This is a genomic window from Neomicrococcus lactis (genome assembly GCF_014200305.1).
GTDB classification, from domain to species: domain Bacteria; phylum Actinomycetota; class Actinomycetes; order Actinomycetales; family Micrococcaceae; genus Neomicrococcus; species Neomicrococcus lactis.
The window spans coordinates 1-226,283 of sequence record NZ_JACHBL010000001.1; the positions used below are offsets into that span (position 1 = coordinate 1).

Annotated in this window: 228 protein-coding genes, 4 tRNA genes and 4 pseudogenes (1 of these 236 running past the window's edge); 157 read left to right on the forward strand and 79 right to left on the reverse strand. The window is 58.9% G+C overall.

Features of this window, described 5'->3' with window-relative positions; translation table 11 throughout:
* The 3 genes and pseudogenes from BKA12_RS12310 to BKA12_RS00010 form a co-directional block, all read left to right on the forward strand.
* Positions 1–109 (forward strand): annotated as a pseudogene (locus BKA12_RS12310) (sugar phosphate isomerase/epimerase); the annotation flags it as partial.
* A gap of 117 nt (positions 110–226) precedes the next feature.
* Positions 227–1,063, forward strand: a complete 837-nt coding sequence (gene proC / locus BKA12_RS00005; protein WP_183639681.1) for a pyrroline-5-carboxylate reductase — start codon at positions 227–229, stop codon at positions 1,061–1,063.
* Between the two features lie 87 nt (positions 1,064–1,150).
* The gene (locus BKA12_RS00010; protein ID WP_183639682.1) at positions 1,151–2,194 is read left to right on the forward strand and encodes an NAD(P)-dependent alcohol dehydrogenase; all 1,044 of its coding nucleotides are present in this window, start codon (positions 1,151–1,153) and stop codon (positions 2,192–2,194) included.
* A 62-nt stretch (positions 2,195–2,256) separates the two neighbouring features.
* Here the strand turns inward: BKA12_RS00010 and BKA12_RS00015 are convergent, their stop codons facing one another.
* Together BKA12_RS00015 and BKA12_RS00020 are read right to left on the reverse strand one after the other, a co-directional pair.
* Positions 2,257–2,895, reverse strand: a complete 639-nt coding sequence (locus tag BKA12_RS00015) for an NAD-binding protein (protein WP_183644261.1) — start codon at positions 2,893–2,895, stop codon at positions 2,257–2,259.
* A 28-nt stretch (positions 2,896–2,923) separates the two neighbouring features.
* The gene (locus tag BKA12_RS00020; RefSeq protein WP_246361701.1) at positions 2,924–4,294 is read right to left on the reverse strand and encodes a TrkH family potassium uptake protein; all 1,371 of its coding nucleotides are present in this window, start codon (positions 4,292–4,294) and stop codon (positions 2,924–2,926) included.
* Between the two features lie 203 nt (positions 4,295–4,497).
* Between BKA12_RS00020 and BKA12_RS00025 the strand changes: the two genes are divergently transcribed.
* The 5 genes from BKA12_RS00025 to BKA12_RS00045 all read left to right on the forward strand — a co-directional run bounded on the left by BKA12_RS00025 (position 4,498) and on the right by BKA12_RS00045 (position 8,446).
* Complete coding sequence (locus tag BKA12_RS00025; protein ID WP_183639686.1) at positions 4,498–5,613, forward strand: acetoin utilization protein AcuC; 1,116 nt, start codon at positions 4,498–4,500, stop codon at positions 5,611–5,613.
* A 168-nt stretch (positions 5,614–5,781) separates the two neighbouring features.
* A complete protein-coding gene (gdhA, locus tag BKA12_RS00030) occupies positions 5,782–7,122 on the forward strand; it encodes an NADP-specific glutamate dehydrogenase (RefSeq protein WP_183639689.1) in 1,341 nt (446 codons plus the stop codon).
* A 189-nt stretch (positions 7,123–7,311) separates the two neighbouring features.
* A complete protein-coding gene (locus BKA12_RS00035; protein ID WP_003792170.1) occupies positions 7,312–7,410 on the forward strand; it encodes a 30S ribosomal protein bS22 in 99 nt (32 codons plus the stop codon).
* Between the two features lie 84 nt (positions 7,411–7,494).
* The gene (locus BKA12_RS00040) at positions 7,495–7,746 is read left to right on the forward strand and encodes a glutaredoxin family protein (RefSeq protein WP_183639691.1); all 252 of its coding nucleotides are present in this window, start codon (positions 7,495–7,497) and stop codon (positions 7,744–7,746) included.
* Positions 7,736–8,446 carry a redox-sensing transcriptional repressor Rex gene (locus BKA12_RS00045; RefSeq protein ID WP_183639693.1) on the forward strand — a complete coding sequence of 237 codons (711 nt, stop codon included), beginning with the start codon at positions 7,736–7,738 and terminating at the stop codon, positions 8,444–8,446. Before BKA12_RS00040 ends, BKA12_RS00045 begins: the two co-directional genes overlap by 11 nt.
* A gap of 72 nt (positions 8,447–8,518) precedes the next feature.
* Here BKA12_RS00045 and BKA12_RS00050 read toward each other — a convergent pair whose 3' ends face one another.
* Positions 8,519–9,409, reverse strand: coding sequence for a hypothetical protein (locus BKA12_RS00050; RefSeq protein ID WP_183639695.1), 891 nt, complete (start codon positions 9,407–9,409; stop codon positions 8,519–8,521).
* Between the two features lie 238 nt (positions 9,410–9,647).
* Positions 9,648–10,188 (reverse strand): annotated as a pseudogene (locus BKA12_RS00055) (YceI family protein).
* A 288-nt stretch (positions 10,189–10,476) separates the two neighbouring features.
* Between BKA12_RS00055 and BKA12_RS00060 the strand changes: the two are divergent.
* The 7 genes from BKA12_RS00060 (at position 10,477) to BKA12_RS00090 (ending at position 17,656) form a co-directional block, all read left to right on the forward strand.
* Positions 10,477–11,139: a histidine phosphatase family protein gene (locus tag BKA12_RS00060; RefSeq protein ID WP_183639697.1), complete on the forward strand. Its 663-nt coding sequence runs from the start codon at positions 10,477–10,479 to the stop codon at positions 11,137–11,139.
* 6 nt (positions 11,140–11,145) lie between these two features.
* The gene (locus BKA12_RS00065) at positions 11,146–11,778 is read left to right on the forward strand and encodes a TlpA family protein disulfide reductase (protein WP_183639699.1); all 633 of its coding nucleotides are present in this window, start codon (positions 11,146–11,148) and stop codon (positions 11,776–11,778) included.
* 1 nt (position 11,779) lies between these two features.
* The gene (locus tag BKA12_RS00070; RefSeq protein WP_338087378.1) at positions 11,780–12,568 is read left to right on the forward strand and encodes a cytochrome c biogenesis CcdA family protein; all 789 of its coding nucleotides are present in this window, start codon (positions 11,780–11,782) and stop codon (positions 12,566–12,568) included.
* Entirely contained in the window at positions 12,568–14,334 is a 1,767-nt protein-coding gene (gene resB, locus BKA12_RS00075) for a cytochrome c biogenesis protein ResB (RefSeq protein ID WP_420826499.1), read from the forward strand. The genes BKA12_RS00070 and resB overlap by 1 nt, the downstream gene beginning before the upstream one ends.
* A gap of 9 nt (positions 14,335–14,343) precedes the next feature.
* Positions 14,344–15,390: a c-type cytochrome biogenesis protein CcsB gene (ccsB, locus tag BKA12_RS00080; RefSeq protein WP_183639701.1), complete on the forward strand. Its 1,047-nt coding sequence runs from the start codon at positions 14,344–14,346 to the stop codon at positions 15,388–15,390.
* A gap of 229 nt (positions 15,391–15,619) precedes the next feature.
* Complete coding sequence (locus BKA12_RS00085) at positions 15,620–17,017, forward strand: amino acid permease (RefSeq protein WP_271395453.1); 1,398 nt, start codon at positions 15,620–15,622, stop codon at positions 17,015–17,017.
* Between the two features lie 12 nt (positions 17,018–17,029).
* Positions 17,030–17,656 (forward strand): GyrI-like domain-containing protein, encoded by a 627-nt coding sequence (locus BKA12_RS00090; protein ID WP_338087379.1) that lies wholly within the window; start codon positions 17,030–17,032, stop codon positions 17,654–17,656.
* Here the strand turns inward: BKA12_RS00090 and BKA12_RS00095 are convergent.
* Positions 17,653–18,039, reverse strand: coding sequence for a PLDc N-terminal domain-containing protein (locus tag BKA12_RS00095; RefSeq protein ID WP_183639706.1), 387 nt, complete (start codon positions 18,037–18,039; stop codon positions 17,653–17,655). The two genes, BKA12_RS00090 and BKA12_RS00095, sit on opposite strands and share 4 nt — an antisense overlap.
* Before the next feature lie 89 nt (positions 18,040–18,128).
* Between BKA12_RS00095 and BKA12_RS00100 the strand changes: the two genes are divergently transcribed.
* The 4 genes from BKA12_RS00100 to BKA12_RS00110 all read left to right on the forward strand — a co-directional run bounded on the left by BKA12_RS00100 (position 18,129) and on the right by BKA12_RS00110 (position 20,642).
* On the forward strand, positions 18,129–18,440 hold the full coding sequence (locus BKA12_RS00100) for a DUF4229 domain-containing protein (RefSeq protein ID WP_183639708.1): 312 nt from the start codon (positions 18,129–18,131) through the stop codon (positions 18,438–18,440).
* 137 nt (positions 18,441–18,577) lie between these two features.
* Positions 18,578–18,886, forward strand: coding sequence for an FAD-binding protein (locus tag BKA12_RS12270; protein ID WP_221228022.1), 309 nt, complete (start codon positions 18,578–18,580; stop codon positions 18,884–18,886).
* The gene (locus BKA12_RS00105) at positions 18,795–19,721 is read left to right on the forward strand and encodes an FAD-binding protein (RefSeq protein ID WP_246361574.1); all 927 of its coding nucleotides are present in this window, start codon (positions 18,795–18,797) and stop codon (positions 19,719–19,721) included. Before BKA12_RS12270 ends, BKA12_RS00105 begins: the two co-directional genes overlap by 92 nt.
* Positions 19,722–19,847: 126 nt before the next feature.
* Positions 19,848–20,642 carry an SDR family NAD(P)-dependent oxidoreductase gene (locus BKA12_RS00110; RefSeq protein ID WP_183639710.1) on the forward strand — a complete coding sequence of 265 codons (795 nt, stop codon included), beginning with the start codon at positions 19,848–19,850 and terminating at the stop codon, positions 20,640–20,642.
* Between the two features lie 94 nt (positions 20,643–20,736).
* Here BKA12_RS00110 and BKA12_RS00115 read toward each other — a convergent pair whose 3' ends face one another.
* From BKA12_RS00115 to BKA12_RS00135, 5 genes are all read right to left on the reverse strand, one after another.
* Complete coding sequence (locus BKA12_RS00115; protein WP_183639712.1) at positions 20,737–21,630, reverse strand: 1,4-dihydroxy-2-naphthoate polyprenyltransferase; 894 nt, start codon at positions 21,628–21,630, stop codon at positions 20,737–20,739.
* A gap of 73 nt (positions 21,631–21,703) precedes the next feature.
* Positions 21,704–22,819 (reverse strand): AMP-binding protein, encoded by a 1,116-nt coding sequence (locus tag BKA12_RS00120; protein ID WP_183639714.1) that lies wholly within the window; start codon positions 22,817–22,819, stop codon positions 21,704–21,706.
* Positions 22,820–22,836: 17 nt separating this feature from the next.
* Positions 22,837–23,805 carry a 1,4-dihydroxy-2-naphthoyl-CoA synthase gene (locus tag BKA12_RS00125; RefSeq protein ID WP_183639716.1) on the reverse strand — a complete coding sequence of 323 codons (969 nt, stop codon included), beginning with the start codon at positions 23,803–23,805 and terminating at the stop codon, positions 22,837–22,839.
* A 55-nt stretch (positions 23,806–23,860) separates the two neighbouring features.
* Positions 23,861–24,289: a VOC family protein gene (locus BKA12_RS00130; RefSeq protein WP_183639719.1), complete on the reverse strand. Its 429-nt coding sequence runs from the start codon at positions 24,287–24,289 to the stop codon at positions 23,861–23,863.
* On the reverse strand, positions 24,286–24,726 hold the full coding sequence (locus BKA12_RS00135; RefSeq protein ID WP_246361708.1) for a PaaI family thioesterase: 441 nt from the start codon (positions 24,724–24,726) through the stop codon (positions 24,286–24,288). Before BKA12_RS00135 ends, BKA12_RS00130 begins: the two co-directional genes overlap by 4 nt.
* Before the next feature lie 75 nt (positions 24,727–24,801).
* Between BKA12_RS00135 and BKA12_RS00140 the strand changes: the two genes are divergently transcribed.
* The 3 genes from BKA12_RS00140 (at position 24,802) to BKA12_RS00150 (ending at position 27,930) form a co-directional block, all read left to right on the forward strand.
* The gene (locus BKA12_RS00140; RefSeq protein ID WP_183639723.1) at positions 24,802–25,575 is read left to right on the forward strand and encodes a tyrosine-protein phosphatase; all 774 of its coding nucleotides are present in this window, start codon (positions 24,802–24,804) and stop codon (positions 25,573–25,575) included.
* A 70-nt stretch (positions 25,576–25,645) separates the two neighbouring features.
* Positions 25,646–27,169, forward strand: a complete 1,524-nt coding sequence (locus BKA12_RS00145; protein ID WP_221228024.1) for an amino acid ABC transporter substrate-binding protein/permease — start codon at positions 25,646–25,648, stop codon at positions 27,167–27,169.
* The gene (locus BKA12_RS00150) at positions 27,166–27,930 is read left to right on the forward strand and encodes an amino acid ABC transporter ATP-binding protein (RefSeq protein ID WP_183639725.1); all 765 of its coding nucleotides are present in this window, start codon (positions 27,166–27,168) and stop codon (positions 27,928–27,930) included. The genes BKA12_RS00145 and BKA12_RS00150 overlap by 4 nt, the downstream gene beginning before the upstream one ends.
* A gap of 365 nt (positions 27,931–28,295) precedes the next feature.
* Here BKA12_RS00150 and BKA12_RS00155 read toward each other — a convergent pair whose 3' ends face one another.
* On the reverse strand, positions 28,296–28,877 hold the full coding sequence (locus BKA12_RS00155) for a GDSL-type esterase/lipase family protein (protein ID WP_183639727.1): 582 nt from the start codon (positions 28,875–28,877) through the stop codon (positions 28,296–28,298).
* A 303-nt stretch (positions 28,878–29,180) separates the two neighbouring features.
* Between BKA12_RS00155 and BKA12_RS00160 the strand changes: the two genes are divergently transcribed.
* A complete protein-coding gene (locus BKA12_RS00160) occupies positions 29,181–29,972 on the forward strand; it encodes a hypothetical protein (protein ID WP_183639730.1) in 792 nt (263 codons plus the stop codon).
* A gap of 127 nt (positions 29,973–30,099) precedes the next feature.
* On the opposite strand, the gene BKA12_RS00165 is transcribed toward BKA12_RS00160, so the two are convergent.
* From BKA12_RS00165 to BKA12_RS00180, 4 genes are all read right to left on the reverse strand, one after another.
* Positions 30,100–30,591: an SRPBCC family protein gene (locus tag BKA12_RS00165; protein WP_183639732.1), complete on the reverse strand. Its 492-nt coding sequence runs from the start codon at positions 30,589–30,591 to the stop codon at positions 30,100–30,102.
* 141 nt (positions 30,592–30,732) lie between these two features.
* Positions 30,733–32,391 (reverse strand): thiamine pyrophosphate-dependent enzyme, encoded by a 1,659-nt coding sequence (locus BKA12_RS00170; RefSeq protein ID WP_183639734.1) that lies wholly within the window; start codon positions 32,389–32,391, stop codon positions 30,733–30,735.
* Between the two features lie 131 nt (positions 32,392–32,522).
* Complete coding sequence (locus tag BKA12_RS00175; RefSeq protein ID WP_183639736.1) at positions 32,523–33,224, reverse strand: nicotinamide mononucleotide transporter; 702 nt, start codon at positions 33,222–33,224, stop codon at positions 32,523–32,525.
* Positions 33,221–35,449, reverse strand: a complete 2,229-nt coding sequence (locus tag BKA12_RS00180; RefSeq protein ID WP_183639738.1) for a S9 family peptidase — start codon at positions 35,447–35,449, stop codon at positions 33,221–33,223. Before BKA12_RS00180 ends, BKA12_RS00175 begins: the two co-directional genes overlap by 4 nt.
* A 64-nt stretch (positions 35,450–35,513) precedes the next feature.
* On the opposite strand from BKA12_RS00180, the gene BKA12_RS00185 reads away from it, so the two are divergent.
* Together BKA12_RS00185 and BKA12_RS00190 are read left to right on the forward strand one after the other, a co-directional pair.
* A complete protein-coding gene (locus tag BKA12_RS00185; protein WP_183639740.1) occupies positions 35,514–36,407 on the forward strand; it encodes an MBL fold metallo-hydrolase in 894 nt (297 codons plus the stop codon).
* An 81-nt stretch (positions 36,408–36,488) separates the two neighbouring features.
* A complete protein-coding gene (locus BKA12_RS00190) occupies positions 36,489–37,640 on the forward strand; it encodes an MFS transporter (protein ID WP_221228025.1) in 1,152 nt (383 codons plus the stop codon).
* Between the two features lie 2 nt (positions 37,641–37,642).
* Here the strand turns inward: BKA12_RS00190 and BKA12_RS00195 are convergent, their stop codons facing one another.
* Positions 37,643–38,749, reverse strand: a complete 1,107-nt coding sequence (locus BKA12_RS00195; protein ID WP_183639741.1) for a phosphatase PAP2 family protein — start codon at positions 38,747–38,749, stop codon at positions 37,643–37,645.
* Positions 38,750–38,842: 93 nt separating this feature from the next.
* On the opposite strand from BKA12_RS00195, the gene BKA12_RS00200 reads away from it, so the two are divergent.
* Both BKA12_RS00200 and BKA12_RS00205 read left to right on the forward strand, forming a co-directional pair.
* Positions 38,843–39,838, forward strand: coding sequence for an o-succinylbenzoate synthase (locus BKA12_RS00200; RefSeq protein ID WP_183639743.1), 996 nt, complete (start codon positions 38,843–38,845; stop codon positions 39,836–39,838).
* 92 nt (positions 39,839–39,930) lie between these two features.
* On the forward strand, positions 39,931–42,033 hold the full coding sequence (locus BKA12_RS00205) for a PhoX family protein (protein ID WP_183639745.1): 2,103 nt from the start codon (positions 39,931–39,933) through the stop codon (positions 42,031–42,033).
* A 173-nt stretch (positions 42,034–42,206) separates the two neighbouring features.
* Here the strand turns inward: BKA12_RS00205 and BKA12_RS00210 are convergent, their stop codons facing one another.
* Complete coding sequence (locus tag BKA12_RS00210; RefSeq protein WP_183639747.1) at positions 42,207–45,041, reverse strand: aminotransferase class I/II-fold pyridoxal phosphate-dependent enzyme; 2,835 nt, start codon at positions 45,039–45,041, stop codon at positions 42,207–42,209.
* A gap of 11 nt (positions 45,042–45,052) precedes the next feature.
* Positions 45,053–45,343, reverse strand: a complete 291-nt coding sequence (locus tag BKA12_RS00215) for a hypothetical protein (protein ID WP_183639749.1) — start codon at positions 45,341–45,343, stop codon at positions 45,053–45,055.
* Between BKA12_RS00215 and menD the strand changes: the two genes are divergently transcribed.
* Together menD and BKA12_RS00225 are read left to right on the forward strand one after the other, a co-directional pair.
* Entirely contained in the window at positions 45,342–47,216 is a 1,875-nt protein-coding gene (gene menD, locus BKA12_RS00220) for a 2-succinyl-5-enolpyruvyl-6-hydroxy-3-cyclohexene-1-carboxylic-acid synthase (RefSeq protein WP_183639751.1), read from the forward strand. The two genes, BKA12_RS00215 and menD, sit on opposite strands and share 2 nt — an antisense overlap.
* Before the next feature lie 63 nt (positions 47,217–47,279).
* Complete coding sequence (locus BKA12_RS00225) at positions 47,280–48,212, forward strand: dioxygenase family protein (protein ID WP_183639753.1); 933 nt, start codon at positions 47,280–47,282, stop codon at positions 48,210–48,212.
* A 141-nt stretch (positions 48,213–48,353) separates the two neighbouring features.
* Here the strand turns inward: BKA12_RS00225 and BKA12_RS00230 are convergent, their stop codons facing one another.
* The 4 genes from BKA12_RS00230 to BKA12_RS00245 form a co-directional block, all read right to left on the reverse strand.
* A complete protein-coding gene (locus BKA12_RS00230) occupies positions 48,354–49,139 on the reverse strand; it encodes an amino acid ABC transporter ATP-binding protein (RefSeq protein WP_183639755.1) in 786 nt (261 codons plus the stop codon).
* Between the two features lie 9 nt (positions 49,140–49,148).
* Entirely contained in the window at positions 49,149–49,943 is a 795-nt protein-coding gene (locus BKA12_RS00235) for an amino acid ABC transporter permease (protein ID WP_183639757.1), read from the reverse strand.
* A 146-nt stretch (positions 49,944–50,089) separates the two neighbouring features.
* Complete coding sequence (locus BKA12_RS00240; RefSeq protein ID WP_183639759.1) at positions 50,090–50,920, reverse strand: ABC transporter substrate-binding protein; 831 nt, start codon at positions 50,918–50,920, stop codon at positions 50,090–50,092.
* Positions 50,921–51,062: 142 nt separating this feature from the next.
* Positions 51,063–52,334: an isochorismate synthase gene (locus tag BKA12_RS00245; RefSeq protein ID WP_246361575.1), complete on the reverse strand. Its 1,272-nt coding sequence runs from the start codon at positions 52,332–52,334 to the stop codon at positions 51,063–51,065.
* Positions 52,335–52,525: 191 nt separating this feature from the next.
* Here BKA12_RS00245 and BKA12_RS00250 point away from each other — a divergent pair, with 191 nt between their 5' ends.
* Genes BKA12_RS00250 through BKA12_RS00260 form a run of 3 tightly spaced genes read left to right on the forward strand, consistent with a single transcriptional unit; the run spans position 52,526 to position 55,698 of the window.
* A complete protein-coding gene (locus BKA12_RS00250) occupies positions 52,526–53,218 on the forward strand; it encodes a demethylmenaquinone methyltransferase (RefSeq protein ID WP_183639762.1) in 693 nt (230 codons plus the stop codon).
* Positions 53,219–53,230: 12 nt separating this feature from the next.
* Entirely contained in the window at positions 53,231–54,595 is a 1,365-nt protein-coding gene (locus BKA12_RS00255; RefSeq protein ID WP_183639764.1) for a geranylgeranyl reductase family protein, read from the forward strand.
* Positions 54,589–55,698, forward strand: a complete 1,110-nt coding sequence (locus tag BKA12_RS00260; RefSeq protein ID WP_183644284.1) for a polyprenyl synthetase family protein — start codon at positions 54,589–54,591, stop codon at positions 55,696–55,698. Before BKA12_RS00255 ends, BKA12_RS00260 begins: the two co-directional genes overlap by 7 nt.
* 30 nt (positions 55,699–55,728) lie before the next feature.
* Here BKA12_RS00260 and BKA12_RS00265 read toward each other — a convergent pair whose 3' ends face one another.
* Genes BKA12_RS00265 through BKA12_RS00285 form a run of 5 tightly spaced genes read right to left on the reverse strand, consistent with a single transcriptional unit; the run spans position 55,729 to position 59,697 of the window.
* Positions 55,729–56,424 carry a DNA-3-methyladenine glycosylase gene (locus tag BKA12_RS00265; protein WP_246361576.1) on the reverse strand — a complete coding sequence of 232 codons (696 nt, stop codon included), beginning with the start codon at positions 56,422–56,424 and terminating at the stop codon, positions 55,729–55,731.
* 2 nt (positions 56,425–56,426) lie between these two features.
* Entirely contained in the window at positions 56,427–56,939 is a 513-nt protein-coding gene (locus BKA12_RS00270; protein WP_183639766.1) for an HIT family protein, read from the reverse strand.
* Positions 56,940–56,954: 15 nt separating this feature from the next.
* Positions 56,955–57,419 (reverse strand): SMI1/KNR4 family protein, encoded by a 465-nt coding sequence (locus BKA12_RS00275; RefSeq protein ID WP_183639768.1) that lies wholly within the window; start codon positions 57,417–57,419, stop codon positions 56,955–56,957.
* A gap of 38 nt (positions 57,420–57,457) precedes the next feature.
* Positions 57,458–58,186: a TRIC cation channel family protein gene (locus BKA12_RS00280; protein ID WP_183639770.1), complete on the reverse strand. Its 729-nt coding sequence runs from the start codon at positions 58,184–58,186 to the stop codon at positions 57,458–57,460.
* Positions 58,183–59,697: a helix-turn-helix domain-containing protein gene (locus BKA12_RS00285; protein WP_183639772.1), complete on the reverse strand. Its 1,515-nt coding sequence runs from the start codon at positions 59,695–59,697 to the stop codon at positions 58,183–58,185. Before BKA12_RS00285 ends, BKA12_RS00280 begins: the two co-directional genes overlap by 4 nt.
* Before the next feature lie 96 nt (positions 59,698–59,793).
* On the opposite strand from BKA12_RS00285, the gene BKA12_RS00290 reads away from it, so the two are divergent.
* The 3 genes from BKA12_RS00290 (at position 59,794) to gabT (ending at position 63,118) form a co-directional block, all read left to right on the forward strand.
* Positions 59,794–61,383 (forward strand): sodium-dependent transporter, encoded by a 1,590-nt coding sequence (locus tag BKA12_RS00290; RefSeq protein WP_183639774.1) that lies wholly within the window; start codon positions 59,794–59,796, stop codon positions 61,381–61,383.
* A complete protein-coding gene (locus tag BKA12_RS00295) occupies positions 61,380–61,523 on the forward strand; it encodes a methionine/alanine import family NSS transporter small subunit (protein ID WP_183639775.1) in 144 nt (47 codons plus the stop codon). Before BKA12_RS00290 ends, BKA12_RS00295 begins: the two co-directional genes overlap by 4 nt.
* 245 nt (positions 61,524–61,768) lie before the next feature.
* The gene (gene gabT / locus BKA12_RS00300; protein WP_246361577.1) at positions 61,769–63,118 is read left to right on the forward strand and encodes a 4-aminobutyrate--2-oxoglutarate transaminase; all 1,350 of its coding nucleotides are present in this window, start codon (positions 61,769–61,771) and stop codon (positions 63,116–63,118) included.
* On the opposite strand, the gene rarD is transcribed toward gabT, so the two are convergent.
* On the reverse strand, positions 63,081–64,007 hold the full coding sequence (gene rarD / locus BKA12_RS00305) for an EamA family transporter RarD (protein ID WP_183639780.1): 927 nt from the start codon (positions 64,005–64,007) through the stop codon (positions 63,081–63,083). The two genes, gabT and rarD, sit on opposite strands and share 38 nt — an antisense overlap.
* A gap of 165 nt (positions 64,008–64,172) precedes the next feature.
* Here rarD and BKA12_RS00310 point away from each other — a divergent pair, with 165 nt between their 5' ends.
* From BKA12_RS00310 to efeB, 6 genes are all read left to right on the forward strand, one after another.
* On the forward strand, positions 64,173–65,564 hold the full coding sequence (locus tag BKA12_RS00310) for an FAD-dependent oxidoreductase (RefSeq protein WP_271395443.1): 1,392 nt from the start codon (positions 64,173–64,175) through the stop codon (positions 65,562–65,564).
* Positions 65,565–65,571: 7 nt separating this feature from the next.
* A complete protein-coding gene (locus BKA12_RS00315) occupies positions 65,572–66,873 on the forward strand; it encodes an MFS transporter (RefSeq protein WP_183639784.1) in 1,302 nt (433 codons plus the stop codon).
* A 97-nt stretch (positions 66,874–66,970) separates the two neighbouring features.
* A complete protein-coding gene (htpX, locus tag BKA12_RS00320) occupies positions 66,971–67,843 on the forward strand; it encodes a zinc metalloprotease HtpX (protein WP_183639785.1) in 873 nt (290 codons plus the stop codon).
* 210 nt (positions 67,844–68,053) lie between these two features.
* Positions 68,054–68,926 carry an iron uptake transporter permease EfeU gene (gene efeU / locus BKA12_RS00325; protein ID WP_183644290.1) on the forward strand — a complete coding sequence of 291 codons (873 nt, stop codon included), beginning with the start codon at positions 68,054–68,056 and terminating at the stop codon, positions 68,924–68,926.
* A 54-nt stretch (positions 68,927–68,980) separates the two neighbouring features.
* Positions 68,981–70,153 (forward strand): iron uptake system protein EfeO, encoded by a 1,173-nt coding sequence (gene efeO / locus BKA12_RS00330; protein ID WP_183639787.1) that lies wholly within the window; start codon positions 68,981–68,983, stop codon positions 70,151–70,153.
* A 3-nt stretch (positions 70,154–70,156) separates the two neighbouring features.
* Positions 70,157–71,443, forward strand: coding sequence for an iron uptake transporter deferrochelatase/peroxidase subunit (gene efeB, locus BKA12_RS00335; protein WP_183639789.1), 1,287 nt, complete (start codon positions 70,157–70,159; stop codon positions 71,441–71,443).
* A gap of 93 nt (positions 71,444–71,536) precedes the next feature.
* On the opposite strand, the gene BKA12_RS00340 is transcribed toward efeB, so the two are convergent.
* The gene (locus BKA12_RS00340; protein ID WP_183639792.1) at positions 71,537–72,025 is read right to left on the reverse strand and encodes a YajQ family cyclic di-GMP-binding protein; all 489 of its coding nucleotides are present in this window, start codon (positions 72,023–72,025) and stop codon (positions 71,537–71,539) included.
* A gap of 172 nt (positions 72,026–72,197) precedes the next feature.
* Between BKA12_RS00340 and BKA12_RS00345 the strand changes: the two genes are divergently transcribed.
* A tRNA-Tyr gene (locus BKA12_RS00345) sits at positions 72,198–72,279 on the forward strand.
* Between the two features lie 196 nt (positions 72,280–72,475).
* On the opposite strand, the gene BKA12_RS00350 is transcribed toward BKA12_RS00345, so the two are convergent.
* The 3 genes and pseudogenes from BKA12_RS00350 to BKA12_RS00360 all read right to left on the reverse strand — a co-directional run.
* A complete protein-coding gene (locus tag BKA12_RS00350; protein WP_183639794.1) occupies positions 72,476–73,654 on the reverse strand; it encodes an IS1249 family transposase in 1,179 nt (392 codons plus the stop codon).
* A 142-nt stretch (positions 73,655–73,796) separates the two neighbouring features.
* A pseudogene (locus BKA12_RS12315) lies at positions 73,797–74,021 on the reverse strand (IS481 family transposase); the annotation flags it as partial.
* 186 nt (positions 74,022–74,207) lie between these two features.
* Positions 74,208–74,690: pseudogene (locus BKA12_RS00360) on the reverse strand (IS3 family transposase); the annotation flags it as partial.
* A 310-nt stretch (positions 74,691–75,000) separates the two neighbouring features.
* Between BKA12_RS00360 and BKA12_RS00365 the strand changes: the two are divergent.
* Positions 75,001–75,408, forward strand: a complete 408-nt coding sequence (locus BKA12_RS00365; protein WP_183639796.1) for a hypothetical protein — start codon at positions 75,001–75,003, stop codon at positions 75,406–75,408.
* A gap of 643 nt (positions 75,409–76,051) precedes the next feature.
* Here the strand turns inward: BKA12_RS00365 and BKA12_RS00370 are convergent.
* Complete coding sequence (locus tag BKA12_RS00370; RefSeq protein WP_183639798.1) at positions 76,052–76,477, reverse strand: hypothetical protein; 426 nt, start codon at positions 76,475–76,477, stop codon at positions 76,052–76,054.
* Between the two features lie 129 nt (positions 76,478–76,606).
* On the opposite strand from BKA12_RS00370, the gene trxA reads away from it, so the two are divergent.
* Positions 76,607–76,984, forward strand: a complete 378-nt coding sequence (gene trxA / locus BKA12_RS00375; protein WP_071894917.1) for a thioredoxin — start codon at positions 76,607–76,609, stop codon at positions 76,982–76,984.
* Positions 76,985–77,066: 82 nt separating this feature from the next.
* Positions 77,067–78,740 carry an AMP-binding protein gene (locus tag BKA12_RS00380; protein WP_183639800.1) on the forward strand — a complete coding sequence of 558 codons (1,674 nt, stop codon included), beginning with the start codon at positions 77,067–77,069 and terminating at the stop codon, positions 78,738–78,740.
* On the opposite strand, the gene BKA12_RS00385 is transcribed toward BKA12_RS00380, so the two are convergent.
* Entirely contained in the window at positions 78,725–79,666 is a 942-nt protein-coding gene (locus BKA12_RS00385; RefSeq protein ID WP_246361578.1) for a DNA-3-methyladenine glycosylase family protein, read from the reverse strand. The genes BKA12_RS00380 and BKA12_RS00385 overlap by 16 nt on opposite strands.
* A gap of 81 nt (positions 79,667–79,747) precedes the next feature.
* Between BKA12_RS00385 and BKA12_RS00390 the strand changes: the two genes are divergently transcribed.
* Both BKA12_RS00390 and BKA12_RS00395 read left to right on the forward strand, forming a co-directional pair.
* Positions 79,748–81,136: a cystathionine beta-synthase gene (locus tag BKA12_RS00390; protein WP_183639804.1), complete on the forward strand. Its 1,389-nt coding sequence runs from the start codon at positions 79,748–79,750 to the stop codon at positions 81,134–81,136.
* A 16-nt stretch (positions 81,137–81,152) separates the two neighbouring features.
* Entirely contained in the window at positions 81,153–82,340 is a 1,188-nt protein-coding gene (locus BKA12_RS00395; RefSeq protein WP_183639806.1) for a cystathionine gamma-synthase, read from the forward strand.
* 61 nt (positions 82,341–82,401) lie between these two features.
* Here BKA12_RS00395 and BKA12_RS00400 read toward each other — a convergent pair whose 3' ends face one another.
* On the reverse strand, positions 82,402–82,893 hold the full coding sequence (locus BKA12_RS00400; RefSeq protein WP_183639808.1) for a hypothetical protein: 492 nt from the start codon (positions 82,891–82,893) through the stop codon (positions 82,402–82,404).
* A 50-nt stretch (positions 82,894–82,943) separates the two neighbouring features.
* On the opposite strand from BKA12_RS00400, the gene BKA12_RS00405 reads away from it, so the two are divergent.
* From BKA12_RS00405 to BKA12_RS00420, 4 genes are all read left to right on the forward strand, one after another.
* A complete protein-coding gene (locus BKA12_RS00405) occupies positions 82,944–83,588 on the forward strand; it encodes an MOSC domain-containing protein (protein ID WP_183639810.1) in 645 nt (214 codons plus the stop codon).
* A 226-nt stretch (positions 83,589–83,814) separates the two neighbouring features.
* Positions 83,815–86,106 carry a DEAD/DEAH box helicase gene (locus BKA12_RS00410; protein WP_276510679.1) on the forward strand — a complete coding sequence of 764 codons (2,292 nt, stop codon included), beginning with the start codon at positions 83,815–83,817 and terminating at the stop codon, positions 86,104–86,106.
* A gap of 101 nt (positions 86,107–86,207) precedes the next feature.
* Positions 86,208–86,279: transfer RNA gene (locus BKA12_RS00415), tRNA-Thr, on the forward strand.
* 59 nt (positions 86,280–86,338) lie between these two features.
* Positions 86,339–86,415: transfer RNA gene (locus BKA12_RS00420), tRNA-Met, on the forward strand.
* 98 nt (positions 86,416–86,513) lie between these two features.
* Here BKA12_RS00420 and BKA12_RS00425 read toward each other — a convergent pair.
* Positions 86,514–87,674 (reverse strand): IS1249 family transposase, encoded by a 1,161-nt coding sequence (locus BKA12_RS00425; protein WP_183639812.1) that lies wholly within the window; start codon positions 87,672–87,674, stop codon positions 86,514–86,516.
* A gap of 222 nt (positions 87,675–87,896) precedes the next feature.
* On the reverse strand, positions 87,897–89,075 hold the full coding sequence (locus tag BKA12_RS00430; protein WP_183639794.1) for an IS1249 family transposase: 1,179 nt from the start codon (positions 89,073–89,075) through the stop codon (positions 87,897–87,899).
* Between the two features lie 121 nt (positions 89,076–89,196).
* On the opposite strand from BKA12_RS00430, the gene BKA12_RS00435 reads away from it, so the two are divergent.
* Positions 89,197–89,448 carry a hypothetical protein gene (locus BKA12_RS00435; RefSeq protein ID WP_183639814.1) on the forward strand — a complete coding sequence of 84 codons (252 nt, stop codon included), beginning with the start codon at positions 89,197–89,199 and terminating at the stop codon, positions 89,446–89,448.
* Between the two features lie 100 nt (positions 89,449–89,548).
* Here the strand turns inward: BKA12_RS00435 and BKA12_RS00440 are convergent, their stop codons facing one another.
* Entirely contained in the window at positions 89,549–89,788 is a 240-nt protein-coding gene (locus tag BKA12_RS00440; protein ID WP_183639816.1) for a metalloregulator ArsR/SmtB family transcription factor, read from the reverse strand.
* 358 nt (positions 89,789–90,146) lie between these two features.
* On the opposite strand from BKA12_RS00440, the gene BKA12_RS00445 reads away from it, so the two are divergent.
* The 8 genes from BKA12_RS00445 to BKA12_RS00480 all read left to right on the forward strand — a co-directional run bounded on the left by BKA12_RS00445 (position 90,147) and on the right by BKA12_RS00480 (position 96,844).
* Positions 90,147–91,379 carry an extracellular solute-binding protein gene (locus BKA12_RS00445; RefSeq protein WP_246361718.1) on the forward strand — a complete coding sequence of 411 codons (1,233 nt, stop codon included), beginning with the start codon at positions 90,147–90,149 and terminating at the stop codon, positions 91,377–91,379.
* Complete coding sequence (locus BKA12_RS00450) at positions 91,376–92,287, forward strand: carbohydrate ABC transporter permease (RefSeq protein ID WP_183639817.1); 912 nt, start codon at positions 91,376–91,378, stop codon at positions 92,285–92,287. Before BKA12_RS00445 ends, BKA12_RS00450 begins: the two co-directional genes overlap by 4 nt.
* Positions 92,287–93,132, forward strand: a complete 846-nt coding sequence (locus tag BKA12_RS00455; RefSeq protein ID WP_183639819.1) for a carbohydrate ABC transporter permease — start codon at positions 92,287–92,289, stop codon at positions 93,130–93,132. Before BKA12_RS00450 ends, BKA12_RS00455 begins: the two co-directional genes overlap by 1 nt.
* Positions 93,133–93,176: 44 nt before the next feature.
* Positions 93,177–94,436 (forward strand): ABC transporter ATP-binding protein, encoded by a 1,260-nt coding sequence (locus BKA12_RS00460; protein ID WP_183639821.1) that lies wholly within the window; start codon positions 93,177–93,179, stop codon positions 94,434–94,436.
* Between the two features lie 126 nt (positions 94,437–94,562).
* The gene (locus BKA12_RS00465) at positions 94,563–95,012 is read left to right on the forward strand and encodes an FAS1-like dehydratase domain-containing protein (protein ID WP_183639823.1); all 450 of its coding nucleotides are present in this window, start codon (positions 94,563–94,565) and stop codon (positions 95,010–95,012) included.
* Positions 95,012–95,473, forward strand: a complete 462-nt coding sequence (locus BKA12_RS00470) for a MaoC family dehydratase (RefSeq protein ID WP_183639825.1) — start codon at positions 95,012–95,014, stop codon at positions 95,471–95,473. The genes BKA12_RS00465 and BKA12_RS00470 overlap by 1 nt, the downstream gene beginning before the upstream one ends.
* Complete coding sequence (locus BKA12_RS00475; protein ID WP_183639827.1) at positions 95,470–96,543, forward strand: UDP-N-acetylmuramate dehydrogenase; 1,074 nt, start codon at positions 95,470–95,472, stop codon at positions 96,541–96,543. The genes BKA12_RS00470 and BKA12_RS00475 overlap by 4 nt, the downstream gene beginning before the upstream one ends.
* 67 nt (positions 96,544–96,610) lie before the next feature.
* Positions 96,611–96,844: a hypothetical protein gene (locus tag BKA12_RS00480; RefSeq protein WP_183639829.1), complete on the forward strand. Its 234-nt coding sequence runs from the start codon at positions 96,611–96,613 to the stop codon at positions 96,842–96,844.
* A gap of 94 nt (positions 96,845–96,938) precedes the next feature.
* Here the strand turns inward: BKA12_RS00480 and asd are convergent, their stop codons facing one another.
* The 5 genes from asd to BKA12_RS00505 all read right to left on the reverse strand — a co-directional run bounded on the left by asd (position 96,939) and on the right by BKA12_RS00505 (position 100,979).
* Entirely contained in the window at positions 96,939–98,054 is a 1,116-nt protein-coding gene (gene asd / locus BKA12_RS00485; RefSeq protein ID WP_183639831.1) for an aspartate-semialdehyde dehydrogenase, read from the reverse strand.
* A 111-nt stretch (positions 98,055–98,165) separates the two neighbouring features.
* A complete protein-coding gene (locus BKA12_RS00490; protein ID WP_271394529.1) occupies positions 98,166–98,420 on the reverse strand; it encodes an NF038396 family protein in 255 nt (84 codons plus the stop codon).
* Between the two features lie 7 nt (positions 98,421–98,427).
* Entirely contained in the window at positions 98,428–98,964 is a 537-nt protein-coding gene (locus BKA12_RS00495; protein ID WP_271394530.1) for a dihydrofolate reductase, read from the reverse strand.
* 22 nt (positions 98,965–98,986) lie between these two features.
* On the reverse strand, positions 98,987–99,790 hold the full coding sequence (locus BKA12_RS00500) for a thymidylate synthase (protein ID WP_183639833.1): 804 nt from the start codon (positions 99,788–99,790) through the stop codon (positions 98,987–98,989).
* Positions 99,791–99,914: 124 nt separating this feature from the next.
* Positions 99,915–100,979: a M14 family zinc carboxypeptidase gene (locus tag BKA12_RS00505; RefSeq protein ID WP_183639835.1), complete on the reverse strand. Its 1,065-nt coding sequence runs from the start codon at positions 100,977–100,979 to the stop codon at positions 99,915–99,917.
* 445 nt (positions 100,980–101,424) lie between these two features.
* Between BKA12_RS00505 and BKA12_RS00510 the strand changes: the two genes are divergently transcribed.
* Positions 101,425–101,694 carry a hypothetical protein gene (locus BKA12_RS00510; RefSeq protein WP_183639837.1) on the forward strand — a complete coding sequence of 90 codons (270 nt, stop codon included), beginning with the start codon at positions 101,425–101,427 and terminating at the stop codon, positions 101,692–101,694.
* A gap of 193 nt (positions 101,695–101,887) precedes the next feature.
* On the opposite strand, the gene BKA12_RS00515 is transcribed toward BKA12_RS00510, so the two are convergent.
* The 5 genes from BKA12_RS00515 to BKA12_RS00535 all read right to left on the reverse strand — a co-directional run bounded on the left by BKA12_RS00515 (position 101,888) and on the right by BKA12_RS00535 (position 107,263).
* A complete protein-coding gene (locus BKA12_RS00515; RefSeq protein WP_183639839.1) occupies positions 101,888–102,229 on the reverse strand; it encodes a GNAT family N-acetyltransferase in 342 nt (113 codons plus the stop codon).
* Positions 102,230–102,247: 18 nt separating this feature from the next.
* Positions 102,248–103,213 (reverse strand): NUDIX hydrolase, encoded by a 966-nt coding sequence (locus BKA12_RS00520; protein WP_221228027.1) that lies wholly within the window; start codon positions 103,211–103,213, stop codon positions 102,248–102,250.
* The gene (locus BKA12_RS00525; protein WP_183639841.1) at positions 103,210–105,420 is read right to left on the reverse strand and encodes an RNA degradosome polyphosphate kinase; all 2,211 of its coding nucleotides are present in this window, start codon (positions 105,418–105,420) and stop codon (positions 103,210–103,212) included. Before BKA12_RS00525 ends, BKA12_RS00520 begins: the two co-directional genes overlap by 4 nt.
* 73 nt (positions 105,421–105,493) lie before the next feature.
* Entirely contained in the window at positions 105,494–106,534 is a 1,041-nt protein-coding gene (gene mshD, locus BKA12_RS00530) for a mycothiol synthase (protein ID WP_183639843.1), read from the reverse strand.
* Positions 106,535–106,576: 42 nt separating this feature from the next.
* The gene (locus tag BKA12_RS00535; protein WP_183639845.1) at positions 106,577–107,263 is read right to left on the reverse strand and encodes a winged helix-turn-helix transcriptional regulator; all 687 of its coding nucleotides are present in this window, start codon (positions 107,261–107,263) and stop codon (positions 106,577–106,579) included.
* Between the two features lie 75 nt (positions 107,264–107,338).
* Between BKA12_RS00535 and BKA12_RS00540 the strand changes: the two genes are divergently transcribed.
* The 3 genes from BKA12_RS00540 to ygfZ all read left to right on the forward strand — a co-directional run bounded on the left by BKA12_RS00540 (position 107,339) and on the right by ygfZ (position 110,032).
* Positions 107,339–108,097 carry a hypothetical protein gene (locus BKA12_RS00540; RefSeq protein ID WP_183639847.1) on the forward strand — a complete coding sequence of 253 codons (759 nt, stop codon included), beginning with the start codon at positions 107,339–107,341 and terminating at the stop codon, positions 108,095–108,097.
* 157 nt (positions 108,098–108,254) lie between these two features.
* On the forward strand, positions 108,255–108,947 hold the full coding sequence (locus BKA12_RS00545) for a heme-binding beta-barrel domain-containing protein (protein ID WP_183639849.1): 693 nt from the start codon (positions 108,255–108,257) through the stop codon (positions 108,945–108,947).
* Entirely contained in the window at positions 108,944–110,032 is a 1,089-nt protein-coding gene (gene ygfZ / locus BKA12_RS00550) for a CAF17-like 4Fe-4S cluster assembly/insertion protein YgfZ (RefSeq protein WP_183639851.1), read from the forward strand. Before BKA12_RS00545 ends, ygfZ begins: the two co-directional genes overlap by 4 nt.
* A 40-nt stretch (positions 110,033–110,072) precedes the next feature.
* Here ygfZ and BKA12_RS00555 read toward each other — a convergent pair whose 3' ends face one another.
* The 5 genes from BKA12_RS00555 to BKA12_RS00575 all read right to left on the reverse strand — a co-directional run bounded on the left by BKA12_RS00555 (position 110,073) and on the right by BKA12_RS00575 (position 113,898).
* A complete protein-coding gene (locus BKA12_RS00555) occupies positions 110,073–110,837 on the reverse strand; it encodes a GNAT family protein (protein ID WP_183639853.1) in 765 nt (254 codons plus the stop codon).
* 53 nt (positions 110,838–110,890) lie between these two features.
* Positions 110,891–111,919, reverse strand: coding sequence for an ATP-dependent 6-phosphofructokinase (locus BKA12_RS00560; protein ID WP_183639855.1), 1,029 nt, complete (start codon positions 111,917–111,919; stop codon positions 110,891–110,893).
* A gap of 106 nt (positions 111,920–112,025) precedes the next feature.
* Positions 112,026–112,277 carry a PspC domain-containing protein gene (locus BKA12_RS00565; RefSeq protein ID WP_183639856.1) on the reverse strand — a complete coding sequence of 84 codons (252 nt, stop codon included), beginning with the start codon at positions 112,275–112,277 and terminating at the stop codon, positions 112,026–112,028.
* A 2-nt stretch (positions 112,278–112,279) separates the two neighbouring features.
* A complete protein-coding gene (locus tag BKA12_RS00570; protein WP_183639858.1) occupies positions 112,280–112,567 on the reverse strand; it encodes a hypothetical protein in 288 nt (95 codons plus the stop codon).
* 2 nt (positions 112,568–112,569) lie between these two features.
* Positions 112,570–113,898 (reverse strand): PspC domain-containing protein, encoded by a 1,329-nt coding sequence (locus BKA12_RS00575; RefSeq protein ID WP_246361579.1) that lies wholly within the window; start codon positions 113,896–113,898, stop codon positions 112,570–112,572.
* Positions 113,899–114,024: 126 nt separating this feature from the next.
* On the opposite strand from BKA12_RS00575, the gene BKA12_RS00580 reads away from it, so the two are divergent.
* Together BKA12_RS00580 and BKA12_RS00585 are read left to right on the forward strand one after the other, a co-directional pair.
* On the forward strand, positions 114,025–115,335 hold the full coding sequence (locus BKA12_RS00580; RefSeq protein ID WP_183639862.1) for an ATP-binding protein: 1,311 nt from the start codon (positions 114,025–114,027) through the stop codon (positions 115,333–115,335).
* Positions 115,332–116,015 carry a LuxR C-terminal-related transcriptional regulator gene (locus BKA12_RS00585; protein WP_183639864.1) on the forward strand — a complete coding sequence of 228 codons (684 nt, stop codon included), beginning with the start codon at positions 115,332–115,334 and terminating at the stop codon, positions 116,013–116,015. Before BKA12_RS00580 ends, BKA12_RS00585 begins: the two co-directional genes overlap by 4 nt.
* A 26-nt stretch (positions 116,016–116,041) precedes the next feature.
* On the opposite strand, the gene BKA12_RS00590 is transcribed toward BKA12_RS00585, so the two are convergent.
* Entirely contained in the window at positions 116,042–117,232 is a 1,191-nt protein-coding gene (locus BKA12_RS00590; RefSeq protein ID WP_183639866.1) for a pyridoxal phosphate-dependent aminotransferase, read from the reverse strand.
* 158 nt (positions 117,233–117,390) lie between these two features.
* Here BKA12_RS00590 and BKA12_RS00595 point away from each other — a divergent pair.
* The 10 genes from BKA12_RS00595 to BKA12_RS00640 all read left to right on the forward strand — a co-directional run bounded on the left by BKA12_RS00595 (position 117,391) and on the right by BKA12_RS00640 (position 130,774).
* A tRNA-Trp gene (locus BKA12_RS00595) sits at positions 117,391–117,463 on the forward strand.
* 98 nt (positions 117,464–117,561) lie between these two features.
* Positions 117,562–117,825 carry a preprotein translocase subunit SecE gene (secE, locus tag BKA12_RS00600; protein ID WP_271394548.1) on the forward strand — a complete coding sequence of 88 codons (264 nt, stop codon included), beginning with the start codon at positions 117,562–117,564 and terminating at the stop codon, positions 117,823–117,825.
* Between the two features lie 104 nt (positions 117,826–117,929).
* Complete coding sequence (gene nusG, locus BKA12_RS00605) at positions 117,930–118,847, forward strand: transcription termination/antitermination protein NusG (RefSeq protein ID WP_338087381.1); 918 nt, start codon at positions 117,930–117,932, stop codon at positions 118,845–118,847.
* 132 nt (positions 118,848–118,979) lie between these two features.
* Positions 118,980–119,411, forward strand: a complete 432-nt coding sequence (gene rplK / locus BKA12_RS00610) for a 50S ribosomal protein L11 (RefSeq protein ID WP_183639868.1) — start codon at positions 118,980–118,982, stop codon at positions 119,409–119,411.
* 128 nt (positions 119,412–119,539) lie between these two features.
* Positions 119,540–120,244, forward strand: a complete 705-nt coding sequence (gene rplA / locus BKA12_RS00615; RefSeq protein WP_183639870.1) for a 50S ribosomal protein L1 — start codon at positions 119,540–119,542, stop codon at positions 120,242–120,244.
* 424 nt (positions 120,245–120,668) lie between these two features.
* Positions 120,669–121,220 carry a 50S ribosomal protein L10 gene (gene rplJ, locus BKA12_RS00620; protein WP_183639872.1) on the forward strand — a complete coding sequence of 184 codons (552 nt, stop codon included), beginning with the start codon at positions 120,669–120,671 and terminating at the stop codon, positions 121,218–121,220.
* A gap of 60 nt (positions 121,221–121,280) precedes the next feature.
* Positions 121,281–121,661 carry a 50S ribosomal protein L7/L12 gene (rplL, locus tag BKA12_RS00625; protein ID WP_183644320.1) on the forward strand — a complete coding sequence of 127 codons (381 nt, stop codon included), beginning with the start codon at positions 121,281–121,283 and terminating at the stop codon, positions 121,659–121,661.
* Positions 121,662–121,763: 102 nt separating this feature from the next.
* On the forward strand, positions 121,764–122,894 hold the full coding sequence (locus BKA12_RS00630) for an acyltransferase family protein (protein WP_183639874.1): 1,131 nt from the start codon (positions 121,764–121,766) through the stop codon (positions 122,892–122,894).
* A gap of 329 nt (positions 122,895–123,223) precedes the next feature.
* Positions 123,224–126,730 (forward strand): DNA-directed RNA polymerase subunit beta, encoded by a 3,507-nt coding sequence (rpoB, locus tag BKA12_RS00635; RefSeq protein WP_183644323.1) that lies wholly within the window; start codon positions 123,224–123,226, stop codon positions 126,728–126,730.
* Positions 126,731–126,871: 141 nt separating this feature from the next.
* Entirely contained in the window at positions 126,872–130,774 is a 3,903-nt protein-coding gene (locus BKA12_RS00640) for a DNA-directed RNA polymerase subunit beta' (RefSeq protein ID WP_183639876.1), read from the forward strand.
* Between the two features lie 110 nt (positions 130,775–130,884).
* On the opposite strand, the gene BKA12_RS00645 is transcribed toward BKA12_RS00640, so the two are convergent.
* Positions 130,885–132,051 (reverse strand): IS1249 family transposase, encoded by a 1,167-nt coding sequence (locus BKA12_RS00645; RefSeq protein WP_183639878.1) that lies wholly within the window; start codon positions 132,049–132,051, stop codon positions 130,885–130,887.
* Between the two features lie 573 nt (positions 132,052–132,624).
* On the opposite strand from BKA12_RS00645, the gene rpsL reads away from it, so the two are divergent.
* The 39 genes from rpsL (at position 132,625) to glmM (ending at position 158,804) form a co-directional block, all read left to right on the forward strand.
* On the forward strand, positions 132,625–132,999 hold the full coding sequence (rpsL, locus tag BKA12_RS00650) for a 30S ribosomal protein S12 (protein WP_071894958.1): 375 nt from the start codon (positions 132,625–132,627) through the stop codon (positions 132,997–132,999).
* Entirely contained in the window at positions 132,999–133,469 is a 471-nt protein-coding gene (rpsG, locus tag BKA12_RS00655; protein WP_071894959.1) for a 30S ribosomal protein S7, read from the forward strand. The genes rpsL and rpsG overlap by 1 nt, the downstream gene beginning before the upstream one ends.
* Before the next feature lie 81 nt (positions 133,470–133,550).
* Positions 133,551–135,665, forward strand: coding sequence for an elongation factor G (gene fusA / locus BKA12_RS00660; RefSeq protein WP_183639880.1), 2,115 nt, complete (start codon positions 133,551–133,553; stop codon positions 135,663–135,665).
* A gap of 274 nt (positions 135,666–135,939) precedes the next feature.
* On the forward strand, positions 135,940–137,130 hold the full coding sequence (gene tuf / locus BKA12_RS00665; protein WP_071894961.1) for an elongation factor Tu: 1,191 nt from the start codon (positions 135,940–135,942) through the stop codon (positions 137,128–137,130).
* Positions 137,131–137,279: 149 nt separating this feature from the next.
* The gene (locus tag BKA12_RS00670; RefSeq protein WP_183639882.1) at positions 137,280–137,423 is read left to right on the forward strand and encodes a hypothetical protein; all 144 of its coding nucleotides are present in this window, start codon (positions 137,280–137,282) and stop codon (positions 137,421–137,423) included.
* Positions 137,424–137,859: 436 nt separating this feature from the next.
* A complete protein-coding gene (gene rpsJ / locus BKA12_RS00675) occupies positions 137,860–138,168 on the forward strand; it encodes a 30S ribosomal protein S10 (RefSeq protein WP_003803825.1) in 309 nt (102 codons plus the stop codon).
* Between the two features lie 20 nt (positions 138,169–138,188).
* Entirely contained in the window at positions 138,189–138,839 is a 651-nt protein-coding gene (gene rplC / locus BKA12_RS00680; protein ID WP_183639884.1) for a 50S ribosomal protein L3, read from the forward strand.
* A gap of 4 nt (positions 138,840–138,843) precedes the next feature.
* A complete protein-coding gene (gene rplD, locus BKA12_RS00685) occupies positions 138,844–139,449 on the forward strand; it encodes a 50S ribosomal protein L4 (protein ID WP_183639886.1) in 606 nt (201 codons plus the stop codon).
* The gene (gene rplW, locus BKA12_RS00690; RefSeq protein WP_183639888.1) at positions 139,446–139,751 is read left to right on the forward strand and encodes a 50S ribosomal protein L23; all 306 of its coding nucleotides are present in this window, start codon (positions 139,446–139,448) and stop codon (positions 139,749–139,751) included. Before rplD ends, rplW begins: the two co-directional genes overlap by 4 nt.
* 30 nt (positions 139,752–139,781) lie before the next feature.
* Positions 139,782–140,621: a 50S ribosomal protein L2 gene (rplB, locus tag BKA12_RS00695; RefSeq protein ID WP_183639890.1), complete on the forward strand. Its 840-nt coding sequence runs from the start codon at positions 139,782–139,784 to the stop codon at positions 140,619–140,621.
* A gap of 12 nt (positions 140,622–140,633) precedes the next feature.
* Positions 140,634–140,915, forward strand: coding sequence for a 30S ribosomal protein S19 (gene rpsS / locus BKA12_RS00700; protein WP_183639892.1), 282 nt, complete (start codon positions 140,634–140,636; stop codon positions 140,913–140,915).
* A gap of 67 nt (positions 140,916–140,982) precedes the next feature.
* The gene (rplV, locus tag BKA12_RS00705) at positions 140,983–141,348 is read left to right on the forward strand and encodes a 50S ribosomal protein L22 (RefSeq protein WP_183639894.1); all 366 of its coding nucleotides are present in this window, start codon (positions 140,983–140,985) and stop codon (positions 141,346–141,348) included.
* The gene (gene rpsC / locus BKA12_RS00710; protein WP_183639896.1) at positions 141,349–142,167 is read left to right on the forward strand and encodes a 30S ribosomal protein S3; all 819 of its coding nucleotides are present in this window, start codon (positions 141,349–141,351) and stop codon (positions 142,165–142,167) included. It begins immediately after the preceding gene.
* Positions 142,168–142,584: a 50S ribosomal protein L16 gene (gene rplP / locus BKA12_RS00715; RefSeq protein WP_183639898.1), complete on the forward strand. Its 417-nt coding sequence runs from the start codon at positions 142,168–142,170 to the stop codon at positions 142,582–142,584. It begins immediately after the preceding gene.
* A gap of 3 nt (positions 142,585–142,587) precedes the next feature.
* Complete coding sequence (gene rpmC / locus BKA12_RS00720; protein ID WP_183639900.1) at positions 142,588–142,914, forward strand: 50S ribosomal protein L29; 327 nt, start codon at positions 142,588–142,590, stop codon at positions 142,912–142,914.
* On the forward strand, positions 142,914–143,201 hold the full coding sequence (gene rpsQ / locus BKA12_RS00725; RefSeq protein ID WP_183639902.1) for a 30S ribosomal protein S17: 288 nt from the start codon (positions 142,914–142,916) through the stop codon (positions 143,199–143,201). Before rpmC ends, rpsQ begins: the two co-directional genes overlap by 1 nt.
* A 401-nt stretch (positions 143,202–143,602) precedes the next feature.
* Positions 143,603–143,971 (forward strand): 50S ribosomal protein L14, encoded by a 369-nt coding sequence (rplN, locus tag BKA12_RS00730; protein ID WP_183639904.1) that lies wholly within the window; start codon positions 143,603–143,605, stop codon positions 143,969–143,971.
* 2 nt (positions 143,972–143,973) lie between these two features.
* On the forward strand, positions 143,974–144,318 hold the full coding sequence (gene rplX, locus BKA12_RS00735) for a 50S ribosomal protein L24 (protein ID WP_183639906.1): 345 nt from the start codon (positions 143,974–143,976) through the stop codon (positions 144,316–144,318).
* Positions 144,318–144,890, forward strand: a complete 573-nt coding sequence (gene rplE, locus BKA12_RS00740; protein ID WP_183639908.1) for a 50S ribosomal protein L5 — start codon at positions 144,318–144,320, stop codon at positions 144,888–144,890. The genes rplX and rplE overlap by 1 nt, the downstream gene beginning before the upstream one ends.
* A 58-nt stretch (positions 144,891–144,948) precedes the next feature.
* Positions 144,949–145,347, forward strand: a complete 399-nt coding sequence (gene rpsH, locus BKA12_RS00745) for a 30S ribosomal protein S8 (RefSeq protein WP_183639910.1) — start codon at positions 144,949–144,951, stop codon at positions 145,345–145,347.
* Between the two features lie 18 nt (positions 145,348–145,365).
* Positions 145,366–145,902, forward strand: a complete 537-nt coding sequence (gene rplF, locus BKA12_RS00750; RefSeq protein ID WP_183639912.1) for a 50S ribosomal protein L6 — start codon at positions 145,366–145,368, stop codon at positions 145,900–145,902.
* A 2-nt stretch (positions 145,903–145,904) separates the two neighbouring features.
* Positions 145,905–146,276 carry a 50S ribosomal protein L18 gene (gene rplR, locus BKA12_RS00755; protein WP_183639914.1) on the forward strand — a complete coding sequence of 124 codons (372 nt, stop codon included), beginning with the start codon at positions 145,905–145,907 and terminating at the stop codon, positions 146,274–146,276.
* Positions 146,273–146,983, forward strand: coding sequence for a 30S ribosomal protein S5 (rpsE, locus tag BKA12_RS00760; RefSeq protein WP_271394555.1), 711 nt, complete (start codon positions 146,273–146,275; stop codon positions 146,981–146,983). The genes rplR and rpsE overlap by 4 nt, the downstream gene beginning before the upstream one ends.
* Positions 146,984–147,190, forward strand: coding sequence for a 50S ribosomal protein L30 (gene rpmD, locus BKA12_RS00765; RefSeq protein WP_183639916.1), 207 nt, complete (start codon positions 146,984–146,986; stop codon positions 147,188–147,190).
* 2 nt (positions 147,191–147,192) lie between these two features.
* On the forward strand, positions 147,193–147,645 hold the full coding sequence (gene rplO / locus BKA12_RS00770; protein ID WP_071894980.1) for a 50S ribosomal protein L15: 453 nt from the start codon (positions 147,193–147,195) through the stop codon (positions 147,643–147,645).
* A gap of 258 nt (positions 147,646–147,903) precedes the next feature.
* Entirely contained in the window at positions 147,904–149,208 is a 1,305-nt protein-coding gene (gene secY, locus BKA12_RS00775) for a preprotein translocase subunit SecY (protein WP_183639918.1), read from the forward strand.
* Positions 149,205–149,774 (forward strand): adenylate kinase, encoded by a 570-nt coding sequence (locus BKA12_RS00780; protein ID WP_183639920.1) that lies wholly within the window; start codon positions 149,205–149,207, stop codon positions 149,772–149,774. Before secY ends, BKA12_RS00780 begins: the two co-directional genes overlap by 4 nt.
* Positions 149,775–149,790: 16 nt before the next feature.
* Positions 149,791–150,621, forward strand: coding sequence for a type I methionyl aminopeptidase (gene map / locus BKA12_RS00785; protein ID WP_183639922.1), 831 nt, complete (start codon positions 149,791–149,793; stop codon positions 150,619–150,621).
* Positions 150,622–150,837: 216 nt separating this feature from the next.
* Complete coding sequence (gene infA, locus BKA12_RS00790; protein ID WP_071894984.1) at positions 150,838–151,059, forward strand: translation initiation factor IF-1; 222 nt, start codon at positions 150,838–150,840, stop codon at positions 151,057–151,059.
* A 27-nt stretch (positions 151,060–151,086) separates the two neighbouring features.
* On the forward strand, positions 151,087–151,200 hold the full coding sequence (gene rpmJ / locus BKA12_RS00795) for a 50S ribosomal protein L36 (protein WP_071894985.1): 114 nt from the start codon (positions 151,087–151,089) through the stop codon (positions 151,198–151,200).
* A gap of 183 nt (positions 151,201–151,383) precedes the next feature.
* Positions 151,384–151,758: a 30S ribosomal protein S13 gene (rpsM, locus tag BKA12_RS00800; RefSeq protein WP_183639924.1), complete on the forward strand. Its 375-nt coding sequence runs from the start codon at positions 151,384–151,386 to the stop codon at positions 151,756–151,758.
* Positions 151,759–151,798: 40 nt separating this feature from the next.
* Positions 151,799–152,200 carry a 30S ribosomal protein S11 gene (rpsK, locus tag BKA12_RS00805; protein ID WP_183639926.1) on the forward strand — a complete coding sequence of 134 codons (402 nt, stop codon included), beginning with the start codon at positions 151,799–151,801 and terminating at the stop codon, positions 152,198–152,200.
* A 191-nt stretch (positions 152,201–152,391) separates the two neighbouring features.
* Positions 152,392–153,390, forward strand: coding sequence for a DNA-directed RNA polymerase subunit alpha (locus BKA12_RS00810; protein WP_183639929.1), 999 nt, complete (start codon positions 152,392–152,394; stop codon positions 153,388–153,390).
* Between the two features lie 82 nt (positions 153,391–153,472).
* Positions 153,473–154,042 (forward strand): 50S ribosomal protein L17, encoded by a 570-nt coding sequence (gene rplQ / locus BKA12_RS00815; RefSeq protein WP_183639931.1) that lies wholly within the window; start codon positions 153,473–153,475, stop codon positions 154,040–154,042.
* 74 nt (positions 154,043–154,116) lie between these two features.
* Positions 154,117–155,022 carry a tRNA pseudouridine(38-40) synthase TruA gene (gene truA, locus BKA12_RS00820; protein WP_183644329.1) on the forward strand — a complete coding sequence of 302 codons (906 nt, stop codon included), beginning with the start codon at positions 154,117–154,119 and terminating at the stop codon, positions 155,020–155,022.
* A 268-nt stretch (positions 155,023–155,290) separates the two neighbouring features.
* Positions 155,291–155,734: a 50S ribosomal protein L13 gene (gene rplM / locus BKA12_RS00825; protein WP_183639933.1), complete on the forward strand. Its 444-nt coding sequence runs from the start codon at positions 155,291–155,293 to the stop codon at positions 155,732–155,734.
* A 38-nt stretch (positions 155,735–155,772) separates the two neighbouring features.
* Complete coding sequence (rpsI, locus tag BKA12_RS00830; RefSeq protein ID WP_183639935.1) at positions 155,773–156,270, forward strand: 30S ribosomal protein S9; 498 nt, start codon at positions 155,773–155,775, stop codon at positions 156,268–156,270.
* A gap of 147 nt (positions 156,271–156,417) precedes the next feature.
* Entirely contained in the window at positions 156,418–157,449 is a 1,032-nt protein-coding gene (gene ppk2, locus BKA12_RS00835) for a polyphosphate kinase 2 (RefSeq protein WP_183639937.1), read from the forward strand.
* Positions 157,450–157,451: 2 nt separating this feature from the next.
* Complete coding sequence (gene glmM, locus BKA12_RS00840; protein ID WP_183639939.1) at positions 157,452–158,804, forward strand: phosphoglucosamine mutase; 1,353 nt, start codon at positions 157,452–157,454, stop codon at positions 158,802–158,804.
* A gap of 178 nt (positions 158,805–158,982) precedes the next feature.
* On the opposite strand, the gene mscL is transcribed toward glmM, so the two are convergent.
* Both mscL and coaA read right to left on the reverse strand, forming a co-directional pair.
* On the reverse strand, positions 158,983–159,363 hold the full coding sequence (gene mscL, locus BKA12_RS00845; RefSeq protein ID WP_183639941.1) for a large conductance mechanosensitive channel protein MscL: 381 nt from the start codon (positions 159,361–159,363) through the stop codon (positions 158,983–158,985).
* 136 nt (positions 159,364–159,499) lie between these two features.
* A complete protein-coding gene (gene coaA, locus BKA12_RS00850) occupies positions 159,500–160,489 on the reverse strand; it encodes a type I pantothenate kinase (protein ID WP_183639943.1) in 990 nt (329 codons plus the stop codon).
* A 180-nt stretch (positions 160,490–160,669) separates the two neighbouring features.
* Between coaA and glmS the strand changes: the two genes are divergently transcribed.
* The 4 genes from glmS to BKA12_RS00870 all read left to right on the forward strand — a co-directional run bounded on the left by glmS (position 160,670) and on the right by BKA12_RS00870 (position 164,845).
* Complete coding sequence (glmS, locus tag BKA12_RS00855) at positions 160,670–162,538, forward strand: glutamine--fructose-6-phosphate transaminase (isomerizing) (RefSeq protein ID WP_183644333.1); 1,869 nt, start codon at positions 160,670–160,672, stop codon at positions 162,536–162,538.
* Between the two features lie 211 nt (positions 162,539–162,749).
* Positions 162,750–163,415, forward strand: a complete 666-nt coding sequence (locus tag BKA12_RS00860) for a GntR family transcriptional regulator (RefSeq protein WP_183644336.1) — start codon at positions 162,750–162,752, stop codon at positions 163,413–163,415.
* A gap of 129 nt (positions 163,416–163,544) precedes the next feature.
* Positions 163,545–164,261 carry a PIG-L deacetylase family protein gene (locus tag BKA12_RS00865; protein ID WP_183639944.1) on the forward strand — a complete coding sequence of 239 codons (717 nt, stop codon included), beginning with the start codon at positions 163,545–163,547 and terminating at the stop codon, positions 164,259–164,261.
* Entirely contained in the window at positions 164,261–164,845 is a 585-nt protein-coding gene (locus BKA12_RS00870) for an RraA family protein (protein ID WP_183639946.1), read from the forward strand. Before BKA12_RS00865 ends, BKA12_RS00870 begins: the two co-directional genes overlap by 1 nt.
* 96 nt (positions 164,846–164,941) lie before the next feature.
* On the opposite strand, the gene galU is transcribed toward BKA12_RS00870, so the two are convergent.
* Positions 164,942–165,865, reverse strand: a complete 924-nt coding sequence (gene galU, locus BKA12_RS00875) for a UTP--glucose-1-phosphate uridylyltransferase GalU (protein ID WP_183639948.1) — start codon at positions 165,863–165,865, stop codon at positions 164,942–164,944.
* 103 nt (positions 165,866–165,968) lie between these two features.
* Here galU and BKA12_RS00880 point away from each other — a divergent pair, with 103 nt between their 5' ends.
* Both BKA12_RS00880 and BKA12_RS00885 read left to right on the forward strand, forming a co-directional pair.
* Complete coding sequence (locus tag BKA12_RS00880; protein WP_183639950.1) at positions 165,969–166,319, forward strand: holo-ACP synthase; 351 nt, start codon at positions 165,969–165,971, stop codon at positions 166,317–166,319.
* A gap of 11 nt (positions 166,320–166,330) precedes the next feature.
* Positions 166,331–167,806: an NAD(P)H-hydrate dehydratase gene (locus tag BKA12_RS00885; protein WP_183639952.1), complete on the forward strand. Its 1,476-nt coding sequence runs from the start codon at positions 166,331–166,333 to the stop codon at positions 167,804–167,806.
* Between the two features lie 66 nt (positions 167,807–167,872).
* On the opposite strand, the gene BKA12_RS00890 is transcribed toward BKA12_RS00885, so the two are convergent.
* Positions 167,873–169,231, reverse strand: a complete 1,359-nt coding sequence (locus BKA12_RS00890; RefSeq protein ID WP_183644339.1) for a UDP-glucose dehydrogenase family protein — start codon at positions 169,229–169,231, stop codon at positions 167,873–167,875.
* Positions 169,232–169,431: 200 nt separating this feature from the next.
* Here BKA12_RS00890 and alr point away from each other — a divergent pair, with 200 nt between their 5' ends.
* The 6 genes from alr to tsaD all read left to right on the forward strand — a co-directional run bounded on the left by alr (position 169,432) and on the right by tsaD (position 175,871).
* The gene (gene alr, locus BKA12_RS00895; protein ID WP_338087382.1) at positions 169,432–170,622 is read left to right on the forward strand and encodes an alanine racemase; all 1,191 of its coding nucleotides are present in this window, start codon (positions 169,432–169,434) and stop codon (positions 170,620–170,622) included.
* The gene (gene tsaE / locus BKA12_RS00900; protein WP_183639954.1) at positions 170,615–171,172 is read left to right on the forward strand and encodes a tRNA (adenosine(37)-N6)-threonylcarbamoyltransferase complex ATPase subunit type 1 TsaE; all 558 of its coding nucleotides are present in this window, start codon (positions 170,615–170,617) and stop codon (positions 171,170–171,172) included. Before alr ends, tsaE begins: the two co-directional genes overlap by 8 nt.
* A 329-nt stretch (positions 171,173–171,501) precedes the next feature.
* Positions 171,502–173,499, forward strand: coding sequence for an alpha-amylase family glycosyl hydrolase (locus tag BKA12_RS00905; protein WP_183639956.1), 1,998 nt, complete (start codon positions 171,502–171,504; stop codon positions 173,497–173,499).
* Between the two features lie 4 nt (positions 173,500–173,503).
* Entirely contained in the window at positions 173,504–174,220 is a 717-nt protein-coding gene (gene tsaB / locus BKA12_RS00910; RefSeq protein ID WP_183639958.1) for a tRNA (adenosine(37)-N6)-threonylcarbamoyltransferase complex dimerization subunit type 1 TsaB, read from the forward strand.
* 41 nt (positions 174,221–174,261) lie between these two features.
* Positions 174,262–174,780 (forward strand): ribosomal protein S18-alanine N-acetyltransferase, encoded by a 519-nt coding sequence (gene rimI / locus BKA12_RS00915; protein WP_183644346.1) that lies wholly within the window; start codon positions 174,262–174,264, stop codon positions 174,778–174,780.
* Between the two features lie 17 nt (positions 174,781–174,797).
* Positions 174,798–175,871, forward strand: a complete 1,074-nt coding sequence (tsaD, locus tag BKA12_RS00920) for a tRNA (adenosine(37)-N6)-threonylcarbamoyltransferase complex transferase subunit TsaD (protein ID WP_183639960.1) — start codon at positions 174,798–174,800, stop codon at positions 175,869–175,871.
* Positions 175,872–175,907: 36 nt separating this feature from the next.
* Here the strand turns inward: tsaD and BKA12_RS00925 are convergent, their stop codons facing one another.
* Positions 175,908–177,050 (reverse strand): glutamate--cysteine ligase, encoded by a 1,143-nt coding sequence (locus tag BKA12_RS00925; protein WP_183639962.1) that lies wholly within the window; start codon positions 177,048–177,050, stop codon positions 175,908–175,910.
* 89 nt (positions 177,051–177,139) lie between these two features.
* On the opposite strand from BKA12_RS00925, the gene BKA12_RS00930 reads away from it, so the two are divergent.
* Complete coding sequence (locus tag BKA12_RS00930; RefSeq protein ID WP_183639964.1) at positions 177,140–178,831, forward strand: glycoside hydrolase family 3 protein; 1,692 nt, start codon at positions 177,140–177,142, stop codon at positions 178,829–178,831.
* A gap of 379 nt (positions 178,832–179,210) precedes the next feature.
* Here BKA12_RS00930 and BKA12_RS00935 read toward each other — a convergent pair whose 3' ends face one another.
* Positions 179,211–179,729, reverse strand: a complete 519-nt coding sequence (locus tag BKA12_RS00935) for a PDDEXK family nuclease (protein WP_183639965.1) — start codon at positions 179,727–179,729, stop codon at positions 179,211–179,213.
* A gap of 893 nt (positions 179,730–180,622) precedes the next feature.
* Here BKA12_RS00935 and BKA12_RS00940 point away from each other — a divergent pair.
* Complete coding sequence (locus BKA12_RS00940) at positions 180,623–180,925, forward strand: hypothetical protein (RefSeq protein WP_183639967.1); 303 nt, start codon at positions 180,623–180,625, stop codon at positions 180,923–180,925.
* Between the two features lie 544 nt (positions 180,926–181,469).
* Here the strand turns inward: BKA12_RS00940 and BKA12_RS00945 are convergent.
* Positions 181,470–182,714: a class I SAM-dependent methyltransferase gene (locus BKA12_RS00945; protein ID WP_183639969.1), complete on the reverse strand. Its 1,245-nt coding sequence runs from the start codon at positions 182,712–182,714 to the stop codon at positions 181,470–181,472.
* A 208-nt stretch (positions 182,715–182,922) separates the two neighbouring features.
* Here BKA12_RS00945 and groES point away from each other — a divergent pair, with 208 nt between their 5' ends.
* From groES to BKA12_RS00995, 10 genes are all read left to right on the forward strand, one after another.
* A complete protein-coding gene (gene groES / locus BKA12_RS00950) occupies positions 182,923–183,219 on the forward strand; it encodes a co-chaperone GroES (RefSeq protein ID WP_183639971.1) in 297 nt (98 codons plus the stop codon).
* 68 nt (positions 183,220–183,287) lie between these two features.
* Positions 183,288–184,901, forward strand: coding sequence for a chaperonin GroEL (groL, locus tag BKA12_RS00955; RefSeq protein ID WP_183639973.1), 1,614 nt, complete (start codon positions 183,288–183,290; stop codon positions 184,899–184,901).
* 225 nt (positions 184,902–185,126) lie between these two features.
* Positions 185,127–186,632: an IMP dehydrogenase gene (gene guaB / locus BKA12_RS00960; protein WP_183639974.1), complete on the forward strand. Its 1,506-nt coding sequence runs from the start codon at positions 185,127–185,129 to the stop codon at positions 186,630–186,632.
* Between the two features lie 26 nt (positions 186,633–186,658).
* A complete protein-coding gene (locus BKA12_RS00965) occupies positions 186,659–187,597 on the forward strand; it encodes a hypothetical protein (RefSeq protein ID WP_183639976.1) in 939 nt (312 codons plus the stop codon).
* Between the two features lie 60 nt (positions 187,598–187,657).
* Positions 187,658–188,809, forward strand: coding sequence for a GuaB3 family IMP dehydrogenase-related protein (locus tag BKA12_RS00970; protein WP_183639978.1), 1,152 nt, complete (start codon positions 187,658–187,660; stop codon positions 188,807–188,809).
* Positions 188,810–188,814: 5 nt separating this feature from the next.
* Positions 188,815–190,575, forward strand: a complete 1,761-nt coding sequence (locus BKA12_RS00975; protein WP_183639980.1) for a glycerol-3-phosphate dehydrogenase/oxidase — start codon at positions 188,815–188,817, stop codon at positions 190,573–190,575.
* Positions 190,576–190,584: 9 nt separating this feature from the next.
* Entirely contained in the window at positions 190,585–191,403 is an 819-nt protein-coding gene (locus tag BKA12_RS00980) for an SURF1 family cytochrome oxidase biogenesis protein (RefSeq protein WP_183639982.1), read from the forward strand.
* A 3-nt stretch (positions 191,404–191,406) separates the two neighbouring features.
* Positions 191,407–191,868: a DUF3817 domain-containing protein gene (locus BKA12_RS00985; RefSeq protein WP_183639984.1), complete on the forward strand. Its 462-nt coding sequence runs from the start codon at positions 191,407–191,409 to the stop codon at positions 191,866–191,868.
* A gap of 106 nt (positions 191,869–191,974) precedes the next feature.
* Positions 191,975–193,573 (forward strand): glutamine-hydrolyzing GMP synthase, encoded by a 1,599-nt coding sequence (gene guaA, locus BKA12_RS00990; RefSeq protein WP_183644349.1) that lies wholly within the window; start codon positions 191,975–191,977, stop codon positions 193,571–193,573.
* Positions 193,574–193,763: 190 nt separating this feature from the next.
* Positions 193,764–197,813, forward strand: coding sequence for a DNA helicase (locus BKA12_RS00995; RefSeq protein ID WP_183639986.1), 4,050 nt, complete (start codon positions 193,764–193,766; stop codon positions 197,811–197,813).
* A 9-nt stretch (positions 197,814–197,822) separates the two neighbouring features.
* Here BKA12_RS00995 and cpaB read toward each other — a convergent pair whose 3' ends face one another.
* From cpaB to BKA12_RS01010, 3 genes are all read right to left on the reverse strand, one after another.
* Complete coding sequence (gene cpaB / locus BKA12_RS01000; protein WP_183639988.1) at positions 197,823–198,521, reverse strand: Flp pilus assembly protein CpaB; 699 nt, start codon at positions 198,519–198,521, stop codon at positions 197,823–197,825.
* A gap of 178 nt (positions 198,522–198,699) precedes the next feature.
* Positions 198,700–199,047 (reverse strand): FmdB family zinc ribbon protein, encoded by a 348-nt coding sequence (locus tag BKA12_RS01005; protein WP_183639989.1) that lies wholly within the window; start codon positions 199,045–199,047, stop codon positions 198,700–198,702.
* Between the two features lie 30 nt (positions 199,048–199,077).
* Complete coding sequence (locus tag BKA12_RS01010) at positions 199,078–199,698, reverse strand: 5-formyltetrahydrofolate cyclo-ligase (RefSeq protein WP_183639991.1); 621 nt, start codon at positions 199,696–199,698, stop codon at positions 199,078–199,080.
* A 31-nt stretch (positions 199,699–199,729) separates the two neighbouring features.
* Here BKA12_RS01010 and BKA12_RS01015 point away from each other — a divergent pair, with 31 nt between their 5' ends.
* Together BKA12_RS01015 and BKA12_RS01020 are read left to right on the forward strand one after the other, a co-directional pair.
* Entirely contained in the window at positions 199,730–200,326 is a 597-nt protein-coding gene (locus BKA12_RS01015; protein ID WP_183639993.1) for a GNAT family N-acetyltransferase, read from the forward strand.
* A gap of 74 nt (positions 200,327–200,400) precedes the next feature.
* Positions 200,401–201,117, forward strand: coding sequence for a hypothetical protein (locus tag BKA12_RS01020; protein WP_183639995.1), 717 nt, complete (start codon positions 200,401–200,403; stop codon positions 201,115–201,117).
* A 56-nt stretch (positions 201,118–201,173) separates the two neighbouring features.
* On the opposite strand, the gene BKA12_RS01025 is transcribed toward BKA12_RS01020, so the two are convergent.
* The 5 genes from BKA12_RS01025 to BKA12_RS01045 form a co-directional block, all read right to left on the reverse strand.
* The gene (locus BKA12_RS01025; protein ID WP_183639997.1) at positions 201,174–201,836 is read right to left on the reverse strand and encodes a response regulator transcription factor; all 663 of its coding nucleotides are present in this window, start codon (positions 201,834–201,836) and stop codon (positions 201,174–201,176) included.
* Between the two features lie 3 nt (positions 201,837–201,839).
* Entirely contained in the window at positions 201,840–203,321 is a 1,482-nt protein-coding gene (locus tag BKA12_RS01030) for a sensor histidine kinase (RefSeq protein ID WP_183639999.1), read from the reverse strand.
* Positions 203,321–203,803: a hypothetical protein gene (locus BKA12_RS01035; RefSeq protein ID WP_183640001.1), complete on the reverse strand. Its 483-nt coding sequence runs from the start codon at positions 203,801–203,803 to the stop codon at positions 203,321–203,323. The genes BKA12_RS01030 and BKA12_RS01035 overlap by 1 nt, the downstream gene beginning before the upstream one ends.
* Positions 203,804–203,881: 78 nt before the next feature.
* Positions 203,882–204,373 carry an Lrp/AsnC family transcriptional regulator gene (locus BKA12_RS01040; RefSeq protein ID WP_183640003.1) on the reverse strand — a complete coding sequence of 164 codons (492 nt, stop codon included), beginning with the start codon at positions 204,371–204,373 and terminating at the stop codon, positions 203,882–203,884.
* Between the two features lie 134 nt (positions 204,374–204,507).
* Complete coding sequence (locus BKA12_RS01045; RefSeq protein WP_183640005.1) at positions 204,508–204,669, reverse strand: hypothetical protein; 162 nt, start codon at positions 204,667–204,669, stop codon at positions 204,508–204,510.
* On the opposite strand from BKA12_RS01045, the gene BKA12_RS01050 reads away from it, so the two are divergent.
* From BKA12_RS01050 to BKA12_RS01060, 3 genes are read left to right on the forward strand one after another with little or no spacing between them, the layout of a single operon-like run.
* Positions 204,668–205,435: a glycine betaine ABC transporter substrate-binding protein gene (locus tag BKA12_RS01050; protein WP_183640007.1), complete on the forward strand. Its 768-nt coding sequence runs from the start codon at positions 204,668–204,670 to the stop codon at positions 205,433–205,435. The two genes, BKA12_RS01045 and BKA12_RS01050, sit on opposite strands and share 2 nt — an antisense overlap.
* A gap of 27 nt (positions 205,436–205,462) precedes the next feature.
* Positions 205,463–206,701, forward strand: a complete 1,239-nt coding sequence (locus BKA12_RS01055; protein ID WP_183640009.1) for a pyridoxal phosphate-dependent aminotransferase — start codon at positions 205,463–205,465, stop codon at positions 206,699–206,701.
* A 2-nt stretch (positions 206,702–206,703) separates the two neighbouring features.
* Complete coding sequence (locus BKA12_RS01060) at positions 206,704–207,558, forward strand: PPK2 family polyphosphate kinase (protein WP_183640011.1); 855 nt, start codon at positions 206,704–206,706, stop codon at positions 207,556–207,558.
* Positions 207,559–207,748: 190 nt separating this feature from the next.
* Here the strand turns inward: BKA12_RS01060 and BKA12_RS01065 are convergent, their stop codons facing one another.
* Together BKA12_RS01065 and xseA are read right to left on the reverse strand one after the other, a co-directional pair.
* Positions 207,749–207,994: an exodeoxyribonuclease VII small subunit gene (locus tag BKA12_RS01065; protein WP_183640012.1), complete on the reverse strand. Its 246-nt coding sequence runs from the start codon at positions 207,992–207,994 to the stop codon at positions 207,749–207,751.
* Positions 207,984–209,216, reverse strand: a complete 1,233-nt coding sequence (gene xseA, locus BKA12_RS01070; RefSeq protein ID WP_183644352.1) for an exodeoxyribonuclease VII large subunit — start codon at positions 209,214–209,216, stop codon at positions 207,984–207,986. Before xseA ends, BKA12_RS01065 begins: the two co-directional genes overlap by 11 nt.
* Positions 209,217–209,311: 95 nt before the next feature.
* On the opposite strand from xseA, the gene BKA12_RS01075 reads away from it, so the two are divergent.
* Both BKA12_RS01075 and BKA12_RS01080 read left to right on the forward strand, forming a co-directional pair.
* Complete coding sequence (locus BKA12_RS01075; RefSeq protein ID WP_183640014.1) at positions 209,312–210,265, forward strand: hypothetical protein; 954 nt, start codon at positions 209,312–209,314, stop codon at positions 210,263–210,265.
* A gap of 28 nt (positions 210,266–210,293) precedes the next feature.
* Positions 210,294–211,394: a 4-hydroxy-3-methylbut-2-enyl diphosphate reductase gene (locus tag BKA12_RS01080; protein ID WP_183640016.1), complete on the forward strand. Its 1,101-nt coding sequence runs from the start codon at positions 210,294–210,296 to the stop codon at positions 211,392–211,394.
* A gap of 78 nt (positions 211,395–211,472) precedes the next feature.
* On the opposite strand, the gene BKA12_RS01085 is transcribed toward BKA12_RS01080, so the two are convergent.
* Entirely contained in the window at positions 211,473–212,795 is a 1,323-nt protein-coding gene (locus tag BKA12_RS01085; protein ID WP_183640018.1) for a DNA recombination protein RmuC, read from the reverse strand.
* 72 nt (positions 212,796–212,867) lie between these two features.
* Here BKA12_RS01085 and ychF point away from each other — a divergent pair, with 72 nt between their 5' ends.
* The 7 genes from ychF (at position 212,868) to BKA12_RS01120 (ending at position 218,902) form a co-directional block, all read left to right on the forward strand.
* A complete protein-coding gene (gene ychF, locus BKA12_RS01090; RefSeq protein ID WP_183640020.1) occupies positions 212,868–213,953 on the forward strand; it encodes a redox-regulated ATPase YchF in 1,086 nt (361 codons plus the stop codon).
* A gap of 71 nt (positions 213,954–214,024) precedes the next feature.
* Positions 214,025–214,744, forward strand: coding sequence for a class I SAM-dependent methyltransferase (locus tag BKA12_RS01095; RefSeq protein ID WP_183640022.1), 720 nt, complete (start codon positions 214,025–214,027; stop codon positions 214,742–214,744).
* Positions 214,745–215,210: 466 nt separating this feature from the next.
* Positions 215,211–216,758: an Abi family protein gene (locus BKA12_RS01100; RefSeq protein ID WP_183640023.1), complete on the forward strand. Its 1,548-nt coding sequence runs from the start codon at positions 215,211–215,213 to the stop codon at positions 216,756–216,758.
* Between the two features lie 14 nt (positions 216,759–216,772).
* On the forward strand, positions 216,773–216,976 hold the full coding sequence (locus BKA12_RS01105) for a hypothetical protein (protein ID WP_183640025.1): 204 nt from the start codon (positions 216,773–216,775) through the stop codon (positions 216,974–216,976).
* Between the two features lie 127 nt (positions 216,977–217,103).
* Positions 217,104–217,658, forward strand: coding sequence for a GNAT family N-acetyltransferase (locus BKA12_RS01110; RefSeq protein WP_183640027.1), 555 nt, complete (start codon positions 217,104–217,106; stop codon positions 217,656–217,658).
* 102 nt (positions 217,659–217,760) lie between these two features.
* Entirely contained in the window at positions 217,761–218,081 is a 321-nt protein-coding gene (locus BKA12_RS01115; RefSeq protein ID WP_183640029.1) for a HigA family addiction module antitoxin, read from the forward strand.
* The gene (locus BKA12_RS01120; RefSeq protein WP_183640031.1) at positions 218,081–218,902 is read left to right on the forward strand and encodes an alpha/beta fold hydrolase; all 822 of its coding nucleotides are present in this window, start codon (positions 218,081–218,083) and stop codon (positions 218,900–218,902) included. The genes BKA12_RS01115 and BKA12_RS01120 overlap by 1 nt, the downstream gene beginning before the upstream one ends.
* A 128-nt stretch (positions 218,903–219,030) precedes the next feature.
* On the opposite strand, the gene BKA12_RS01125 is transcribed toward BKA12_RS01120, so the two are convergent.
* Together BKA12_RS01125 and BKA12_RS01130 are read right to left on the reverse strand one after the other, a co-directional pair.
* Positions 219,031–219,534 (reverse strand): mycothiol transferase, encoded by a 504-nt coding sequence (locus BKA12_RS01125; protein ID WP_183640033.1) that lies wholly within the window; start codon positions 219,532–219,534, stop codon positions 219,031–219,033.
* 62 nt (positions 219,535–219,596) lie between these two features.
* Complete coding sequence (locus BKA12_RS01130; RefSeq protein ID WP_338087383.1) at positions 219,597–220,310, reverse strand: alpha/beta fold hydrolase; 714 nt, start codon at positions 220,308–220,310, stop codon at positions 219,597–219,599.
* A gap of 113 nt (positions 220,311–220,423) precedes the next feature.
* Between BKA12_RS01130 and BKA12_RS01135 the strand changes: the two genes are divergently transcribed.
* Positions 220,424–221,725, forward strand: a complete 1,302-nt coding sequence (locus tag BKA12_RS01135; protein ID WP_183640037.1) for a condensation domain-containing protein — start codon at positions 220,424–220,426, stop codon at positions 221,723–221,725.
* 9 nt (positions 221,726–221,734) lie between these two features.
* On the opposite strand, the gene BKA12_RS01140 is transcribed toward BKA12_RS01135, so the two are convergent.
* The 4 genes from BKA12_RS01140 to BKA12_RS01155 form a co-directional block, all read right to left on the reverse strand.
* Positions 221,735–221,884 carry a globin family protein gene (locus BKA12_RS01140; protein ID WP_183640039.1) on the reverse strand — a complete coding sequence of 50 codons (150 nt, stop codon included), beginning with the start codon at positions 221,882–221,884 and terminating at the stop codon, positions 221,735–221,737.
* Between the two features lie 184 nt (positions 221,885–222,068).
* On the reverse strand, positions 222,069–222,836 hold the full coding sequence (locus tag BKA12_RS01145; RefSeq protein ID WP_183640041.1) for an SCO1664 family protein: 768 nt from the start codon (positions 222,834–222,836) through the stop codon (positions 222,069–222,071).
* Positions 222,836–223,387, reverse strand: coding sequence for a DUF3090 domain-containing protein (locus BKA12_RS01150; RefSeq protein ID WP_183640043.1), 552 nt, complete (start codon positions 223,385–223,387; stop codon positions 222,836–222,838). The genes BKA12_RS01145 and BKA12_RS01150 overlap by 1 nt, the downstream gene beginning before the upstream one ends.
* 9 nt (positions 223,388–223,396) lie before the next feature.
* Positions 223,397–224,122: a histidine phosphatase family protein gene (locus BKA12_RS01155; protein WP_183640045.1), complete on the reverse strand. Its 726-nt coding sequence runs from the start codon at positions 224,120–224,122 to the stop codon at positions 223,397–223,399.
* A 133-nt stretch (positions 224,123–224,255) separates the two neighbouring features.
* Between BKA12_RS01155 and BKA12_RS01160 the strand changes: the two genes are divergently transcribed.
* The 3 genes from BKA12_RS01160 to BKA12_RS01170 all read left to right on the forward strand — a co-directional run.
* A complete protein-coding gene (locus BKA12_RS01160) occupies positions 224,256–225,338 on the forward strand; it encodes an OmpA family protein (protein WP_183640047.1) in 1,083 nt (360 codons plus the stop codon).
* Position 225,339: 1 nt separating this feature from the next.
* Positions 225,340–225,930, forward strand: coding sequence for a hypothetical protein (locus tag BKA12_RS01165; RefSeq protein ID WP_183640049.1), 591 nt, complete (start codon positions 225,340–225,342; stop codon positions 225,928–225,930).
* A 78-nt stretch (positions 225,931–226,008) separates the two neighbouring features.
* Positions 226,009–226,283: the 5' portion of a DUF6301 family protein gene (locus tag BKA12_RS01170; RefSeq protein ID WP_183640051.1), read on the forward strand. 205 nt of this gene lie beyond the right edge of the window; only the first 275 of its 480 coding nucleotides appear in the window; the start codon lies at positions 226,009–226,011; its stop codon lies beyond the right edge, outside the window.

Consider the following 226,283-nt stretch of genomic DNA (forward strand, 5'->3'; position numbering starts at 1 on the left):
TGAAGTTTCTACCCGTAAAGCAAAAGGAGCTGGCGAGCGAGAAGAGTGGTTGGGGGAAACACTCAACTTCGCTCGCCAGCACTTGAACCAATTACCTCTCTCCAAATAATCGATTCTGTTCATCACTCGCACCTTTGAAGGCACTACCTACGTTAGGCACTGAGTTTGTGCGCCTTCGAAGTGTTGGCTGTACGGTTCCTGTGACAACAAACGAAAGGGCATCTTGATGAGTTCTCAGCGACTGGCTTTTATTGGCCTGGGCAACATGAATGGCGCGATTTTGCGCGGAATTCTGGCGTCTGGCCATGATCCGAAGCTCGTGAAGGGTACGGTCAGGAACCCAGAGAAATCTCAGGCACTTTCCAGTGAACTTGGCGTGACCGTCCTTGCCGAAGGCGATAATCCGGCGGCCAATCAAGAGGCGGTGAAGGACGCGGACATCATTTTCTTGGGCGTGAAGCCTTTCGGGATCTCGGATATGTGTGAGCAGATCAAGGATCACCTCCCGGCTGGCTCCGTCGTCGTCTCGGTAGCCGCCGCCGTCACCACCGCAACTATGGAAGCCCACTTGAACCCGGGGCAATCCGTCATTCGCACCATGCCGAACGTGCCCCTGCAAGTGGGGAAGGGCGCCGTCGGACTCTCTGCGGGCACTCACGCCACGGAGGAGCACGTCAACGCGGCCACGGCGCTCTTTGAGCCGTCCGGGCTGGTAGTGAAGGTTCCGGAGGATCAGCTGGACGCCGTCTCCGCGATCTCCGGATCCGGCCCGGCGTACGCGTTCTACCTCGCCGAGCTCATGGCAGAAGCGGGGGAGAAGCTCGGTTTGGACGCCGCGCTCTCTCGCGACCTGGCCCGCGCCACGATGGCCGGAGCCGGTTACATGCTCGATGACGCAGCCGCAGACCCTGCTACTTTGCGCAAGTCCGTCACGAGCCCGAAGGGCACCACGGAGGTCGCTTTGCGCATCTTCGAAGAGCGCGGAATGCGGGACATTATTTCCGCCGGCGCAGCCGGTGCCACGGCTCGCGCTCAGGAAATCAGTAATGATCTAGCAAGTTAGAGTCACCGCTTTGAGATGCGGTTAAGGTGAAGATACGAGATTGTCTCGTGTCATCTCATCAGAGTGAATTCCGCGGAGGAAACGTTCATGCGTGCAGTTGTGTTCGATGATTTCAAAACCTTTCCCGTTCTCAAAGACATTGAAAAGCCCACGCCAGGTCCCGGCGAAGTCCTGCTGAAGGTTGCCGGCGCTGGCGCTTGCCACTCAGACGTGGCGATCTTCGAAGATTTCGAGGCCAACAACCCTGCCGGTCTCAAGCCAGGCTTCGTGTTGGGCCACGAGAATTCCGGCTGGGTTGAAGAAGTAGGCCCAGGCGTCTCCGGCATCACCAAGGGCGAGGCGTACCTGATCTACGGTCCTATTGGTTGTCAGCACTGCCGTGCGTGCTCCCGCGGTCAAGACACCTACTGCGAGAATGCAGCTACGAACCCGTACCTCGGCGTTGGCCTGGGCCGCAACGGCGGCATGGCCGAATACGTGACCGCTACAGCCCGTAACTTGGTGCCGTTGGGCGATGCTGATCCGGTTGCCGCCGCGCCGCTTTCCGACGCCGGCCTCACGCCGTACCACGCCATCAAGTTGGCTTTGCCAAAGCTCAACGGCGGCGGAAAGTTCGCGCTCGTCATTGGCTTGGGCGGCTTGGGCCTTGTGGGTGTGCAGATCCTGAAGGCGCTCACGGGCGCCACGATCATCGCAACGGATGCGAAGCCAGAAGCCATGGCTGAAGCGGAGAAGCTTGGTGCAGTGACGGTGCCTTCGGGCTCGGATCAGGTGGCGAAGATCCGCGAGATCACCGGTGGTCGCGGCGTTGACGCGGCTTTCGATTTCGTGGGAATTTCGGCAACCATTACGACGGCGATGCAGTCCATGGCACTCCAGGGTCGTTGCACGATCGTTGGCATTGCAGGTCAGCCATACGACTGGTCCTTCTTCGGTGCACCATACGAGGTTGAACTCACGAGCACCTACTGGGGCACCATTGAGGACCTCTACGACGTCGTGGAACTCTACAAAGCAGGCCAAGTGGTTCCGCAGTACACCACGTTCTCGATGGACAAGGCACTCGAGGCTTACCAACTTCTCGTGGACGGCAAGATTTCCGGCCGCGCAGTGGTCACGCCCAACGCTTAAGAAGTAAGAGCTGCGCAGCTCTCTGAATGGATCACAACGAGCGGTTCGTGGCTCCCCACAAGTTAGGGACGGGCTGCGAACCGTTCCAACAAATCCGTGTGGCCGGAAACGATCAGCACGTCGCGGTGCGTGACCTTCGTGTTAGGTTGCGCGTACGTGAAGTCTTCGCCAGGCGTCTTCACACCAACAATCGTGACGCCGTACTTGGCGCGCACTTGGGACTCGGCCAAGGTGAAGCCCTGAGTTTCCTTCGGCGGGTACATCTTGACGATCGCAAAGCCGTCGTCGAACTCAATGAAGTCCAACATGCGACCGCCCACCAGGTGAGCGGTGCGGACACCGGCGTCAGCTTCCGGATAGATCACGTGGTTGGCGCCAATGCGCGTGAGGATCTTGCCGTGGGACGGAGTGATGGCCTTGACCCAGAGGTGCTCGATTCCAAGATCCACGAGGTTCACGGTGATGAGCACGGATGACTCGATCGACGTACCCACACCCACCACAGCGGAGCTGAACTCCTGAGCGCCCAGCTGGCGTAGAGCATCGATATTGGTGGCGTCTGCTTCCACCACGTGGGTGAGAGCACCGGACCACTTTTGCACCAGATGCTGGTTGCGTTCGATCACGAGAACTTCGCGGCCTTGCTTCACGAGCTGGCTGGCCACGGAGGCGCCGAAACGTCCGAGTCCGATCACCAGCACGGGTGCATTGTGATCTTGTTGCGCTTTGTCAGCCAATGATCGGCCTTTCCTCTGGGTAGCGGTACAACTGGTCGCGCTGCTTCAATGACAGCGCAGACGCAAGAGTAATGGTGCCAATTCGGCCCGCGAACATCAATGCCGCCAAAATGTACTTTCCAGCCGGCGGCAGTTCAGCACTCAAATTCGTACTCAATCCCACGGTAGCGAACGCAGAGATGGACTCGAACAAGACTCGGTCCAGGGTGGCGCTGCTGATGCTCATGAGCAAGCCGCATGCGGTAGCCACGAGGGTGGCTCCCAAGACCACCACGGAGAAGGCGACTCGGAGCGTGCCTTCCGGTATGGTGCGGCCAAAAGCCTTGACGTCACGTTCACCGCGGGCTTCGGCGAAGATCGCGAGGAACAGCACAGCCAAGGTAGTGATCTTGATACCGCCAGCGGTGGAGGCGGAACCGCCGCCGACGAACATGAGCGCGTCCGTGGCCAACATGGTTCGTGACTCCATGAGCGCTTGATCTACCAAGTTGAAGCCGCCGGAACGAGTCATGATGGACGCAAAAATTGCGTGGACAATTTTGTCCCCGGCTTCCATTTCCCCGATGGTCCGGACGTTATTCCACTCGAGTAATCCCCACCCCACTGTGCCAACGACCACCAAGGCGAAAGAACCAATGATGGTGATCTTAGTGTGAACGTTCCATTTGCTGAAGGACCAACCGAAATGCAAGAGCACCAAAATGACCGGGAAGCCCAAGCTGCCAATAAACACCCCCACCATGAGTGGAATGAGAATGAACGGGTCCATCTCATAGGGAACCAGTCCGTCTGAGTGGGGCGTAAAGCCAGCGTTGTTGAACGCGGAAATGGCGTAGAAGGTGCCGTGCCACAAGGCGGTCGGGAAGGACTCTCCCAACACGATGAATCGCGGCGTGAGGACCAGCATGAGGGCGAGCTGGATGACAATCGACGTCGTAATAACGATCCTCAACAGCGAGCCGACCTCGCCTAAGGTACCGGACGCCGTCGTACTCATTGAATTCTGAGCCAGCAGCTTGCCGCGCACACCCAACTTCTTGCTCACCGCGAGGGAAAGCAAAGACGCAATCGTCAGGATGCCCAAGCCGCCAATGAACACGCCGAGCGAAATAAACACCTGGCCCCAGAAAGACCAATGTTCGGCGGTGGAGACCACCGTCAGCCCCGTCACGCACACGGCAGAGACAGCCGTGAACAGTGCGTCGTGAAGGACCGTGAACTCGCCAGTCTTGGAGGAAATCGGGAGCGCCAACAAGAGAGTAAACAGCGCAATGACGCTCATAAACGCCAAAAGAGCAAGACGAGCGGGGGAGTGTGAGGCCACGCCTTGTACGTACGAGCGCGTAGCGGAAACGGGGCGCATTGCCCGTTCGCGCCATCGCGAAGTGCTCGTCGCGGAGGTCTGGGTCATCTTCACATTCAATCACTAGCGTGTGCCAAAACCGTGAGTCAGGCCACTAAACAAGTACGGTGGTAGGTGTGAGGGACGTTTCATCGGCGAAAGTGGTCAGTAAGATCGTGTGGTCTGAGGACTACCTATCTTATAAATTCAGCGATTCACACCCTATGAATCCTATTCGGTTAGACCTCACCATGCGGCTAGCCCGGTCCCTAAACGTGATCGAATCGCGCAACTTGGGCATCATCGAGCCGTTCGTTGCCTCGGATGAGGAACTCGAAAAAGTCCATACACACGAATTTGTGGAGGCCGTTCATCGCGGCGCTGAGAATCCTCGCGAATCCATCCCCGAGTTTGGACTTGGAACCGAGGACAACCCGCTCTTCGCCGCGATCCATGAGTCTTCCGCACGCATCGCAGGTGGATCCATTGCCGCGGCCCGCGAAATCATCGCCGGCACCGCGCAGCACGTGGTCAACTTCGCCGGCGGTCTGCATCACGCAGCGGCCAATAAGGCCAGTGGCTTCTGCATCTATAACGACGCCGCGCTCGCGATCCAAGAGCTCCTAGATTCCGGAATGCAGCGCGTCCTCTACATCGACGTAGACGCCCACCACGGCGACGGCACCGAGCGCATCTTCTGGGATGACCCACGCGTCATGACGATTTCGCTGCATGAGAGCGGCATTTCTTTGTTCCCCGGAACCGGCTTCGCGAATGAAACCGGCGGACCCGAAGCGCCTGGCACGGCAGTCAACGTGGCTATGCCTTCGCGGTGCTCAGATGCTGGGTGGCTAAGAGCGTTCCACGCGATTGTCCCGCAGCTGACGGAACAGTTTGCTCCCGAGGTGATTGTCTCTCAGCATGGTTGCGACGCGCACGCGAAGGATGACCTCGCGAATCTGCGATTGAGCCTGGACGCGCAGCGCCAAAACATGCTGGATATCGCGGACCTGGCGAAGCGTTTTTCGCAAGATCGCTGGATCGCCACGGGCGGCGGCGGGTACAACGTCATTGACGTGGTGCCGATCGCCTGGACACACCTCATGGCGATCGCGGGCGGTCAGCCCATCCCGCTGCGCACCGAGATCCCTGAGGACTACCGAACCTACGTCTATGAGACCTACGGCGTGGATGCACCGCGCACCATGAGCGATGACGCCGATCTGTGGTGGCGCTCGTGGGAAGTGGGCTATGACCCTTCGGACCCCGTTGACCGCACGATTATGGCGACGCGCAAAGAAATCTTCCCGCTCTACGGGCTGGACCCGTGGTTCGACTAATCGCGTCATTTCTAGGGGTGTTAAGGCACAAGAACGGCCAGTAGCGCGCCGAAGGGGCCTCGAAACGTTCGCTCAATCTATTTTCTAATAGTCGTTCAGCGTGGCAATGTTCGAAGTGAATCAGAGACCTGAGAGCGGTGTGTCCGCTCCAATAGTGAAGGAGTCACTATGAACCAACATCTCTTGGAAATTCGCGATGAGGTATTCCGCCGCAACCCCGGCGAAGTCGAATTCCATCAGGCAGTCAATGAGGTTTTTGACTCTCTAGGACCTGTCACCAAGAAGCACCCAGAGTTCGTTGAAGCGGCCATCCTGTCCCGCATGTGCGAGCCAGAGCGTCAGATCATCTTCCGCGTGCCGTGGGTTGATGACAAGGGCCAGGTCCAGATCAACCGTGGTTTCCGCGTGGAGTTCAACTCCGCACTCGGCCCGTACAAGGGCGGCCTGCGCTTCCACCCAAGCGTGTACTTGGGCATCGTGAAGTTCCTTGGCTTTGAGCAGATTTTCAAGAACGCTTTGACCGGCATGCCTATTGGCGGCGGCAAGGGTGGTTCTGACTTTGATCCACACGGCAAGTCTGACGCTGAAGTCATGCGCTTTTGCCAGTCCTTCATGACGGAGCTTTACCGTCACATTGGCGAGTATACGGACGTACCTGCTGGTGACATCGGCGTGGGCGGCCGCGAGATCGGCTACCTCTTTGGCCAGTACAAGCGCATCACGAACCGCTACGAATCCGGCGTCCTCACCGGTAAAGGCGTCTCGTGGGGCGGCTCCTTGGTTCGTCCGGAAGCAACCGGCTACGGCGCCGTGATGTTCACGAACGAAATGCTCAAGACCCGCGGCGCATCTTTCGACGGCCGTCGCGTCATTGTTTCCGGTTCCGGCAACGTGGCCCTCAACGCCATCGAGAAGGCTACGAACCTCGGCGCCACGTGCATCACTGCTTCTGACTCTTCCGGCTACATCGTGGACGAGAACGGCATTGACCTTGATCTCTTGCGTCAGATCAAGGAAGTTGAGCGCGGCCGCATCAGCGAGTACGCCGAGCGCCGTGGCAGCAACGTGCACTTCGTTGCGGGCGGTTCCGTCTGGGATGTTGCGGGCGACGTCGCACTTCCTTGCGCAACCCAGAATGAACTGGAAGAAAAGGACGCACGCCGCTTGATTGAAAATGGCGTGATTGCTGTAGCTGAGGGTGCCAACATGCCGTGCACCGCGGACGCTACCGCACTGTTCCAGGAAGCCAAGATCCTCTTCGCTCCGGGCAAGGCCGCCAACGCTGGCGGTGTGGCCACGTCGGCTCTCGAAATGCAGCAGAACGCTTCCCGCGATGCGTGGACGTTCGAGCACACGGAAGAGCGCCTCGAAGACATCATGATCAACATTCACCGCCAGTGCGCGGAGACCGCGGACGAATACGGAATGCCAGGCAACTACGTTTTGGGTGCCAACATTTCCGGTTTCGTGAAGGTCGCCGATGCCATGATGGCACTTGGTGTGATCTAGTTTTTCCCGTTCGGGACCACTCAATACTCCGAATGCACGCGTGTTCTTCCGCAAAAGACGCGCGCGCATTCGGAGTATTGGCGTTGAGCGAGTAATCTGTTAAGGATCGTTTAGCAAAGATTCAGCTCGAATAGGTTGCGCTTTGCGCACTCGAGCGATAGTCAACAATCAAAACTGCGAGGAATTTTTATGGGCTCCGTTATTAAGAAGCGCCGCAAGCGTATGGCGAAGAAGAAGCACCGCAAGTTGCTTCGTAAGACCCGTCACCAGCGCCGCAACAAGAAGTAAATCTTCTTTGCCCGGGCCGCCGCCTTCCCTGTTTGTGGGAAGCGGCGGCCTTTTGCGTTCCCGGATTCAGATAGGCTTTTGTGCGTGAATCACCCGAAAATTGAGCTCATCACCAACGTTGGCTGCCACCTCTGCGCGGACGCTCGGGACGTGCTGGATCAAGTGACGGGAGAGGTGGGGATGACGTGGGACGAGATTCCGTTGCAGTCTTCCCCGGAGTTGGCGCAACACGCTGACGAGGTTCCCGTCTTGCGTATCAACGGGGTAGTGCGAGATTTCTGGGTTATTGACCCGGACCGGTTGCGTCGTTTGCTCACGGAGCGTCATGAATCCTGATTCTGAGTCCGACGCCGCAGCTCACCTTGAGCTCTTCCCTTCCGGACATTCCACCGCGGCGAGTGCCAACACCGTCTTACCCGAGGCAACGGTGCGTCGGCTAACCAGCTATTTGCGGGCTTTGGACTTGGTCAATGAAGAGCAAACCACTGTGTCCTCGCAAGGGCTGGCTGAAGCGGCCGGAACGAACTCGGCGACGCTTCGCAAGGATCTTTCCCTCATGGGTACCTATGGCCGCCGTGGCGTGGGCTATGACGTCAAGCTCTTGCGGGAGCTCCTGGAAAACACGCTGGGGCTCAACCGCGAGTGGCGCGTCATGCTGGTGGGCGCCGGTAACTTGGGCCGCGCTCTGGCTGGTTATGCGGGATTCAGCTCTCACGGTTTTCGGTTCGTGGGCGTCGTGGACAACAATCCGGATCTTGTGGGCATGAAGATCCACGATCTCGACGTGTCCTCATCGGACAAGATTTCAGCGATCGTCACCGAGCATCGTGCCAACCTTGCCGTGGTCACCGTTCCTGGGGCGGCTGCACAGCACGTGGTTGATGAACTGGTGGAAGCAGGAGTCCGAAACATCCTCTCCTTCGCGCCGGTACGCGTGACCGTCCCGGCCGGTGTCACCGTGCGACGCGTGGATGTTGCGCGGGAAATCCAGATGCTTGCCTACTTCGCCGTTGCTGGCGGGGGAATGGACAAGTAACGAAGACTTCGAACAAGAAAAAAAGGTGCGGGGCTTCCATGGAGGAAGCCCCGCACCTTTTGTTGTGACGAACTATGCGCGTGGGTAGCGCTTCGCAGCTGACTTGGCGGCGATGTATTCGCTGGATGGGCGAAGCCATGCCAGCACGATTGCGGCGACGCCCAAGGCGAGCATGAGCCAACCCTGGATGCCGGCACCCGCGAAGACCATCAAGGAGAGGGCCGCGAGCACCGTACCGGTGATACGAGCTCCGTTGCTGCCCTTGCCAATGAAGTAGCCGATCACGGCGTACAGCAGGCCAGCGATGAAGGTGAAGACTGCGCCGACCGTCTTGGACATGCTTACGAGCTCGTTGACAGAGATGCCCTGCTTCTCGAGTTCATCGAACTGCTCGCTCGCATTTGGGGTGGAGTTGATGACATCCACCAGCATCTGGTTTGGAACCATTAGCAAGGCAATCCCGCCGATAATCGTCAGGGCTGCAGCGATGTAGAGCAAGATCGACGCGATCTTCAGCTCCTTAGGGCGTGCTGGAACGGCAGGAGCTCCAAAGCCGCCCTGTTGCATCGGCATGTTCCAGTTGCCCTGCTGCTGCGCGCCCGGCTGACCGAGCTGCTGCTGGCCGTAAGCGTTCTGCCCGTATGGATTCTGGCCGTACGGGTTCTGCTGGCCGTAGGCGTTCTGTCCGGCAGGATTATGTCCAGCTGGAGCTTGGTCGTAGGGATTCTGGTTGTACGGGTTCTGACCGTATGGACTCTGCGCAGGCTGCTGGCCGGGCTGCACGTTTCCGGAAGCAGGCACGGAGGAACCAGTTCCTACAGTTGGCTCGCTAGGGGAGTTGAATCCCTCGCGAGGAGCGTTGGAGGAAGCGTTGTTTCCAAAGTTCGCGGATTCGCCTTCCGGTAGTCGCTGTCCGTAGCGCGGTGGTTCGGGGATACGCGGGGTGGAATCGTCGTTGCTCATCTTGGGCTCCTGATAGTCGGTTCCAATGTCTGTCTCCAGAATAGTCAACATGGCGCAGCTATTGGGTCATCTTCAGGAATGACTTTTCCCCTAGCGGAATGGCGCAGCTCGTGAAAAAGGCAAAAAAGCCGGCGACCTCCGTGGTGATACGGGGTCGCCGGCATGTTTACCGCTACTCGCACCTAAATGGAGTGCGGCGTTGAGAGATGCGGCAGCTAGGAACTGACGCGCTCAGCAATTAGTTGCTCTTGACGAATGCTGCGTCGATTTCGATAACAACCTTGTCAGAGACAAGTACGCCGCCAGCTTCAAGAGCAGCGTTCCAGGTGAGGCCCCACTGCTTGCGGGAAATGGTGGTCTTGCCGGAGAAAGCAGCGCGGGTGTTGCCGAATGGATCGACTGCAACGCCCTCGGACTCAACCTTGAGGGTGACTGGGTGGGTCTGATCGCGGATGGTCAGGTCGCCCGTGAGCTCGAACTCTTCGTTGTTGCCGGAAACGCCGGTGGAAACGAACTTGAGGGTTGGGTAGGTCTCAACGTCGAAGAAGTCAGCGGACTTCACATGGCCGTCGCGGCCTTCGTCGCCGGAGTTGAAGGAATCAGCGTTGATGGTGACCTCAACGGAAGAATCGTTTGCGGTTTCGCCGACGGTGAGGGTTCCTTCAGCGGCGGTGAACTTTCCGCGAACCTTGGAGATGCCAGCGTGGCGAACAACGAACGCGATGTCCGAGTGAGTGGGACATGTCGAGGTTCCAAGTGCCAGTTGCGAGTTCAGTCATGGGGTTACTCCTTGAAGTATGAGGGTTTGAATTCTTCTTCAACTTTTCGACTCCCGATCGAGCCGTTACTTGAACTCTAATGTATTCATCTGCATATGTCCACATTTGATTGAAATTTCAAGTAAATATTTTGCGTGAGCTTGATCACGGCATCTAGGGCACTTGGGTCTCACCCTCCCATGTCGAAGTGAAATACAGAGGTCCATCGAGGAAACTCTGCGGAAACTCCCACGTGGAAAGAGGGATTTCCGTTAGTGAACCTTGGCGCTCTTTGAGAGAATGGAACTTATGCCTATGTCAACCGTTCACTTGGTGCGTCACGGAGAAGTCCACAACCCTGACCGTGTTCTCTACGGTCGGTTGCCCGGATTCCACTTATCTGACCGTGGATACCAAATGGCAGACCGTATTGCGGAGCACTTCGCGGTGCGCAAGGATGCTGGCGCCAACATCGCTACCGTCGCTGCCTCACCCCTGTTGCGGGCCCAAGAAACGGCACGGCCCACGGCACTTGCGCTCGGCCTCACACTGCTCGAAGAACCTCGTGTCATTGAAGCCATGAATCACTTCGAGGGCATGTCTCACATCAAGAAACAGCTCGGCAACCCCAAGCACTGGCCGTTCCTCGTGAATCCCTTCCGTCCTAGCTGGGGCGAGAAGTATGAGGCCCAGGTGAAGCGCGTGGTGGAGGCCGTCAAGGTCCACCGTGATCTCGCGGTCAAGCTCAATGGCGAAGGGGCCGAGGCGGTGATCGTGAGCCACCAATTGCCAATCTGGGTGACACGACTCTCGGCTGAGGGCAAGCCTCTCTGGCATGACCCGCGGCATCGCGAGTGCTCACTCGCCTCCATTACTAGCTTGCACTTCGATGGCGAACGCCTGACCGGTGTTGAATACTCTGAACCCTGCGAGGATCTCTTGATCGGCGCGGCAAACCTTCCGGGAGCATAAGCACGAATGTCTGACCCAGCTTCTTCTACGTCTTCTGCACGGCCTGGCCGCCGCGCGATCCTTGCGGGCGCCTTGGCGTTGCCGGTCTCTTTGGTGTTGGCTGCATGCGCGCCAGAACAGTCGAGCCTCGCTCAGCAGGCCAACGAAGGCGGCAACAAGAATTACATCGCCGGAGACGGAGCCGTTGAGGTCTACGCGGAAGACCAGCGCACCGCAGCCATTGAACTGACCGCTGAGACCTACAAAGGCAACGCCGTCAACTTGCAGGAGTGGCGCGGCGACGTCGTCGTCATGAATTTTTGGTACGCAGCGTGCGCACCGTGCCGCGTGGAAGCGCCGCACCTCAAGGAACTGCAAGAGGCATTCAAGCCTGAAGGTGTGCACTTCCTCGGTATCAACGGACGTGACGAGAAGGCGACCGCCGAGGCTTTCGAGCGCACCTTCGCCATTCCTTACGAGTCCGTGCCTGACCGCAACGGCCAAGTGCTGATGCAGTTGACGAAGTACGTGGCGGCTCAGGCCTACCCAACAACTTTGGTGATTGATAAGAAGGGGCGCGTTGCAGCGCGCATTCTGGGACTGGCAGATAAGTCAACGCTCAAAGCGCTGATTGAAACCGCCGTCGCGGAAAAGGCCTGACGTGCTCTTATCCGTTCCAACATCCATCGTGGCGGAAGCCGCGAATCCCTTCGCCTCAACCGTCCTTGATGGCTCGTTGCTTCTTGCCGTGCCCATCGCGATCCTCGCGGGACTCGTGTCCTTCTTGTCGCCGTGCGTTTTGCCGCTCGTACCTGGCTACTTGGGCTACGTCACGGGCCTGACCGGCGTCGATCTGAATAAGCAAGCCCGCGGCCGCATGACGTGGGGCATTTCCCTGTTCATCCTGGGATTCACCGCGGTCTTCATGCTCACGGGCGTGCTGTTTGCGCAGCTGTCCATTTGGTTGCGCTTCCAAGGCGACTGGGTCACGCGCATTCTCGGTTTGCTGGTGATCATCATGGGCATCGTGTTCATGGGTGGTTTCCGGTTCATGCAGCGAGACATGAAGGTCCACGCGCGCCCCGCAGCCGGCCTCTGGGGTGCGCCGATTCTCGGCATCACTTTCGGCCTCGGCTGGGCACCCTGCATCGGCCCGACGCTCGCGGCCGTGCTCGCCCTGAGCTCCGGCGCGAACCCGCAGCCCGAAAAAGCTGCACTCTTGACGTTCGTCTACTGCATGGGTCTGGGCGTCCCTTTCCTTTTGATTGCGCTGGCGTTCCGACGCGGCATGGGCGCGCTCAAGGCAGTCCGCAAACACCAAGTGCTGTTGATGCGCTTGGGCGGCGGAATGCTGATTGTTCTTGGCATTCTCATGGCGACTGGCCTGTGGGGAACGTGGGTTACCCAGTTGCAAGACTGGTTTGCGAATGAAGTGAGGTTGCCGATCTAATGGCGAAAGCTGACAACGTTCGGGATTCAGAGTTAGCCCAATCAGAGCACGACGCCGAAGCTCAAGACGGTCTCGAAGCGAGCGGACACTCCTCGCAAGAGAGCGACGAAAGCCGCGCTGCGTCGTCGTCCTCCGAAGAGAATTTCGCAGCCCCAGCAGGTAAGAAAGCCGGGAAGGCTGCGAAGGCCGATGTCGACGTGCCGGCGCTGGGGCCACTCGAGATGCTGCGCTGGGCTTGGACGCAATTGACGACCATGCGCACGGCGCTCTTCTTGCTCCTCTTGCTCGCGATCGCCGCGGTTCCGGGCTCTTTGTTCCCACAGCGCTCCGTGGACGCCAACAAGGTTGCCGATTATCTGACCAACAATCCCACCATGGGGCCGTGGCTAGATCGCTTCCAGTTCTTCGACGTGTACTCGTCTGTCTGGTTCTCGGCGATCTACATCTTGCTGTTCATCTCGCTCATCGGCTGCATTATTCCGCGCGTGAAGAAGCACTGGGAGGCCATGCGCTCCGCGCCAGCCCGCACGCCGGCGCGCTTGTCGCGGCTCCCGTACTCGGGAACCATCGAGCTCGACTCCGATGCCAATACCGACGACGTGGTGCGCGAAGCCGCCGCAATTCTCAAGAAGCGTGGATACCGGACGGACCTGCGCCTCGACGGTGATCGCCCTTCTGTGGGCGCCGAACGCGGATACGTTCGTGAGACCGGAAACCTGTTGTTCCACATCAGCCTCGTGGGCATTTTGAGTTCCGTGGCGATCGGCGGCATGTTCAGCTACATCGGTCAGCGCATCTTGGTGGAGGGGGAGTCCTTCGTCAATACGCTCGTGGCCTATGACAGCTTCCGGCCAGGCACGGCGTTCAACCAAGACAACCTTGATCCGTTTGCGGTTCGTTTGGATAACTTCAAGGTCGAATTTGACCGTGAATCCTCCACGCACTTCGGCCAGCCCATCTCTTTCGATGCGACTGTGGATGTCACGAAGTCTGACGGCAGCACTTCGCGCGAACAGCTTCAGGTGAACCATCCGCTGCGCGTCGGCTCCACCGACGTGTACTTGGTGGGCAACGGTTACGCTCCTGAAATTACCGTGCGCGATGGCGAAGGCAACATCGCCTTCCAGGGTCCAGTGGTGGGCGTTCCGCAGGACGGCGTCTACACCTCGCTGCTGGTGCTCAAGGTGCCGGACGCGAAGCCGGACCAGCTGGCGTTCACCGGCTTCTTGCTGCCCACCGCTGTGATGGGCTCTGACGGCGTCTCCTTCTCGGCGGACCCGGCCGCGGTGAACCCGCAGATCAGCTTCAACTCCTACTACGGTGATCTGGGCCTTGACGGGGGCGTTCCGCAGAACGTTTATGTCATTGACACGGAGAACATGACGGAGCTCAATAGCCGCAAGCTCGAGGCGGGTGGCATCACGCTCAACGCCGGGCAGACCTACACCTTGCCGGATGGCAAGGGCTCCATCTCCTTCGATGGTCTCAAGCGCTACGTGGGCATTGACGTCCACCATGATCCAGGCAAGCTGCCGGTAGCTATCTTCGCGGCACTCGCGCTGCTGGGCTTGGCGACCTCCCTGTTCGTGGCTCGTCGCCGCGCGTGGGTGGCCGTCACAGATTCACCTTCAGGAAATGGTCGTATCATCGAGTACGGATTGCTAGCACGCGGTGAAGATCCCCGTCTTGAAGACGAATCGGCGAAACTGCGCTCACTACTTGAAGACCTTGCCGCTCGCGGCACGCACTCCACTTCTGAGAAATAACGAGGAACCATGCCAAACATCAATGAAACCCTCGGCGGGTACAGCGACTTGTTCATGTTGCTGGCGGCCATGGTGTACGCCGTGGCCTTCATTTGCTTCGCGATCGATCTTGCCAAGTCTTCGCAGACCATCCGTGAGCTCGAGAGCAATCTGGTGAAGGAAGAGCAGGAAGAGCTAGCCCTCGTGGGCGCAACCCGCTCTACGCGCGGTTCCTCGGCTTCGGCAGGCGCGTCCGCGCTGGACTCCACGTCTGACGTACTCGTGGGCGACTCGATGGACTACACCGAGAGCACTCCGAAGCGCCGCTTCGCGAATATCGCGATCATGCTGACCATCCTCGCAGCCGCCATCCATGTGTTTGCCGTGGTGAGCCGAGGTATTGCTGCTGCTCGTGTGCCGTGGGGAAACATGTATGAGTTCCTCACCACCGGCGCTTCCATTGTGGCCGTGGTGTATCTCGTGGCGCTTCGCAAGAAGGACCTGCGATTCATGGGTGCCTTCGTGATTGGCCTCGTGACGCTCATGCTGTGTGCTGCAACGATGGGCTTCCCAACGCCCGTGGCGCACTTGATCCCTGCGTTGCAGTCTCCATGGCTGGTCATTCACGTGTCCATCGCTGTGCTTTCTTCGGCTCTCTTCACGATCTCCTTTGCTATGAGCGCTTTGCAGTTGGTGCAGCACTACCGCCAGAAGAACCTGATTGCCGGCAAGGCAGACAAGCTCCCCTTCTTGCGCTTGGTTCCTAGCGCGGCTGCTCTCGAAAACGCCGCTTACCGCATCAACACCGTGAGCTTTGTCATGTGGACCTTCACGGTCATGGCTGGCGCCATTTGGGCTGAGGCCGCTTGGGGCCGTTACTGGGGCTGGGACGTCAAGGAAGTCTGGAGCTTCGTGATCTGGACCGTCTACGCTGGCTACCTCCACGCTCGCGCAACGCGCGGCTGGACCGGCGTTCGTTCGGCCTGGTTGTCCATCATTGGCTACGCCTGCTTGGTCTTCAACTTCACCGTAGTCAACCTGTACTTCAACGGTCTGCACTCCTACGCTGGCATCTAGTCGGCTCGTAGGTCTGCAGGACTGGCAGGCCGAGCGCAATCTCGGGTGGTTTGCAGGAGTATGATTTTCCCCTGCACGTAGGACATGTCCTGAATCTCTCTTCCGGGACATGCCTTACCTCCAACCAGATGGGAACACTCGCGTGAGCGAACAGCCTCCTGCGCACACGGCGACTTCGCCGGAGCATCCGCACGGACACCACCACCATCCGTCCACAGCGGAAGCGGAAATCAGTTCCGAAGGATACAAAAAGACCCTGACCCGGCGTCACGTCCAAATGATTGCCATGGGCGGCGCCATTGGTGTGGGTCTGTTTATGGGCGCCGGCGGACGCTTGGCCTCCGTGGGACCAGCCCTCATCTTCTCCTACGCGATCGCTGGTGTGATTGCGTACTTCCTGATGCGTGCACTGGGCGAGCTCATCATGTACCGCCCAACGTCTGGCTCCTTCGTGAGCTACGCCGGTGAATTGTTCGGTTCCAAAGGCGCCTACCTCACGGGGTGGATGTATGTCCTGAACTGGGTCATGACCGGCATCGCCGAACTCATTGCTATTGGCCTCTACTTCCAGTTCTTCTTCCCGGCAGTTCCCGTGGAAGTAGCCGCGATCTGCGCTCTGGTGCTGTTGGTGGCCGTGAACCTCTTTAGTGCCAAGGCCTTCGGCGAAGTGGAATTCTGGGCGGCAGCGCTCAAGATCACCGCCATCGTCTTGTTCTTGATCGTGGGCACCGTGATGGTGGTCATGAACACGCAGATTGGTGAGCAGCGCGCGTCTGTGGCCAACCTCTTCGCTTCTGACGGAGGCATGTTCCCGAACGGCATCGGCGTCTCGATCCTCGTCTTGAACGCTGTGATCTTCGCGTACAACGCTATTGAGCTGGTAGGTATTACCGCCGGCGAGATGGAAGATCCACAGCGCGAAGTCCCTAAGGCTGTTCGTGCGGTGGTCTTCCGTATTCTGGTCTTCTACGTAGGCTCCGTAACCCTCTTGGCCATGCTCCTTCCGTGGGACCAGTTCAAGGCCGGTCAGAGCCCGTTCGTGACCATCTTTGATCAGCTGGGCATTCGCTGGATCGGCGACATCATGAACCTCGTGGTGATCACGGCAGCGCTGAGCTCCTGCAACTCCGGCTTGTACTCGATTGGCCGCGTGTTCCGCGCGATGGCCAACAACGGTCACGCTCCGCACTGGCTCACCAAGATGAACAGCCGTTACGTCCCGTACGTCGCCATCTTGACGGTCGGCGTTGTGTATTTCGTCGGCATCATTCTCAACATTTGGTTGGGCGGCACCCATGCGTTCGACCTTGCGTTGAACACGGCATCCATCGGCGTTCTCTTCACGTGGGGAGCCATCTTTGCGTGCCAGCTTAAGCTGCGCAAGACAAAGGGACTCGTGTCCGCGCTTCCTATGCCAGGCAGCCCTTGGACCGGCTGGATCGGAATCATTAGCTTGGTCATCATCGGCATCTTGATCGGCTTTGACACGATGACGGATGCGAAGACCGGCGAAGTCTTCCACTTGGGTCTTTACACGATTGCCACCATCCCGCTCTTCGCGGTCTTGCTGTGGCTGGGATGGTTCAAGGTGCGGAACAACATCGCCAAGAGCGAGTTCTATTCCTAAGAAAGGTACGTTGTGGCTGAGCAAACGGCGAAGTTTGATTTCAAGAAGGACTTCGCACCGCTGTATCGGCCAACATCGAAGAGGTGGGCATCCGTTGAGGTGCCCACCTTTCGTTTTCTCGCGGTGAATGGTCACGGAGACCCCAATACGTCCGCTGCCTACGCGCAGGCCGTAGAGTCCCTCTACACCGTCGCCTATACGCTCAAGTTCGCGCTGAAGGAGCGGGGTCAGGACTTTGTGGTCCCACCCTTAGAGGGGCTGTGGAGCGCTGCGGACCCGACCTCATTTGTTGAGCGGCGGAAAGACGAATGGGACTGGTCCATGCTGATTGCGGTGCCGCCGTTCGCCACCGCCGAGGATGTGGAAAGCGCTCGCGAGAAAGCGAGTGCGAAAAAGCCTGAGTTGCCCCTGAGCGCGCTAGCGCTACGGGAAATTTCCGAAGGGCGCTCGCTTCAGATTTTGCACGTGGGAGCTTACGACGACGAAGGCCCCATCTTGCGGGAGCTACACGAAAAGGTCATGCCGGACGGGGGAGTGACCTTCAACGGTCCGCATCATGAGATCTACTTGAGCGATCCGCGACGAGTGGCGCCAGAGAAACTGAAGACCGTTTTGCGTCAGCCGGTGCGTGAGGTTTAGTCGGCCTGCGGGTCGTTGCCCGCATCTTTTTCGCGTTTCTTGAGCTCTTCTTCTCGACGCTTGAGCTCCTCTTCGCGCTTCTTCAACTCACGCTGGCGTTCCAACTGACGCAAGAAAGCGTCGTCGTCATCCGGCGCGGTAGAACGTCCTGGAGCATAGTAGCCGGAATTACCAGCAGCTCCGGTTGCGGGGGCGGCGCCTAGCGGGCGACCCAACCAGAACCACAAAAGTGCGCCGAGAAGCGGCAACAGCACAATAGTCAGAATCCATGCGGGCTTGGAGATGCTCCGCACGCGGCGGGCGTCCGAAAGGATGCACTGAATGAGCGCGTAAATAATGACGGACGCCGCGATGATGCCGCCGGCAATGTAGTACCTGACCATCTATCCATTGTAGGGAGGATCACGCGCTGTGGCTGACCGGGGGAGAAAGATAGTCTTCCGGCGAAATTGACGTCGGTAGAATGGAAAGCGTGCCTTTCCTGAAATATACGCTTCTGCGCCTTGGACTGTTCTTTGCTGCCTACGCGATTCTTTATTACGCGCTGGGGTGGAACATCCTGGTGGCGTTGCTCGCCGCGATGCTGATCGCCTTTGGCGTCAGCTACTTGTTCTTCAACAAGTTGCGCATTGCGGCAAATGAGCAGGTGGTGGGCCGCTTCAGCGGCCGCGCGAAGGGCAAAGAACGCGTCATTGACCATGATGCCGAGGCAGAGGACGCCTTCCAAGAGACGCTCGAGGACCCTTACGCGGATCCTGAAGAGCCGAAGCGCAACCAGTCCTAAATTTTCTCCTGAGCGCCATTATGTCTGAAATGTACATAATTTCAGACTGAAATGAGCATGGACGCTACAAGATGTTCGGATCATAATGATTGAGACCACTGTAGTGACGTACGCAATAGCGTGCGCAAAGGAGAATCATGAATCCGTCCCCCGAAAATAAATGGGATCGCGAAGTCGATCTGCTGGTGCTTGGAACGGGAGCGGCCGGTCTGTCAGCAACTCTGACTGCTGCAGCACAAGGGGCGAAGGTGCTCACGCTGGAGAAGACCGAATACGTCGGCGGCACCACCGCCTACTCGGCTGGCACAGCCTGGGTTCCAAATAACCACTTCCAACGTGAAGATGGCATTCTCGATGATCACGAGAAGGCTGTTCGCTACCTCGACGCCGTCGTCGGAGACAAAGTGCCTCGCGAAGGTTGGCTGGCCTACCTGGACGCCGCCTGAGGCCAACGGATCCGGCCTGAACATGGCGCTCGAAGTGGGCGCGAAGTTCAAGACGGACCTCGCCTCGCCAGCCGCGTGGTGCCCATTGTCGCTCATCAAGTACCCGAACGGCACCGAGGGCGTCTTCCCGCACATCATGGACCGCGCCAAGCCGGGCAGCATCGGCGTGCTCGCGAACGGCAAGCGCTTCGTGAACGAGGCCAACGGCTACTACGAATACGTGGACGCCATGATCAAGGCAACCCCAGAGGGGCAGCCGGTCAACTCGTGGCAGATCGCCGACTCCCGCTTTGTGCGCAAGTACCCGCTGGGCATGGCCAAGCCATTGCCCGTGCCGCTCACGCCGTACTTGCTCAACGGCTACCTGCAAAAGGGCAACACCATCGAGGAACTTGCCGAGAAATGTGGGATTGACCCGCCGGCGTTGGCCAAGACGGTCAAGGAGTTCAACGAGAACGCACGCCGTGGCGAAGACCCAGAGTTCGGCCTTGGCGAGACTCCGTTCAACCGTTACGGTGGCGACCCGAAGAACACCCCGAATCCATCGCTTGGCACTTTGGAAAAGGGTCCGTTCTACGCGGTCAAGGTGCTTCCGGGCAGCTTCGGCACGTTTGCTGGCATCGACGTGGATGAGAAGTCCCGCGTGCGCACCGAGTCCGGCGACGTGATCCCTGGCTTGTACGCAGCCGGTAATGATCAGGCCAGAGTCATGGGTGGCTACTACCCAGCTGGTGGCATCAACCTGGGTCCTGGGTTGACCTTCGGCTATGTGGCAGCTCGCGACATTGCTGGCGTGACCACCTACGAGGATGACAAGACCGAGGCTCCTGTCTAGTAATTAGTTCTCTCCACGCTCATCGTGACGTCTATTGGTACCACAGTTTGAGGCGACTTAAATGGTGCCTTTTGACGTCACGATGAGCTTTTTGCATACCCAGATGAAAGCGACGGTAGGAACCGCATGAATGAGCAGGTCGAACAGATGGGCACGCCTCCCACGGCGAGCACGCTTCCGGAGTTCGGCTTCTGGCCGGGTCGGCATCTGGAGCGCGTGTTTCTGATTACCGGTGCCAGTGGTGGATTGGGATCTGCAGCTGCTGAGCGCTTGAGCCGTGAAGGCGCCATCATCGTGGGTGCCGACGTTCTGGCGGCGGAGCTTCCTCCGGAAGCGGAGGGGATGTTCCGCGTTCTCGACGTGACCTCTCCAGAGCAGTGGAAGAAGCTCGTTGACGAGACCCTGCAGAAGTACGGGCGCATTGATGGAGCCTTGTTCTGCCACGGCGTGCAAGGGCCGGAGTTCCCGGTGGAAGACGTCCCGTTGGATGGCTGGCAGCGGACGCTCGATATCAACCTGACCGGTTGCTTCAAAGGTCTGCAGGCTGTGGTTCCGGCGATGAAGTCTGCGCGCTATGGACGCATTGCCATGCTGTCTTCGATCGCCGGCCGCGAAGGTAACGAGAACATGACCGCCTATTCGGTGGCGAAGGCCGGGCTCATCACGCTGGGCAAGTCCGTGGCGAAAGAGACCGCGAAGTACGGCATCACCATCAACTCCATTGCGCCGTCCATGTTCCAAACGCCGCTCTTGAAGGACCTGAGCCCCGAACGCAACGCGGCGTTGCTGTCCCGTGTGCCCATGGGCCGCATTGGTTATCCAGCGGAGTTTGCCGCACTCGCGTCCTGGCTGCTCTCCGTTGAAGCCAGCTACATGACGGGCCAGACGCTGGACCTCAGTGGTGGCCGCAGCGTCTCATAGGCCTACACGCAGAAGAACGGCGCTCGCAGTTGATAGCGAGCGCCGCTCGAACAGCGACTGAGGAACGAACAGCGACTGAGGAACGAACAGCGGCTTAGGAAAGCACAGCTCCCACGGCGAACAAGGCCGCGAACACCAAGCCGATGATTCCAGTGGTCTTCAACACTGGAATGAGCGTCCGGCGGTCAAGGCTAGGGGAGAGGACTGCCTTCGACGGCTTGAAACACAAGAGTGCAGCAAGCGCAGTGAGGGAGAGCCACGGGTGGCTTCCTACCAAGACCACGGGCAAGAGCACGGCCACAAAAAGCATTCCCACGAAGGCCCGGCGGGCATTGGTCTCACCGAGTCGCACAGCAAGGGTCATCTTGCCGACTTCGCGGTCCGTCGGGATGTCGCGGATGTTGTTGGCCATGAGCACCGACGTTGAGATCAAGCCGATGCTACAAGCGCCCACCCACGCGGGAGCCGAAAGCTGGTAGACCTGTGAGAACGTGGTTCCCAGAGTTGCAACCAGGCCAAAGAAGATGAACACCATGACGTCGCCGAGGCCCATGTAGCCATAAGGCTTCTTTCCACCCGTGTAGCCCCACGCGGCAAGAATGCACACGATGCCCACGAGGATCGCCCACCACAATCCGGAGATTGCCACGAGAGCCAGACCAGCAATTGCTGCGACTCCAAAGCTCAAGAACGCCGCGCGCTTCACCGCTCCAGGAGTTGCGACGCCAGAAGCGGTCAGTCGCAAGGGGCCAACGCGTACGTCGTCGGTTCCGCGGATGCCGTCCGAGTAATCGTTCGCGTAGTTCACGCCCACTTGAAGCGCCAAGGACACGATCGCGGCGAGCAGCGCGCGTCCCCAAAACACCGTCGGAGTGCCGGAAGCGGCAGAGATTTCATAGGCAGCGGCGGTGCCGATCACTACAGGTGCGACGGCAAGGGGCAGAGTGCGCAGTCGCGCGCCTTCAACCCACTGGGCAAAGCTGGCCAAGAATCCTCCACGTGAACAAAGTAGAACCACAAAATTTCAACACTCAATTATCTAGGATGTGCTGAAAAAGTCTTCATCGAGGGTGCTGGCGCAGCTCCTCGGCAATGCGAAGTCGGTCCGGCTTCCCGTTTCCCAGCAGCGGCAACTCGGCTGGATGCCACACAAATTTCGGCACGCTCGTGGCACCCAACTCGGTGCGAATTGCGGAAGTGAGTGCATCGTCGTCGTAATCCCCGGTGACGGCGAGCCCCACGGCCTCGCCCCATTCCGGGTGCGAAACCCCAATAACGAGCGCGGATGCCACGCCCGGCTGAGCCTCCACGAAGCGCTGAATGTGCGCGGCGTAAAGCTTGATGCCTGCGGAATTGATGACGTCATCCACGCGGCCGCTCACGCTAACCACGCCGTCGGTGAAGGCGCCGAGGTCGTCGGTGAGGTACCGGCGTTCAGAGTCGAGCTCGCGGAAATGTTCGGCGGTGCGCGCGGGATCGCCGAGATATTCGGTGGCGAGCGTGGGGCCGCCGAGCCACAGCCGGCCGCCCTCTTCGCGCACGCTCACTCCCGGCAGCGGCACGCCGTTGTAGACGCAGCCGCCGCAGGTTTCCGCGGATCCGTAGGTGAGGAAGATGTTCAGGTTTTCGCGCGCCCCGGCCTCGAGGACCCACTTGGGCGTGCGGCCGCCGCCGATCAAGAGCGCGTCGAAGCGCTTCAGATGAGCGAGCGTTTCCGCGGACGGATCCGTCAGGAGGCGCTGCAACATGGTGGGTACCAGCGACGTGATGCGCCGCCGATCCGTCATGAGCGCGGCTGCCTCGTTGAACGCGTCGGCGCTAAAGTGCGCACCGGGCTCCGTTGCGACAGGCTCCGTGCCCGCGAACAGCGAACGCGTGAGCACCGTCAGCCCGGCTACGTAATTGAGCGGCAAGGCGAGCAGCCATTGCCCTTCGAATCCCAAAAATTCCGCGGTGATCTGGGCATTCGCTGCGATCGCGTCCACGGATAGAGCGGTGCGCTTCGGCGTTCCAGTGGAACCGGAAGTTCGTACGACGGCGCCAGTCCCGTCAGGCGCGTCGCCCGCGAACGTGAGCTGGTTGCCTTCCAGAATTTCGACGGCGGGGCCCTCTTCTGCGAGCGCGAGTGAGAGCGCGCGCAGGGGTGCGTCGAGGAATTCCGGGTTGACGTGTGGCATATCGAATCCGCGGGGGATTAGAAGTAGTAAGGGTAGTCAGACCAGTTGGGATCGCGCTTCTGCAAGAACGCGTCGCGGCCTTCCACGGCTTCGTCCGTCATGTACGCCAAGCGGGTAGCTTCGCCGGCGAAGACCTGCTGTCCGGCGATGCCGTCATCGGCGAGGTTGAAGGCGAACTTGAGCATGCGGATGGCCTGAGGGGACTGGCGCGCGATGTCTGCGGCGTATTCAAGGGCCACTTCTTCGAGGCGCTCGTGGTGAACGGCTTCGTTGACGGCGCCCATCTTCACCATGTCTTCGGCGGAGTATTCGCGAGCGAGGAAGAAGATTTCGCGAGCGTTCTTCTGGCCGATTTGGCGGGCCAACAAAGCGGAACCGTAGCCGGCATCAAAGGAACCCACGGTGGCGTCCGTCTGCTTGAACTTGCCGTGTTCCTTGCTTGCGATGGTCAGGTCAGAGACCACGTGCAGCGAGTGCCCTCCACCGGCGGCCCAGCCGTTGACCACGGCGATGACGACCTTCGGCATGGTGCGCATGAGGCGCTGAACTTCAAGGATGTGGAGACGACCGGCGCGGGCAGGATCGATCGAATCCGCGGTCTCACCCTCGGCGTAGCGGTATCCGTCGCGGCCACGAATGCGCTGATCTCCGCCGGAGCAGAACGAGTGTCCGCCGTCCTTCGGGGAGGGGCCGTTGCCGGTGAGCAGCACGGTGGCGACGTCCGAGCTCATGCGAGCGTGATCCATCGCGCGGTAGAGCTCATCCACGGTGCCCGGGCGGAACGCGTTGCGCACCTCGGGGCGATTGAACGCGATGCGAACCGTCGGCAGATCGCGGATGATCTTGCCGTTTTCGTCCCGTTCCACCTGGCGGTGGTAGGTCATGTCCTCAAAATCGAAACCCTCCACCACGCGCCAGCGGGTGGGGTCGAAGATGTCGGAGACTTTTTCGGGCAGAGATTCGGCAGATACGGCGTTGTCAGTCACCTCTCGAGTCTATCGAGGCAACGAAGTTCACGCCTAAAAGGTGGTCGCCGCAGCGTTACACGCAGAACTCGTTGCCTTCGGGGTCGGCCATGGTCCACCACGTGTGCGGCCCTTGCTTGCCTTTCCAGAGCAGTCGTGCGCCGCGCTCTTCGAGTCGCTTGCGAACAGCGGTGAGGTCCTCGTTGGGATCAAGGCGCAGATCCAAGTGGATGCGGTCTTTCAGGATCTTCACGTTCTCGGTGAGCTGGAAAAGGATGCGTACGCCCGGGGCACCTGCTGGCGGGTTGATGGCGGCTCCGTCTTTCCAGGCAAGGACGCCGTTGACCAGAACGGTATCCTCCTCCGTGGCCTGACCTTCGGCGATCATCTTCTGGATAAACTCCGGGTTGGACGGCTCTACTTCCCAGCCCAAGGTCTCAGCCCACCAGGCGGCGAGCTCGTGCGGGTTGAAGGCATCAAAAGTGACTTGAATTCCGGCAATCATGAGGACGTGGCTCCGTTCGAGGTCAGTGCATAGAGGGATGACGTGCAGGTGGTGAGCAGGTCGCCTTTCGCGGAAAACACTTCCGCTTGAGTGACGGCGACCTTGCGGCCGGCTCGGATCACTGTACCCACGATTTTCAGAGGGCTCGTTGCTGGCGTGATGGCTTTCAAAAACCGGACCTGCAGGTCCAAAGACGTCCAGGCGGCGCCGGCAGGAGAAACAGAGTCCACGGCCATGCCGCACGCGTTGTCGCACAGCGTCGAAACGAAGCCGCCGTGTCCGGTCCCGATCTTGTTGAAATGGTCCGCGCGCAGGTCAACAGCCAGTTCCACGCGGCCAGCCTCGGCATGAACCAGACGGACCCCAATCAAATCGTTGAAGGGCGATTGCGGGATTTCTCCTGAAATCACGTGCTGCAAATACGTGAGACCGTCCATGGTCACTCGAGTAGCCTTGAGAGCAACAGAAGCCGCGTTCAAATCCGTTTCATGTACGTCAGTTTGCGAGTTTTCATGCACACCGCCGATCTTACGTCCCAGCCCCTACCCGCCGCGCGCCCGCGCTGGGATGGCGCCGTCAACGCGCGACACATTGTGGGCCAGATCTACGGGATGGGCCGCCGCGAATGGCTCACGCAGCGCGGTTGGCAGGATTTGGAGGACGACGCCGTAGCTACAGTCATCGATCTTCGGAATTTTTCAGAGTCGGGCAAGCGGGCAACGGACCCTGTGGGTGAAGCGCCGGCTGGCATCACGGTGGTGCACGTGCCACTCGAGGATCCTTCGCACCCTGACTTTGAGCGAGTAACTGTTTACGGATCGCTCGGCGTTCGTGCGGACGGAGCTCCCGAGCCCTCCATCCCGTATCTCCATCATCCGGCAGGCTACCCGGCGTATGTGGAGCTGTTTGCCGCCAACATCACCACCGCACTTCGAATGATCGCAGTGTCCCCGAGCGGCGGCGTCGTACTTCATTGCTCTGCGGGACGGGACCGCACCTCGCTGCTGGCCACATTCTTGCTGGACCTCGCGGGGAAGCGGGAGGAGATCCCAGCCGCGTACGCCGCGGGGGCTCACGGCATCAACGAGTATCACCGGGTTAGCACGGTGCCGCACCCCTATGAGAGGTATGCGGAACCGGAGCGGTTCGAGATGGAACTAGCGGACCGGCTAGAGGCGCTCGCAGAGTTTGTCGCGACTCTGGATGCGCAAAAGTTTTTGCAGGAAAACGGGTTCAAGGAATCTGAAATTGAGAGGCTCTTTCGGAAAGTCCGCGTGGAAGAATAGTGCCAAGCTATGCCCTAGATCACTTATCCGACTATTGTTTCTAGAACATCATTCAAGAAATCAGGGAAAAATGACTGCACTTCTTCGAGGGGCACGCATCGTGAATCCGCGACAGCAATTGGCCGCGTTCTTCGCCGCCTTCATTGCTTTATTCGCGGTACTGCTTGGCAGTACAAGCGCTGCAGCCGCACCACTTGCACACAACAACAACAATGCACCAGGCTCCGTGGCAGTGGTTACCTCCACGGCTAACGGCAAGACCTACGTGATCGGCACGGACACCACGTTCGCACCGTTCGAATTCCGTGACACCTCCGGTGAAATGACCGGTATCGACATGGATCTGATTCGCGCCATTGGCAAGGATCAGGGTTTCAACGTGGAGATTCGCTCGCTAGGCTTTAACGCTGCTCTTCAGGCGCTGAGCTCCAACCAGGTGGACGGCGTGATCGCCGGTATGTCCATCACCGATGAACGCAAGAAGATCTACGACTTCTCTGAGCCGTACTTCGAATCCGGCGTTCAGATGGCTGTCGCGGCCAACGATGACACCGTCAAGTCCTACGAGGATTTGAAGGGCAAGACCGTTGTTGCCAAGACGGGCGCCGAGGGCGAAACCTTCGCGAAGTCCATTGCTGATAAGTACGGCTTCACGGTTCAGTCCTTGGACCAGTCGGCCACCATGTACGAATCCGTGAAGTCCGGCAACGCTGTAGCCGTGTTCGACGACTACCCAGTTCTCGCATACGGCATTGCTCAGGGCAACGGCCTCAAGACGGTGACGGACAAGGAAGCTGGCGGCTCCTACGGTTTCGCAGTCAACAAGGGCAAGAACCCTGAATTGTTGGCAGCGTTCAACGACGGCCTTGCAAAGCTAAAGGCCAACGGCGAGTACCAGAAGATCTTGGACAAGTACCTCGCCGCGCCGAAGAACACCTCAAGCGGCAGCTTTTTCGATCTCTTGGGAACCGCTCTTCCGGCCCTCATGAAGGGCCTCGGGAACACCCTCTTGGTCACCGCGATCTCCTTCGTCTTCGCCATGATTTTGGGTCTGATCTTCGGCTTCATGAAGGTCTCCAACAACATCGTGTTGCGCGGTATCGCCACCACGTTCGTCAACATCTTCCGCGGCACTCCGCTGTTGGTGTGGGCGTTCTTCTTCTACTTCGGTATCCCGCAGATCACCGGTCAGCCCATCAACATCTGGGTTGCTGGCGTCCTGACCTTGGCACTGAACTCCGGTGCTTATGTCGCAGAAATTGTGCGTGGCGGTATTCAGTCCGTGGATCCGGGACAGCTTGAAGCTGCTCGCTCCTTGGGCCTTGGCTACGGCAAGTCCATGCAGCGCGTGGTGGTTCCGCAAGCATTCAAGATCATGACTCCGAGCTTGATCAACCAGCTCATCATCATGTTGAAGGACTCCTCGCTGCTCTTGGCTATCGGCTTCACCGAGTTGCTCTACCAGGCACAACAGATCTACGCAGCAAACTTCCGCGTGACTGAGGTCCTGATCATCGTGGCAGTGATTTACTTCATTGCGATCTTCTTGCTGACCAAGCTGGCGAACTACGCAGATAGGAAGTTCAACCGATGAGCACTCCAACGGTGGCCTCCACGGAGGCAAAAAAAGACAAGATTGTGGTGAAGGACCTTCGCAAGGCTTTCGGCACCAACGAAGTCCTCAAGGGCATCAACCTGACTGTCGCTGACGGTGAAGTGGTCTCGATCATCGGTCCTTCCGGTTCCGGAAAGTCCACGGTGCTGCGCTGCTTGAACAAGCTCGAGGAAATCACCTCGGGTCACGTGATTGTGGACGGCCGCGACCTCACCGATCCCAAGGTGGACATCAACGAAGTTCGCCGCTCCATTGGCATGGTGTTCCAGCACTTCAACTTGTTCCCGCACATGACTGTTGCGGAGAACATCATGTTGGCGCCGATGGAAGTCAAAGGCACTAACAAGAGTGAGGCTCGTGCGCAGGCCCTCGCGTTGCTTGACCGCGTTGGTTTGAAGGAGAAGGCGGACGCTCGTCCGGCCTCTCTTTCCGGCGGTCAGAAGCAGCGTGTGGCCATTGCCCGCGCTTTGGCGATGAACCCTGGCATCATGCTCTTCGATGAGGCCACGTCCGCACTTGACCCTGAAATGGTGGGCGAAGTGCTTCAGGTCATCCGCGACCTCGCCAAGGAAGGGATGACGATGGTCCTCGTGACCCACGAGATGGGCTTCGCTCGCGAAGTTTCTGACCGTGTCATCTTCATGTCAGATGGCGTGGTGACGGAGCAGGGCAAGCCAGCCGATCTCTTCGGCAACCCGCAGGCCCCGCGCTTGCAGGACTTCTTGTCTAAGGTTCTGTAATTCTCTAACCCCTCAGTGGCGCTATCCGTCGCGTTCACTGAGTACGACGCCGCAGCTCAATTCCGCTGTCACCCTCCAGTTTTCTTGTGGGTGACGTCGGGAAGGGCTGCGGCGGCTGCCTTTAATGCGCTTTTGCTTGCTTGTTTTCTCGGCAGATTCACCGTGCGGTTCGGGATGCCGTGGCAACTGCATGGAGGTAATAGAGGCTAGAAAGAGAAGTGGTCCGGCGCTGAGTTACAGCGCCGGACCGGAGACCAAGAGTCTTGCTCTTTCCTCAACTTCACACTTCGAATTTCCAGGTTCTCATTCCTAGCGACCCAGCTGCCCAAAACTAATGGCGCTCATGGTTGCAGGGTAGTAGGCCTTCAAGTAGCCCTCGGAGGTTGGGTGAAGGTTGTATGGATTGTTTGGATTGTAGTAGATCCAAGAATCACGATGCGTGCGTTTGGGGCGGAGCTGCGAATGACCGACAACGTGTGTAGAACTCTGGCGTAGAGCGAACTCAAAATCGACCCGGCTACTTGTTGAGCTCCGGCGCATTGAAGATCATCACCGTAAGCGCATGCTCCGGGGAGTTCAGCCCACGGCAATTCATTGCCGCCCACCGTCAGCGTTACGACTTCAGCATCACCGAGTGCTCCCGCGGCAACGGTGGCGGCGATGCCCGCTAAGGTAGCGGAATCCGCGCCAGCGCAAGCGAAATCGAGTGTGAGGTTGACGTTTTTCTTTGCTGCAAGCTTGGAGACGTGGTCGCTTCCGGTTCCTTGGGAGCAAGCGTCTCCTACGATGGTCAGGCTACCGGTTCCGTAGCCAGCCGAGTATGAATCACCGAGATTGACATAGTCAATGTTGCGCTCGGCCGCATTTGCGGTGGATCCAAAAGCTGCAGCTGCCCTTGCGACGGCCGCGAGGAACCCACCTACCCTTCGAGTGACGTTTCTTGCCATGGGACTGCACCTTCCAAAGTGTGCAGGTCCGTCGACGTTGAAGACCCCGCGCTTTGATCTGAAGTCAATCGACTCCAGTAGTTGCATCGTGTTCCCGATTATGCCGTCAAGATAGGGCAAATGGCGCCTAGGAACTATGAAATCGATAGTCATTTTTTGAACCTTTAGTGCTATCACTGAGTACCAGCCATGAGCGCCGAATCCTAAGTGTCACTGCCTGCTCATAGTTTTTGAGCTGTGCAGTTCGGTGATGATTCTCGGCATGGGGACGAGAGCGCCGAAGTGACAGAAAGGATTGGTGTGATGCTTCCCTTCACGCACCTTACATCCGCGGCCACTGGCCGTCTTCAGAAGTATGTTTTGACGGCCGGCTCAGCGCTTCTTGCTTTGGGCTTGCTGACCGGCTGTGTCAGCTCCGGGGCAGCCTCTGCCACTAATAGCGCGTCGTCCGCGAGTGAATCGGCGGCGAGTGAATCGGCGGCGAGTGAGGCCGCAGCGAGTGAGTCTGCCGCCAGTGCAAAGGCCTACGAGGAAGCCGAAGCAGCTGAACGTGAACTAGAAGCTGCAAAGTCTGAGGCAGCAGCGTCCTCTGAAGCCGCCCAAGCGGAAGCTGAGGCATCTGAGGCATCTGAGTCGGCTGCGGCGGAAGAAGCTGCAGCGTCATCCTCGGCTGCTGCAGCGTCGGCATCGGCCCAGGCGGAGAAAGATGCGGAAACAGAGGCAAGGAAGAAGATTGCCAATGCCAAGCCGGTCAACTCTCGCCAGCTTCAGCGTATCGTCAAGAACCCTGACGATCACGTGGGTGAAACCATGGTGATCTACGGCAGGGTCACGCAGTTCGACTCAGCCACGGGCGAGTGCATCTTCCGCGCCAACGTGGGTCACGCGAACATGCGCTATGACTGGGACTATGACCACAACTCGATCTTTGTCGCCGGTGACATGGAATCGGACTGCCCAGAGCTTGACGACGTGCTCCAGGATGACGAAGTGAAGGTCACCGCGAGCGTCGTGATGTCCTACTCGTACGACACCCAGATCGGCGGAAGCACCACGGTTCCGATGTTCCGTGTGGAGAAGATTGAACGCATCTAGTGCTCCAACATTGGGGGCATAAATAACGACGACGCAGCTCGCTTTTCTTAAGCCGCACCCGAGGCGAGGGTGGGCAAGAAAGCGAGCTGCGCCGTCGTACTAGATTCTGCGGATAAGGCCGATTGCGCTAAGAAGCGGTGGCAACTTCCGACAGAAGCTGGAGCGAGTGCTCAAGGGATTCTTCCTTCACGAGTGGGAAAGAAACCTTCTTGAGTAGTTCTTTATCCGTCACCTTGCTCCAGTCGTAGGTCAGGGTGACTTCGGTGGTGTCGGCGTCGACGGACGTGAGTTCGTAAACCCACTCCCAGCCCTTCGGCTCTTCCTTAGGAGCAGCGGGCTGCCAGCCGACGAGCTTGTTGTCCGCGAACGCCGTGACGTGGTTTTCCATGGTGTACTCGCCACCCATGTGTTCGCCCTCCATGTTCATGGAGAAGACGTCGCCGACCTTCTGGATGCGCTCGGTGTTGAGCGCGGAACGAACGAAACCAGAACCGTCGAACTTGGGGTGGTTGGCTGGCAACGTCAAAACATTGAAGATTTCGCGAACCGGGGCCTCAATGGTGCGGCTCACGGTGAGCTTGTGCTCAGTGCTCGCTTGATGTGCGTGATGGTGGGACATTCTTGCCTCCTGAATAATCCTGAACCTGCGCTGACTCCTTAAACATAAAGGGAACCCCCCGAAAGGCGCTCCCTTTATGGTGCTCAATCAGCGCCAAGCGTAAGCCGCTCGCTGACCTCTAGCCAGGACGATGAATTCGGCCTAGTATGCCTTGCTACGCTGCTCCACTACGAGGTGAATGAGCGCAAACTTCTTGTCTTCGTCGATCGCCTTGTAAGCGGACTCGAGGGCTGCCGGGATCTCCGAGTCCTTCTCAACGCGAACGCCGAAACCACCGAACGACTGCGCCATGAGGGCGAAGTCTGGGTTCTTGAGCTGAGTGCCGGAAATGCGCTCCGGGTAATCGCGTTCCTGGTGCGTACGGATGGTGCCGTATTCGCTGTTGTCCATGACGATCACGAGCGGGGTGGCGCCGTATTGTGTAGCGGTTGCCAGCTCCTGGCCGTTCATCAGGAACTCGCCATCGCCGGCGATCGTGACAACGCGGCGACCTGGGTACTTCAAGGACGCTGCGACGGCAGATGGGATTGAGTAGCCCATGGAACCATTGCGAGCCGAAATCATCGACGCGTAAGAGTTCGTGGGGAAGTAGCGGTGAGCCCAGTTGGTGTGTTCGCCAGCGCCGAAGGTGACCATGGCGTCCTCAGGCAACTGCGGAACCATCGTGGCCATGAGGGTGTCCATCGTCGCGGGGCCGTCACCATTGTTGTTCGTGGGAAGGGCAGAGAACTTCTCCTGCTCTTCGCGCATCTTCTTGGTCCACGCCTTCCACGACTCTTTGACGGGAAGGTTGATACGCACGAGGTCGCGTATGAAGACGTCTGGTTTCGCCACGATCTGGTGGGTCACGGGGCCGGAACGGCCGCGCAAGGACGGGTCAATGGTGACGATGAAGTTCTTCTGGTCCCAGTTCTGGCGGGCCGTGAAGCCGTCGGTGATGACGTCGCCCGGAACCGTGCCCACGAAGACCAATAAGTCCGTCTCGGCGAGGAGATCGTAGGTAGGCTTCGGACGGCCGTAGCCGATCGGACCAACGTAAGAAGGGGAAGTGAAAGGAACAGTTCCTTCGCAACGCCACTCGGCGGCAGCAGGAATGTTGTGATCCTCGAGCCACTTCGTGAACTGCTGTGCGCCGCGATTGGTCCAGTCGTTGCCGCCGAAGACGAACAACGGCTTCTCAGACTCCTGCAAGGCAGACTCGAGAGCCTTCCAGTCTTCAACGGTCATGCCGCCAAGGCCAACAGGGATGACGGGGTGCAGGGTTGCATCGATTTCCTGCTTGATGATGTCTTCAGGAAGACCGATGACCACAGGGCCAGGACGGCCGGAGACGGCGGCGAACATTGCCTCAGCCACGATTTCAGAGGCGCGCTCAGCGTGATCCAAAGTCATGACGCGCTTCGCGCCGGTACCGAACCACGCCTTGGGATCGAATTCCTGGAACGCTTCGCGATCGCGGTGCTCGAAAGGAATGAGGCCCACGAACAGCACCATTGGAGTGGAGTCCTGCCAAGCGGTGTGCAGACCCACGTGCGCGTTAGCGGCGCCCGGTCCACGGGTCACCATGGCAATGCCTGGAATGGAATCCATTTTGCCATCGGCCTCGGCCATGTAGGCAGCGCCACCCTCATGGCGGCAGACCACGGTTTCAATCTCAGACTCGTAGAGTCCGTCAAGGACGTCGAGGTAGGACTCGCCTGGAACAACATAGGTCCGCTTCACGCCATGAGCGAAAAGGGAGTCAACGATGACATGCCCAGCGGACTTGCGAGCGGGGCTCGGCGTCGAGTGATCGGACAAAGTGGTGCCTTTCAACGGTGAAAAGGGGGCCGACGATGCACGCCGGCAAGAATCAATTCCATGAATTTCTTCGCCACAATGTACGACACCTCGAGCCGAAACCACTCAGCCTTCTCGAAATGTTGCGCTCACTACTCGGCCGTTGAAGCCTCTTCCTCTACGGCTTCGTCGGCAGCACCTTGAGCCTCCGAAGCAACTGGTTCTCCGGCCTTCCACGCGAACCAACCAGCGACTGCACCCAGGGCCACAAAGACGTAAGACCCGAGCGTTCCGAGCGCCGGGCTATTGGCCAAAACCATGACGACGACGCCCACCGCGCCTACTGCAATGGCGAGGAAAGACAGCGCCTTTCCATTCGCAACGCCGATGAAGCCCACCGTGATGATGGCGGCCAACACCATGTTCAGGACAATCAGCTCAGAGCCGGAGGAGAGTGCGAATCCGCTGGTCAACATGGGGCCCAAATTGAGAGCCGTAAAGATGATGACCAAGATCACAAACGTGACGACGGTCTTAACGGTGACAGTTCGCGATGGAACAGCGCGCCCGAAATGACCAAGCGTTGGGAACTTGGACCATTTCCACAGCCCAAAGATCCCCACGAGCATGGCTGGAATGGCCGAGATCAGTCCTTCGTAGCCATACAGCAGAGCGGTCATGAGTGGGCCTGCGAAGACACCAAACATGTACGCCCACCAGCCCAAGTCATTGCGGCGGCCCAAAAGCCACGCACCGAGCGCCATGAGCACGTATGCCAACGCATTCAGCAACACGATGGTCGCCGTCTGCGATCCAGCCTCCTGATTGGTGAGGGTCTGGATGATTTCGTTCACTGAGTTACTTCCAATCCATCAAGGACAAACGCGTAATCCCACGCGATGTCCTTCCATTTTTCATACCGGCCCGATGCTCCGCCGTGGCCGCCGTCCATTTCCGTCTTCAAGAAGATGGGCTGATCACCCGTGGTGACTTCGCGCAGCTTTACGACCCACTTGGCAGGCTCGACATAAAGCACGCGCGTGTCATTGAGTGAGGTCACCGCAGCGATCCGCGGGTATTCAACAGCCCGAATGTTCTCATACGGGGTATAAGACTTCATGTATGAGTAGACATCAGGGTCCGTGATGGGGTTTCCCCACTCTTCCCATTCCAGGGCGGAAAGTGGCAGCTCTGGATCCAAAATGGTGGTCAGCGCATCGACGAACGGCACTTGCGCCACCACGACTTTGTACAGTTCCGGGGCAAGGTTGACGACGGCGCCCATGAGCAATCCGCCCGCCGATCCGCCGATGGCAGCGATACGGTTCGGATCCGCCCACTTGTTTTCTACGAGCCAGCGAGTGGCGTCCACGAAGTCGGTGAAGGTGTTCTTCTTGTTGAGCTTCTTGCCGTCGTCGTACCAAGGACGACCCAGCTCGCCGCCACCGCGAATGTGAGCAATCACAAACACCACGCCGCGATCCAACAAGCTCAAACGAGGAACCGTGAACTGCGGATCCATCGACATCTCGTAGGAGCCGTAGCCGTAGACCGCCGTGGGATTGGTGCCATCGGGAATGACGTCTGCTCGGCGCAGCACAGAGAGTGGAATCTTGGCACCATCCGTCGCGGTTGCCCATTCGCGCGTTGCTACATATTTCGCTGAGTCGTAGCCGCCAGGAACAACAACCTCTTTGCGAAGCTCCAACTGGTTGTTTTCGGCATCGAAGTCGAAGACCTGTTGAGGAGTGAAGAACGAGGTGTAGCTCAAACGCACAAACGGAGACTCGAAAGGCGCGTCGGAGAACCAGACGGTGCACAGTTCTTCGTCGAAGGTTGGCTGGACTACTTCAGTGCTGAGGTCGGTGTCCTGCGCCAAAGAAGCGTCGATGCCGGAAGCGTTGAGAGCAGCGGAGATCTTCTCCAAGCTCAACACCTGGACACGCTCGGTGGTGTTCTCGCGCAAAGACAAGATCACTTGGCGGCGGTTCACGGCTGACCCGGACAGTTTCACCGTGTCCCGGTGCTTGATGAGCGTGTGCCACTGCTGGTCGGCGAAAGGCTTTTCGAACTCACTCGAAGCAACGATGGAAAGCTCGTTGTTGGGCGCCTCGTGGTTGTGCACCAGAAGGTAGTACCGCTCGTCGCCCAATTGAACCGGGTCAACACTGTGCAGGATCCGCTCATCGCGGCTGAGCAACAAGCGAGGGGTCGCAGAAGCGGACTCGAGGTCCATGACCCAGGTTTCGGCGAACTCGGAGTTCCCGGCCTGAATCACCATCTCCGTCCGGTCGGCGCTGATGTCGAAGCCTAGCCACATGCCGGGATCGTTCTCTTCGAAGATGACGGTGTCTTCGGAGACCGGAGTGCCCATGATGTGCTGGCGGATTTGGTACGGGCGCCACGTTTCATCAACCACGGTGTAGAAGGCGCGATCGTTAGCCGGGGCCAACGCAAGGTCGTAGAACGCGCCGGGGATGGCGTCGTCGTAATGGTTCAAGGTAGCCGGATCCATGAAGCGAATCGTGAATCGCTCGTCGCCCGCGTTATCTACTGAGTAGGCGAAGAGGGTGCCGTCATGGGAGAAGACCATGGCGCCGATCGAGAAGAACGGCTGGCCTTCCTTTTCCTTGTTTCCATCGAGGAGGACCACTTCGCCCTTGAGAGCGGTGTCCACTGGGATCTCGGGTGGGGTCCAATCGGCGCGCTCGTCGCCAGAATTCTGGGCTGGAACGCGGCAATAGATGGGGTACTGGCTGCCTTCGGCCGTGCGGGTGAAGTACCACCAGTCGCCGATGCGGCTGGGGACAGACTTGTCCGTTTCCTGCGTGCGGCTCTTGATCTCTTGGAAGATCGCGTCACGCGTGGGTTGCTGATGCTTGGTCAGCTGAATCATGTACTTGTTCTCAGATGCGAGATGCTGGAGAACTTCGGCGGATTCCTTGTTGCGCAACCATTCGTAGTCGTCCACGAACGTGTCGCCGTGATGCGTGCGTTCAAAGGGCTCCTTGCGGGCGACAGGAGGGGCAACTGGTGAAGTCGCCGGGGAAATCGCAGGATCAGATACTGACTCATTCATACGTTCCATTCTCAGCTAAGGGTATTTTTGAACCTAATCAACTGATGAGTGAAAGGCACTTGCCGTGACTACATCGAATCCCGCAGAGAACATCGCGGATTCTGCCAAGACGAACTACCCGGTTGTTGCCGGCTGGACTCAGCTCAACGGCCACACCTATGTCCGTTCCAGCCCAGAGTGGGGCGCTAACACGGGATTGATCGTGGGTTCAGAGAAGGCCCTGGTGATCGATACCGGTGGGGGACCGCGCCAGGCGAAGGAACTCGTGGCAGCGGTGCGCGAGATTACCGATTTGCCGCTCACCCTTGCGAACACGCACGCGCACTACGATCACCTCTTCGGCAACGCCTACTTCCGCAACCACGAAGGCGTCATGGACATCTGGGCACACCACTCGGTTGTTCGTGACCTGCTGGAAAGCGGACTCTTGCAGCGCAAGTTCGTGCGTGGCGTCGAGCCGGAGATGGAGAAGGCCGAAGGCCTCGATACCGAGATCGATTACCCCAACCGTCTGCTCGAAGAGACCCCGGTTGACCTTGATCTGGGCGGCGTTACCGCGACCCTGTTCTTCTTGGGCCGCGCGCACTCGGAAGGCGACATGCTGGTCGGCGCTGACGGTGTGCTCTTCGCCGGCGACATCGTTGAAGAAGGCGGACACCCGTCCTTCGAGGACTCCTTCCCGCATGAGTGGCAGCGTGTGCTCGGCAAGATCATCGCCATCGATGAGCTCTACCCGATCGTGGTTCCAGGCCACGGTCAGCCAGTAGACATGGACTTCGTACGCATGCAGTTCCACAAGCTGCGCCAGGGCATTCGCGTGTGTGAAGCCGCCATCCACGAGGCATCCACTGACTACACGAAGGCCATTCCGGTCCTGCCGTACGGTCCGTTGCAGTCCCGCCACTTGTTGCAGCGCCTCAAGAAAACCACGGCGCGCGCCGCATCCTCGGAGGACTGATACCTCATTACTGCTGACGTCCCCACCGAGGACCCCAAAGATTCTTGGCTCAAAAGCGCGGTCAAGATCTACACGCCTTCTTTGCTGTACTCGGTGGGGCTTGGCGCCGTCACCCCGATCGTGTCTTTGACGGCATTATCGCTTGGCGCCTCCACTGGCCTCGCAGCCGCGATGATCATGATCATTGGGCTGGGCTCGCTTTGTATGAACGTGCCTGCCGCGGTGCTCACGGCGCGGTTCGGCGAGCGCGCCACCATGATTTTCGCGGCTCTGTGGGCGGCGATCGGAATGGCGACCGCGCTGTGGTCATCCCAATTGCCAATGCTGGCCGTGGGCGTCTTCTTGGTGGGCATGGCCGGTGCGCCGTTCAACTTGGCGCGCCAGAGTTATCTCGCTGAGGTCATTGCCCCGACTCAGCGTGCGCGGGCGATGTCCACCCTGGGCGGCACTTTGCGCGTGGGCTCGCTGCTGGGGCCGTTCGCGGCGTCGGCGGCGATGATTCCGCTGGGGCTCGATGGCGCCTATTGGGTGGGCCTTGCCGCTATGGTGGTGGCGCTCATCGTGTGCTGGTGGATCCCTGAACTTCTCACTCATGAGCGAGACGTCCCACTCACCGAAACCGAGAAACCTCCGCAACTAGCGAAGCAAGTCTCGGTATGGTCCGTAGCCAAGCAGCACGCACGAGTCTTCGGGACGGTAGGCATCGGCGTCATCCTCCTCTCCGGAGTCCGGGCCGCACGCGTTGCCGTGGTGCCGCTCTGGGCGGATGCCATAGGGCTCGACGCGTCCGTCGCGGCGCTCATTTATGGCCTCTCCGGACTGATCGAAGTGCTCGTCTTCTATCCCGCAGGCAGACTCATGGACAAGCGTGGCCGCGTTTTCGTAGCAGTCCCGTGCATGGCCTTCATGGGTGTGGCCCTGTTCTTCTTGCCGTTCACGCAGGGCGTGGTGAGCCTGTCACTCGTGGCCATGTTGCTGGGATTTGGCAACGGAATTGGCTCCGGCATCGTGATGACCCTCGGCGCCGACTACGCTCCAGCCGCCGTCCGCCCGCAATTCCTCGGCACGTGGCGACTGGGCTCTGACATGGGAATCATGGCTCTGCCGCTCATCCTCTCCGGCGTCACCGCGGCCGTCAGCCTCGCCGCCGGCATCTGGGTCGTGTGCGGCGCGGCCTTCGTCGGTGCGCTGGTGCTGGGAATTTTCATCCCCCGCACGCCGCGGCAATCCTAAATTTAGATCTCGTGCGACGGCGCAGCTCGGCTAGGTGCCTGCGTTTCAGTACCGGGGCGCTCGACCATGCCGGGTGCAACTGTCGGTGCGACCACCGGGGAAGTCCAGACCGGCTGCTCTTGGTAGTCGTTGAAGAAGCTTTCCCGAGCGCGTACGTGCGCCAAGAACGAATTGAGTACGCCAAAGGTGAAGAGTGCGGTGGCGCTCATCAAGAAGATTCCAGCAAGGAACAACCACGAGTTCTTGGTCAGCAATTGGCTCGAGACGCTCGTTTGCGTGGCGAACCAGTAGATCACCGGTGCGGCGAGGGCCATGATGATTGACGGGAGCCACAACAGCGTTGGCCACAGCGCCCACGAGCCAACATGGAAGTTCGAGAGGAATCGACGGCCAGCGCCTTCCGCAAGAGGTCGCATGTTCCATTTGCGGCCAGTGGCGAGGACGGCGGCGCCACCCAAGAAGCCCCAGAACGCGCAGACGATGTAGGCGCCGATGATGTCGCTGGGGCGGTGCCAGCCGAGTGCCACCGTGGATACGCCGGTGACGAGAGAAACGAGTCCGCCCAGGAACGCCACCAACGGGCGCCAACGCGGCGCGACCACCAAGAGAATCGCAATCATTGCCGCGGTGCCAAAGGTGGTGTGGCCGGAAGGGAAAGAGTTCATCGTCGCCTCGGAGACGCCGTTGTCCGGACGATTCAGGACACTGTGCTTGAGGACTTGCGTGCTGTAGGTGGCCAGCGCCCACGTCGCGGCGGCGATCGCTGGGGCAACTACGGAGCGGCGAATGAGCCCGGCGAGGACCAGCGCTATCGCACCGAGTACCGCAGCCACCTCCGGCAAATAGCCGAGGAACTTGGTCAACGGTGCGCCGAATCGTGTGCCATCGCCGAGGTACTGTTGGGCGCCCTTGAACGCGGACTCGTCCGCGAGCTGGCCCGTTCCAGTCTGAACAAAGATCCAATACGTCATCGCGAAGAGCCCCACAGCGACGGCGCATCCGAGCACGGCAGCGACCCACCGGCGCGCAACGAGTGCCGACCTTTCGTCGATACCTCGAGCCGTCCGCGAACCATCTGTGTTGAAAAGATCGTGTGACATCTTCTTCATAGTGACAGCCTAAGCTGTGCAATTCCTTGCAAAACATGGCCTTAACGGCCTATTCGTGACGCGTCTCGCGTGAGAGATGGATAACCTGATTTCGTGAGAAACCTTCCCGCACTCGACGAGATCCTGGACAACCTCCACGTGGTCTCCCTTCCCATGAGCGTCACATTCCGTGGCGTCATGCATCGCGAAGCCGCGCTTTTCGAAGGTCCCGCAGGTTGGGGTGAGTTCTCACCGTTCCTCGAGTACGGCGCTCAAGAAGCCTCGGCCTGGCTCGCAAGCGGGATCGAAGCTGCGTGGGAAGGCTTCCCCGAGCCGTTGCGCTCGCAGGTCCCCGTCAACGCAACGGTGCCCGCGGTGCCGAGCAGCGACGTCGTACGGGTATTGGAGAAGTACGACGCTCACCACACCGTCAAAATCAAGGTCGCCGAGAAGGGGCAGTCGCTCGAGGACGACGTTGCGCGCGTCGCCGAAGTGCGGCGTCTCTTGCCGGATGCGGCCCTGCGCATTGACGCGAATGCGGCGTGGAGCGTGCCGGAGGCCTTCGAGGCGTTGCAGCGATTGAGTGATTTTGAGCTGCAGTATGCAGAGCAGCCGGTTGAGGGAATTGAGGGGCTCGCGCGCGTTCGTGAGATGTTGCGCGCCGCCGGAGATCAGACGCTCATCGCCGCCGATGAATCTGTGCGCAAAGCGACTGATCCGCTCGCAGTGGCGCGCGCCGGGGCAGCTGACCTGTTGATCATCAAGGCCGCTCCGTTGGGTGGCGTGCGGAACGCGCTGCGCGTTGTGGCGGAATCGGGCATGCCCGCGGTGGTGTCGAGCGCGCTGGATACGTCCGTGGGCCTTGCCGCTGGCGTTGCTCTGGCCGCCGCTTTGCCGGAATTGCCATATGCGTGCGGCTTGGGAACCGCGGCACTCTTCACGGACGACGTCGCAGCTCAGCCCATGCGGGCCGTTGGGGGAGCGCTCGACGTGCGAAGCGTGCGGCCAGACCCGCAACGTTTGCGAGCGCTCGCGGCAGACGCGAATACTACCGAAAGGTGGCGGGAAAGGATCCGCGCTGCTTATGAAATCTTGGTGAACAACAGCTAAAAGATTGTTCACCTGAACGCCCCCGAGATTTAAAAGAGCAGTGACAAGCTCAGTGGTGCACCACTCCAACCCACTTTCTGGAGGAATTCACCATGGGCACTCCGCTCAATCTTTTGCCAATGTTCGGCCACACCCGCGGCAACCGCTCCGCCGCGACCTGCCACTTCAAATGCGGCAACGCTTGCGCCAAAGACGTATGCAACACGTCTACCAACAACTACTTCCGTGACATCGCAGATGCCGCATTGACTCGTCGTGCGGCCCTCGGCCTCGGCGGCGTCGCTGCAGGTGCTGTTGTGGTCGGCGCTCACCTCGCCACCGCCCCTGAAGCTGCTGCAGACTTCGGCGGCAACGGACAGGGCGGCGGAAAGCTCAACTTCAAGGCCATCGCACCAGTTCCAAAGAACGTTGATGCCCTGACGGTTCCTGCCGGATACGACTCCCACGTCATCATTCGCTGGGGCGATCCAATCTTCAACGACGCACCTGAGTTCGACGCAAAGAACCAGTCTGCTGCCGCTCAGGCGAAGCAGTTCGGCTACAACAACGACTACCTGAACATCACTGCTGATCAGGGCAACTCCCGCCGCGGCATCCTCGTTGCAAACCACGAGTACACCAACGAAGAGCTCATGTTCGACGCCGAATGGGCCGCTGCAAACCCTGAAGAAGTCCGCCGCATCGCTATCGAAGCGCACGGCATGGCTGTTGTGGAAGTTCGCCGCGACAAGGCCGGTGAGCCTTGGAACTACGTCAAGAGTGGCGCTCGCAACCGTCGCATCACGGGCTCGACGCCATTCACTGTTGATGGTTACGCAGCGGGATCCGACCTTCTCAAGACCGTCGCAGACCCAACGGGCAAGCGCGTTCTTGGCACCTTGAACAACTGTGCAGGTGGCACCACGCCTTGGGGCACCGTGCTTTCCGGCGAAGAGAACTTCAACCAGTACTTCCAGGGCACTGGCTCCGCAACGGACGCACGTTACGGCATCAGCTCTGCACCATCTGAGCGCGGCTGGGAACTGACGGACCCACGTTTCTCCGCTCAGAACAAGGGCTACGAGAACGAAATCAACCGCTTCGGCTGGGTTGTTGAGATCGATCCACAGGATCCAACCTCCACGCCCGTCAAGCACACCGCATTGGGCCGCTTCAAGCACGAAGGTGCAAACATCCGCGTAGCCGAGGACGGCCGCGTTGTTGCGTACTCCGGTGACGACGAGCGCTTCGACTACGTCTACAAGTTCGTTTCCAAGAACAAGATCTCCAAGGATCGCGAAGCTAACAAGAAGCTTCTCTCCGAGGGTGACCTCTACGTTGCTCAGTTCACGGGTGATTCCCCAGCCTCTGAGATCGATGGCTCCGGCAAGCTTCCTTCCGACGGCGCCTTCGATGGCTCCGGCAAGTGGATCGCGCTGACGAAGAATGGCAAGTCTCAGGTTCCAGGCATGAGCATCGAGGAAGTCCTCGTGTACACCCGCTTGGCAGCTGACAAGATGGGCGCCACCAAGATGGACCGCCCAGAAGACGTTGAGCCAAACCCGGTCACCGGCAAGCTCTACATCGCGTTGACCAACAACACCGACCGCGGCAAGCCAGGGAAGAAGGCAGGCGCTGACGAGGCGAACCCACGCGCAGGAGCAACCAGCGCAACGGCTAACCGCGACGGCCACGTCATCGAGCTCACCGAGACCAAGAACGACGCCACCGCCGTGACGTTCAACTGGAACATCTTGTTGCTCTGTGGCGATCCGAAGAACCCTGTCTCGCAGCAGTACTTCGCTGGCTACCCAGCAGAGAAGGTTTCCCCGATCTCTTGCCCAGACAACCTCGCGTTCGACTCCAAGGGCACCTTGTGGATCTCGACCGACGGCCAGCCAGGCACCATCGGCTACTGCGACGCTTTGCACAAGGTCACGCTGACCGGTGCTGAGCGCGGCAAGGTCGAGCAGTTCCTTGCTGTTCCATTCGGCGCCGAGACCTGTGGCCCGCTCATCCACGACCGCGATAACTCCGTGTTCGTGTCTGTCCAGCACCCAGGTGAAGGCGGATCCTTCGCGGCTCCGATCTCTTACTTCCCTGACTACATCACGAACCCAGCTCAGGCGAAGAAGGGCCAGCTTTCCGGCCCACGTCCGTCCGTGGTTCAGGTGTACTCGCCAGCCGGCGCCAACAACGGCAAGGGCAACAAGTAATCGCATAACCTCCGGTTGCTAGCGGCAGCTAGCGCAGTGGTGTGACGTGTGGCGATGGTCCGAAAGGGCTGCCGCCACACGTTTTTGTTTAGGGCGCCAAATTGTTTGAGGGCACGAAAAAGCGATGTGAACGAAGGTCGTCTCCGTTCACACCGCTTTTTGCGCGTCAGTTCTTACTTCTTGCGCGGCAAGCGCGGGTGATCTTCCTGGGGATCGAAACTCCGGCTCTTGCTGTCAGGAGCAGCAGCGTTGTCGAGCGCAGCCGGGGATTCCTTGAAAATCCGGTAGCCGCGTGCGGCATCGAATCCGTGAATTTCGCGGGTATCGAGCACAGCCATGAAGTCCAGCACGTCCCGCGTAATGACCTGGCCAGGAACCAATACTGGGAATCCTGGCGGGTACGGCGTCACGAAGCCGGCCGAGACGGGCAGACCGCCTGCTGCCACACGATCTGACAATTCGTTCGGCATCACGTAATCCACTTCCGTGCGCTTTTGTCCGCGGAAGAACGCCGAACGCATGTCGCCGTCAGGCAGCGAAGGATCGTCGGTGAACTCCGTGGAGAACTCGCTGAAGTCCGGAAGCGGTGGAAGATCCTTAGGATCCACCACGGCGATTGCGTCGCGATCGACGTTTTCCTCGATGCGCTCGGCCACCTTGACCAGCACTTCAAGCAAGTAAGCGATAGCGCTTCGCGTGGTTCCGATGTTGGTCATGAACAAGACGGTATTGCGGCTGGTTTTGTTGATCTGAATGCCGTAGCGGTCCATCAAGTAGTCGTGCTTGAAGGTATCTCCGTCAATGCCGGTCCGGCTGATTTCAATGGTGATGCGGCTAGGATCCACCACAAACTCAGCGTGCTCCCACGCGTTCCACATCGCCGCGAGACCGTCGCGGTGGGGGAGCGGGCGGCCAGCGCCACGGAACTCTTGAGGAATCAGCTCGGTTGCCGTGAGCACCTTGAAGGTTCGGCGCAACAACGGGTGGCGTGCAATGGAGTGCGTCAGGCTCGTTGCGAGGTCCAACTGACGCTGAACCAGAGCGAAGCCTTCCAGCTCCACCTGACGGCGCCCAATGTCGAGCGAAGCCAAGATTTGGTAGTTCGGCGAGGTCGAGGTGTGCGTCATGTACGCCTCGTGGAACGGATCTTCAGCGTCACGCTTCCATTCGACGTCGTACACGTGAATCATCGAGCCCTGGCGTAGGGCCGTCAGCGTCTTGTGGGTGGATTGCGTCGCGTAGACGCGGATCTTGGCGTCTGGCGCCGGGATGAGACGCTCTTCGAGCCACACATCGTCAGAGACGGGCGTGCCGTCCTCATTGAAGAGTCGCTTCTGCTGCTCGTGATACGCGCTTTCGTGCTCCGAAGAGGAGAGCCGCGCTTCCAGAGATTTTGCGGCGGCCATTGCAGTACGACGGCGCGTGATCGGGTGGAACGTCGCGAAGGCGAACCACGCCTCATCCCACAAGAAGACGAGGTCTGGCTTGATGGCCAAGCACTCTTCCATGACGCGCTCTGGGTCATACACAATGCCGTCGAACGTGCAGTTGGTCAGCGTAATCATGCGGACCTCGTCGAGGCGGCCGGCCGCGCGGTACTGCAACAGCAGTTCCTTGATGCTGCTGAGCGGGACGGCTCCGTAGAACGCAAACTCATCCAGCGGGTACGCCTCTAGGTAAGCGGGCTTGGCGCCGGTGAGAACTAGGGAATGGTGATGCGACTTGTGGCAGTTGCGGTCCACCATCACGATGTCGCCGGGGCCGGTCAGTGCTTGGTGCACAATCTTGTTGGCGGTCGAGGTGCCGTTGGTGACGAAGAAGGTGTGCTTGGCGCCGTAAGCGCGCGCGGCGAGGTCTTGGGCCTTCTTCAAAGTGTGGACAGGGGCGAGGAGCGAGTCCAAGCCGCCCGAGGTCGCCGATGTTTCGGCAAGCAGCAGGTTCAGCCCGTAGAAGTCCACGAGATCCCGAATCCATTTGGACGTGACAACCGAGCCACCGCGAGCAATTGGCAACGCATGGAAAACACCGACCGGACGACGTGCGTGGTCCTGAATAGCCGTGAAGAACGGGGTGTCGTAGAGGTGGGACACACGGCGCAAGAGGGACAGATGTAGCTCAAAGCGGTCTTCGCGGCGGAACACGCGGCGGAAGCGGCGAGTCAAGAAGCGAGCGAGGTCTTCAATGTGAGCGCCGGCCATGAGGTAGAGATCCAACTCGGGACGCAATCGAGCCAACGTATCGGCAAGGCCCACCACGCGCTGGATGTGTGCCAGCTTGCTGCGAGGCGCTGTCCACGACTGGATGCTGGAGGACGCCAGCTCGATGGTCTCCAGCAAGTCCTTGCTCAGTGGCTGGCGGGTCTTGTCGCTGAAGCCTGGGCGCACCACGCACGCGAGAATGTTGGGGTTCGTGAGCACGGCCGCGATCGCGTCTTCTGCAGACGGCACAATCACGAAGTCGTAGACGAAAGCATCAGCTGCCGAACGCATGCGATGCACGTCCTTGCGCATCGTCTCCCGCTCTTCAGCGGACATCTCATCCACCACAAGAACTTCAAAGCGAGGACGCGGATCGTTGTCATCCGCAATCATGAGCCGCTCGGATTCGTCGCTGACGTCATCTGGTGATTCTGTGGACGGCTGGTCGCCACGCTGACGGGTGACCACGCGAGCAATGCGGTCCAGAGCAGCTTTGTGTTCGCCAGTTTCTAGCTGTTGACGAATGGATCGGACATACTCTTGGCCGCAGCCAGCCCAGTACAACTCAATGGTCTCAAGAGCCCGTAGCGAGCGGTGGAGCTCGGTGTCTGCCGCGTAAGCCTCTTGCGGATTAGGGCTGTGGACTAGGCGTTTGACGGCAAAGAGCAAATACTCCCAAGCATCGGATCGCATGCGCCAAGTGGTCGACGGCATCCCAGGATCTGTCTCGAGTTTCACTCTGTCGGCAGCGGTGGGGGATGCCGAAGTTGTGGTCAGGTCCTCGGTAGTTGACCGAGCTTGGTTTTGCATGGAGTGATCCTTTAGAGGAAACGAGTGTGGGGAAGTGAATCGGGAGAGAACTGAATGGGCAGCCCACTGAGAATCGCCAACGAAATCGCCATTGAATCTCCAATCCTCAGCGCTGCCGGAAAGTAGTGAAACGAACCGTATTGCCTGCAGAACAGGTTTTGGTAAAACAAGCTCTGTTGCAACGGATTTAGTAATTTGGGTTCGCCTTTGTCTAGTTTCGTCCATGATGATTCATTGTCAAGATCAATGACGGAAAGCTGAGAAAGATGAATCAGCAAGGGACTTCCGTAGGATGAAAACATGAGTCCTCAGCATCGTCAGACTTCTGTCCCCACGATGTCGTCAATGACGGCGGCCCGGCGAATCATTCGCGAAATGGTGGACGGTGGAGTGCGGCACGTCGTCATCGCGCCGGGATCGCGCAGCGCGCCGCTTGCCTACGCCATCGCTGAGTTCGAAGCTCAGCATCCGGAGCTTCTCACGAGCCATGTCCGCATCGACGAACGCTCGGCCGCATTCTTTGCGTTAGGAATTGGACTCAATACGGGACGCCCAGCAGCTGTCATCACCACGTCGGGCACTGCCGTCGGAAACCTGCTCCCCGCCGCCATGGAAGCGAACCACGCTGCGGTTCCGCTGTTGCTGCTCACAGCTGATCGCCCGGAAGAACTTCTGGGAACCGGTGCCAACCAGACCACCGTGCAAGAGAACATCTTCGGCGAACACGTCCGCTTCGCCACCTCCGTGCCAGCCGGCGAGGATCCAACGCCAGAGCTGCGCCAAGCGCTCACAGCGAGCCTCGGAGTGCTCACTCAAGAACACACGGCAAACGCCTCCGAAAGTAACCCTGTCTTCGCGCCCGAGGGCGTGACCTCCCAGAGCACTGCGCCGGGTCCAGTTCATGTCAACGTGTGCTTCCGTGACCCCCTGACGCCACTTGGTGACAGCGATGAAGACCAGCAATTAGCTCTCATTCCGGCTACAGACTTGGGCGAGGCTGAACCTGAGAACAAAGCAGGTCTCACCGGCGCAACTGACGATCGTGCAGACTCACCTAGCGAAGCGTCGCTCCAGAAAGATGAGACGGAAGAACGCCGAACCGTAGTGATCGCAGGGCATGACGCCGGCGCCATTGCCACCCACTTCGCCGAAGCCGCGGGACTGCCTCTCTTGGCCGAACCCAGTTCCAACGCTCGCTTCGGGGACAACGCCATCACGGCCTACCGCCTGCTCATCCCCGTGCTCCTCGAAAAGATCGAGCGAGTGGTGGTCTTCGGACGCCCCACCTTGAACCGAGAAATCGCCTCGCTGCTGGCCAGCGAACACATCCCATCGGCGTTGTACGTTCCAGAGCCCGTCGCCTGGTTTGCACCGGGTAAGCGCGCCGAGCGCATCGTGGAAGACATCGACGACCTCAAACTTTTCGCCGGCCACGGTCCCGCGGACTGGCTGGAGACGTGGCGCAAGGCATCAGATCGCGCGCTCGCAGTCCTCGAGCCACTCTGGGCTCACGAGGATGGGCGCATCAGCGTGCACGATGTCGCCCGCACCGTATGGAACGACGTCGAGGGCAATCTCGTCATCGGCTCCTCCAACATCATTCGTGACATGGACATGGCCGCTACAACGTCCACACTCCGCCACCGCGCCTTCGCCAACCGCGGCCTCGCGGGCATCGACGGCACCATCTCTACGGCGCTGGGCATCGCGGCGAGCAGCAGTGCCGTGAATAGTACCGGGGACAGCGCCTCTCGCACCACATTGGTCCTCGGCGACGTGACGTTCCTGCATGACGTCTCGGCGCTCGCACACGGCACGCATGAACCTGAATTGAACCTCGACATCGTGGTCCTCAACGACAACGGCGGCGGCATCTTCTCCACCCTCGAACACGGCCGCGTCGCGCAGCAAGAGCGCTGGTCCGCCGCGGTGGAGCGCTTCTTCGGCACCCCGCAAAGCGTTCAGATTGCGGACATTTCGCGCGGTTTTGGTGCGAAGTACGACGCCGCTGCTTCCGTCGCGGAGCTTGCCTCACTGCTCCAGCGGGCTCCAGAGGGCATCCGTGTGATTGAGGTCAGTGTGAGTCGAGCGGATCGACGCGAGCAGACGTCGGCGATGCGTGAAGTGGTGGAAGCCGAGTTCTCGGGAATGACCACGCCACCTGCCCAGAGCTAGCCTCAAAGCAAAAACACAGGCCCTGCTTACAGCCAGCACACATGAGTTGGTCAGAGTAGAACCATGACGAACACAGCTCCAGACTCCGGCCAGCCACACCCCGACCACGACCGCGGACTCGAATTCGACCTCAAGACCATGCTTTCGCGCCGCAAGGCCATGGGCTTTGGGCTCGCAGGTGTAGCAACAGCCGCTCTTGCCGCGTGTGCGCCCTCGACGACCGCGAACAGCGCCGCTACCTCATCCTCCAGCACAGCGTCGGCCAGCGACGCGGCGCAAGCTGCGGCGTCGTCGTCGTCGTCCTCAAGTAGTTCCGCAAGCACGTCCGCAAGTGCCAGCGGCACCACCCGCGCCATCGCGGAATGCGGCGTCGAGACGCCTGACGAAACCGAGGGGCCGTACCCGGCCGATGGCTCTAACGGGCCGAACGTGCTCGAGGAGTCGGGAATTGTACGTGAAGACATCCGCGGCAGCTTCGGCGGAGGAGATGCGGGAGTCCAGGAGGGCGTTCCGCTCACGCTGACGCTCACCATTCTGGACAACGCGAACGGTTGCACGCCGTACAAGGGAGCGGCGGTTTACGCGTGGCACTGCAACAAAGACGGCAAATACTCGATGTATGACGCCGGCTTCCAGGATGACAACTTCCTGCGCGGTGTCCAAGAGGCGGACGAGAACGGCCAAGTCACGTTCACCACGATCTTCCCCGGCGCCTACAAGGGCCGCTGGCCGCACATTCACTTCGAAGTGTTCGATTCGCTCAACAACGTGGGCTCCACGGGGCAGATTCTCAAGGTCTCGCAGGTAGCGATGACTGACGCCTCCTGCCGGGCGGTCTATGAGACCAGCGGCTACGAATCCAGCGCCCAGAACTTCCCGAGCACCACCTTGAAGTCTGACAACGTCTTCGGCGACGACGGTGGCGTATACCAATTAGCCGCGACTTCCGGCGATCCGACGAGCGGCTACCAGGCCTCGCTCAACGTGACGCTCTAGCGGAAGTCGACTCTAAGTAGCGGTCTCAAAGTAGCCGCCCCAAAGTAGCCCACGAATAGGGATCCGCCGCCTCAAAAAATGCTGAGGCGGCGGATCCCTTTGTTTCACGATTCGTGGTTCACGAATCGGGGGAGTGGGTTATTACTCCTCGATGCGCACGTGAGTTGGATCGAGCACGCGCTTCAGGAAGTCCTGCGTACGCGGCTGCTGTGGGTTGCCGATGACCTGCTCGGCCGGACCCTGCTCCACCACAACGCCCTGATCCATGAAGACCACGCGGTCGGCGGCTTCGCGAGCGAACGCCATTTCGTGGGTCACCACCAGCATGGTCATGCCGGCCTGAGCGAGGCGGCGCATAATTGCCAACACATCGCCCACGGTTTCAGGGTCAAGAGCGGACGTAGGCTCGTCGAAGAGCATCAGCTCAGGGTCCATGGTGAGCGCACGAGCAATAGCCACGCGCTGCTGCTGTCCACCGGACAATTGATCCGGGTAGCGGTGTCCAAAGGTTCCCAAGCCAACGGCCTCGAGGTTGCGAAGAGCCTTCTGCTTGGTCTCTTCAGCGTTCTTCTTGAGGACCTTGACCGGAGCGATGGTGCAGTTTTCCAACACCGTGAGGTGTGGGAAGAGGTTGAACTGCTGGAACACCATGCCCACTTTTTGGCGCATCTTGTCGATGTCGACGTCTGCACCGGTGGTCTCGAAGCCACCCACCTCGATCGTGCCGCCATTGGCAGTTTCGAGGCGGTTGACGCAGCGAAGCACGGTGGACTTGCCGGAACCGGAAGGACCGATCAAGCAGACAACCTCGCCAGGCTGAACTTCAAGGTTGATGCCCTTGAGCACTTCGTTGCTGCCGTAGCTCTTGCGAAGGTCCTTGATGGAAACGCCGGCGGCCTTGAATTCTGGAACATTAGGGGTAGACATGAGGTTCTCCTACCGGCGGGTCTTTGCAGTGCGGGCCTCAAAGCGGCGCGCCAGCAAGCTCAATGGGATTGTAATGACCAAGTACATGGCACCTGCAACCACAAGCGGCGTGATACCTGCACCGAGGCTCGAGATGCCGTCGCGGCCAAACTTGGTGAGTTCGTACTGGGAAGCCAAGAGACCCAACACGTAGACCAACGATGAATCCTTGGTCAGCAGGATGACTTCGTTAGTCAGCGGTGGCAAAACGATGCGGAAAGCCTGCGGAATGATGATGGACACCATGGCGCGCCAGCCCGGCATGCCGAGGGAACGGGCGGCTTCGTACTGACCCTTCGGGACAGCCTGAAGGCCTGCGCGCAACGTCTCAGCGATGTAGGCGGACGCCACGAGGCCAAGAGAAAGCATGACCACGAGCGGAACCGGCCAGTTCGTGCCTGGGAAGGCTGCAGGGACGCCAAGTCCCAAGGTGATGAAGACCAGAAGGGCTGGGATACCGCGGAAGAACTCAATGTATCCGGTCGCGAACCAACGGTATGGAGCGAAGGATGCCATCTTCATGAGCGCCAGCAGGAGACCGCCGGAGAGGCCGAAAGCAAAACCGAGAACGGTGTAAATGATGGTGTTCTTCAGGCCAACGATGATGAGGTTCGGGAACATCGGCCCGATCTTCTCGAAGTTGAAGAAGGATTTGAAAATGACTGGCCAGTCGATGGAAAAGATGAGGACGGCAAGGATGACAACAAACAGTGCCAGCTGAACAAGTTGACTTGTCCGTGCACGTTGCCGGGCGGTCATGGCCATGGCTAAGAGGCCTTCCTAATGGGATGCAATGCGAAAGAAGGGTAAGGAAACGTTACATGCAAATGCGTCCGACGAGTAGATCTGAAGCAGATACCGTCGACGGACGCATTTGCGTGCATTTATTCGGTCCGAGACTCGGACGCTAATTACTTAGAAGAGGAAGCAGAAGCTGCCGGAGTGCCGAGTCCGTACTTCTCCTTGAACTTGTCCAAGTCTCCGCTGTCTTCGATGCGCTTGAGCGTCTTGTTCACAGCGTCGAGGAGTGCAGTGTTGCCCTTCTTGACGGCGATGCCGAGCTTTTCGCCGGTTGGGAAGTTCGCGACGTTCTTGATGTCGGTGGAATCCTTAAAGCCATAGTTGAGGACGGAGATATTGCCGATGACCGCGTCAACCTGGCCGTTCTTCAACGCTTCAACCTGGAGGCCGCCGTCTTCGAACTGCATGGACTCAATGCCATTTTGCTTGGCGTAGGACTCTCCGGTGGTTGCACCTTGAACGCCGATCTTCTTGCCCTTGGCGGTCTCAAGGCTCGTGATGCCGGAGCCGTCCTTGGCGAACAATGCGAGGTCGTCATCGAGGTAAGGGTTGGAGAAATCCATGACCTGCTTGCGAGCATCCGTGATGGAGAGCGAAGAGATCGAGACGTCGCACTTTGCAAGGGCGAGACCAGACTGGATGGACTCGAAGGAGTCGTCAATAACGCTTACTTCTGCGCCGAGATCCTTAGCGATCTCTGCAGCTACGTCCATGTCGTATCCAACGGTCTTGTCACCCTCGAGGTACTCGAACGGTGCGTAAGGTACGTCGGAGCAAACGGTGAGCTTGCCAGCGTTGATCAGGGAGACGCTGGAAGAAGCGCCGGATGCTGCGGAAGAGCTAGACGGGGTGCTCGAAGATGCGCCACCACAAGCCGTGAGGGCGAGTGCTGCAGTCGCGGCGACGGCGAGCACTTTGAGTGACTGGGACGTGCGAGTCATGAATGGTTCCTTTTTCGTAGGGTGAGGGAACAGTCCGGTTCTCAGGGAACTAAGTGGATAGTCTAACTGAGTGTTACGTCATATTATGAGCGTAGTTTTCACACTTTTAGAACGACGACGCAGCTAGCGTTAGGAAATTTCGTCAGAGACTAAGGGCCTGCTTCATGGGACGCATCTTTGCCCATGACTCTGCAAGCTCAGATTCTGGGTCCGAAGCTCCTACGATGCCGCACCCGGCGAAGAGACGGATTCGGTGCTCAGATTCAACGATTCCGCCGCGAAGTGCGATGCCGAATTCACCGTTTCCGTGAGAATCAATCCACCCCACAGGACCGGCGTACCGGCCACGGTCCATGCCTTCGAGCCGCAGAATCTCTTGTGCTGCCCTGACAGTAGGCGTTCCACATACCGCTGCTGTGGGGTGCAAAATCTCCGCGAGATCCAGTGCACTGGGTGGATTCTCGGCCGGCATGATGGCGGTGACGTCAGATGCCAAGTGCCAGACGTTAGGAAGTTCCAACACAAACGGCTCGGCATGAGCGTCCATATGGGTGACGTAGGGGCGCAACTGCGTGGTCAGCGAATCGATCGCGAGCTGATGTTCGTGGCGCTGCTTCTCGTTATCCGTGAGCGCGCGCTTAGCGTAGTCAGGATCGCTTCCGGGCGCCAACTTGCGGTCCAGCGTGCCGGCCAGAACACGAGCGCGGGCCGTACCGTTGATGACCTGGATGAGCATTTCGGGAGTGGCGCCGATGAGGCCCCGCATCGAGTACGTCCAGCAATCGCGGTAGCGAAGTGACAATTCTTTCAGCACACGGGCGATCTGAACGGGCTGAGCCAGCTCTGCCACGGCGTCGCGGGCGAGGACCAGCTTGGTCAGCTCTCCGCTCTCAATAAGTTCAATGCCGCTCGTGATGGCCGCCTTGTACTGCTCATCGTTGACCTGGCCCACCGTGAGGCGGTCTTCAGCGGGAAGCGGATCGACATCGGGAAAACCGAGATGTCCGGGCGCAGAATCCTCTTGCAGCTCGGCGAGGCGAGAGCGTGCGAGGTGGTAGAGATCAGTTTCAGATTCAGCAGGCACATCTTCGCTACGAATCCAGAACAGCTGAGCTTCGCCGCCCACCTTGCGGATGACCATCTCCGGAACCACAAGCCGGGACTCGTGTTCGCTCGCGCTACTAAAAGCAACGGCAACAAACGCGAAGAGTTCAGCCTCAGGAGCGGCGGCGTCGAGCAACTCGCGCCAACGAGTCCGCAACACTTCGAAGCGGTGCTCTCCGGTCGCGGAGACTGAGAAGGCCTCTCCAAAGCCGACCATTCCTTCGGAATGCCGCAACCAGACCAATGCAGAATCGGTGGTCAGAAAGTCGTCGAGAGGAACGTGCGCAGCTGGCGCGAAATCGAAGCTCAAACTGTGGAGCCTAAGCGCCGGCGCGAGGGGAGCGGGCGCTGAAGAGCCCTGAAAGCCTGTGGACATGGTGACTCAAGATTACTCGCAACTGAAGTGAGACGGCGATTTCGCGTGGCGTCGTGCGTATCACGACACGTTGTGCTCAGGGAAGCGGATTCGCTCGGTTTGCAAAGGACTGGGAGAATAGACGGGTGAATCGCGCAACTCTCGAAAAACGCCCCGACGAAGTCCAGAGCATGTTTGACGACGTGGCAGCTCGCTACGACATCACTAATGACATCTTGTCGATGGGCCAAACCCGCCGTTGGCGCAAGATCGTCGTTGAAGCCGTAGGCGCCAAGCGTGGCGAGCGCGTGCTCGACCTCGCCGCAGGCACCGGCACTTCTTCTGAGCCATACGCCGACGCTGGTGTCGACGTTGTGGCCTGTGACTTCTCCACCGGCATGCTCGAGGTCGGCAAGAAGCGCCGCCCGGACATCGAGTTCGTTGCTGGCGACGCCATGAACCTGCCTTTTGCTGACGAAAGCTTTGACGCCGTTACCATCAGCTTCGGCCTGCGTAACATCCAGGACCCTCGCGTTGCTCTTCAGGAGATGTACCGCGTGACGAAGCCGGGCGGCCGCTTGGTGATCGCCGAGTTCTCTCACCCCACCTTCGCCCCGTGGCGCACCGTATACACGGAGTACTTGATGCTCGCGCTTCCAGCGATGGCCACCAAGGTGTCTTCGAACCCCACCGCATACCAGTACTTGGCTGAATCCATCCGTGCTTGGCCTAACCAGGACGGCCTCGCCGCATGGCTTGATCGCGCCGGCTGGCAGAACGTACAGTACCGCAACCTTGCCGGTGGAATTGTTGCCGTGCACCGTGGCATCAAGAAGTAGCAAAGGGTCTTTGTGTCTGTAGTTATTGTGGGTGCAGGTCCCGCTGGCTCCACCGCTGCCTACTATTTGGCGCGCGCCGGCGTGGACGTGACGGTCCTTGAAAAGACCCGCTTTCCTCGTGAGAAGGTCTGCGGCGACGCGTTGACCCCTCGCGCGGTTCGCGAAGTCCAGCGCATCGGTCTGCCTCATGAGGAATCGGCCGGATGGCGTCGCGTCAAGGGACTGCGGCTCGTTGCTGGCGGAAACTCCATGGAGCTTCCGTGGCCTGAACTCACCGACTTCCCGGACTACGGACTCATCCGCACCCGCTTGGGCTTCGACGAAGCGCTGGCCCGTCACGCACAATCCGCAGGCGCCACGATTCTTGAGGGCCACGCCGTCACGGACACCATCACGGACGAAAGCGGACGTGTCACCGGTGTCCGCGTCAATATTCTTGATGAAGCCGGACGTAAGTCGGGAGAGACGCTCGAGGTGAGCGGCGACGTCGTACTGGCAGCCGATGGCAACTCCAGCCGCTCCGCTATTAGCCGCGGCTTCGAGAAGCGCGATGACCGTCCCATGGGCGTCGCTTACCGCACGTACTACCGCTCGCCGCGCCATCTGGATGACTGGATGGAAGGCTGGCTGGAACTTCCGGGCAAGAACGGCGATCCGCTACCTGGCTACGGCTGGGTATTCGGCGTTGGCGATGGCACGTCCAACGTGGGCCTCGGCATCCTGAACTCCTCGAAGGAATTCGGCAAGATCGATTACCGTCAGGTCCTCAAAGAATGGACCGCGGGCATGCCTGAAGAGTGGGGATTCACGGAGGAAAACCAGCAGGGCCGCATTCTTGGTGCCGCGCTGCCCATGGCTTTCAACCGCACCCCGCACTACTCTCCAGGATTCATGCTGCTCGGCGACGCCGGTGGAATGGTCTCGCCGTTCAACGGTGAAGGCATCTCTTACGCGATGGAGTCCGGCCGGATGGCTGCACAGGCCGTCCTCGATGCTTTCAAAGCCACCACGGCTGACTCGAAAGAGGCTGCCTTGGCACGTTACGCGGACACCATTCGCGACGAGTGGGGATCCCACTTCACGCAAGGCCGACTCTTCGCTCAAGTCATTGGCAATCCACAGATCATGCGCTTGTCCTTGAAGCTGGGAATGTCCAGCCAGGTGCTCATGAATATGGTGGTGCGGCTGCTCGCGAATCTCTCCGATGAAGCCCCTCGAACAATTGAAGATAGAGTTATCCATGTTCTGGAGCGGTTGACCCCTGCCACGAACAACCAAAACTCTGCCCGATCCCTGAGCAATAACACCCTGAACGCACGTCGCCCGTTGGACCTCGTGCGCGCTCTATCCACCAACAGTAGGTCTGATAAATCGTGACTCAATCCCACAACACTTGGACCACTGCGGGACACGGCGTTCCTGAATCCATGGAATTGGATGCGGAAACCCGTGCGCTCGCAGCGCTCGTCAATTTGCCGCCGGGATTTGCGGAGATTGCCGATGACCCCACGCTGGGTCCGGCCGTGTTCACGGGCATGGCGCGCGTGGAAAAGATGCTGCGAGATGCCATTGCAAACTCTGATCCGTTCGTCGATCAGACCAGCCGTCACTTGGTGGAGGCTGGCGGCAAGCGCGTGCGTCCGTTGTTGGTGTTGTTGAGCTCGCTGTTGAGCGGCAACGAGGTCATCAGCGATGACGTGGTTAAGGCTGCCGCGATGGTGGAGCTCACCCACTTGGCAACGCTTTATCACGATGACGTGATGGATTCGGCGCCGCTGCGCCGCGGTGCTCCTACCGCTCACGAAGTGTGGGGCAACTCTGTTGCCATCCTGACCGGCGACCTGATCTTCGCGCGCGCCTCGATCCTGGCAGCTTCCCTCGGCCCAGCAGCCGTGGAATTGCAGGCTCGTACGTTCGAGCGCCTCTGCTTGGGACAGCTTCACGAATCCGTGGGACCGCGCCCTGAGGACAACGCTCTTGAGCACTACTTGAGCGTCATTTCAGACAAGACCGCTTCCCTGCTGGCCGCTGCCGGCGAGTTTGGCGCTCGCTTCGGCGGCTCCAACGATGCCGACACCAGCGTGCTCAACGAGTACGGCGAAAAGGTGGGCGTTGCCTTCCAGCTCGCCGACGACGTCATCGATGTCACCGGCGCCAAGGTGAAGTCCGGCAAGACGCCGGGCACGGATCTGCGCGAGCGCGTTCCTACCTTGCCAGTGCTGATCTTGCGCCGCATGTCCGCCGATGGCGATGCTTCCGCAAGCGCGGTTCTGGAGCTTGTTGATGGCGACTTGACCTCGGACGAGCAGCTTGCTGCCGCCGTCGACGCTGTTGCGAATCACCCGGCTACGAACGAAGCCTGGGCCGTTGCGCGCCAGTGGGCCGACGAGGCTCGCGCCGCACTTGCACCGCTGGCCGATGGCCCGGTCAAGCGTTCGCTCTTGGACTTCGCCGACGCCGTGGTCTCTCGCGAGCAGTAGTAACTGCATCGGCGCTGACTAGCTAGTTTGTTAGTCAGCGCGTGGATTGCGGCGGTACGCTGACACGCTCGGCTCGCCGTCGAGCCAAAACCGCCACGGCCAATCCGCGGCTTGGGACACGCCTACCCGCGGCCCGCTCGCAATTCTTGAGTACGACGGCGCAGCTTGCGGACGTTCCAACCTCACGATTGCGGGCATTTGCTTGAGCTCATAGCCGTAGTGGCTGTCCGTCAGCGCTAGAGCTTGGGTGAGGTTTCCTGGGCCGCGCGCCAATTGTTCGTCTTTGAGCGCGACTTTGCGGGGCACTAGCTGTTTGCGGGGAACGGTCTCGCGACGCTGATGAGCTAACTCGAGTCCTTCCACCACTTTCCCGGCCCGAAGAAGCACACCGCCTGAAGCACCCGGCGCATGGCTCACGATGTTGCACGCCCAATGATTGCCGTACGAACGGTAAATGTAGAGCACTCCCGTGGGACCGAACATCGCTTGAGTGCGGGCGGTCAGACCACGGAAGGCGTGGGAGGCTGGGTCTGTTTCGCCTTCATATGCTTCGGTTTCCGTGATTTCCACGGTCACCGTGCCTTCGGCCGTCTCGTGGCTCAATCGCCAGCCCAACAACTGCGGCGCTACCAACGAAGCCCGGTTGTTGAGGAAGTCCAGCTCGCTCAAGGTAGGGGAGCTGGCTGAGCCGCTCGTTGAATCTGAGCCGCCCGAATTGTCACGCAAGGTCACGGCGTGAGGCGAGCTGCGTCGTCGTACTCATCAAGCTGAGCCAATGCGGCACGCAACTCTTCCGCCTTCTGGGCGCGCACCTCAACCGGCACGCGGTGCCGCAGCTGCTTGTAGAGGTCATCGCCGAAATACCGTGGAAAAACGTGCATGTGGTAGTGCCACACGTGCTGATTTCCCGCGGGTTCATTGTGCTGGCGGACGCTGGTGCCATCCGGATTCCACGCGATTTTCATCGCGAGCGTCATGCGGCGAGACAGCACCATGGCGGCTGCCGCGGTGTCATCGTCGAGGTCGTAGAGCGACTCAAGATGCTTGGTGGGGATGATCATGACGTGGCCGCCGTGATTGCCAAAACCGTCGCAGGCCATGATGGCCGCGACTTTGTCATCGGCGTAAATGAAGTCCGTGAGCGCGCAGAGGTTATCCGGGGATTCGATCTTGCCCGCGAGCAACTCGCAAAACGGGCACACGTATCCTTCGGGTGCGTGGGATTGCCAGAGTGCGCTCATGAGGAAACCTCGTGCTTAGCCCTGAGACTCAGGCTGGTCCTCGAGTTCTGGCTCGAGCTCTTCGAAGACCCACGAGTACATGTCCAGCATGTATTCGCTGAAGGTGCCGTCTTCGCTCATCCAGCGACCCGTAGCGTTATTGCGGCGGTGCACCAGGGGATCCGGGACGCTCAACTGATCTTCGCGGATGCCCCAGACAAACTTTTCTTCTTCGTCTTCCATGAAGAGGAGGTAGCCGTCTTCGATCTCGAACTCGTCTGGCTCCCACACGAAGTAGTAAGCCTCCATGAGGTCTTCCACGCCGCCAACGCTCAAGTAGAACTCGCGCACTGCTTGAGGCAGGATCGCGGCGGGACGGCCCAGCGAGTCCTGGACCATTTCTTCGAGCTCGTCCTCGCTCAACCCATCCTCGGGCTGCCACTTGTCATCGAGGTACTCAGGTACGAGGGAACGGAACTTATCCAGAAACATGTCGGCCATGAATCGATCTTATCGGGATATGAGCCGGCGTTTGCGCGCTAGTTGTCCTGATCAGGGCGGAAACGTGGTGCTTTGTTGCGGGGGGTTGCATCGAAAGCGCCAGTGTGCGGCATGTCAGCGCGGGTACGCGGCAAACGAATGCGCGGGCGGGACCAACCGCGAACCGCCAACGGCGCGCTCCAGCCGAAGCGAAGTGCCAACATGCGCAGGACAAAGACGACGATCGCGGTGATGGTTGCCGTCAAAAGGTTGAACCAGCCCGTCATCATCAGAAGGACCGTGGTGCCCGATCCCAAAAAGGCCGGAACCGCGTAGAGATCTCGAGGGTTGAAGAGGCTCGGTGTTTCATTTGCGGTGATGTCGCGGAGGAGACCGCCGCCGCAAGACGTCGCGACACCCAAGAGGACAGCGACGATCGGCTGAATCCCGGCTGCGAGAGCCGTGAGTGTACCCGTGATGCAAAACAGGGCGAGTCCGCCGGCGTCGAAGAGCGAGATGAAATAGCGCAGCTTCTGGATGTGCGTCGAGAGCAAATACACAGCGATGGTCGCAAGGAACGGCGGCAAGAGGTAGGCGGTGTTCACGAAGGAGTTCGGGACGCCCTGATCAATGATCAGATCGCGAATGATGCCGCCGCCGAGACCCGTCATGTAGGCGAGGGCGAGGGAGCCGATGATGTCGAAGCCCTTCCGCGCCGCGAGCAGCGAGCCGGACACGGCGAAGAAGAAGATGCCGCACAAGTCGCCCACGAGCAAAAGCGTGTTCACGAGAGCTCCCTTGCTTCGAGGGCCAGCCACAGCTGCACGCGGTCCTGCATATTGGCGGGGGAGTAGCCGGTCAGATCGGCGACTCGTTGCAAGCGGTAGCGCACTGTATTGCGGTGAATGCCGAGCTCGCGGGCGACCTGCCCAATTTCACCGGAACTGTGGAGGAAACGGCGGAGAGTTTCGATGAGCTCGCCGTTTTGCTGGCTGTCCGCAAATTCGAGAGGTTCCAGGATTTCGCGCGCAAGGTCCATGAGCGGAACGTCTTTGGCTGTGAGCAGCAGCGACGTCAGGGACAAGCGGCTGGGCTCGTTGATGGGGAGCATCGAGCGCAGCGACTCGCGGGCTTCGTAATAGCTCAAGCGCAATCCACTGGCGTCCGGGTAGGTGCGGCCAAATCCGATCGTGAACTCTGATGCCGTGTTTTTGAAGAGTCTCGCGACCTGTTGCGCGACTGCTCGCGGCTCGCTGCGGGACGGTGAACCGTCTGCTGGAACTATCACGGCGAGGCGATCATCCAAGATGGCCGTGGTGATGCGATCCGACAGGGTGGGCAACGGCATTTCGGCGAGTGGCGCAAGTCCCTGGTCTGATTGGACCAGCACTACGGAGTGCTCTTGCATGGCGTCCAGACCAATGGATTGCATGCGTAGGGAGGCGTCGTGGCCGTGAAGTCCGCCGTGGATGATGTCATCGAGGACCTGACCGGCCGCGATGCGCGAAGTGCGGCGCAACCGGGCTTGGTTGGAGAGTTCAAGGCCCAAGAGGCTTTGAGCGTAGGGCACCAGATCGCGTGACGTTAGCGGCTCGCGGATGAAGAGAGATGCCCGGTCTCTAAGGCCGGAAGCGATCGGCCAGTCCGACCAACCGGACTGCGCCGATTGAGCAGGGTTGCCGGTCCCCACTGAACTGTCATCAGAATCCTGCGTTTCAGAAAGCTCGCGGTCAATGGCCGTGGAGGCCAAGCTCGACGCGCCGAGTTCAATTCCGTACTGCTCCACTCGGGCAGCGCCGCCAACGTATTTTTCGAGGACATCGAGGAGAGCGTTGATGCCGCCACCACGCAAGAGCGCGGCGGAAAGTTTTTGGTGGCCCGTCAAGAGCTGCTGAATGCCGGCGACGTGATCTGCTGCCAGGTCCTCGGCCATGAGGCGGGAAATGGCTGCGAAAGCCGTTTCATACGGCACTTCAAACAGCGGCAGTCTTACCTCCGCAGCAGCGCTGCGTAGCGCGGCGGGAACGTCGTTGTGGCCAAGTCCCACGCCGAAACCCAGCGCTGCGGCCGCGCCGCGGTGGGCACTCAAAACGAAATTGCGCTGCAAAGCTGTGGTGCGAAGACGGGTTCCCGTGGTGAGGAGTACTTCACCACCTGTGAGGAACTCGGCGGGATCCAACTGCTCCGTGACGGCAGCCCAAGCAAGGCGAATGGTGGCGGGATCAGCCCCGTCCAACGTCGGCACCAAAGTGAGGCCGAGGTCCGGGACAGCCAGCAACTGTGCGAGGGTCAAGGCCATGTCTTCATCCTATTTTGAGAACTGCTAGCGGAAGAATCTTTTAAAATCATCCTCAAAAGCTTGGAGTTCGCCTAGTGGGATTCTAGTGTTGTGGGCATGACTACAGCTTCGAGCGGTTCAACACCTGTTCGTCGCGAGACATTTAACTCTCGACGACTCTTTATCTTCTCAGCCATTGGCTCTGCCGTGGGTCTTGGAAACATCTGGCGCTTCCCCTATGTCGCTTATGAAAATGGTGGCGGCGCCTTCCTTATTCCTTACCTGTGCGCGCTGCTCACTGCCGGAATCCCATTGCTCTTCTTCGACTACGCCATCGGCCACAAATTCCGTGGCTCGGCTCCATTGGCTTTCCGTCGCCTGGCCCGACCAGCAGAGACGCTGGGTTGGTGGCAAGTGCTGGTCTGCTTCGTGATCGCTGTGTATTACGCAGTCATCATTGCGTGGTCCTCGATGTACACGATCTTCTCCTTCACGAAGGCGTGGGGAGACGATCCTGAGAAGTTCTTTATGGGAGACTTCCTCAAGCGTTCCGATGACGTCACCGTTTCTATGGACTTTGTGCCCGGCATCGTGATCCCGTTGATCATCGTGTGGCTCGTAACGATCGGCATCATGGTTGCAGGCGTCGGTAAGGGTATTGCGCGTGCAAACGCCATCTTCTTGCCGTTGCTGGTTGTCATGTTCGTCATCCTTGTGGTTCAGTCGCTCTTCTTGCCAGGCGCAGTTGACGGCCTCAACGCGTTCTTCACCCCAAGCTGGGAGGCCCTTGGCAACCCTGCTGTGTGGGCTGCGGCTTACGGACACATCTTCTTCTCGCTGTCTGTTGGCTTCGGCATCATGGTGACCTACTCGTCCTACCTCAAGCGCAAGACGGACCTCACCGGCTCCGGCCTCGTGGTTGGTTTCGCGAACTCAGCATTTGAAATCTTGGCCGGTATCGGTGTCTTCGCGGCGATCGGCTTCATGGCTCACGCATCCGGCACCGCCGTCGCAGATCAGGCAACGGGCGGTATTGGCCTCGCCTTCATCGCCTTCCCGGCGATCGTCTCCGAGGCTCCAGCCGGTCAGCTCATCGGCGTTTTGTTCTTCGGCTCGCTGGTCTTCGCCGGTATCACCTCGCTCATCTCCATCTTGGAAGTGATCGTGGCGGCCGTTCAGGACAAGCTCGGTGCAGGTCGTACCTTCGCCACAATGGTGGTTACAATTCCAATGGCCATCATCTCCATTGTGCTGTTCCCAACCACCACGGGCCTCTACGTGTTGGACACCGTAGACGCATTCGTGAACCAGTTTGGCATTGTGGCTGGCGCACTCGTCGCAGTCATCGTGGTGCTGTGGATCTACCGCAAGCTTCCTGCGTTGCGTGATCACGTCAACCGCATCTCGAGCTTCAAGCTCGGTGGCTTCTGGTACGTGCTCGCTGGCGTCGTATCGCCAATCGTTCTCGCCTACATGCTCATCACCGAAGTGATTGCCAAGTCCTCCGAGTCTTACTCGGGATACCCGGCATGGTTCAACGGAGTGTTTGGATGGGGCATGTCAGCGGCACTGATCGTTTTCGCCGTCCTGCTGTCCTTCATTCCATGGTCCGCAAATTCGAAGCTCAATAACGACCCTGAGTTTGACGCGATTCGCGACTCTGAGGACGCTGACGCGAGCGCCTACACGAAAGGAGGCCAGCGATGACTAGCACCGCCATCATTATGTTGATCGTGGCAATTCTCACCGTCTGGGGAGGACTGGCACTGTCGATGCTGAATCTCAGCCGCCATCCGGAGGATGAAGAAGTGGACGTGCTCCCAACCACGCACGCCCCAGAACTCTAAAAAGTTCGCCCGCCGTCACGAGCCAGCCGATTCTGGCAGGCTCAGGCTAGGGACATAAAACGCCCCACGTTTCATAGTGCCGATGCACCATGAAACGTGGGGCGTTTTGTCTTCATGAACATTATGCCGAGCAGTTCAGAGTCTTAGGATCGGAGCTAATCGTTCACGCGGAACCGCTTCCACGTCACTTTCCGTTTTGCTAGTGACCGTCCGCGTGGTTGTTATCAACAAGAAAAGGAATGCTCATGGCAAACGCTACGGCCGAATTCCGCATTGAACAGCAGCGCAAGCTGACTGGCGCTTTCCCCGGACCAAAGTCCCAAGAACTTGCTGCACGTCGCTCTCAGGTAATTTCCGCGGGCGTCTCTTCCACTCTTCCGGTCTACGTTGAAGACGCTGACGGCGGCATCATTCTTGATGTTGACGGCAACCAGATCATCGACATGGGCGCCGGCATCGCCGTGACCACCGTGGGCGCATCGCACCCGAAGGTTGCCGCAGCCGTTGCTGCACAGACGCAGCGCTTCAACCACACCTGCTTCATGATCACGCCTTACGAAGGCTACGTAGAGCTTGCAGAGAAGATCATCAAGCTTTCCCCAGGCGATCACGAGAAGCGCGTTGCGTTCTTCAACTCCGGATCCGAAGCCGTTGAGAACGCCGTCAAGGTTGCCCGTTTGGCTACCGGCCGCAGCGCCGTCGTCGCTTTCGATCACGCCTACCACGGCCGCACCAACCTCACCATGGGTTTGACCGCCAAGGCTGCTCCTTACAAGAAGGGCATGGGCCCAACGGCACCGGAAATCTACCGCATGCCAATGTCCTACCCATTCCGTGAGGAAAACCCGAACATCTCGGGCAAGGAAGCTGCAGAGCGCGCCATCCTGAGCATGGAGAAGCAGATCGGTGGCGACGAGATCGCAGCCATCGTGATCGAGCCAATCCAGGGCGAAGGCGGCTTCATCGTTCCTGCTGAGGGCTTCTTGCCTCGAATCGCCGAATGGGCGAAGGAAAAGGGCATTGTCTTTGTTGCTGACGAAGTTCAGTCCGGCTTCTGCCGCACGGGCGCTTGGTTCGCTTCCGAGCACGAAGGCGTTGTTCCAGACATCATGACCATGGCTAAGGGCATCGCCGGCGGTCTTCCGCTTTCGGGCATCGTGGGCCGCGCGGATCTTTTGGACGCTGTGCACCCAGGTGGCCTCGGCGGCACCTACGGCGGTAACCCAGTTGCCGTTGCTGCTGCGTTGGCAACCCTTGAGGTGATGGAAGAAGAGGGCCTCAGCGAGCGCGCTCGTGTCATCGAGAAGAAGTTCTTCGATGCACTTCTCCCACTCCAGAAGGAAGTTCAGACCATCGGTGACGTTCGCGGACGCGGCGCCATGTTGGCTATCGAATTCGTCAAGGCTGGCGGCAAGGAACCAGACGCTGATCTCACCAAGAAGATCGCAGCTGACTGCTTGGCTGAAGGCGTTCTCATCCTCACTTGTGGCACGTTCGGAAACGTCATCCGTTTGCTTCCGCCACTTGTGATGACGGATGCACTGGTTGACGACGCTCTTAGCGTTTTGACCGACGTAATCCGGAAGAATTCCTAACTGAATCAACGGTCAGGATCACAATAGCGATCCAGACCAATGCAAAACCCCACCATCGCTCCGGCGGCATCTCTTCGTGGAACAGCCAAATGGCTGTCACGAATTGAAGCGCCGGAGCGATGTACTGCATGGACCCAATCACGCTGAGCGGCAAGCGCTGCGCGGCGTACCCGAAGAACAGCAATGGGACGGCCGTGATGATGCCAGAGGCCATGAGCAACAAGAAGTGGCCCGGACCCTCAGTGTTGAAAGTTGACTGACCGCTCGCGGCTAGGAAAATCAAGTACGCCACCGAAAATGGAACCAAAGCCATGGTCTCCACGGTGAGCCCGGTCGTCGTCGTAATGGAATGCCCCAAGCGGTTCTTGACGAGGCCGTAGAGCCCAAATGAAAATGCCAGCACGAGCGAAATGATCGGCAGGGAGCCGTAGCCCACGGTCAGGACCACCACGGCGAGAATTCCGAATCCCACGGCGATCCACTGCAGCGGCCGTAAGCGCTCCTTGAGGAAGACAACGCCCAAGAAAGTGGATACCAGCGGGTTGATGAAGTAGCCCAGCGCCGCGGAAACTGTCTGACCATTGAGCACTGAGAACGTGTAAACCAGCCAGTTGGTAGCGATCAGGCACGCGGCCAGCGCCAGTAGAAGAATGCTTCGCTTCGTGCTGAGAACCCGCTTGAACGTGCCCCATTCTTTGAGTGCGAACACCAAGATGAGGCAGAAAATCAGCGACCACACAATCCGGCTCGCCACAATTTCTAGCGGCGTAGCAGGCGCCAGCAACGCGAAATACAGCGGGAGTAAACCCCACAAGAAATAGGCGCCGAGGCCCGCGAGGGCGCCGCCGGCTTCAGACTGTGGTGCGGGAGTGGGATTGGCTTTCGTCACTAGTCAATACTGTCGCTTAAGTACGACGACGCAACTTGGGTTGAGCGGCAAATCTTTGATTTGCGTGGGCCGTTAGAATAGTAAGTTGGTGCCCGGCGTATCGAGCTGGGCGAAACCTGACGTGGGCAGCCTCAAAATGGCGCCATTGTGCTCGAAAGGAATTCTGTGTCCTCGACGACTGAAACCTCGCCTCTTCGCGTTGCCATTATTGGAGCAGGCCCGGCGGGTGTTTATGCAGCGGACATCCTGACGAAAGCTGATCGGGAATTCGATGTCAGCATTGATTTGTTTGACGCTTACCCGGCCCCTTACGGACTGATCCGTTATGGCGTGGCCCCCGATCACCCACGCATCAAGGGCATTGTGACCGCCTTGCACAAGGTGCTGGACCGCGGGGACATCCGCTTCTTGGGCAATGTCACCTTTGGCCGCGACATCACCCTTGAGGACCTCAAGAAGCATTACCACGCCGTGATCTTCGCGACCGGCGCCATCAAGGATGCTCCAATGAACATTCCGGGCATTGAGCTCGAAGGTTCCTACGGTGCAGCCGATTTTGTGTCTTGGTACGACGGCCAGCCAGATGTGCCGCGCGAGTGGCCGCTGGACGCTCAGCAGATTGCCGTGATTGGTAACGGTAACGTGGCGCTCGACGTTGCTCGCGTGCTGTCCAAGCATGCCGATGACCTGTTGGTCACCGAAATCCCAGACAACGTGTACCAGGGCTTGAAGAACAGCCCGGTCACCGACGTTCACGTCTTTGGCCGCCGCGGACCCGCGCAGATCAAGTTCACGCCTCTCGAGTTGCGCGAACTGTCCCACTCTCGCGATGTGGACATTGTGTTGTACCCGGAGGACTTCGAGTTCGATGAAGCCTCTGACGAAGCCATCAAGACCAACAACCAGGTCAAGACCATGGTCAACACGTTGACCAACTGGATTGTGGAAGATCAGGACACGGGCGCATCCCGCCGTTTGCACTTGCACTTCTTGCACAACCCCATCGAGATCCTCGGTGAAGACGGCAAGGTTGTTGGCATGAAGTTCGAGCGCCAAGAGCTGGACGGCACCGGCAACGTGCGCGGCACCGGCGAAATCATCGAGTACCCGATTCAGGCCGTGTACCGCGCCATTGGCTATTTCGGTTCCGAGCTTGACGGCGTGCCGTTCGACGAGCGCCGCGGCGTCATCACCAACGTGGGCGGCCGCGTGGTTGATGCTGATCAGCAGCACTTGCCAGGCCTCTACACCACGGGTTGGATCAAGCGCGGCCCGGTTGGCCTCATTGGCCACACCAAGGGCGATGCTCTCGAGACCATTGGGAACTTGCTGGAAGATTCGGCCTCGTTGCCAACGCCGGAAGCACCTTCCGAGGAATCTGTCATTGAACTTCTCGAGGAACGCAACATCGAATTCACCACGTGGGAGGGCTGGAACAAGCTCGATGCCTACGAGCGTGAGCTCGGTGCGAAGGCCACGGCGAGCGGCCCGGTTGCTCGCGAGCGCGTCAAGGTAGTTCCTCGCGAAGAGATGGTTTCCATCTCGCGCGCCAAGTAAATCCGCCGTGGCACGGCTCCTCGCTGACCTCACACCTCTCAAGGTTTCTCCGGCGTACCGCCGACTGTGGATAGGAAATTCCCTGTCAGCAGTCGGAATGCAGGTCACCATGATTGCGGTGAGCTTGGAGATTTACGAGCTCACGAAGTCCAGCTTTTACGTGGGCCTCGTGGGACTCTTCGGCCTCGTGCCGTTGGTCATCACGGGTCTCTATGGAGGCTCGATTGCCGATGCCTATGACCGCCGCAAGGTAGCGCTCTTTTCGTCTCTTGCGCTGTGGATCGTCACGTGCGGCATTGCTCTGCAAGCGTGGATGGGGCTGCGCAATGTATGGATCATTCTGATTCTGATTGCGCTGCACTCTGCCGCATCGGGCATCAATCAGCCCACACGCGGTGCCATCATTCCCGCGCTCGTGGGACACAAGCTGTTGCCGGCCGCAAACTCGCTGAACATGGTGACCTTTGGCGTGGCCATGATGGTGGGGCCGCTGGTCGGCGGTCTTCTTGTGGCAGGCGTGGGCTATGCATGGACCTACACGCTGGATGTCGTGACGTTCTTGGCTGCGCTCTATTCGGTGTACCGATTGCCCTCGCTGCCGCCAGAGCGGAACGAGGACGGCACGGCTCGACAAGCGGGTCTAAGTTCCGTCATTGATGGCTTCAAGTTTTTGGGGACGCATCCCAACGTCCGCATGACGTTCTTGATCGACTTGGCCTCCATGGTCCTCGCGTCCCCGCGCGCGCTCTTGCCCGCGATCGGTGCTGTGCTCCTTGGCGGAGGCGGAACCACGGTCGGCATTTTGCTGGGCGCAGTTGCCCTCGGAACGCTCCTCACTGGATTGTTCTCCGGCCCGCTGAGCATCATTCATCATCAAGGCAAAGCCGTGTACTTCTCCGTCTCCGGCTGGGCAGTGTCCATGGTCGGTTTCGGCGTTGTGGTGTTGTGGGCCATGCGCGAGCACGGGGGACCGTTGCCGCTCAACGCACCCATGACGGGCTTTGTGTGGGTGGCCGCGTTCTTCATGCTGACCGCGGGAATCGCCGACTCCATCAGCGCCGTCTTTCGCAACACGATTCTCCAATCTGCGGCACCGGATCACATGCGCGGCCGTTTGCAAGGCGTGTTCGTGGTGGTGGTTGCCGGTGGACCGAGACTCGGAGACATGCTCGCGGGCGGCGTTGCGAGCGTTGCCGGCGAAGGTTGGACCCTGGTGATCGGTGGAATTGTGAGCGCCACCGCGGCCGCTGCCTTGATGCTGTGGCAACCAGGATTCATGCGCTACGACTCACGAAACCCAAAGCCCTGAGCGGAACAAGAAGTGCGCGCAAGACGTTGAAACTACACTGGATCTCGTAAACCAGTTTTGTGGTTTGAGTGGCTAGCCATCAGGTGGAAGGAACATCATGCATTCGCATAACAACGGACTCAAGACTGCCGGTTTGTTAGGCGGTCTTTTCGCAATTCTGCTCTCGATCGGCGCCCTCATTGCGTCGTCCACCCAAAGCGCTGCCTACATCTGGATCTTTGCTTTGATTGGCCTTGCCACCACAGCGTATGGCTACTGGAACTCGGACAAGCTGGCCATCCGCGCCATGCGTGCGTACCCAGTTACGGAACAGCAACAGCCGGAGATGTACCGCATTGTTCGGGAACTATCTCAGACCGCCGGACAGCCGATGCCAGCTCTTTACGTTTCTCCGACCACGGCACCCAACGCCTTCGCAACCGGTCGCGATCCTCAGCACGCGGCAGTCTGCTGCACCGAGGGCATCTTGGAGATCCTGAACGAGCGCGAGTTGCGGGGCGTTTTGGGCCATGAACTCATGCACGTCTACAACCGTGACATCCTGACGTCTTCCGTGGCCGCGGCCATCGCTGGCGTGATCACCTCGATCGCCCAGTTCCTGATGTTCTTTGGTGCTGGAGATCGCCGGAACCAGAATCCCATTGCGATGATCGCCATTGCCTTGCTGGCTCCGATCGCTGCTTCCGTGATTCAGATGTCGATTAGCCGCACGCGCGAATACGACGCCGATGAAGACGGCTCGCGTTTGACGAATGATCCACTGGCTTTGGCCTCAGCGCTTCGAAAGCTTGAGATGGGCGTCGCGGCGCGGCCACTCCAAGAAGATCAGCGGATCGTCAATGCTTCCCACATGATGATCGCTAACCCTTTCCGTAACGGTGGTGTGCAGAAACTCTTTGCAACACACCCTCCAATGGACGCTCGAATTGCGCGACTCGAAGCAATGGCTGGCCGCCGGCTCGACGGCTAGTATTTGCAAAAACCGCTGCTGAGTTGGGATTTCTTAGTAGCGCGAAGTGACTCCAAAGTTACCGCCCGGTATGTGACGCAAGTGACATGCCGGGCGGACTTGTGTCAAGAGGTAGGTCAGCCTAACCTTTGATAAGCAAGACTTTGCTTGCGTAATTGATTAACCACGACGGACCTTGTTGCCCGCCATGGCGAAATGGAAAGCACTTCAATGACCGGTAACTTTTTAATTGGCCTCCGCGAGGGACTGGAAGCAACACTGGTAGTAGTGCTCTTGCTGGCATACCTCAAGAAGACCAACCGCTCTGAACTGAACAAGCGCGTCTGGATAGGCGTTGCCGCAGCCGCTCTTGTTTCCTTGGGCTTCGGGGCGCTCTTGACCTTCGGCCCTAGAGGCTTGACGTTCGAGGCGCAAGAAATCATCGGTGGCACGCTCTCCATCATCGCCGTGGGCTTCGTGACGTGGATGGTCTTCTGGATGGCTAAAGCCGCTCGCGGCCTGGGCACAGAGCTTCGCGCAAAGGTGGACGGAGCTGCGGCAGCAGGAACCGCCGGCATCATCGCTGTGGCAGCACTTGCAGTTGGTCGCGAAGGTCTTGAAACCGCACTATTCTTGTGGGCAGCAGCCCGCGCAACCGGCGAGTCGTGGGAACCGATTGTCGGAGCAGGGCTAGGGCTTGTGACCGCAGCCGTGCTGGGTGTCCTCATCCACAAGGGCATCTTGGCCATCAAGCTGGGCCCCTTCTTCGCTTGGACCGGCGCCTTGCTCATTGTGATTGCAGGCGGCGTGCTCGCATACGGCATCCATGACCTCCAAGAAGGCGGCATCTTCCCAGGCCTGAACAGCTTTGCCTTCGACGTCACCGCAATTATTCCTCCCGCAAGCTGGTACGGCGTGCTCCTCAAAGGCATCTTCAACTTCTCGCCACAGACCACGTGGTTGCAAGCCATCGCTTGGGTCGCCTATGTGATTCCCGTCGTCGTGCTATATTTCCGCCGCCTCAAGGGTAGCTCCGCGCAGCCTTCTGACGCAGTGAAGAGCAGCCAAACCACCAACCAATCGGCAGTGGCCCACGCGAACTAAGCGGCGGCGTCGTACTTCCTCCTCAATTTTTCTCACGAAAGCTCTCCCACCTTTATGAAGACCTTCAAAATTGCACTGCCCCTGGCTCTCGTCACGGTGGTCGGAGTGACGGGATGCACGTCCAACTCAGCGCCAAGCGTCGCGAGTGGATCCGCGGCGGCAGCTGGTTCTGCCATCTCCGTTTCCAGTACAGACACGGCATGCAACCTCTCATCAACCGAGTCCACGAGCGGCACGCTCACGTTCAACGTCAAGAACGAAGGTTCTCAGGTCACCGAGTTCTACCTCGTGGCGAGCGACGGAAACCGCATTGTGGGTGAAGTGGAAAACATTGGACCCGCTTTGTCCCGCCAGCTGACGGTCGTCGCCGGCCCCGGTGAGTACATCGCGCAGTGCAAGCCGGGCATGTCCGGCGACGGGTTGAAGATGAAGTTCACGGTCAAGGCGGGCGCGAGCGGTTCCGCTGACGCCAACCGCGTGACGCTGCAGGAGAAGGCTGTCGCAAACTACCAGTCATACGTAGCTCAAGAAGCGGATGCTCTGGAGGCGGGTACGGAGAAGTTCGCCGCAGCTTTTGCCGCCGGAAAGACTGACGAAGCGAAGGCACTGTACCCCTCCGTGCGCATGCATTGGGAGCGCATTGAGCCGGTGGCAGAGTCCTTTGGTGACTTGGACCCGATTCTCGACGCTCGCGAAGCCGACCTCGAAGCAGGTCAAGAATTCACGGGTTGGCACCGCGCGGAAAAGGACCTGTGGGTGACGGACAAGGCTTACACGAAGCTCACCACGGCTGAGCGTCAACAAATCGCTGATGGCCTGGTAACTAATACCAAAGAGCTCGTGAAGCGCGCCAAGGAAGTCAAGTTCACGGTAGACGCGCTGTCCAACGGTTCTAAGGGCCTCATGGACGAAGTGGCCACGGGCAAGGTGACCGGCGAAGAGGAAGCTTTCTCTCACACGGATATGTGGGATTTCGCGGCAAACGTTGAGGGCGCCAAGAAGGCTTACGAGGATCTTCGGCCACTGCTCAAGGGCACCAACGACGAACTCGATATGACGCTGTCATCGCGATTCGCTGCCCTCGAAAAGCTACTGGCGGGCTACAAAAAGGGAGACGGATACGTCCTCTACACGGAGCTGAGCCAGCCGCAGGTGCAAGAGCTTTCCGCCGCGGTTGACGCGTTGAGCGAGCCACTATCTCAGCTCACAAGCGAAGTAGTGAAGTAGCTCTTGGCAAGTGAATCCGCCGGTGTAGGCCGGCGCAAAGTTTTGTCAGCCCTTGGCGTCGGGGGAGTAGGGCTTGCGGTGGGCGCTGGTGGCGTCTTGGGCGCACAGGCCGCGCAATCCGCGGGGCGGCAGTCCGCGGCGGCTACAGATAGCGTCCCTTTTTACGGCGCGCACCAAGCTGGAATTACGACGGCGGTGCCCGACCGCCTCCACATCGCTGCTTTTGACGTGACTGCAACTACGCGCGAAGAACTGATCTCGATGCTCAAGGAGTGGACGGCTGCGATTGCAGCTATGACAGCTGGGCAAGAAGTGGGTGGTGCGGGGAGTGCCACGGATGGCTCCTACGAAGCACCGCCAGAAGACACTGGCGAGGCTCTGGACCTCGCGGCGAGCCACCTCACGGTGACGGTTGGTTTTGGTCGGTCTCTCTTCGTGGATTCCTCTGGGGCAGACCGTTTTGGACTCAAGGATCACTTGCCTGAAGCGCTCATCGCGATGCCGCACTTCCCGAAAGACGCTTTGGAGCCTGAGCGCTCCGACGGCGACATTGTGGTTCAAGCGTGCGCTGACGACCCGCAAGTGGCTGTCCACGCGATCCGCAACCTCGCGCGCATTGCGTTTGGCACCGCGCGGGTGCGGTGGTCGCAGTTGGGCTTTGGGCGCACCTCGTCCACCTCGACGGCCCAGATCACCCCGCGCAACTTGTTTGGATTCAAGGACGGCACCGCGAACCCTAAGTCTGAGGACGGGGCCGTCATGGATCAGCACGTCTGGGTGCGTGGCGTGTCCGGTGCCTCAGCGTGGATGAACGATGGCACCTACATGGTGACGCGTCGTATCCGTATGACGATTGAGACCTGGGACCGCTCTTCGCTCGCGGAGCAAGAAAAGGTCATTGGCCGCACCAAGAAGACTGGCGCCCCGCTGTCAGGCGGCGAAGAGTTCACGGAACCGAAGTTCGATCTCGCTGGCCGCTCCGGCCCGCTCATCGACGAGAGTTCTCACGTGGCCATGGCGCATCCTTCGCGCAACAATGGCGTGCAGATGCTTCGCCGTGGATTCAACTACACGGATGGCTCTGACAATTTGGGCCGACTGGATGCAGGACTGTTCTTCATCGCGTTCGTGGTGGATCCGCGCACTCATTACGTGCCCATGCAGAATGCCATGGCCAAGAATGACTTGCTGGCCGAATACCTGCGGCACACGGGTTCGGGGCTTTTTGCGATTCCGGGCGGAGTGGCCGATGGCGAGTACATTGGGCAGCGCCTTTTCGAGGCTGTTTAGAACCTCAGCACACATCAAAGAGACCTGTGGGCTAGCTGGTTTCCCAACCGGACCACAGGCCGCTCTGTGTCACTGCGTCACACGCACGTCGATTTAGCGGTAGTTCACAAACTGAAGCGCTGCGTCAGGGAAGTCCTTGAGCATCGCGATGACTTCCTGGAGGTCGTCGCGGGACTTGGAAGAAACTCGGAGTTCGTCGCCCTGGATCTGAGCCTTGACGCCCTTGGGGCCTTCGTCGCGAAGAAGCTTGGTGATCTTCTTGGCTACATCCTGCTCGATGCCTTCCTTGATGGAAGCCTCAATGCGGTATTCCTTGCCGGACGCGAAAGGCTCGCCAGCGTCGAGGGACTTGAGCGAAATGTTGCGCTTGACGAGCTTGGACTGGAAGACGTCCAAAACGGCGTTGACGCGCTCTTCCGAGTTTGCCTTCATGAGGATCTTCTCGCCGGAGAAGTCAACCTCGGCGCCGACACCCTTGAAGTCGTAGCGCTGCGCAATTTCCTTTTGTGCCTGGTTCATTGCGTTGGCAACTTCTTGCTTGTCAACCTTACTGACAACATCAAAACTAGAATCGCTAGCCATGTGAATCTCCTGACAGTCGATGGATTACTTCTGCCTAAGACTATCTATTTTTAGCGCAAAATAGGGGGAGACTGACTGAGAGGGTGGTCATGCGTCGGGACCTGGAGAACTCTCAATTAGATTTCTTCGCCTCACATCTGTAAAGTATCTATTCGTTCCGTAAGGGACGTTCGGCAGATTACCCGAGCGGCCAAAGGGGGCTGACTGTAAATCAGCTGGCAACGCCTACGGGGGTTCGAATCCCTCATCTGCCACCGTTTCATAAGTCGCGACACAGGTCACACCTGAGTCGCGACTTATGTCGTTAAGAGCCCGGCCATCGGCCGGGCTCTTTCATTTCGTTGTGCCAGTAGTTGTGTTGGGGATTGGTGGTGTTGGTCGCGATGATCTCGCCGGTGTCGAGATGGATGATGGGTTATAGGCACAAATGTGTGTACAGGTTTCGGCGTGTCATGGTTGGTTTCTGCCGGCCCAGCCGGTTTGGATGCCGTTTCCGTCTTCCCAGCTGAAGTGGTTGCTGTAGGTTTCTGGGGCTTGCGATTCATCGCTTTCCATTGATGCGTTTTTGGTCCGTTGGGCCGGGTTGAGGTGTTCTGGTTTCACGAGGCTCCAGGGTTGTCTGGGGTGTTCGGTGAGGGATTCGAGGAGCCAGTCCACAGCGGTTCTGGCGTGCTCTTCGGGGAGTCCTCGATGCAGCCGTAAGAGCTCTTTGATCGCTTTGTTCGGTCCGCCTTCTAACGGGGATGTGGTCCGGTGAATTTTCTCGCCGGTGTCTGGTTGCAGGTCAGTGTCTAACCACGTGAATAAGCAGTGTTCTTGGATGAGGCGTCGATACACGTTCCGGGCTCGGCGTAAGCGTTGATGCGTGTACCACCAGTGACTGTTTCTCGAGACGCTTGAGGGGCGTTCCTGACCGGTTTTCGCTTTGGTTCGGTGCTTGAGGAACTCGTCCCATTTCGCCTCCCACGCGGCGTATTCACGCAACCACGCAATGGCTTCGTCTTGGGTGCTGACCTTCATCAAGACCCTCGTCAGGGCTGCGAGTTCTTTACCGGCTGGTAGCCGTGGCTGGAAGGTGAGCTCGCGACGGATGTTCTGGAACACATGAAAATAGCAGCGTTGAACTTTCGACTCCGGCCACGTTTCCTTCAACGCGGCACGTAGCCCGGTACCACCATCAATGATCGCCACCGCCGGTGCCGGGATCCGCTCGAGTAGGACTTGCCAGGCGATCTTTTTCTCTCGATCGCACCATTGCCAATCCACCACGTACTTGCCGTTATAGGCGATCAGCACGCACCACCCGTTGAAATAGGTGCCATCAAGCATGAGCTGATGATGCACTACGCCGGTGGGCACAGGCGGTGGAACCTCAACGCGCCAGCACCACTGAATACGCTTCCGGAAACCACGCGCTGAACCTGCCATGGCTGCCTGCGACTGAGTACCCAGGATCCATGTCAAGAACTGAGTCAGTTCGCTCTTACGAGTGACATCAGATCGTGAACGAACCTGCGAAGCACCACACGACTTGCACCGCCACCGAGCACGACCAGCCGAGGTCTTACCGTTCTTGACCAGAACACAATCACATACACCACAACGTGGCCGATGAGAAGCAACAGGCACCCCATATGCTTTCAAAGCATAAGCAGGACCCTACACGCCTACTCCCACAAGGCAAGCAAGCCTAATCTGTACACACATTCGTGCCTATAACCCTGGATGATGGTCACGCTGGTTTCGTCGATGAGAGCGAGGATTCGTTTGCCGCGGTGGGGTGGCCGCTGAGCCATTGTTTGAGTGTTTGATGGAAGCCCTCGATCACGCCCGGTGTTTGCGGGTGCCTGGGTGAACCGCTTTTCTGGCGGGCTCCTAGCAGCGGTAAGGGGTATTCGAAAGCGTTGCGTCCACCGCCTAAGGGGGCCGTGTAGACGCGTCCGTTATCGGTCAGGGTCGAGGCCGGGATGCCGTGTTGTTCGGTTGCGGCTAGGAATGTTGTGGGGTTCTCCGCATCTGGTGGACACGTGATCTAGCTCATGCTGCTAGCGTTAGCACAGTCCTGTGCTGTTCAGCGCGTTTCTGCTGGCGGCGAAGCTTCCGCTCGAACTCCATCTGATCCGGAATCGGTCCTCGCAGGGTCCTGGATATGCGCGGAGCCTTCTTCACCAAATCGGTGTTCTGCCCGCTGCGCAGTAACACTTGGGGATGGGCCAGCGGTTTGGTGTTGTCTCCAGGCGTAATAGCCTGACTTTGATACCTGAAGCAATGTTGCTGTCCGTGTCAGGGCGAACTCGTTCTTCAATGTGTGCATGAGTTCGAACCGTTCGTCCGATGTTGCTTCGACGCGCAGAGGGAGTTAGTTTTTCCCAGGAAGCGGTTGTCTTCCTGCAGTTCGAAGACTTCTTTGCTCAAGCGTTTGAGATCCTCGCGTTCGGACTCGTCCATCGCTTCGGTCGGGTCACCGTCCGGGCTTCGGCGGGATCGTTCCTTCTTCTCCTAGGTGCCCAGTGTCTGCTCACCGAGGTTCAGTTCCTTGGCTACCGCGCTGATGTTGGGTCCGGTATCGATGCCCAGGCCGGCGGCTTCTCCGTCATATTCCTTGGTGATATTCCTCGGTGAAGGACCTGCGTTGCTTTTCGTGTTGCTCATGAGTGACATCCACTCAAATGCGGGATGGGTGGTCCCGCATGTTCGGGTGCCCACTAATCCAGGCTAACCCCAGATGCATATTCGCCAAACAACCTGGACGAACTTCCTAGCTGCTAGGCAAGTCGTTGATGAGAGTCGCGCTGTTCTTTTTGGAAGGGGCAGCGCGACTCTTCTCCTTTTTGGAAAGAAAGAATCGGGGCAGCGTGGGTTCTTTCCTTTGCGTGGAAGTGAAAGTTGGGGTTGGCTGCCCATAATCTGTTGTCTGAGTTCTTGTTTGTCTCAGTGGGGAGGGTCTTAGCGTGGCTGGGTGTGAGTTTGAGGTTGTGACTGGTCTTGATCGTGGTGCGCAGCTTGAATGGATGCGCTCGTTGAGGCCGAGGACTGTGTTTATCGAGTTGGTTTTTTGCGATGGCGATGATTCTCATCCCTTGGTTGGGCGTCTTTCGGGTTTGAAGCCGAGCCGGCGAGAAGGCGTCGGCGTGCGTCCTGGGTACTCCCGTTCACACCCGGATGCTGTGTTGCTTCGGTATCGCTATGACCGGGAAATCGTTAGGGCTCTTGAAGATCTGGGCGGGTTTTTTAGTTACGTGGCAACTCCGACAGGGGACCAGGTTCATGAAACGGACCTGGGCAATGTTGATGTTGCTTTCCTTGATGCCGGCGGGGATTTCCTTGGCGCGACAGTCACGCATGAAGGGCTGGTTCTAGTGCTTCGAGAAGCTCAACCGTAACCCGACGCGGTTATCGGCTGTTCCGGGCTGAGGGGGAAGTCATATGCAGTTCTAATACATATGCATGATGTTTAAACAGGACCTGATCTTCCATGCTTTGGGTCAGCCGGAAGTTCGACCGTTGATGTTGCGATCGTGGATACCGGTGTGAAACGGGATGCGGAGGCGTTCTGAGGCGATGACATCAAACAGCGAAATGCCTACCCTTCGTCGGGCCATGGAACGATGGTGTTGACAATTTTCCTCGGGGTTAATGACGAATCGCTAGCTCCGGTGCCCAGTGACCGCGGTTCGGTTCATAGTTTCGATACGGGGCCGGATCCAACGGCCGCAGACCTGGCACAAGCTATCAACGATGGAGCCCATACTCGCGAGCTGCATCGGTAACGGTAAGCTGTGGCAACAATCTTGAGCACGATGACGTGATGTTTCGACACCCCCCCAAGTGCGATGTTTGTCGCGACTCAGCAGCGACGTATCAGGTGTGACCTATGTCGTGAATCCAGACACCCCATCTTCCACTGCACAAAGCGAAAGGCGCTGAGCCCAGAAAGGATTCGGAGCCTTTCGCTTTGTGCTTCCACGTTTCGATTCAAGGAACCTGCATGGATCACTTAGTCACGGTTCCCCGTCCGTCGTTTGCCTATGCAGCTTCCAGCGCCTCGTATTCGCGCACGTAGACATCCATGACAAACATGAACGATTCCGGATCTGCGGAGGAAATGACGTCGAAGTGCGTCCACTGCCAGGCAGTAGCCCCGTTGTGGTCATCAGGAGCGCTCGGACACTGGTCCGGGTAAAACCACTTGTCGTTCTTCCAAATCGCGTGGACCTGTCCTTGGACCGTCCCGGACTCGGACGGTTCCTCAAGCGCCCGTGGCACCCGGAGTCGTTCTTGAATGGGGCGGGCAACGCCTACGGCGTAGATCTCGGTGTCAACGACTTCAACAGTCTCAGGAAAGCGGCGCGTGTAGTCGGCGCTTAGGGTGGTGGTGAGGGCTATGGCATCGCGCAAGATGCAGTTTTCAATGACGAGAAGGAGGGTGTAGCGGCCCATGATTGGTCCCATTTCCAGTTTTGGTGGTGGCTATTTTCCGTTCTGCTAAGCGCTTGCTAGTGAATCTAGCCGTTTTCTTCCGTCAGCGGACTCCCGGCAAAAACTCTGTGGATAACTCGTTTCAGGCGCTACCGTTAGTTCATGGCAACCATCAACATCAAAGAATCGACGTTCGAGAAGACCATTACGGACAACGAGATCGTCTTCATCGACTTCTGGGCCGCTTGGTGCGGTCCGTGCCGCAACTTCGCGCCGGTCTATGACAAGGTTTCGGAGAAGCACCCTGATGTCACCTTCGCAAAGGTAGACACGGAGGCGGAGCAGGGCCTCGCAGCGGCCGCTGGCATCACGTCCATCCCAACGCTCATGGCTTTCCGCGATCGCGTGCTGGTGTTCAGCCAGCCTGGGGCACTCCCTGAAGCGAACTTCGAAGAGCTGGTGCAGGCCGTCAAGGGCTTGGATATGGAAGAGGTTCACGCACAGATCGCGGCTCAGCAGCAAGGCTCTGACAAGCAGTAATCGTCAACTCACACCTCCTCGGTAATGTGTTCTGCGTCACGCTATGATTGAGTGAATCAGCACTAACCGAGGAGTTGTGAGAATGGCCGTTCAGGAACTGTCCCACGCTATTGGACCCACGGATATCCCTATCCTGAGCGAGACGATTGGTGCGAATTTCCGTTCGGTTGTCCAGCGTTTTCCTGACTCCATCGCCGTCATTGAAGCGGCCACGGACCGCAGCTTCACCTACCGCGAGGTGGACTACGCTACGGACCAGATCGCCAAGTCGCTGCTCGCCATGGGCTATGAGCGCGGCGATCGACTGGGCATTTGGAGCCCCAATTGCCACGAGTGGACGTTCCTGCAGTACGCCACGGCGAAGGCCGGCGTCATCTTGGTCAACGTCAACCCCGCCTACCGCCAACACGAGCTCAACTTCGTCGTGAGCCAGAACGGCATGCGAGGACTCGTCGTGGCACCTGCCGAGGCAATCGGTGATTACCCCGCCATGGCTCGCGCGGCTCGCGATGAGGCCGCGGGTTTGCAGGATCTCATTTTCTTAACGGACGACGCCGCAGCTCCCGTCCTGAACGACACCTTCGGCGAGCACGAGCTTGCGTGGGCGGATTTTCTCACCTTGGGTGCTGACGTTTCGGACGACGACTTAGCGGCCCGCGCGGCGAGCCTCACGCCAGATGACCCCATCAACTTGCAGTACACCTCTGGCACCACGGGGTTCCCGAAGGGAGCTACGCTCACCCACAAGAACTTGCTCAACAATGGCTTCCATATCGGTGAGCTCTTGTCCTACACCGAGCAGGACCGCGTCGTTCTTCCTGTACCGTTCTTCCACTGCTTCGGCATGGTGATCGGCAACTTGGCGGCGCTTTCGCATGGCTCCGCCACGGTGCTCCCAAGCCGGGCTTTCAAGCCTGATCTCGCTCTCGAAGCGGTACAGAAGTACGGCGGCACCTCGCTTTATGGCGTCCCCACAATGTTCATTGCCGAACTCGCATTGCCGAACTTCGCAGACTACGACCTTTCCACGCTGCGCACCGGCGTCATGGCCGGCTCCACCTGCCCGGTGGAAGTGATGAAGAAGGTCATCTCCGAGATGAACATGTCCGAAGTCGCTATTTGTTACGGCATGACGGAGACCAGCCCGGTGTCCACCATGACGCGCGTGGACGATTCCCTCGAGCGCCGCACCCAGACCGTCGGACGCGTGATGCCGCAGTTGGAAATCAAGGTGGTCAGCGCGGACGGCGAAACGGTTCCTCGTGGCAGCGCCGGCGAGCTCTGCACCAAGGGCTACTCCGTCATGACCGGCTACTGGAACGAACCAAAGAAGACCGCCCAAGCCGTTGACGAAGACGGCTGGATGCACACCGGCGACCTCGCAGCCATGGACGAGGACGGCTACGTGCGCATTGAAGGTCGCATCAAGGACATCGTGATCCGCGGCGGCGAAAACATCTCCCCGCGTGAGATTGAAGAGTTCCTCTACAGCCACCCAGACATCCGCGACGTTCAGGTCATTGGTGTTCCGGACGAGAAATACGGTGAAGAACTCATGGCGTGCATCATCCTGCACGAGGACCGTGAGCCCCTCGACGCCGACGGCATCAAAGCCTTCTGCTCCGGCAAGATCGCGCACTACAAGATCCCACGCTACGTCCAGATCCGTGAGTCTTTCCCGATGACCATCTCTGGCAAGATCCGCAAGGTCGAACTACGCAACGAGGCAGCAGAGGCGCTTCAGCGCGCTCGGTGATCCATCGGGTGTAATCGAGGACCGTAGGACGGGTTCTTGGCGCCGGAAAGTCCCAACATGCGGACGACCCGCTGCCGATGACCCGTCCACGGCTCGAGGAGCTCAAGCATGCCGGCGTCATCCGTGCGGCGGCCGGTCAAGGCTTGGCCTACAAAGTGCGCCAAGTGAAAGTCGCCCACCGAAATGTGGTCGGGGGAGCCGTGCGTGCGCTGAAGTACTTCGGCGGCCGTCCATGCGCCAACGCCCGGAACGGTGCGCATCTTCTCCTCCACCTCATGGGCGTCAGGGTTGTCGGACAATCGGCCCAATCCGGAACCCAGATGAGCGCAACGCAGAATCGCATCTCGGCGCTTGTAATCAACGCGAGCCTTGTGCCATTCCCACGTGGGAACCCGTCGCCAACCAGCAGCCGTCGGCGCAATCTTCATACCGCGAGGAACAGGTCCCGGCGCGGCAGTACCAAAGCGATTCACCAGATAGGCCCACGCGTACCGGGCTTCCATGCCCGTGACTTTCTGCTCCAAAATGGCGGGCACTAACGCATCAAACACGCGGCCGGTCGCTGGAAAGCGGATGCCGGGGTGGCGGCGTCGTGCTTCGGTCACCAGCCGGGGCAGAGTCTCCACGAAAGCCGGATCATCGAACGCAGCCCAATCGTCGTGCGCTCCCACCAATCGCGGAAGTGAGTCCGCCACGGCCTCCGCAGCCGAACTCCACACGGCAAACTCCACTGGCGCCCCAGCGGAGAGGTGACGTACGCGCACGGCTGAAGCTGCGCCGTCGTACTGGAAGCAAAGCCAGGCCTCGCCGGTGCTGACGCGCACGGTGGGGTCATTGGCCCCGCGCTGCAGCACGCCGAGGGAGCGCGCAAGATCAAAGGGCCCGCAAGGATCCCAATGCGTGATCAAGGGCGCCGAAAAACTCATCCCACTATCCTCCCACCCGCACATGACAAATAGGTCATGAAGCTTAGGCGAGGGCGGCGCGCGCCGAGTAGAGTTTGCCAAATGAAGTACGCGAATTCCGTCCTGGATCTCATTGGAAAAACTCCCCTCGTCAAGCTCAACAAGGTCACTGATGGCGTCAAAGCCACCGTCCTCGTCAAGCTCGAATACTTGAATCCGGGCGGATCGGTCAAAGACCGCATCGCGCTCAAGATGATTGAAGAAGCGGAAAAGCAGGGGCACCTCAAGCCCGGCGGAACCGTGGTTGAACCGACCTCCGGCAACACTGGCGTAGGCCTGGCGCTTGTAGCGCAAATGAAGGGTTACAAGACGATCTTCGTGACGCCTGACAAGGTGGGCGAAGAAAAGCGTGACGTGCTGCGCGCATACGGCGCTGACGTCGTGGTCACCCCGACTGCCGTCGCCCCTGATTCCCCGGAGTCCTACTACGGCGTCTCTGACCGTTTGGTTTCCGAGATCGAAGGCGCGTACAAGCCGGACCAGTTCTCCAACCCGGCCGCGCCGAATAGCCACTTCGAAACCACCGGTCCAGAGATTTGGGACGACACCGAAGGCCAGGTCACGCACTTCGTGGCAGGCGCGGGCACGGGCGGAACCATCACCGGCACCGGCCGCTACTTGCGCGACATCTCGGCAGACCGCGCTTCGGGCCGCGTGCAGATCATCGCCGCAGACCCAGAAGGCTCCGTTTACTCCGGTGGCACGGGCCGTCCGTACTTCGTTGAAGGCGTGGGCGAGGACATGTGGCCGGATAACTATGACAAGAACGTGCCGGATGAGGTCATCGCGGTCTCGGACAACGACGCCTTCGCCATGACCCGCCGTTTGGCCCGCGAAGAGGGACTCCTCGTGGGTGGCTCTTCAGGTATGGCCGTGGTGGCAGCTTTGCAGGCCGCCCGCGATCTGCCCGAATCCGCCGTTGTGGTGGTGCTCTTGCCGGACTCCGGCCGTGGCTACCTCGGAAAGATCTTCAACGATGCCTGGATGACCGAGCGCGGATTCATTTCCCCTGAGGTCTCCGGCGCCCGCGTGCAGGACGTGCTGTCTTTAGACACCGCCACCGTCCCTCACGTGCGGTTGGAAGCAACCCTCGGCGACGCTTTGCAGCGCATCACCGAGTCCGGCCTGCCTACCTTGCCTGTGGTCTCGCACGAGCCACCGGTCATGTTGGGTGAATTGCGCGGCTCCATTTCCGCTGCGGGAATTCAGAAGGCGTACGACGACGGAGCTCAAGCAAGTGCCCCACTTGCGGACTTTGTGGGCGGCCCATTGCCACTCGCCGGCGCATACCAGGGTGTAGAAACTGTGAACGTTCCGGAAGCTGCCGACGTGGTGTTGGTAGCTAAGGACGGTGTGGTTGCCGGCGTTGTGACGAAGACTTCGCTTGTGACGAATAGTGGCGATGTAGCTAGCCAAAAGGCAGGGGAGTGAGCGTAGCCTAGGAGGCATGTCTGCTTCTGAATCTTCGTTGACTTCTGAGAACAACGCTAAGGGCGGTTTCAACACCCGAGCCGTGCACGCCGGTCAGGCGTTTGAACCGCGCACGGGTGCTGTGATTCCGCCGGTGCATTTCAGCACCACGTACGCGCAAGATGGAATTGGTGGCCTGCGGGACGGCTATGAGTACGGCCGCGGCACCAATCCCACGCGCGATGCACTTCAAGAGCAGCTTGCCGCCCTCGAAGGTGGCAAGCATGCTTTCTCCTTCTCCTCGGGACTCGCCGCGGAAGATTCGCTGATCCGCGCGCTCACGCGTCCGGGCGATCACATTGTGTTGGGCAACGACGCCTACGGCGGCACCTACCGACTCATCAGCCGCGTCCTGGGCGAATGGGGCATCACCAACAAGCCAGTTGATATGGCTGATCTGGACGCCGTGAAGGCCGCTGTCGCCGACGGCAAGACCCGCATCTTGTGGGTGGAAACCCCGTCCAACCCGATGATGAAGATCTCCGACCTCGCGGCGCTCGCAGAAATCGCGCACGCTGCTGGCGCGCTCTTCGTCGTGGACAACACTTTCGCCACGCCTTACCTGCAGCAGCCGCTGTCCTTCGGCGCCGACGTTGTAGTGCACTCCACCACCAAGTACATCGGCGGCCACTCGGACGTAGTGGGCGGCGCTGTCATTGTGAACGACGACGAGCTTGCCGAGAAGATCGGCTTTGTGCAGTTCGCCGTTGGCGCTGTGTCCGGACCGATGGATGCGTTCTTGACCACGCGTGGCCTCAAGACTTTGGGTGTGCGCATGGACCGCCACTCGACGAATGGTCAGGCTGTTGCCGAGTTCTTGCTGCAGCGCCCTGAGGTTTCTCACGTGCTGTACCCGGGCTTGAAGGATCACCCAGGCCACGAGCTCGCCGCGAAGCAAATGAAGTCCTTCGGCGGCGTCGTTTCCTTCCGTCTGAAGGGCGGCGAGGCTGCGGCACGTAAGTTTGCCGAGTCGCTTCGCTTGTTCACACTCGCGGAGTCCTTGGGCGGCATTGAGTCCCTCGTGAACTACCCGTCAGAAATGACGCACGCTTCCGTGAAGGGCACCGAGCTGGCCGTGCCAGTGGATCTCTTGCGTTTGTCCGTGGGTATTGAGGAGGAGCAGGATCTTCTTGCTGACCTCGATCAAGCTTTCGGAGCGCTCTAGACCGTCAGAAATCAACTGATCAGAGAACTAGGAGTGCCGAGGCTTTGAAAGCCCAGCGTTCCTAGCGACGAGCCCGTGCCGCCTTTTCCGCTTTTCGAGCGGCTTTGCGCTTGGCACGGGCTTCGTCTGTCTGTGGCTTGAAAAACTGAATGCTCTGCGGGAGCCACAGCAAGACGACGCCGACCAGCAGTGCAATGGCAACAGGAAGCAAGCGCGGGCCACGGAACAACAACGGCATTCCGCCAATCAGCCCAAACGTGGTGAGCATGAGCCGGCCCTGTAGCTGGCCGCGCCACAAGCGCCAGGAGCCAATCAGCAAGATGATGGCCAGTACCGAGAGCAATAGTCCCAGGCCCAGGAAGCCCACGGGGCTCATGGTGCCTGCGAAGTCAGAGTTCAGGAACGCGGCAACGGCGAATGCCGCGCACACAATACACACCGCGAGCCACCAGCCCACGGCAACGCGCAAAACTGTAGGCAGGGGAGCGCGCCCGCTCTTCGTCGTGGAAGCGGCGGTAGCGGAGGGACTGTTGGTCTTTGGACTGCGTGGCACACCTCCAGCGTAGTCACTACCGCGCGCCAAACTTTTCATAGACTACGTAGATGGTTGAATCTTCTGCTCCCCGCATCACGCACGTTTGCCGAGTTTTCCAGCTCTTGCCGGATCGCGGCGTCGTAGGCGTGACCGCTATTGATAAGCGTCCGGTGGACGGCAAGGTCAAGGTGGGCCCGTTGGGTCTGTACGCGGATGTGCAGGCGGACCGCGCGCATCACGGCGGCGAGGAGCAAGCCGTATATGCCTTCGCGAATGAAGATGTCACGGTGTGGGAAGAGGAGCTCGGCCGCGAGATTGCGCCCGGTGAGTTCGGCGAAAACCTGCGCACTGAAGGAATCGATACTTCGAATTCGGTGATCGGAACGCGGTGGACCATTGGCTCAGCGGAGTTCGAGGTCACCATCCCGCGGGTTCCCTGCTCCACGTTTGCCCGCCGCATGGGTGAAGACAAGTGGGTGCAACGCTTCACCGAGAACGGGAACACGGGCACGTATTTGCGGGTCGTTCGCAAGGGCAGCATTCAGGCCGACGATGAAATTTCTGTGACCTCGGTGCCCTCTCACGGAGTGACCGTAAAAGACTTGTTTACCGGGCCTACACGCGAGCAAGCGCAGGCTTTGTTAGACGCCGAACGAGCGGGGGAGGTGCAACTCACACCCAAAGTAGTGCGCGAGATCAATCGCGTGATGTAGTATAGAGTGTTCGCCGATTTCCGGAATTCCCCTCTTTCTGCCCAGTATCTGAGGCAGAAGTCATGTGCGTGTGTATAGCGCCGGTCAATAATGAGTGAAGACTTCACACAAGAGTGAAGCGCCTGCGATGAAATATTCATAGGGGGAGCTGCCGGAGACGTGGTGTTTTTGTCCCATGTGAGCCGTAAAAACGCGGCCTTCGCCCCCTATTTGTGAGGTTGAAACCTTGTCATTTGACACGCCCGAAAATAATTACGACGCCGCAGCTACCGAAACTGCCTCTCCTTCCGTTGAGAGCGCTCCAGTAGAAAATGCGTCGATTGAAAATGCTCCAGTTGAGAGCGCCCCTGTAGAAAACGCACGAGCCGAAGAAGCTCCAGCTGTTTCCGAAGAAAAGTCTTCCAAGAAGGACAAGTCTGCAGAGTCAGACGAAATACTTTTCGCTGAACTCGGCATTGACGGCCGCGTTCTTCGTGCACTGACGGATGTTGGCTACGAAAAGCCAAGCCCGATTCAGGCAGCAACCATCCCGCTTTTGCTTGACGGTAAAGACGTTGTGGGCCTCGCCCAGACCGGTACCGGCAAGACCGCCGCTTTCGCTATTCCTGCTTTGTCCCGCATGGCTGAGCTTGCTGACATCAACGGCCCATCCCGCGACACCCAGGTGCTCGTCTTGGCGCCAACCCGTGAACTTGCTCTTCAGGTTGCTGAAGCGTTCACGTCCTACGCCCGTCACCTAGAAGACTTCACGGTCCTCCCGGTATACGGTGGCTCCCCATACGGCCCACAGCTCTCCGGCCTTCGCCGCGGCGCTCAGGTTGTTGTTGGTACGCCGGGCCGCGTTATCGACCACATCCAGAAGGGTTCTTTGGACCTTTCGAACCTTCAGTACGTCGTCCTCGATGAAGCTGACGAAATGCTTCGCATGGGCTTCGCCGAAGAAGTTGACCGCATTCTTGAGTCCACTCCAAAGGACAAGCAAGTTGCGCTCTTCTCTGCAACCATGCCTAGCTCCATCCGCCGTATTGCAAAGCAGTACTTGCGTGACCCACAAGAAGTCACCGTCAAGTCGCAGACCACGACGGGCAAGAACATCCGGCAGCGCTACGTTCAGGTGATGGGCCCTTACAAGCTCGACGCCATGACCCGCATCTTCGAAACCGAAGAATTTGACGGTGTCATCACCTTCGTTCGCACCAAGCTTGCTACGGAAGATCTCGCCGACAAGCTCAAGGCTCGCGGTTTCCGCGCAGCAGCGATCAACGGTGACATCCCACAGCAGCAGCGTGAGCGCACGGTTGAGCAGCTCCGCGACGGCAAGATCGACATCCTTGTGGCAACTGACGTTGCTGCTCGTGGTCTTGACGTTGAGCGCATCAGCCACGTCATCAACTACGACATCCCTCACGACACCGAGTCCTACGTGCATCGCATTGGCCGTACGGGCCGTGCAGGTCGCCAGGGTGACGCGATCCTCTTCATGACGCCACGCGAAAAGTACTTGTTGCGTGCCATCGAAAAGGCAACCCGTCAAGAAGTTGAGCACATGCGCTTGCCTTCCGTTGACGCTGTCAACGACGTTCGCTTGAACAAGTTTGCAGAGCGCATCACGGAGACCATCGAGTCTGAGGATCTCTCAGTCTTCCGCGGTCTTGTGGAGAAGTACGAAGCTGATCACGACATCACCGCTTCCGAAATCGCAGCTGCTTTGGCTTACATGGCACAGGGTGGTCGTCCACTCTTGCTCGAAAACGAAATCCCACTTCCTCCAGCCAAGCAGGCTCGCGAAGGCCGCGACGGACGCGATATGCGTGACGGCCGTGGATCCCGCGGTCCATCGCGTGGCCTCTCCGAAGGTGGAGCAACCTACCGCATCGCTGTGGGACGCCGTCAGCGCGTGCTTCCAGGCTCGATCGTGGGCGCTCTCGCCAACGAGGGTGGCATTCCATCCAGCGCCATCGGTGGCATCGACATTCGTGCGGATCACTCCCTCGTGGAGCTTCCAGCCGACTTGTCCAAGGACACCTTGGATCGCTTGAGCGGAACCCGCATCGGCGGAAACCTCATTCACCTTGAGCTCGACAACGGCCGCCGTCCTCGTTCTGACGAGGGTGGAGACCGTGGCGGCGATCGTGGTGGCTACCGCGGCGGCCGTGAAGGCGGTTACCGTGGCGGTCGCGAAGGCGGCGGCGGAAGCCGTGGCGGCTTCGGCGGACGTTCCTCCGGTGGATTCCGCAAGGATCGCGATGATCGTGGCGACCGTGGAGGACGTTCCGGCGGCTTCGGCGGCGGCGAGCGTTCGGACCGTGGCGGCTTCGGTGGCGACCGCGCTGAGCGTGGTGGCTTCGGTGGCGAGCGTTCAGATCGTGGCGGTTTCGGCGGCGATCGTGCTCCTCGCAGCAGCGAAAGCACGGGCGAACGTGATTTCGGCAACAGTCGTGAAGGCGGATTCCGCAAACCACGCACAGGAAAGACCTTCGGAGCTTCCCGTCCAAACCGTGGATTCCGTAGGGATTAAGCGGTTTTTAGGGCTTCGAAATCGATCTGAGTGGTGTGTGTAACCAAACGCCACTCTCGATTTCGGAATTGAGGAAATCTTCGGTAGACTTTTTCCTCGTTGCCCCCCTAGCTCAGTGGTAGAGCGCAGTCTTGGTAAGACTGAGGTCACGGGATCGATTCCCGTGGGGGGCTCTGAATGAAGGCCCACGTTGCACCGGCAAAATGGAGCAGCGTGGGCATACTTCATTCGTGGCGGTGTAGCTCAGCTGGTTAGAGCGCACGACTCATAATCGTGAGGTCCCGGGATCGAGTCCCGGCACCGCTACCAAAGAAACTCCCTGGCAGATTTGCCGGGGAGTTTTTGTGTATCTGGACCCAGATGTGGGTTATAGGACATAAATGTGTGTCTGGGTCGGGCGTGTCTTTTTAGGAGGCGCGGCCGGCCCATCCTTTTCGGTGCCAGAGTCCTTCGTTTGCGTTGAGTCCTGTTCCGAGTTCTGCGGGTCCGATGTGTTCCTCGATTTCTTGCGTGTAGGCGACGGGCTCGTAGTGTTCTTTTTTGATGAGTTGGTGGGCTGGTGCTGGGTTCTGGGAGTGCTTGTAGAGGAACCATTCCACGGCTCGTTTAGCGTGCTCAGGGGTCAGTCCGCGATGGTTGCGTAGAAGATTGCGTAGCTGCGCGTTGATGCCTCCTTCGATCCTGTTCGTTGTTGATGAGGCGTTCCGTGAGCGGTGCTCGTCTTTGAGATAGGTGAACAGGACTTCTTGTTGGCTGGCGCGCTCGAGGAGTTGGTAGGCCTTGCGTAGCCGGTCGTGTGTGAACCACCAGCGCTGGTGCGGCCTCACGCTTTGCGGCAGCGAACCACGGTGGTGCGAACGGTAGGTTTTCTCGTTCAGCATCTGGTGATGTTTTCCGTGCCACTGGTTGAGTGCAAGTAGCCATGCACGCGCTTGATCCTGGCTCGTGATCCGTGTCAGGGCAAGGGAAATAGCCCGTAGTTCGCGGCCCGCGGTCGTGCGGGGGCGCATCGTGATCAGCACGCGCACGTTGCGTTGAATATGCACCAGGCAGCGTTGAACAGGGGTCTCGGGCCAGCAATGTTTCAGCGCGGATGCCAGCCCGGAACCACCATCAATCACGACCAAATCTGGTGCGGGGAAACGAGTTAGGAGCTGTTCCCACGCCACGCGTTTTTCCGTGTCACACCATTGATAACCGATGACGTGTTCGCCAGCGATCGCGATCAAGCAACACCAGGAACCGAGATAGATGCCGTCGAGCTGGACTTCCGGATAGATCTCTCCGGTGACCTCGATCGCGGGAGTAATGTTCCAGCACCAGTGTGTGGAGCGACGAAACGAGCGTGGATCCACGCCCTGAGCGACTTGGGATTGAGTCTTGTTTCCCAGCAGCCATTCCAGGAATCGGGAGAGCTCGTGGCGTCGACGCACGTCGACGCGTTGTATCCGTTCAGAACTACTCGCGCCACACGATTTACAGCGATACCTGGTAGCTCCAGCACTCGTGGAACCGTTCCTTTTCAGCCCGCCACCACACAGGACGCATAAACGCTCGTTGTCAACCACGCTTCCCGAATAAACAACGAAAAGTATGCCAACACCCGTTTAGCCGCGCCGATAAAGGCAACCAAGCCCCATCAGACACACTTTAATGTCCTATAACCCCCAGATGTTCGTCCGGGATGTTTAATCTGGCTCAGAAAGCCGGCTAAGGCTTCGTAGAGGGCCCGTGAACGGCACTTCCGGGCGGGGGTTATAGGCACAAATGTGTGTACAGGTTTCGGCGTGTCATGGTTGGTTTCTGCCGGCCCAGCCGGTTTGGATGCCGTTTCCGTCTTCCCAGCTGAAGTGGTTGCTGTAGGTTTCTGGGGCTTGCGATTCATCGCTTTCCATTGATGCGTTTTTGGTCCGTTGGGCCGGGTTGAGGTGTTCTGGTTTCACGAGGCTCCAGGGTTGTCTGGGGTGTTCGGTGAGGGATTCGAGGAGCCAGTCCACAGCGGTTCTGGCGTGCTCTTCGGGGAGTCCTCGATGCAGCCGTAAGAGCTCTTTGATCGCTTTGTTCGGTCCGCCTTCTAACGGGGATGTGGTCCGGTGAATTTTCTCGCCGGTGTCTGGTTGCAGGTCAGTGTCTAACCACGTGAATAAGCAGTGTTCTTGGATGAGGCGTCGATACACGTTCCGGGCTCGGCGTAAGCGTTGATGCGTGTACCACCAGTGACTGTTTCTCGAGACGCTTGAGGGGCGTTCCTGACCGGTTTTCGCTTTGGTTCGGTGCTTGAGGAACTCGTCCCATTTCGCCTCCCACGCGGCGTATTCACGCAACCACGCAATGGCTTCGTCTTGGGTGCTGACCTTCATCAAGACCCTCGTCAGGGCTGCGAGTTCTTTACCGGCTGGTAGCCGTGGCTGGAAGGTGAGCTCGCGACGGATGTTCTGGAACACATGAAAATAGCAGCGTTGAACTTTCGACTCCGGCCACGTTTCCTTCAACGCGGCACGTAGCCCGGTACCACCATCAATGATCGCCACCGCCGGTGCCGGGATCCGCTCGAGTAGGACTTGCCAGGCGATCTTTTTCTCTCGATCGCACCATTGCCAATCCACCACGTACTTGCCGTTATAGGCGATCAGCACGCACCACCCGTTGAAATAGGTGCCATCAAGCATGAGCTGATGATGCACTACGCCGGTGGGCACAGGCGGTGGAACCTCAACGCGCCAGCACCACTGAATACGCTTCCGGAAACCACGCGCTGAACCTGCCATGGCTGCCTGCGACTGAGTACCCAGGATCCATGTCAAGAACTGAGTCAGTTCGCTCTTACGAGTGACATCAGATCGTGAACGAACCTGCGAAGCACCACACGACTTGCACCGCCACCGAGCACGACCAGCCGAGGTCTTACCGTTCTTGACCAGAACACAATCACATACACCACAACGTGGCCGATGAGAAGCAACAGGCACCCCATATGCTTTCAAAGCATAAGCAGGACCCTACACGCCTACTCCCACAAGGCAAGCAAGCCTAATCTGTACACACATTCGTGCCTATAACCCCCGGGCGGTGTCGCCTAAGATGGTGTGCATGCTGCCATGGGATATGACGTCGAAGGCCTACAAGATGGCCATTCTAGGATCTTTCGCTTTTTCTATTCTGGGCATCATCCTTGCGGTGATCGGATCTAACGTCCAAAGCCAGCCCACCATGTTCACTGCCATTGGCTTGTTGGTGGTTGGTGTATTCATCCACATTGTCGGGCTGTTCATCCGCACCCGTGACGCGCGGAATTACCGTAAGACTCTCAAGCAGTCGTCGCAGCAGTCACCACTCGCGTAGCGCAGCAGGTGCTGGTTGTTTGACGAGTGCTGGCGTCTTACTCAAAAAAGTATTAGCTACGTCGAGGAGCCCTAAGACTTCTGAATCCGTGATCGTGTAGTTACACATGAGCGCGCTCGCGCTGAGACTTCACTAAGCGGTTCTTATGCAGGACTTTGAGATGCTGCGATAGGTGGCTTGGCTCGATATCCATGTAATCCAGCAAATGCGAGACCGGCGCAGTGTGGCCATCTGCCTCGTGCAGAAGCTCCAGCACTCGAATCCGCGCCGGATGACCCAAGCTCTTGAAGAGATTGGTCTTGCTTTCGTGCAGCGGCATGAGCCCTGGTTCCAACAACATACTGCCCCCGATTTGCCGGTAACTAAGCGCCCTTACGCCAATGTTCAATCTACAGACACTTGTTACAAAATGACGCGGACGTGTCGAAGTGAGTAGCGCATGCGACGCACTGATGTTTCGCATTGCTGGAAAAAATGTGACTAGCGTCATAGGCTCACTGAAAGCAAGACAAGAGTGCACCGCCCAATGGCGGTGTCACTAGTAGCTTTCTATAGCACTCAAGGGGGAGGGGCTTATGCTCACTCGGCGTCCCAAGATCATGACTAGCGCCCGGACGGAGGTGACTCCGGGCGGCGGTCGTCTGCGTCAGGGCAAGCGGTGGGCGGCTGCGGCTCTAGCCGTTGGCTCCATAGTGGGTATGACAGGCTGTGGTGCCGCAGAAGAGGGCACTCCTACGCTGACCTGGTACATCAACCCGGACGATGGCGGCCAAGCGGAGCTGGCGCAGCAATGCACAGCGGCCGCGAATGGCAAATATCGCATTCAGGTCTCGCTCTTGCCTAACGAGGCTGCCTCTCAGCGTGAGCAGCTCGCTCGCCGTCTGGCGGCCGGTGACTCGTCCATGGACATCATGAGTCTCGATCCACCATTCATCCCGGAGCTCGCGGAACCTGGCTTCTTGGCGCCCGTTCCTGAAGGAACTGCGGAGCGCACCACCAAGAACACGTTGGAAGGCGCACTGGCCGGAGCTAAGTGGAAAGACAAGCTCGTGACGGTTCCGTTCTGGGCTAACACGCAGCTGTTGTGGTACCGAAAATCCGTGGTGGAAAAGGCTGGACTCGATATGTCCAAGCCCGTCACGTGGGATCAGCTCATCGACGTAGCTCGGACACAAGAGAAGTTCCTTGGCGTTCAGGGAAGCCGCGCTGAGTCTATGACCGTGTGGATCAATGCGCTTGTAGAATCCTCCGGCGGACACATCGTGGAGAATCCGGACGCACCGGCTGACGAAATCAGCATCGGTATTGATTCTGAGGCGGGAAAGAAGGCCGCCGAGATCGTTGGCACCATTGGCCGTGAAGGCCTTGGTTCTCCGGGTCTCCCTACGCAGGCTGAAAACGCCTCGATGTTGCTCTTCCAGGGGGACGAAGGCTCGTTCATGGTGAACTGGCCGTTCGTGTGGCCTGCCACCAACTCAGCGATCAAGGATGGCTCGTTGCCCGCGGATCTGGCTGACGATATTGGCTGGACCACGTATCCACGAACCGATGCTTCGCAAGAGTCCCGTCCACCGCTGGGCGGCATCAACCTTGGTGTTGGATCTTCCTCGAAGCACCCGGACCTCGCCTATGAAGCGATCGAGTGCATCGTTTCGCCAGAGCACCAAACCCAGTACTTCGTCACGAACGGTAACCCTCCTTCGGACTCCACGTCCTATGACGCCGCCGAAGTGAAGGAAAAGTTCCCGATGGCCCCGACCATTCGTGAATCGCTGGAGCAAGCAGCTCCGCGTCCTCAGACGCCGTACTACAACGAGGTATCCACCTCGATTCAGCAGTTCTGGGCACCGGCATCTGACGTCAACGCTGATACGCCGAAGAACAACACTGAATTCATCGTGCAAGTCTTGCGAGGGGAGCGCTTGCTATGAGCAAAGTCGTCACCGCCCGTCAACGGGCCGAAACACGGCTCGGCTGGCTGCTAGCTGGCCCGGCGTTCATCATCATGTTGCTCGTGACGCTGTACCCGATCCTGCAAGCCGTGTGGGACTCGCTGTTCAGCTTCCGACTCACCGCGCCGAATGATCGCGAACTCGTATGGCTCAAGAACTACGGCGTGATCTTCTCTGATCCCGTGTTCTGGCGGGATCTCGGAGTCACTCTCCTGATCACGCTGGTCACGGTTGCCGTGGAGCTCGTCTTGGGCTTCGCCCTCGCACTCGTCATGCACAAAGCGCTCAAGTCCGTTCGCGGACTCGTCCGCACAGCGATCCTGATTCCTTACGGCATCATCACGGTGGTGAGTGCGTTCGCTTGGTACTACATGTTTGATATCAAGTCCGGATTCATCAACTCGTGGTTCGACTGGATTCCAGGCATCGGTGCCGACACCAACTGGTTTGCCAACGCTGGCACCAGCCTCTTCGTCATCATGGCCTCGGAAATCTGGAAGACCACGCCGTTCATCTCGCTCTTGCTGCTGGCCGGTTTGGCGCAGGTCCCGGATGAGCTCACGGAAGCCGCCGAAGTGGACGGTGCAACGTGGTGGGAACGCATGAAGCGCGTGATCCTTCCCAACATGAAGGCAGCCATCATGGTGGCACTGCTCTTTCGTGCACTGGATGCCTTCCGCATCTTCGACAACGTCTTCATCATGACCAACGGCGCATACGGCACCGAGGTGCTCTCGCTTCTCGCGTACCGCACGTCAATTGGTCGTCTTGAAATCGGTTTGGGATCGGCGGTCTCGGTGATCCTGTTTATTTGCGTCCTGCTCATCACGTTCATCGCAGTGAAGCTTTTCAAGGTTGACCTCGCTGGATCGAGGGGAGCGAAGTAATGGCGAAGAAAGAAACCACCAAAACCAAGGTGCTGTGGGGCATCGCGACTGTCGTTGTGATCGTCTACGCGCTGTTCCCGGTTGCGTCGATCTTCATGACGAGCTTCAAGACGCCATCGGATCTGACCAGCGGAAAGTTCTTGCCTACCAAGTTCTCTACGGTGAACTACGAACAAATCCTGGTCGGGGACGCTCAGGGACTGTTCTTGTCCTCCCTACGCAACTCGATAGGCATCGCACTCATCGCAACCTTCATCGCCGTCGTACTGGCAACGCTGTGTGCCTACGCGATTGCGCGGCTGGATTTCCCCGGTAAGAAACTGATCCTCACCACGGCGCTCGCCGTCTCGATCTTCCCGGTGATTTCCATCGTGACGCCGTTGTTCAACGTGTGGCGTTCCATTGGCCTGTATGACACGTGGTTGGGCCTGATCATTCCGTATCTCTCCCTCACCCTCCCGATCTCCATTTGGACGCTCGCGGCGTTCTTCCGGCAGATTCCGTGGGAGTTGGAGCAGGCTGCGCAAGTGGACGGCGCCACGCATTGGCAAGCGTTCCGCAAGGCGATTGTGCCACTCGCGGCGCCTGGCGTTTTCACTACGGCGATCATCGCGTTCTTCATTGCGTGGAACGACTTCGTTTACGGCATTTCGCTCACGTCCACGGAAGCAGCACGCCCGGTTCCCGCGGCGCTTGCCTTCTTCACGGGAGCTTCGCAGTTCGAATCTCCCACGGGCGCGATCTCGGCAGCGGCCATTATTGTCACGATTCCCGTGGTGGTGCTGGTGCTGCTCTTCCAGCGACAGATTGTTTCCGGCCTGACTCAGGGTGCCGTTAAGGGCTAAGCCTGCGGACACCGTGACGGATTTTAGTAAAGGATTTCAAGGACATGGCAGCGATTACGCTTCAGAACATTGTTAAAAAGTACGACGACGGATTCCCGGCCGTTAACGATGTCTCGATTGATATCGAAGACGGCGAATTCATCATCCTCGTGGGGCCTTCGGGCTGCGGCAAGTCCACGCTCTTGCGCATGATCGTGGGACTCGAGGACATCACGAGCGGTGAATTGAAAATCGATGGAAAGCGCGTCAACGAGCTAGCGCCCCGCGACCGCAACCTGGCCATGGTGTTTCAGAACTACGCGCTGTATCCGCACCTCACGGTGTTTGAGAACATCGCGTTCCCGCTGCGCCTGAACAAAGCCAAGTTCAGCGAAGAAGAGATCAAGAAGCTCGTCACGGACGCCGCCAAGCGCCTCGAGCTGACCGATCACTTGGACCGCAAACCCGGAAATCTCTCGGGTGGTCAGCGACAGCGCGTCGCGATGGGCCGCGCCATTGTGCGCCAAGCGGACGCGTTCCTGTTTGACGAGCCGCTCTCCAACTTGGACGCCAAGCTGCGTGGTCAGATGCGCTCGGAGATCAGCCAGATGCAGCGCCGTTTGGGTATCACGAGCGTCTACGTCACGCACGATCAGACCGAGGCGATGACCTTGGGCGACCGCGTGGCTGTGCTCAAGAAGGGTGTCTTGCAGCAGATCGCATCGCCGCGAGAACTCTACGAACAGCCAGTCAACCTCTTCGTGGCCGGCTTCATCGGTTCGCCATCCATGAATTTCTTGCCCGCCACGCTTGAGGGCACGTACCTCAACACGCCGATCGGCAACATTCCAGTGCCTCCCGCCACGGCCAAGGCCGCCGAGGGCAAGGAGCTAGTTCTTGTGGGTGTGCGTCCTGAATTCTTCGAGGACGCAGCACTTGTGGACGATCGACACCGCGGCAACGGTTCTGTCTTCGAAGCCGAGATCAGCCACACCGAGTGGCTCGGCAACGAGCAGTACGGATACATCGATTTCGAGCCCACCCCAGAAGTCGCAGCTGTGCTGCAAGGACTCGCCAAGGACATGGACGCGGACGAGCTACGCCCACAGATCGTGGTGACGCTGGATGCCGCTAGCCGCATTCGTGGCGGACAGCCGGCCGAGCTCTGGCTGGATACTCGCAAGATCCACATCTTTGATCCGCGCACCGGCGAGAACCTCACGCGTGACGCTGAGGCTGGCGCGGCGGCCACGAGGGAGGCCGCACAGGTTCGTGGTGAGGAGATCGCGCGGGCGCGCCAGAAGGATCAGGCGGCTGCCCACTAGTAGGGTTAAATCAAGCAAAGTATCGGCGCTCGCGCTCGCACCGCTCAGTCCTCACGTCATGGGGACTGTTGAGAGGACCAGCGAAACGCGGGCGCCGATCATGTCGCGCGCAGTGAAGGAGTACACGTGGCGATTAACCCAGAGCTTCAAGGCAAGACGTATCCGGCGACCGAGCCTTATTCGGTAGGACGCGAAAAGATTCGCGAGTTCGCACGAGCCGTAAAGGCAACGCACTCGTCGCACTTCGACGTAGATGCGGCACGAGCGCTTGGCTACACGGACCTCGTAGCACCTCCGACCTTCGCCATCATTGTGGCTCAGCGTGCCGAAGCGCTCATGGTGGAAGACCCGACCTCCGGCATTGATTTTTCGCGCGTCGTGCACGCTGATGAGCGCTTCACGCATCACCGTCCCATCGTTGCTGGCGACGAGCTCGTGGCGACTTTGACGGTGGATGCCGTTCGTGCCATGGGCGGCGGTGCCTTCGTGACCAGCCGCGCCGAGATTGAGACCGTTTCCGGCGAGAAGGTTGCCACCACGCTGTCTAGCTTGTTGGTGCGCGGAGAGGATCAGTAATGCAGCACGGACTGAACATGAAATTCGAAGACTTGAGCGTGGGTGACTCGATCGGCGAGACCACGGTGCACGTGAACCGTAGCGACTTGGTGAAGTACGCCGGTGCCAGCGGGGACTTCAACCCGATTCACTGGAACGAACGCTTCGCCACCGAAGTGGGGCTGCCAGGCGTGATCGCTCACGGCATGTGGACCATGGGTACCGCGGTGCAGCTTGTGAGTGACTGGTGCGGCGACCCGGGGGCTGTGGTGGATTACCAGACCCGCTTCACGAAGCCAGTTCCCGTTGCAGATCCGGAAGGCTCAAACCCTGCCGATGCCGAAGGCACTGCCGTGGAGATTAGCGGAAAGATTGGCGCCCTGGACGAAGCAGCCCGCACAGCTCGCATCGACATCACGGTGAGCGCTGGTGGCCAGAAGGTCCTCGTCAAGGCTCAGGCCCTCGTGAGGTTGAGCGCGTGAATCTGAGCGAACTGACCACTTCTGCAGTGGGCGGCCCCGCCGGCAAATACGTGCGTGCCGCTAGCCAGGACGCGATCGTCGCCGCTGTGCGTGGAGCGGACGCGGCCGGCGAGGACATCCTCATCATCGGCGGCGGCTCCAACCTCGTGGTGGATGACGCGGGGTACCCCGGCACCGTGATTCACTTGACGTCGCGCGGCGTGACTTTTGAGGACGACGGCGCAGCTCCCCAAAGCGTCCTCGTCCGGGTTCAAGCGGGTCACCCGTGGGACGACGTCGTAGCGAAGACCGTTGCCCGAGGCTTGTCCGGCCTTGAAGCGCTCTCCGGCATTCCAGGCTCCGCTGGAGCCACTCCGGTACAGAATGTCGGCGCTTACGGTTCTGACGTCTCACAGACGCTTGAGAGCGTGCTGACGTGGGATCGCGTGGAGGGGGACTACCGTGACTTCTCCGCAGCTGAGCTGGTGTTCGGCTACCGTGATTCGCTGCTCAAGCATTCGACGACCAATGGTTCGCCGCGCTACGTAGTGTTGACCGTCGATTTCCGGCTCACCACCTCCGAGCTGTCGGCCCCTGTACAGTACGCCGAACTAGCGCGCGCTGTCGGTGTCGAAGTGGGAGAGCGAGCTCCATCCGAGGACGTACGGCGCGAAGTGCTCAAGCTGCGCGCGTCCAAGGGCATGGTGCTGGATCCAGAGGACCGTGACACCTATTCCACGGGCTCGTTCTTCACGAATCCGATCGTCTCGCAGGATGTTATCGATTCTCTTCCGGAGAACGCTCCGCGTTACCCGACCGTCGTGTCAAGTGAATTCAAGACCTCCGCTGCGTGGCTCATCGATCAGGCAGGTTTCGGCAAGGGCTTTGGCCTCGAAGGAACCGCAGGATTTGAGATCACGCAAGGCCGAGCCTCACTGTCGACGAAGCACACGCTAGCTATTACCAATAGGGGAGCTGCGTCGTCGTACGACATCGTGAATCTCGCCAAAGCGGTACGCAAGGGCGTTCAGGAAAAGTTCGGCATCACACTGCATAACGAACCGCTCCTGATCAACACCTCATTGGACTAGGGTTCTTTCAGAAAATTCGGGGCGCAAAGCACTAGACCTACCGGGTATTTGGGAGCAATATGGGGTCATGACAAGCGAGAGATTGCACCCCAACCTGGGAGACCCCGTGACTGAGCACACCACAAGCCTCGAGAACGCGCTCGCAAGAGCTGAAAAGAATGAGAAGGAAGCGAAAAGGCTTCTGGAAGACGCCAAGAAGAAGTTCGCGGACGGCGACATTCCGCAGTCACGGCTGGACGAACTTCAGCGGCTCTACGACCTCGCCGTCGAGGATCACAGTCGTACGAATCGTGAATCCTGATCCTTGGTCCACATCGTTTCACAGACAAAAGAAGCGCCTCACACAATCCCTAGAGATCACGTGAGGCGCTTCTTTCGTTAAGAGCTTGAGACCTTTACAAGCGGCCCGTAGCGATGGCCAGCATGCGACGCAACGGCTCAGCCGCGCCCCACAGCAACTGGTCGCCAACGGTGAACGCAGAAATGTACTGCGGACCCATTTCCAACTGGCGGATGCGGCCAACAGGGACCGTCAACGTGCCGGAAGCGGCAACGGGAGTGAGGTCCTCAACGGTAGCTTCCTTGGTGTTTGGAACCACCTTGGCCCACTCGTTGTCCTCAGCAAGGAGCTTCTCAATCTCGGGAACTGAGATCTCTTCGCGCAACTTGAGGGTCAGCGCCTGCGAGTGAGAGCGCATTGCGCCAATACGGACGCACAAGCCATCCATGATGACCTTGTTCTCGGCGGTCTGGAGAATCTTATTGGTCTCCACACCAGCCTTCCACTCTTCACGAGACTGGCCGTTGCCCAGATCCGAATCGATCCATGGGATCAAGGAACCGGCAAGGGGCACGCCGAACTGGCTAGCGTCCAAGTCAGTGCGCTGCTTCTCAAGAACCTTGCGGTCAATCTCGAGGATTGCGGATGCAGGATCTGCGAGGTCAGAGCTGACCTCAGCGTTAAGGTGGCCGAACTGGTTGAGCAGTTCGCGCATATGCTTGGCGCCGCCACCGGAAGCAGCCTGGTACGTCATCGCCGTACCCCACTCCACCAAGTTGTTGCGGAACAGGCCGCCAAGACCCATGAGCATGCAGGAAACCGTGCAGTTGCCGCCGATGTAGTCCTTGATGCCGGACTCGAGGCCGCGGTCAATGACGTCGCGGTTGACGGGGTCCAAGACGATGATCGAGTCATCGTTCATGCGCAGCGACGAAGCAGCATCGATCCAGAGGCCGTCCCAACCGCGAGCGCGGAGCTGTGGGTGTACAGCCTTCGTGTAGTCCCCGCCCTGAGCGGTGACGATAATCGGCAACTTTGCCAGCTCGTCAATGTCGTGGGCGTCCTTCAACGCAGGTGCGCCAGCAGCAAAGCTAGGTGCGGCACCGCCTGGGTTGGAGGTCGAGAAAAATACGGGGTCGAGGTGCTCGAAATCGCCCTCTTCTTGCAACCGTTGCATGAGCACGGAGCCCACCATGCCGCGGTAGCCTACAAAGCCTACGGATGAAGTCATTCGACCAGTCTAGAAGGTCTCCCCGGAAGGAGCCTAGGAGGCATGTCACGCATGCGTCACTTTTGTGGGGCGTGGCACGCCAGCGTCGGCCGTTTGCGAGAAAGCCGCTGATTAGGCGGACTTGTCCTCAGTGTCGGCTTGCTCGAGCTCAATTGCCTTACGGCGCTGATTGATGGCCCAGAAAGCGGAGAACGCGAACACCTGGGTGACGAAAAGCAGCACAATCAGGCCGGCGAGACGTTGCCCGGTCAGCACCATCCACAATCCCAAACCGGCAAAAATGAGAGCCAACAAGGGGAAGAGCATGTAGCCCAACACAAAGAGAATGTCCGGGCGGCGCGATAGCTCGCGGAATGCTTCTTTCACGGTGTCCTTAGGCTCCTTTTCGTTCCCACAACTCGAAGCGATAGCGTAGCCCGCTCATCGATTCAAACCAACCTGAGTCAGGGGCTTGTGTGAGCTGTTGCCAGTTCTCGTCAAAAATGGGTGCCTTGGTGTCACCCTCCAAATCGACATCAATTCGGGTGATGACCAGCGTGTCAGCGAGGGGGAGTAGGGCTGCGTAAATCTTGCCGCCACCAATGACCCAGATTTCCTCGGCGCCCGGCTGTTCGCGGGCCACATTGACGGCGTCCGCGGTCGATGAGACCACAAAGCCGCCTTTCTCCAACACTTCTTCGGCAACCTCTTCGTGAGAAGTGACCACTACTGAAGTGCGTTCCTTGAGAGGGCGCAAGCGGGGAGGCAAAGATTCCCACGTGCGGCGTCCCATGATGATGGGGTGACCACGAGTGATGCGCTGGAAGTGAATGAGGTCTTCCGGCAAGTGCCAAGGCATGGAGCCGGCGTCGCCAATGATGCCGTTGCGGGATTGCGCCCACACCATGCCAAAGCGGGTCTTGGGCGGCACCTCAAGTGCGTAGTTGGATTCGTTAGACGGCAATTGGGGCTGCAATCTTCGCGTGGTGCTGGTAGTTATGCACGGTGAAGTCCTCGAAGGTGTAGTCGAAAATGCTGTCCGGCTTGCGGTCCAACGTGAGCGTTGGGTACGGGAACGGATCCCGGGAAAGCTGCTCGGTGACTTGGTCTACGTGGTTGTCGTAGATGTGGCAATCTCCGCCGGTCCAGATGAACTCGCCCGGTTCCAGGCCTACCTGCTGAGCCACCATGAGGGTGAGCAGTGAGTAGGAAGCGATATTGAACGGAACGCCGAGGAACATGTCTGCGCTCCGCTGGTACAACTGGCAGGACAGCTTGCCGTCCGCCACGTAGAACTGGAAGAACGCGTGACATGGGGGCAGAGCCATGTTGTGTAGCTCGGCGACATTCCAGGCGGAGACGATGTGCCGGCGAGAATCAGGCTTGTCTTTGAGGTCTTGAATGAGCTTGGCAATCTGGTCAATGTGTTCGCCGTCAGGCGTCGGCCACGAGCGCCACTGCACGCCGTACACCGGGCCCAGTTCGCCGTTTTCGTCAGCCCATTCGTCCCAAATCGTGACGCCATTTTCCGTGAGGAACCGCGTATTCGACTCGCCGCGCAAGAACCACAAAAGTTCAATGGCAACGGACTTGAAATGCACGCGCTTAGTGGTGATCAGCGGGAAAGATTCGCTCAAATCAAAGCGAATTTGGCGACCGAAAACGCTTCGGGTGCCGGTTCCAGTGCGATCGCTCTTGTGGGTGCCGGTCTCAAGAACGTCCCTCAAGAGATCTTCATACGGGGTTGGAATGCTCACCGGGTCAGTCTATCTACTTCGCTTTCTGGCGACGGGATCGCCTCGTGGAAATTGAAAGAAGAAGACGGGTCGGCACCTTGTTGTGAGGAGCCTGACCCGCCGACTTCAGTAGATGTGTGAGACGTTATTCCTCGCCGCGGCTGGTCTGTTCTGCGAGCGTGTCCCAGAATGACGTGTCAGCGGTCGCGATGGAACCGTCGGCAATGGCACGCGTTGTCGCCGTGAGGGTTACAACCGTCTGCTTGATGAGATAGCCGTTGCTCTTCTGGCCCAAAACATATGGTTCGTATTCGTGATCGCTCATGCCGCGCATTTCAAAGAGCAATGTGGAAATTCCGTATTCCACGGCAATTCCGTTGCGGGAAATGGTCTCGGCGGATCCACCCACGTAGCGGCCCAAATGGCCCCATCCGGTGGGGTCAATCGCATGGAATACGACGGCGCCAAGTCGCTTCGATCCTTCGAGGACAGTTGCGTCCACATTGGCAGTGGTGGGGTAGAGGATTGAGCCGGACACCAGTTCGCCGTCGCGCTGTGAACGTGCACCCTGGTGGTGCAAGTCGATCATATAGTCGATCTTGTACTTGCGCATGACGTTGTTGTGAAGTGCTTGCGTTTCTGGCTGAACCTTAACGATATGGTCGCGGTTGAGGTCCACTTCATTCGCGTTGTAGCGGGTGAGGTGCCGGCCCTTGGCAATGTAGTTATCGAGGGAGAAGTTCACGTCGCCCATGGCACCGTCAGCGTTGAGCATCGGGACGATCAGGATGTTGACGCCCTTCAGGACACCTCTGTTTTTGCCAGTTCCCAAGGACTTGATGAACTCAAGTGCGCCTTCGGTGGTGAGCTGCTCATTGCCATGCTGCTGTGTCAGAAACAGGATGGTGGGGTTGGCTGGATTGCTCAGATACTTCGCCAGGTAGAGGTCGCGGCCTTTTACGGATTGGCCGATGACCTCGAGTTCAAGCGCGGACTGCTTTGCGGCTTGGGTCTTGAGTTCTGCAACGAGTTCGTCATAGGTGTGCAGGATGGAGGTATTGACGGTCTCATTGCCGCCATACCCAGGGCCCTCTCCAACACCGAATGCCGAAGGGGCTGCGGCTACGCCGCTAGCGGCAAGCACGGTGGTGACACCCAGAAGACCAAAAGATCGTCGGGAAATAGTTTTCTGACCCGCTTGATTACGCATTGATCCAACTTCCGTCGAGAGATACTTTTCGATCGGTAAACCGAGAGATCGCTTACCGACTCTTCTACCCAACGTGAGACGCGCAGCACAGTCAAGGGTTTGATCCAAAATTCATTGAGATTTCTCAATGGGATTCTGATCAAGCCAAATTAACTAGACGATCGTCTATTGACTCTTCGTTTTTCTGAGTCAAGCAGTTCCTCTGCAATGGCGACGAGGGAGTCAGCCGCCCGGTTCAACATGGTGTCCAGGGATGACTTCATGCCACCGGAGACTGAGAGGAAGACGCCGTCAACCAAGGCCACTCCAAATTCTGCGAGCTCGTCGGCGATACGCTGGCCGGTCTCTTCGCCGTGGACCTCGTAGGCCTTCTTGATCCATAATGCAAGAACTCAATGCCCTGTGCTCTTACGGATTGAGTGAGGTCGAGAGAAGAATTGCCTAAATGCGCGTCGCCATGCATCCGAAAGCGGAGCTGCAGCTGAAGAAATTGCGAATGTTGGGCCTTGTGGCGGCCGCGCCGAGTTCCAGGACTGCAGTGGGTCGCATGGTTCCGCAGCCAACGGTCTCGCTTCCGGACGGTCTGCTCGCCTGCAACGGCACCGCTGTCGGATACAGATTTGATGGATTACGACTACGCCATCTCGGTTTGGGCGCGAAAGTACCGTTCAAGCGTGGTCATTTTGAGGCCAGATCGATTGGTCTTCGCCACTGACTCCGAGGGGCTATCTGTCCCGAAGCACACGACCGGCGCAGTTGCCAGTGCGGGCCAAAGGACGGGGAAGCGGCAGGTGTCTATGGCCTGAAGCTACACGAGTACATGCTCGTGAACGTGTTTACGAACAACAATGCCTGTTACTGCGAATCTTTTCGAGACGCGGTAACAGGCATTGTTTCTGTTTTCAGTCTCAAGTGCGCAGCACCATGTCCTTGTACTCCGGGTACCGGGACAAGTAGTCCAGGACGTAAGAGCACTGCGGAATGATTTTCTTACCTTCGCTACGGAGCTTATCCAGGACGAGCGTCACGAGTGCACGCGCGTATCCTTGACGGCCAAACCGTTCGGCAATGATGGTGTGCTGGATTTCCACGACATCATCGTCGTCGTGGTAACCCAAGAAACCAATGAACTGTTCGCCTTGCCAGAGTTCATAACGCTCACGGTCCTCGTCCTGCTCAAGGCGAAGGTTCTTGTGAGCAATCCTTTCAACCGTGGTGCTGTTGTTCTCAGCTGACGGGGTGCCGGTCATGGAGTCCTCCTAGTGTTATCAGTCATCGTACGGCTCGTAATGCTCTAGCGAAATGAGCCGGCCTGGACGTCCAACAACCTGATGCGCAATCAGCAACGCTCCAGGGCGCAAGTAAGGGTCTTCGCTCGGGAGCCCTTTATCCAGCTTGTTGATCAAGTGATGTTTGAAGACCCCCAAAGCCATGGGAAGCACCGGGCGATGCGTGCACACCACCAAAGATTCACCACGCTCGATGAGCTTCTTGATGGACTTCGCAGCTGCCTTGGGATTTCGCTTGGCGGCCTTCTCCGTCAAGGAGCCGACTTCCTTGAAATCCTTACGGATAGCTTGGGCGTACGGCATGATCGTCTGCACGCAGCGAGTCCACGGACTAGTGTAGATCTTCTCAGGTTGCCACGCGGTCAAGATGCGCTGCACTGAGAGTGACTGCCGCTTACCGGTCGCTGCCAGCGGACGGAGCCCTTCATCACGCGTCCAGCTGGAACGCGGCTTGGCCTTGGCGTGGCGCAACAGGATGAACGGAACAGTGTTCAAGTCACCCTTGCGGTGTGCGTTCACGAGCGCGTCCAGTGGCTCAAGATCAGAGCTGTTGCTGAGTAGCTTGTGTGCGATCTCCGGAGTCACCCATTGGTACCCATCGACTTCGCGACCGTCCGGAGCCACGGAACCCGTGGCCCTGGCGGCCCAGTAGTAGACGACCTTCGTATCGCTCTTGACCGGGTACTCGATGGCGGGCAGAGGAATGCCCAGCTTGACCGTCATCCCGATCTCTTCTTGCACTTCCCGGATGGCACACTCCGGGATGGTTTCGCCATCGTCGAGCTTGCCTTTGGGCCACGACCAATCGTCGTAGCGCGGGCGGTGGATCAAGAGTACTTCAAGGCCGCTGGAGCGCTCACGCCAGATGATTGCGCCAGCGGCGATGACTCCGGCATCTTTGGAAAGATCCGGGGAATCTGATGATCGTTGGATCGATCCGTTCAACGTCGAACTGCTCCTGATTGACGTTCACGAGACTGGAGTAGATACGACTGGATGTCCAAGAGCGGCTTACCGTCAGCGTCCACGTGGTGCCGCGTCCAGTTTCCTTCGGAATCGAGATGCCAGCTGGCCGTTCCAGGATCGAGGTAGCGGTTGGCCAGATCCAGCAATCCCGAAATATCGGACTTGTTTGCGAGGCGAACCAAAGCTTCCACGCGACGGTCCAAGTTGCGGTGCATCATGTCTGCCGAGCCGATGTAGACGATTGGATCGTCGCCATTGGCGAACGCGAAGACGCGCGAGTGCTCAAGGAAGCGTCCCAAGAAGGAGCGCACCCGAATGTTCTCACTCAGCCCTGGAACTCCTGGGCGGATGGCGCAAATACCGCGCACAATGACATCCACCTGGACGCCAGCTTGCGAAGCACGGTAGAGCGCATCGATCACGGCTTCGTCAACAATCGAGTTGACCTTGATGACCACGCGAGCCTTCAGGCCAGCCTTTTTGTTTTCAATTTCCTTCTCTATCCGGTCAATCAAGCCGGAGCGCAAGGAACGCGGTGCCACGAGCAGTCGCTTGAACGTGGTCTTCGGTGCATAGCCGGACAGCTGGTTGAATAGGCGCGAAATGTCCTCACCCACCTGCTCATCCGTGGTCAGCAGACCGAAGTCCTCGTAGTAGCGGGCCGTGCGTGGGTGGTAGTTACCCGTGCCGATGTGGCAGTAACGGCGCAGACCCTTGGATTCACGACGCACCACAAGGGACAGCTTCGAGTGAGTCTTCAAGCCAACGATGCCGTAGACCACGTGCACGCCGGCTTGCTCGAGCTTTCGAGCCCAGTCGATGTTGGCCTGCTCGTCGAAGCGGGCCTTGATTTCCACGAGCGCCAAGACCTGCTTACCGGCTTCGGCAGCATCGATCAGGGCGTCAACGATGGGGGAGTCGCCCGAGGTGCGGTACAAGGTCTGCTTGATGGCAACCACGTGCGGATCCGCTGCAGCCTGCTCCAAGAATGCCTGGACGGAGGTTGAGAAGGAGTCGTACGGATGGTGCAGCAGAATGTCGCGACGGCGCATGGCGGCAAACACGTCGGCAGCCTTGGACGTCTCCGAAGCGTTGAGGTCTCGAGACGTGTGCGCAATCTGCTTCGGGTAGTGCAGCTCAGGACGGTCAATGCCAGCGATGACACTGAGTCCGCGCAGATCCAATGGCGCAGGAAGCGAGAACACTTCGTCCTCGTCCACGTTGAGTTCACGAATCAACAGAGCCTTGACGGCCGGGTTCATGTCGTCAACGATTTCGAGACGAACTGGAGGACCGAAGCGGCGACGCAACAGTTCCTTCTCGAGAGCCTGTAGGAGGTTCTCGGCGTCGTCTTCTTCAACCTCAAGGTCTTCGTTACGCGTGACACGGAAGGAGTAGTTCTCCACGACTTCCATGCCCGGGAACAAGTTGTCGAGGTGCTCGGAGATGACGTCCTCTAGCGAGATCAGGCTGACTTCGCGCGTTGGCGCGGTACGGGAACCTGGCTGATCGACGGAGACCAAGCGTGGCAAAACGTCCGGCACCTTGATGCGAGCGAACAGCTCCTTGCCGGAGACCGGGTTTCGCACAATCACGGCCAAGTTCAAGGACAAGCCCGAAATGTATGGGAAAGGGTGAGCCGGGTCCACAGCGAGCGGCGTCAATACAGGGAATACCTGATCCATGAACCATTCGCGCAAGGTGGCCTTCTGGGTTTCGTCCAGATCACGCCACTTCTTCACATGAATGTTTTGATCGGCAAGCGCAGGCAAAACGTGGTCCTTGAAGACCGCAGCGTGGCGCTTCTGCAACTCGTGAGCTTGCTGCAGCAACATCTCCAGCTGGTCAACGGGGTTGATGCCTGCAGCAGACGGAACTGCCATGCCCGCGGCGATGCGGCGCTTGAGGCCGGCCACGCGCACCATGAAGAACTCGTCCAGATTGGAACCGAAAATGGACAAGAAGTTGACGCGTTCAAGCAAGAAGAGCTGGGGATCCTCGGCAAGTTCCAACACGCGAGCGTTGAACTGAAGCCACGACAATTCGCGATCCAAGAAGCGTTCGCCGCTGAAGCCACCATCTGGCTGTGCGGCGGGCACAAAATCAGGGAGCTCAATACGGTCGATCGTGGCGCGCACTGCCGGAACCTCGCTGGTCCCGAAGCTTCTATTCTGAGGTTGATTCACCTAGGTAACTCCCAACTCATTGCTATCTCTGCAGTCAACTCTACCGGCCTTAGCTGCCTAGAAAATGCCCAAATTACGCTATTCTTTTTGGTCCGTACATTACGTCTACGTCCCATTTCGTGAATCCCAGCTTCCGGTAGAGCTCCACGGCGGCTGTATTGTCCGCGTCCACGTACAACATGACGGCGTGCAAACCTTGAGCGCGCAAGTGATTGATTCCGGCGATGGTTAGCGCTTTGCCCAATCCGGTGCCCTGCGCTTCGGGGACGACTCCCACCACATAAACCTCGCCAACGGCTTCGTGATCGCCGGTGGTAGGGGAGTGCAGAGCGGGATGAATCTTGGTCCAGTGATATCCCAAGAGCTTCCCGGACTCATCCACGGCCATCAGGAATCCGGCTGGATCAAACCATTCCTCTTCCATGCGGGCCTTGAGATCAGCCATGGTCAACGATCCCTGTTCCGGGTGGTGCGCAAAGGCGGCGGCATTCGCAACCAGCCACGCTTCTTCGTCCGTACCCGGTTCAAAGCCGCGAATCGTGGCGCCGGCTGGCAGTGCCGCTTCCGGCAAAGTGGTGTTGTTGACGAGCCGCAGTCGATAGAGCTCGCGCTGGATGACGAAATGGTGCTTTTCGGCAAGACGCGCGGCGCCCTCGTGGTTGCCGTGGGACCAGGCCCTGACCGAATCGGCGGGGATCGCCTTAGCGAGAGCGTTGGCCAAAGCGGACCCAATTCCGTAGTTGCGGAACTCAGGGTGAACTACCAATTCGAGAGTTCCCGTAGCCGCTTCCTGCGGAACTGACGGTTCCTGCGCAAGCCGAGCTGCGGCGTCGTCCTCAGTAGGAAACGGTGGAGCAGGGAAAATAGCGATGGCAACTCCAACAAGCTCGCCGGAATCTTGCTCAGCGCTCTGTCGCAAGTAGGCGCTGACCACTACTAAGCGGTCCGCATCCGTTTGCGTCCGTAAGTCGACGAGGGTTTGCTCAGACAGCGGCGGCTGGCCATCAGAATCTTCGGCAGCCACGGCGAGCGCACGAATGTCCTTCAGATGAAGCGCTTCAGGGCGCCCCTTCGAGAGGTGAATCGAATAGTCAACGTAGGGTTCAGCACTCATGCATCCAATCTAGAGCAAAAGTGCTTCGCTGACAGGGGAAATTTAGACATCTTCGGGAACGCGGTTGGCGTTGAAGCGATAGCCGACGTTTCGCACGGTAGCAATCAGTTGCTCGTGATCAGCGCCGAGCTTCGCGCGCAGACGCCGAACGTGGACGTCCACGGTGCGGGTGCCGCCGAAGTAGTCGTAGCCCCAGACCTCATGCAGCAGCTGTTCGCGGGTGAAGACGCGGCTCGGGAATTGCGCCAGGTACTTCAGGAGCTCGAATTCCTTGTAGGTCAGGTTGAGTGGGTGACCGTGAAGCCTTGCGGTATAGCTGGATTCGTCGATAACGACGCCGGCAGCCCGGATCTCGTTGGTCTCGTCCGGTTGCGAGGCCTTGATTCGCCCGACGGCCAAACGCAGGCGCGCTTCAAGTTCTGCTGGGCCGCACGTGTCCAGAAGGAAATCGTCCGTGGTCCACGCCGTAGAAATTGCCGCCGTCCCACCTTCGGTCAAGAGGACCAAAAGGGGGACTTCAATACCTGTCTGGCGAAGCAGCTGGCACAAGGACCGAGCACCGGTGAAATCTTTGCGGGCATCCACGATGACCACGTCTGCATCTCGAGCTTCGATCATGGATGCGGCGGCCGCGGGGTACACCCCTACCGGATGGGAAAGCACTTCGAGTGCAGGCAACATACTGCCCGGCACCTCGTTGCTGGATGAGAGCAGCGCGATGTTGGTCATGAAAATGGCTCCTTTCGCGCGCCCGGATTCCCCAATTGTTCCATCTTATTGTGGCAAATACGGCAGACTGGTGGGGTGAAGACCGTAACCGTAGCGTCAACCGCCATTGCGAGCCTCGTAGCCCTCGTGCTGAGTAGCTATGTCGACTTCACTGGAAATGGTGCCGTTTTCGTAGGCGCAGTAGCCAGCTCGATGGTGGCAATCTTTGCGTTCTCATGGCCCAAAATCTCCGGCATTCCCTCGGGGCTCATTATGGGCTTTGTCACACTTGTGGCGGGTTGTGGCGCAATTATTGCGTCCCTGAATGCGCCTCCACGCGAAGCCATGTTGTACTACGTGGTTTTTGTGGTCTTGGGCCTTGCCTTGACCTTCTTGGTGCAGCTGCTTCGCGGAACTGGCGCCTCTCAACGGTTGTATTCCGTATGCGCAGGCGCGGCAGCATCGCTCATTGCTGCTTCCACGTCCGGCTGGGTGGCAGTAGATCGCTTGACCCCCGACGACGTGAATTCGCCGCTTACCCTCCTCGTAGCAATGGGCATCACCGCTGCCATCTTGGTGGGCTGCATCCGGTGGCCGGACCGCATTGTGGCGCCGTTAGCGATCGTCATTTCCGCGCTGGTTTCCGGAATGGCGGCTATTATTTTTACAACGGTCACGCCTTGGCAAGCGATGTTCTTTGCTGGGATCGCGGCCGCTATTACCGCGAGTTGCCGAGCTGTTTTGGTTGCCGAAGGTGGCCCGAAGAGTCGATTGGCGGCGGTGGCATACGGGTTGACCCCCATCATGTTGTCCGGCGCGTTGGTCTATTTCGCGGAACGATTAGTCTTCGGATAACACACGATAGGTAGGATGAGCCCTATGGAAAACACTTACTTGGGTCTTGAGATCTTTTTCTTGGTTTTGTTGGGTCTTGCTTCTTTGGGCATGGCTGGCTTCGCTGGACTTGTGGTTGCACGCTTGTTCAAGGGTCAGAAGTAAGTAGACCTTCAGCATGGCAATTGAAATCCCTACGGATCTCACTCCTGAACTAGTACCGCTGTCATGGTTGATCGGTACCTGGGAAGGAATGGGTCGCCTCGGGGAAGGCGAAGCCGACGACGAATACTTCGTGCAGCGCGTGGAGTTCCGAGCCACCGGTCTTCCATATTTGGAATACCGCTCCGAGAGCTGGGTCTCCGACAACACTGGCACGAAGTTGCGCCCTTTGGGGATTGAACTCGGCTTCTGGCAACTTGAACGTCCCCTCGAAGACGCCGACGGTGGTCCCGGAATGATTCCCGGTGACCTGTACCCAGTGTTGCGTTCGGCCGAGGACGTGGAGAAGCTGCGCAATGACGACGGCGGCTTCGACATTCAAGTGAGCATCACGCATCCGCGTGGCCTGACGGAGATGTATTACGGCCAGATCAAGGGTCCGCAAATTCATGTTGCGACCGACTTGGTTATGCGCGGTACCCATTCCAAGGAATACGCCTCTGCCACGCGAATCTACGGACTCGTCAACGGAGACCTGTTCTGGCGATGGGATGCAAGCATCGGCGGCAACGAGCTCGCCGCTCATGCTTCTGCCGCACTCAAAAAGATCGCCGCTCCGGCGCCGGTCGAAACTTCGGACGCTCCAAGCGAGACGTCACCTGAGAACGATCAGTCTGATGCTGATCACGGAGAGACTAACCAGCAGTGACCTATCTTTCAGCACTCTTGCAACGACCAGGTGCCGTAGCCGGCACAGGACGAGATGCAGGAGTTGCGTCGCATTACGGATCTCCTTTGCCCGAACAACGGGCGCTGGACCGTGGCCTCGCCGTTGCGGACTTGTCGCAGCTCGGCGTCGTGAAAGTGACCGGCGAAGATCGCGGCCGCTGGCTTCACTCTCTTGCTTCTCAAGCGCTCAACAACCTCAAGCCAGGAGACTCCACGCGCTCCTTATTCTTGACGATTCAGGGCCGTATCGACTTCGATACCAAAGTCCTTGAAACCGAGGACAGCACGCTTCTCATCACCGAACGAGAAAGCGCTGCACCGCTGGCCGCTTTCCTGAACTCCATGCGCTTTATGATGCGCGTCGAAGTCACCGATGAAACGGATCACTGGGCTGTACTGGGCGCACGGAAAGCACTCGTTGAAGGTGCCCTGACCTGGGTGGATCCGTGGCCGCACGTCGGCATCGGCGGATTCTCCTACTCAGGCCCACAGCACCCAGCAGAAGACACCACGTGGATTGAGCAGCTCATTCCGCTCGAAGAGCTGGATGCAACCGTTGCCGCTCTCCAGGCTCAAGGCGTGTCCTTGGCTGGCACCACGGCTGTTGAAGCGTTGCGCATTGCCGACTGGAAGCCACGATTCGGCGCCGAGACGGATGAGAAGACCATCCCTCACGAGCTCGATTTGCTGCGTACCTCTGTGCACCTCGCCAAGGGCTGCTACAAGGGCCAAGAAACGATCGCGCGAGTCCACAACCTCGGACACCCGCCACGCCGCTTGGTGTTTTTGCACCTCGACGGCAGCGAGCACACCCTTCCGGAGCCCGGTAGCGAGGTTCATCTCGACGGTCGTAACATCGGCAAGATCACCACGAGCGCTTTGCACTACGAGGCTGGCCCCATTGCGCTAGCGCTCATCAAGCGTGCCGTGGATCCCGAAGCCACGCTCGAGATTGTTGAGGAATCGGGCGCGAAGAGCCCCGCAACTCAAGAAGTGATCGTCTCTACTGACGCGGGCCAGGTTGTTGGCCGCGCCAAGGGCTTCATCAAGCCGCCCACGCGCTAACCGAAGTCGGCCACGCGTCAACGGACGTTGAACCGCCGGACTAACGCGGCGGCGTCGTAGTTTCGCCCAAGAAGACGGACGTCACTGAGCCTGATAACTCGAATCCCAGTGATTCTGCCAAGGTCATTGCCGCGGCATTTCCCATACCCACGCGCAATTGCGGCACCAAGCCGTCAGAGAGTGCGTCCTCGGCCGCGACGCCGGTGATGAACTTTCCAAAGCCCTGGAGTCGCGATTCGGGGGAGACCAGGACGGCGATGTCAGCCACCAGGCCTTCCCAGACGTCGTAGGCACTCGTAGACCACCGCGCTGATTCGTCTTCGTCAACGGCCGTGAATTGGTGATCTCGCGCGCTGGGATGGGTGTAGATGAAATCGTCTGCCGGGCACTGCCGTTCGAGCGCTTGCGAATCTTCGCGGCTCAAAGACACCACTACACGGTCCGGATTCTCGACGCGAGGCTGCGCATACTGCGGGACCTCGTCGAGTAAGTAGATGGCCTCTTCGCTCAAGATCCGAGCATCACGGTAGCCATAGTGCCGCGCCATGTCCACGAGCAACCGCGGGTCAGCAATTTCAGACGCAGGGGCATTTTCGCAGGCCTCGACGAACCATTGCGGGGCAATGAGTGCGGACGCTTGAACCAACTGCAAATAGGTAGCGCGAGTCGCCGCTTGGCGGGAAGTCTTGAGGGTGAAGTCAGAGCTCTCGCCCATCGCGCCCGCGTGCAACGACTGATCTGAAAGCCCCAGGATGCGAGACCATGCGAGGGCCGCAACTGAACGGCTACTAGCTGAGAGTCTCATGGTTTGGTGCCGGCGCTTTCCTATGCTGCTGAACTACTGGTTCTTCTACCGTACTAGCCAAAGAGGACGGCTACCTCTTCATAACGGCTCTTCGGAACGGTTTTCAGGCTATGCAAGGCGGCGGAGAGCGGAACTCGGTGGATATTCGTGCCCTCGAGTGCCACCATTTCACCCCACGCGCCATCGTGGGCGGCCTCAGCCGCAGCCATGCCCAAGCGAGTTGCCAAGACGCGGTCATAAGCGGTGGGAACACCGCCGCGCTGAATGTAGCCGAGCGTGGTGCAACGCGTTTCGATGCCGGTGCGTTCTTGGATGATGCGGGCGACCACTTCGCCGATTCCGCCCAGTCGAGGGCGGCCAGCTTCATCTAAGCCCAGGTGCGAATATGCCTCGCCGGTCTCACCCATGACAAAGCCTTCAGCAACCACTACGAGGGGCCCACGACCGCGGTCGTACGCTTCTTGTACCCAGTTCACAACATCGTCGGCAGATGCCGGTACCTCGGGGATCAAGATGGCGTGGGCGCCAGCTGCCATGCCTGCATGGAGGGCGATCCACCCGGCGTGACGACCCATAACTTCAGCCACCATGACGCGGTGATGGGACTCGCCCGTAGTCCGCAAGCGGTCAATGGCTTCGGTGCCGATCTGCACGGCAGTGTCGAAGCCGAAGGTGTAGTCCGTACCATTGAGATCGTTGTCGATGGTCTTCGGAACACCCACGATGGGTAACCCGGCCTCGGCGAGACGATTGGCTCCGGCGAGCGATCCTTCGCCACCGATCACCATGAGCGCGTCCACCTTGTGGTCCTTGAGGACCTTGGAAATATGCTCGGGGCCACCGAGTGGGCCCTCGTAAGGATTGACGCGAGAGGTGCCCAGAATGGTGCCACCCTGCTTGGAAATACCGCGGACGGTGCCACGCGGAAGGTTCATGAAGTCGCCTTCCTTGACGCCTCGCCAGCCGTCTCTGAAGCCAACGAACTCGTCCCCGTGGCGCTTAATGCCGCCGAGGACTGCTCCTCGAATCACTGCATTGAGTCCCGGGCAGTCTCCACCGCTCGTCATGATGCCAATTCTCATGTAAGTCTTCGCTTTCTGCTCGCGCTGTCACACTTGCTACGGAGCACAGCACTGGGCTCACCCTCTGAGTGTATCGGGTGAGCCCAGCGGCAAATCATTCATGAAATTAGCGCCGCATTCCAGGACCCAAAACGCGCTCCAGCGGAATGCTGTTGTCTTGCCACGGCAGCACCAGCCATGCGACAAGATACGTCACCCAGCCAATGACGGGCAGGGCGAACGCAATCAGCATGAGCAAGCGGACCAAGAGTGGGTTGAGACCGAACTTAGCTGCTATTCCGCCGCACACTCCGCCGAGCCAGCGTTCCGGGCCACGGCGAAAGGGGAGAGCGCGAAGGGAGTCATAGACAGGTTCCATGGTTAGGCCTTTCCGTCTGATTGTCGGTGAGTGAGAATGCCGCCAATGATCATGAGAAAACCAGCGCCAGCCAGGAGCGATACTCCCACTATTGCAGGATCAAACGTCCAGTTGAGGAGATTCGCTCCCAGCACGAGGACTGCGACGACGATCGCTACCAGTCCCAGCACCAGCGTGGCGGTGGGGAAAGGGTGACGGTGTGCGACGGCCGGTGCTGACGGCGAGAGCTGCTCTTCAGGATCGAAGAAGTTCTCCACGGGTTCGTCAGGTGTGGATGGTTGGGTGCTCATGGTTAGTTCGCCTCCGTGGTGACTTTGAGGTTGCCAAATGCACCGCTGACATGAACGGTAAGCGTTGGGCCTTCAGCGTCTTCGTTGAACGTAGTGGGGTTGTCTTGAATGAGGCTGGAATTTCGAGTGACGGTTCCGTCTGCGTCGGTGAAGACTACAGAGTAGAAGACGGCCCCGGTGTCCACCACAATGCGGCGATCATCAGGAATCTTCAGATTCACGTTGTTGAAAGCTCCCGTGATCTCCACTCGAGAGTCAGCGGTCAGTTCGCGTGCCATGTCGCGTACATCCACTGTGCGTGTCCCGAAGACCACAGGTTCCTCAATGCCCATGCCGGTTCCGGCGAACGCTGGGTAGGTATTCCAGTTTGCGTCCGAGCGCACCGTGCTGAACATCGTGAACAGCAACAAGATGATGGTGAACGGCACCAGTGCTCCGCCACGACGCCGTGTAACGGCCGCAAACAAGAGACCGAGACCCAAGACCAGCAACGCTGCCGCGACAGCTGCACGAGCGCCGAAGTCAGGGAGCGGAAGCCATCCTTCAATTTTTGCGAGAAGTACGGCTCCAGCGGCTACGAGTGCTGTGCCCAAGAAGATGAGAGCGATGTGTCCGGGGAGCTTGGGGCGCTCCATCCGCTCAACTGCGCGCTCTGCAGCTACTCGCTGACGTTGCATTGCGCGATCGTAGTGATACTGCGTTCTCGGATCAGCAGTGGTGCCCGGTTGCTGGCCTGGATACGTGTATTGGTAGCTGTATGAATGATCCGAGGGGTTATCCGTTGCTTGTCCGGTGGAGGTGAAGCGCTGCGTGGTGTCTTGGTTGATGGATCGCGGATCCCGTCCCCGCTTTGACGTAATCAGGTAGATGACGAGCCCAATCACGCCAAGAGTCAGCAGAATTCGGACGAAGCCGCCGTTGTCATTCATGCCCCAGCGCATACCAAAGACTTCCGAGGTGCCAAACATGCTGAGCGCCACGAAAATGACCGCGCCTGTCATGCCTGCGCTCCACCGTCCGCGTCCTGCTTCTTGAGCATGAATGCGTCCGTCTGGTTCAGGCAACAGTGCCCACAAGACGCCGTAAATGAAGGGGCCCGTCATCGTGAGGATGCCAAGAACCACAAAGATGCCGCGGGCCAGCGTGGGATCGATGCCCAAACGCCGCGCGATTCCGCCCACAACACCGCCAACCCAGCGGTCGGAGGAGCGCGTCAGATCAATCGAACGAAGCCAGGTGAAGAACGCGGCTTCTGGCTCGGCAGCTGGGAACGGTGGGCGAGGAGTCTCGTCCGGCTGCTCATCAGGACGAGGAGAGGATGATTCGGTCATGACATCAATCCTTCCGAACTCCATGAGCACCCGCTATGAGGTAACACCCTGATTGAACCCTGAATCAGTTCCGTTCACCCCCTGGGCTAGGGCAACAGAAGACCCTGAGCGTGCTTTGATGGAGTCATGCTTGACGCCACTACTCCGCAACGACCGCCCTTGGTGCGCGGTCCCGAACGCTGGCTCGCCGGCGTGTGCACAGGTGTGGCCGTTCACTTGAACATCGATGTTCGAATGGTCCGGTGGGCAATGGCCGGGCTGACTCTTGCCGGGGGAGCAGGCGTCTTCTTGTATGCATGGCTATGGATCTTCGTGCCGCGTGCCGGAGAGACGGATCGCGCTCGCAGTATTTCTGAAGCGGGACAGCGTTCGGTGAGCAGCGCCGTCGTACGCAATGAAGAACTGGACCGCAGTGCTGCTGAAGAGCCAGCGCGACTCAACCGCGGCATTGCGGGCCGTGAATTCTTGCTCGGAGCGATCCTGCTCATCGGCGCAGGCCTTATTGCTGCATCCCTCTTCGGGTTTGCCGTTGATTGGCGAGTCATCTTGCCGGGCGCAGCGATTCTGGTGGGCGCAGTGACGGCCTGGATGCAGCTAGACGCCGACCGGCGAGAAGGCTTGCGCAAGGGCGTGAGCGCCGAACGCTGGGTGGGTGCCACCCGCCTGATTGTTGGACTGGTCCTCGTGATTGGCGGTTCGCTGGCGCTCCTGACGGGAGTAGTGCCCGTGGAGTCGCTCTTGTCCGGAGGCGTCATTGCACTCGCCATTATTGCCGGAATTGTCCTGGTTCTCTTGCCTTGGGGATTGCGCGAGTGGCGCCGATTCGTGGCCGAACGGTCCGCGGGCTGGCGGGCTGCAGACCGCGCAGAAATCGCCGCTCATTTGCATGATTCCGTACTTCAGACACTCGCGCTGATCCAACGCCGGGCGGATGATCCGCTCATGGTGGCGCGCTTGGCCAGGTCCCAAGAGCGCGAGCTTCGCGAGTGGTTGTATGGCCGCGGCGATGAAGCACCGGGCGACCTTTTCGCCACCATCAAGCGTGAAGCTGGGCGGATTGAAGACGATTTTGGCGGGGACATTGATGTGGTGACCGTCGGCAATTCTCCGGGTGAACTTCCAACGGCCGACGCACTGCTGCAAGCAGCGCGCGAAGCCATGCTCAACGCCGTCAAGCACGGCGGCGGCGCAGTCACGGTCTACTGCGAAGCGTCTCAAGACAGTGTGGAAGTCTTTGTGCGTGACCACGGCCCGGGCTTTGACGTTGCCGGTATTGCGGAAGATCGGCGCGGACTCAGAGACTCGATTGTTGGCAGGATGGAACGAAACGGCGGCACCGCTCGCGTTTCAAGCTCGCCGGATGGAACTGAAATCGCCTTGCGCTTGCCGATCACTCACGAAGCACCGAGAACTTCCGAAGAACAGGACATGTCATGACCATCTCGCCGAATACCGGAGGAGCCCCCAGCGCCGCTCAGCATTCGCTACGCGTGGTCCTCGTGGATGATCACGGGATTTTTCGCGCTGGATTGCGTGCCGAGCTAGGCCCTGAACTCGATGTGGTGGGCGAAGCCGCGAACGTGGACGAGGCCATCCGCGTCATTCAAGAGCTCGTCCCGGACGTAGTGCTCCTTGATGTGCATTTGCCGGGCGGACGTGGTGGCGGCGGGGCAGAAGTTGCCAAACAATGTGCGGGCTTGTCCACGCGCTTTCTGGCGCTGTCCGTGTCCGATGCCGCGGAGGACGTGGTGGCGGTGATTAGGGCCGGCGCACGCGGTTACCTTACCAAATCTGCGAATGGTGCGGACATTACGGCGGCGGCGTTCCGCGTAGCTGCGGGGGATGCGGTTTTCTCGCCGCGGCTTGCGGGATTCGTGTTGGACGCGTTCGGTACGACGGCGTCTACCGAGCAGGACGACAACCTGGACTTGCTGTCCGCCCGCGAAATGGAAGTCATGCGATTGATCGCTCGTGGCTACACGTACAAAGAAACTGCGAAGGAACTCTTCATCTCCATCAAAACCGTGGAGACGCACGTGTCTGCCGTACTGCGGAAGTTGCAGCTCTCTAACCGCTACGAATTGGCGCGCTGGGCTTCGGATCGCCGCATCGTCTAGACACGGCGATCCGATTCAGCAGGTGATTAGGCCAAGAATCGCTTGAGGCGATCCATGCCTTCCTTGAGGTCGGCGTCGCCGAGCGCGTAAGACAGGCGAATGTAGCCCGACGGACCGAAAGCCTCGCCCGGAACCACGGCAACTTCAGCCTCATCCAAAATGAGCGATGCCAACTCGGCGGAAGTCTGCGGCGTCGTACCGGCAATGGTGCGGCCCAAGAGCCCGCGCACGTCGGCGTAAGCGTAGAAAGCGCCCTTCGGGGTTGGGCACTCGATGCCATCAATGGAGTTGAGGGCTTCCACCATGGCGCGGCGGCGGCGATCGAAGGAAACCTTCATCTCGTCAACGGCATCCAATGGTCCGGCGACAGCGGCCAAGGCGGCCATCTGCGACACGTTGGACACGTTAGACGTGGTGTGAGACTGCAAGTTCGTAGCTGCCTTGATGACGTCCAGTGGGCCGGCCATCCATCCCACACGCCAACCGGTCATGGCGTACGTCTTGGCAACGCCGTTGAGGATGACCACGCGGTCTGCCAATTCAGGGGCAGCCGTGGCAATCGACGTAAACGAAGCGTCGTCGTACACCAAGTGCTCGTAAATTTCATCCGTGACAAGCCACAAGCCATGCTCGGCAGCCCAACGGCCAATCTCAGCAACCTGTTCAGGCGAGTAGACGGCGCCCGTGGGGTTGGACGGGGAAACGAACAAGAGGATCTTGGTCTTCTCGGTGCGGGCTGCCTCAAGCTGGTCAACCGTCACGAGATAGCCCTGCTCTGGGCCCGCGAAAACCTCTACAGGAACACCTTCTGCCAAGCGAATGGCTTCCGGGTAGGTGGTCCAGAACGGCGTAGGAAGCAAGACTTCGTCGCCTGGATCAAGAAGCGTCGCGAAGGTGTTGAAGACGGCCTGCTTGCCACCGTTAGTCACCAAAACGTGCGAAGACTCGATGCTGTAACCAGAATCACGCATGGTCTTCTGAGCAATGGCTTCACGAAGTTCCGGAAGGCCGGCGGCAGGGGAATAGCGGTGGTACTTCGGCTGCTTTGCGGCCTCGATAGCGGCCTGCACAATGTAATCCGGAGTCGGGAAATCAGGCTCACCTGCGCCGAAACCAATGACGGGACGGCCCGCGGCTTTTAGAGCTTTTGCTTTGGCATCAACCGCGAGAGTTGCGGATTCTGCGATCGATCCGATGCGTTGCGAAATGCGGGCCATGGTCACTGTCCTCGAAGGTCGACGATGAAGAGGGGCGTTCAACCGAAAAGCGGCTATTTCTAGCCTATCGCTGACTGACGTTTCATGCGGAAGAACTTCTCGGTTCGACTTGCGCGGCTTGATTGCGTAAACTAATTCACCGGCGTGCAAACGTCTGAAGGGTAGTGGCGCAATTGGTAGCGCAGCGGTCTCCAAAACCGCAGGTTGCAGGTTCGAGTCCTGTCTGCCCTGCGCAGTAGCAGTTATCCCTACGCGGGATGGGGTTTCAACGTTCCGCACATCTGTGGACGCGCTGAAATCGTCAATGATTCATTGCTGGAGGAACCTAAGTGACTGAGACGATGGCGAACGGTTCGCAGTCGCCGCGCGGTGAACGCGCAGCGAAGCGAGGCTTTTTCGCCCGCATAGCACTGTTCTTCCGGCAAGTCATCGACGAGCTTCGCAAAGTAGTGACCCCGACTCGTAGCGAGTTGCTGAACTACACGCTCGTAGTGCTTGGCTTCGTACTTGTGGTCATGCTTCTGGTTGCTGGCTTGGATTTCTTGTTCGGTAGCGGCGCGATCGCCGTCTTTACGAATCCACCAGAGCAGTAAGCTAGGCCCTCGCTGACGAGCCCACGGGCGGAGCCACACGGCTTTATAAGCAAGAGGGCGTGAACACTTCACGGCTGGCAAGTAATCAGGAATCAGGAGCTTTAGTGTCTCGGGAAGAACTCGAACAGCAGGAAACCGAAGCAGTTGACCACAACGCCGAAGCGCAAGACGCACCGGCGGCTTCTGATGTTAACTCCACTTTCTCCGATGCTGACAATTACTCTGCACAGAACGACGACGCAGCTTCTGTTTCTGAGGATTACTCCGTTGACGAGGACTCGGCTGACGAAAAATCTGACGTTGACGTAGCAGCTGAAGAAGCTGACGCTGACGAAGACTCCGACGACGAAGATTCTGACGTTGTTGCTGTTGCAGCCGCATCAGATGACGAAGAGCCAGCTGAGGCCAAGTCTGAGGAAGAACTCATTGAAGAATTCCGCACCAAGCTGCGTCGTCAGCCTGGTGACTGGTACGTGATTCACTCCTACGCTGGATACGAGAACCGCGTCAAGGTCAACCTTGAGACTCGTATCCAGACCCTCAACATGGAGGATTTCATCTACGAAATCCAGGTTCCCATGGAAGAGGTCGTGGAGATCAAGAACACCACGAAGAAGAAGGTGCGCCGCGTGCGCATCCCAGGCTACGTGCTGGTTCGCATGGAACTCACGGACGCATCGTGGGGCGCAGTGCGCCACACTCCAGGTGTGACCGGCTTCGTGGGCAACGCTCACGATCCAGTGCCGCTGAACTTGGACGAAGTTGTTTCGATGTTGGCTCACACGGTTGTTGCTGAAGCTGAGGCTGAAGAGACGGGCAAGGCTGTCAAGCTTCCGATCTCCGAGGTTCACGTGGACTTCGAAGTTGGCGAATCTGTCATCGTCAACGACGGTCCGTTCGAGACCATGCCGGCCACGATCTCCGAGATCAAGCTGGAAGCACGCCAGCTGGTTGTTTTGATCACCGTGTTCGAGCGTGAAACTCCAGTGACGCTCTCGTTCAGCCAGGTCAACAAGATCTAAAACCACTAAATAGTTTTCGGTTTCGTCGAGCTGCTTACTTGGCGAAAACGATTCGGTTATCGCGCCACGATAACCAACCCCCACTAACACACTCCTGTGTTGATGGGCAGAAGAAGAGTAGAAGGACCCGACATGGCCCCCAAGAAAAAGGTCACCGGCCTCATCAAGCTGCAGATCCAGGCAGGCGCTGCTAACCCAGCTCCTCCAATCGGTCCTGCACTTGGTCAGCACGGCGTCAACATCATGGAATTCTGCAAGGCGTACAACGCCGCAACGGAATCCCAGCGCGGCAACGTTATTCCGGTAGAAATCACCGTTTACGAAGACCGTTCGTTCACGTTCATCACCAAGACCCCTCCTGCTGCAGAACTCATCAAGAAGGCTGCAGGCGTACAGAAGGGCTCGGCAACGCCGCACACCGTCAAGGTTGCAAAGTTGACCCAGGCTCAGGTCGAGGAAATTGCATCTTCCAAGATGGAAGACCTCAACGCCAACGACATCAAGGCAGCAGCCAAGATCATCGCCGGCACCGCTCGTTCGATGGGCATCACCGTCGAGGGCTAATCCTCGAACGGATCTCAAACATTAGATTAGCGATCCGCAACGATCTCGCATGAAGCGAGTTAGCGGCGTCGTAGTGGCAGGGCCGAGCGCGGCCCACGAGACCACGACTGCATAAGGAGAAAACGCAGATGGCAAAGCGCAGCAAAGCATATGAGGCAGCTGCCGCCAAGATTGAGGCGGACAAGCTGTACACCCCGGCCGAGGCAATCGCCCTGGCCAAGGACACCTCTTCTACGAAGATGGACGCAACCGTTGAGGTTGCTTTCCGTTTGAGCGTTGACCCACGTAAGGCTGACCAGATGGTCCGCGGTACGGTCAACCTCCCACACGGCACCGGTAAGACGGCCCGCGTGTTGGTCTTCGCGAACGGTGACAAGGCAGACGCAGCTCGTGAAGCTGGCGCTGACTTCGTTGGTTCCGATGAACTCATCGAAAAGATCGCTGGCGGCTGGACCGACTTCGATGCAGCAGTAGCAACCCCTGACCTCATGGGCAAGGTGGGACGCCTCGGCAAGATCTTGGGTCCACGTAACCTCATGCCGAACCCTAAGACCGGCACCGTGACCATGGATGTTGCTAAGGCTGTTAACGACATCAAGGGCGGCAAGATCGACTTCCGCGTTGACAAGCACGCCAACCTTCACTTCATCATTGGCAAGGCTTCGTTCGACACCAAGAAGTTGGCAGAGAACTACGCAGCAGCTCTGGAAGAGATCCTTCGTCTGAAGCCTTCTTCTTCCAAGGGCCGCTACATCTCCAAGGCAACTGTTGCCACGACGTTCGGCCCTGGCATCCAGGTTGACCCGAACATCACCAAGGTTGTAGCTGAGTAATTGTTCTTTTAGAGCAACTCAGGACTCGTCCTCTAGAACTTTTCTAAGACGGATCTGATCGCGAAGGCGGCATCTCGAATTCGAGGTGTCGCCTTTTGCGATTCCGCCCACATGTTGCCGTTCTCGATTTGGAACTTGGGGTGGTATCCCGCTAAAGTAGTACGTACCAAAGACCGTTGGTTGGTTCTTTGTGTTCTCTGGTTTCATTCACTCAATCATTTGTGACTAGTCATGGCTGACCGAGTGCTGAAGATGGAGATCTCAAAGAACTCGAAGGATCCTCGATTGAGGACGCCTACGCAGGTGACGCTAGTAATTGCTTGAAGAAATTCAAGAGAACATTTACGCCCCGCGCACTTGCGCCGGGGCGTTTTTTATTGGCCTCCTTCCGATCAACAAGAATTCGAACCCAGGAAGGAGTGTTATGGCAACGCCGAATAAGATTTCCGCAGTTGAGGAAATCACCACCGACTTCAAAGAGTCGGAAGCCGCTGTCCTAACCGAATACCGTGGGCTTTCTGTTGGCCAGTTGAAGGATCTCCGCCGTGCGCTTGGTGCTGACACCAAGTACTCGGTTGTGAAGAACACCTTGGCTGGCATTGCGGCCAAGGAAGCCGGCATCGAAGCATTCGATGACCAGCTAGCTGGACCAACCGCAATTGCTTTCATCAAGGGTGACGCAGTGGCAGCAGCCAAGGCGCTCACAGACTTCGCGAAGGCAAATGACAAGCTCATCATCAAGACCGGTGTGTTCGAGGGCAAGGCTCTCGACGCTAGCGGCATCGCCGCACTCGCCGCTCTTGAATCCCGCGAGCTCCAGCTCGCGAAGGTTGCTGGCGTCCTCAAGGCTCCGGCAGCTGCAGCTGTTCGTATCGTCGATGCTTTGCGTTTGAAGCTCGAAGAAAACGGCGGCGCAGCCCCTGCAGCAGAAGCTGAAGCTGCAGAACCTGCTGCTGAGGCTCCTGCCGAGGCCTAAGCCCAACCCCCAAACATTTTTTGCGCTCTTGTAGTGCAACCAACGAAAGGACGCCACACCATGGCGAAGCTCTCCACTGACGAGCTCCTTGACGCGTTCAAGGAAATGACCATCATCGAACTTTCCGAGTTCGTGAAGGCATTCGAAGAGAAGTTTGAAGTTACCGCTGCTGCAGTTGCAGTTGCAGGTCCTGCAGGCGGTGCTGGCGATGCCGGCGCAGCTGAAGAGAAGACCGAATTTGACGTTATCCTCGAAGCCGCTGGCGACAAGAAGATCGGCGTCATCAAGGAAGTTCGCGGACTCACCTCCCTCGGCCTGAAGGAAGCAAAGGATCTCGTTGATTCCGCTCCTAAGGCAATCCTTGAGGGTGTTAACAAGGAAGCCGCGGACGCTGCCAAGGAAAAGCTCGAAGCAGCAGGCGCAACCGTTACCGTCAAGTAACTGGTTTCGAATTCACGAGAATCCCTCGTCACCTTTGGGTGGCGGGGGATTCTCGCATTTCTACCTACTATTCCCTCTCGTCGCCTGTAAGCTCCCTTTGACATGTCTAACGCTGAATCCCAATTCTCCGCCGAAAAAACGGTGGCAGGTCACGATGGCCGCATCGCACTGATCGACGGCATCAGACTGATTGCTGCCATCTTGGTAGTGCTGTATCACTACACCGCTTGGCACCATGATCGCTGGGGGACTGTGGCAGCAGTCGAGGCATGGCCGCGCTTTGCACACTTCACCATGTACGGAAACATGGGCGTGCAGTTGTTCTTCATCATTTCCGGATTCGTCATCCTGCTCTCTTGTTATGGCAGAACGAAAGCGCGTTACCTAGGTTCACGCGTTGGCAGGCTTTATCCCGCGTATTGGGTTGGCGTCCTGTTGACGGGAGCACTCGTCCTGTTCGTTTGGGAAAAGCCCGGTCCCACGCTCAACGGGTGGGAAGTGCTCATGAATCTCACGATGTTTCAGGGCGCCTTCAAGATTGAAAACGTAGACGGCGTCTACTGGACCTTGTGGTCAGAGCTGCGCTTCTACATCCTGATCCTGATCCTCATGGCCCTCAAGTGGCTCACGGCCTCACGCGTTCTGCAGTTCGCGTTCTGGTGGCCGGTGATCAGCCTGGTCTTCTTCCTCGCGTTCCCTGAAGGCCCGGGACAGGTGTGGGTGGATCAGTTGTTGCAGCCAAAGTACGCGGGACTTTTTACCGGCGGCATGTGCCTCTTCTTGATCTACAAGTTCGGCCAGTCGTGGCAGCGCTGGGCTGTCTTGGGTACCTCGGCACTCATTGCTGCGTACCACACGGGCATTTACGGCCCGCATGAAGCGAAGGAATTTGTGGGTATTGAGCCGGTCAATTTCGTGTACTGGCTCATTGTTTTGGGATGCTTCTCACTTTTGGCCGTTGTGACGCTGACACCGTTGTCACGTATCAACTTTCCTGGCCTGAAGACCGCAGGTGCCGTGACCTACCCGCTGTACTTGCTCCACCAAGTCATTGGCTGGTGGCTCATTGGCCTGTTCTCGCCACTTTTGCCGCACTGGGTGACGCTGCTTCTCGTGATGACTCTTATTGCTGTTGCGGCGTGGGCGATCAACCGCTGGGTCGAGCAGCCGTACGGCCGGAAACTCGCGAAGGGCGTGGAAAACGCCCTGAGCCGACGTCGTCGCGCTGACTAACCCGCGCTGACTAACCGCAGTTCCGCCTGACGCACGCGTTCGTGTGAAACGGTAGCAGCGCCGTCGTAATGTAAGACCGAAAGCCGGCGAAAATCCGCTGGACTTCACCCAACTTTGGGGCTGTGAGCATAATTTTTGTCACAGACAAGCCCCTCCGCGCCAAAGTGGAGAATTTCACTTTTACATGTTATGGGTCGACGTGTAATATGGATCTTTGCGTCTCCCTCATTTTTTGCAGCCTTCATATAGCGGTGGGCTCATCCTTGGCAGCGACTTGTGCGCTCTGAGGGGAACGTCCGGAAACATGACGGTCTGTGGAAGGATCTCTCTTGGTGGCCTCGAGCACCCCAGCACATCAAACCGCTAGCTCGGCCCGTACCGCGGAAGCGGCAGGTCGACTCTCATTCGCCAAAATTCAGGAACCTTTGGATGTTCCTGACCTTTTGGCTCTTCAAACCCAAAGCTTTGACTGGCTTGTCGGCAACGACGCCTGGAAAGCTCGCGTTGAGGAAGCTGTAGCCCGTGGTGATCACGGTCTTGCAACGACCTCCGGTTTGGCAGAAATCTTCGAAGAAATCTCTCCCATTGAAGACTTCCAGGGCAAAATGTACCTGAGCTTCTCGGAGCCAGAATTCGCGGAGCCAAAGTACACCATGGCTGAGTGCAAGGACCGCGACGCAACGTACGCGGCTCCTTTGTACGTCAAGGCCGAATTCATGAACCACGATACTGGTGAAATCAAGCAGCAGACGGTCTTCATGGGTGACTTCCCACTGATGACGGACAAGGGTACGTTCATCATCAACGGCACCGAGCGTGTTGTTGTCTCCCAGTTAGTGCGTTCCCCAGGTGCGTACTTCGACCGTACGCCAGACAAGACCAGCGACAAGGACATCTTCTCCGCGAAGATCATCCCTTCCCGCGGTGCTTGGTTCGAGCTTGAAATCGACAAGCGCGATCAGGTTGGCGTCCGTTTGGACCGTAAGCGTAAGCAGTCCGTCACGGTCCTCTTGAAGGCTCTCGGCTGGTCTGAGTCCCGCATTCTCGAAGAGTTCGGCAACTACGACTCGATCCGCGCGACCCTCGAAAAGGACAGCGTCAAGGATCGCGACGAGGCACTCCTCGATATCTACCGCAAGCTTCGCCCAGGCGAGCCACCAACGGTTGAGGCCGGTTGGGCGCTCTTGGAGAACTTGTACTTCAACTCCAAGCGCTACGACCTTGCCAAGGTTGGTCGTTACAAGATCAACCGCAAGCTCGGCGTTGACGTTGCACTCAACGATCCAAAGGCGTCCGTTCTTTCTGAGAACGACATCGTTGCGATGATCCACTTCTTGGTTGCTCTCCACGCTGGCGAGAAGACCATGAAGGGTGTCCGTAAGGGCGAAGAAGTTGACGTTCGTATTGACGTTGACGACATCGACCACTTCGGCAACCGTCGTATCCGCGCCGTCGGCGAGCTCATCGAGAACCAGGTCCGCACGGGTCTTTCCCGTATGGAGCGTGTGGTTCGCGAACGCATGACCACGCAGGACGTCGAAGCGATCACGCCACAGACGTTGATCAACATCCGTCCAGTTGTTGCTGCGATCAAGGAGTTCTTCGGAACCTCCCAGCTCTCGCAGTTCATGGACCAGAACAACCCGCTCGCCGGTTTGACCCACAAGCGTCGTCTTTCTGCGCTTGGCCCAGGTGGTCTTTCTCGTGACCGTGCAGGCATGGAAGTTCGAGACGTTCACCCGTCCCACTACGGACGTATGTGCCCCATCGAAACCCCTGAAGGCCCGAACATTGGTCTGATCGGTTCGTTGGCAACCTACGGCCGCATCAACGCTTTCGGCTTCATTGAGACCCCGTACCGTAAGGTCGTCGACGGTCAGGTTACCGACCAGATCGATTACCTCACGGCTGACGAAGAGCTCGAAGCTGTGTTGGCTCAGGCTAACGCTCCACTCGATGAGAACAACCGCTTCACGGAAGAGTTCGTACTCTGCCGTGAGCGTGGTGGTGGAGGCGAACCTGTGCTCGTCGATCCAACCGAAATCGACTACATGGACGTTTCGCCTCGCCAGATGGTGTCCGTCGCTACGGCACTTATTCCGTTCCTTGAGCACGACGACGCTAACCGCGCACTCATGGGTGCGAACATGCAGCGTCAGGCTGTTCCGCTCCTCCAGTCCGAAGCCCCATTGGTGGGTACCGGCATGGAGAAGTTCGCAGCTGTTGACGCCGGCGACTCTGTCACCGCTCGTCAGGCCGGCGTGGTTTCGGACGTGTCCGCAGACCTCGTGACCGTCATGAACGACGACGGAACGCAGACGCACTACCCGATCATGAAGTTCGCTCGCTCTAACCAGGGCAACGCGTACAACCAGCGGGTTCGCGTCACCGAAGGCGATCGCGTTGAGTTCAACTCGATCATCGCTGACGGTCCGTCCACGGATAACGGCGAATTGGCACTCGGTAAGAACCTCCTCGTGGCATTCATGTCATGGGAAGGCCACAACTTCGAGGACGCCATCATCCTGTCCCAGCGCATGGTCTCCGACGATGTGCTGACCTCGATCCACATCGAAGAGCACGAAGTTGACGCTCGCGACACCAAGCTTGGTGCCGAAGAGATCACGCGTGACATCCCGAACGTGTCCGAAGAGATCTTGGCGCAGCTCGACGAGCGCGGCATCATCCACATCGGTGCTGAGGTTGAAGCCGGCGACATCTTGGTGGGTCGTGTGACTCCTAAGGGCGAAACCGAGCTCACCCCAGAAGAGCGCTTGCTCCGCGCAATCTTCGGTGAGAAGTCTCGCGAAGTTCGCGATACCTCTTTGAAGGTTCCACACGGTGAGTCCGGCACGGTCATCGGCGTTCGCATCTTCGATCGCGACGACGACGATGAGTTGCCACCAGGCGTCAACCAGTTGGTCCGCGTGTACGTTGCCCAGAAGCGTAAGATCACCAACGGTGACAAGCTTGCAGGCCGTCACGGTAACAAGGGTGTTATCTCTAAGATCCTTCCGATCGAAGACATGCCATTCCTTGAAGACGGAACCCCAGTCGACGTTGTCCTGAACCCACTTGGTGTTCCGGGCCGTATGAACGTGGGACAGGTTCTCGAAATCCACCTCGCTTGGGCAGCTAAGCAGGGTTGGAAGATCGAGGGCGAGCCGGATTGGGTGAAGAACCTTCCGAACCTCCCACGCGAGACTGGTCCAACCAAGGTTGCAACCCCAGTGTTCGACGGCGCAAGCGAAACCGAAATCCGCGGCATCCTGGGTCACACCAACCCAACCCGCGATGGAGTTCGCTTGGTCGAAACCACGGGTAAGGCACGACTGATCGACGGCCGCTCCGGCGAACCGTTCCCAGATCCAATCTCCATTGGCTACATGTACATCTTGAAGCTTCACCACTTGGTGGACGACAAGATCCACGCGCGTTCAACGGGTCCTTACTCGATGATCACGCAGCAGCCATTGGGTGGTAAGGCTCAGTTCGGTGGCCAGCGCTTCGGTGAAATGGAAGTGTGGGCGCTCGAAGCTTACGGCGCCGCATACACGCTCCAGGAACTCTTGACCATCAAGTCTGACGATATTCACGGTCGTGTGAAGGTCTACGAGGCCATCGTCAAGGGCGAGAACATCCCAGAGCCAGGCGTGCCGGAATCCTTCAAGGTTCTTATCAAGGAAATGCAGTCCTTGTGCTTGAACGTTGAGGTCTTGACCGCAGATAACCAGCTGATCGATTTGCGCGACTCGGATGAAGAACACTTCCGTGCCGCCGAAGAACTCGGAATCGACCTGTCGCGGGCGGAGCCGAACTCGGTAGAAGAGGTCTAATACGCGGGGCCGCTGCGGGGCACCCAACCCAGCAGCGGCGCCGTCGTCCTCCGAATTACCGAGCGAAACTGACCGCTCCCTCGGCGAATATTCATTCGCCCTACACAAGATTTCACAGCAAAAGAGAGAGACAGGACCTCAATGTCCAACGAACCCTCATTCGGCAAGATGCGCATTGGCCTCGCTACCGCGGAGAATATCCGCGAGTGGAGCTACGGCGAGGTCAAGAAGCCGGAAACCATCAACTACCGCACGCTCAAGCCAGAGAAGGACGGCTTGTTCTGCGAAAAGATCTTCGGCCCATCCCGTGACTGGGAATGCTACTGCGGCAAGTACAAGCGCGTACGCTTCAAGGGCATCATTTGTGAGCGCTGTGGTGTTGAGGTAACTCGCGCCAAGGTGCGTCGCGAACGTATGGGCCACATCGAGCTTGCTGCTCCAGTGACCCACATCTGGTACTTCAAGGGTGTTCCATCACGCTTGGGTTACTTGCTTGACTTGGCTCCGAAGGACCTCGAAAAGGTCATCTACTTCGCTGCCTACATGATCACGCACGTTGATACCGATCGCCGTCATGCCGAATTGCCGAACCTCCAGGCTCAGCATGACATCGACAAGAAGCGTTTGGAAGATCAGCGCGACGCTGACATCGCCGCTGTGGCAAAGGACCTCGAAGCCGAGCTTGCTTCTTTGGAAGCTGAAGGCGCGAAAGCCCCAACCACCAAGAAGGCTCGCGACATGGCCGATAAGACCATGGCGCAGATCCGCAAGCGTGCAGATGCCGAAATCGCTCGTCACGAGCAGGTTTGGGATCGCTTCAAGAACCTCAAGGTCGCTGACCTCGAAGGTGACGAAGGCTTGTACCGTGCATTGCGCGAGAAGTACGGACTGTACTTCGAGGGCTCCATGGGTGCAGAAGCCATCAAGAAGCGTCTCGAGACCTTCGACATGGCTGCTGAATCTGAGCTGTTGCACGACATCATTCAGAATGGCAAGGGCCAGCGTAAGACGCGTGCCCTCAAGCGCCTCAAGGTAGTCAACGCGTTCTTGTCTACGGACAACTCGCCACTTGGCATGGTTCTTGACGCCGTTCCAGTGATCCCACCAGAGCTTCGCCCAATGGTGCAGCTCGACGGTGGACGCTTCGCAACGTCTGACCTCAACGACCTGTACCGCCGTGTGATCAACCGCAACAACCGCCTCAAGCGTTTGTTGGACCTCGGCGCACCGGAAATCATTGTCAACAACGAAAAGCGCATGCTTCAAGAAGCTGTGGACTCCTTGTTCGACAATGGTCGTCGTGGCCGTCCGGTCACTGGACCGGGCAACCGTCCATTGAAGTCCCTTTCCGACATGCTCAAGGGTAAGCAGGGTCGTTTCCGCCAGAACCTTCTTGGTAAGCGCGTTGACTACTCCGGCCGTTCCGTGATCGTTGTTGGTCCGCAGCTGAAGCTGCACCAGTGTGGTCTGCCAAAGCAGATGGCGTTGGAGCTCTTCAAGCCGTTCGTGATGAAGCGCTTGGTTGACCTCAACCACGCACAGAACATCAAGAGCGCTAAGCGCATGGTGGAGCGTTACAACCCGCACGTGTGGGATGTTCTCGAAGAGATCATCACCGAACACCCCGTGCTGTTGAACCGTGCACCTACCCTGCACCGCTTGGGTATCCAGGCCTTCGAGCCACAGCTCGTTGAAGGTAAGGCACTCCAGCTTCACCCGCTGGTTTGTGCTGCATTCAACGCCGACTTCGACGGTGACCAGATGGCAGTTCACTTGCCGCTGTCCCCAGAAGCTCAGGCTGAAGCTCGCATCCTGATGCTCTCGAGCCACAACATCCTGAAGCCTTCCGATGGCCGTCCAGTTGCTTTGCCTTCTCAGGACATGATCATTGGTCTGCACCACTTGACCACCAAGCGTCCAGGTGAAAAGGGCGAGGGCCGTGTGTTCTCCACTCCTGCCGAAGCCATCATGGCTCACGACAAGGGTGACCTTCACTTGAACTCGATCGTCAAGATCCGCGTTGAGAACTTCGTTCCTTCCGCGGAAATGGCAGCACCAGAAGGTTGGACCGAGGGCGAGCCAGCACTCATCGAAACCTCCCTGGGACAGGTGCTCTTCAACGACACCCTTCCTGAGGACTACCCATGGGTTGAAGGCGTTGCCGGTAAGGACAAGCTGTCCGAAATCGTCAACGACTTGGCTGAGCGTTACCCGAAGGTTCAGGTTGCACTCACCCTTGACCACCTCAAGGATGCAGGCTTCCGTTGGGCTACCCGCTCCGGTGTGACCGTTGCTATCTCTGACATCACCTCCAACATGGACAAGGCCGCAATCCTTGCTCCATACGAAGAGCGTGCTCTCAAGGTGCAGCAGAACTACGACACCGGTTTGATCGCTGACGACGAGCGCCGCCAGGAGCTCATCGAAATTTGGAACAAGGCAACTGACGAAGTTGCTGAAGCCATGAAGAACGGCATGGAGCGCTTGAACACCATCAACCGTATGGTGACCTCAAAGGCTCGTGGTAACTGGCTGCAATTGCGCCAGATCGCCGGTATCCGTGGTCTCGTGTCCAACCCGAAGGGTGAAATCATCCCTCGTCCGATTAAGTCTTCCTACCGTGAAGGCTTGTCCGTTCTCGAGTACTTCATCGCTACGCACGGTGCCCGTAAGGGTCTTGCTGATACGGCTTTGAAGACCGCTAACTCGGGTTACTTGACGCGTCGTCTCGTGGACGTTTCGCAGGACGTTATTGTCCGCGAAGCTGACTGTGGCACCGAGCGTGGCTTGAACGTCACGATCGCTGCTCCAAACGAAGTGACAGGCGAGTTGGTCTTGGACGAGTCCGTTGAGAACTCGGCTTATGCTCGTACGCTTGCTGTTGACGTTGTTGACGACAACGGCGAGATCTTGGGCCGCGCCGGTGAGGACGTCGGAGACGTAGCAATCAACAAGTTCTTCACGGCTGGTGTCACGAAGATCAAGATTCGCTCCGTACTGACGTGTGAATCCAAGGTTGGAACCTGTGCAGCTTGCTACGGCCGCTCCTTGGCAACGGGTAAGACCGTTGACATCGGAGAAGCTGTCGGCATCATCGCGGCACAGTCCATTGGTGAACCGGGTACCCAGTTGACCATGCGTACCTTCCACACCGGTGGTGTTGCTTCCGCAGAAGACATCACCCAGGGTCTGCCACGTATTCAGGAACTCTTCGAAGCGCGTACGCCTAAGGGTGTCGCGCCGATCTCCGAGGTTGCTGGCCGCGTGAGCATCGAAGACACTGATCGTCAGCTCCGCTTGGTGATCACCCCTGACGACGGATCCGAAGAGATTGCGTACCCGGTCTTGCGCCGTGCACGTCTGCTGGTCAAGGACGGAGACTCTGTCTCTGTTGGTGAGCAGCTGGTCGCGGGTGCTATTGACCCGAAGCAGGTTCTTCGTGTTCTTGGCCCACGTGAAGCTCAGAAGTTCCTCGTTCGTGAAGTTCAGAACGTGTACCAGTCACAGGGTGTAGGCATCCACGACAAGCACGTTGAAGTGATCGTTCGCCAAATGCTTCGCCGCATCACCGTGATCGAGTCCGGCGACACCAACCTGTTGCCAGGCGAGTTGACGGACCGCGCACGCTTCACCGACGAGAACCGTGCAGCCGTTCAGCAGGGTCTGACCCCAGCATCCGGCCGTGACGAACTCATGGGTATCACCAAGGCATCCTTGGCAACCGAGTCGTGGCTCTCCGCGGCATCGTTCCAGGAAACCACCCGCGTCTTGACGCAGGCGGCAATGGAAGCCAAGGAAGACACCTTGTTGGGTCTCAAGGAGAACGTCATCATCGGTAAGCTCATCCCAGCCGGCACCGGCTTGGATCGCTACACCCAGGTTGACGTGGAACCGACCGAAGAAGCACGTGCAAACGTCTTCACCGGACCGAGCGCCTTCTCCGGCTTCGACTACGAGGGACTGGATACGCCTCAGGGTGCTCCGGACTACCTCGCGATGTCGATGGACGACTACAACTTCGGTAGCGGCGACTTCCGTTCGTAATTGACTGGAGTCTTCGCTAGCTGAAGAACCGCAGGGCCCGTGCTTTTCGAAGCGCGGGCCCTGCGCCTTTTAAGGGTTATAGGCCAAAATGTGTGTAAATGTCTGGCGTGTCATTGGTGGCGTCGGCCTCCCCATCCGTTTTGTAGGCCGTTTCCGTCTTCCCAGCTGAAGTGGTTGTCGTAGGTTGGTGGCGTGTCAGTTTCTTCGTTGACTGCTTGTTTTCTTGGTGGGTTGAAATGTTCTGGCGACACTAGGGTCCATGGTTCTCGTGGGAATTCGGTGAGTGAGTCTAGGAGCCAGTCCACCGCGGTTCGTGCGTGGGCCTCGGGTAGCCCGCGATGAAACCGTAAGAGGTCTTTGATGGCCTTGTTAGGGCCACCCTCTAGTGGGGAGGTCGTGCGGTGAACTTTCTGCCCCGAGTCTGGTTGAAGGGTGGTTTCTAACCACGTGAACAAACACTTGTCCTTGATCAAGCGTCGGTAAATGTTCCGGGCTCTGCGGAGGCGTTGATGCGTGTACCACCACTGGCTGGTTTGGGGAACGCTCGAGGGTCGTTCCTGCCCGGTACGCGCGTAGGTGCGGTGGCGTAAGAACTCGTCCCATCTCGCTTCCCATCGCGCGTATTCACGCACCCACGAGGCGGCTTCTTCCTGGGTGCGTACTTTCATCAGCGCGCTCGTGAGAGCGGCAAGCTCTTTCCCGGCAGGTAAACGTGGCTGGTAGGTGAGTTCACGGCGGATGTTCCGAAAGATATGGAAATAGCAGCGCTGTACCCTCGTGCTCGGCCATGAATCCTTCAACGCAGATCTGAGCCCGGTACCACCGTCAATGATCGCGATTTTTGGTGCTGGGATGCGTTCGAGTAATGCCTGCCACGCGATCTTTTTCTCGGTATCGCACCACTGCCAATCAATCACGTGCTGACCGTTGAATGCGATCAGCACGCACCACCCGTTGAAATACGTGCCATCAAGCATGATCTGATGATGAATCTGTCCCGTCGCGGCCGGTGGCGGTACCCGAACATTCCAGCACCAACTGGTGTCGCGTCGAAAAGAGCGGCTCGAAGACCCAAAATCGGATTGAGAGCGGGAGCTCAAGATCCAGGACATGAACGCAGCCAATTCGGCCTTACGGGATACATCAGAACGAGTTCGAGTCGTTGACGCCCCACAGTCCAGACAACGCCACCGCGTTCGGCCGGCCGTCGTTTTCCCGTTTTTGACCAACACACGATCACATACACCACAACGTGGCCGATTCGAAGCAACAGGCACCCCATATGCTCCCAAAGCATATGCACACCCGTCTTGCCCTACTCACACAAGGGAAGCAAGGCTATTCGTTACACACTTTCTGGCCTATAACCCCCTTTTAACGCCGAATTGCCGGTGGATCTTCGTTCTAGATGCACAAACAGGTAGTTGTATGAACATCTAGTTGTAAAACATGAATGAGGTTGTCAGAGAATATTCGGTCACTGCCCGTGAAGTTGTAGCATGGGGAGTGGGGCTGCGCCGTCGTACTGGAAATCCGCAGCTTCCCGCCAAGCTGCGACGCCCGAATGGCGGAACCTCAGAACGCCGGCGCGTATCCCACCGCAGGGGAGTGGGAAAGTCAAGACCTTAATTGGGAGCAGAAACCCCTCGCGTGCTAAGCTGGTTCCAATTGTTTTTATGTGGCAGATGGACACGGTCCGGGTTGCGGGTAGGTTGCGCAACAAATGCCACATTTTTGCACGCCTACGGTCTTCCCGCAGATCGTGCTGGAAACGACCATCGAATGTGAGCTCATCCCCGCGCTGTACCGGGCGTCTCGCATGGAATTAACATCAACTGGAGGTCACAACAGTGCCTACTATTCAGCAGCTGGTCCGCAAGGGCCGCTCGCCGAAGGTCAATAAGACCAAGGCTCCAGCCCTGAAGGGCAACCCAATGCGCCGTGGCGTATGCACCCGTGTGTACACCACGACCCCAAAGAAGCCGAACTCTGCTCTCCGTAAGGTTGCACGTGTGCGCCTCGCCGGTGGCATCGAAGTTACCGCTTACATCCCAGGTGTGGGACACAACTTGCAGGAGCACTCCATCGTGCTCGTACGTGGCGGCCGTGTGAAGGACCTTCCCGGCGTTCGTTACAAGATTGTTCGTGGTGCACTTGACACGCAGGGCGTGAAGAACCGCCAGCAGGCTCGTTCCCGCTACGGCGCTAAGAAGGAGAAGAAGTAATGCCACGTAAGGGTCCAGCGCCAAAGCGCCCCATCGTGAACGATCCGGTATACGGATCCGCTCTCGTTACGCAGCTCATTAACAAGGTTCTCTTGGACGGTAAGAAGTCCACCGCAGAGCGCATCGTTTACGGTGCCCTCGAAGGTGCACAGGCAAAGACCGGTCAGGATCCAGTAGCAACCCTCAAGAAGGCTATGGATAACATCCGCCCAGCCCTCGAGGTTCGCTCCCGCCGCGTTGGTGGCGCAACCTACCAGGTTCCGGTCGACGTTAAGCCAGGCCGCGCAACCGCTCTTGCTCTCCGTTGGCTCGTTGGTTACTCCAAGGCTCGCCGCGAGAAGACGATGATCGAGCGCCTCCAGAACGAAATCCTGGATGCCTCCAACGGTCTCGGTGCCGCTGTGAAGCGCCGCGAAGATACGCACAAGATGGCTGAGTCCAACAAGGCCTTCGCTCACTACCGCTGGTAATAACGGATTGGTTGTCGTCGCAAGGGCGATAAAGTTTTATCGACTGCGACGACATCCATCACCTCTATCAAGGGAGACACCGTGGCACAGGACGTGCTCACCGACCTCAAAAAGGTTCGTAACATCGGCATCATGGCCCACATTGATGCTGGCAAGACCACTACCACCGAGCGCATCCTGTTCTACACGGGTGTGAACCACAAGCTCGGCGAGACGCACGATGGCGCCTCGACGACTGACTGGATGGAGCAGGAAAAGGAACGCGGTATCACGATTACCTCGGCCGCCGTTACCTGTTTCTGGAACCAGAACCAGATCAACATCATCGACACCCCCGGCCACGTGGACTTCACCGTGGAAGTTGAGCGCTCGCTTCGCGTGCTCGACGGCGCCGTTGCAGTGTTCGACGGTAAGGAAGGCGTGGAGCCACAGTCTGAGACTGTATGGCGCCAGGCTGACAAGTACAACGTTCCACGTATTTGCTTCGTGAACAAGATGGACAAGCTCGGTGCAGACTTCTACTTCACCGTTGACACCATCATCAAGCGCTTGGGCGCAACCCCACTCGTGATGCAGCTTCCGATCGGTTCGGAAAGCGACTTCGTTGGTGTTGTTGACCTCATGACCATGAAGGCCTTCGTTTGGCCAGGCGACGCCAAGGGCGACGTGACCATGGGTGCTAACTACGAAGTTCAGGACATCCCAGCTGATCTCCAGGAACGCGCAGAAGAGTACCGCGCACGCCTCGTTGAGCAGGTTGCTGAAAGCTCCGACGAACTCATGGAGAAGTTCCTTGAGGGCGAAGAGCCAACCAACGATGAGCTCAAGGCCGGCATCCGCAAGATGGTAATCAACTCTGAGGCATACCCAGTCTTCTGTGGTTCTGCCTTCAAGAACCGCGGTGTGCAGCCAATGCTCGACGCCGTGATCGATTACCTTCCTTCCCCACTCGACGTTCCTCCGATGATTGGCCACTTGCCAAGCGACGAAGAGGTTGAGGCAACTCGCGAGCCTTCTGCAGACGAACCATTCTCCGCTCTTGCGTTCAAGGTTGCAGCTCACCCATTCTTCGGTCAGCTCACCTTCATCCGCGTTTACTCTGGCCGTGCAACGCCAGGTATGCAGGTGTTGAACTCCACCAAGGGTAAGAAGGAACGTATTGGCAAGCTCTTCCAGATGCACGCCAATAAGGAAATGCCAGTGGACGAAGTGGTCGCAGGCCACATCTACGCTGTCATTGGCCTGAAGGACACCACCACGGGTGACACGTTGTGCGCAACGGACGCTCCGATCGTTCTTGAGTCCATGTCCTTCCCAGCACCAGTGATCTTTGTTGCTATTGAGCCGAAGACCAAGGGTGACCAGGAGAAGCTTTCCACCGCTATCCAGAAGCTTTCCGCTGAGGACCCAACCTTCACGGTTTCCCTCAACGAAGAGACTGGCCAGACGGAAATCGGCGGCATGGGCGAGCTTCACCTCGACATCATTGTTGACCGTATGCGTCGCGAATACCGCGTGGAAGCAAACGTGGGTAAGCCACAGGTTGCATACCGCGAGACCATCAAGAAGAAGGTCGAGAAGGTAGACTTCACGCACAAGAAGCAGACGGGTGGCTCCGGCCAGTTCGCAAAGGTTCAGGTTACGTTCGAACCTATGGATACGTCCGAGGGCGCATTCTACGAGTTCGAAAATGCTGTCACCGGTGGCCGTATTCCTCGCGAATACATCCCATCTGTTGACGCAGGTATCCAGGACGCAATGCAGTTCGGTATCTTGGCTGGCTACCCAATGGTGGGCGTCAAGGCTACCTTGATCGACGGCGCGTACCACGATGTTGACTCGTCTGAAATGGCGTTCAAGATCGCCGGCTCGCAGGTCTTCAAGGAAGGCGCACGTCGCGCTAACCCAGTTCTGCTTGAACCGTTGATGAACGTTGAAGTCCGTACTCCTGAGGAGTATATGGGCGACGTCATCGGTGACTTGAACTCCCGCCGTGGCTCCATCTTGTCGATGGAAGACGCAGCAGGCGTAAAGGTTATCAAGGCTACCGTTCCACTGTCCGAGATGTTCGGATACATCGGTGACCTGCGTTCCAAGACTCAGGGCCGTGCTGTGTACTCCATGGAGTTCCACAGCTACGCCGAGGTCCCTAAGGCTGTTGCCGAAGAGATCATTCAGAAGTCCCGCGGCGAATAGTCGTGGGAACAGTGCATCGGTGGCGGTGACGGAAAAGCTGCCGCCGCCGATGCGCCCAAGCTGCCAGACTTAAGCGTTGAGCACAACCAAGCAATTTGGTTGCCGCGAGATGCAAAGATTGACAGTCAGGGAGAGTTCCCAGTGCTTGACTATCAAGCTCCGGGGGACCAGTAATTTCATCAATCCGCAAAGACCACAGTAGACTTATACGAGTTTCGCGCGCGATCAGCGGCGAAAAGTAAGTCTTCTGAAATCAAAGTTCTAGGAGGAACCTGTGGCGAAGGCAAAGTTCGAGCGCAGCAAGCCACACGTCAACATTGGCACCATTGGTCACGTTGACCACGGTAAGACCACGTTGACGGCTGCCATTTCCAAGGTATTGGCTGACAAGTACCCTGACCTTAATGAGCAGCGCGATTTTGGCTCGATCGACTCGGCTCCAGAAGAGCGCCAGCGCGGTATTACCATCAACATTTCCCACGTGGAATACCAGACCGAAAAGCGTCACTACGCACACGTTGACGCCCCAGGTCACGCTGACTATATCAAGAACATGATCACCGGTGCTGCTCAGATGGACGGCGCAATCCTCGTGGTTGCCGCTACTGACGGCCCAATGGCACAGACCCGCGAGCACGTTCTTCTTGCTCGTCAGGTTGGCGTTCCTTACCTCCTCGTTGCCCTTAACAAGGCTGACATGGTTGAAGATGAGGAACTTCTCGACCTCGTTGAGATGGAAGTTCGCGAACTTCTTTCTTCCCAGGAATTCGATGGCGACAACGCTCCTGTGATCCGCGTTTCGGGCCTCAAGGCTCTCGAAGGCGATCCACAGTGGGTCAAGTCTGTTGAAGACCTCATGGAAGCTGTTGACGAGTCCATCCCGGATCCAGTACGTGACCGTGACAAGCCGTTCCTCATGCCTATCGAGGACGTCTTCACCATCACCGGCCGCGGTACCGTTGTTACGGGCCGTGCTGAGCGTGGCACCTTGCCAATCAACTCTGAAGTTGAGATCGTTGGCATCCGCCCAGTTCAGAAGACCACCGTTACCGGTATCGAGATGTTCCACAAGCAGCTCGACGAAGCATGGGCTGGCGAGAACTGTGGCCTTCTTCTCCGCGGTATCAAGCGCGAAGATGTTGAGCGCGGTCAGGTTGTTGTGAAGCCGGGTTCCATCACCCCTCACACCAACTTCGAGGCTAACGTCTACATCCTTTCCAAGGATGAAGGCGGACGTCACAACCCGTTCTACTCGAACTACCGTCCGCAGTTCTACTTCCGTACCACGGACGTCACCGGCGTTATCACCCTCCCAGAGGGCACCGAAATGGTTATGCCTGGCGACAACACCGAAATGTCGGTTGAGCTCATCCAGCCAATCGCAATGGAAGAGGGCCTCGGCTTCGCAATCCGCGAAGGCGGCCGCACCGTTGGTTCGGGACGCGTCACCAAGATCACCAAGTAATTTGGTTGATCTCGGGAACTCGCTCTAGCGAATTCTAAGAACTGGACCCCACTGCTTCGGCGGTAGGGTCCAGTTCTTTTTTATGCCCTCCTCCAGTACGACGACTCAGCTCGTTTCCCGCTGCACGCTCACTTCCGTAGGATGAGCGTATGGATTGGATCATTGCTCTAGTCATCGTTGCCGGCCTGGTTGTCGTCGCGCTCTGGGCGCGCAAACACTTTGCGCCGGAAATTGAGCGCTACAAGAAGATCAAGCGAGCGAACGAAATCGACCGCAAGAAACGCTCTAAATAGCGGGGGAGTGGTGATGTTGATCCCACTCGAGGTCGCCTGATCGACGGCGGTTTGCTGTATCTACCACTTATCTGACACAATAGACAAGTTGTTCAAGCGCTTTCTCATGCTCTTTGACCTCTTCTGTTCAGGTTTCTGTTCTAGAAGTCGCCGTCGAGAATATTCAACCGAGATAGCGTCCCTCTCGGGATAATGCCCGGGGTAAGGGTCGCTACCGACCGAAAACGAGAAGCCCAAACATGACCCACCCAAGAATTTAGGTGCTTTCGCGTCCTTGAGATCGCGACACGCCCGAGTTCGGGGGTCGGAGCCTCGGCGGGGTGAGGAACCCGGATTTATCCGGATTCAGTCCGTTGGAGGCGTGCCGGTCCACACGAATGGACCCGTTCGGCACATTGACCGAAACAGTTATTACTGCAGAAAGAGGCTAAGAGCCATGGCGGGACAAAAAATCCGCATCCGGCTGAAGTCGTATGACCACGAGGTCATTGACGTTTCAGCACGGAAGATCGTTGAGACGGTGACGCGTGCAGGCGCTACCGTGGTTGGCCCTGTGCCGCTGCCAACGGAGAAGAACGTGTACTGCGTTATCCGTTCGCCGCACAAGTACAAGGACAGCCGCGAGCACTTCGAAATGCGCACCCACAAGCGGTTGATCGACATCATTGACCCGACGCCAAAGGCTGTCGATTCGCTTATGCGTCTTGACTTGCCAGCAGACGTCAACATCGAAATCAAGCTTTAGAGGGAGGTGCTGAGAGAACTATGACCACTCTTCGTAATGTCAAAGGATTGTTGGGCACGAAGCTCGGCATGACCCAGGTGTGGGATGAAACCAACAAGCTCATCCCCGTCACGGTTGTCCAGGCGGACTCTAACGTTGTCACGCAGCTGCGCAATGCAGAGCGCGACGGTTACACCGCCGTACAGATCGGCTACGGCCAGATCGACCCACGCAAGGTAACGAAGCCACTCGCAGGCCACTTTGAGACTGCTGGTGTTACCCCACGCCGCCACGTTGTTGAATTGCGCACCGCAGACGCTGATTCCTACGAACTTGGCCAGGAACTCACCGTCGAGCTTTTCGAAGCTGGACAAAAGGTTGACGTTGTTGGCAAGTCCAAGGGTAAGGGCTTTGCAGGTGTCATGAAGCGCCACGGCTTCCATGGCGTTGGAGCATCCCACGGTGCACACAAGAACCACCGTAAGCCGGGCTCGATCGGTGGAGCTTCCACCCCGTCCCGCGTTTTCAAGGGTGTTCGCATGGCCGGCCGTATGGGCGCCGTTCGCCACACCACTCTCAACCTGACGCTTCACGGTGTTGACGTTGAGAAGAACCTTCTGTTGATCAAGGGCGCCGTTCCAGGCGCTCGCGGCCAGGTCGTTCTCGTCCGCAGCGCCGTGAAGGGAGCATAAGTAAATGGCTACTCAGGCACTTAAGGTAGATCTCCCAGCAGAGATCTTCGACGTTCAGTCGAACGTTCCGCTCATGCACCAGGTTGTCGTTGCACAGCTCGCAGCAGCTCGTCAGGGCACCCACAAGGTGAAGTCCCGCGGCGAAGTTTCTGGCGCTGGACGTAAGCCGTTCAAGCAGAAGGGAACCGGTCGCGCTCGTCAGGGCTCGATCCGTGCACCTCACATGACCGGCGGTGGCATTGTCCACGGTCCAACGCCTCGCGATTACTCGCAGCGTACCCCTAAGAAGATGAAGGCAGCTGCTCTCCGCGGTGCGCTTTCTGATCGCGCTCGTAACAACCGCATCCACGTTGTTGAGTCTTTGGTTGCCGGCACCACGCCGTCCACCAAGGAAGCATTGGCAACGTTGCGCGGTTTGTCGGATCGCAAGAACCTGCTCGTTGTCATCGACCGCACGAACGACGTGACCGCACTCTCGGTGCGCAACATCCCAGAAGTACACGCCATCTACGTTGACCAGCTCAACACCTACGATGTCCTGGTTTCTGACGACGTTGTCTTCACGAAGGCTGCTTTCGAGGCACTCGTCAACAAGGAGGACGCCAAGTGAGCAACCTTATTGGCAAGGCACCGCACGACGTCATCGTTCGTCCGGTAGTTTCCGAGAAGAGCTACGTGCTCAATGACGAAGGTCGTTACACCTTCATCGTTGATCCACGCTCGAACAAGACGGAAATCAAGCAAGCGATTGAAGCTATCTTCAACGTGAAGGTTGATTCCGTTAACACCATCAACCGTGCCGGGAAGCGTAAGCGCACCCGCCTCGGGTGGGGATCGCGCAACAAGACTAAGCGCGCAATCGTCACCTTGAAGGAAGGCACTATCGACATCTTCGGCGGTCCGCTTTCCTAAGCGGAGACCACTTTAACGAGGAAATAAATTATGGGAATCCGTAAATTCAAGCCGACTACCCCGGGCCTTCGCGGCTCCTCGGTAGCCGACTTCGCAGAAATCACGCGATCGACCCCGGAAAAGTCGTTGCTTCGTCCGCTCACCAAGAGCGGTGGACGTAACAACACCGGTAAGATCACCACCCGTCACAAGGGTGGCGGACACAAGCGTCAGTACCGTCTGATCGACTTCCGTCGTCACGACAAGGACGGCGTGCCAGCAACCGTTGCTCACATCGAGTACGACCCAAACCGCACGGCACGTATTGCTCTTCTTCACTATGCAGATGGCGCGAAGCGATACATCATCGCTCCGGAAAAGCTCAAGCAGGGTGACAAGGTCGAGGCCGGTCCAAACGCTGACATCAAGCCAGGCAACAACTTGCCACTTCGCAACATCCCAGTGGGTACCGTTATCCACGCTGTGGAGCTTCGCCCAGGTGGCGGCGCAAAGATGGCTCGCTCCGCTGGTGCGTCCATTCAGCTCGTCGCTCGCGAAGGCCGCTTCGCACAGTTGCGTTTGCCTTCCGGCGAAATCCGCAACGTTGACGTCCGCTGCCGCGCGACGATCGGCGAGGTCGGAAACGCTGAGCAGTCGAACATCAACTGGGGTAAGGCTGGCCGTATGCGCTGGAAGGGCGTTCGCCCAACCGTTCGCGGTGTTGCCATGAACCCGGTCGATCACCCACATGGTGGTGGTGAAGGTAAGACCTCCGGTGGTCGTCACCCGGTCAACCCGAACGGTAAGCCGGAAGGCCGCACCCGTCGTCCGAATAAGGAAAGCGACAAGCTCATTGTTCGTCGCCGTCGTACTGGCAATAACAAGCGATAGGAGCCTGGAGACATGCCACGTAGCCTGAAGAAGGGCCCCTTCGTCGATCAGCACCTTTTTGTAAAGGTCGCTAATCAGAACGAAAAGGGCACCAAGAACGTCATCAAGACCTGGTCCCGCCGTTCGATGATCATCCCCGACATGCTCGGACACACGATCGCCGTACACGACGGACGCAAGCACATCCCTGTATTCGTTACCGAAGCCATGGTTGGACACAAGCTCGGCGAGTTCGCTCCTACGCGTACTTTCCGCAGCCACGTGAAGGACGACAAGAAGGGCAAGCGTCGCTAAGTCTCTCTGTAAAGAGAAACAAAGCGTTGCAAGCACTTCTTCCGATTTTTGAAAGAAGAGGAAAGCAATGGAAGCCAAGGCAATTGCGCGCCACATCCGCGTAACGCCCATGAAGGCCCGGCGCGTCGTCAACCTGGTTCGTGGTAAGCAAGCGAATGAGGCATTGGCGATCTTGAAGTTTGCCCAGCAGGGCGCTTCTGAGCCTGTGTACAAGGTGTTGGCCTCAGCTGTGGCCAACGCTCGCGTCGCCGCAGACCGCGACGGCGTAGCCTTCAATGAAGATGAACTCTTTGTTAGCGAAGCATTCGTTGACGAAGGACCGACCATGAAGCGGTTCCAGCCGCGTGCCCAGGGCCGCGCTTACCGTATCAACAAGCGCACCAGCCACATCACCGTGGTCGTCGCTACCCCTGAGAAGGGTGGGGAGAAGTAAATGGGTCAGAAGGTTAATCCAAACGGATTCCGTCTTGGCATCACGACGGATCACGTTGCTCACTGGTACGCAGACGGTAACAAGCCAGGTCAGCGCTACAAGGACTATGTTCGTGAGGACATCAAGATCCGCGAGCTCATGACCACCGGCATGGAACGTGCCGGCATCGCGAAGGTTGAGATCGAGCGTACGCGTGACCGCGTTCGTGTTGACATCCACACCGCTCGTCCGGGCATCGTTATCGGCCGTCGTGGCGCTGAAGCAGACCGCATCCGCGGCGAGCTTGAGAAGCTCACGGGCAAGCAGGTTCAGCTGAACATCCTCGAGGTCAAGAACCCCGAGATCGAAGCTCAGCTTGTTGCTCAGGGCATCGCCGAGCAGCTTGCTTCGCGTGTGGCTTTCCGCCGCGCGATGAAGAAGGCTATGCAGTCGGCTATGCGTGCAGGTGCCAAGGGCATCCGCGTGCAGTGCTCGGGCCGCCTCGGTGGCGCTGAAATGTCCCGCAAGGAGTTCTACCGTGAAGGCCGCGTGCCGCTTCACACCCTCCGTGCGAACATCGACTACGGCAAGTTCGAAGCTAAGACCACCTTCGGCCGTATTGGCGTGAAGGTTTGGGTCTACAAGGGCGACTTGACCTCGAAGGAACTCGCAGCTCAGGCTGCAGCAGCTCCAGCGCGAGGCCGTAGCGACCGTCCGGGACGCCCCGCTTCTGGCGAGCGTCGCCGTCGTAATGACCGCAATGCAGCTCCTGCTGCTGAGGCCCAGGCACCAGTTGCCGAGACCGCAGCACCAGTTGCCGCTGAAGGAGGAGAAGCCTAAATGCTTATTCCCCGTCGTGTGAAGCACCGTAAGCAGCACCACCCGGGTCGTTCCGGCGCTGCAAAGGGCGGCACCACTGTTTCGTTCGGTGAGTGGGGTATCCAGGCTTTGACGCCTGCGTACGTTACGAACCGCCAGATCGAAGCAGCTCGTATCGCCATGACCCGTCACATCAAGCGTGGCGGTAAGGTCTGGATCAACATTTATCCAGACCGCCCATTGACGAAGAAGCCTGCTGAAACCCGTATGGGTTCCGGTAAGGGTTCTCCGGAGTGGTGGGTTGCAAACGTCAAGCCGGGACGCGTGCTCTTTGAGCTCTCCGGTGTCAGTGATGAAGTTGCTCGTGAAGCACTTCGTCTCGCGATCCACAAGCTTCCGCTCAAGGCTCGCATCGTTCGTCGTGAGGGTGGTGAATAATCCATGGCTATTGGTACCAAGGATCTTGCCGTAGAGCAGTTGGATCAGTTTGACAACGCTCGTCTTGCAGACGAGTTGAAGAAGGCTAAGGAAGAGTTGTTCAACCTTCGCTTCCAGTCCGCAACGGGTCAGCTTGACTCCAACGGACGTCTCAAGGCTGTAAAGCGCGACATCGCTCGCATTTACACCGTGCTGCGTGAGCGCGAGCTGGGCATTCGTGCCGAGGTTGCTGCTCCTGCAGTTGAAGAGAAGGCCGACAAGAAGGCTAAGAAGGCTTCCAAGAAGTCTGAAGAGACCGCAACCGACGAGGCTACGGAGGAGGCTAAGTAATGAGCGAAAACGAAAACGCTGTAGCGGAACAGGCTGAGCGCAATTCCCGCCGTACCCTTCGTGGTTACGTCGTGTCTGACAAGATGCAGAAGACCATCGTTGTTGACGTTGAGGACCGCAAGAAGCACGCGCTTTATGGCAAGGTTCTTCGCCGCAACAAGAAGCTCAAGGCTCACGATGAGAACAACCAGGCCGGCATTGGCGACTTGGTAGTTATCGCTGAGACTCGTCCTTTGTCTGCTGACAAGCGCTGGCGTCTCGTCGAAATCGTCGAGAAGGCTAAGTAAGCTTTCACATTCTGGTGGCCCGGTAGGAGAAATCCTGCCGGGCTTCCGGTTTTTAACTCCAATTTTTGGGTACGACGACGCAGCTCGCCGGCGTGCCAAGGCTGGGGGAGAGCTTGACAATGGAATTCGCACAAACTAAGGGAATCGGGTAGACTTGTGGTTCTGTGCGTCCACGGGCGAAAGACTATCCACCTTCCGTCACGGGATCCGCGTGCCACAAAGGTGCGCACACAGCATTGGACCCAGTGCCTCGGCCCTGCTTTTTGGTAACCTCCAGTCCGCCCTTGTGGGGCGAGGCCGGTTGCCCTCCAAAGGTAGGGGTAAGCGAAGTGTTCAATGAGTCCATCATCCGTTCCACAAGGCTCATTCGTGAGAACCAGTGAGACGACAGGAGATCACAAGTGATTCAGCAGGAGTCGCGGCTGAAGGTTGCCGATAACACCGGTGCCAAGGAAATCTTGGCTATTCGTGTGCTCGGTGGCTCCAAGCGCCGCTACGCAGGCATTGGTGACGTCATCGTCGCCACCGTCAAGGATGCAATCCCTGGCGGAAACGTAAAGAAGGGCGACGTCGTTAAGGCGGTTATCGTCCGTACCAAGAAGGAACGCCGCCGTGCGGATGGTTCCTACATCAAGTTCGATGAGAACGCAGCAGTCATCTTGAAGAATGACGGCGAACCTCGTGGAACTCGTATCTTCGGCCCAGTGGGCCGCGAGTTGCGCGACAAGAAGTTCATGAAGATCGTCTCCTTGGCTCCGGAGGTGCTGTAACTATGGGTGCAAAGATCAAGAAAGACGATCTCGTCCAGGTCATCAGCGGCAAGGATAAGGGCAAGACGGGCAAGGTCCTTCAGGTCCTTCCCGAAGCCCAGCGTGTCCTCGTCGAGGGTGTTAACCGCGTGACGAAGCACGTACGTGCAGGTCAGAACGAGTCCGGTGCAGTGACCGGCGGTTTGACGGTTGTTGAGGCTCCAGTTCACATTTCTAATGTGATGGTGGTAGACCCAGAGACCAAGAAGCCGACCCGCGTTGGATTCCGTGAGGAAGAAGTTGAAAAGAACGGTGTCAAGAAGACCGTTCGCGTTCGCTTCGCCAAGGCTTCCGGAAAGGCACTGTGATGACTGAGACCGCAGTAAAGATTGAGCCACGCCTCAAGGCAAAGTACAAGAGCGAAATCCGCGAGTCCCTCCAGCAGGAGTTCGGCTACGGAAACGTCATGCAGATTCCAGGCCTTGTTAAGGTCGTCGTGAACATGGGTGTCGGTGAAGCCGCTAAGGATTCCAAGCTCATTGAAGGTGCGATTCGTGACCTCACCGCTATCACCGGCCAGAAGCCGATGGTAACGAAGGCTCGCAAGTCGATTGCACAGTTCAAGCTTCGCGAAGGCATGCCGATTGGCGCGCACACCACGCTGCGCGGCGACCGCATGTGGGAATTCGTGGACCGCTTGGTCACCCTTGCATTGCCACGTATCCGCGACTTCCGCGGCCTCAACGGCAAGCAGTTCGACGGCAATGGCAACTACACGTTCGGTTTGACGGAGCAGGTTATGTTCCACGAAATCAACCAGGACAACGTTGACCGCCCACGCGGTATGGACATCACCTTGGTGACCACCGCTAAGACCGACAAAGAAGGCTTTGCGCTCCTCAAGGCGCTCGGCTTCCCTTTCAAGGCTGACGAAAACTAACCAACTACGTCACAGGTCCGCACTGCGGAAACCATGACGAGGAAGGGCTAAAGCCCACATGACTATGACAGATCCTGTCGCAGATATGCTGACGCGTCTGCGCAACGCAAACTCCGCTCACCACGATTCCGTGGCGATGCCATCTTCTAAGCTGAAGGTGCGCGTAGCGGAGATCCTCAAGAACGAGGGTTACATCGCCGATTTCGCTGAAGAAGACGCAGAGGTTGGCAAGAAGCTGACCATCTCGTTGAAGTTCGGCCCGAACCGTGAGCGCTCCATCGCGGGTGTTCGCCGCATCTCCAAGCCAGGTCTTCGCGTTTACGCAAAGTCCACCAACCTCCCACACGTTTTGGGTGGCCTTGGAATTGCAATCTTGTCCACGTCTTCCGGTCTTTTGACGGACCGCCAGGCTGCAAAGAAGGGCGTGGGTGGGGAAGTCCTCGCCTACGTCTGGTAACGGAAAGGAGAAGAAACCATGTCACGTATTGGACGTCTTCCCATCACCGTTCCCTCCGGCGTTGAAGTCAAGATCGACGGACCTGTGGTGAACGTCAAGGGATCTAAGGGCGAATTGAGCCACACGATTCCTGCAATCCTCACGCTTACTCAGGAAGAGAACACCATCACGGTTTCTCGTCCGAACGATGAGCGCGAATCGCGTTCGTTGCACGGATTGACCCGCACCTTGATCTCAAACATGATCCAGGGTGTCACCGAGGGTTACTCGAAGAAGCTCGAAATCCACGGTACCGGTTACCGTGTGCAGGCTAAGGGCGCAAACCTTGAGTTCGCTCTTGGTTACTCGCACCCGGTCACTGTAGAGGCGCCAGAAGGCATCTCTTTCACCGTTGACGGCGCTAACAAGGTCACTGTTTCTGGCATCAGCAAGCAGCAGGTCGGCGAAGTTGCGGCTAACATTCGTAAGCTCCGCAAGCCGGACCCATATAAGGGCAAGGGCATCCGCTACGCGGGCGAGAACATCCGCCGCAAGGTCGGAAAGGCTGGTAAGTAATTATGGCTATCGGAATTCGAGGCAAATCCAAGGCCGCAGCCCGTGGCCGTCGCCACCTCCGCGTCCGCAAGCGTATCTCTGGCACCACTGCGCGTCCGCGTTTGGTCGTCAACCGCTCTGCACGTCACATCTTCGTTCAGATCGTTGATGACACGCAGGGCAAGACCGTTGCTTACGCGTCCACCATGGAAGCTGACTTGCGCGGCTTCGAAGGTGACAAGACCGCAAAGGCAAAGCGTGTTGGTGAGCTCGTAGCAGAGCGCGCCAAGGCTGCCGGCGTTGAAGCTGTGATCTTCGACCGCGGTGGAAACAAGTACCACGGCCGTGTGGCCGCGGTTGCCGACGGAGCACGTGAAGGTGGGTTGGCACTGTGAGCGAAGAAAACAACCAGAAGGATCCCCAGGTGACTGAAAACACCGAGGCCACCGAGGCAACGGAAGAAACCACCGAGGCTAACGCTCGTGGCGGACGCGGCGACAACCGCGGACGTGGCGAGGGTCGCGGACGCGGCGAAGGCCGTGGCCGTGGAGACCGTCGTGGCAACGATCGCACCGAAGAAAAGGACAAGTTCCTTGAGCGCGTTGTGACCATCAACCGCGTTTCCAAGGTTGTCAAGGGTGGTCGTCGCTTCAGCTTCACCGCACTTGTAGTTGTCGGTGACGGCAACGGCTTGGTTGGCGTTGGCTACGGCAAGGCTAAGGAAGTTCCAGCAGCAATCGCTAAGGGCGTTGAAGAGGCTAAGAAGTCCTTCTTCCGCGTTCCACGCGTTGGCACCACCATCCCGCACCTCGTGCAGGGTGAAGCCGCTGCAGGCGTTGTCCTCTTGCGTCCGGCTTCGCCGGGTACCGGTGTTATCGCCGGTGGTCCAATCCGCGCCGTCTTGGAATGCGCAGGCATCCACGACGTGCTTTCCAAGTCCATGGGTTCGACCAACCAGATCAACATGGTTCACGGCACCATCGATGCGCTCAAGCGCCTCGAGGAGCCAGCAGCCGTTGCTGCTCGCCGTGGTCTGCCTTTGGACGAGGTTGTGCCTCACGCAATGTTGCGCACCCTCCAGAACCAGAAGGCAGGGGTCTAAATGGCTAAGAACCTTGTTCCCAGCGAGAAGTCGTTGGCAATCACCCAGATCAAGTCCGTCATTGGCGGCAAGCAGAACCAGCGGGACACCCTCCGCTCCCTCGGTCTCAAGCGCATCGGCCACACGGTCGTTCGCACTGCAGACGCCGTTACGGTGGGCATGGTTAACACGGTTCCGCACCTCGTGAAGGTAGAGGAGGCTGAGTAATCATGGCTGAAGAAAACGCAATTAAGGTCCACGACCTGCGTCCAGCACCCGGCGCGAAGACCGCCAAGACCCGCGTTGGTCGTGGTGAAGCTTCCAAGGGTAAGACCGCTGGTCGCGGTACCAAGGGCACCAAGGCGCGCTACCAGGTCAAGGCCGGCTTTGCCGGTGGCCAGTTGCCGCTGCAGATGCGCTTGCCGAAGCTTCGCGGCTTCAAGAACCCCTTCCGCGTTGAGTTCCAGGTTGTTAACCTGGACCGCATCTCGGAGTTGTTCCCAGAAGGTGGCGAAATCACCGTTGACAAGCTTGTAGCAGCCGGTGCTGTTCGCAAGAACCAGCCTGTAAAGGTCCTTGGCTCTGGCGACATCACGGTCAAGGTGGATGTAAAGGTTGACGCTTTCTCTGCTTCCGCAGCAGAAAAGATTCAGGCAGCCGGCGGATCCATCTCCGAGCTCTAAGTCTCACCTCGAATATTCGAGAATGAGCAATGCGTAAGGCCTTTGGCGAGTCGGTTTACCGGCCGCCAAAGGCCTTTTCGCTTCTCTCATAGCAAAATAATTGCCCCATTGAGCGTACTGAAAGCCTTCTCGCTAGGCCGTGCGGCGGCGTCGTAGTCCATGATGTGGGCCCCGCGTTAACCGTACTTCCAGCCAGAGCCGATACACTCAACTAGTCATTTCCGTCATCTCGGAACCTCATTCTTCTCAGGAGGACGCTTGTTTAGCGCCATTGCCCGGGTTTTCCGGACGCCTGACCTGCGCAACAAAGTGCTGTTCACGCTCGGTATCATCGCGATTTATCGCCTTGGCGTGTATATCCCCGCACCCGGGGTGGACTACGGCGCTGTACAGCAGTGTCTGGCACTCGGTAATACAACCGGTGGTTTGTACCAGTTCGTAAACCTCTTTAGTGGTGGCGCGCTCCTCCAGGTCTCCATCTTCGCGATGGGAATCATGCCGTACATTACGGCGTCCATCATTGTGCAGTTGTTGCGTGTGGTCATTCCACGCTTCGAAGAGCTGCACCAAGAAGGACAGGCCGGCCAGTCTAAGCTCACGCAGTACACGCGCTACCTGACTATTGCGCTGGGTCTCTTGCAGGCCACCACGCTGGTCTCGCTAGCACGTTCCGGCTCTCTATTCTCCGGCTGTCCGTACCCGATTGTCCCGAACGACGATCTCATCCACGTCTTGCTGATGATCATCACGCTCACCGCAGGTACGTCCCTCATCATGTGGCTCGGCGAAATCATTACCGAGCGCGGCGTGGGCAATGGTATGTCCATCCTGATCTTCGTTTCGATCGCTTCCGGCTTCCCAGCATCCATGGGCGCCATCGCCACCACGCAGGGTTGGGGAGTGTTCTCGCTCGTCATTCTGATCGGATTGATCATCCTGGGCCTTGTGGTCTTCGTGGAGCAGTCGCAGCGTCGCGTGCCAGTTCAGTACGCCAAGCGCATGATTGGCCGCCGCACCGTTGGCGGAACCTCCACGTACATCCCCATCAAGGTCAACATGGCCGGCGTGATCCCCGTGATCTTCGCGAGCTCCATGCTGGCGCTGCCAAGCACGCTGGTGCAGTTCAACATGCGTCCTGATGGAACCTTGCCGGACTGGGCAACCTGGATCCAGACTCACTTGACGAGCACGTCACCGCTGTACATGACGGTCTACGTACTCCTCACTCTGTTCTTCACTTACTTCTATGTTTCGATCACATTCAACCCGGATGAGGTCTCAGACAACATGAAGAAGTACGGTGGATTCATCCCGGGTATCCGTGCGGGTCGACCAACGGCTGAATACTTGCAGTACGTACTGAGCCGCATCACGTTCTCGGGAGCTATTTACTTGGCGTTCGTGGCGCTCATTCCGCTCGTCGCATTCGTCATGATTGGTGCAAACCAGAACTTCCCGTTTGGTGGAACTTCGATCCTCATCATGGTTGGTGTGGGTCTGGAAACCGTCAAGCAAATCAATGCTCAAATGCAACAGCGACACTATGAAGGACTTTTGCGATGACCCGACTCTTGATCATTGGCCCTCCAGGTTCCGGCAAAGGAACGCAGGCTGCTCGTATATCCGAGCGCCTCGGTGTAGTGGCAATCTCCACGGGTGACATCTTCCGTGCGAACGTCAAAGAGATGACGCCTCTTGGCATCGAAGCCAAGAAGTACATCGACAATGGCGACTTCGTGCCGGACTCGGTAACGAACAACATGGTTCGTGACCGCTTGCACCAGGAAGACGTCGCTGACGGCTTCTTGCTGGACGGCTACCCACGCACGGCCCCTCAGGTGATCGCCCTCGACGAGATTCTCGCCGAGAAGGACGCTCAGCTCGACGCCGTGTTGTTGCTGACCGCTGATGATGACGAGCTCGTGGACCGTTTGTTGAAGCGTGCCGAGATCGAAGGTCGTCAGGATGACAACGCTGAAGTAATCCGTCACCGCTTGTCCCTGTACCACCAGGAGACTCAGGTAGTCATCGACCAGTACCAGGACCGCGGCATTGTTCGCGAAGTCAACGGACTGGGTGAGATCGACGAAGTGACTGAGCGCGTTTTGGACGCTCTCGGCGCTAAGTAAGTATAAGAAGGAACACATGGCATTCGGCCAACCCAAGATTGAGTACAAGACCAACGCGGATATCTTGCGCATGCGCAAGGCGGGTCTTGTTCTTTCGGAGGCACTTGACGAGACGGTGGCTGCTGCCGCTGTAGGCGTCACCACGAAAGAACTGGACAACGTGTTCGCCGGCGTCTTGGCTCGCCACAACGCCAAGAGCAACTTCTTGGGCTACTTCGACTTCCCGGCGACCATCTGTGCGTCGGTGAACGAAGAAGTGGTCCACGGCATCCCGGGCAACCGAGTGCTCAAGGACGGCGACGTTCTCAAGATTGATGGCGGCGCGATCGTTGAGGGTTGGCACGCCGACTCCGCACGCACTGTCCTGGTTGGTTCCACGATTGATCCGGAAGACCAGCGTCTGTCCGACGTCACCGAAGGAGCTATGTGGGCGGGGATTGCCGCTTTGGCTTCCGCTCGCTACGTGGGAGACATCGGAAATGCCATCGATGACTACGTGACTGCAGCTGAAGGGGCGCCACTGGGCATCCTGGAAGACTACGTAGGTCACGGCATCGGCTCGGCGATGCATCAGGCGCCAGATGTCTTGAACTACCGTTCGGGACACCGTGGACCACGCGTGAAGCCGGGCTTGTGCATCGCCATCGAGCCAATGCTTGTTCGTGGAAAGATCGAAACCACCACGCTGGCCGACGAATGGACCGTTGTCACAAATGACAAGTCACGTGCGTCGCAGTGGGAGCACACCGTGGCCGTTCATATGGGTGGCATTTGGGTGCTGACTGCTCCCGATGGGGGAGCGGCACGTCTTGCCGAATTCGGCGTGACTCCTTCTCCACTCGACTAAGTACCTCTATACAGCAAACCGGCCGGCGTATATCATGCGCTGGCCGGTTTGCTTATGTAAGGGACTAGTGAGTAAACTAGATCTTCGGCTGTCTCTATCTGTGTGCCTAATTTCTGATCATGTGAATGCATCAGCGCCCTAGCCCAGATTCTGAAGCCGATTCTATTCAACGCAATTTACCCGCTGGGTAAGTTGTGCCCAAAGTTAGCGGAGGATATGGCCAAAAAAGAAGGTGTGATTGAAGTAGAGGGTACCGTCACTGAGGCGTTGCCCAATGCGATGTTCCGCGTGAAGTTGCAAAACGAGCACGTAGTACTCGCGACTATTTCGGGAAAGATGCGTCAGCACTACATCCGTATCCTCCCCGAGGATCGCGTTGTGGTTGAGCTCAGCCCCTACGATCTCAACCGCGGCCGCATCGTTTACCGCTACAAGTAAAAACCGCAACCGCAAAGGACAAATACCGTGAAGGTAAATCCGAGCGTGAAGCCGATCTGCGATAAGTGCAAAGTGATCCGCCGTAATGGCCGGGTCATGGTGATCTGCGAGAACCCACGCCACAAGCAGCGCCAGGGCTAAATTCCTGATTCAAGGGATGGTCTCCCGATTTCGGGAGATCTGGCCTGCGCGTAGTACCACAACATAAAGGCAATCCAACTTCCCGCAAGGGAAGTGCACCCCCGGCACGGAGGCCGGGGACTCACCATCACAGTGAGGCCGGATTGTTGAAGACCTCCGCGAATAAAGAAAGAGTGAACCAGTATGGCTCGTCTCGCTGGCGTAGACATCCCGCGCGAAAAGCGCGTGATCATTGCGCTCACCTACATCTACGGCGTGGGCAAGACCCGTGCAGAACAAACGATCGCAGAGACCGGGATTGACCCGAACACCCGCGTCAAGGATCTCTCTGACGCTGAGCTCGTTCAGCTCCGCGATTACATCGAAGGCAATTTCAAGGTTGAAGGCGATCTTCGCCGCGAAGTCGCGGCCGATATCCGCCGCAAGGTTGAGATCGGATCCTACGAGGGCATTCGCCACCGTAAGGGCCTGCCGGTCCGCGGTCAGCGTACCAAGACCAACGCGCGTACCCGTAAGGGACCAAAGCGCACCGTTGCCGGTAAGAAGAAGACCCGCTAGAAATAGCGAAACTTAAGCCAAAGATTTCGTAGGAGAAGAAATGCCCCCAAAGACTCGTGGCGCGGTTCGCAAGCCGCGTCGTAAGGATAAAAAGAACGTTGCCGTGGGCCAGGCCCACATCAAGAGCACGTTCAACAACACCATCGTTTCCATCACCGACCCAACGGGCGCGGTAATCTCGTGGGCTTCCGCCGGCGAAGTTGGATTCAAGGGCTCCCGTAAGTCCACCCCATACGCTGCTCAGATGGCTGCCGAGTCCGCTGCAAAGCGCGCTCAGGAGCACGGCATGCGCAAGGTTGACGTATTCGTCAAGGGCCCAGGTTCGGGACGCGAAACCGCGATCCGTTCCTTGCAGGCCGCTGGCCTCGAGGTTGGATCCATTTCGGATGTTTCCCCGAGCGCACACAACGGCTGCCGCCCATCCAAGCGTCGCCGCGTCTAATTAGCTGAATTCTCGAGCCGCAGGCTCACTTTGCTGAATATTCTTGAATTGACTAGGTCAATCAGGAAAGCTAGGCAAGTGACCTGCGGCGCTCGAGAACCAGCCTCGAAGAGACGCAGGCCGCACGGCAGACGTCATTTCCAACCGAATGTGATGCGTCATATAGCGGATGCTCGCGAAAGGAAATAAAAGTGCTTATTGCACAGCGCCCAACCCTTACTGAAGAAAAGATCTCCGAGACTCGCTCTCGGTTCACGATCGAACCGCTTGAGCCCGGCTTCGGCTACACCATTGGCAACTCCCTGCGCCGTACCTTGTTGTCTTCCATCCCGGGTGCCGCTGTAACCAGCGTGCGCATCGACGGTGTGTTGCACGAGTTCACCACGGTTCCGGGTGTCAAGGAAGATGTCACCGAGCTGATCTTGAACATCAAGAATCTTGCTGTCTCTTCGGAGCATGACGAGCCTGTTGTTGCGTACTTGCGCAAGCAGACCTCGGGCGAGGTTACGGCTGCGGATATCACGCCGCCGGCTGGTGTTGAGTTCCACAACACGGACCTGCACATTGCCACGCTTAATGGCAACGGCAAGTTCGACATGGAACTGACGATCGAACGTGGCCGTGGCTACGTTTCGGCTGCACAGAACAAGAGCGCTGACGCCGAGATCGGCCGTATTCCGGTTGACTCGATTTACTCGCCAGTGCTCAAGGTGACGTTCAACGTTGAAGCTACTCGTGTAGAGCAGCGCACTGACTTTGACAAGTTGGTGCTCGATGTTGAGACGAAGGAATCCATGTCTCCTCGTGACGCCGTGGCTTCCGCAGGTTCCACCTTGGTGGAATTGTTCGGTCTTGCACACGAACTCAACACTGAAGCCGAAGGCATTGACTTGGGCCCCAGCACGTCTGAGGGTGGCGACGCCATCAAGTACAACATGCCGATCGAAGAGCTTGAGCTCACGGTTCGTTCTTACAACTGCCTGAAGCGTGAAGGAATTCACACTGTAGGCGAGCTGGTTGCACGCTCCGAAGCCGACCTGATGGATATCCGCAATTTTGGTGCGAAGTCCATTGACGAGGTCAAGGCGAAGCTCGTAGACCTGGGAATGTCCCTCAAGGATTCCCCTCCAGGTTTCGATCTCGCTGCTCGTGCCGCTATGGACGACGAAGACTACGACGACGAATTCTAAGAGCTCGCTCTTAAACGTCGAAAACATCAAATTGTGCCCAGGACCCTAAAGGGTTTCAGGGCTCCCCATTAGGAGAACTTCAATGCCTACCCCTACTAAGGGCCCACGCCTCGGCGGTTCACCGGCCCACGAGCGATTGATGCTCGCAAACTTGTCTGCTCAGTTGTTTGAGCACAAGTCCATCACCACCACCGTGACCAAGGCCAAGCGTCTTCGTCCGTTCGCAGAGCGTCTCATCACGTTCGCGAAGCAGGGCGACCTCGCAGCACGCCGTCAGGTGCAGTCCGTGATTGCTCCTCGCAGCCGCACCAACAAGGGCATCGTTTACGAATTGTTCGAAAACATTGCTCCTGTTATGGCTAACCGCGAAGGTGGATACACCCGTATCACGAAGATCGGTAACCGTAAGGGCGACAACGCTCCTATGGCTGTTATCGAGCTCGTGATGGAGCCACTTTCCCCAAAGCAGGCTGTCGTCAAGGAAGCTGAAAAGGCTGCCGAGACGTCCGGTCCAGTTGAGGCTGAGGTTGAAGAGACCCAGGCTCCAGCTGAAGAGGTCACCGAAGCTACCGCAGAAGAGACCACCGAAGCTCCGGCTGAAGAGGTTGTTGCTGAGGAAGCTGCAGACGACAAGGCCGAAGAAGCCAAGTAGTCTTCATCACTTCGCATTTCAGGAAGCCCGTCACCCGCAAGGGGGCGGGCTTCCTGCGTTAAGATGACTGGGTGATGGATGAGGGTTGGGTCGCCGTAGACGCGACCGCGAGTGCCCCGGCTCTAGTTCGGATGATGATTCGCTTAGCGTACGACGGCGCAGCTTTCGCCGGGTGGGCTCGGCAGCCGGGTCTGACAACAGTTCAGGGACGAGTCGAAGACGCACTTGCGTTGATTGTGCGGCGCGATGTCCGCACCGTGGTGGCAGGGCGTACTGATGCCGGCGTTCATGCTCGTGGCCAAGTCGTCCATTGCGATCTCACCGAGGCCGAATACGCCGCCCTGAACCGTGGCAAGACCCTGTCCGCGGAAGAGGCACTGAAGCGACGCCTCAACGGAATTTTGAAGCGTACCGGGGCAGGCGCCGTCGTCATCCATGAAACTCAACGCGCTCCGCAAGGATTTGACGCACGCTTCTCCGCATTGTGGCGGCGCTATAGCTACCGAACTTCTGACGCGAGCATCACCGTGGATCCGCTGGTACGTAACTCCACGCTGTACGTGGACGCCACCCTGGATGTGGACCTGATGAACCGCGAAGCACAGAGCGTTCTAGGTCATCACGACTTTCTGAGCTTCTGCAAGCCCCGAGAGGGCGCCACCACGCTTCGCACGCTGCAGGACTTCCGGTTCGAGCGCGACTCCTTCGGATACATCACCGCGCACCTTCAAGCGGATGCTTTCTGTCACAGCATGGTGCGCTCGCTGATCGGCGCTTCGCTATTGGTAGGGGAGGGGCGTGAAGAGGCCGGTTGGCTCCGTCATCGCCTTGAGCTCCAAGTCAGGGACTCGCGCTCGCTTTTGGCGCCCCCGCATCCGCTCGTGCTTGAGGAAGTGAAGTACCCCGAGGAGTCGCAGCTTGAGGCTCGAGCCAATATGACCCGTGCGCGGCGTCGTCCGGCTGAAAGCTCGCAAGCATAACCCACGTTTGGCGCGGCTGGTAGTCCTTTGGTAAGATTGATAGCTGTTGTGCTTGTCCTATGCCTAACACAACTTACTTCGCGTGACGACTCAGTTGCAGAGTCCTGGTCTACGAAGTCTGAGGCAGCTTTTAGGACGACCGGTTCGCTTAATCCTCACACGGGCAAACTGGTCAGTGCGCAGACACCACAGTGCATTTGAATTGCGAGTCTCACGTCGCAAAACGAAATAGCGCTTGACCAGATACTAAGAAATGAAGGCAATTACCGTGCGTACGTACACACCGAAGCCAGGCGATGCCAATCGTCAGTGGCACGTCATTGACGCCACCGACGTTGTGCTCGGCCGCCTCGCCAGCCAGACCGCAACCTTGCTGCGCGGAAAGCACAAGCCAACCTTTGCTCCACACGCTGACATGGGTGACTTCGTCATCATCATCAACGCTGAGAAGGTTGCATTGACCGGCGCAAAGCTCGAGCAGAAGCGCGCCTACCGTCACTCGGGTTACCCGGGTGGCCTCAAGTCCGTTAACTACGCGGAGCTCTTGGAAAAGAACCCTGTGCTTGCAGTCCAGAAGGCTGTCAAGGGCATGCTTCCTAAGAACTCCCTCGCTGCAGATCAGCTCACGAAGCTGAAGGTGTACCGCGGTGCAGAGCACCCACACGCCGCGCAGCAGCCAAAGTCGTTCGAAATCACCCAGGTCTCTCAGTAGTCCTGGGCCACCAGAAAACCATTTTCTAAGGAGAAACAGTGGCTCAGAATACTGAAGAGCTAAATGAATTTGAGGATGCCCCGGCGTCCTACACCTCCGAGTCGGTTGCAGCAGACGAGACCGCAAAGGCAGAGCGCCCAGCTTTGACCGTTGCCGGTGGCGCTGTTGGACGCCGCAAGGAAGCCGTTGCCCGCGTTCGCGTGGTTCCAGGCTCCGGATCGTGGACCATCAACGGTCGCGAACTCGCCAACTACTTCCCAAACAAGTTGCACCAGCAGGAAGTTAACGAGCCATTCAAGCTTCTTGAGCTTGAAGGCGCTTACGACGTGATTGCTCGCATTCACGGCGGTGGAGCTTCCGGCCAGGCTGGCGCTCTTCGTTTGGGTATCGCTCGCGCGCTCAACGAGATCGACCGCGACAACAACCGCCCAGCTTTGAAAAAGGCTGGCTTCTTGACTCGTGACGCTCGCGTTATCGAACGCAAGAAGGCTGGTCTCAAGAAGGCCCGCAAGGCACCTCAGTACTCCAAGCGTTAATATTCGCTTACGACGCCGCAGCTGGCGTCTCAGTCTCAAAAGAACCTCACCTTCGGGTGGGGTTCTTTTGTTTTAAGGTTCCGTACTTTGGGGGTTCTTCTCGCCATTAGAATTCAAGCAGCACAACCATAAACCAAGGGGTAGCTCATGAGCGCAGAGAATCTTAATGGCCAACAGCCTTCCTCCACGTCCGCCGTTCCGCCTGTAAGTAGCGAGGAAGAACCGCGCATTTCAGTCACCGTGGACTATGCGAGCGAACTTGATGAGCTGCGGGAACTGAACAAGAAGTCGAATAACAAAGCTGTTCCCCGTATCAACCCGGATGCATGGCGTCACAACTACCCCTATGACACTAAGCTTTCGCGCCGTGCTTATGAGCGCGAGAAGCGCCGACTGCAGATTGAGCTCCTGAAACTGCAGTTGTGGGTCAAGGACACTGGCCAGAAGGTTCTCATCATCTTTGAAGGTCGCGATGCGGCCGGCAAGGGTGGCGCGATCAAGCGTTTCAACGAACATCTGAATCCCCGTGGTGCGCGCATCGTGGCCTTGGAAAAGCCCACGGATGAGGAACGGTCGCAGTGGTATTTCCAGCGCTATATTGCGCACTTGCCCTCAGGCGGCGAGATCGTGATGATGGACCGCTCTTGGTACAACCGTGCTGGTGTGGAGAGGGTGATGGGCTACTGCACGCCGCAACAGTATTTGGAGTTCATGCGCGAGGCGCCGTCGCTCGAGCGGATGCTCGTGAACTCTGGCATTCACTTGGTGAAGTTCTGGTTCTCTGTAGGCCGCGAAGAGCAGCTGTCACGCTTCGCCAACCGTGAGACTGATCCGGTACGCCAGTGGAAGCTCTCACCGACTGACTTGGCGTCCCTCGACAAATGGGATGAGTACACCGAGGCCAAGGAGGCGATGTTTTTCTATACGGACACCGCCGATGCACCGTGGACTGTGGTGAAATCCAATGACAAGAAGCGTGCGCGTCTCGAAGCTATGCGTCATGTCCTGAATACCTTGGACTACCCCAACAAGAATCCGCGAGTGGTGCGTGCTCCGGATCCGCTGATCGTGGGCCGGGCGTCGAGCGTTCTGGACGAGGGCGAAACTGATTCGGCAATCTTCCCTGTGGTCAACCCAACCTCACCCGAAAATTCGGACCATGGGCATAAGATTGGTTAGCGATGACTAGGTTATTTGGCACGGACGGCGTCCGTGGAAAAGCGAACGAATTGATCACTCCTGAATTGGCGATGCAGTTGGCACAAGCCGCCGCTGTGGTTTTGGGATCCAATGAGAGCGAGCCGGACCGCAAACCCGTTGCCGTCGTGGCTAAAGATCCACGCATCTCTGGTGGTTTCATCTCTGCTGCCATTGAGGCAGGTCTCGCCGCTAGTGGCGTGGAAGTCAATGATGCAGGTACGTTGCCTACTCCCGCTGCCGCGTACCTTGTGGCAGATCTCGGTGCCGACTTCGGCGTCATGATTTCGGCGTCTCACAACCCTGCGCCAGATAACGGCATCAAGTTCCTGGCCAAGGGTGGTGAAAAGCTCACCGACGCCCAGGAGGACGCCATCGAAGCTCAAATGAAGCAGGCCCCACCGCGACCCGTTGGCGCCGATGTGGGCACCGTAGCTCGTTTTGCAGACGCCGAGGATCGCTACGTAGTGCACTTGCTCCAATCCATGCCGAATCGTTTGGACGGCCTCAAGGTTGTTTTGGACTGCGCTCATGGTGCGGCCTCCGGATGCTCTCCAGAAGCCTTCAAAGCTGCGGGTGCAGACGTCATGGTGATCGGTGCAGATCCAGACGGCATCAACATCAACGAGGGCTACGGTTCTACTCATTTGGAGAAGCTCCAGGAAGCTGTCTTGGCTTTCGGCGCGGACTTGGGCATTGCGCACGATGGCGATGCCGATCGCTGCCTCGCCGTGGATCACGAAGGAACTGTGATCAACGGCGACCAGATCATGGCCGTCTTGGCGATCACCAGCAAGGAAGCCGGCAAGCTCAAGGATGACACGCTCGTAGCCACAGTCATGAGCAACTTGGGCCTCAAGCTCGCTATGAAAGAACACGGCATCAACGTTGTTGAGACCGGCGTGGGCGACCGCTACGTCCTGGAAGCCATGCGCTCCGGCGGCTACAACTTCGGTGGGGAACAATCCGGTCACGTCATCATGTCCGATCACGCGACTACGGGTGACGGCGTTCTCACGGGCCTTCACTTGGCGGCTCGCGTTGCTGCTTCGGGCAAGACCTTGAAGGAACTTGCTGCAGTGGTGAACGTGTTGCCTCAGGTGCTGATCAACGTCAAGGGCGTCGACAAAGCACAGGTCAAGGTCAATGAGGGCGTCAATCGCGCCATCGCCGAAGCAGAACAGGAATTGGGGGAGAGCGGCCGAGTGCTGTTGCGTCCGTCCGGTACCGAACCAGTTGTTCGCGTCATGGTGGAAGCTGCTACCGAAGAGCACGCCCAAGAGGTCTGCCGAAAACTAGCCGCTGTCGTCGGCGAAGAGCTCGCACTCGAAAGCTAAGCTTTTCGGCACAAAGCGAGCCATCGAATAAGGCTAAAGCGGGCGTTCTCCTGAACCGGAGGATGCCCGCTCGGCGTATGCGGGCGTCGTCGTACGGGCTAGAAATAGCGAGGTACTGCAGCGCGTACGAAAGAAGCCCCCAACCAAAAGGTCCGGGGCTTCTTTATTGATGAACTAATTAGTTGGCGCGGCCCTTGAGAGCGTCGCGGATTTCGGTGAGGAGAACAGTGTTTGGATCTGCTGCATCATCTTCCGTGATGCCCAAGCGGGCGTTACGGCGTTCGATAGCCTTGTTCATTGGCAAAACGATCACGAAGTAGATCGCAAGTGCAACGAGCAAGAAGTTGACGAGAGCCGTCAAGAAGGCACCGATCTGAACCTGGCCGAAGACCAAGAACTGATCGAAGTTAGGCGAGCCGACCAACATGCTGATAAGCGGCATGATGATCTTGTCCACAAGAGCGGTTACGACAGCGCCGAAAGCGCCGCCCATTACAACGGCAACCGCCAAATCTACGACGTTGCCTTTCATGATGAAGTCTTTAAATCCCTGAAGCATGACTCAAATGTAACAGAAAGGTCACAGGAGTGGAAACGCTTACACTGCATGCTAGTTGAGGAATTGGTCACACTAAAACGTGCGGATTTCTGCGCTGACTAAGTAATTTGGCAAGCGAAAGTGCCGCGGAGAAACGTCAGATTTTTCGTAAAAGCATTCTGTGAACGGCGTGTCGCGAATTCTTTGTCAGCACCAAAGTGGCACGCCCGCGAGTGGGGAGCACGTTTTCCTTGAGATTTGGCTCGTTGATGCGCTTCCAAATTCCGGAGGCCGTCTCAAACGCCTCTTGATCAGAGAGCGTGGAATAGCGGTGGAAGTAGGACGCTGGATCCGCGAAGGCGCCTTGGCGTAGCTTCATGAAGCGCTGGATGTACCAGTTCTCGATGTCCTGCGTGCGCGCATCCACGTAGATGGAGAAGTCGAAAAAGTCGGACAGGCCCAGGCCGCTGGTGCCGTCATCGCGAATACGGGCGGGCGCCAACACGTTGAGGCCTTCAACGATGAGGACATCAGGGCGGCGCACCAGGATTTGTTTGTCCGGAACGATGTTGTAGGAGAGGTGAGAGTACCAAGGAGCGGTAACTTCTTCAGCGCCGGACTTCACATCCGCAACGAATTTAAGCAAGCGGCGTCGATCGTAGGACTCGGGGAAGCCCTTGCGGTGCATGATGCCGCGTTCTTCAAGAACTGCGTTCGGGTAAAGGAATCCGTCCGTAGTGATGAGCTCGACGTTCGGGGTGCCCGGCCAGCGGCGCAAGAGTTCGCGCAACACGCGGGAGGTGGTGGACTTGCCAACGGCCACGGAGCCGGCGACACCAATGACATAAGGGGTGCGGCGAGTGGATTCACCCAAGAAGGTGTTGGTGGCTCGATGAAGATGACCCGCTGCGGCGACATACAGGTTCAGCAAGCGAGAGAGCGGCAAATAGACTTCGCGAATTTCTTCGAGGCTGAGGTCTTCGCCGAGACCGGAGAGGCGGTGGACGTCATCGTCATCGAGGGGCTGCTCAATCTGATCGGAAAGACGCGCCCATGTTTCACGGTCAAGTTCCACGAACGGTGACAACGAACCGCCGTTAGTGCCGTTGGGGGCGCGGCGGGTCTGAACGCTCGGGAATTCACTCATTCCGGCAATTCTGCCGATTTTTCGGGGTTCGTGCCACTTGAGACATGCCCGGGCATGTGGACGCAACCCTGAATCGCGACCTGTCTAGGACACAAAGCGCATGAGAAATGTGAGCAAACACGCGTTCGCTTGAAGCAAGTAGCGCCACGGATGTTGCGCTGGGCAGGTAATCTAGAGCGCATGTGCGGAATTGTTGGATATGTAGGCCTGCCCTCTGTGGGGGAGCACCAAGCTCTCGATGTTGTCATGGAAGGCTTGCGCCGTTTGGAATATCGCGGATATGACTCCGCCGGTGTAGCGATCGTCGCCGATGGTGACATTGAGATGCGCAAGAAGGCTGGCAAGCTTGCCAACCTCGCCGGCGAAATCGAGCATCACCCGCTCAAGGATTCGTTGACTGGCATTGGTCACACGCGTTGGGCAACCCACGGTGGACCAACGGACGCCAACGCTCACCCGCACCTCGCCGATGGTGACAAGCTTGCTGTGATTCACAACGGCATCATTGAAAACTTTGCGGAAATCAAGAAGTCCCTCCTTGAAAAGGGTCATACCTTCAAGTCTGAGACGGACACCGAGGTTGCTGCAGTGCTCCTCGGCGACATCTACAACGGCGCCGGCAACAAGGACCTCACCAAGTCCATGCAGCTCGCATCTCAGCAGCTCGAGGGTGCTTTCACCCTCTTGGCCATCCACGCTGACCAGCCAGGCGTAGTAGTAGCAGCCCGCCGTAACTCGCCACTCGTGGTGGGCCTTGGCGAAGGCGAAAACTTCCTGGGCTCAGACGTCTCTGGCTTCATCGACTTCACGCGCCGCGCCGTGGAACTCGGTCAGGACCAGATCGTCACGATCACCCCGGAAACCCACACCATTACCGACTTCTTCGGAAACCCTGCCTCCGGCAAGGAATTCACCGTGGACTGGGACGCCGCAGCCGCCGAAAAGGATGGCTACGAGTCCTTCATGGAGAAGGAAATCAACGAGCAGCCACACGCAGTGGCTGACACCTTGTTGGGCCGCTCCGACGCCAATGGCAAGCTCACCCTTGATGAGTTGCGTATTGATCCGGAAGAGCTCGCCAAGATCACCAAGATCATTGTGTTGGCCTGTGGCACGTCCGCTTACGCTGGCCAGGTTGCTAAGTACGCGATCGAACACTGGTGCCGTATCCCGGTTGAGGTCGAACTCTCTCACGAGTTCCGTTACCGCGATCCGATCGTGGACCCATCCACGCTGATCGTGAGCATCTCGCAGTCCGGCGAAACCATGGACACGTTGATGGCTGTGCGTTACGCCAAGGAGCAGGGCGCAAAGACCCTGTCCATCTGCAACACCAACGGTTCTACGATTCCTCGCGAATCTGACGCCGTGCTCTACACGCACGCCGGACCGGAAATCGCAGTGGCTTCCACCAAGGCATTCTTGGCACAGATCACCGCAACCTACTTGCTGGGTCTCTACCTTGCACAGATCCGCGGTAACTTGTTCTCCGGTGAGATCAAGGACATCCTCGCGGACCTCGGCGACATCCCGGCGAAGATCCAGGACGTCTTGGACCGTTCGGAGCAGATCAAGGAATTGGCCCGCTCCATGTCCGACGCTGAATCGGTGCTCTTCTTGGGCCGTCACGTTGGTTTCCCAGTGGCCATGGAAGGTGCGCTCAAGCTCAAGGAGCTCGCATACATCCACGCGGAAGGCTTCGCCGCTGGCGAGCTCAAGCACGGTCCTATCGCCTTGATTGACGAAGGTAAGCCAGTGTTCGTGGTTGTTCCTTCGCCACGCGGACGTCACTCGATGCACTCCAAGGTGGTTTCCAACATTCAGGAAGTTCGCGCCCGTGGTGCGAAGACCCTGGTGATCGCCGAAGAAAACGATGAGGCCGTCAAGCAGTTTGCTGAGTGGGTGTTCTACGTTCCTGAAACGAAGACCCTCTTGATGCCACTGTTGGCAACGGTTCCTCTTCAGATCTTCGCGTGCGAACTCGCACGCCAGAAGGGCTACGACGTCGACCAGCCACGTAACTTGGCTAAGTCTGTCACCGTCGAGTAATTCAATAGTTCAACGTAAGAAGGCGGTCCACTTTTGTGGTGGACCGCCTTCTTCGTGCATTGTTCACTAGACTGTTTACAATTCGAAGTGTTGCTAGCAGCAGACTGAACTCGCGCCGAAGCGGTTCACAAGTGCTGAAAACTAGCGAATGAGCCTCAGCAACGACGACGGCTCAACAACTGAACGAAACCAGCGAAAGGGGAGTGGCGTGATGGCCAGCGAATACACATCTAGCCGCGGCAAGTCGGCCGCCGAACTTTCGCAAGAACTCCGAGCCGCGATCATGCGCGGCGACTTCGTCTCCAACCAACGCCTGGTTGAGGCGGATATTGCGCACGACTTTGGTGCGAGCCGGGGCAATGTCCGCGCTGCCCTTGCGGAACTCTCCGTAGAGGGTCTCATCGAGCGTATTCCTAACCGTGGTGCTCGAGTGCGCTCGGTGACGGTGGAAGAGGCCATCGAGATCGTTGAAGTTCGTGGCGCGATCGAGTCGCTATGTGCGCGTAAGGCGGCCGAAAAGATCACGCCCGCCCACGAGGCGGAACTGCGTGAGTTGGGCCGCGAGATGGAAAGAGCTGTAGCTGCCGGGGACATTGAGGCATACACGCGCGGGAACGAGCGGCTGCATGCGCGATTGATCGAGATCGCTGACCAGCACACGGCTGCTGTGACTATTGAGCGCCTCCAGGGGCAAGCGGTTCGCTACCAGTTCCGCCTCTCGACGGTTTCTGGCCGGCCTCAAGTGTCGCTCCCGGAACACCTAGCCATCATTGAGGCGGTCTGTGCGGGCGATGGAGACGCTGCGGCGCTTGCGATGCAGCGGCACCTCATGTCAGTCGCTGACGCCATTAGAAAGACTCCTGCCGGCGCGCGTTAACCCCTGCGGGTGCGAGTTAAGGCGCAGAGATTCACACCTCTCACAAATTGTTCACAATTTTGCTAGCAAAATCGTTGCACATGTGACTAGGATGACATTAATCGTTGATCGTCATCTGGAGGAGTGCTCATGGCTGAGAAGAGAATGCTTGTAGTTGGCGCGCATAGCGCCGATTTTGTGTGGCGTAGCGCGGGCGCCGTCGCCACGTTCGTGCGCGAAGGCGGCGAGGCCTTGGTGGTTGCGCTGTCCTACGGTGAGCGCGGTGAATCCGGTGAGCTGTGGAAGCAAGAAGGCCAGACAGAAGAAAACGTCAAGAAGATCCGTCACGGCGAGGCCGAACGCGCGTCCCAGCACTTGGGGGCGTCCTTCCAGGCCTTCGATTTGGGCGACTATCCGTTGCTTCCTACCCACGACGCCGTGCTCCAGCTCGCAGATCTCATGCGTGAATACGCTCCGACGGTGGTCCTCACTCACCCTGACAAGGACCCTTTCAACCCGGATCACCCGGTTGCACACCAGATGGTCCAGCAGGCTCGCTTGATGACGTCTGGCGCCGGCGTGGAATCCGCGTTCAAGACCGCTCCGCCTTCAGAGTTCTTGGTCTTCGAGCCGCACCAGCCTGAATTGTGCGGCTTCGTCCCTACCGTCTTCGTGGACATCACCGAGGCTTTCGAGCAGAAGAAGGCCGCCATGGCGGAGATGAAGGCGCAGCAGTATCTGCAGAGCTACTACGCTGAGCGCGCGGAGCACCGCGGCAACCACGCTCGCAAGGCCACAGGAAACAAGGATATTCGGCAGGCAGAAGCGTTTCAGCGCTTGATTCCACAGGTAGTGAGGTCACTTTAATGACGTACGACGACGCAGCTTACTTCGAGCGCTTTACGAAGCTTCCAGCGGCAAACGTGAGCGACGGAATGGATCGACTCAACGTGCTGGACGCGGCGATCAACCCAGTCTGGGAGGGCGCGCGACTAGTTGGGCGCGCATTTACTTTGTACCTCGCAGCTGGCGACAACAAAGGCATTCACGAGATTGTTGATCAGATCCAGCCGGGAGATGTGCTGGTCATCAACGGTCAAGGTGCCACACACCGCGCCGTGATGGGAGAACTCATCGCCGGTCGCCTCAAGACCAAGGGCTGTGTGGGTGCTGTGGTGGATGGAGCCATCCGCGATGCAGCGGACATGAAGGGCATCGACTTTCCGGTCTTCGCTCGGGCCATCACTCCGGCCGGTCCGTACCGGAATGGTCCGTTCCGTGCGCAAGAGCCCGTAGCAGTGGGAAGTGTGGTGGTGAGCCCTGGTGATTTCGTGATTGCTGACGGCGACGGCGTGGCTGTTGTGCCGCGTGGACGCGTGGACGAGATCATTGACGCCGCTGAGGCGAAACTCGCTCAAGAAGCCATCCAGCGCGCTGAGATTGGGTTGTAAAGATTACATACAAGCAAGGGCGGTCAACTAGGTGGAAAAACCACTAGTTGACCGCCCTTGGCGCGTCTGTCGTTGGAGACTACAGGGAGTCTGTGTCTACTTGTCGTCCCACTGGGTAGGGGCGCTCTTCGCATACTCCTGCAACCAGGGCACTAGATCCGGACCCAAGTCTTTGCGCTCAGCGGCCATCTGGATGACGGCCTTGAGGTAGGAGAGCTTGTCGCCGGTGTCGTAGCGGCGACCCTTGAAGATCACTGCGTAGACGCCGGCGCCCTCTTCGCCCTCTGGGCGGGAAGCGAGCGTCTGAAGAGCATCGGTGAGCTGAATTTCGTGGCCACGGCCCGGCTCGGTGTTCTCAAGGACGTCGTACACGGCTGGGTGCAAGACGTAACGGCCGATGATCGCGAGGTTAGATGGCGCATCCTTGGCCTCTGGCTTTTCTACAAGGCCGGTGATCTTGACGTAGTCCTCGCCAGGAATGGCTTCAACAGCTGCACAGCCGTACGCGGAAATCTCCTCTGGTGCCACTTCCATGAGGGCCACCACGGTGCCGCCGGTCTTTTCCTGCACGGCGATCATGTCTGCAAGAAGGGTTTCGTTGGCGTCGATGATGTCATCGCCCAAGAGGACTGCGAATGGTTCGTCGCCCACGTGCTGGCGCGAGCACAGCACGGCGTGGCCGAGACCCTTAGGGTCGCCCTGACGGATGTAGTGAATGTCTCCGAGGCTCGTTGCTTGCTGCACGGCCTTCAACTTGGTGGAATCGCCCTTTTCCTGAAGACGTGCTTCGAGGGATGGAACGCGGTCAAAGTGGTCCTCGAGGGAGCGCTTGGACCGGCCGGTGATCATCAGCAAGTCGGTGAGTCCGGCCGATACTGCTTCCTGGACTACGTACTGAATTGCTGGCTTATCAACGACAGGCAGCATTTCTTTGGGCATCGCCTTTGTTGCCGGAAGAAAGCGCGTCCCCAATCCAGCCGCAGGGAAGACGGCCTTACGAACTTTGTTCTGTGTGCTCATAACTTCTCAGACTAGTCGTTGTAATTAACAGGAGGTAAACACATGTTATTCATGAACTATTAGCAGACGCACCCAAAACGCTGAGCAGACTAAAGTGGAGACCATGATTGTCGGCATTGGTGTTGATGTCGTGCAGGTTTCACGATTCAAAGAGCAAATTGAACGAACTCCTGGACTCATTGAGCGGCTTTTCGTCCCTGCAGAACGTGGCCTCACGGTACGTTCTTTGGCGGCGCGCTTTGCTGCCAAAGAGGCCGTCGCGAAAGCTCTTGGCGCACCCGTCGGGATGAACTGGCAACACTGCCAAGTGGTCAAAGATGATGCCGGTGATCCACACATCATGATCGATGGCACCGTGGCGGAGGTAGCTGCGCAAAAAGGCATTACAACGTGGCACCTCTCGATGAGTCATGACGGTGACTTGGCGACAGCCATGGTTATTGCTGAAAAGTAAGGAAGACGCACATGATCCCCGCTTACACCGGCGAACAGATTCGAAACGCGGAAGCTCCGCTGCTAGAACGCGGCGAAGGCGACCGATTGATGGCCAAGGCCGCTCACGGCCTCGCGCAACACACCCTTAGCGCACTTCGCGAGTTGCGCGGACGTACCTACGGTTCTCGAGTCGTGGCCCTGGTGGGTCCAGGCAATAACGGGGGAGACGCGCTCTTCGCCCTCGCGAAGCTAGCTGGTCGTGGCGTCTCAGTCCACGCGATTCAACTCTCCGCAAGAATCCACGAAGCCGGAGCTGCCGCACTGACGCGAGCTGGCGGCGTCGTACTGGAGAAGGACTCCACCGAAGCTCACCGCGCGCTCGAGACGGCCGATGTGGTCATCGATGCCGCGCTGGGCACCGGTGCAGCTGGCGGCATAAGCCTGCCGGAAATCCCTGAGGATGCCTTTGTGGTGGCGTGCGATGTGCCATCTGGGCTGGACGCCGGAACCGGTGCGATCGCGCCGGAGACGATTCCCGCGGATCTCACCGTGACGTTTGGCGCGCTGAAATCCGGACTTGTGGTGGGCCGCGGACCGGAATTCGCGGGACGCATTGAAGTAGTCGATATTGGGCTCGCGGAGCATTTGGGTGCGCCGGAGCTGTACGTCATCAATGACGACGACGTAGCCGACGTACTCCCCAAGCTTTCCCGCAACGCCAACAAGTATTCGCGCGGCGTGCTGGGACTGGTCGCCGGCTCGGCGCAGTATCCGGGTGCTGCGCTCTTGGCAGCGCGCTCCGCAGTGAATGCCGGCGTGGGCATGCTGCGCACGGTTTCTGACGGGCTTGCCGCAGAGCTGTTGGCGGTTGAAGTGCCGGAGGCTGTGGCTCACTACGGTGGAATCAACCCTGGCAAGGATTATTCCGGTGACCTGTCGAAGGTCACCGCGTGGGCGGTTGGCCCGGGAATTGGCGAGGATCGTCAACAACAGGCAAACGTTGAGACTGCTCTTTCCTCGGGTAAGAACGCCGTGGTGGATGCGTCCGCGTTGCCTTACGTGACGCCGGATTCTGGCGGATCTAACTTGGTGCTCACGCCGCACTTGGGCGAGCTGGAGCGCATGCTGACCGCGGCAGGGCTGCGAGTGACGCGCGAAAACATCGAGGCAGACCCCGTCCGCTGGACTCGCTGGGCTGCCGTGAGCTACAACTCCGTGGTGTTGCTCAAGGGGCCGGCGACGATCGTCTGCTCACCCGAAGGCTTCACGTGGGTCAACACGAACTCCACCGCTGACTTGGCAACGGCCGGAAGCGGCGACGTGCTCACGGGTCTTCTTGGCACGCTCTTGAGCGCGTGGGACCCTGCCCGACCCGTGAACGATCTCGCGAAGCTCGCTGCTTCGGCCGCATTCATTCACGGGCAGACGGGCAAAGCGCTCGCCGAAAACTCCACGTTCGGCGCCAAAGCGCTCGCTGAGCACATCGGCGACTTCCTGCGCCGCTAGAACCGTTGGGCGAAAGCTGGAAACTAGTGCTGCCGGGCTAGCCGTTTGAGGCGAGTCCGGCAGCTGCTAGACCGGAGCGTTGAGGCCTATTGCCTCGCGGGAAGGTTCGAACTTGCGTCCCAACGCGGCGATCGTCCAATCGGCGTCTTCCCATTCCTGGACGTTGAGCACGTTGCGGCCATCGATGATGATCTTGTTGGCCACGAGCCCGTTTAAGTCTTCAGGGTGCAGGTTCTTGAACTCTTGCCACTCGGTGAGCAGGATGACCACGTGGGCATCCCGCACCGCGGCCGGAACGGAATCTACATAGTTCAAACGTGGGAAGCGCTTGGCGGCATTGGCGTTGCCCTGCGGGTCGTAGACGTTGACGTTCGCACCGGCGTTGAACAAGCGCGCGGCAACATCGAGCGCCGGGCTGTCCCGGACATCGTCTGAATCAGGCTTGAAAGCCACACCCAAGATGCCCACGGTGGCGCCGTTGAGACGGCCCAGAATCTCCTCGGTGAGTGCAACCACGCGGTCGCGGCGGCGGAGGTTGATCTCATCAACTTCAGTCAAGAAGCGCATGGTGCGGTCAAGGCCTAGCTCGCTCACGCGTGCCTGCAGAGCGCGGATGTCCTTCGGCAAGCAGCCTCCGCCAAAGCCCACGCCAGCGTTCAAGAAGCGGCGCCCAATGCGGGCATCGTGGCCGATGGCATCCGCGAGGGTGCGGATGTCGCCGCCCACGAACTCCGTCACTTCAGAGAACGCGTTGATGAAGGAGATCTTGGTGGCCAAGAAGGCATTCGCGGCGACCTTGACCAGCTCAGCGGTCTCATAGTCCGTGAAGATCATGGGCGTCTCGGCGGCCAACTGGCTTGCATACACTTCGCGCAGAATGGCTTCGGCGTCGAGGTCCCTGTCTTCAATGCCAATGACGAGGCGGTCAGGGGAGATGGTATTTTTGACGGCAAAACCTTCTCGCAAAAACTCGGGATTCCACGCGAAGCGAATGGTGCCAGGACCCGTGTGCTTTTCCTGAACCAGGCACGCGAGGCGTCGCGCGGTTCCAACCGGGACCGTGGACTTACCCACGATGAGCGCGTCCTTGGTGATGTGCTGGGCGAGAGACAGTGCGGCCGCGTCAACATAGCGGATGTCTGCACCGTAGCCACCCGGCTTTTGAGGAGTACCCACTCCGATGAAGTGCACGTCGCCCCAAGCGCCGGCTTCTTCAAATGACGTTGTAAAACGCAGCTTGCCACTCGCGGTGTGCTTCTTGAGGAGCTCCGGAAGACCGGGCTCGTGAAACGGCAACTGCCCTGCCGCAAGTTGTTCGATCTTGCGTTCATCAATATCAACACCCAGCACGTCAAAGCCGAGCTCTGCCATGCACGCCGCATGGGTTGCACCTAAATATCCGGTTCCGATCACCGTAATTCGCAATGTCACAATGACCCTCTCAAGTGATGTCCGGGACAGGTGGCCTTCAGTGGCCACTGTCTGCACCGTAGAAGGAGAGAGTGAATACGGATCAAGACTTCGGTGAATGTCACGTGAACGAACTATGACAACCAATCTTCGAAAGTCCTTGGGGTCCGGCTCAATAAACCCGGCACAGCGAGCATCGGTGGGATACTTAGCCGGTGACTTTTGAACCGCGACTGATTGCTGAGGCAGACGTGACCGCGCCGCAGGACCCCTTTGAACGAGTTGCCGAAATCGATCTGGCGAATGTTCGTCACAATGTTAAGCGGCTCGTGGCGCTCGCAGCCCCGGCGAAACTCATGGCGGTCGTCAAAGCAGATGCGTACGGGCACGGCGCCCTTCCCGTCGCCCGTGCCGCACTGGAATCCGGGGCTTCGTGGCTCGGTACAGCACACGTGAATGAAGCCCTGCCACTGCGTGAGAGCGGTATCGAAGCACCCATGCTTGCGTGGCTGCATACCGCTGACACGGATTTCGAATCAGCGATCGAGTCAGACGTTGACCTTGGCGTCTCCGGCTGGGAACTGCCCGCCATCGCCCAAGCGGCGGACAACGTGGCCCGCACCGCTCGCGTCCACATCAAGGTGGACACCGGATTGGGTCGCAACGGCGCCACGATGGATCGCCTCCCGTCCCTCTTGATGGAGGCCGCGGAGCTTCAAGCCGCCGGAAAGATCCGGGTTGTAGGTGTCTTCTCCCACCTCGCCGTCGCGGATGAGCCATCGCGCCCCGAGACCGATGACCAGCTCCGCGTGTTCCGCGAGGCCGTCGAGATGACGGAAGCGGCAGGATTCCACCTTGAAGCACGCCATATCGCGAATACCCCCGGAACGCTGAGTCGGCCGGACGCTCACTTCGATCTCGTGCGTTGCGGCATTGGTCTTTATGGCCTGAGCCCGTTCCTGGATCAGAGCTCAGAAGATCTTGGCCTCAAGCCGGTCATGACTCTCAAAGTCCGCGTCGCTAATGCCAAACGCGTCCACGCGGATCAAGGGGTGTCTTATGGCCTGAACTACAAGACGCACGAAGACACCGTGCTGGTAGATATCCCTGTAGGTTACGCGGACGGCATCCCGCGCTCAGCCACCTACGCTCCGGTCATGATCGGCGGAAAGCTGTTCCGCAGTGCAGGCCGCGTCGCCATGGATCAGTTCGTGATGGACGTGGGTCCGGATGAGGATCCGGCGGAGCTGATAGGCGAGTACGCGGTCCTCTTCGGAGAGAACGGCCCGCACGTTGATGAATGGGCGGCAGCCTGCGGCACCATCAACTATGAAATCGTCACGCGCATTTCCGGCCGAGTTCCGCGCCGCTACGTAGACGGCGGATGGGGTCTGACCGATGACTAATGCACCCACCACACAGTGGACCCAAGAAATCACGGTTGAGTCTCCCGAGGACATGCACACGCTCGGCGTCAACCTCGGCAGCATCCTGAACAGCGGCGACGTGCTGATTTTGACCGGGCAACTCGGTGCCGGAAAGACCACGCTGACCCAAGGGATCGGCGAGGGCCTGGGCGTTCGCGGTGGCATCATTTCGCCTACCTTCGTCATCGCGCGCGTTCACCCAAGCATCAAGGATGACCCAGAGAATTCGCCGTCGCTGATTCACGTGGATGCGTACCGTCTGGAATCCGCGAACGAACTCACGGACCTCGACCTCGATTCACAGTTGGTCAACGGCGTCGTGGTCGTCGAATGGGGCCGCGGCAAAGCTGAGCAACTGAGCGATTCCTACCTCGACATCGAGATCGTCCGCCCTGAGATTGAACTCGATTCGGCGGTCGCTGACGGGGAAATCTTGAGCTTCGAGGACGACGCCGCCGAGCCACCTCGCTTCGTCACCCTGCGCGCCGTTGGGCCTGCGTGGGGTAACCGCACAGTTGTAGGTCTCTAGCCGCAGCGTCGGCACTTCTGTAGCCGCGGCGCCGTCGTACTCCATTCGCGTCACGCCCCGTAGCCAGACAGCGACTCTAAAAATAGGAGAGCCCCTCTTGCCGCTAGGGGGTGGCGCAAGAGGGGCTGGGATCGGTCGGGGGGCCGATCCCTCGCTGGCAGATTCCTAAGCGTCGATCCGGGGGAATCAACGCTAGCCAGCGTAGGGCGCTAACGCCCTAAGTGTAGAAAGTCGGCACTGCCGATCTCTCATTACTGCGAGTGTAATCAGCAACGCCTGAAATCCGAGTCAAGCGCCACGCGAGTCGCGCACTCGGCTACGCTGAAAACGTGACTTTCGCAGCGCGAACGTCGGTTCACCAAGCCGATACCACTTGGCCGCTCGGCGTGACTTTGCGCCATGGCGGCGCGCACTTCGCGGTGGCCGCACCGCTCGCTTCCGCGGTACTTCTGTGTCTAGTAGACGACGACGGTGCTGAACGTCGGTTTCCCATGCGCGCGTCAGGCGGGGTGTGGCATAGCGACGTCGTCGGCGTCCGGCCCGGACAGCGGTACGGCTACCGGGTAGAGGGTGAGTGGGATCCCCGCAAAGGACTGCGGTTCAACCCGACAAAAATTCTGGTGGATCCTTATGCGCGAGCCATCACGGGAGACGTCACGTGGGATGCGAGCGTATTCGGGTTTTCCCTCGATGAGGAGGCGCTTCGCGACCGCGTCTACATGCTCACGCCGCAAGATGCCCTCGAAATCACACCGGATGCCGGTTGGGCGATCAGCTCCTACGATTCGCTAGGGCAAGTGCCGCTCTCGGTGGTGGTGGACTCAACGTTTGATTGGGGCTACAACACGCTGGGGTTCTTCGCGCCGCATGCCACTTATTCGTCGAGTGGCTCTTTGGGCGAGCAGGTTCACGAGTTCAAGACCATGGTCGAAGAGCTGCACCGCAACGGCATCGAAGTCATTCTGGACGTGGTCTATAACCACACCGCCGAGACGCACCGGTTAGGTCCTCAACTGAGTATGCGAGGACTTGCCAACCAGGAGTACTACCATCTGGACCCGAATGCGCCGCATGAATACGTGGACTTCACGGGGACGGGCAACAGCCTCAATCTCGAAGCTCCTTTGACGCAGCAACTGCTTTTGGATTCGCTCGCATACTGGGTGGATGAGATGCACGTGGACGGATTCCGGTTCGACCTCGCTCCGGTGTTGGCGCGCTCCAATGGGTACTGGCGTTGGGACAGCCAGCCGCGGCCGCGGCAGATTGACGTCCAAGATTCCATTAACCTGCGCAGCGACTTCATGAAGCGGCTGGAATCGCACCCGTCGTTGGCACGCACCAAGCTCTTCGCCGAACCGTGGGACGTGGGACCGGATGGCTACCAGTTAGGCAACTTTTCGCCGCGCTGGGCCGAATGGAACGGCAAGTTCCGCGACGATGTGCGCGACTTTTGGCGCGGCAGATCCGCCATGGTGGGACCGTTGGCCTCCCGAGTGGCCGGCTCTGCGGATGTCTTTCAAGCGCCCGGCGCGCGGCCCACGAACTCGGTCAACTTCGTCACGAACCACGACGGCTTTACGCTGCGGGATCTGGTGACCTACGAGATCAAGAAGAACGAGGCCAACGGCGAGCACAACCGTGACGGCGCCAACGATAACCGGTCCATGAACTTCGGCGTGGAAGGCACTTCGACGGTTCCCGCGATCGAGGCGGCGAGGCTGAGACAACGCAAGAACCACTTCCTGACCCTCATGGTGTCTCAAGGTATTCCGCTCATTTCCCTAGGCGACGAACTCGGACGCACTCAAGGCGGCAACAACAACGCGTACTGTCACGACATTCCCGTTTCGTGGATTGACTGGTCCGCGAGTGAGCCGGAGTTCTGGAATTTCGCGAGGCAAGCGGTACGGGCCCGGACAGCGTTTGCCGCGCTGCGGCGTCGTAGGTTCTTCGAAGGAACCGCCACTGACGCCGTGGATGGAGACCTGCAACCGGACGTCGTGTGGCTGGACCGGGACGGCGCCGCCATGGACAGCGCGGACTGGGACGACGAATGGCAGCGCAGCATCGTCTTTGTACTCAACGGCTCCTCGGAATCCTGCGGCTTGACGGGATCCACGCGGGATGTGCTCGTGATGCTCAACGCCTCGACCGAACCTGTGACCTATCAGGCGCCGCCGGAATCCGCCGGGCGATCATGGGAGCTCATCCTTTCGAGCGCCGAACCACACGAGTTTGGCGATTTCCCGGGGGAGTCCTGGAACGGTCTCACTGTGACGGTGCCCCCACGATCAGCCACGCTCTTCGCGGGAATCGTAAGATAGAAGGATGCTCACTCTTGCCATCGATACCTCCGCAGTGACCTCGGTTGCCGTCGTTTCATACGAAGAGGATGGCAGCGTTCGCACGCTCGCCGCGCGCCACACGGCAGAAACCAACACTCAGGCCGAAGTACTCGTGGCGTTGGTGAAGGAGACGCTCGAGGATGCTTCCGTGGCGCCAGCGGATCTGGACGTCATGTTTGTGGGCGTGGGGCCGGGGCCGTTCACCGGATTGCGCGTGGGAATCATGGCCGCGCACATGCTCTCTTTTGTGTGGGGCAAGCCGCTCCACGGCGTGATGAGCCTTGATGCGATTGCACGGGACGTGTTGGTTTCCGGTGCTGTTGAATCACCATTCGTGGCGGCCATCGATGCGCGCCGCAAGGAGCTGTACTGGGCCTCGTATGCAGCGGATGGAACGTCGCTGGATGGTCCACACGTGACAGTGCCGGGGGAGTTGCCTGCAGGCGCTGTGGTTTGCGGAGCCGGCGGTTCTGTCCAGCGAGCATTGCTCGAAGAAGCAGGGCTGAGCGTGCATCCCGACTTTGCGGAGCTACAGCCATCTGCCGCTTCTTTGGCCGCTTTCGGCGCTGGCGTGCTGGCACGCGGCGGTTCTTTGCTGGGCCTTGAACCGCTGTACTTGCGCGAATCAGACGCCAAAGTTCCAGATGCTATGACGCTGAACCCGCGTTTGAACCCGAGCCTGAACGGCGGCGCCGCGTGAGCACTACACCTTCAGCCCGCGCTGACTATTCTTTGCGCCGCATGACCGAAGCGGACATTCCCGCGGTGTCCGCGCTGGAAAACCGACTCTTTCCCATTGACGCGTGGCCGCTTCAAATGTTCTTCGATGAGCTTTCGCAGCCGGAAACGCGCGAATATTGGGTTGCGGAAGTGCCGGGCGAGATGACGACGGCGGAGCCCGCGTCGCCACAGATCATTGGATACGCGGGACTCATGTGCATCCCACCGATCGCAGACGTTCAGACCATCGCCGTGGTTCCAGAGCAAGAAGGCCGTGGCATTGGTACGGCGTTGCTCAAGAAGCTCATTGACGGAGCCATCTCCGGAGGGGCCGATGACGTGCTCCTTGAAGTACGCGAAGACAATCCGCGTGCCCAGGACCTCTACGTGCGCCACGGATTTGAGCACATTCACACGCGCAAGAAGTACTACCGCGACGGCGTGGACGCCCGCATCATGCGCCTTGAGCTCGGACAACAAAAACTCGCGCAACAGAGACTCGCTCAGCCAAAAGACGCGCAGCACGAGACGAAGAACTAAAGGACATGCCAAAAGACATGAACGCATCAGCACCCCTCGTTTTGGGCATTGAATCCTCGTGCGACGAGACCGGAATCGGCATTGTGCGCGGGTCTGAACTGCTTGCGAACGCCGTGAGCTCCTCTATGGACGAACACGTGCGCTTTGGCGGCGTGATCCCCGAGATCGCCTCCCGCGCGCACCTCGAAGCTATGATTCCCACGCTTGAAAAGGCGCTCGCAGACGCCAACGTCACGCTTGATGATGTGGACGCCATTGCTGTCACGAGCGGCCCCGGTCTCGCCGGTGCCCTCATGGTGGGCGTCGCTGCGGCGAAAGCTTTGGCTTTTGCCACCAACAAACCGCTCTACGCCATCAACCACTTGGTGGCACATGTGGGCGTGGGCGTGCTGGATGGGGGAGAGCTACCGAAAAACCTCGGCGCCCTCTTGGTGTCCGGCGGTCACACGGAGATTTTGAAGATCGACAACCTCACGCGTGATGTCACGCTCCTCGGCGCTACGATCGACGACGCCGCGGGTGAAGCCTATGACAAGGTCGCTCGTTTGCTGGGCTTGGGTTATCCTGGCGGCCCCGCGATTGATCGCGCGGCCAAGGACGGTAATCCGAAGGCCATCCGTTTCCCTCGCGGCTTGAGCGTCCCGAAGTTCATGGGCACGGCCGAAGAGCCCGGCCCGCACCGCTACGACTTCTCTTTCTCCGGCCTCAAGACTGCTGTGTCGCGGGCCGTCGAGCACTTCGATAAGCGCGGTGAAGAGGTCCCTGTCGCCGACGTTGCGGCCAGCTTCCAGGAAGCCGTCGTGGACGTCATCACCAAGAAGGCCGTGCTGGCATGCCAAGAGCAAGGACTCACCACGCTGTTGCTCGGTGGAGGTGTCGCGGCCAATTCACGGCTCCGTGAGCTTCTGGCAGCGCGCTGCCAGTCCGCTGGCATTGAGCTACGCATCCCGCCGTTCTCACTGTGCACGGATAACGGCGCGATGGTCGCCGCGCTGGGCGCTCAAGTGGTGATGGCAGGGATCCAGCCGTCCGGCATCAACTTTGGTACGGATACCGGGCAGCCCGTCACGGAAGTGTCGCTGGGGGCGTGAGCTGCGGCGTCGTACTCAAAAATACGGAGTGACTGCTTAGGTAAGCCGCATGCGTGCGGTATTATCCCGCACCACGGCGCAGAGGTCCCCGTTATTTTCGGCGGCAATTTTGCGCTGCCACTGATAGCCCGCGCCGCCACGCATGATGCGCTCGACGTCGCGCAGCTCGTTCTCGCAACCTAGTCGCTTAGAAACGGGTTCGAGCTCGTTCAAGAGCTCGGTGAGGTGCTTCGTGACGAGCTGCTCGTTGCCAGCCTTGTCCAGAATGATGATCGCGTCGAGGCCGTAACGGGCCGCGCGCCACTTGTTCTCCACGCGGTACCACTGCGGCATGACGGGGATGCGCTCGCCGGCGTCAAGGCGATCTGACATGGACTGCACCATGCATTGCGTCAGCGCGGCCATGGCGCCGACGTCCTTGAGGGAGGACAAGCCGTCCGCGATGCGCATTTCCACCGTGCCAAAACGCGGCACCGGGCGGACGTCCCAACGGATCTCGGAAATGTCATCAATCACGCCGGTGTGGAGCATGTCAGCGACGTAGCTTTCATACTCGGACCACTGGGAGAAGTGGTACGGCAGGCCCGCGGTGGGCAGCTGCTGGAACATGAGCGCGCGCTGCGAAGCGTAGCCAGTGTCCTCGCCGCCCCAGAATGGGCTGGACGCGGAGAGCGCCTGGAGGTGCGGCTGGAAGTTGATGAGCCCGTCAACAATCGGGAGAACTTTGCTCTTGTGGTCCACTCCAACGTGGACGTGCACGCCGTAAATAACCATCTGGCGACCCCACCACTGGGTGCGGTCAATGAGCTTGCCGTAACGATCCTTGTCCGTCACAGGCTGCGTGGACGGCTGCGCAATCGGGTGGGAGCCGGCGGAGAAGAGCTCGACGCCCATGGGATCTGCGATCTCTCGAACGGCCTGCATATTGTCATGCAGTTCCTTCTTCGCCTGTGCCACCGTGTCACACACGCCGGTCACGATCTCCACGGTGTTCAGCAGCAATTCCTGCTTGACGTGGGGATGCTCTTCGTCAGGTCCGAGGTTGCCGTGGTTCGCGTGGACGCCGTCCAGAATCTCTTGGGCCACACTTCTCAAATCACCCGACTCGCGGTCAACGAGGGCAATTTCCCACTCAAGACCCAGTGTTGACTGGCGGCTCTCGGCGAAATCGATGCGCATGCGGCTCCTAGTATCCGGGGGTTTTCGGCTGAAACGGATCGCTTCATCGTACTGGCGGTACCGTTAATGAGGTGAATTCTAAGTCGTTTATGAGCGTCATTGGCGCCGCGTGTGCCGCTTCTCTCGTGTTGGCGGGGTGCACGGGCGCGCCTTCGTCTGTCTCTTCGTCCGGTACTTCCACTACGACGACGCAGCCCGGCTCCTCTGCCTCGCCTTCTGAGAGCGCTACCCCGGCAGAACCTCAAGCGTCTTCATGGGGACCATCGGGTGACACGATTGCTGCCGCTCAGAAAGCGGTTTCTGAAATGACCGTGCAGCAGAAGGCCGGTCAGGTGCTCGTGGCGTTCTTCTCCGGGAAGGATTACGCGTCTCAGTCCGCGCTCGTCAAGAAGCTTCACCTCGGCGGAGTCATCATGATGGGCGACAACATTCCAGTTTCTTCAGGCGGCTCCAATTCGAACTCGGGTGATTCCGGTGGAGCGACAGGTGGAGCCGCAGGCGTGGATGTTTCCGCTTTGACGTCTGCGACCAAGAAGCTGGGATCTGCGCTGTCCGGCGAACGCTCGTGGCCCGGAATTGTTGCGGTGGATCAAGAGGGCGGGCTGGTAGCTCGCGTCCAGGCTCCGCTGACCGAGTGGCCCACCGGGATGACTTACGGCGCCGCAAACGATCCTTCGTTGACCGAAAAGTCTCATCATGCGCTGAACCAGGACCTGGCCGATCTGGGATTCACCATGAATTTTGCCCCTGACGCGGATGTGACCATCGGGCCCACCGATCCTGTGATTGGCGCGCGGTCCATGGGTTCCGATGCTTCTCTCGTGGCGCCGAACGTGGTGGCTGCGTGGAAGGGTGCTGTCTCTGCCGGAGTCATGCCATCGTTGAAGCATTTCCCGGGCCACGGGTCTGTGACCACGGATTCCCATGTGGGACTGCCGGTTCAGTCTGCTTCCGTTCCTGAGCTGGAGGCGCGGGACTGGGTGCCGTTCAAGGAATCCATTGATGCGGGCGTCCCGATGATCATGATGGGACACATTGCCGTCACCGAACTGGATCCAGGCGTTCCCTCGTCCTTGTCCGCCGCGTCCTATGCGGAGCTGCGAAAGCTCGGGTTTGAAGGTGTGGTGGTGACTGATGCCTTGAACATGGGCGCGATTACGGAGAATTACTCGACCGGCCAGGAATCCGTGGCGGCGCTAGGGGCTGGGGCTGACCTCCTGGTCATGCCGCCAAATGTGACGGCTGCTCATAAGGCGATCGTTGCCGCCGTGAAGGAGGGTTCCTTGAAGGAATCACGCTTGGATGAGGCCGCCGCTCGCGTAGTGGCAATGCAGATGATGCAGCAAGAGAAGTCCGCCGAGGCTTCGGACGTCGATCCTGAAACGGAGAGCCGCGCCATCTCAGCTGCTGCCATCACCGCTTTTGGCTCAAAGTGCAGCGGCCCCTTGGTGGGTAAGAGCATCAGTATCACTGGCGGCGACGCTCGTGACCGCGCTCGTTTGACCCGAGCCGCAAAGGCCGCTGGCCTCAGCGTTGGTGGCGGAATCTCCGTGGCTTTCTTGGGGAACGGAAACGTGACGGCTAACGCGGACGTAGTGGTGGCACTCGACGCCCCTTACGGCCTTTCGCGCTCGCAGGCGGCGTCCAAGGTGGCTCTCTATGGCCGCACCACGGGTGCGTTCGAGGCGCTCGTTGACGTGCTCACCGGCAAGTCCGAAGCCAAGGGCAAGCTCCCCGTCAAGGTGGGCGATCAGCCCATTGGAACGAGTTGCGGGTCCTAGACGCCTCCACCTCCCTCGATGCAAGGCCTTTTCACGACAACATGCCCAAGTGTGAGGCCACTTCGCTACAACACGCCTCCAATGTGAGGCCACTTCGCTACAACACGCCTCCAATGTGAGGCCACTTCGCGACAACGCACCCTATGCGGGGACGAAATTCGACGACGAATCGGCAAAAAGTTGTCGCAAACCGTTCTCGCATAGGAGCTGTTCGGGACTCCGGGCGGCGTCGTCGAGGGTTAAGGGCGTTGAGTGACAGGGGAGTCGAGGGGAAACGAGGTCAAATGACAGAATCGTCGAGCGTCTAGGCGGCTGTAAGTCCTAGATCTAGCGCACGCTTGCGGACATCAGCTGGCACTCGAAGCCCAAGCCTCGTGGCCTAGAAATAGAACGCGGAGATGATCTGAGGGATGACCTCTCGAAAACCGTTTCGCGCATCGTTCGCGCTGCACTTGATGTTTCGCCAACTCAATGACTCGAACGTGCCGTCTCGCCGCTGATCTCGAGCGTAAGTGTCGGGATCGTAGTGAGTGGCGCCGTCGTAATGAACCGCGATCCGGAAGGGGCGATACCCCAAATCCGCGCTCGGGGAATACGGGTTATCTGGATCTGCCATGACTTGAAGTTCGGGTTCGGGGAGGCCTGCTCGAACGATTGCGAGCCGGAGCCGGGTTTCCCACGGTGAATCAGATCCAACTCGAACCTGCGCTATTGATGTGAGGAGCGCAGCCTTCTTGATGAATTTCTGAGAGCTGGCAAGTAGAGACCACGCTTCGAGGGAAATGAACGGTTCCGTGCGCCGTTCGAATCTCGCCCGAGGAATTCGCACCAGCTGATCGCCAAGGATCACGAGCTCGTCTTCGTTCAGGTACGGCGTCATTTCCAAGACGGTCCGCACGGGTGATGAAACTCGAACGCCCTGAAACGTGATGATTCTCTTCTGATGGCGGGACCGGTGACCAGCGACACCGGCTCTACGAATGCGGCCACTTTTCATTGGAAGGGACACATGGAGTCTTTCGTCCTTCAGCAACCGAGACGGTAGATAAAGTCCGTGGAGCCGAGCCGCGGAATGGTGGCTCATCCAGACCTCCGGGAACCTGCGCGCTAGAACCCTCACTGATTCGAGGGCGTCCAGCTCTTGTCCACTCGTTGTGTAGATGAGGCTGACCGGGGACTTTGCGATGTCTCTCGCGCGGATGCGGCCTATGGGGAGGCCCATCGACTCGAGGTCTTTGGCCGTAAATCCTCTTGTATTTAATTCCGGCGGAAGCGGCGTTCTTTGTGGCATGCAACTAGCGTTGCGGAATCTCGGGGGGTCGTCCTGGGAGATCATGGAACTGTGGATAACTGGCGTGGGGCGTTCGGTTTCTGGAGTCCTGCGCACGTATGTGAGGACGGATTTCTACAAGGAAACTCGAAAAAGTTGTGGCAAAGTGGCCGCGCATGGGGTGGGTTGTCGTGAAGTGGCCTCACATCGACGCGCGTGCAGATAGAGACTGGACACGAACAGCAGTTGCGGTGCTGGTCCCGACACCCACCGTTAACTCGTCTGCGAGTGGCTACTCTTCTGAACTCAAGTAGATAACTGCCCATGATTGATTGCCAGAAGTGGGATCAGTGAGCCGCAATTGAGCCTTGCCCGAAGTGGAATCGACTCCGGAATTGACGATGTCTGAGCTGCACTCCCAACTGCCTCCGGAGACAAACTTGCTGTCGACCAACAATTCGTAGCTCATAGTGCCGGACCCTTCGCACTGGGCATGGACCACATAGGTCTTGTCTTTGGAAATGTTTCCAGCAGTGGACGTGACGGCATCGTCGATCATGGTCACGCTGGCAACTGCTTGCGGAGCAACCGACGGCATCGCTCTGGCGGTGGCTGTGGCTGACTTTGAAGCCGAGCTGCTGCTTGACGATCCCGTGACCACAATCGATGGTGTTGAGGCGCCAGATGATGCCGAAGGTGATGAGCCGGTGGATGAAGACGCGGTACAACCCACGAGCGCAAAAGTTATCGCGAGAGATGTCGAGGCGAGTCCCGCAAAAGTCTTGGAGATGCTCATGCTGGTGCGTCGAACGATAGTCGTGTGACACGTAGCGATTCAGCCGGAGATGAGCGAATCATTCGCACTCCTTGTGTTTGATACTCGGGGTGTTTCATCACCCGTAGGTAAAGTGTGTCAATCCTTTGGTCTAAATGACATAGTGTCTCAAGGAAATTTTGGAGCTGAGTGGGGAAGAGCGTGCGAAACCGGTGTGATCTCGGCGCTAAGAGACTAGTGCGAGGTCGGTTTGACGCAACCTGATGCCCTTGTGAGGACGGATTTCCACAAGGAAACTCGAAAAAGTTGTAGCAAAGTGGCCGCGCATGGCCCGGGTTGTCGTGAAGTGGCCTCACATGTGGGTGGTGGGCGTTGGATGGTGGCCCGGGTTGTCGTGAAGTGGCCTCACATGTGGGTGGTGGGCGTTGGATGGTGGCCCGGGTTGTCGTGAAGTGGCCTCACGCGGAGGACTCAGGGAACTCGCGGGGACTCAAGGGGGACTCAGGGGGGGACTCGCGGGGACTCGCTGACTCACAGAGGACTCGCAGAGCCTCCGGGGGACGAAGAGAACGCCGGGTTCCGGCGAGGCGCAGCTACGAAGCCGGCTCCACCTCGATCGCCACGCGCTCATCGCCCACACGGGTCAAGATGAGCGTGGCCTTCTTCTTGTTCTTCTTCGAGCCAGTCCCGGCAAGAAGCACCTTGCGTAGCTCCTCGGGAGACACATCGAGGCCGCGCTTTTTGATGTCCAGCACGCCGATTCCGGACGCCTTCACCCAGGACCGTAGCGACTTCACGTGATACGGCCGCACGGCCACCACGCGGTACGCACGGGCATACGGCGTCGAGACCAGGGACGGCGCCATGAAGTACGCGATGTGAGGATCGAGCAACGAACCACCCACGGATTCGGCCACGTCAACCACGAGTCCCGCTCGGATCACAGCACCATCGGGTTCGTAGATGTACCCGGAAATATCATCGGGGGAGACCGGCGTGCCAACACTCGAGGAATCCGAGAAATCACTTGCAGCGTGAAGCTCGTGGACTCCGTCCTCGTTCAGGACCAAAGCCGAGCGCCGCACGTCCGGACGTCGAAGCGCACCGAACCACAGCGCAACTTCCGTGACGTCGCCGTCCACGCTGACCCATTGGGCCTCGCAATTCGCGGGCACGGATCCGTGCGGAATCCCGGGGCCGAGTTTCACGCCCACGGGCAGACCGGCGTCCGCGAGACGCTCCACGAAAGACAGGGGAGGGCTGAAAGCTTCGGGATCGAAGATGCGCTGCGTGTTTCCGCCGGCCTGCGTGCGCCGCGCCGGATCCAGCCAGACGCCATCAAAACCTGCGAGATCAAACTCTGTCGCGTCGCCCATTTCCACGCGCGCGTTCTCGAACGGCATGAGGTTGATGGTTGCGGCAGCCGCCGTCGTCTCATCCAATTCCACCGCCGTCACATTCATCCCCAGCGCGGCCAGCGCCATGGCGTCCGTTCCCAGCCCGCACCCAAGGTCCGCAATCTGGCGTAACCCGGCGGCGCGGAATCGATCGGCATGGTGCGCGGCCACTTGCAGGCGCGTTGCCTGCTCCAGCCCGCCGCGGGTAAAAATCATGCGCTCAGCGAACCCACCGAGCTTGGCTTTCGCTAGGTGCCGCAAGCGAATTTGGTGTACGACGCCGGAGCTCACCTCAGGCGAATGCCCCGCCTTGCGGAGGGCAAGATTGAGCGCGATGCCTTGATCCTCGGTGTTTGCGGAGTCAGGATCGGTGGATTCGAGGAGCGCGAAGCCTTCGGGCGTGAGGACCGCGGCGACGAGATCGGCATCTGAAATGGACATACATCCAGCCTAGACTTCACTGGCAGCCGATCTCATTCATTGGCACTCGCCTTGACCGAGTGCTAATTCATTTCCTAGAGTCATAGTTAGCACTCGAACACGTCGGGTGCTAAAGCCTGAGGTACTTGCCAACTGGCACCGCGACGACGGTTGGTAGCCCTTGAGGCCCCAAGACACCATTGGTAACTCATGCAAAGGAGAGAACCGAATGTCGGTCTCTATCAAGCCTCTCGAGGATCGTATTGTTGTTCAGCCGCTCGAAGCTGAGCAGACCACCGCTTCCGGTCTTGTCATTCCTGACACCGCGAAGGAAAAGCCACAAGAGGGCAAGGTTGTAGCCGTTGGACCGGGCCGCGTTGATGACAACGGAAACCGCGTTCCTGTAGACGTTGCTGAAGGCGACGTTGTGATCTACTCCAAGTACGGCGGAACCGAAGTCAAGGTTGGCGGCCAGGAGTACTTGGTGCTCTCCGCTCGCGACGTTCTTGCAATCGTCGTCAAGTAGTTTTTGAGCATGGAGCCCTGGCGATCTGCCGGGGCTCTTGCCACGTTTACTGAAGGAAGAAGATACACATGGCAAAGCAGTTGGTGTTCAATGACGCCGCTCGCAAAGCACTCGAAGCCGGTGTTGACCGTTTGGCTGACACCGTCAAGGTGACGCTCGGCCCACGTGGCCGCAATGTAGTGCTGTCCAAGAGCTGGGGCGCTCCCACCATCACGAACGATGGTGTGACCATTGCTCGCGAGATCGAGCTTGAAGACCCGTACGAGAACTTGGGTGCTCAGCTTGCCAAGGAAGTTGCTACCAAGACCAACGACGTGGCCGGCGACGGAACCACCACGGCAACCGTTCTTGCTCAGGCTCTCGTGAAGGAAGGCTTGCGCAACGTTGCCGCAGGCGCCGCTCCGGGCCAGCTCAAGCACGGCATCGAGGTTGCAGTTGAAGCTGTTGCTCAGCGTTTGCAGGACAACGCTCGTCCCGTTGAGGGCCAGCAGGTTGCCAACGTGGCAGCGATCTCCGCACAGTCTGACGAAATCGGCGAACTCCTGGCTGAGGCCTTCGGCAAGGTGGGCACCGAGGGTGTCATCACCATCGAAGAGTCCAACACCACGAACACCGAATTGGTGATCACGGAAGGCATGCAGTTCGACAAGGGCTACTTGTCCCCGAACTTCGTGACGGACCCAGAGCGCCAGGAAGCTGTTCTTGAGGACGCTTACGTTCTCATCAACTCCGGCAAGATCTCCACGGTTGCAGAATTCTTGCCACTGTTGGAGAAGGTTCTTCAGGAAAAGAAGCCGCTCTTCATCATTGCTGAGGACGTTGAGGGCGAGGCTTTGTCCACGCTCGTTGTCAACAAGATCCGTGGCACCCTGAACGCTGTTGCCGTCAAGGCTCCAGGCTTTGGCGACCGCCGCAAGGCCATGATGCAGGACATCGCGATCCTCACGGGCGCTCAGGTGGTTTCCCCTGATCTTGGCCTCAAGCTGGATCAGGTGGGACTCGAGGTGTTGGGTACGGCTCGCCGCATCACCATCACCAAGGACAACACCACCATTGTTGACGGTGGCGGATCTGATGAGGACATCAAGGATCGCGTTTCCCAGATCAAGGCTGAAGTTACCCGCACGGATTCCGATTGGGATCGTGAGAAGCTGCAGGAGCGCCTCGCGAAGCTCGCCGGCGGCGTTGGCGTCATCAAGGTAGGTGCTGCTACTGAGGTTGAACTCAAAGAGCGCAAGCACCGCATTGAAGACGCTGTTTCTGCAACCCGTGCAGCTCTCGAAGAGGGCATCGTGGCTGGTGGCGGAACCGCATTGGTTGACGCTCTGTCCGCTCTCGACGAGGACGAGTCCGTCAAGGCTCTGACCGGCGATGCAGCTACCGCTGTTGGAATTGTCCGCCGCGCTTTGGTGCAGCCACTTCGCTGGATCGCCATCAACGCTGGCCACGACGGCTCCGTCATTGCAGCAAAGGTTGCCGAGCTTCCAGTGAACAACGGCTTCAACGCGAAGACCGGTGTGTTCGAGGATCTCTTGGCCGCTGGCGTTATCGACCCAGTCAAGGTCACCCATTCGGCACTTCGCAACGCTGCGTCCATCGCAGCGCTCGTGCTGACCACGGAAACCCTTGTGGTGGAGAAGCCAGAAGAAAGCGAAGATGATCATGCAGGTCACAACCACTAATAACGTGGCGTGATCTACGGCCCTTCTCGAGGGCTTGATCTAGAAATTCATAGAGTTTGAGGTGGTGCATCCTGACGGATGTGCCACCTCAAACTTTTTGCGAGCCAACCAAGAACCAACGAAGGTCAATGTCACATGATCCTTCCCACATGTGACCGTAGGAATCGTTCGTGACGAAATAGCGTTCTAGGATGAAAGCATCCCTCATGCACGAAAGGCACGGACGTGACCGAATTCAACCCGTTCGCTTTTGAAGGTTTGACGTACGACGACGTACTCCTTCTCCCTGGCCCCACGGATGTTATTCCATCCGACGCGGACACTCGGACCAAGCTCACCAAGCGTATTGAGCTGAACATCCCCATTGTTTCCGCGGCTATGGACACGGTCACCGAATCACCGATGGCCATCGCTTTGGCACGCCAGGGCGGCATCGGCATCATCCACCGCAACCTTTCTATTGCTGATCAGGCCAGCGAAGTGGACCGCGTCAAGCGTTCCGAATCCGGCATGATCACGGATCCGGTCACCATTGCACCGGATGCCACGCTCGAGGATCTGGACAACCTCTGCGCTCAGTACCGCGTGTCCGGTCTTCCAGTAGTGGACGAGAACAAGAAGCTTCTGGGCATCATCACCAACCGCGACACCCGCTTTGTGCCGCGCAACGAATTCATGACCACCAAGGTCTACGAGAAGATGACCCCAATGCCGCTCATCACGGCCAAGGTGGGAATCTCGCGCGATGGCGTTATTGAGCTTTTGGGTCAGCATCGCATTGAGAAGCTCCCACTCGTTGATGACAACGGAGTTCTTCAGGGCCTGATCACGGTCAAGGACTTTGACAAGGCTGAGCAGTACCCGCTTGCTACCAAGGATGACGAAGGCCGCTTGCGCGTTGGCGCAGCAGTGGGCTTCTTCGGCGAAGGCTTCGAGCGCGCTATGACCCTCGTTGAGGCTGGCGTTGACGTACTCGTCGTGGACACCGCTAACGGCCACACCGCTGGCGTGCTGGACATGATCGCGAAGCTCAAGGCTGAAAAGGCCGCGAGCCACGTGGACGTCATCGGTGGCCAGGCTGCTACCCGCGAAGGCGCACAGGCTCTCGTGGATGCCGGCGCAGACGCCATCAAGGTCGGCGTTGGACCAGGCTCCATTTGCACCACTCGCATCGTCGCAGGCGTTGGCGTTCCGCAGGTCACGGCTGTCTATGAATCTGCCAAGGCAGCTATTCCAGCTGGTGTCCCAGTGATCGCTGACGGCGGCTTGCAGCACTCCGGTGACATCGGAAAGGCTCTCGTAGCTGGCGCTGACTCCGTAATGTTGGGATCGCTCCTGGCCGGTACGGCCGAGTCTCCTGGCGATCTGGTCTTCATGAACGGCAAGCAGTTCAAGGCTTACCGCGGCATGGGTTCCCTGGGTGCAATGCAGACGCGCGGCAAGAACACGTCCTACTCCAAGGACCGTTACTTCCAGGCTGATGTCCCTACCGACGAGAAGCTCATTCCAGAAGGCATCGAGGGCCAGGTTCCTTACCGCGGCCCACTGTCTGCGGTTGCTCACCAGCTCGTCGGCGGCTTGCGCCAGACCATGTTCTACGTGGGTGGCGCAACCATTCCTGAGCTCAAGGCCCGCGGCAAGTTCGTCCGCATCACGGCTGCCGGCCTCAAGGAAAGCCACCCTCACGACATCATGATGACCGTCGAGGCGCCGAACTACCGTAGCCGCTAGTCGTCGCCGAGGAATATCCTCGGTTCATGACTCTTTCTTCACAGCACCCAGTAACTGCGAGCGGAAACTCCGATCTCGCGTTACTGGGTGCTGTTTTAGGTATTGACGAACCTGCCGTATTGGCTTTGGGTGGCGGCATCGGTTTCATGGCGGCTTCCTTCAACTACGAAGAAGTCGCCACGCTCACTTTCGTGTTCCGTGCGCACCCCGTCCCGTTCGTGGATGCGGTCCTTGAGGGCTCCGGCACGGGTGCTTCTTTGAGTACGACGACGTCCGCGGCCAAAGCGCAACGCGAGTTGAGTGCCGCGATGGAAGCGGGCGACCGCGTGTTGGGATACGTCATGATTCCTGGTGAGAACTGGGGCGAAGCGGTTGTGCGCGAGTTGACCGCCGACGGCGAGTTTGAGCTTGCGAAGGCCACCAAGAAGAAGCAATTCTGGCTCGCGCGAATACCGGCGCAAGACGGCGCTGTGCAATCTCCCATCATCGCCACAGAGACCTACGCGGCGGCGGCTCGCGAAAGTGCACTGCGCATGCTGAACAAGACGCAGCCTGAAGGAGTACCGGCGAGCTTCGCCAAAAACTTCGGGGTCAGTGGGATTCGTAAGCTTGCTGATGCCACCACGGATGGTTCGGCACGCGGCTGGGGCAAACTCTTTGGCGATCCATCCCGGCGCGCAGTGGGCTTCGAGATGGCGCTGAAATTCCTCAACGGAACGGCGCACGGCGGCCGCGGGGGACTGCGGCACCAGTTTGCAGAGGTGGTGCAACGTGCAGGGGCCGATCCAGTTCCTTACCGAGCACTCGGTGCCGACTGGGAAGAGTTCGCGACACTCATGGCGACAGCGCAAAGTGAGCCAGCGTCGTCGTACTCAGAATTTCTTGAAAAAGCGCACGCGCAACTGCACCGCATTGCCGATGCCGAGGAAGCCGCAGCCCTCGCCCTGCTGGCAGCTATCGACTGACATTGGTCGCCGAACGCACAGAACACGGGACTCTGCGGGGTTCAGCGGTAGGCTAGAGGCGTGAGTTATGAGATTGAAATTGGTCGAGCCAAGCGTGGACGTCGTGCGTTCTCTTTGGACGACATCGCCATTGTTCCCAGCCGTCGCACGCGCGACCCCGAAGATGTGTCCACGAAGTGGCAGATCGACGCGTTCACGTTTGACACCCCCGTAATCGGTGCGCCGATGGACTCTGTCATGAGCCCGGCAACCGCAATCGCACTGGGTCAGCTTGGCGGCCTTGGTGTGTTGAACCTCGAAGGCCTGTGGACGCGTTACGAAGACGTGCAGCCAGTGCTGGACGAGATCGCCAATCTCGAAGTTGACCTGATTGATGCCGCCGCAAAGACTAACGTCACGCGCAAGCTTCAGGATCTCTACTCGGCTCCGATTCAGCCTGAGCTCATCAGGCAGCGACTCAAGGAAATTCGCGATTCCGGCGTAGTGGTTGCCGGATCGTTGACGCCGCAGCGCACTCAAGAGCACTACAAGACCGTGCTGGCAGCCGGCGTTGATATCTTCGTCATCCGCGGGACCACGGTGTCCGCAGAGCACGTCTCCAAGAACCAAGAGCCGCTAAACCTCAAGCAGTTCATTTACGAACTCGACGTTCCGGTCATTGTCGGCGGCGCTTCCGGCTACACGCCTGCGTTGCACTTGATGCGTACCGGTGCCGCTGGTGTCTTGGTGGGCTTCGGTGGCGGCGCAACGTCCACCACCCGCCGTGCATTGGGCATCAACGTTCCTACTGCGACGGCGATCTCCGACGTTGCAGCAGCTCGCCGCGACTACCTCGACGAGTCCGGTGGACGCTACGTACACGTCATTGCTGACGGTGGACTGGGCACCTCTGGTGACATCGTGAAGGCTCTCGCGCTCGGCGCGGATGCCGTCATGTTGGGAACCGCGTTGGCTCGTGCTGACGAGGCTCCTGGCCAGGGATGGCACTGGGGCATGGAAGCTAGCCACGAATCTGTACCACGCGGTGACCGCGTGCGTGTGGGCCGCGTGGGACCGATGTCCGAACTCATGTTTGGTCCGTCCCACCACTCGAACGGCGCCAGCAACCTCATGGGTATGCTCCGCCGTTCCATGGCTACCACGGGCTACTCGGAGCTCAAGGAATTCCAGCGCGTTGACGTACTGGTTAATGATTCCATCGGGGGACGCTAGGACTTATGGGGGAAGCGGGGGAGCTGAGCCCGGCGGCTCATGCTGAGTCATTAGCGAAGTTACGTGAAACGGAACTCGATGTCCTCGTGATTGGCGGCGGCGTGGTGGGTGCTGGTGCAGCACTCGACGCCGCCACACGCGGGCTACGCGTTGGTCTTGTGGAAGCACGGGACTGGGCCGCGGGAACCTCGAGCCGCTCCTCCAAACTTATCCACGGCGGTCTGCGCTACTTGCAGATGCTGGACTTCGCGCTGGTTCGTGAAGCCTTGCAAGAGCGCGGACTATTGATGGAGCGGATCGCTCCGCACTTGGTGCGGCCCGTCCCATTCCTCTATCCCTTGATCACCAAGTTCATTCAGCGCCCCTATATCGGTGCTGGAATTGGGCTGTATGACGCTTTGTCTTTAGTGGGCTCTAAGAACACTGGTCTGCCGATCCACAAGCATCTGTCCCGCCGTGCGATGCTACGCAAAGCGCCATCCTTGAAGCCGGACGCTTTCGTAGGTGCCGTCCGCTACTACGACGCTCAAGTGGACGATGCTCGCTTCGTGCTGTCCCTCGTGCGCACGGCCACGAAGTACGGCGCGATTGCCGCCAACCGCACGAGCCTCGTTGAGTTGTTGCGTGAAGATGATCGCGTTGTCGGCGCGCGTTTGCGTGACGAAGAGACTCGCGAAGAGTTCAATGTCCGCGCCAAAACCGTATTGAGCGCCGCCGGAGTTTGGACGCACGAAGTGCAGTCCGACGCTTCGGGGGAGATCCCGCAGGGCGTTGCCGAACTCAAAGTGCGCGCTTCCAAGGGCATCCACTTGGTAGTTCCGCGCGATCGATTCCACGCCACTACCGGGCTCATCTTGCAGACGGCCGTCTCGGTCCTGTTCGTTATTCCGTGGGGGCGTCATTGGGTTATTGGCACCACGGATACGCCATGGACCTTGGACAAGGCCCATCCTGCGGCGACCAGCGCTGACATCGATTATTTGCTGGGCGAGGTCAACAAGATCTTGGTGACCCCATTGACCCGTGCCGACGTGCAAGGTGTCTACGCGGGATTGCGTCCCTTGATTGAAGGCGATCACGAGTCCACGGCGAAGCTCTCCCGTGAGCACGTGGTGACGCGTCCGGAGCCAGGCTTCGCGGTGATCGCAGGCGGGAAATTCACGACGTATCGTGTCATGGCTAAAGACGCGATTGACGTGATTGCCAGCATGTTGCCAGGGTCTGTCGCGGAATCCATCACCGATGACATCCCCTTGGTGGGAGCTGAAGGGCACCAAGCGCTGTGGAATTCCCGTGCCCGCTTGGCCGAGCGCTCAGGGCTGTCAGACGCCAAGATTGAACACTTGCTCAATCGCTACGGCTCACTCATTCATGGAGTCTTGGAGTTGATTGAGAAGGATCCGTCCTTGTCAGAGCCGCTTGAAGGTTCCGAAGACTACCTTCGCGCTGAGGCTGTCTATGCGGTGACGAATGAAGGTGCGCGTCACCTCACTGATGTGCTGACCCGCCGCACGCGCGTGAGCATTGAATCTTGGGATCGCGGAGTGGGTGCCGCGACCACCGTTGCTGAGCTTATGAAACCGCTCCTGGGTTGGTCTGACGAGTACACGCAGCGCGAAATCGCTTCGTACCACGCGCGCGTTGAAGCGGAGCGAGAATCCCAGGAACAACCCACGGATGAAGCGGCAGATGCTATGCGTTTGAGCAAGCACGAGCGCGATTGGTCCAGTACTCCTCGTTTCGCGAGTTCGCCCGCTTCAAAGTAGGGTGGATGGGTGCTTCGAACTGCCCTTAAACCCAAGTGGATTGTGTCCTTGCTGCTTGCGTTGGCTGTGGCAACGGGCTTTGTTCTCTTGAGCCAATGGCAGTTTGAACGTTCGGCGGACGAGGCTGCGCCAGTCTCCACCGCCACCGAAACGGTCGTCCCACTGACGAAACATTTCGAGCCGAATCAAGAGATGTTCGGCACAGTCGTGGATCAGCTGGTCGAGTTCACTGGCACCTATGTTGAAGGCTCCACCATCCTGGTGGAGGATCGCCTCAACAACGGTCAAAAAGGTTATTGGGTGGTCACGGCGGTTGCCGTAGATGGCGCTCCCGACGACGCCGTCATGCCAGTAGTTCGCGGCTGGAGTGCCACGAATGATTGGCTGGCTAAGACTGCGGATCCGGAGCCTCAAGGCACCGTCACGGTGGAAGGCCGCTTGTTGCCGCCCGAAGCTCCCGTAGATGAGCACGTGGACACCTCTAACGTTGGATCGCTTTCTCCAGCTCAGCTGACGAACCTATGGGATCGCGTCACGTACTCCGGATTTGTCACCCAAAATCAGAGCAGCACGGAGGGCCTTGCCTCCGTTGTAGTGGGTCCGCAACCAGCGGAGACCCCCATCAACTGGCTTAATATTTTCTATGGCGTGGAATGGGTTGTCTTCGCCGGATTCGCCATCTTCATGTGGTGGCGTCTCGTGGCCGATGATTACCGCCGCCAGCAAGAAGACGCCCTAGATCTCGCCGCTTGGCAGGCTGAACAAGCCCAACAAGCTCAACCAACTGACCTCGCGCCTACTCAAGATCGCCCCTCGGCAAAGGAATAAGTAGTGTCTCAGAACGTCCCGCCCCGCAAGCGCCGCTTCGCCGGAACGAAAGCACAGATTTCATCAGCTGCAACCTTCTACAAAGTGCTCGCGTATGCCACCGGCATCATGCTGTTGTTGCTGGTTTTCGAAATGGTCATGAAGTACGCATTCGGTACGGAAATGATTGCCGGGGCCACTCTCGCAGACGGCACCACGAAGGCGTTTGGCTTCTTGCACGACGGCGACTACACCGGCGGCTTCAACGTCTCCACGGCGATCCTCATTGTCCATGGGTGGATGTACGTGGTGTACCTGATTGCTGACTTCCGTCTGTGGTCTCTTATGCGCTGGCCGTTCAGCCGCTTCATCACGATTGCACTCGGCGGCGTTGTTCCGCTCTTGTCCTTCGTCATGGAATCCAAGGTGCATAAAGAGGTGGAACGCGAACTCGCGGAGCACCCAGAAGCTATTCAGCGCTACTAAGCGGCGCGCGTCATATCTCAACTTCCTGATAATCTCGGCACCACTTGGTGGCACAAAAAGATAGGCTGTAGCGGTGACATCGCAGGCATCTGAACAGGATCCGACCCTGAATACGTCGGAAAACACGGCGACCACCCCTGACGCTCGTCCCGTCATTGTGGTCGATTACGGCGCACAGTACGCGCAGCTCATTGCGCGTCGCGTTCGTGAAGCGAACATCTACTCGGAGATCGTGCCTCACACGCACACCACGGCGCAGATTCTGGAAAAGAATCCTGCCGCAATCATTCTTTCCGGTGGTCCGTCGTCGGTATACGCAGAGGGCGCTCCAAACGTCGGCGCTGACTTGTTTGAAGCTGGCGTTCCCGTCATGGGCATCTGCTACGGCTTCCAGGCGATGGCGCGAGCCCTCGGTGGAACCGTGGAAAAGACGGGCTTGCGCGAATACGGTGCAACGAACGCCACAGCGCAGGGCGAAAGCCGCTCGATCCTCAAGGGTCTTCCTGCTGAGCAGAACGTCTGGATGAGCCACGGCGACGCCGTCTCCCAGGCACCTGAGGGATTCGAAGTTCTCGCCACCACGGCAGGCGCGCCAGTTGCAGCCTTCGCCGATTCCGAGCGCAAGCTCTACGGCGTGCAGTGGCATCCAGAGGTCAAGCACTCTGACTACGGTCAGCGCATCCTCGAAAACTTCCTCCACAACGAGGCCGGCTTGGAGCCTGTATGGACCGCCGGCAACATCGTTGAAGAGCAGGTCGCCAAGATCCGCGAGCAGATCGGCGAAAATGGTCGTGCAATTTGCGGTCTCTCCGGTGGCGTTGACTCCGCTGTGGCCGCAGCCATCGTCCAGAAGGCCATCGGCGATCGCCTCACGTGTGTCTTCGTGAACCACGGTCTCTTGCGTCAGGACGAAGCTGAGCAGGTCGAGCGCGATTTCGTCGCGTCCACCGGTGCAAAGCTCTACGTTGCGAACGAGCAGGAACGCTTTCTTTCCGCTTTGGCGGGGGTTACGGATCCGGAAGAAAAGCGCAAGATCATTGGCCGCGAATTCATTCGCGCTTTCGAAGCCGCTGAGGCAGCCGTCCTGAACGACGCCGCAGCTAGCGGTGAGAAGGTCGGTTTCTTGGTGCAGGGCACCCTTTACCCGGATGTCGTGGAATCAGGTGGCGGCGAAGGAGCTGCGAACATCAAGAGCCACCACAACGTGGGTGGCTTGCCAGAGGACCTTGAGTTCGAACTCGTGGAGCCATTGCGCACGCTGTTCAAGGACGAAGTCCGTGCAGTTGGTGCAGAGCTTGGTCTTCCGGCTGAGATCGTGCAGCGTCAGCCGTTCCCAGGGCCGGGCCTCGGCATTCGCATCATTGGTGAAGTGACCGAAGAGCGCCTTGAGCTCTTGCGCTCCGCTGACGCCATTGCTCGTGCGGAGCTGACGGCCGCAGGCTTGGATCAAGAAGTGTGGCAGATGCCCGTGGTACTCCTTGCCGATGTGCGCTCTGTGGGCGTGCAGGGCGACGGACGCACGTACGGACACCCGATCGTGCTTCGCCCGGTCTCCAGTGAAGATGCCATGACGGCCGACTGGTCTCGCTTGCCTTACGACCTCTTGGCACGCATTTCCAACCGCATCACGAATGAAGTTGACGGCGTCAACCGCGTGGTCCTCGACGTGACCAGCAAGCCACCGGGAACCATCGAATGGGAGTAGCCATTTGGCGGCTCCGCAAACCTTCAGGCAGTAGTTGAGAGTACCCTGTGGGGGTGTTTCACTCAGGTCTGAACCGTGGCGACTCGGCTAACGTGGAAGTGAAAAACTTCCGTGGCCGAGTCGCCACGGCTTTTAATGCGAACTTAGCGAAGCGCACATGCATGCGTTGACTGTGAAAGGACTCTGACGCGTGACTGCTGCAGATTCACACCAGGACGTATTTTCGTCGTGGATGAAGTCTTTGGGCACGGGGGCGGGAACGGATACTCTCATCCGTTTTGCCGGCTCAAAGTCCAACAGTATTGATCTCACCCACGCTCATCCGTCGGGACTGTCGCAATTCCTGATGGGACGTCGCACGCGACTGTCAATGTTGCTTCGCGACCGCGCGACGTACCTCGAAGCTGCCACGGTAGCAGCGAATCTTGTTGCCAAGATCAGCGAGCTCAGCGACGATCGCGGTATCGACGTGGGATACGTCGCCGCGGGCGTGACCTCGTGGCGCGCACTCGTCAACGGTCGCAGCGAGCAGTTCGGCGCTCCCGTGATGCTGGGCAAGATCAGCCTGGTACGCCGTGAAGAAGAGGACGACTACGACGTCCAGATCACCGAGCGCGCTAGCGCCAACCCGGCTTTGTTGCGCCACTTGGCACGCGAGCTCGATGTCCACATTTCAGCTCAGCAGCTCAACGCCGCCGCGTACACCACGGCGCGTTTCGATCCTCACGCTGCCCTGTCCGTGGTGCGTCGCGAAACGAACGAACTTCCTGGTTTCTACGCGCAGGATCAGATCCTGATCTCCACCTTCGCCGATCTCGTGGATCCAGCGGACCCGGATCATCTGGACCCAACTCATCCGGTCATCGGTCGGCTGATCGCGGCCCACGCCCCGGATGTCATTGAAAAGCCTGCATCAGAAACGGCTGCGGCACCGTCCAGTTCGGTCGACGGATCAGAAACAGAGTCCGCAGAAGCCGCCGCCTCCGCAACGGGGGGTGAGAGCGAGACGCCAGCTGCGTCGTCGTCCTTTGAATTCCCGGAACCAGAAGTGGACCACCCGTCTGCGGACGAGCGTCACCCTTCCCAAGAATTCTTGGTGCTGGACGCCGATGTCAGCCAGCAAACTGTCCTCGATTATGTAGCCGCGGGGGAGTCAGTGGCGGTCAACGCAGCGGCGGGCACCGGGCAGACGCAGACCGCGGTCAACGCCGTGGCCATGCTGGTGCGCGAGGGCAAGCGTGTGTTGGTGGTGGCCGAGCGCAAGAACACCGCGCGCGGATTCATGAATCGTCTGGAATCGTTGCGCCTCGACTCGATCGCAGCGCACCTCACGCCACAGCTTGGTGTTGAAGAATTCCGCAGCAAGCTCAAGCAAGCCATTTTGCGCAACGAACGCGCGACCGAGCCCAAGCTTGAAAAGCTTCACGAAACCCTCGTGACGCACCGTCATGCGTTGGTTGATCACGTGGCGTCACTGCACACGGTGCGCGAGCGGTGGAACTGCTCGCCGTACCAGGCCATGCAGGAACTGGCCGCGCTGACCTCGTTGAATCCAGCTCCGGCCACCGAAGTTCAGCTCAAGCGTTCCGTGTTGGATACGTTGCTGGACCGTTCTGACGTCTCCGCCAAGCTCGAGCGTGCCGCCGAGCTCGGTGCCTTCACGGCCGATGCCGCGACCAAGCCATGGGCCGGCGCGAATATTCGTAACCGCCAAGGCGCTGACGAAGCATTGAAGCTTGTCCAGAGCCTGAAAGTGGATTTCGAGCCGCTCAAGGAGCGACTCGCGAAGACGGCTGAGGAATCACAGATTCGTCCGGGTTCCTCCTTCGTACAGTGGCGCGAACAGCTTGAAATGCTCATGACGGTGCGCTCGTCGTTGGACAAGTTTGAGCCGGACATCTTTGATCACTCCGTTGAGGACCTGATCGCTGCGACGGGATCTAGCTCGTGGCGCAAGGCCAACAACGTGGAAATGAGCTCCATGACGCGCTCGCGCCTTCGCCGCGTGGCCAAGGAATTTGTGCGTCCAGGCGTTCACCTAACGGATCTGCATGAGGCACTCATCGACGTGCACGTGCAGCGCGAACGGTGGCAGAAGTACGCCACCAGCCAGCGTCATCCGTCGGTGCCGCTGGGTCTCGGTGACCTCAAGCGTGACTTCGAGTCTGTTGCCGAGCGCCTGCAGAAGCTTGCGTCCCTGTTGCCTGCTGACCAAGCACTCAATGTTGAAGAGCAGAGCATCGAGGACTTGAGCAAGCGACTCAACGATCTCGTCGACGACACCGACACTTTGCAGATCCTGCCAGAGCGCAACATTCTGGAAGACCAGCTCAAAGAGCGTGGACTCTCCGAGTTCCTTGCTGATTTGAGGAACCGCGAAGTCCGTACCGAGATGGTCAAGGACGAACTAAACCTTGCCTGGTGGCGCTCCGCGCTCATGGCAATGATCAGCGGAGACGACTTCCTCGCGATGTCTGACGGCAACATGCTGCGCAAGATCGAGGCCGAATACCGCCTCGCGGATGCAGCTCACGTGCAGTCCGGCGCTGACCGTTTGCGCTGGAGCCTCGCAAAGAACTGGCGCGATGCCCTTGCCGATCACCGCGGTGCCTCGCGCGACCTGCGCACGATGCTCAAGATTGGCGACCCCACGCTCGAGCAGTTCGCCGCGTTGCCTTCGGCTCTCGTGAACTCTATGGTTCCCGTGCTCGTCGGCTCGCCTCTGCACTTGGCATCCAATGTGCCATCCACGATGGTCTTTGACGCCGTAGTTCTCTTGGACGCTTACTCGTTGTCGCTGCGTTCGGCGATTGGCATGATCTCCAAGTCCTCGCAGATCATTGCGTTTGGCGACAAGATGCTGGGAGCTCCTCGAAGCTTTGAGGTATCCGTTGATCCCACCGCGACCAACCGCGAGCCCGATGCGCCGTTGAGCGCCTTGGAGCAGCTGAGCACCGTGCTGCCGACCTGCTCTCTCGAGAAGGTGTACCGCGGCGTCGACGAACGCCTGACCGCGCTGTTGAGCGAGTGGTACTACGATTCCGAACTGGAGCGTCTACCGGGCTCTCGCGCCTTCTCGGGTGCGTTCCCGGGACTCTCGGCTGATTACGTTCAGGACGGAACGGGCGTTCCTTCGATCCCGACGCAGCCGGTGGAATCCACCATCGCTGAGGTCAATCGCGTGGTGGACATGGTGTTCGCGCACATCCGCCGCCGTCCTCACCACTCGTTGGCCGTCATTGCGGGCAACGAACTGCACGCTCGAAAGATTGCCGAAGCTATTCGGATCCAGCTGCCGAACTATCGTTGGGCCAGCGAGTTCTTCAAAGCATCCGAAGAGTCCTTCGTGGTGACAAGCGTTCAGCGAGCACGCTCAGTAGAACGCGACGCAGTGATCTTCGCTTTGGGCTACGGCCGGAACACCCACGGCAAGGCGTTGCACCAGTTTGGTTTGCTGAGCGAGGCGCAAGGCGACGAGTACTTGGTGAGCGCTCTGACGCGTCCTCGCGAGTCACTGCAGCTCGTGTCTTCCCTGCGCAAGAGCGATGTGGAGTGGGACCGTTTGGCGTCCGCACCTCGCTTCTTCTTGACCCTTGTGGACCGATTGCTTGACGGCGAATCTGGATTCAAGGGCGAGGGCCAGGCCATCGAAGATCCATTGGTTCGCGACCTCAAGGACCGTTTGGAAATGTTGGGCGCTCGAGTGCAGCAGTCCTACCGAGGTGTCTTGGACATCGCGGTAGCGTCTCGCGACGCCGAGATTGCCAAGGGCCAGCACCCGTTGGCCGTCATCTCTGATGGCACCAAGAACTACCGCGAATTGAGCGTCCGCGAACGCAGCCGCCTGCGTCCGCAGCGCCTCGAAGCGATGGGGTGGCGTTACGTGCCGCTCTGGACCATTGACGTTTTCAGCGACCCTAGCGCCGTTGCCCAACGATTGGGAGAATACTTGGGCTTGTTTTCCAACCCAGCCGCAACGCCAAAGCCTGAAGCTGACGCACAGCAGCCAACACCAGAAGCCAACGAGGCCTCGGAATCACCAGCTGCAGCTCCGGCTGCAGCCGGTGAAACGAAGGCCAAAGTAGCGACCTCGCACGGAACCACCATCAAGGACATTCCACCAGCGAGCGCCATCTTGCCAAAGGTTGCAAAGGAAGACGATCCTCGTGCGTGGGGAGACTTCGAGGAGTCAAACCGCGATCAGTGGCTTAAGGAACAGCGTCCACCGCACTGGAGCTAAGCGCTAGCACTAATCACTGGAGCTAATGACGAGCGAGACCTTCCCCTCGCTCGTAGCTCCTGCAAGCCGAGCGGCGTCGTCTTCAGGCGCAGCCACCACCACGGTTCCTGGCTGGTTCTTAGAAGAACTGATCCAGGACGTGGAGGATCCGCTGGACTGATCGCCATTCCACAGCACCACCACGTTTCGAGCAATGATGCGTGATTCTGTCGGCGTCTCGTAACCGTTACCGGTAGTCAGCACTACATTCACGTTCATTCCGGGACGAAGGATCGCAGTGCCTTCGGCATCAGCTGCACGGACCGGCACCGCGGACGTTCCCGGCGGCGCACCCGTCAGCAAACCCGGTCCCACCAACGAAGACCGGGGGATAGGCGCCCCACGCTCGATAGGTACCGCGAGCTGCTGTCCCGTGATCTCACCCGCTGTGCGGACTGAACTTGGAGGAATGGCGTCTGAGGCCAAATTCACCGTAGCTAGATCCGCAGCTGCGAGTTGATGACCAGCAGGGAGATCTCGCGCAGCCACCAGGACCGATCGCGTAGGTTCTATCCGCGGAGCGAAGAAGATCAACGTCAGCGCGACGGCGACTCCGGCCAGCAGGGCTGCGATGACGCGTCGATACTTTGCCCGCCACTCTTGAAATGTTCGGCCACGTCGGCGCCGGCTGGCTCTGGCTTTTCTGGCATCAAAGGTTTGCGTCTTCACCGCATCAGAACATCATTTGCCCCAGAGCGCAGAGGGTGCACGGCCCAGACTTGGGGAAAAGAAAACCCACAGGGCCGTTGCCGGCCACCTGTGGGTGAATTTCTTTGGGGCGAGCGCTCAAACTCGTGGAGGCGTTAGAGCCTGCTCCGCTCGAAGCGTTCTAGGAAGTCGAAGCGGTCTAGGAGGTCGAAGCAGTTGAGGAAGCTGAAGAGCTCGAACCACTTGTAGAAGCCGGCGCCGAAGAAGCGGATGACGAATCAGAGCTGCTGGAGGCAGAGCTCGACGAATCAGACGATCCAGACGTCGCGGAAGCGGCTGCCGTTGCAGGAGCCGAAGCGCTCGTGGTGCTGCCGCGCGAATCATTGCGGTAGAAGCCCGAACCCTTGAATACCACGCCTACACTGTTGAACTTTTTGCGCAGGTTTCCGCCGCATTCAGGGCAAACGGTGAGCGAATCTTCGTCGAAAGACTGGAAAATATCCATGTTTCGGCCGCAGTCTTTGCACGCGTAAGAATAAGTAGGCATTGGTCCTCCCAGAAAATAACCTTCACTATTCTACCGGTCGAAGAGTGTCAGGCCTGCCGATGTGAAGACCCCGTCTACGCGCTGATCAAAGTCCTCCACAGGAAAGGTTCCTGCAGGCACCAGCTCGTGATCGAAAACCACTGCGTAGGGCTTCGGTGGATCGGCCAAAGTGCGCACTTTTTCGAGAAATCGATCGTAGTAGCCGCCGCCCTGACCCATGCGCCCGCCCTGGTCATCAACCACTTGCGCGGGAACCAGCATCAGATCCACCTCAGCCATAGCCCGGAAGTCCACGCGCGGTCCCACGGGTTCATCAATCGGGGCCACCGACGAGCGCTCCATCGCGACGCCCGGCGTCCATTCTACAAAGCTGAGCTGACGTTCGGGCTCGGTAATGGGCACCAGAATTCGATATCTACGATCATGCATCTGCATCAAAAACGGCATAATCGGCGGCTCGGCACCGAAAGGGAGTACCGCCGTGAAAGCTCTGTGTTCAGCGTTCTGATCCAGCCATGAGCGCACGTGTCCAGTGGTCAAGGCCATTTGCGCTTCCCGTTCAGCCACGGGCAGGTTCTTTCGGGCAGCCCGGTAGTGCTTCCGGAGCGCTTGTTTTTGATCGTCCAGGCTTGCGCCAGCAGGGGTGTCCATGGCCACATCCTAGACGAGTAGGCTACGAGGTGTGACGAGTGCGAAGTGGCCCCTTAATTTGCAGCATGGACCGGTGGGTTTGCGTCCGTTGCGCGTGCGTGACAAGGAATCATGGTTGTGGTTGCGCCGCACAAATGACGCGTGGCTCTCGCGCTGGGAGGCCACACGCCCCACGGATGACGCGCCCGTGGTGACCTTCCGCCAGATGGTCAAAAATTACGACGCCGAAGCTAAAGCAGGCAGGCAACTTCCGTTCGCCGTGACTTACGAAGAGCGCCTCGTGGGTCAATTGTCGGTTTCCGGGATCATGCTTGGTTCGGCGCGGGGCGGGCAAATTGGTTATTGGGTGGGGCAGCAGTGGGCCGGACGGGGCATTATTCCGACGGCGGTAGCGCTCGTGATGGATCATTGCTTCTTTGAAATGAACCTGCATCGCATTGAAATCAACATTCGTCCGGAGAACCTCGCCAGCCTGCGTGTGGTGGAGAAGTTGGGTCTGCGCGATGAGGGTCTTCGCAAGAACTATCTTCATATCGCGGGCGAGTGGGCTGACCACCGAACTTTCGCTATCACGAAAGAAGAAATTGTGGGCCGAATGATAGACAGACTTGGGAACACACCGACCTAGTTCCATGTGATTAACATGTCAGCCGATAACCTCGAAATAGCTTCCCTTTGACCGCGATTTTCGGAGTTCTTTCCATGGCAGACCAGGCACCACTCAAGATCAACTATGGCCGGCTTGCCGTCGCCGTGGTTGGTCTCATCGCCTTCGTCACAATGCTCATCGCCGCCGTGATGGCACTTGCCGGACAGGGAACTGGCCGGCTGGCCTCCACCATGCTCGTCGTGGTGATCGCGTCCTTCATTGGACTTCGTGCTTTGGCACTTCGTGCTCGTCAACGCCGCGCCATGGAGCGCGTGCAGGCAGCATTCGCTGACGCCATGAACCCACAGCTGGACTCCTTTGAAGAAACGGAATCACGTCCACAGTTGGCAATCGCCTCTGTTTACGCGGGACCTAGCCGCCCTTTTGACGCACTGGCCACTGACGAAAGTGCAGTGAGCACAGCGGTGGCCGTAAAAGATTCCGCAACCGAAGCGGTGTCGTCGTCCTCGGAAATCAGCGCAACTGAGCCAGCAACGCTCGCCCAGGGCGCCGGGGAAGAATGGAAGCCAGTAGAACTTCCTAAGCCGCTCTACACCGAAGCTCCGGTAGTGAAGCGCGAAGTCGCCGAGCCGCTCGCGAAGCCGGAAGAGAAGAAGGCAACGCCCGGAGCGCCGAGCATTCGTCAGTCCGAAGATCTTGCTAGAGTAGTGCACCGCGCAGCCACGGGCGCGCTCATCCAGGGTTACGCAGAGTCGCTGGATACGGGCCGCATTGACCTGGACATGGTGCTTCGCCGCCGCCGCGCCTAAATACTCTCTTTTGCCGAGGACGCTCCCGTTGAAGGGAAGTCCTCGGCACTTTTTCGTTAAGGCATGAATCGGTAGCCCAGGCCACGCACGGTGTCGAAGTGCTCTGCTCCCAGCTTTTTTCGGAGATAGCGCACGTACACGTCCACGACGTTGGAGGCCGGGTCAGACTCTTGACCCCAAACGCGAGACAGCAGTTGCTCGCGGCTCAAGACCACGCGGGGATTGCGCAGGAAGGACTCAGCGAGCGCGAACTCGCGAGCGGAGAGCTCTACGTAGTCGTCGCCCACCCGCGCTTGGCGCGTGCGAAGTTCTAGGGTGATGTTGCCGGCGGTGAGGTCATTGAGGTCCGCGCCGTTCGTATCGCTGGGGAGGCGCAATCGGATGCGCGCCACGAGCTCTTCAAATCGGAAGGGCTTTGCGACGTAATCGTTCGCACCCTCTTCGAGACCGTAGACGGTGTCCTCGATGCTGGTACGAGCCGTCAGGACGATCACCGGGACGTCGTTGTGAGCCTCGCGAATCTCTTGAAGCACGGCGAAGCCATCCATGTCTGGCAGCCCCAGATCCAGCAGGACAAGCTCGAAGTCACGGGTCTGTGCCAAATACAAGCCCTCGCGGCCGGTCAGCGCCACGGTGGGGTGAAAGCCTTGCTTGGTCAGGCCTTTCGCGACGAACTGTGCAATGCGCACTTCGTCTTCAATGATCAGAATCTTGCTCATGGCTTAGTGATGTTCCCCCGTGGAATCCGTCAGTGAGGTGGACGATGCAGCCGCGCGTGATTGCAGCGGCAAATAAATCGAGAACGTGGAGCCTTCGCCTTCGCGAGATTCGACGGCGACCTGCCCCGAATGCGCGGAAGCGATGGCTTGAACAATGGAGAGGCCCAAGCCGGAACCTTCGCTGCGCGTACCGTTGGAGCCGCGAGCGAAGCGGCCAAAAATACGAGTTTGATCCGCCGCAGAAATTCCGATTCCCTCGTCCCGGACCCAGAGCCGAAGCTTGCCGTCTGAAAGGGTGGCGCCAAGGTCAATCCGGGAGTCCGTAGAGGAGAACTTCACGGCGTTAGAGCACAGCTGGAGCATCGCTTGCGTGATGCGTTGAGGGTCCATCATCACTTCGCCGCTGACGCGCTCGCGAATCTCCCATTGCCGTGGACCGAGCCCACGAGCCTTGGAAAGAATGTCATCCAGGAGTCCGGAAATATCGACGTTCTCCAGATGCACAAAGCCGCGACGGTTCGCTTGCGCGATGGTCACAATGTCATCGACGAGCAGATTCATGCGAGAAAGCTCATCAAGGGAAAGCTCTTGGGTGTGCCGGACATCTTCGGGATCTTCGTTGTCTTGAAGCTCGAGGTGTCCCTGAACGATGGTGATGGGGGTGCGGAGCTCGTGCCCCACATCGTCGAGGAGTTGGCGCTGTGCCTGGAGCGAGGACTGAAGGTGATCCACCATCTCGTTGAAGGAGCCCGCCAACGCGCGCAGATCGCTTGTGCCTTCAACGGGCACGCGCTCGTCCAACTGGTTTTCGGTGATGCGTGCCGCGGTCTTTTCAAGACTTGTCAACGGTGACAACAAGCGGCGCACCATGATCAACGAGGCAAGGGACGCGAGCGCCAGAATGCCTAGACCCACGGCGCCGAAGACCACATATCCCCGAGTGAGGGAGAGTAATTCCGCGCTCATGTCATAGGCGAGTGCAAAACGCACTTCGGACGAGTCGCCGTCGAGCTTCACAGGGATGACCACCACGCGGTATTCGCGCTGCTGCGTGTTCACCGTGGCGAGAGAAACACGTCCCGAGTCGGCTGAAGAGTTGATGAAATCGAGCAGCTGCTGGTCGCCTTCCAGCCGCAGCTCCACATGATCCGGCGCAACCCAACGGACGCGGTTCTCGGTGAGTGCTACAAGGCCTTCGTTGGCCGAAGGCAGGGACCGCTGCATCGCGACGTATGCGAGGTCTTCGGCTTTCGTAAAACTCTGGCCGGTGTCCGGATTCACGCCCTCTTGCGCCAGAACCCGAAATTCGCCAACGCTGCGCGAGAGGGAATCGTCAAGACGCGCAATCGTCTGGCCGCGCTGAATCAGGTACATCGAAGCGCCCGAAGCCACCAAAATGGTGAGCGTCAGGAGAATCATGGACACCAGAATGCGGCCCCCGACGGTTCCTTTCCGCGGGGCGACTGGTTGCGCGTCAGAGGTCATTAATCGTCGTCGGATGCGTCGTCCGCATCATCACTTTCGTCATCGTCATCGTCGTCGTCCACATCGTCGTCATAATCAACCGCCGGTCGTGGCGCTGGTTGAGGGGCGATGGGTTTTACTTTACTGACTGAAGACTTCGTGGTGGGTGCCGCGGCCTTCGTTGCGGTGGCCTTAGTCGCGGCGGCCTGCGTGCTCTTGGCGCTGGCAGGAGTCGACGGCGCGGGGCGGGTCGGTGTGGGGCTTACGGTCGCTTTTACCGAAGACGACGCCGCAGCTGCCGTAGGTGCCGCACTTTGCGGATCGATGGGCTTATTTGAGGAATCGATGTCTGGCGACGCAGAGGCGCTCGCATTCACTTGAAGTCCCGGGCCCAGGTCCGCAGGGCGCGGTTGAGCGAAAGCGGTCATCAAGAAACCGCCCACAATCAGAATGCAGGCAAGCGCGATGCTGGGGATGAGGAACTTAGAGCGTGGTCGATCCATAGTTCTAGTTCACCAAGTTCATATGAGACGAAAATGAGAACCTAGCCGGCGGTAAGCGTCTCCCTCAGCCAGCGAGCCTTAGTCCAGAGGTGAGGACTGTCCCATGTGCTGCACGAAGACGAGCGTGGTTTCGGTGTGTGCCACGGCGTCGTCGGTCGCGAGGTTGTCGAGAACCCAGTCACGCAAGTCGTCTGTGCTGGAGACTGCTACGTGGATGAGGTAGTCCGTGACACCGGAAACATGAAACATGGAAAGGACGCCGGAAAGCTGGGGGATCTTCGTAGTGAAGCGATCGATCTGTTCACGATCATGAACCCGGAGCTTCACGGCGATAAGGGCCTGAACCGTTCGGCCAATCGCTGCCAAAGACAAGCGCGTGGTGAACCCTTCGATCACGCCGCGTTCTTGAAGCTGACGAGTCCTCAACAGCGACGTCGACGGAGCGACCCCTACATGTTGCGCTAGCGCCGCATTGCTAAGACGCGAATCTGCAATGAGTTCGGTCAGAATCTTGCGGTCGACAGCATCGAGTGGTGCTGGCTGAAGCGGCGTTGCATCATGGGAATTCATAGCAATATTGCACCATACGTTGGCGCCGATCGCCGATAATCGAAGATTCCACGCATAAGCTAGAACTTCAGCGAGGTTCGTTCGTACAGTGCGGACCCTCTAGTTTCCCCCCCCCATGGACGGAGCCATATGACTCACTCAAGCCGCGCGAGAATCTGGCGAGGCACTGTGGTGAGCTGCGCCGTCGTACTGTCTTTGAGTGCGTGCACCGGAGCGCAACCCACCCCGACGCCGTCCGCCACCGCTCCTGTCAGCGTCAGCATTGTGTCCTCAACGTCCATGGTGCCAAACGTCATGGCGGAACTGTACGGGGAAGCCCTGCGCAACGCGGGACACAACGTCACAGTGCAGGCGGAGAATGCGCCAGCCACCACCGTCGATGCCGCCTCGAAGGCCGTGCAGACTACGGGAAATTCACTGGCCATCATCCCGCGCTCGGCCCCGACTGCGAATCCGCTCTTGCCACCTACGGCCAGCGCGTCGCCTACCCCTAGCGCGTTGAAAGACATCGACTCCCTCGCACTGCGCCCCACCGGAGCAAATGATCGGCAAGTACTGGTCATGACGGCTGCGCAATCCCAAAAGACGGCCGTGACGTCGATGGAATTCGCGGGGCCAAAGTGTTCCACACTGAGTGCAGCTGTCAGCGCGCCGCTAGCCCAGGCCGAAGAACTGAAGAAAGAACTGGAAGAGAAATATTCGTGCCGCGTGGAAAATGTGAACGCGCTCGACTCTCGCCGTCAATTGGTATCTGCGTTGTTGACGGATCAGATCCAGCTGGCCGTCCTCCCGCAAACGGACCCATCGATCTATGACAACGGTCTAGTAGTTCTTGAAGACCCTCGAATGTTGTACCCCAGCCAGACGGTGACGCCGTTCTTGTCCGAAGATCTGCGCAAGACGGACGTCGCGGCGATCGCTGACCGAGTCTCTGAAAAGATTACGGAGAACACCATGTCTGAACTTACGCGCGTCACCACGGGTGATGGCGCGTTGTCGGCGCGCGAAGCCGCTCATGAGTGGCTCGTGGATCAAGGGTTGATTGCAACGAATACGAAGTGACAAACGAAAAAGGTAGAGAATAGTCGAATGAGCAACGCTGGCCGGTACCAAAAATCAGACAAACTATCGAACGTCTTGTATGACATTCGCGGCCCCGTGTTGGAGCAAGCGCAGCGCATGGAGGCCGAGGGTCACTCGATCCTCAAGCTCAACATTGGTAACCCAGCGCCTTTTGGTTTTGAAGCGCCGGATGCCATTTTGGTGGACATGATCCGCAACCTGCCGCAAGCGCAGGGTTACTCGGATTCACGCGGCATTCTGTCCGCACGCACGGCCGTGTCTCAGTACTACCAAACGCGCGGCATCCAGACGATCTCCGTTGATGACATCTACTTGGGCAATGGAGTTTCTGAGCTCATCACGTTGAGCCTCAACGCGCTGCTCAACAATGGCGACGAAGTTCTGATTCCATCGCCCGACTACCCGTTGTGGACCGCATCCGTGTCCCTCGCCGGTGGTAACCCTGTCCACTACACGTGTGTGGAAGAAGAGGGATGGCTGCCTGACCTCGAGGAAATCGAGTCGCTGGTCACTGAGCGCACCAAGGGCATTGTCATCATCAACCCCAACAACCCCACGGGCGCTGTGTACCCCAAGCACATTCTCGAGGGAATGTTGGAGATTGCCTTCCGTCACAAGTTGGTGGTTTTCGCTGACGAAATCTACGAGAAGATCCTGTACGACGACGCTGTGCACTACAACGTTGCAGCGCTCAATGACGATGTGCTCACCTTGACTTTCTCCGGTTTGTCCAAGGCATACCGTGTGTGCGGCTTCCGCGCCGGATGGATGGCAATTTCCGGACCGAAGTTCCACGCGAAGAGCTACATCGAGGGCCTGAATATGCTCACGAACATGCGTTTATGCGCGAATGTTCCGGCACAGCATGCGATTCAGACTGCACTAGGTGGGTACCAGTCCATCAACGACTTGATTTTGCCTGGCGGACGTTTGTTGGACCAGCGCAACCTGTCCCACAAGATGCTCAACGACATCCCGGGTGTCTCCGTAAAGCAAGCAATGGGCGCGATGTACTTGTTCCCGAAGCTTGACCCCGAGATCTATCCGATCGAGGACGACGAGCAGTTCGCTTTGGAGCTCTTGCAAGAGCAGCGGATTCTGGTCACGCAGGGCACTGGATTTAACTGGAAGAACCACGATCACTTCCGGCTTGTCACGTTGCCGAGCGTGGACATGCTTGAAGAGGCCCTCAGCCGTATTGCAGAATTCTTGGAAAATTACCGGCAACGCTACGGAACGGATTAATCATGGCTAAGAAGACAGGATTTGTAGAGGATCCCACCCCGCTCTTGCGGGCAGGACGATCGGTGGACTTGTCTTCCATTGATCCAAACTCCACTCCAGGATTCAACGGAAAGAAAGCCGACGGTCAAGCGCTGTTGGCCGCCGAGGCCGTTGAGCTTTCGGAGCTTCAGGAGCGTTTGTTCGCGGCATCTCGCGAAGGTGCTCCGGACCGTATTCTGTTGGTGTTGCAGGCGATGGACACCGCCGGCAAGGGTGGCATTGTGCGGCACGTTGTTGGCGCCGTTGATCCGCAGGGCATTGAACATCATGCGTTCAAGGCACCTACAGATGAAGAGAAGAAGCAAGACTTCCTCTGGCGCATCGAGAAGCAGCTTCCTGGCCCAGGCATCATCGGTGTCTTTGACCGTTCCCACTATGAGGACGTCTTGGTGCACCGCGTCAAGGGCTTGTCGCCGCAAGAAGAGATCACGCGTCGCTACGGGGCCATCAAGGACTTTGAGCGTGATCTCGTGGCTCAGGGCACGCGCGTCATCAAGGTCATGCTCCACATTTCGCGTGAGGAGCAGGGAGCACGTTTGATGGAACGGCTGGAACGGCCGGACAAGTACTGGAAGTACAACCCGGGCGACCTCGAGGACCGCGGCCTCTGGGATCAGTTCCAAGAGGCGTACCAGATTGCTCTTCGCCAGACGGATCTCAACGATTCGCCGTGGTATGTAGTGCCTGCAAACAAGAAATGGTACGCCCGCGTGGCCGTTCAGCGCCTGCTGCTCAACGCGCTCAAGGAAATCAATCCCACGTGGCCGCCAGCGGATTTTGACGTGGAAGAAGAAAAGAAGAAGCTCGCCGCGAGCTAATTCACTTGAATTGCGCCCCAGAGGCCGGCCTCAGAAATCAGACCTACTTCTGGGGCGCTCCTGGTTTCTCTCATGTTCTGTGAAGGAACTAGCGACTTGGCGCCTTCTGAAGGGGCAACACTAGGGCCTGCGTAAAGGGAGGATCGAGGCCTGCTGAAGGGCAGGACGAGGACCTGGCGTAAAGGCTGGTCTAGTCTTCTGGGTTTTGGGCTGATGCTTGGCGGGCCTGCTCGATGCGTTCTTGAGCTCCCGCTAGCCAAGCCTCACACCGCTGCGCGAGGGCTTCGCCGCGTTCCCAGAGAGCGAGCGACTGCTCCAAGCTAGTGCCGCCGGCCTCAAGCTGTGACACGACCGCCACAAGCTCTTCGCGGGCTTGTTCGTAGCTGAGGGACGCGATGTCGGCGTTCTTTGCCTCACCGGTGTCTTTAGTTGGCATCTGCGATTTCTCCTTCGCTCATGGCTGCGATCTTTCCGCCAGCGAGGCGGATGAAAAGTGGTGTGCCAGCTGGGGCTTCAGCAGGCTGGCGGACAATCGACAGGTCGTCTGCCTTTTGGACAACTGAGTATCCGCGGTCCAACGTCTTTTGAGGAGACAAGGCGCGGACTTGGGTCTTGAAGTGATGGATGGCGTCCACTTCTCGGCGCAGACGGTGCGTCATCGCTGAATACGAACGTTCCCTGTAACGGAGCAGGTCTTCTTTGCGGACCGTCACCATGCCTTCGGGCGCAGCGAGAACTGGCCGTGTACGGAGGCTCTCGAGGTTCTTCAGCTCTCTGTCTACAAATCGGGTGATCGCGTATTCCATGCGCTCACGAGCCTGATCAATTCGGGACTTTTCTTCGTGGAAGTCCGGCACGATGCGCTTTGCGGCATCCGTTGGCGTGGAGGCACGTAGGTCAGCGACGTCGTCCAGGATGGGACGGTCAGCTTCATGACCGATGGCGCTGACTACCGGCGTCTGGGCAGCGGCTACGGCGCGGACCAGCTGCTCGTCGCTGAACGGGAAGAGATCCTCAAAAGAACCGCCACCGCGGGCAATCACGATGACATCGACATCAGGGTTGTTGTCCAGGTCCTTGAGCGCTGCAATGACTTGTGAGACGGCGTTGACGCCCTGAACGGCTGAGTAGCGAATCTCGAATTTGACCCCGGGCCATCTGAGGGTGGCGTTCTTGATGACGTCTTTTTCCGCGTCAGAATCTCGTCCGGTGATGAGACCGATGCGCTGTGGCAAGAAGGGGAGCGGCTGCTTACGTTCAGGAGCGAAGAGGCCCTCGTCAAAGAGTGCTTTGCGGAGCTTTTCAAGGCGGACCATGAGGTCACCTATGCCCACCGGCTTGATGTCCAGCGCGTTCATGCTGAGCCGGCCGTTCTTCAGCCAGAAACTCGGCTTCACACGGGCGACCACTCGCGAACCGACTTCTGGTTTCGCATCCAGGCCGCGGAGCACAGAACTCCACACCGTCAAACTCAACGAGTATTCGACATCGAGGTCGCGCATGGTCAGATACGCGTGGCCGCCGCGAACGTTCGCTTCGATGAGCTGGCCTTCAATCCATGCTTCAGGCGCGCGCTCAAAGTAGCGCTTGAGGTTTTCGGACAGCACACGCAACGGCCACGGTGACTCTGGCGTGGTCTCACTCGCGCGTTCCGGCATGGAAGCGCTCGGTGGTTCAGTAGGGAATTCGGTCACCCACTATTTCTATCAGTGTGGCAGTCTGGTTTCGGGATATCCGGGCGAGGAGGAAAATATTGCGGAACATCGTCAGCGCACTGTGCTGCGCTCTTGCCGCGATCTGTATGTCGGCGGGCGTCATGCTCCACTACGTACAAACTCTCGCTGATCAGCCAGAACCTGCTCGCGAGATCGTGGGAGCCCTTGCCGACGATAAGAACGTGGTGAACCTCCTTCAAGAAAAGATCCTCGGTGCCGCCTTCGATCAAGGAAGTCTCCAAGACCTCATTCCCGATTTCCTGAAGGACTCCCTACGTGAAGGAATGGACTCGGTGCTCACTGGCGCTTTGTCTGATCCTGGTTTTCGGGATGCTTGGCACCAGTCCATCGACGAGACTCGTTCTTCCTATGTGACCCGACTCGCAATGATGAATAGCGGGGAGATCAGCGTTCCAGCCCCAAACTTCGGTGCAGCTGATATTGCTGGACCGACGTTGGTTCTAGAAGCTCGGCCCTTTGCAGCTCTGGGTATTCAAAAGCTCGACGATCTGTTGCGTCCCGTAGGCCTCTCCAGCGTTCTTGATGGTCTCCGTAATGGTGGTGCCGTGGAGATTCCGCTGAATCTTCCTGATCCTCACGTTGTTTCCCCGCGCACTATGGCCTGGTGGCTCGCCGTATCGCGACAGTGGCTGTGGCTGTACGTGGCGGCAGGCGTGCTGTTACTCGTTGGAGTGTTCTTCGGGCGGGGGAGAGGCCGGGCTGTTTCCGTCCTTGTGGGCGCCGCGGTGCTGTTGATCCTCTCGAGAGTAGTGGCTATGTGGGCTTCTGATGCGCGGGCAGGCGGCGATGCGATTGGTCTTGGCGGTCAGCTCGATCCTTTTGCGTCAGTCGTGCGTGATCGACTCTTGGCAGGGCTAGCTGGCCATCTCGATATTCGGGCCGAATGGTTGTGGAACGCGGGTCTCATTGGAGCCATTGTTGGCGCCGTGTTCTTGCTACTTCTGATGCTTACATCACGTAGCCGCCGGTAAGCTACGTTGTCCCGGTAAACTGGACGGCATGACCACCTCAACTTCCACTCCTGTTTCGCTGCCGCTTCCGGCCGTGCCCCGCCAGCGCAAATCTCGCGCTGAGATTGAAGCCGCCGCACCGGTGAATGGGGAGAAGAGGGTGCTGCTTGCTGCTCCTCGTGGCTACTGCGCTGGTGTTGACCGTGCGGTCATCGCCGTGGAGAAGGCCCTTGAGCACTACGGTGCTCCTGTTTATGTGCGTAAGCAGATTGTTCACAACAAGCACGTGGTTTCCACGTTGGAAGAGCGCGGTGCGATCTTTGTTGACGAGACTGACGAAGTGCCAGAGGGTGAACTTCTCATCTTCTCGGCACACGGCGTGAGTCCCGCCGTGGTGCAGTCTGCCGAAGACCGCGGTCTCCGCACGATCGACGCGACGTGCCCGCTGGTGACGAAGGTTCACCGCGAAGCCGTTCGTTTTGCCAAAAATGATAATGAAATTCTCTTGATTGGCCACGAAGATCACGAAGAAGTCGAAGGCACGTACGGCGAAGCGCCGGAGAGCACGACGATCGTGAACAACCCGGCTGAGGCACGTACCGTTCAGGTCAAGAACCCTGACAAACTCATTTGGTTGTCCCAGACCACGCTCTCCGTGGACGAGACCATGGAAATCGTGAACATTCTTCGCGAGCGTTTCCCGAACCTTCAGGATCCACCAAGCGACGACATTTGCTACGCGACTAGCAACCGTCAGGCGGCTATCAAGAAGATCGCCCCGCAGGCTGATCTGGTCATCGTGGTGGGATCCGCAAACTCCTCCAACTCTGTGCGCCTTGTTGAGGTCGCACTCGAGTATGGAGCGAAGGCCGCCTACCGCGTGGACTACGCGCATCAGGTTGATGAGAACTGGTTGGCCGGTGTCGGCACCGTTGGCTTGACCTCTGGTGCTTCGGTTCCCGAGATCTTGGTTCAGGACGTCACCCGCTTGTTGGCCGACTACGGCTACGGCGACGTGTCCGAGGTTGTCACGGCCGAAGAGGACATCCTGTTCTCCTTGCCAAAGGAAATTCGTGCAACGCTCAAAGAGCGCGGCGACGAATCGCGCTCCTTGGGAGGACGCAACGTCAGGCCAGGCACCGGAAACTAAAGGAGCTCCGGTGTGCTCGGCCCGATCTTCGTGGCTAGCTCACGGGAGTTCTTAGTCTTCAACCGGCATCACTTCAACTTAGGCGGTCTCTGAGAGGCCGCCTTCGCTGTTTCGTTGCGCGAAGCTGCGGGAAGCGTTGTCCTGAAGGTGTCGCTCTTCAATGAGCTCGGTGGCAGTCAGAGGACGGGGTGCATTCTCTAGCGGGGACATCTTCAAGATGGCCTGACGATCCTCGGATGACTTGGACGACGGCGTGCCCAGCCCTGGATCCAAATCCTGGATGCGGCGAACTGAAGGCAGTACACGAGACTCCATGGCGCCGACGAACGAGTTGTACTTTTCCACGCTGGACTTTAGCGAGCGGCCCAACTGATTGATGTGGGTGCCCATGGTGCCGAGACGGTCATAAAGCGTTTGCGTCTGTTCGAAGAGTTCGCGAGCATTTTCGGTGAGCAGTTCCTGACGCCAGGCCACGGCAAGGCCCTTCAACACGGCAAGGAGCGATGCGGGGGAAGCAAGGATGACGGACTTCGAGAAAGCGTGTTCTAGCAAGCCTGCGTCCTGCTGAATGGCCGCGGACAAGAACGATTCTGCCGGCAAGAAGCAGACGACCAACTCTGGGCTGCCCGGAAGGGCTGACCAATAGGACTTAGACGCCAAAGTATCGACGTGAGCGCGGAGAGCCTTTGAATGCTGAGCTAGCAGAGCCGAGTACTGCTCTGCAGCTTCTGCAGAGCTCAAAGGATCGACATCCTGCGCTCGCAGATACGCATCCAGCGGCACCTTGGAATCCACAATGATGGACTTTCCGCCAGGCAATGTGACGACCATGTCAGGGCGCTGTCCCTGATCCGTGACCACCTGTTCGCGGAAATCGACATGAGGCAACATGCCAGCGGCCTCTACGATACGCTTGAGCTGAACTTCGCCCCACGTGCCACGAACCTGACCGGACTTCAATGCGCCCGTGAGCTGAGCTGTGCTCTTGAGCAATTCGGCGTCTTGAGTTGCTGCTCGTGCCAACTGCTCGCTCAACTGACCGAACTGAGCGGCCCGGTCGCGTTCCAACTGGCCAACCTGTAGCTGAACGCGCTGCAGCTGCTCGGCAACCGGCGCAAGCGCACGCAGCACTGAATGATCCTGCTCCTGACGCACGCTAGCTTTTTCCTCACGCAATTCGTACTCACTGCAGCGTTCGCGCAGGAGGCGAGCTTCGGCGTCGTACCCCGCGTTGAGAGCCTGCAAATCCCCAACTTTCTGCTGCTCCACGAACAATCCGTGGCGCAAGTCCTCCAGCTGCGGGCCGTACGCGCGCCGAGAATAGACGGCTACCGCCGCTCCGCCCACGAGGAAGCCGACCAGCAACGCGCAGAGGACAAAAAGCCAAGTGAAATCGTTCATGGCATCCACTGTGCCAGTCGCTGCCGACACTTAGAACTGCAACGCTCCGCAAGGCGGGTAGAATTGACTCCCGTGGCTTTAACTATTGGAATCGTGGGACTTCCCAACGTTGGTAAATCGACCCTCTTCAACGCGCTGACGCGCGCCCAAGTGCTCGCTGCGAACTACCCGTTCGCAACTATCGAGCCGAACGTTGGTGTAGTGCCACTGCCGGATGCCCGCTTGAAGGTGCTCGCCGGAATCTTCGGTTCTGAGCGCATCTTGCCCGCGACCGTGTCCTTCGTGGACATCGCCGGCATCGTCAAGGGCGCTTCCGAAGGCGAAGGCCTCGGCAACAAGTTCTTGGCCAACATCCGCGAAGCAGACGCCATCTGCCAGGTCACCCGCGCGTTCGAAGACAGCGACGTAGTGCACGTTGACGGCAAGGTTGACCCGGAATCTGACATCGAGACGATCGCAACCGAGCTGATCCTCGCGGACCTTCAGACCATCGAAAACCAGCTTCCACGTCTGGAAAAGGAACTTCGCGCAAAGAAGATCGAAGCCTCCTTCATTGACAACGTGAAGCTCGCGCAGTCCGTGCTGGAATCCGGCAAGACGTTGTACGCAGGCGCTGCCGCAGCAAAGCTGGACCTTGCGGACATCGCGTCCTTGCAGCTCATGACCTCCAAGCCATTCATCTACGTGTTCAACATGGATGAGGCTGGCCTGGCCAACGAGGAACTTCGTGCCAAGCTGTCCGCCATGGTGGCTCCTGCTGAAGCGATCTTCTTGGACGCCCAGTTCGAATCCGAGCTTGCCGAGCTTGAAGAAGACGAAGCCGCTGAGATGTTGGCGGATGCTGGCTACGACGAATCCGGCCTCGAGAAGCTGGCCCGCGTTGGCTACGACACCTTGGGCTTGCAGTCCTACCTGACTGCTGGACCGAAGGAAACCCGCGCCTGGACCATCAAGAAGGGCTGGACGGCCCCACAGGCTGCCGGCGTGATCCACACCGATTTCCAGCGCGGCTTCATCAAGGCTGAAGTAATTTCCTTCGACGACCTTGTGGAAGTTGGCTCTGTTGCCAACGCGCGTTCTGCCGGTAAAGCGCGCATGGAAGGCAAGGACTACGTTATGCGCGATGGAGACGTCGTGGAGTTCCGGTTTAATGTCTAGGTAGGCCCAGCCTATCCGAGTAGAGTGAGAGCCGAATATGGCCCATCGCCTACAAGAGAACTGAGTATTCTTTGACTGACTATGATCCGCGGATCATTGATCTTTACGACGAGGACAATCCAGATGGCCCGGACCACGATTACTACCGGTCTCTTGCCTCTCTGCATAGGGCGCAACGCATCCTCGACCTCGGCTGCGGTACGGGCATACTCACCGTGTCATTTGCGGACGGGCGGGACGTCGTTGGAGTTGATCCGTCGCCGACGATGATCTCGTATGCGCGTCAGCGCTCGGGGGCAGACCATGTCACATGGGTCGAGGGCTACTCGAGCGACGTGGCCGAGGGCCCGTTTGACCTGATCGTGATGACAGGGAACGTCGCACAGCACATCCCGGATCCACAGTGGGAGAGAACCCTGAAGGATCTGCGGCGACTGGCTTCGGACGGAGGCGTCCTTGCCTTCGAGAGTCGCAATCCGTCCATCCGGGCTTGGGAGATCTGGGCGGCAGAGGAACCGACGACCCGAAACACAATGTTCGGTGAGATCACCGAGTGGTGTGTGGCCGACGAACTCGATCACGGACAGGTTCTGCTTCGATCTTTCAACAGATTCGAGTCGACGAAGGAGGTTGTCGAGGAGGATCTGCTTCTGACCTTCCGCGATGACGACCTGCTCATGAAGCAGCTCGTATCGGCTAGCTTCGAGGTCTCGGCGATATGGGGCGACTGGGACCGGACCGTGTTCGACGGCAGCCAGGGTGTCATGGTCTTCGAAGCGCGGGCGGTCTGATTCGAAGTCGGGACATTCTGCAGACTGCCCTCGTCGCAAGTGGAGGTTGCTCCGTGCCGGAACTCGGTGGAGTTCCGGTTCAATGTCTAAGAATCGTCTCTGACCAGGGATTTTCTCTTCTCGGCCCCCGTTTGGGTCCGATGGGTGAGTTCCGATCTACCATCAGTTGCTGAGCGTTAATGGCGCTGACCTTCGCTTTTAACCGGCCCCTGCGGAACCTCCGCAGGAGCCGACTGCCTCCCTAACGGAACCCAGGGCGCTACACCAGCGCGTTGGTTCCAGCACCGAGGTCGTGGCCGGGGCAAGCAGTGCCCGGAGCTGCCGACGCTGAGCGACCGAGCAGTGTTTGACCTGCGCAGGTGGAACCCGTATCCTCGAAGTAACACGACAGGCTCGCTTCTCTAGATGAGACGCGGGCCTGTTCTCTTTCTACCCCGGGTGCCGGGGACACTAGGACGATGCGCACGTGACGACCCCGAACAGCACCTACGCCAAGCCGTTTCTCACGGTCCCCGAGCAGATCCGCCGGCTGCGCGGGCGCGGCATGGACTGCGGAGACAACGCCTACGCGGCCGAGGTCCTGCAGCGATACGGCTACTACCGGCTCTCGGGTTACTGGCACCTCTACCGCGACCGGCCCGCTCCTCCTGCGCCCCGGTTCGACGAAGAGCACCGCGAGATCCGCCTGGACACGTTCGTGCCCGGGACCGGCCTCGCGCACGTGGTCTCGCTGTACGAGTTCGACCACGAGCTGCGCATGCGCCTCGGCGACGTCCTCAGTTCCGTCGAGACGGCCTTCCGGTTCTTCATTGGCCACCGGCTCGGCAGGATCGACGCGTTCGCGCACAGGCACCCCTGGGCGCTCGGCGCGACGAGGCAGGAAGATCCCGGCGCGCCGCCCGAGCCGACCGCCGCCTACCGCGAGTGGCTCGAGGAGTACGACCGGCACGAGCAGCGCGCCCGGGGCGACTTCGTCGTACATTTCCGCCAGCAGTACGGTCCGCACCTGCCCATCTGGGTCGCGACAGAAGTGATGTCCTTCGGAGTGCTGAGCAGCCTCTACGACCTGATGCTGCAGCCCGACCAGGAGATCCTCGCGGCACGGTTCCAGGTCCGCACCGCCGACGGCCACGGAGATCGCGGCGCTCTCGGGAACTGGCTCAACAACCTCAGGAACGTGCGGAACATCTGCGCCCACTACGGCCGTGTGTGGAACCGCGCGTTCGATGTGCTCATCGACGCGCCGGGGCAGGCTCGAAAGGACGCCGACGACCTGCTCGCGTCGCTCGCGGAAGAAGGGACGAACAACAGGCTCTACGGAGTGCTGCTCGTATTGCGCCACCTCCTGCTGAGCATCGCGCCGGAGAAGGGCGACGTCGTGGACCTGGCCGACTTCGTCGAAGAGAAGTCCCGCACCGTCGGCTTCGGCATGGAGCAGCTCGGATTCCCTGACAGTTGGAGGAGCAGCCCGATCTGGGATCGGGCCTTCGCGCTCGACCGCTCACCGATGATGGCCGCGAGCCTGCTCGACCGAGCCGAGTGCATGACCGCCGCCGAGACCCGCGCATCGCTGACGGGGGCGGAAGTGATCGACGCGGAGCGGACACGTACCCCGGCGCAGGCGGCGCGCGCGAAGAAGGCCGCCCAGCGCAGCCTGCTGCGGACCTACCTCAAGCACAACGTCGTGATCGAGGTCGAGCTCGGAGGGACGAAGTTCTATCCGGCCTTCCAGTTCCGCGACGGGAAGATCATCGACGCGCTTGCCGAGATCAACCAGGCGCTCGCCCGGTCCTGCGGAGGCTTGGATCCGACCGACGTCGCCAGGGCGCTACTGGACTGGTGGCAGACGCCGCACCCGGACCTGCCCCATGGCGTGGACGGCTCGGACCGATCGCCCCTCGAGCTGCTGAGCTCGGCCACCGAGGAGGAGTTCGCCGCGGCGATCGACGAGGCGGACGCCATACGCAGCTTCGTCGTGCCGCACGACCTTGACCGGGGCAATGCGTGCGAGTAACGCTACGTGTCGGAGTGCCGGGGGCACGACGACCCATCCGCGAGCTGACTCGCGTCGAGGTGGAGGAAGGCGCTGGCCGAGGTCAAGGACAGTCGTACGGCGACCTCGAGGCTATCGAAGTCGGCTTCGCGCCCGAGTGCGTGGCCGGCACATCAGGTGACAGTCTTCAGACGTTCGCTAACTGCGGCGACGTGGTCGAATTTCGTTTTGCGGTTTAACCTCTGAAGCTACAACTCCGCTTGATCGAGGCTCTTCAGGGTGGCCTGCGCGAGGTCGGCAAGTGGCACGTCTGCGATTCGAGATCTTGACCAGATGCACGATGACGACGTCCGTAGACTTGTAAGCATGCCAGAAGTCGCGATCGAGATCGTTGCGCACGAGGAACTGACGTCCAGTGACCTCGAGGAGTTGCGTCGGCTCTTCGATGCCGAGTACCTGGGTGACTTCGGTGAGTGGGACCCCGATAAGCCGTGCGGGTATGTGCCTCACGCCCTTCATGTCATCGCGCGGAGAGGCGGGGAGATCGTCGGTCATGTTGGCTGGGCGAGGCGGACGATAGCCGTCGGCGGTGCTGAGATCGAGATCGGCGGTGTCGGGGGAGTGCTGATCTCTGATGCTGTGAGGGGTGAGCGCGTCGGGAGTCGGCTCATGAGCGCTGTTGCGGAGTCGATGAGGGGAGCCAACGGCGTCGCATTTGGGTATCTCGGCTGTCGCGAAGAGGTGGTCTCGTTCTACGCCTCGTGCGGCTGGACTCGGATCTCTGCTGAGGAGCGTTCGATCGATACGTCTGGCCGACCTCGCGAAGACCCGCCCGGCCAGCCGTTGCTGATCCTGCCGGTTGAGGGTGAGATCGCCGATTGGTCGGTGGGTGCGGTCGACCTGCGGGGTCGGGCCTGGTGATCGGTCGTAAGAGGTTGGTTGGCGATCGTCGAAGCCAGCACAGCATCCGCGTGAATACCCAGTGCCGGACCTGCTTCGTCTGGAGAGATGGAGGTGCGGAAGATGTCGAACTCGTCGACTACCACTGAGGCAGATCGGATCGAGACGATCCACCCGGGAGAGATCCTGATGGAGGACTTCATCGAGGGTTTCGGGATCACGCAAAACAAGCTTGCGGTGTCGATCGGTGTGCCCCCGCGCCGGATCAATGAGATCGTGCACGGCAAGCGCGGGATCACTGAGGACACAGCTATCCGGCTCGCGCGCTACTTCTGCACGTCCGAGGAGTTTTGGATGAACTTACAGTCGAACCATGAGCTGCGGCTCGAGCGTCGAGGCCTGCGCGACATGGTCGCGGCGATTACGCCACTGCACTTGACGTGATGGACCGCACAGTGCTGCGCCCCGACGGCGTCTGGATCGCGGTCACCGACCTCGGTGGCGATGGCCCCACCGTCGTACTGTTGCACGGCCTCGCGGGGAGTTCACGCGAACTGTTGCCCACGGCGCATGCGCTACCGGGCTATCGTGTGCTGCTCGTAGACCAGCGGGGGCACGGCGCGAGCACGCGGCTTCCCGAAGATCTGTCGCGCGATGCCTTCGTCGGAGACGTCGTCGCAGTGATTGAGGAACTCGTCGCTGGGCGGCGGGCGACGCTTGTCGGGCAGTCGATGGGAGCCCACACCGCGTTCCTTGTCGCGGCGGCGAGGCCAGACCTGGTCGAGGGGCTCGTGATGCTGGAAGGGCACGTGGCGGGCAACGGTGATCCGGGAGTAGCTGCCGGACTCGGCAGCTACTTCGAGTCCTGGCCGGTGCCGTTCGAAGACGAAGCTGCCGCGCGGGGGTTCCTCGGTGATGACGCGATCGTCAATGCCTGGGTGGCCGACCTTCTTCAGACCGATGATGGCCTGGTGCCGCGCTTCGATGCCTCGGTCATGCAGCGCACGATCGAGGCCGTCCATGAGCCGCGCTGGCAGGAGTGGGAGGTTCTGCAGGTTCCGACGCTCGCGGTCTTCGCAAAGCATGGGATGTTCAGCGATGCCGATAAGGACGAACTGGTCCGGCGCAGGCCCGAAACGGAGAGAGTAGATCTGGCCGACGGCAGCCATGACGCCCACCTTGACGCCTTCGACGAGTGGACCGATGTGCTCCATCACTGGCTGTCCCGCGATCAGACCGGGCCGTTGCGACCCAGCGGCCGCTGAGGTTGGTCCGTGCCGGAACTTGGTGGAGTTCCGTTTCAATGTGTAATGCCGCTTCGGTCTAGACCGAAGGGAATGCCCGGACTGCCGCATGCGGTTCGGGCATTTCTGTATTTGGAGCGAGGGTGAAATTAGTCAGTGGCTGTCAGCGCACCGGCGGCGTAAGCCGCTTGCCCAACATGCTGGATTGCGTCGTCAATGATTGACACGATACGTACCCCACGCGTGACCGGAGGGTTCCAACGAGCGTCAATTACCTCATCGAGCTCCGTTTCCAAGAGTCGGCTTACATAGTCGCCCAGCGCTGTCAATGACGCTTCGAGGTAGTTGACGAGAAGTTTTTGATCCGAAACCTGAATCTGTTGCGACTGCTCGGCAGTGTGGCCGTAACCAACCGTTTCACCCAACTCGCCTAGGTCAAATAGATTCCGGTAGGACTCCCACACTTGAGCCTTGCCAGAAAGATGTGCCAGCTGAACATCGACTTCGCGCCCGCTGTGCCACAGCAACCAAGCAATCGAATTGGGATGCTCCGCTGGATGCGCGTTTAGCTGATCTGCGCTGAGCTCCGGAAGGTTGTGAGCGGCGTCGATGGGACGCTGAATAAAGTCCGCAAATATGTCATGGGTGTTCATAGCTTCATTGTGCCCTGATGATGCACGTTCAGCCATGAGTGTGCGAACCCAAAACTACGCACTCATGAAAACTGAGCAACATCATCGGCCAAAATACTCGGCCAGCTCCGGACATCCTCGGGCGTCGATGCGATTTGCAGCGTCGAATTCGGCATGAGTGATGCAAGCGCCTCAGCCGTTGACACCGGATGGCCCGGATCCCCGATCCACGCCAGGATAGTCGTCGGTTGGCTGAGCGCCGCGATGTCTTCGGGTCGAGGTAGATCGCTCAACGCAGCGCCGCGGTACACCGATGGAAGAAGCTCTTCGTTGATGTGCGGAACAGTGTCCAGGTGGCCCACGGATGCCGGTGGTTGTGGCGCGTTCTGGCTCATCGCTACAAAGCGATCGAAGCCATGCTTCTCAATGAATTCCGCCGAGCGGTTGTAATCGATCGCTCTCTCGGAGCGAGTCTCCCAAGCGGTCGGCGGTAGCAACAACGTAAATCCGCTAAATCGCTCCGGCTCTCTCACGGCCGCATGCAACAAGGTGCCAGTTCCCATCGACGGCCCAACCCCGTGGACTTGCTCGTTTGGGAACCACCAATCGAGTAGCCGCAAGAGATCTTCGGCTAAATTGGTCCAACGGTAGTCGTCTGGGTTCGGCTGACCAGTCGAGTGCCCGTGGCCGCGGGCGTCGTAGCGAAGCAAGCGCGTACCGGAAAGTCCCCGTCCCAAGTCGAGATCCAGCACTCGATCGCGGGATCGGCTGGACGTGAGGCCGTGTAATTGGACCACGGGATGACCGGATTCGTCACAAAATGACCAGGCAATCCTGGCGCCCGGAACCTCGAATCTGTGCATGTGAACGCCGCCTCAGGTGGTGCTGTGATTGCGCTTACAATAACACCATGCGCCTCACGCACATCTCCTATCTGAGCTTGCCGTTCGGACCGCTGCTCAGCTACGAGTTTGAGGCAGCAACCCTCGGCAATCCCCTCCCGATTTCCTTCGATCAAGAGCGACACGTAAGCCTAGGAGAACGGCCGGGGTCATGGATGGCGCTTGTTTTTAGACTCCCAGCCCCCATGAGCAGGCAGCACTTGGCGAAGGCATGGGAGACCGTCGTAGCCGCCCACGGAACGTTGCGCACTGTCTTCACCCAGAGTGAGAGCGGCACTTTGCAGTTGCACGAAGCAAGTCTCGGAAACGGCAACTGGACGGAGCATATGATCTCCGCGGGCGAATCCATGAACGCCGCTCTTCAATCGGTATTGGATCAAGGGTGTCGATCATTTTCACTCCCGGCGCACCGTTTGTGCGTGGTTGAAACCGCGGACGGCCCCACGTTGGTTGTGGCTGCGGATCACGCACATGTGGACATGTGGTCCATGCTGGTTATCGCGAGGGATTTTCTTGAAGCCTTAGCGGAGATCAACGAAGGCAACGAACCAGAAATAGAGGCAGCTCCAGCATTTGCCGAGCACACGAAATCCTTGAGCGAACGCCCTTCCGCACCTGAGGAAATTCATAGCCGGTGGCAGGAAGTCATTGAAGCAGGCGGCGGAGCGATGCCTCGTTTCCCATTGCCGCTGGGGGAGCCCACCATCCAGCCGGAGCGTGTGGTGGTTCGCGACGTGCTCAGCCGAGAAGGGCTAGAAAAGTTCTCGGCGCGGGCCAAGCAACACGGCGTTTCAGCCCTTGCGCTGACCATCTCGGCCATGACCAGCACTACTCGTGAGCTCGCGGGAACCGCACTCCGAGCTGTGTTCCCCGTGCACAGCCGGTATGAAGACCGGTGGCATGACTCTGTGGGGTGGTTCATCACTAATTCGGTCCTCGAATCTGAGGATCCAGACCCCGCAGCTTGCGCGAAAGCCGTCAAAGAATCGCTGCGACTCGGCTCTCATCCGCTTGCCGAAATCATGAAACCTTGGGGCGGAATGCCCGAAGTTCCGGGAATGTTCGCAGTCTCGTGGCTTGATATGCGCAGACTCCCGGTATCTGTGGATACGAAGGGTATCGACGCGCAATACATCAGTGCTGCAATTCAAACCGACGGCGTGATGGTCTGGTTCATTACGGACAATGCCGGTATCCACTTGCGTTGCAGATTCCCTGACACGTTCGAGGCCAGGCGTAATGTCGGCGCATGGCTTGATGATTTGGTCGCGCGAATGCGCAGAGAAGCTGAAGCAGAGCCGTCGTCGTAATTTGAAAAATTAGGATTCCGCACCGTTGGCCGCCCGCGTCTTGAGGGACTCGAAATCGTTGCCGGAACGGCCTTGAAGCCGCCGGTGGATTGACCCGGCAATACGGGTGGCCTGAATTTTAGCGAGATCAGCCTTGTCGCCTGCGAAGTGCTGGTCCACGTTCGCATTCCAGGGGGGAACCGTAGCGACTCCTCTTGCAATCCAATTGGTGCACCCTGTTGGTTGCGTTTTTCTAGTACGACGGCGACCGCCCCTTGCGTTAGCGATGATGAAGGGCGAACTGGGGCAGGCCATCGCGCGGCCAACACGGTTGAAGGAGCTGGTATAAGGGAGTGGCAGGTGACTAAAACAGTGGCCAAGGCACGGCCGGCATGTCCCCAGCAGGGGCCGGAAACTGGCCTTCCTGACGCAAGCGCTCGCAGCGTGCGGCGAGGGACGCAATTTCCTCAATTGTCAGCAAGTCCGCCAACTGTTGGCCCAGCTCACCGCTCAGTGCGTCGCGGACTCGAGCTACGGCGTGGTGCTCCTCGGTAGTTAATGGTTCGCCGAGCCAACCCCACAGCACCGTCCGCAATTTGTGATCGCGGTGGAAGGTAAGGCCGTGGTCCACCCCGTACCGGTGGCCGGTGGGCATAGCAAGAATGTGGGCGCCTTTGCGGTCGGCGTTGTTCACGATGACATCGAATACCGCCATGCGGCGCAGCGCCGCGGAGTCCTCGTGGACTAATGCCACCATGCGGCCGTTCTCATCTTGGCCTTCGAGGACCTGCCGCCAGCCGGTCTCCGGAACAACGTCTGCGGCAACAAGGTCAACGGCGGACTGCGCGGCGTCTTCGTCCTGCCAAAGCTGCACCATTCCTTCGCCGAAGGGGCCGTCCCGCAGCCACGTCCGCGGCACCACATCGCCGCCGAATACCTGAGAAACCAGATAGGTTGCCACTTCGCGGTGCGCCAGAATCGCGCCAGGAAAATCCCACAGCGGACTTTCGCCAGCGATCGGTTTGTAAACCACTTTCACTTCGCCGATGTGGCCGAGGAACGTGGCGTTTGACGCCGTCGTAATTCGTCCAGTGAGCGTCAATTCCGCAGTCAGCAGGTCCGACTCCGACATCAGACCTCGGGGAGGGTGCACACGTGGCCGTCCGGATCCATCGGAAAGCCGCACAGGGGGCAGGCGGGACGACCGGCGCCCACGACTTCGCGAGTGCGCTTGGCAAACGCTCGTGCGGCGCCCACTGGAATTCGCACACGCAACACTTCGTCGGCTTCACCGCTGTCTTGCTCCAGGGAGAACTCATCCTCGGCATCAACGATGGTCACCGGGTATGCCTCGAGAATGATCTGGGCGCTCGTAGGGTCCCACCCCAGGCTCATGATGCCAATGCGGAATTGCTCGTGAGCAGGCTCAAGAGGTTCGTTGTCCACGAGCTCAATCGGCGTGCTGATGGGCACGCTGTAGGGATTGCCTTCGAGGCTTCTGAGTTCGTCAAGAATCTCATCGATTTTCTCGGCCAAGTCCGCCGACTGCTGCTTTTCCAAGACGAAGCTGATGAGCTGAGCCCCCGCACGCACTTGAAGATAGAAGGTTCGCGCTCCAGGAACGCCGATGGTGCCGACGACAAACCGATCCGGCCAGTCAAAATCGTGAACGAGGGTAGGCATATTTCTACTTTAGTCTCCTGCGGTTTCTGCGTCGCTTGTGGTTTTCGCGGACTGTTGCCCAGCTCCGCCGCCAACGGGCGCGTCGCCTGTTTTGATGCCCCGAGCGAGCCACGAAAGATCGCCGGCATCCGTGTTGGTTGCGAAGACGCTGGGCCGGCTGCTTCCGTAATGCACGATCGAAACCGACGCCGGACCCACGTTGATGCGTTGAAACAGGTCAAGGTGCATGCCGTAAGCATCGGCAAGGATCGCTTTGATGATGTCCCCATGGCTCACTGCAGCCCACACCGCGCCTGGGCCGTGCTCGGCTTCGAACGCGGCATCGTGACGCCGGATTGCCGCAACGGATCGGGCTTGCATTGCGGCCATAGCTTCACCGCCAGGGAATACGACGGCGGAGGGTTGCGTTTGCACGACCTTCCAGAGCGCTTCGCTGGCCAGGTCGCTGAGCGAGCGTCCTTGCCAGTTACCGTAATCGCACTCGTTGAGATCTGGTTCGATCGGCGCTTGTGTTGGCGTGGCCTGACGATCGAGGATGAACTTTGCCGTTTGTTGGCAGCGTTCTAGGGGACTCGACACGACGCCAACAAGCGGGACATCCGCGAGCCGTTTCGCCGTTTGAGCCGCCTGCTCCATACCCGTTTCATCGAGGCTGACGCCCTCGGCGCGGCCGGCAAGAATGCCCTTTGCGTTTGCTGTGGTGCGGCCGTGCCGCACAAGAATGACTGTCCCCATGGATCAAGCCTAGTCACCTCACGCATTTGAGAGTTTGATTGACCTATTAGAGTAATCATGTTCTAGTGTGGGGTTATTACCATTCGATGGTCTAGACGCCTCGCTTTTGGGGACTCTTCGGGGGAAGGCAGTTATGCAGCCAGTAGTTACTACGATGCTTGGAGTTCTCACGTCGGCAACCGTGGCGCTCACGGGCACCTTGAGTCCCACCAGCACTACTGCTCAAGAAGAAATCCCGATCAAGGGTCAGTCTTTTGGCCTGGGCACGGTCGAGTCCGGCTCGCCGGCGGTCTTTACGGTGCATGGTGTTCGACGCACCGACAAGGCAACCATCGTGTACTGGTCTCTCGGTTTGCCACAGGATGCAGCCGGCGACAACGCGATGAATTATCTGGGCCCGAGCACCACCACCTACTTCAATCGCAAAGTGGGACCTAAGCAAGGTGACGTAGCACTGGTAGATTCCGGCGGCAGCGACTCCGGTGCCACACGGATATTCCGACCAATGGAACCAGGCGGAAAATTCGAAAGCTGCGTGTGTTCCAAACAGAAAACGCTGTTCGAATTGAAGCCCGGACAGGCAGGTGTGGTGTGGTCCGCCGTAGCATCGCTTCCCGCCGAGGTGACAGAAGTCGACGTGGTGGTCGGGGAGCAGATTATTCCTAACGTCCCCGTGGAAGACGGTCCAATGGAGCCCGTGGCTCCTGAGGAGAACGAGGTAAGCATCTTGGGATTTGGTTGGCCGAAAATCAACGATGAACTCCTCGCCAACGCCAAGACACCGGAGCCCGCGTTTTACTCGTTGACGAGTCGCGTTTCAAACCTTGAGCAAACCGTAACGCGTTCGAAGGGGACCGTCGATCTCGCAACAGATGTGCTCTTTGATAAGGACTCGGCAACCCTGTCGCCAAAAGCCGACTCGACAATCCAAGCGGCCGCAGCAGAGATCAAAGCGGCCAAGATCAAGGGCGGCAAAGGTGGGAAAGATCTGAACGTCACTGGCTATACAGACTCCGTAGGGTCCGATTCTGACAATCTTGAGTTGTCGATCCTGCGCGCTAAAGCTGTCGCTGAAGCATTGGTGCACGCTCTAGGTTCCGATTACGGCATGATTCCGACGGGCAAGGGCGAGAAAGAGCCAATCGCTGACAACGACACGGAAGCGGGCAAAGCGAAGAATCGCCGTGTCACCATCACGTTTGAAGGGGAGAAGTGACATGAAGAACCGTAGAAGTACACTGTCAGCAGCAGCTGCCTGCTTACTGACTTTCAGTGTGACCGGTTGCTCAAGTGACGCGAAGCCCCAACCCACCACTGCGAGCGCGTCAGCCTCAGAAACTTCTGCCTCGTCCTCGTCTTCGTCCGCTACGAGTGCCGTTGCCGGAACGGATCAGAGCGCCGCCATTTTATCCGCCACTTTGCCAGCCGTGAAGGGCAGCCTTGACGGAAAAGTGGACCAGACACCCGCCACTCTCAACGTCTCAGATGTTCGAGTCAACAAACGGGAGACCATCCTGACGTTTTGGCACACCGGAGATGACAAGATGCTTGTCTCATACGGCGAGTATTCCTGGGAACGCCTGCCTACTCTTGTAGATCAGGCAGGCAAAAAGGTCTATTCGCCGCTTACTTTCATCAACTGGGAAGGCGACACGGTGTGCATGTGCACGGACGCCGCCTACATTCGTGGCGTTCCACAGCCGCGCACTATTGCCTACCCGCCGTTGGATGAATCGGTGACCAGCATCGACGTCAAACAAGAAGGCTTCGAAAAGCCCATCACTGTCCCCGTCACCCGCGAGCCATAGGTGCCGCGAGTGCCTGGAGAAACTCATTAACTGACCCGAGACCCCCATCAATTCCCGATCGATTCGAGGAGGAACAATATGCAAGCGCTCGAGAGAGTGCCCGTTGAGCAGGCGATTAGGCAACTCGAGTTTTGGCTGAGCCAGCCGTGGCCCATGAGTGAAGCTGAGGCTTGTCGTCTTGCCCCGAGAATCGGGTGGGAGCTGGCCGAAAACGGATTTATCTACGCTCGAGAATTCCTGCAAGGCGACAACATCCAAGTGGTCTTGGGGATGTCCAACAGGGATACGCCGCTATCCAGTTTCAGCTTCAGCCTTACTGGGCTTGCCGATAAAGAAGACCCGCTGCAGGACGA

Excerpts from the sequence above, each read along its gene's own strand:
- proC (WP_183639681.1), top strand. The coding sequence starts at position 227 with ATGAGTTCTCAGCGACTGGCTTTTATTGGCCTGGGCAACATGAATGGC.
- BKA12_RS00010 (WP_183639682.1), top strand. The coding sequence starts at position 1,151 with ATGCGTGCAGTTGTGTTCGATGATTTCAAAACCTTTCCCGTTCTCAAA.
- BKA12_RS00020 (WP_246361701.1), bottom strand. The coding sequence starts at position 4,294 with ATGCGCCCCGTTTCCGCTACGCGCTCGTACGTACAAGGCGTGGCCTCA.
- BKA12_RS00025 (WP_183639686.1), top strand. The coding sequence starts at position 4,498 with ATGAATCCTATTCGGTTAGACCTCACCATGCGGCTAGCCCGGTCCCTA.
- gdhA (WP_183639689.1), top strand. The coding sequence starts at position 5,782 with ATGAACCAACATCTCTTGGAAATTCGCGATGAGGTATTCCGCCGCAAC.
- BKA12_RS00035 (WP_003792170.1), top strand. The coding sequence starts at position 7,312 with ATGGGCTCCGTTATTAAGAAGCGCCGCAAGCGTATGGCGAAGAAGAAG.
- BKA12_RS00045 (WP_183639693.1), top strand. The coding sequence starts at position 7,736 with ATGAATCCTGATTCTGAGTCCGACGCCGCAGCTCACCTTGAGCTCTTC.
- BKA12_RS00050 (WP_183639695.1), bottom strand. The coding sequence starts at position 9,409 with ATGAGCAACGACGATTCCACCCCGCGTATCCCCGAACCACCGCGCTAC.
- BKA12_RS00060 (WP_183639697.1), top strand. The coding sequence starts at position 10,477 with ATGCCTATGTCAACCGTTCACTTGGTGCGTCACGGAGAAGTCCACAAC.
- BKA12_RS00065 (WP_183639699.1), top strand. The coding sequence starts at position 11,146 with ATGTCTGACCCAGCTTCTTCTACGTCTTCTGCACGGCCTGGCCGCCGC.
- resB (WP_420826499.1), top strand. The coding sequence starts at position 12,568 with ATGGCGAAAGCTGACAACGTTCGGGATTCAGAGTTAGCCCAATCAGAG.
- ccsB (WP_183639701.1), top strand. The coding sequence starts at position 14,344 with ATGCCAAACATCAATGAAACCCTCGGCGGGTACAGCGACTTGTTCATG.
- BKA12_RS00095 (WP_183639706.1), bottom strand. The coding sequence starts at position 18,039 with ATGGTCAGGTACTACATTGCCGGCGGCATCATCGCGGCGTCCGTCATT.
- BKA12_RS12270 (WP_221228022.1), top strand. The coding sequence starts at position 18,578 with ATGAATCCGTCCCCCGAAAATAAATGGGATCGCGAAGTCGATCTGCTG.
- BKA12_RS00105 (WP_246361574.1), top strand. The coding sequence starts at position 18,795 with ATGATCACGAGAAGGCTGTTCGCTACCTCGACGCCGTCGTCGGAGACA.
- BKA12_RS00110 (WP_183639710.1), top strand. The coding sequence starts at position 19,848 with ATGAATGAGCAGGTCGAACAGATGGGCACGCCTCCCACGGCGAGCACG.
- BKA12_RS00120 (WP_183639714.1), bottom strand. The coding sequence starts at position 22,819 with ATGCCACACGTCAACCCGGAATTCCTCGACGCACCCCTGCGCGCGCTC.
- BKA12_RS00130 (WP_183639719.1), bottom strand. The coding sequence starts at position 24,289 with ATGATTGCCGGAATTCAAGTCACTTTTGATGCCTTCAACCCGCACGAG.
- BKA12_RS00135 (WP_246361708.1), bottom strand. The coding sequence starts at position 24,726 with ATGGACGGTCTCACGTATTTGCAGCACGTGATTTCAGGAGAAATCCCG.
- BKA12_RS00140 (WP_183639723.1), top strand. The coding sequence starts at position 24,802 with ATGCACACCGCCGATCTTACGTCCCAGCCCCTACCCGCCGCGCGCCCG.
- BKA12_RS00145 (WP_221228024.1), top strand. The coding sequence starts at position 25,646 with ATGACTGCACTTCTTCGAGGGGCACGCATCGTGAATCCGCGACAGCAA.
- BKA12_RS00150 (WP_183639725.1), top strand. The coding sequence starts at position 27,166 with ATGAGCACTCCAACGGTGGCCTCCACGGAGGCAAAAAAAGACAAGATT.
- BKA12_RS00155 (WP_183639727.1), bottom strand. The coding sequence starts at position 28,877 with ATGGCAAGAAACGTCACTCGAAGGGTAGGTGGGTTCCTCGCGGCCGTC.
- BKA12_RS00160 (WP_183639730.1), top strand. The coding sequence starts at position 29,181 with ATGCTTCCCTTCACGCACCTTACATCCGCGGCCACTGGCCGTCTTCAG.
- BKA12_RS00165 (WP_183639732.1), bottom strand. The coding sequence starts at position 30,591 with ATGTCCCACCATCACGCACATCAAGCGAGCACTGAGCACAAGCTCACC.
- BKA12_RS00180 (WP_183639738.1), bottom strand. The coding sequence starts at position 35,449 with ATGAATGAGTCAGTATCTGATCCTGCGATTTCCCCGGCGACTTCACCA.
- BKA12_RS00195 (WP_183639741.1), bottom strand. The coding sequence starts at position 38,749 with ATGAAGAAGATGTCACACGATCTTTTCAACACAGATGGTTCGCGGACG.
- BKA12_RS00205 (WP_183639745.1), top strand. The coding sequence starts at position 39,931 with ATGGGCACTCCGCTCAATCTTTTGCCAATGTTCGGCCACACCCGCGGC.
- BKA12_RS00210 (WP_183639747.1), bottom strand. The coding sequence starts at position 45,041 with ATGCAAAACCAAGCTCGGTCAACTACCGAGGACCTGACCACAACTTCG.
- menD (WP_183639751.1), top strand. The coding sequence starts at position 45,342 with ATGAGTCCTCAGCATCGTCAGACTTCTGTCCCCACGATGTCGTCAATG.
- BKA12_RS00215 (WP_183639749.1), bottom strand. The coding sequence starts at position 45,343 with ATGTTTTCATCCTACGGAAGTCCCTTGCTGATTCATCTTTCTCAGCTT.
- BKA12_RS00225 (WP_183639753.1), top strand. The coding sequence starts at position 47,280 with ATGACGAACACAGCTCCAGACTCCGGCCAGCCACACCCCGACCACGAC.
- BKA12_RS00230 (WP_183639755.1), bottom strand. The coding sequence starts at position 49,139 with ATGTCTACCCCTAATGTTCCAGAATTCAAGGCCGCCGGCGTTTCCATC.
- BKA12_RS00235 (WP_183639757.1), bottom strand. The coding sequence starts at position 49,943 with ATGGCCATGACCGCCCGGCAACGTGCACGGACAAGTCAACTTGTTCAG.
- BKA12_RS00240 (WP_183639759.1), bottom strand. The coding sequence starts at position 50,920 with ATGACTCGCACGTCCCAGTCACTCAAAGTGCTCGCCGTCGCCGCGACT.
- BKA12_RS00270 (WP_183639766.1), bottom strand. The coding sequence starts at position 56,939 with ATGAGCGCACTCTGGCAATCCCACGCACCCGAAGGATACGTGTGCCCG.
- BKA12_RS00275 (WP_183639768.1), bottom strand. The coding sequence starts at position 57,419 with ATGGCCGACATGTTTCTGGATAAGTTCCGTTCCCTCGTACCTGAGTAC.
- BKA12_RS00285 (WP_183639772.1), bottom strand. The coding sequence starts at position 59,697 with ATGGCCTTGACCCTCGCACAGTTGCTGGCTGTCCCGGACCTCGGCCTC.
- BKA12_RS00290 (WP_183639774.1), top strand. The coding sequence starts at position 59,794 with ATGACTACAGCTTCGAGCGGTTCAACACCTGTTCGTCGCGAGACATTT.
- BKA12_RS00295 (WP_183639775.1), top strand. The coding sequence starts at position 61,380 with ATGACTAGCACCGCCATCATTATGTTGATCGTGGCAATTCTCACCGTC.
- gabT (WP_246361577.1), top strand. The coding sequence starts at position 61,769 with ATGGCAAACGCTACGGCCGAATTCCGCATTGAACAGCAGCGCAAGCTG.
- htpX (WP_183639785.1), top strand. The coding sequence starts at position 66,971 with ATGCATTCGCATAACAACGGACTCAAGACTGCCGGTTTGTTAGGCGGT.
- efeU (WP_183644290.1), top strand. The coding sequence starts at position 68,054 with ATGACCGGTAACTTTTTAATTGGCCTCCGCGAGGGACTGGAAGCAACA.
- efeO (WP_183639787.1), top strand. The coding sequence starts at position 68,981 with ATGAAGACCTTCAAAATTGCACTGCCCCTGGCTCTCGTCACGGTGGTC.
- BKA12_RS00340 (WP_183639792.1), bottom strand. The coding sequence starts at position 72,025 with ATGGCTAGCGATTCTAGTTTTGATGTTGTCAGTAAGGTTGACAAGCAA.
- BKA12_RS00370 (WP_183639798.1), bottom strand. The coding sequence starts at position 76,477 with ATGGGACCAATCATGGGCCGCTACACCCTCCTTCTCGTCATTGAAAAC.
- trxA (WP_071894917.1), top strand. The coding sequence starts at position 76,607 with ATGGCAACCATCAACATCAAAGAATCGACGTTCGAGAAGACCATTACG.
- BKA12_RS00380 (WP_183639800.1), top strand. The coding sequence starts at position 77,067 with ATGGCCGTTCAGGAACTGTCCCACGCTATTGGACCCACGGATATCCCT.
- BKA12_RS00385 (WP_246361578.1), bottom strand. The coding sequence starts at position 79,666 with ATGAGTTTTTCGGCGCCCTTGATCACGCATTGGGATCCTTGCGGGCCC.
- BKA12_RS00390 (WP_183639804.1), top strand. The coding sequence starts at position 79,748 with ATGAAGTACGCGAATTCCGTCCTGGATCTCATTGGAAAAACTCCCCTC.
- BKA12_RS00395 (WP_183639806.1), top strand. The coding sequence starts at position 81,153 with ATGTCTGCTTCTGAATCTTCGTTGACTTCTGAGAACAACGCTAAGGGC.
- BKA12_RS00405 (WP_183639810.1), top strand. The coding sequence starts at position 82,944 with ATGGTTGAATCTTCTGCTCCCCGCATCACGCACGTTTGCCGAGTTTTC.
- BKA12_RS00435 (WP_183639814.1), top strand. The coding sequence starts at position 89,197 with ATGCTGCCATGGGATATGACGTCGAAGGCCTACAAGATGGCCATTCTA.
- BKA12_RS00440 (WP_183639816.1), bottom strand. The coding sequence starts at position 89,788 with ATGTTGTTGGAACCAGGGCTCATGCCGCTGCACGAAAGCAAGACCAAT.
- BKA12_RS00445 (WP_246361718.1), top strand. The coding sequence starts at position 90,147 with ATGACAGGCTGTGGTGCCGCAGAAGAGGGCACTCCTACGCTGACCTGG.
- BKA12_RS00450 (WP_183639817.1), top strand. The coding sequence starts at position 91,376 with ATGAGCAAAGTCGTCACCGCCCGTCAACGGGCCGAAACACGGCTCGGC.
- BKA12_RS00455 (WP_183639819.1), top strand. The coding sequence starts at position 92,287 with ATGGCGAAGAAAGAAACCACCAAAACCAAGGTGCTGTGGGGCATCGCG.
- BKA12_RS00460 (WP_183639821.1), top strand. The coding sequence starts at position 93,177 with ATGGCAGCGATTACGCTTCAGAACATTGTTAAAAAGTACGACGACGGA.
- BKA12_RS00470 (WP_183639825.1), top strand. The coding sequence starts at position 95,012 with ATGCAGCACGGACTGAACATGAAATTCGAAGACTTGAGCGTGGGTGAC.
- BKA12_RS00480 (WP_183639829.1), top strand. The coding sequence starts at position 96,611 with ATGACAAGCGAGAGATTGCACCCCAACCTGGGAGACCCCGTGACTGAG.
- asd (WP_183639831.1), bottom strand. The coding sequence starts at position 98,054 with ATGACTTCATCCGTAGGCTTTGTAGGCTACCGCGGCATGGTGGGCTCC.
- BKA12_RS00505 (WP_183639835.1), bottom strand. The coding sequence starts at position 100,979 with ATGCGTAATCAAGCGGGTCAGAAAACTATTTCCCGACGATCTTTTGGT.
- BKA12_RS00510 (WP_183639837.1), top strand. The coding sequence starts at position 101,425 with ATGCGCGTCGCCATGCATCCGAAAGCGGAGCTGCAGCTGAAGAAATTG.
- BKA12_RS00515 (WP_183639839.1), bottom strand. The coding sequence starts at position 102,229 with ATGACCGGCACCCCGTCAGCTGAGAACAACAGCACCACGGTTGAAAGG.
- mshD (WP_183639843.1), bottom strand. The coding sequence starts at position 106,534 with ATGAGTGCTGAACCCTACGTTGACTATTCGATTCACCTCTCGAAGGGG.
- BKA12_RS00535 (WP_183639845.1), bottom strand. The coding sequence starts at position 107,263 with ATGACCAACATCGCGCTGCTCTCATCCAGCAACGAGGTGCCGGGCAGT.
- BKA12_RS00545 (WP_183639849.1), top strand. The coding sequence starts at position 108,255 with ATGGCAATTGAAATCCCTACGGATCTCACTCCTGAACTAGTACCGCTG.
- BKA12_RS00555 (WP_183639853.1), bottom strand. The coding sequence starts at position 110,837 with ATGAGACTCTCAGCTAGTAGCCGTTCAGTTGCGGCCCTCGCATGGTCT.
- BKA12_RS00560 (WP_183639855.1), bottom strand. The coding sequence starts at position 111,919 with ATGAGAATTGGCATCATGACGAGCGGTGGAGACTGCCCGGGACTCAAT.
- BKA12_RS00565 (WP_183639856.1), bottom strand. The coding sequence starts at position 112,277 with ATGGAACCTGTCTATGACTCCCTTCGCGCTCTCCCCTTTCGCCGTGGC.
- BKA12_RS00570 (WP_183639858.1), bottom strand. The coding sequence starts at position 112,567 with ATGAGCACCCAACCATCCACACCTGACGAACCCGTGGAGAACTTCTTC.
- BKA12_RS00575 (WP_246361579.1), bottom strand. The coding sequence starts at position 113,898 with ATGACCGAATCATCCTCTCCTCGTCCTGATGAGCAGCCGGACGAGACT.
- BKA12_RS00580 (WP_183639862.1), top strand. The coding sequence starts at position 114,025 with ATGCTTGACGCCACTACTCCGCAACGACCGCCCTTGGTGCGCGGTCCC.
- BKA12_RS00585 (WP_183639864.1), top strand. The coding sequence starts at position 115,332 with ATGACCATCTCGCCGAATACCGGAGGAGCCCCCAGCGCCGCTCAGCAT.
- BKA12_RS00590 (WP_183639866.1), bottom strand. The coding sequence starts at position 117,232 with ATGGCCCGCATTTCGCAACGCATCGGATCGATCGCAGAATCCGCAACT.
- rplK (WP_183639868.1), top strand. The coding sequence starts at position 118,980 with ATGGCCCCCAAGAAAAAGGTCACCGGCCTCATCAAGCTGCAGATCCAG.
- rplA (WP_183639870.1), top strand. The coding sequence starts at position 119,540 with ATGGCAAAGCGCAGCAAAGCATATGAGGCAGCTGCCGCCAAGATTGAG.
- rplJ (WP_183639872.1), top strand. The coding sequence starts at position 120,669 with ATGGCAACGCCGAATAAGATTTCCGCAGTTGAGGAAATCACCACCGAC.
- rplL (WP_183644320.1), top strand. The coding sequence starts at position 121,281 with ATGGCGAAGCTCTCCACTGACGAGCTCCTTGACGCGTTCAAGGAAATG.
- BKA12_RS00630 (WP_183639874.1), top strand. The coding sequence starts at position 121,764 with ATGTCTAACGCTGAATCCCAATTCTCCGCCGAAAAAACGGTGGCAGGT.
- BKA12_RS00640 (WP_183639876.1), top strand. The coding sequence starts at position 126,872 with ATGTCCAACGAACCCTCATTCGGCAAGATGCGCATTGGCCTCGCTACC.
- rpsG (WP_071894959.1), top strand. The coding sequence starts at position 132,999 with ATGCCACGTAAGGGTCCAGCGCCAAAGCGCCCCATCGTGAACGATCCG.
- BKA12_RS00670 (WP_183639882.1), top strand. The coding sequence starts at position 137,280 with ATGGATTGGATCATTGCTCTAGTCATCGTTGCCGGCCTGGTTGTCGTC.
- rpsJ (WP_003803825.1), top strand. The coding sequence starts at position 137,860 with ATGGCGGGACAAAAAATCCGCATCCGGCTGAAGTCGTATGACCACGAG.
- rplC (WP_183639884.1), top strand. The coding sequence starts at position 138,189 with ATGACCACTCTTCGTAATGTCAAAGGATTGTTGGGCACGAAGCTCGGC.
- rplD (WP_183639886.1), top strand. The coding sequence starts at position 138,844 with ATGGCTACTCAGGCACTTAAGGTAGATCTCCCAGCAGAGATCTTCGAC.
- rplB (WP_183639890.1), top strand. The coding sequence starts at position 139,782 with ATGGGAATCCGTAAATTCAAGCCGACTACCCCGGGCCTTCGCGGCTCC.
- rpsS (WP_183639892.1), top strand. The coding sequence starts at position 140,634 with ATGCCACGTAGCCTGAAGAAGGGCCCCTTCGTCGATCAGCACCTTTTT.
- rplV (WP_183639894.1), top strand. The coding sequence starts at position 140,983 with ATGGAAGCCAAGGCAATTGCGCGCCACATCCGCGTAACGCCCATGAAG.
- rpsC (WP_183639896.1), top strand. The coding sequence starts at position 141,349 with ATGGGTCAGAAGGTTAATCCAAACGGATTCCGTCTTGGCATCACGACG.
- rplP (WP_183639898.1), top strand. The coding sequence starts at position 142,168 with ATGCTTATTCCCCGTCGTGTGAAGCACCGTAAGCAGCACCACCCGGGT.
- rpmC (WP_183639900.1), top strand. The coding sequence starts at position 142,588 with ATGGCTATTGGTACCAAGGATCTTGCCGTAGAGCAGTTGGATCAGTTT.
- rpsQ (WP_183639902.1), top strand. The coding sequence starts at position 142,914 with ATGAGCGAAAACGAAAACGCTGTAGCGGAACAGGCTGAGCGCAATTCC.
- rplX (WP_183639906.1), top strand. The coding sequence starts at position 143,974 with ATGGGTGCAAAGATCAAGAAAGACGATCTCGTCCAGGTCATCAGCGGC.
- rplE (WP_183639908.1), top strand. The coding sequence starts at position 144,318 with ATGACTGAGACCGCAGTAAAGATTGAGCCACGCCTCAAGGCAAAGTAC.
- rpsH (WP_183639910.1), top strand. The coding sequence starts at position 144,949 with ATGACTATGACAGATCCTGTCGCAGATATGCTGACGCGTCTGCGCAAC.
- rplF (WP_183639912.1), top strand. The coding sequence starts at position 145,366 with ATGTCACGTATTGGACGTCTTCCCATCACCGTTCCCTCCGGCGTTGAA.
- rplR (WP_183639914.1), top strand. The coding sequence starts at position 145,905 with ATGGCTATCGGAATTCGAGGCAAATCCAAGGCCGCAGCCCGTGGCCGT.
- rpmD (WP_183639916.1), top strand. The coding sequence starts at position 146,984 with ATGGCTAAGAACCTTGTTCCCAGCGAGAAGTCGTTGGCAATCACCCAG.
- rplO (WP_071894980.1), top strand. The coding sequence starts at position 147,193 with ATGGCTGAAGAAAACGCAATTAAGGTCCACGACCTGCGTCCAGCACCC.
- BKA12_RS00780 (WP_183639920.1), top strand. The coding sequence starts at position 149,205 with ATGACCCGACTCTTGATCATTGGCCCTCCAGGTTCCGGCAAAGGAACG.
- map (WP_183639922.1), top strand. The coding sequence starts at position 149,791 with ATGGCATTCGGCCAACCCAAGATTGAGTACAAGACCAACGCGGATATC.
- infA (WP_071894984.1), top strand. The coding sequence starts at position 150,838 with ATGGCCAAAAAAGAAGGTGTGATTGAAGTAGAGGGTACCGTCACTGAG.
- rpsM (WP_183639924.1), top strand. The coding sequence starts at position 151,384 with ATGGCTCGTCTCGCTGGCGTAGACATCCCGCGCGAAAAGCGCGTGATC.
- rpsK (WP_183639926.1), top strand. The coding sequence starts at position 151,799 with ATGCCCCCAAAGACTCGTGGCGCGGTTCGCAAGCCGCGTCGTAAGGAT.
- rplQ (WP_183639931.1), top strand. The coding sequence starts at position 153,473 with ATGCCTACCCCTACTAAGGGCCCACGCCTCGGCGGTTCACCGGCCCAC.
- truA (WP_183644329.1), top strand. The coding sequence starts at position 154,117 with ATGGATGAGGGTTGGGTCGCCGTAGACGCGACCGCGAGTGCCCCGGCT.
- ppk2 (WP_183639937.1), top strand. The coding sequence starts at position 156,418 with ATGAGCGCAGAGAATCTTAATGGCCAACAGCCTTCCTCCACGTCCGCC.
- glmM (WP_183639939.1), top strand. The coding sequence starts at position 157,452 with ATGACTAGGTTATTTGGCACGGACGGCGTCCGTGGAAAAGCGAACGAA.
- mscL (WP_183639941.1), bottom strand. The coding sequence starts at position 159,363 with ATGCTTCAGGGATTTAAAGACTTCATCATGAAAGGCAACGTCGTAGAT.
- coaA (WP_183639943.1), bottom strand. The coding sequence starts at position 160,489 with ATGAGTGAATTCCCGAGCGTTCAGACCCGCCGCGCCCCCAACGGCACT.
- glmS (WP_183644333.1), top strand. The coding sequence starts at position 160,670 with ATGTGCGGAATTGTTGGATATGTAGGCCTGCCCTCTGTGGGGGAGCAC.
- BKA12_RS00860 (WP_183644336.1), top strand. The coding sequence starts at position 162,750 with ATGGCCAGCGAATACACATCTAGCCGCGGCAAGTCGGCCGCCGAACTT.
- BKA12_RS00865 (WP_183639944.1), top strand. The coding sequence starts at position 163,545 with ATGGCTGAGAAGAGAATGCTTGTAGTTGGCGCGCATAGCGCCGATTTT.
- BKA12_RS00870 (WP_183639946.1), top strand. The coding sequence starts at position 164,261 with ATGACGTACGACGACGCAGCTTACTTCGAGCGCTTTACGAAGCTTCCA.
- galU (WP_183639948.1), bottom strand. The coding sequence starts at position 165,865 with ATGAGCACACAGAACAAAGTTCGTAAGGCCGTCTTCCCTGCGGCTGGA.
- BKA12_RS00880 (WP_183639950.1), top strand. The coding sequence starts at position 165,969 with ATGATTGTCGGCATTGGTGTTGATGTCGTGCAGGTTTCACGATTCAAA.
- BKA12_RS00885 (WP_183639952.1), top strand. The coding sequence starts at position 166,331 with ATGATCCCCGCTTACACCGGCGAACAGATTCGAAACGCGGAAGCTCCG.
- tsaE (WP_183639954.1), top strand. The coding sequence starts at position 170,615 with ATGACTAATGCACCCACCACACAGTGGACCCAAGAAATCACGGTTGAG.
- tsaB (WP_183639958.1), top strand. The coding sequence starts at position 173,504 with ATGCTCACTCTTGCCATCGATACCTCCGCAGTGACCTCGGTTGCCGTC.
- rimI (WP_183644346.1), top strand. The coding sequence starts at position 174,262 with ATGACCGAAGCGGACATTCCCGCGGTGTCCGCGCTGGAAAACCGACTC.
- tsaD (WP_183639960.1), top strand. The coding sequence starts at position 174,798 with ATGAACGCATCAGCACCCCTCGTTTTGGGCATTGAATCCTCGTGCGAC.
- BKA12_RS00925 (WP_183639962.1), bottom strand. The coding sequence starts at position 177,050 with ATGCGCATCGATTTCGCCGAGAGCCGCCAGTCAACACTGGGTCTTGAG.
- BKA12_RS00930 (WP_183639964.1), top strand. The coding sequence starts at position 177,140 with ATGAGCGTCATTGGCGCCGCGTGTGCCGCTTCTCTCGTGTTGGCGGGG.
- BKA12_RS00940 (WP_183639967.1), top strand. The coding sequence starts at position 180,623 with ATGTTTCCAGCAGTGGACGTGACGGCATCGTCGATCATGGTCACGCTG.
- BKA12_RS00945 (WP_183639969.1), bottom strand. The coding sequence starts at position 182,714 with ATGTCCATTTCAGATGCCGATCTCGTCGCCGCGGTCCTCACGCCCGAA.
- groES (WP_183639971.1), top strand. The coding sequence starts at position 182,923 with ATGTCGGTCTCTATCAAGCCTCTCGAGGATCGTATTGTTGTTCAGCCG.
- groL (WP_183639973.1), top strand. The coding sequence starts at position 183,288 with ATGGCAAAGCAGTTGGTGTTCAATGACGCCGCTCGCAAAGCACTCGAA.
- BKA12_RS00965 (WP_183639976.1), top strand. The coding sequence starts at position 186,659 with ATGACTCTTTCTTCACAGCACCCAGTAACTGCGAGCGGAAACTCCGAT.
- BKA12_RS00975 (WP_183639980.1), top strand. The coding sequence starts at position 188,815 with ATGGGGGAAGCGGGGGAGCTGAGCCCGGCGGCTCATGCTGAGTCATTA.
- BKA12_RS01005 (WP_183639989.1), bottom strand. The coding sequence starts at position 199,047 with ATGCCTACTTATTCTTACGCGTGCAAAGACTGCGGCCGAAACATGGAT.
- BKA12_RS01010 (WP_183639991.1), bottom strand. The coding sequence starts at position 199,698 with ATGGACACCCCTGCTGGCGCAAGCCTGGACGATCAAAAACAAGCGCTC.
- BKA12_RS01020 (WP_183639995.1), top strand. The coding sequence starts at position 200,401 with ATGGCAGACCAGGCACCACTCAAGATCAACTATGGCCGGCTTGCCGTC.
- BKA12_RS01025 (WP_183639997.1), bottom strand. The coding sequence starts at position 201,836 with ATGAGCAAGATTCTGATCATTGAAGACGAAGTGCGCATTGCACAGTTC.
- BKA12_RS01030 (WP_183639999.1), bottom strand. The coding sequence starts at position 203,321 with ATGACCTCTGACGCGCAACCAGTCGCCCCGCGGAAAGGAACCGTCGGG.
- BKA12_RS01035 (WP_183640001.1), bottom strand. The coding sequence starts at position 203,803 with ATGGATCGACCACGCTCTAAGTTCCTCATCCCCAGCATCGCGCTTGCC.
- BKA12_RS01040 (WP_183640003.1), bottom strand. The coding sequence starts at position 204,373 with ATGAATTCCCATGATGCAACGCCGCTTCAGCCAGCACCACTCGATGCT.
- BKA12_RS01050 (WP_183640007.1), top strand. The coding sequence starts at position 204,668 with ATGGCGGAACTGTACGGGGAAGCCCTGCGCAACGCGGGACACAACGTC.
- BKA12_RS01045 (WP_183640005.1), bottom strand. The coding sequence starts at position 204,669 with ATGACGTTTGGCACCATGGACGTTGAGGACACAATGCTGACGCTGACA.
- BKA12_RS01055 (WP_183640009.1), top strand. The coding sequence starts at position 205,463 with ATGAGCAACGCTGGCCGGTACCAAAAATCAGACAAACTATCGAACGTC.
- BKA12_RS01060 (WP_183640011.1), top strand. The coding sequence starts at position 206,704 with ATGGCTAAGAAGACAGGATTTGTAGAGGATCCCACCCCGCTCTTGCGG.
- BKA12_RS01065 (WP_183640012.1), bottom strand. The coding sequence starts at position 207,994 with ATGCCAACTAAAGACACCGGTGAGGCAAAGAACGCCGACATCGCGTCC.
- xseA (WP_183644352.1), bottom strand. The coding sequence starts at position 209,216 with ATGCCGGAACGCGCGAGTGAGACCACGCCAGAGTCACCGTGGCCGTTG.
- BKA12_RS01080 (WP_183640016.1), top strand. The coding sequence starts at position 210,294 with ATGACCACCTCAACTTCCACTCCTGTTTCGCTGCCGCTTCCGGCCGTG.
- BKA12_RS01085 (WP_183640018.1), bottom strand. The coding sequence starts at position 212,795 with ATGAACGATTTCACTTGGCTTTTTGTCCTCTGCGCGTTGCTGGTCGGC.
- BKA12_RS01110 (WP_183640027.1), top strand. The coding sequence starts at position 217,104 with ATGCCAGAAGTCGCGATCGAGATCGTTGCGCACGAGGAACTGACGTCC.
- BKA12_RS01115 (WP_183640029.1), top strand. The coding sequence starts at position 217,761 with ATGTCGAACTCGTCGACTACCACTGAGGCAGATCGGATCGAGACGATC.
- BKA12_RS01120 (WP_183640031.1), top strand. The coding sequence starts at position 218,081 with ATGGACCGCACAGTGCTGCGCCCCGACGGCGTCTGGATCGCGGTCACC.
- BKA12_RS01125 (WP_183640033.1), bottom strand. The coding sequence starts at position 219,534 with ATGAACACCCATGACATATTTGCGGACTTTATTCAGCGTCCCATCGAC.
- BKA12_RS01135 (WP_183640037.1), top strand. The coding sequence starts at position 220,424 with ATGCGCCTCACGCACATCTCCTATCTGAGCTTGCCGTTCGGACCGCTG.
- BKA12_RS01145 (WP_183640041.1), bottom strand. The coding sequence starts at position 222,836 with ATGTCGGAGTCGGACCTGCTGACTGCGGAATTGACGCTCACTGGACGA.
- BKA12_RS01150 (WP_183640043.1), bottom strand. The coding sequence starts at position 223,387 with ATGCCTACCCTCGTTCACGATTTTGACTGGCCGGATCGGTTTGTCGTC.
- BKA12_RS01155 (WP_183640045.1), bottom strand. The coding sequence starts at position 224,122 with ATGGGGACAGTCATTCTTGTGCGGCACGGCCGCACCACAGCAAACGCA.
- BKA12_RS01160 (WP_183640047.1), top strand. The coding sequence starts at position 224,256 with ATGCAGCCAGTAGTTACTACGATGCTTGGAGTTCTCACGTCGGCAACC.
- BKA12_RS01165 (WP_183640049.1), top strand. The coding sequence starts at position 225,340 with ATGAAGAACCGTAGAAGTACACTGTCAGCAGCAGCTGCCTGCTTACTG.